The organism is Mesorhizobium sp. B2-3-15 (genome assembly GCF_006442875.1).
GTDB classification, from domain to species: domain Bacteria; phylum Pseudomonadota; class Alphaproteobacteria; order Rhizobiales; family Rhizobiaceae; genus Mesorhizobium; species Mesorhizobium australicum.
Genome location: NZ_VFVO01000002.1, coordinates 1 through 226,572 on the forward strand (window position 1 = coordinate 1; position 226,572 = coordinate 226,572).

At 63.9% G+C, this 226,572-nt stretch carries 201 protein-coding genes, 1 tRNA gene, 1 other RNA gene and 4 pseudogenes (1 of these 207 only partly in view); 98 read left to right on the forward strand and 109 right to left on the reverse strand.

Going from position 1 to position 226,572, the window contains the following annotated elements:
• Nucleotides 1–218: pseudogene (locus tag FJ954_RS04135) on the forward strand (UTP--glucose-1-phosphate uridylyltransferase); the annotation flags it as partial.
• 148 nt (nt 219–366) lie between these two features.
• The gene (locus FJ954_RS04140; RefSeq protein ID WP_140660513.1) at nt 367–2,751 is read left to right on the forward strand and encodes a polysaccharide biosynthesis tyrosine autokinase; all 2,385 of its coding nucleotides are present in this window, start codon (nt 367–369) and stop codon (nt 2,749–2,751) included.
• Between the two features lie 93 nt (nt 2,752–2,844).
• Here FJ954_RS04140 and FJ954_RS04145 read toward each other — a convergent pair whose 3' ends face one another.
• Together FJ954_RS04145 and FJ954_RS04150 are read right to left on the reverse strand one after the other, a co-directional pair.
• A complete protein-coding gene (locus FJ954_RS04145) occupies nt 2,845–3,927 on the reverse strand; it encodes an acyltransferase (RefSeq protein WP_140660514.1) in 1,083 nt (360 codons plus the stop codon).
• 146 nt (nt 3,928–4,073) lie between these two features.
• Nucleotides 4,074–5,981, reverse strand: a complete 1,908-nt coding sequence (locus FJ954_RS04150; protein ID WP_140660515.1) for a propionyl-CoA synthetase — start codon at nt 5,979–5,981, stop codon at nt 4,074–4,076.
• Nucleotides 5,982–6,742: 761 nt separating this feature from the next.
• Here FJ954_RS04150 and FJ954_RS04155 point away from each other — a divergent pair.
• The 3 genes from FJ954_RS04155 to FJ954_RS04165 are packed head-to-tail and all read left to right on the forward strand — an operon-like array spanning nt 6,743 to nt 8,465.
• Nucleotides 6,743–7,045 carry a PqqD family protein gene (locus FJ954_RS04155; RefSeq protein WP_140660516.1) on the forward strand — a complete coding sequence of 101 codons (303 nt, stop codon included), beginning with the start codon at nt 6,743–6,745 and terminating at the stop codon, nt 7,043–7,045.
• On the forward strand, nt 7,045–7,482 hold the full coding sequence (locus tag FJ954_RS04160; RefSeq protein WP_140614927.1) for a lasso peptide biosynthesis B2 protein: 438 nt from the start codon (nt 7,045–7,047) through the stop codon (nt 7,480–7,482). Before FJ954_RS04155 ends, FJ954_RS04160 begins: the two co-directional genes overlap by 1 nt.
• Nucleotides 7,479–8,465: a hypothetical protein gene (locus FJ954_RS04165; protein WP_015314204.1), complete on the forward strand. Its 987-nt coding sequence runs from the start codon at nt 7,479–7,481 to the stop codon at nt 8,463–8,465. The genes FJ954_RS04160 and FJ954_RS04165 overlap by 4 nt, the downstream gene beginning before the upstream one ends.
• Before the next feature lie 8 nt (nt 8,466–8,473).
• On the opposite strand, the gene FJ954_RS04170 is transcribed toward FJ954_RS04165, so the two are convergent.
• The 15 genes from FJ954_RS04170 to FJ954_RS04240 form a co-directional block, all read right to left on the reverse strand.
• The gene (locus FJ954_RS04170) at nt 8,474–9,496 is read right to left on the reverse strand and encodes a nucleotidyltransferase family protein (RefSeq protein ID WP_181173981.1); all 1,023 of its coding nucleotides are present in this window, start codon (nt 9,494–9,496) and stop codon (nt 8,474–8,476) included.
• 70 nt (nt 9,497–9,566) lie between these two features.
• Nucleotides 9,567–10,553 carry a dihydroxyacetone kinase subunit DhaK gene (dhaK, locus tag FJ954_RS04175; RefSeq protein WP_140660518.1) on the reverse strand — a complete coding sequence of 329 codons (987 nt, stop codon included), beginning with the start codon at nt 10,551–10,553 and terminating at the stop codon, nt 9,567–9,569.
• Between the two features lie 38 nt (nt 10,554–10,591).
• On the reverse strand, nt 10,592–11,014 hold the full coding sequence (locus FJ954_RS04180; protein WP_140660519.1) for a hypothetical protein: 423 nt from the start codon (nt 11,012–11,014) through the stop codon (nt 10,592–10,594).
• Nucleotides 11,015–11,016: 2 nt separating this feature from the next.
• Entirely contained in the window at nt 11,017–12,591 is a 1,575-nt protein-coding gene (ptsP, locus tag FJ954_RS04185; protein ID WP_140660520.1) for a phosphoenolpyruvate--protein phosphotransferase, read from the reverse strand.
• 41 nt (nt 12,592–12,632) lie between these two features.
• Entirely contained in the window at nt 12,633–12,935 is a 303-nt protein-coding gene (locus FJ954_RS04190; RefSeq protein WP_140660521.1) for an HPr family phosphocarrier protein, read from the reverse strand.
• 21 nt (nt 12,936–12,956) lie between these two features.
• A complete protein-coding gene (gene dhaM, locus FJ954_RS04195) occupies nt 12,957–13,346 on the reverse strand; it encodes a dihydroxyacetone kinase phosphoryl donor subunit DhaM (RefSeq protein WP_015314198.1) in 390 nt (129 codons plus the stop codon).
• Complete coding sequence (dhaL, locus tag FJ954_RS04200) at nt 13,343–13,945, reverse strand: dihydroxyacetone kinase subunit DhaL (protein WP_140660522.1); 603 nt, start codon at nt 13,943–13,945, stop codon at nt 13,343–13,345. Before dhaL ends, dhaM begins: the two co-directional genes overlap by 4 nt.
• A gap of 72 nt (nt 13,946–14,017) precedes the next feature.
• Nucleotides 14,018–15,661 carry a dihydroxyacetone kinase subunit DhaK gene (locus FJ954_RS04205; RefSeq protein WP_140660523.1) on the reverse strand — a complete coding sequence of 548 codons (1,644 nt, stop codon included), beginning with the start codon at nt 15,659–15,661 and terminating at the stop codon, nt 14,018–14,020.
• Nucleotides 15,662–15,727: 66 nt separating this feature from the next.
• Nucleotides 15,728–16,741, reverse strand: coding sequence for an ABC transporter ATP-binding protein (locus tag FJ954_RS04210; protein ID WP_140614920.1), 1,014 nt, complete (start codon nt 16,739–16,741; stop codon nt 15,728–15,730).
• On the reverse strand, nt 16,734–17,846 hold the full coding sequence (locus tag FJ954_RS04215) for an ABC transporter ATP-binding protein (RefSeq protein ID WP_140660524.1): 1,113 nt from the start codon (nt 17,844–17,846) through the stop codon (nt 16,734–16,736). The genes FJ954_RS04210 and FJ954_RS04215 overlap by 8 nt, the downstream gene beginning before the upstream one ends.
• Before the next feature lie 2 nt (nt 17,847–17,848).
• Nucleotides 17,849–18,052: a hypothetical protein gene (locus tag FJ954_RS04220; RefSeq protein WP_140660525.1), complete on the reverse strand. Its 204-nt coding sequence runs from the start codon at nt 18,050–18,052 to the stop codon at nt 17,849–17,851.
• Between the two features lie 217 nt (nt 18,053–18,269).
• Nucleotides 18,270–19,220 carry a carbohydrate ABC transporter permease gene (locus tag FJ954_RS04225; RefSeq protein ID WP_140660526.1) on the reverse strand — a complete coding sequence of 317 codons (951 nt, stop codon included), beginning with the start codon at nt 19,218–19,220 and terminating at the stop codon, nt 18,270–18,272.
• Nucleotides 19,217–20,164 (reverse strand): sugar ABC transporter permease, encoded by a 948-nt coding sequence (locus FJ954_RS04230; protein WP_140660888.1) that lies wholly within the window; start codon nt 20,162–20,164, stop codon nt 19,217–19,219. The genes FJ954_RS04225 and FJ954_RS04230 overlap by 4 nt, the downstream gene beginning before the upstream one ends.
• Nucleotides 20,165–20,286: 122 nt before the next feature.
• Nucleotides 20,287–21,618 (reverse strand): extracellular solute-binding protein, encoded by a 1,332-nt coding sequence (locus FJ954_RS04235; protein WP_140660527.1) that lies wholly within the window; start codon nt 21,616–21,618, stop codon nt 20,287–20,289.
• A 264-nt stretch (nt 21,619–21,882) separates the two neighbouring features.
• Nucleotides 21,883–22,572 (reverse strand): PIG-L deacetylase family protein, encoded by a 690-nt coding sequence (locus FJ954_RS04240; RefSeq protein WP_140660528.1) that lies wholly within the window; start codon nt 22,570–22,572, stop codon nt 21,883–21,885.
• A gap of 24 nt (nt 22,573–22,596) precedes the next feature.
• On the opposite strand from FJ954_RS04240, the gene FJ954_RS04245 reads away from it, so the two are divergent.
• The 5 genes from FJ954_RS04245 to nhaA all read left to right on the forward strand — a co-directional run bounded on the left by FJ954_RS04245 (nt 22,597) and on the right by nhaA (nt 29,417).
• Entirely contained in the window at nt 22,597–23,487 is an 891-nt protein-coding gene (locus FJ954_RS04245; RefSeq protein WP_140660529.1) for a DMT family transporter, read from the forward strand.
• Between the two features lie 57 nt (nt 23,488–23,544).
• A complete protein-coding gene (gene hrpB / locus FJ954_RS04250; RefSeq protein WP_140660530.1) occupies nt 23,545–26,007 on the forward strand; it encodes an ATP-dependent helicase HrpB in 2,463 nt (820 codons plus the stop codon).
• A gap of 26 nt (nt 26,008–26,033) precedes the next feature.
• The gene (locus FJ954_RS04255) at nt 26,034–27,365 is read left to right on the forward strand and encodes an ActS/PrrB/RegB family redox-sensitive histidine kinase (RefSeq protein WP_140660531.1); all 1,332 of its coding nucleotides are present in this window, start codon (nt 26,034–26,036) and stop codon (nt 27,363–27,365) included.
• 64 nt (nt 27,366–27,429) lie between these two features.
• The gene (locus FJ954_RS04260) at nt 27,430–27,993 is read left to right on the forward strand and encodes an ActR/PrrA/RegA family redox response regulator transcription factor (protein WP_015314185.1); all 564 of its coding nucleotides are present in this window, start codon (nt 27,430–27,432) and stop codon (nt 27,991–27,993) included.
• Nucleotides 27,994–28,223: 230 nt separating this feature from the next.
• The gene (nhaA, locus tag FJ954_RS04265; protein ID WP_140660532.1) at nt 28,224–29,417 is read left to right on the forward strand and encodes a Na+/H+ antiporter NhaA; all 1,194 of its coding nucleotides are present in this window, start codon (nt 28,224–28,226) and stop codon (nt 29,415–29,417) included.
• 47 nt (nt 29,418–29,464) lie between these two features.
• Here the strand turns inward: nhaA and FJ954_RS04270 are convergent, their stop codons facing one another.
• From FJ954_RS04270 to cueR, 3 genes are all read right to left on the reverse strand, one after another.
• Nucleotides 29,465–29,965: an MmcB family DNA repair protein gene (locus FJ954_RS04270; protein WP_015314183.1), complete on the reverse strand. Its 501-nt coding sequence runs from the start codon at nt 29,963–29,965 to the stop codon at nt 29,465–29,467.
• Nucleotides 29,966–30,305: 340 nt separating this feature from the next.
• Nucleotides 30,306–30,776 (reverse strand): nucleoside deaminase, encoded by a 471-nt coding sequence (locus tag FJ954_RS04275; protein ID WP_140660533.1) that lies wholly within the window; start codon nt 30,774–30,776, stop codon nt 30,306–30,308.
• 108 nt (nt 30,777–30,884) lie between these two features.
• Nucleotides 30,885–31,370 carry a Cu(I)-responsive transcriptional regulator gene (gene cueR / locus FJ954_RS04280; RefSeq protein ID WP_140660534.1) on the reverse strand — a complete coding sequence of 162 codons (486 nt, stop codon included), beginning with the start codon at nt 31,368–31,370 and terminating at the stop codon, nt 30,885–30,887.
• Between the two features lie 225 nt (nt 31,371–31,595).
• Between cueR and FJ954_RS04285 the strand changes: the two genes are divergently transcribed.
• Nucleotides 31,596–32,213 (forward strand): L,D-transpeptidase, encoded by a 618-nt coding sequence (locus FJ954_RS04285; protein WP_015314176.1) that lies wholly within the window; start codon nt 31,596–31,598, stop codon nt 32,211–32,213.
• Nucleotides 32,214–32,372: 159 nt separating this feature from the next.
• Here the strand turns inward: FJ954_RS04285 and FJ954_RS04290 are convergent, their stop codons facing one another.
• The 7 genes from FJ954_RS04290 to FJ954_RS04320 form a co-directional block, all read right to left on the reverse strand.
• Nucleotides 32,373–32,942 (reverse strand): NifU family protein, encoded by a 570-nt coding sequence (locus FJ954_RS04290; protein ID WP_015314175.1) that lies wholly within the window; start codon nt 32,940–32,942, stop codon nt 32,373–32,375.
• A 277-nt stretch (nt 32,943–33,219) separates the two neighbouring features.
• The gene (locus FJ954_RS04295) at nt 33,220–33,711 is read right to left on the reverse strand and encodes a universal stress protein (RefSeq protein WP_010913128.1); all 492 of its coding nucleotides are present in this window, start codon (nt 33,709–33,711) and stop codon (nt 33,220–33,222) included.
• A gap of 92 nt (nt 33,712–33,803) precedes the next feature.
• Nucleotides 33,804–34,871 (reverse strand): tryptophan--tRNA ligase, encoded by a 1,068-nt coding sequence (trpS, locus tag FJ954_RS04300; RefSeq protein WP_140660535.1) that lies wholly within the window; start codon nt 34,869–34,871, stop codon nt 33,804–33,806.
• Nucleotides 34,872–35,043: 172 nt separating this feature from the next.
• Complete coding sequence (murJ, locus tag FJ954_RS04305) at nt 35,044–36,651, reverse strand: murein biosynthesis integral membrane protein MurJ (RefSeq protein ID WP_140614904.1); 1,608 nt, start codon at nt 36,649–36,651, stop codon at nt 35,044–35,046.
• Nucleotides 36,652–36,697: 46 nt separating this feature from the next.
• On the reverse strand, nt 36,698–39,499 hold the full coding sequence (locus FJ954_RS04310; RefSeq protein ID WP_140660536.1) for a [protein-PII] uridylyltransferase: 2,802 nt from the start codon (nt 39,497–39,499) through the stop codon (nt 36,698–36,700).
• A gap of 89 nt (nt 39,500–39,588) precedes the next feature.
• Nucleotides 39,589–40,392, reverse strand: a complete 804-nt coding sequence (locus FJ954_RS04315) for a glycosyltransferase family 25 protein (protein WP_140660537.1) — start codon at nt 40,390–40,392, stop codon at nt 39,589–39,591.
• Nucleotides 40,393–40,714: 322 nt separating this feature from the next.
• Nucleotides 40,715–41,527, reverse strand: coding sequence for a glycosyltransferase family 25 protein (locus FJ954_RS04320; RefSeq protein ID WP_140660538.1), 813 nt, complete (start codon nt 41,525–41,527; stop codon nt 40,715–40,717).
• Between the two features lie 202 nt (nt 41,528–41,729).
• Here FJ954_RS04320 and FJ954_RS04325 point away from each other — a divergent pair, with 202 nt between their 5' ends.
• The 3 genes from FJ954_RS04325 (at nt 41,730) to FJ954_RS04335 (ending at nt 45,622) form a co-directional block, all read left to right on the forward strand.
• Nucleotides 41,730–44,243: a heavy metal translocating P-type ATPase gene (locus FJ954_RS04325; protein ID WP_140660539.1), complete on the forward strand. Its 2,514-nt coding sequence runs from the start codon at nt 41,730–41,732 to the stop codon at nt 44,241–44,243.
• A gap of 43 nt (nt 44,244–44,286) precedes the next feature.
• On the forward strand, nt 44,287–44,679 hold the full coding sequence (locus FJ954_RS04330; RefSeq protein WP_140614900.1) for a DUF305 domain-containing protein: 393 nt from the start codon (nt 44,287–44,289) through the stop codon (nt 44,677–44,679).
• Between the two features lie 97 nt (nt 44,680–44,776).
• Nucleotides 44,777–45,622 (forward strand): aldo/keto reductase, encoded by an 846-nt coding sequence (locus tag FJ954_RS04335; protein ID WP_140660540.1) that lies wholly within the window; start codon nt 44,777–44,779, stop codon nt 45,620–45,622.
• Here the strand turns inward: FJ954_RS04335 and mutS are convergent, their stop codons facing one another.
• Entirely contained in the window at nt 45,623–48,355 is a 2,733-nt protein-coding gene (mutS, locus tag FJ954_RS04340) for a DNA mismatch repair protein MutS (RefSeq protein ID WP_140660541.1), read from the reverse strand. It lies immediately after the preceding gene.
• Nucleotides 48,356–48,491: 136 nt separating this feature from the next.
• Here mutS and FJ954_RS04345 point away from each other — a divergent pair, with 136 nt between their 5' ends.
• Entirely contained in the window at nt 48,492–49,709 is a 1,218-nt protein-coding gene (locus FJ954_RS04345) for a glycosyltransferase (protein ID WP_246681018.1), read from the forward strand.
• A 132-nt stretch (nt 49,710–49,841) separates the two neighbouring features.
• The gene (locus FJ954_RS04350; protein WP_140660542.1) at nt 49,842–52,121 is read left to right on the forward strand and encodes an NADP-dependent malic enzyme; all 2,280 of its coding nucleotides are present in this window, start codon (nt 49,842–49,844) and stop codon (nt 52,119–52,121) included.
• Nucleotides 52,122–52,145: 24 nt separating this feature from the next.
• On the opposite strand, the gene FJ954_RS31445 is transcribed toward FJ954_RS04350, so the two are convergent.
• The gene (locus tag FJ954_RS31445) at nt 52,146–52,364 is read right to left on the reverse strand and encodes a hypothetical protein (protein ID WP_181166267.1); all 219 of its coding nucleotides are present in this window, start codon (nt 52,362–52,364) and stop codon (nt 52,146–52,148) included.
• 41 nt (nt 52,365–52,405) lie between these two features.
• Here FJ954_RS31445 and FJ954_RS04360 point away from each other — a divergent pair.
• Nucleotides 52,406–52,585 (forward strand): annotated as a pseudogene (locus FJ954_RS04360) (arginase family protein); the annotation flags it as partial.
• Between the two features lie 13 nt (nt 52,586–52,598).
• On the opposite strand, the gene FJ954_RS04365 reads toward FJ954_RS04360, so the two are convergent.
• On the reverse strand, nt 52,599–53,315 hold the full coding sequence (locus FJ954_RS04365) for an antitoxin Xre/MbcA/ParS toxin-binding domain-containing protein (protein WP_140660543.1): 717 nt from the start codon (nt 53,313–53,315) through the stop codon (nt 52,599–52,601).
• A 272-nt stretch (nt 53,316–53,587) separates the two neighbouring features.
• Nucleotides 53,588–54,580, reverse strand: a complete 993-nt coding sequence (locus FJ954_RS04370; protein ID WP_140660544.1) for an adenosine kinase — start codon at nt 54,578–54,580, stop codon at nt 53,588–53,590.
• Between the two features lie 199 nt (nt 54,581–54,779).
• Here FJ954_RS04370 and FJ954_RS04375 point away from each other — a divergent pair, with 199 nt between their 5' ends.
• Nucleotides 54,780–55,682, forward strand: coding sequence for an EamA family transporter (locus tag FJ954_RS04375; RefSeq protein WP_140660545.1), 903 nt, complete (start codon nt 54,780–54,782; stop codon nt 55,680–55,682).
• 120 nt (nt 55,683–55,802) lie between these two features.
• Nucleotides 55,803–56,513, forward strand: a complete 711-nt coding sequence (locus tag FJ954_RS04380; RefSeq protein WP_140660546.1) for a sulfate transporter family protein — start codon at nt 55,803–55,805, stop codon at nt 56,511–56,513.
• Between the two features lie 6 nt (nt 56,514–56,519).
• On the opposite strand, the gene FJ954_RS04385 is transcribed toward FJ954_RS04380, so the two are convergent.
• The 5 genes from FJ954_RS04385 to FJ954_RS04405 form a co-directional block, all read right to left on the reverse strand.
• A complete protein-coding gene (locus FJ954_RS04385; protein WP_140660547.1) occupies nt 56,520–57,518 on the reverse strand; it encodes a proline racemase family protein in 999 nt (332 codons plus the stop codon).
• Nucleotides 57,519–57,533: 15 nt separating this feature from the next.
• Complete coding sequence (locus FJ954_RS04390) at nt 57,534–58,337, reverse strand: oxaloacetate decarboxylase (protein WP_015314158.1); 804 nt, start codon at nt 58,335–58,337, stop codon at nt 57,534–57,536.
• A gap of 341 nt (nt 58,338–58,678) precedes the next feature.
• The gene (locus FJ954_RS04395; RefSeq protein WP_140660548.1) at nt 58,679–59,350 is read right to left on the reverse strand and encodes an HAD family phosphatase; all 672 of its coding nucleotides are present in this window, start codon (nt 59,348–59,350) and stop codon (nt 58,679–58,681) included.
• Between the two features lie 54 nt (nt 59,351–59,404).
• A complete protein-coding gene (dut, locus tag FJ954_RS04400) occupies nt 59,405–59,890 on the reverse strand; it encodes a dUTP diphosphatase (protein ID WP_140614889.1) in 486 nt (161 codons plus the stop codon).
• An 85-nt stretch (nt 59,891–59,975) separates the two neighbouring features.
• Complete coding sequence (locus FJ954_RS04405) at nt 59,976–60,446, reverse strand: Lrp/AsnC family transcriptional regulator (protein WP_140660549.1); 471 nt, start codon at nt 60,444–60,446, stop codon at nt 59,976–59,978.
• 113 nt (nt 60,447–60,559) lie between these two features.
• On the opposite strand from FJ954_RS04405, the gene FJ954_RS04410 reads away from it, so the two are divergent.
• Both FJ954_RS04410 and FJ954_RS04415 read left to right on the forward strand, forming a co-directional pair.
• The gene (locus FJ954_RS04410) at nt 60,560–60,808 is read left to right on the forward strand and encodes a DUF6356 family protein (RefSeq protein ID WP_140660550.1); all 249 of its coding nucleotides are present in this window, start codon (nt 60,560–60,562) and stop codon (nt 60,806–60,808) included.
• Between the two features lie 15 nt (nt 60,809–60,823).
• Nucleotides 60,824–61,624, forward strand: a complete 801-nt coding sequence (locus FJ954_RS04415) for a class II glutamine amidotransferase (RefSeq protein WP_140660551.1) — start codon at nt 60,824–60,826, stop codon at nt 61,622–61,624.
• 338 nt (nt 61,625–61,962) lie between these two features.
• Here FJ954_RS04415 and FJ954_RS04425 read toward each other — a convergent pair whose 3' ends face one another.
• Nucleotides 61,963–63,036 (reverse strand): FAD-binding oxidoreductase, encoded by a 1,074-nt coding sequence (locus FJ954_RS04425; RefSeq protein ID WP_140660552.1) that lies wholly within the window; start codon nt 63,034–63,036, stop codon nt 61,963–61,965.
• 141 nt (nt 63,037–63,177) lie between these two features.
• On the opposite strand from FJ954_RS04425, the gene FJ954_RS04430 reads away from it, so the two are divergent.
• Nucleotides 63,178–64,770: a peptide chain release factor 3 gene (locus tag FJ954_RS04430; RefSeq protein ID WP_140660553.1), complete on the forward strand. Its 1,593-nt coding sequence runs from the start codon at nt 63,178–63,180 to the stop codon at nt 64,768–64,770.
• An 81-nt stretch (nt 64,771–64,851) separates the two neighbouring features.
• Here FJ954_RS04430 and FJ954_RS04435 read toward each other — a convergent pair whose 3' ends face one another.
• Nucleotides 64,852–65,322: a VOC family protein gene (locus FJ954_RS04435; RefSeq protein ID WP_015314150.1), complete on the reverse strand. Its 471-nt coding sequence runs from the start codon at nt 65,320–65,322 to the stop codon at nt 64,852–64,854.
• A gap of 266 nt (nt 65,323–65,588) precedes the next feature.
• Here FJ954_RS04435 and ilvD point away from each other — a divergent pair, with 266 nt between their 5' ends.
• Entirely contained in the window at nt 65,589–67,433 is a 1,845-nt protein-coding gene (ilvD, locus tag FJ954_RS04440) for a dihydroxy-acid dehydratase (RefSeq protein WP_140660554.1), read from the forward strand.
• A 76-nt stretch (nt 67,434–67,509) separates the two neighbouring features.
• Here the strand turns inward: ilvD and FJ954_RS04445 are convergent, their stop codons facing one another.
• Nucleotides 67,510–69,264 carry an ABC transporter ATP-binding protein gene (locus tag FJ954_RS04445; RefSeq protein ID WP_140660555.1) on the reverse strand — a complete coding sequence of 585 codons (1,755 nt, stop codon included), beginning with the start codon at nt 69,262–69,264 and terminating at the stop codon, nt 67,510–67,512.
• Nucleotides 69,265–69,415: 151 nt separating this feature from the next.
• Here FJ954_RS04445 and FJ954_RS04450 point away from each other — a divergent pair, with 151 nt between their 5' ends.
• Nucleotides 69,416–70,696 (forward strand): amidohydrolase family protein, encoded by a 1,281-nt coding sequence (locus tag FJ954_RS04450; protein ID WP_140660556.1) that lies wholly within the window; start codon nt 69,416–69,418, stop codon nt 70,694–70,696.
• Between the two features lie 108 nt (nt 70,697–70,804).
• Nucleotides 70,805–71,728, forward strand: a complete 924-nt coding sequence (locus FJ954_RS04455; protein WP_140660557.1) for a DMT family transporter — start codon at nt 70,805–70,807, stop codon at nt 71,726–71,728.
• Nucleotides 71,729–71,745: 17 nt separating this feature from the next.
• Here FJ954_RS04455 and FJ954_RS04460 read toward each other — a convergent pair whose 3' ends face one another.
• A complete protein-coding gene (locus tag FJ954_RS04460) occupies nt 71,746–72,648 on the reverse strand; it encodes a phosphotransferase family protein (RefSeq protein ID WP_140660558.1) in 903 nt (300 codons plus the stop codon).
• Between the two features lie 91 nt (nt 72,649–72,739).
• Here FJ954_RS04460 and FJ954_RS04465 point away from each other — a divergent pair, with 91 nt between their 5' ends.
• A complete protein-coding gene (locus tag FJ954_RS04465) occupies nt 72,740–73,372 on the forward strand; it encodes a class I SAM-dependent methyltransferase (RefSeq protein WP_140614880.1) in 633 nt (210 codons plus the stop codon).
• Here FJ954_RS04465 and FJ954_RS04470 read toward each other — a convergent pair.
• Together FJ954_RS04470 and FJ954_RS04475 are read right to left on the reverse strand one after the other, a co-directional pair.
• Nucleotides 73,369–75,822: an FAD-dependent oxidoreductase gene (locus FJ954_RS04470; protein ID WP_140660559.1), complete on the reverse strand. Its 2,454-nt coding sequence runs from the start codon at nt 75,820–75,822 to the stop codon at nt 73,369–73,371. The genes FJ954_RS04465 and FJ954_RS04470 overlap by 4 nt on opposite strands.
• On the reverse strand, nt 75,819–76,706 hold the full coding sequence (locus tag FJ954_RS04475; protein WP_140660560.1) for a phosphotransferase family protein: 888 nt from the start codon (nt 76,704–76,706) through the stop codon (nt 75,819–75,821). The genes FJ954_RS04470 and FJ954_RS04475 overlap by 4 nt, the downstream gene beginning before the upstream one ends.
• A 416-nt stretch (nt 76,707–77,122) precedes the next feature.
• Here FJ954_RS04475 and FJ954_RS04480 point away from each other — a divergent pair, with 416 nt between their 5' ends.
• A complete protein-coding gene (locus FJ954_RS04480; protein WP_140660561.1) occupies nt 77,123–77,890 on the forward strand; it encodes a DeoR/GlpR family DNA-binding transcription regulator in 768 nt (255 codons plus the stop codon).
• Here the strand turns inward: FJ954_RS04480 and FJ954_RS04485 are convergent.
• The 5 genes from FJ954_RS04485 to FJ954_RS31895 all read right to left on the reverse strand — a co-directional run bounded on the left by FJ954_RS04485 (nt 77,887) and on the right by FJ954_RS31895 (nt 81,937).
• Entirely contained in the window at nt 77,887–78,786 is a 900-nt protein-coding gene (locus tag FJ954_RS04485) for an NAD(P)/FAD-dependent oxidoreductase (RefSeq protein ID WP_140660562.1), read from the reverse strand. The genes FJ954_RS04480 and FJ954_RS04485 overlap by 4 nt on opposite strands.
• Nucleotides 78,776–79,225, reverse strand: coding sequence for an Rrf2 family transcriptional regulator (locus FJ954_RS04490; protein WP_140660563.1), 450 nt, complete (start codon nt 79,223–79,225; stop codon nt 78,776–78,778). The genes FJ954_RS04485 and FJ954_RS04490 overlap by 11 nt, the downstream gene beginning before the upstream one ends.
• A gap of 65 nt (nt 79,226–79,290) precedes the next feature.
• Nucleotides 79,291–80,652: a HAMP domain-containing sensor histidine kinase gene (locus FJ954_RS04495; protein WP_140660564.1), complete on the reverse strand. Its 1,362-nt coding sequence runs from the start codon at nt 80,650–80,652 to the stop codon at nt 79,291–79,293.
• 10 nt (nt 80,653–80,662) lie between these two features.
• Nucleotides 80,663–81,337 carry a response regulator transcription factor gene (locus FJ954_RS04500; RefSeq protein WP_140660565.1) on the reverse strand — a complete coding sequence of 225 codons (675 nt, stop codon included), beginning with the start codon at nt 81,335–81,337 and terminating at the stop codon, nt 80,663–80,665.
• Between the two features lie 183 nt (nt 81,338–81,520).
• Entirely contained in the window at nt 81,521–81,937 is a 417-nt protein-coding gene (locus FJ954_RS31895; RefSeq protein ID WP_246681019.1) for a hypothetical protein, read from the reverse strand.
• On the opposite strand from FJ954_RS31895, the gene FJ954_RS31900 reads away from it, so the two are divergent.
• From FJ954_RS31900 to FJ954_RS04515, 3 genes and pseudogenes are all read left to right on the forward strand, one after another.
• Nucleotides 81,914–82,234 (forward strand): hypothetical protein, encoded by a 321-nt coding sequence (locus FJ954_RS31900; RefSeq protein ID WP_246681020.1) that lies wholly within the window; start codon nt 81,914–81,916, stop codon nt 82,232–82,234. The two genes, FJ954_RS31895 and FJ954_RS31900, sit on opposite strands and share 24 nt — an antisense overlap.
• A 113-nt stretch (nt 82,235–82,347) precedes the next feature.
• A pseudogene (locus tag FJ954_RS31905) lies at nt 82,348–82,647 on the forward strand (VTT domain-containing protein); the annotation flags it as partial.
• A gap of 279 nt (nt 82,648–82,926) precedes the next feature.
• Nucleotides 82,927–83,832 (forward strand): LysR substrate-binding domain-containing protein, encoded by a 906-nt coding sequence (locus FJ954_RS04515; protein ID WP_015314134.1) that lies wholly within the window; start codon nt 82,927–82,929, stop codon nt 83,830–83,832.
• Here FJ954_RS04515 and FJ954_RS04520 read toward each other — a convergent pair.
• A complete protein-coding gene (locus FJ954_RS04520; protein WP_015314133.1) occupies nt 83,829–84,320 on the reverse strand; it encodes a helix-turn-helix domain-containing protein in 492 nt (163 codons plus the stop codon). The genes FJ954_RS04515 and FJ954_RS04520 overlap by 4 nt on opposite strands.
• 76 nt (nt 84,321–84,396) lie before the next feature.
• Between FJ954_RS04520 and FJ954_RS04525 the strand changes: the two genes are divergently transcribed.
• The 6 genes from FJ954_RS04525 to FJ954_RS04550 all read left to right on the forward strand — a co-directional run bounded on the left by FJ954_RS04525 (nt 84,397) and on the right by FJ954_RS04550 (nt 91,121).
• Complete coding sequence (locus FJ954_RS04525) at nt 84,397–85,242, forward strand: class I SAM-dependent methyltransferase (protein WP_140660566.1); 846 nt, start codon at nt 84,397–84,399, stop codon at nt 85,240–85,242.
• A gap of 207 nt (nt 85,243–85,449) precedes the next feature.
• The gene (locus FJ954_RS04530; RefSeq protein ID WP_015314131.1) at nt 85,450–86,604 is read left to right on the forward strand and encodes an ABC transporter substrate-binding protein; all 1,155 of its coding nucleotides are present in this window, start codon (nt 85,450–85,452) and stop codon (nt 86,602–86,604) included.
• Between the two features lie 191 nt (nt 86,605–86,795).
• Nucleotides 86,796–87,794, forward strand: coding sequence for an ABC transporter ATP-binding protein (locus FJ954_RS04535; protein ID WP_015314130.1), 999 nt, complete (start codon nt 86,796–86,798; stop codon nt 87,792–87,794).
• Between the two features lie 14 nt (nt 87,795–87,808).
• Entirely contained in the window at nt 87,809–88,759 is a 951-nt protein-coding gene (locus tag FJ954_RS04540) for an ABC transporter permease (protein ID WP_181177767.1), read from the forward strand.
• Nucleotides 88,749–89,564, forward strand: coding sequence for an ABC transporter permease (locus FJ954_RS04545; protein WP_140660568.1), 816 nt, complete (start codon nt 88,749–88,751; stop codon nt 89,562–89,564). The genes FJ954_RS04540 and FJ954_RS04545 overlap by 11 nt, the downstream gene beginning before the upstream one ends.
• 129 nt (nt 89,565–89,693) lie before the next feature.
• On the forward strand, nt 89,694–91,121 hold the full coding sequence (locus tag FJ954_RS04550; RefSeq protein ID WP_140660569.1) for a gamma-aminobutyraldehyde dehydrogenase: 1,428 nt from the start codon (nt 89,694–89,696) through the stop codon (nt 91,119–91,121).
• 181 nt (nt 91,122–91,302) lie between these two features.
• On the opposite strand, the gene FJ954_RS04555 is transcribed toward FJ954_RS04550, so the two are convergent.
• From FJ954_RS04555 to FJ954_RS04605, 11 genes are all read right to left on the reverse strand, one after another.
• Nucleotides 91,303–91,617 (reverse strand): hypothetical protein, encoded by a 315-nt coding sequence (locus tag FJ954_RS04555; RefSeq protein ID WP_140660570.1) that lies wholly within the window; start codon nt 91,615–91,617, stop codon nt 91,303–91,305.
• A gap of 43 nt (nt 91,618–91,660) precedes the next feature.
• A complete protein-coding gene (locus tag FJ954_RS04560; RefSeq protein WP_015314125.1) occupies nt 91,661–92,023 on the reverse strand; it encodes a nuclear transport factor 2 family protein in 363 nt (120 codons plus the stop codon).
• 82 nt (nt 92,024–92,105) lie between these two features.
• Nucleotides 92,106–92,585 (reverse strand): carboxymuconolactone decarboxylase family protein, encoded by a 480-nt coding sequence (locus FJ954_RS04565; protein WP_140660571.1) that lies wholly within the window; start codon nt 92,583–92,585, stop codon nt 92,106–92,108.
• 109 nt (nt 92,586–92,694) lie between these two features.
• Entirely contained in the window at nt 92,695–94,248 is a 1,554-nt protein-coding gene (locus FJ954_RS04570; protein WP_140660572.1) for an alpha/beta fold hydrolase, read from the reverse strand.
• A 110-nt stretch (nt 94,249–94,358) separates the two neighbouring features.
• Nucleotides 94,359–94,670: a formate dehydrogenase subunit delta gene (locus FJ954_RS04575; RefSeq protein WP_015314122.1), complete on the reverse strand. Its 312-nt coding sequence runs from the start codon at nt 94,668–94,670 to the stop codon at nt 94,359–94,361.
• Nucleotides 94,660–95,490 (reverse strand): formate dehydrogenase accessory sulfurtransferase FdhD, encoded by an 831-nt coding sequence (gene fdhD, locus FJ954_RS04580; RefSeq protein ID WP_015314121.1) that lies wholly within the window; start codon nt 95,488–95,490, stop codon nt 94,660–94,662. The genes FJ954_RS04575 and fdhD overlap by 11 nt, the downstream gene beginning before the upstream one ends.
• A 2-nt stretch (nt 95,491–95,492) precedes the next feature.
• Nucleotides 95,493–98,405, reverse strand: coding sequence for a formate dehydrogenase subunit alpha (gene fdhF / locus FJ954_RS04585; RefSeq protein ID WP_015314120.1), 2,913 nt, complete (start codon nt 98,403–98,405; stop codon nt 95,493–95,495).
• Nucleotides 98,406–98,415: 10 nt separating this feature from the next.
• A complete protein-coding gene (locus FJ954_RS04590) occupies nt 98,416–99,972 on the reverse strand; it encodes an NADH-quinone oxidoreductase subunit NuoF (protein ID WP_140660573.1) in 1,557 nt (518 codons plus the stop codon).
• Nucleotides 99,969–100,448 carry a formate dehydrogenase subunit gamma gene (locus FJ954_RS04595; protein ID WP_140660574.1) on the reverse strand — a complete coding sequence of 160 codons (480 nt, stop codon included), beginning with the start codon at nt 100,446–100,448 and terminating at the stop codon, nt 99,969–99,971. The genes FJ954_RS04590 and FJ954_RS04595 overlap by 4 nt, the downstream gene beginning before the upstream one ends.
• A 134-nt stretch (nt 100,449–100,582) precedes the next feature.
• Complete coding sequence (locus tag FJ954_RS04600; protein WP_015314117.1) at nt 100,583–101,482, reverse strand: LysR family transcriptional regulator; 900 nt, start codon at nt 101,480–101,482, stop codon at nt 100,583–100,585.
• A gap of 146 nt (nt 101,483–101,628) precedes the next feature.
• Nucleotides 101,629–102,006 (reverse strand): VOC family protein, encoded by a 378-nt coding sequence (locus FJ954_RS04605; RefSeq protein WP_140660575.1) that lies wholly within the window; start codon nt 102,004–102,006, stop codon nt 101,629–101,631.
• Nucleotides 102,007–102,152: 146 nt separating this feature from the next.
• Here FJ954_RS04605 and FJ954_RS04610 point away from each other — a divergent pair, with 146 nt between their 5' ends.
• The gene (locus tag FJ954_RS04610) at nt 102,153–103,331 is read left to right on the forward strand and encodes an Mrp/NBP35 family ATP-binding protein (RefSeq protein ID WP_140660576.1); all 1,179 of its coding nucleotides are present in this window, start codon (nt 102,153–102,155) and stop codon (nt 103,329–103,331) included.
• A 404-nt stretch (nt 103,332–103,735) separates the two neighbouring features.
• On the opposite strand, the gene FJ954_RS04615 is transcribed toward FJ954_RS04610, so the two are convergent.
• Nucleotides 103,736–104,185 (reverse strand): carbon monoxide dehydrogenase subunit G, encoded by a 450-nt coding sequence (locus FJ954_RS04615; RefSeq protein WP_140660577.1) that lies wholly within the window; start codon nt 104,183–104,185, stop codon nt 103,736–103,738.
• A gap of 160 nt (nt 104,186–104,345) precedes the next feature.
• Between FJ954_RS04615 and FJ954_RS04620 the strand changes: the two genes are divergently transcribed.
• The 4 genes from FJ954_RS04620 (at nt 104,346) to FJ954_RS04635 (ending at nt 109,149) form a co-directional block, all read left to right on the forward strand.
• Nucleotides 104,346–106,151: an IlvD/Edd family dehydratase gene (locus FJ954_RS04620; protein WP_140614855.1), complete on the forward strand. Its 1,806-nt coding sequence runs from the start codon at nt 104,346–104,348 to the stop codon at nt 106,149–106,151.
• Between the two features lie 228 nt (nt 106,152–106,379).
• Nucleotides 106,380–107,198 (forward strand): chromate resistance protein ChrB domain-containing protein, encoded by an 819-nt coding sequence (locus tag FJ954_RS04625; protein ID WP_140660578.1) that lies wholly within the window; start codon nt 106,380–106,382, stop codon nt 107,196–107,198.
• Entirely contained in the window at nt 107,195–108,586 is a 1,392-nt protein-coding gene (gene chrA, locus FJ954_RS04630; RefSeq protein WP_140660579.1) for a chromate efflux transporter, read from the forward strand. Before FJ954_RS04625 ends, chrA begins: the two co-directional genes overlap by 4 nt.
• 167 nt (nt 108,587–108,753) lie before the next feature.
• Nucleotides 108,754–109,149, forward strand: a complete 396-nt coding sequence (locus tag FJ954_RS04635) for a hypothetical protein (RefSeq protein ID WP_140660580.1) — start codon at nt 108,754–108,756, stop codon at nt 109,147–109,149.
• Between the two features lie 38 nt (nt 109,150–109,187).
• On the opposite strand, the gene FJ954_RS04640 is transcribed toward FJ954_RS04635, so the two are convergent.
• The 3 genes from FJ954_RS04640 to FJ954_RS04650 all read right to left on the reverse strand — a co-directional run bounded on the left by FJ954_RS04640 (nt 109,188) and on the right by FJ954_RS04650 (nt 113,744).
• Nucleotides 109,188–110,417: an aromatic ring-hydroxylating dioxygenase subunit alpha gene (locus FJ954_RS04640; RefSeq protein WP_140614851.1), complete on the reverse strand. Its 1,230-nt coding sequence runs from the start codon at nt 110,415–110,417 to the stop codon at nt 109,188–109,190.
• Nucleotides 110,418–110,475: 58 nt separating this feature from the next.
• On the reverse strand, nt 110,476–112,059 hold the full coding sequence (locus tag FJ954_RS04645) for a trimethylamine methyltransferase family protein (protein ID WP_140660581.1): 1,584 nt from the start codon (nt 112,057–112,059) through the stop codon (nt 110,476–110,478).
• 191 nt (nt 112,060–112,250) lie between these two features.
• A complete protein-coding gene (locus FJ954_RS04650) occupies nt 112,251–113,744 on the reverse strand; it encodes a PLP-dependent aminotransferase family protein (protein WP_015314107.1) in 1,494 nt (497 codons plus the stop codon).
• Between the two features lie 304 nt (nt 113,745–114,048).
• Between FJ954_RS04650 and pgi the strand changes: the two genes are divergently transcribed.
• Both pgi and FJ954_RS04660 read left to right on the forward strand, forming a co-directional pair.
• Nucleotides 114,049–115,725 (forward strand): glucose-6-phosphate isomerase, encoded by a 1,677-nt coding sequence (gene pgi / locus FJ954_RS04655; RefSeq protein ID WP_181177746.1) that lies wholly within the window; start codon nt 114,049–114,051, stop codon nt 115,723–115,725.
• Between the two features lie 5 nt (nt 115,726–115,730).
• On the forward strand, nt 115,731–116,453 hold the full coding sequence (locus FJ954_RS04660) for an HAD family hydrolase (protein ID WP_140660583.1): 723 nt from the start codon (nt 115,731–115,733) through the stop codon (nt 116,451–116,453).
• On the opposite strand, the gene FJ954_RS04665 is transcribed toward FJ954_RS04660, so the two are convergent.
• Nucleotides 116,437–117,162: a methyltransferase gene (locus FJ954_RS04665; RefSeq protein ID WP_140660584.1), complete on the reverse strand. Its 726-nt coding sequence runs from the start codon at nt 117,160–117,162 to the stop codon at nt 116,437–116,439. The two genes, FJ954_RS04660 and FJ954_RS04665, sit on opposite strands and share 17 nt — an antisense overlap.
• On the reverse strand, nt 117,162–119,186 hold the full coding sequence (locus FJ954_RS04670) for a long-chain fatty acid--CoA ligase (protein WP_140660585.1): 2,025 nt from the start codon (nt 119,184–119,186) through the stop codon (nt 117,162–117,164). Before FJ954_RS04670 ends, FJ954_RS04665 begins: the two co-directional genes overlap by 1 nt.
• 466 nt (nt 119,187–119,652) lie before the next feature.
• On the opposite strand from FJ954_RS04670, the gene FJ954_RS04675 reads away from it, so the two are divergent.
• From FJ954_RS04675 to FJ954_RS04695, 5 genes are all read left to right on the forward strand, one after another.
• A complete protein-coding gene (locus FJ954_RS04675; RefSeq protein WP_015314102.1) occupies nt 119,653–121,245 on the forward strand; it encodes an ABC transporter substrate-binding protein in 1,593 nt (530 codons plus the stop codon).
• A gap of 50 nt (nt 121,246–121,295) precedes the next feature.
• Entirely contained in the window at nt 121,296–122,303 is a 1,008-nt protein-coding gene (locus FJ954_RS04680; protein ID WP_015314101.1) for an ABC transporter permease subunit, read from the forward strand.
• 70 nt (nt 122,304–122,373) lie between these two features.
• Nucleotides 122,374–123,228 carry an ABC transporter permease subunit gene (locus tag FJ954_RS04685; protein ID WP_174361976.1) on the forward strand — a complete coding sequence of 285 codons (855 nt, stop codon included), beginning with the start codon at nt 122,374–122,376 and terminating at the stop codon, nt 123,226–123,228.
• Between the two features lie 2 nt (nt 123,229–123,230).
• A complete protein-coding gene (locus tag FJ954_RS04690; protein WP_015314099.1) occupies nt 123,231–124,088 on the forward strand; it encodes an ABC transporter ATP-binding protein in 858 nt (285 codons plus the stop codon).
• Nucleotides 124,085–124,915: a dipeptide ABC transporter ATP-binding protein gene (locus FJ954_RS04695; protein ID WP_015314098.1), complete on the forward strand. Its 831-nt coding sequence runs from the start codon at nt 124,085–124,087 to the stop codon at nt 124,913–124,915. The genes FJ954_RS04690 and FJ954_RS04695 overlap by 4 nt, the downstream gene beginning before the upstream one ends.
• 268 nt (nt 124,916–125,183) lie before the next feature.
• Here the strand turns inward: FJ954_RS04695 and FJ954_RS04700 are convergent.
• From FJ954_RS04700 to FJ954_RS04715, 4 genes and pseudogenes are all read right to left on the reverse strand, one after another.
• Nucleotides 125,184–126,396, reverse strand: a pseudogene (locus tag FJ954_RS04700) (cysteine desulfurase-like protein).
• Between the two features lie 89 nt (nt 126,397–126,485).
• Complete coding sequence (locus FJ954_RS04705) at nt 126,486–127,160, reverse strand: amino acid ABC transporter permease (protein ID WP_140614842.1); 675 nt, start codon at nt 127,158–127,160, stop codon at nt 126,486–126,488.
• Between the two features lie 161 nt (nt 127,161–127,321).
• Nucleotides 127,322–128,119 (reverse strand): ABC transporter substrate-binding protein, encoded by a 798-nt coding sequence (locus FJ954_RS04710; RefSeq protein WP_015314095.1) that lies wholly within the window; start codon nt 128,117–128,119, stop codon nt 127,322–127,324.
• Between the two features lie 428 nt (nt 128,120–128,547).
• On the reverse strand, nt 128,548–129,324 hold the full coding sequence (locus tag FJ954_RS04715; protein ID WP_140660586.1) for an HpcH/HpaI aldolase/citrate lyase family protein: 777 nt from the start codon (nt 129,322–129,324) through the stop codon (nt 128,548–128,550).
• 123 nt (nt 129,325–129,447) lie between these two features.
• Here FJ954_RS04715 and FJ954_RS04720 point away from each other — a divergent pair, with 123 nt between their 5' ends.
• Nucleotides 129,448–130,539 (forward strand): LLM class flavin-dependent oxidoreductase, encoded by a 1,092-nt coding sequence (locus FJ954_RS04720; RefSeq protein WP_140660587.1) that lies wholly within the window; start codon nt 129,448–129,450, stop codon nt 130,537–130,539.
• Between the two features lie 242 nt (nt 130,540–130,781).
• On the opposite strand, the gene FJ954_RS04725 is transcribed toward FJ954_RS04720, so the two are convergent.
• The 13 genes from FJ954_RS04725 to FJ954_RS04790 form a co-directional block, all read right to left on the reverse strand.
• Nucleotides 130,782–131,177: a RidA family protein gene (locus FJ954_RS04725; protein WP_135916832.1), complete on the reverse strand. Its 396-nt coding sequence runs from the start codon at nt 131,175–131,177 to the stop codon at nt 130,782–130,784.
• Between the two features lie 76 nt (nt 131,178–131,253).
• Complete coding sequence (locus FJ954_RS04730; protein ID WP_140660588.1) at nt 131,254–132,402, reverse strand: acyl-CoA dehydrogenase family protein; 1,149 nt, start codon at nt 132,400–132,402, stop codon at nt 131,254–131,256.
• A gap of 207 nt (nt 132,403–132,609) precedes the next feature.
• Nucleotides 132,610–133,422 carry an enoyl-CoA hydratase family protein gene (locus tag FJ954_RS04740; RefSeq protein WP_140660589.1) on the reverse strand — a complete coding sequence of 271 codons (813 nt, stop codon included), beginning with the start codon at nt 133,420–133,422 and terminating at the stop codon, nt 132,610–132,612.
• On the reverse strand, nt 133,419–133,889 hold the full coding sequence (locus tag FJ954_RS04745; protein ID WP_140660590.1) for a MarR family transcriptional regulator: 471 nt from the start codon (nt 133,887–133,889) through the stop codon (nt 133,419–133,421). Before FJ954_RS04745 ends, FJ954_RS04740 begins: the two co-directional genes overlap by 4 nt.
• Nucleotides 133,883–134,641, reverse strand: coding sequence for an SDR family NAD(P)-dependent oxidoreductase (locus FJ954_RS04750; RefSeq protein ID WP_140660591.1), 759 nt, complete (start codon nt 134,639–134,641; stop codon nt 133,883–133,885). Before FJ954_RS04750 ends, FJ954_RS04745 begins: the two co-directional genes overlap by 7 nt.
• A gap of 370 nt (nt 134,642–135,011) precedes the next feature.
• Entirely contained in the window at nt 135,012–137,306 is a 2,295-nt protein-coding gene (locus tag FJ954_RS04755; protein ID WP_140660592.1) for a bifunctional salicylyl-CoA 5-hydroxylase/oxidoreductase, read from the reverse strand.
• 142 nt (nt 137,307–137,448) lie between these two features.
• The gene (locus tag FJ954_RS04760; protein ID WP_140660593.1) at nt 137,449–138,048 is read right to left on the reverse strand and encodes a VOC family protein; all 600 of its coding nucleotides are present in this window, start codon (nt 138,046–138,048) and stop codon (nt 137,449–137,451) included.
• Nucleotides 138,049–138,128: 80 nt separating this feature from the next.
• Nucleotides 138,129–138,962, reverse strand: coding sequence for an ATP-binding cassette domain-containing protein (locus FJ954_RS04765; protein WP_140660594.1), 834 nt, complete (start codon nt 138,960–138,962; stop codon nt 138,129–138,131).
• A complete protein-coding gene (locus FJ954_RS04770; RefSeq protein ID WP_140660595.1) occupies nt 138,955–139,833 on the reverse strand; it encodes an ABC transporter ATP-binding protein in 879 nt (292 codons plus the stop codon). Before FJ954_RS04770 ends, FJ954_RS04765 begins: the two co-directional genes overlap by 8 nt.
• A complete protein-coding gene (locus FJ954_RS04775) occupies nt 139,830–140,678 on the reverse strand; it encodes an ABC transporter permease (RefSeq protein ID WP_140660596.1) in 849 nt (282 codons plus the stop codon). Before FJ954_RS04775 ends, FJ954_RS04770 begins: the two co-directional genes overlap by 4 nt.
• On the reverse strand, nt 140,671–141,678 hold the full coding sequence (locus FJ954_RS04780; protein WP_140660597.1) for an ABC transporter permease: 1,008 nt from the start codon (nt 141,676–141,678) through the stop codon (nt 140,671–140,673). The genes FJ954_RS04775 and FJ954_RS04780 overlap by 8 nt, the downstream gene beginning before the upstream one ends.
• An 88-nt stretch (nt 141,679–141,766) precedes the next feature.
• On the reverse strand, nt 141,767–143,296 hold the full coding sequence (locus FJ954_RS04785; RefSeq protein WP_140660598.1) for an ABC transporter substrate-binding protein: 1,530 nt from the start codon (nt 143,294–143,296) through the stop codon (nt 141,767–141,769).
• 112 nt (nt 143,297–143,408) lie between these two features.
• Entirely contained in the window at nt 143,409–144,983 is a 1,575-nt protein-coding gene (locus FJ954_RS04790; protein WP_140660599.1) for an NAD(P)/FAD-dependent oxidoreductase, read from the reverse strand.
• A 118-nt stretch (nt 144,984–145,101) separates the two neighbouring features.
• Here FJ954_RS04790 and FJ954_RS04795 point away from each other — a divergent pair, with 118 nt between their 5' ends.
• From FJ954_RS04795 to FJ954_RS04820, 6 genes are all read left to right on the forward strand, one after another.
• Nucleotides 145,102–145,893, forward strand: coding sequence for a cyclase family protein (locus FJ954_RS04795; RefSeq protein ID WP_140660600.1), 792 nt, complete (start codon nt 145,102–145,104; stop codon nt 145,891–145,893).
• A 151-nt stretch (nt 145,894–146,044) separates the two neighbouring features.
• Nucleotides 146,045–147,616, forward strand: coding sequence for an NAD(P)/FAD-dependent oxidoreductase (locus tag FJ954_RS04800; RefSeq protein ID WP_140660601.1), 1,572 nt, complete (start codon nt 146,045–146,047; stop codon nt 147,614–147,616).
• Nucleotides 147,616–148,098 carry a MarR family transcriptional regulator gene (locus FJ954_RS04805; protein WP_023772620.1) on the forward strand — a complete coding sequence of 161 codons (483 nt, stop codon included), beginning with the start codon at nt 147,616–147,618 and terminating at the stop codon, nt 148,096–148,098. The genes FJ954_RS04800 and FJ954_RS04805 overlap by 1 nt, the downstream gene beginning before the upstream one ends.
• A gap of 42 nt (nt 148,099–148,140) precedes the next feature.
• Entirely contained in the window at nt 148,141–150,294 is a 2,154-nt protein-coding gene (locus FJ954_RS04810) for an indolepyruvate ferredoxin oxidoreductase subunit alpha (protein WP_140660602.1), read from the forward strand.
• Nucleotides 150,287–151,855, forward strand: coding sequence for an indolepyruvate oxidoreductase subunit beta family protein (locus FJ954_RS04815; protein WP_140660603.1), 1,569 nt, complete (start codon nt 150,287–150,289; stop codon nt 151,853–151,855). The genes FJ954_RS04810 and FJ954_RS04815 overlap by 8 nt, the downstream gene beginning before the upstream one ends.
• A gap of 345 nt (nt 151,856–152,200) precedes the next feature.
• A complete protein-coding gene (locus tag FJ954_RS04820) occupies nt 152,201–155,611 on the forward strand; it encodes an acyl-[ACP]--phospholipid O-acyltransferase (protein ID WP_140660604.1) in 3,411 nt (1,136 codons plus the stop codon).
• A gap of 54 nt (nt 155,612–155,665) precedes the next feature.
• Here the strand turns inward: FJ954_RS04820 and FJ954_RS04825 are convergent, their stop codons facing one another.
• The 10 genes from FJ954_RS04825 to FJ954_RS04870 all read right to left on the reverse strand — a co-directional run bounded on the left by FJ954_RS04825 (nt 155,666) and on the right by FJ954_RS04870 (nt 162,069).
• Nucleotides 155,666–156,904: a DUF1501 domain-containing protein gene (locus FJ954_RS04825; RefSeq protein ID WP_140660605.1), complete on the reverse strand. Its 1,239-nt coding sequence runs from the start codon at nt 156,902–156,904 to the stop codon at nt 155,666–155,668.
• Nucleotides 156,905–156,950: 46 nt separating this feature from the next.
• On the reverse strand, nt 156,951–158,477 hold the full coding sequence (locus tag FJ954_RS04830; protein ID WP_140660606.1) for a DUF1800 family protein: 1,527 nt from the start codon (nt 158,475–158,477) through the stop codon (nt 156,951–156,953).
• Between the two features lie 118 nt (nt 158,478–158,595).
• A complete protein-coding gene (locus FJ954_RS04835) occupies nt 158,596–158,877 on the reverse strand; it encodes a hypothetical protein (protein WP_140660607.1) in 282 nt (93 codons plus the stop codon).
• A gap of 109 nt (nt 158,878–158,986) precedes the next feature.
• Nucleotides 158,987–159,442 (reverse strand): periplasmic heavy metal sensor, encoded by a 456-nt coding sequence (locus tag FJ954_RS04840; RefSeq protein WP_140660608.1) that lies wholly within the window; start codon nt 159,440–159,442, stop codon nt 158,987–158,989.
• Nucleotides 159,439–159,891: a hypothetical protein gene (locus FJ954_RS04845; RefSeq protein ID WP_140660609.1), complete on the reverse strand. Its 453-nt coding sequence runs from the start codon at nt 159,889–159,891 to the stop codon at nt 159,439–159,441. The genes FJ954_RS04840 and FJ954_RS04845 overlap by 4 nt, the downstream gene beginning before the upstream one ends.
• A 26-nt stretch (nt 159,892–159,917) precedes the next feature.
• Nucleotides 159,918–160,460 (reverse strand): RNA polymerase sigma factor, encoded by a 543-nt coding sequence (locus FJ954_RS04850; protein ID WP_140660610.1) that lies wholly within the window; start codon nt 160,458–160,460, stop codon nt 159,918–159,920.
• A 45-nt stretch (nt 160,461–160,505) separates the two neighbouring features.
• A complete protein-coding gene (locus tag FJ954_RS04855) occupies nt 160,506–160,928 on the reverse strand; it encodes an acid-shock protein (RefSeq protein ID WP_140660611.1) in 423 nt (140 codons plus the stop codon).
• A 213-nt stretch (nt 160,929–161,141) separates the two neighbouring features.
• Nucleotides 161,142–161,330: a DUF2158 domain-containing protein gene (locus FJ954_RS04860; protein ID WP_015314066.1), complete on the reverse strand. Its 189-nt coding sequence runs from the start codon at nt 161,328–161,330 to the stop codon at nt 161,142–161,144.
• Between the two features lie 149 nt (nt 161,331–161,479).
• A complete protein-coding gene (locus FJ954_RS04865) occupies nt 161,480–161,689 on the reverse strand; it encodes a hypothetical protein (RefSeq protein ID WP_181177747.1) in 210 nt (69 codons plus the stop codon).
• Between the two features lie 304 nt (nt 161,690–161,993).
• A tRNA-Thr gene (locus FJ954_RS04870) sits at nt 161,994–162,069 on the reverse strand.
• Nucleotides 162,070–162,357: 288 nt separating this feature from the next.
• On the opposite strand from FJ954_RS04870, the gene FJ954_RS04875 reads away from it, so the two are divergent.
• Nucleotides 162,358–163,503: a hypothetical protein gene (locus FJ954_RS04875; protein WP_140614815.1), complete on the forward strand. Its 1,146-nt coding sequence runs from the start codon at nt 162,358–162,360 to the stop codon at nt 163,501–163,503.
• A 34-nt stretch (nt 163,504–163,537) separates the two neighbouring features.
• On the opposite strand, the gene FJ954_RS04880 is transcribed toward FJ954_RS04875, so the two are convergent.
• Nucleotides 163,538–165,139 (reverse strand): cisplatin damage response ATP-dependent DNA ligase, encoded by a 1,602-nt coding sequence (locus FJ954_RS04880; protein WP_140660890.1) that lies wholly within the window; start codon nt 165,137–165,139, stop codon nt 163,538–163,540.
• Nucleotides 165,140–165,143: 4 nt separating this feature from the next.
• Nucleotides 165,144–166,154 (reverse strand): ligase-associated DNA damage response exonuclease, encoded by a 1,011-nt coding sequence (locus FJ954_RS04885; RefSeq protein ID WP_015314062.1) that lies wholly within the window; start codon nt 166,152–166,154, stop codon nt 165,144–165,146.
• A 150-nt stretch (nt 166,155–166,304) separates the two neighbouring features.
• On the opposite strand from FJ954_RS04885, the gene FJ954_RS04890 reads away from it, so the two are divergent.
• From FJ954_RS04890 to FJ954_RS04900, 3 genes are all read left to right on the forward strand, one after another.
• The gene (locus FJ954_RS04890) at nt 166,305–167,225 is read left to right on the forward strand and encodes a methyltransferase domain-containing protein (protein ID WP_140660613.1); all 921 of its coding nucleotides are present in this window, start codon (nt 166,305–166,307) and stop codon (nt 167,223–167,225) included.
• Between the two features lie 100 nt (nt 167,226–167,325).
• A complete protein-coding gene (locus tag FJ954_RS04895; protein WP_015314060.1) occupies nt 167,326–167,685 on the forward strand; it encodes a hypothetical protein in 360 nt (119 codons plus the stop codon).
• Nucleotides 167,686–167,699: 14 nt separating this feature from the next.
• The gene (locus tag FJ954_RS04900) at nt 167,700–168,227 is read left to right on the forward strand and encodes an AAA family ATPase (protein ID WP_140660614.1); all 528 of its coding nucleotides are present in this window, start codon (nt 167,700–167,702) and stop codon (nt 168,225–168,227) included.
• Between the two features lie 115 nt (nt 168,228–168,342).
• Here FJ954_RS04900 and FJ954_RS04905 read toward each other — a convergent pair whose 3' ends face one another.
• The 7 genes from FJ954_RS04905 to FJ954_RS04940 form a co-directional block, all read right to left on the reverse strand.
• Entirely contained in the window at nt 168,343–169,284 is a 942-nt protein-coding gene (locus tag FJ954_RS04905; protein ID WP_140660615.1) for a glyoxylate/hydroxypyruvate reductase A, read from the reverse strand.
• A 30-nt stretch (nt 169,285–169,314) separates the two neighbouring features.
• Entirely contained in the window at nt 169,315–170,946 is a 1,632-nt protein-coding gene (locus FJ954_RS04910) for an ABC transporter ATP-binding protein (RefSeq protein WP_140660616.1), read from the reverse strand.
• Nucleotides 170,943–172,088 (reverse strand): ABC transporter permease, encoded by a 1,146-nt coding sequence (locus FJ954_RS04915; protein ID WP_140660617.1) that lies wholly within the window; start codon nt 172,086–172,088, stop codon nt 170,943–170,945. The genes FJ954_RS04910 and FJ954_RS04915 overlap by 4 nt, the downstream gene beginning before the upstream one ends.
• Complete coding sequence (locus FJ954_RS04920; protein ID WP_015314055.1) at nt 172,088–173,182, reverse strand: microcin C ABC transporter permease YejB; 1,095 nt, start codon at nt 173,180–173,182, stop codon at nt 172,088–172,090. The genes FJ954_RS04915 and FJ954_RS04920 overlap by 1 nt, the downstream gene beginning before the upstream one ends.
• Before the next feature lie 279 nt (nt 173,183–173,461).
• Nucleotides 173,462–175,330, reverse strand: a complete 1,869-nt coding sequence (locus FJ954_RS04930) for an extracellular solute-binding protein (RefSeq protein WP_140660618.1) — start codon at nt 175,328–175,330, stop codon at nt 173,462–173,464.
• 14 nt (nt 175,331–175,344) lie between these two features.
• Entirely contained in the window at nt 175,345–177,222 is a 1,878-nt protein-coding gene (locus FJ954_RS04935; protein ID WP_140660619.1) for an extracellular solute-binding protein, read from the reverse strand.
• Nucleotides 177,223–177,387: 165 nt separating this feature from the next.
• The gene (locus FJ954_RS04940; protein WP_140660620.1) at nt 177,388–178,089 is read right to left on the reverse strand and encodes a cytochrome c family protein; all 702 of its coding nucleotides are present in this window, start codon (nt 178,087–178,089) and stop codon (nt 177,388–177,390) included.
• A gap of 192 nt (nt 178,090–178,281) precedes the next feature.
• Between FJ954_RS04940 and FJ954_RS04945 the strand changes: the two genes are divergently transcribed.
• On the forward strand, nt 178,282–179,010 hold the full coding sequence (locus tag FJ954_RS04945; RefSeq protein ID WP_140660621.1) for a 3-deoxy-manno-octulosonate cytidylyltransferase: 729 nt from the start codon (nt 178,282–178,284) through the stop codon (nt 179,008–179,010).
• 9 nt (nt 179,011–179,019) lie between these two features.
• Nucleotides 179,020–179,883, forward strand: a complete 864-nt coding sequence (locus tag FJ954_RS04950) for a prephenate dehydratase (protein WP_015314050.1) — start codon at nt 179,020–179,022, stop codon at nt 179,881–179,883.
• Between the two features lies 1 nt (nt 179,884).
• Here FJ954_RS04950 and FJ954_RS04955 read toward each other — a convergent pair whose 3' ends face one another.
• The 3 genes from FJ954_RS04955 to FJ954_RS04965 are packed head-to-tail and all read right to left on the reverse strand — an operon-like array spanning nt 179,885 to nt 181,630.
• Nucleotides 179,885–180,184 (reverse strand): Dabb family protein, encoded by a 300-nt coding sequence (locus FJ954_RS04955; RefSeq protein ID WP_015314049.1) that lies wholly within the window; start codon nt 180,182–180,184, stop codon nt 179,885–179,887.
• Nucleotides 180,185–180,214: 30 nt separating this feature from the next.
• Nucleotides 180,215–181,159, reverse strand: coding sequence for an NAD(+) diphosphatase (gene nudC, locus FJ954_RS04960; RefSeq protein ID WP_140660622.1), 945 nt, complete (start codon nt 181,157–181,159; stop codon nt 180,215–180,217).
• Between the two features lie 51 nt (nt 181,160–181,210).
• Nucleotides 181,211–181,630, reverse strand: coding sequence for an HIT family protein (locus FJ954_RS04965; protein WP_015314047.1), 420 nt, complete (start codon nt 181,628–181,630; stop codon nt 181,211–181,213).
• A gap of 144 nt (nt 181,631–181,774) precedes the next feature.
• Here FJ954_RS04965 and ffs point away from each other — a divergent pair.
• From ffs to FJ954_RS05025, 12 genes are all read left to right on the forward strand, one after another.
• Nucleotides 181,775–181,871, forward strand: an RNA gene (gene ffs, locus FJ954_RS04970) — signal recognition particle sRNA small type.
• Between the two features lie 104 nt (nt 181,872–181,975).
• Nucleotides 181,976–183,811, forward strand: coding sequence for a DNA polymerase III subunit gamma/tau (locus FJ954_RS04975; protein ID WP_140660623.1), 1,836 nt, complete (start codon nt 181,976–181,978; stop codon nt 183,809–183,811).
• A 31-nt stretch (nt 183,812–183,842) separates the two neighbouring features.
• Nucleotides 183,843–184,166, forward strand: coding sequence for a YbaB/EbfC family nucleoid-associated protein (locus FJ954_RS04980; RefSeq protein ID WP_140660624.1), 324 nt, complete (start codon nt 183,843–183,845; stop codon nt 184,164–184,166).
• Between the two features lie 84 nt (nt 184,167–184,250).
• A complete protein-coding gene (locus FJ954_RS04985; RefSeq protein WP_140614800.1) occupies nt 184,251–184,658 on the forward strand; it encodes a hypothetical protein in 408 nt (135 codons plus the stop codon).
• Between the two features lie 250 nt (nt 184,659–184,908).
• Nucleotides 184,909–185,916 (forward strand): cell wall hydrolase, encoded by a 1,008-nt coding sequence (locus tag FJ954_RS04990; protein WP_140660625.1) that lies wholly within the window; start codon nt 184,909–184,911, stop codon nt 185,914–185,916.
• A 78-nt stretch (nt 185,917–185,994) separates the two neighbouring features.
• Entirely contained in the window at nt 185,995–186,600 is a 606-nt protein-coding gene (gene recR / locus FJ954_RS04995) for a recombination mediator RecR (protein WP_015314042.1), read from the forward strand.
• Nucleotides 186,601–186,613: 13 nt separating this feature from the next.
• Nucleotides 186,614–187,873, forward strand: a complete 1,260-nt coding sequence (locus FJ954_RS05000) for a lytic murein transglycosylase (RefSeq protein ID WP_140660626.1) — start codon at nt 186,614–186,616, stop codon at nt 187,871–187,873.
• A gap of 260 nt (nt 187,874–188,133) precedes the next feature.
• Nucleotides 188,134–189,777, forward strand: coding sequence for an ABC transporter substrate-binding protein (locus FJ954_RS05005; RefSeq protein WP_140614797.1), 1,644 nt, complete (start codon nt 188,134–188,136; stop codon nt 189,775–189,777).
• A 19-nt stretch (nt 189,778–189,796) separates the two neighbouring features.
• Nucleotides 189,797–190,858, forward strand: a complete 1,062-nt coding sequence (locus FJ954_RS05010) for an ABC transporter permease (protein WP_140660627.1) — start codon at nt 189,797–189,799, stop codon at nt 190,856–190,858.
• Between the two features lie 196 nt (nt 190,859–191,054).
• Nucleotides 191,055–191,981, forward strand: coding sequence for a nickel transporter permease (gene nikC, locus FJ954_RS05015; RefSeq protein WP_140660628.1), 927 nt, complete (start codon nt 191,055–191,057; stop codon nt 191,979–191,981).
• On the forward strand, nt 191,978–192,841 hold the full coding sequence (locus tag FJ954_RS05020) for an ABC transporter ATP-binding protein (RefSeq protein ID WP_140660629.1): 864 nt from the start codon (nt 191,978–191,980) through the stop codon (nt 192,839–192,841). The genes nikC and FJ954_RS05020 overlap by 4 nt, the downstream gene beginning before the upstream one ends.
• On the forward strand, nt 192,838–193,599 hold the full coding sequence (locus FJ954_RS05025; RefSeq protein ID WP_140660630.1) for an ABC transporter ATP-binding protein: 762 nt from the start codon (nt 192,838–192,840) through the stop codon (nt 193,597–193,599). Before FJ954_RS05020 ends, FJ954_RS05025 begins: the two co-directional genes overlap by 4 nt.
• A gap of 40 nt (nt 193,600–193,639) precedes the next feature.
• Here FJ954_RS05025 and FJ954_RS05030 read toward each other — a convergent pair whose 3' ends face one another.
• The 3 genes from FJ954_RS05030 to FJ954_RS05040 are packed head-to-tail and all read right to left on the reverse strand — an operon-like array spanning nt 193,640 to nt 198,929.
• Nucleotides 193,640–196,729 (reverse strand): efflux RND transporter permease subunit, encoded by a 3,090-nt coding sequence (locus FJ954_RS05030; protein ID WP_140660631.1) that lies wholly within the window; start codon nt 196,727–196,729, stop codon nt 193,640–193,642.
• Nucleotides 196,726–197,796: an efflux RND transporter periplasmic adaptor subunit gene (locus FJ954_RS05035; RefSeq protein WP_140660632.1), complete on the reverse strand. Its 1,071-nt coding sequence runs from the start codon at nt 197,794–197,796 to the stop codon at nt 196,726–196,728. The genes FJ954_RS05030 and FJ954_RS05035 overlap by 4 nt, the downstream gene beginning before the upstream one ends.
• A complete protein-coding gene (locus FJ954_RS05040) occupies nt 197,793–198,929 on the reverse strand; it encodes an efflux RND transporter periplasmic adaptor subunit (RefSeq protein WP_140660633.1) in 1,137 nt (378 codons plus the stop codon). Before FJ954_RS05040 ends, FJ954_RS05035 begins: the two co-directional genes overlap by 4 nt.
• A gap of 227 nt (nt 198,930–199,156) precedes the next feature.
• Here FJ954_RS05040 and FJ954_RS05045 point away from each other — a divergent pair, with 227 nt between their 5' ends.
• Nucleotides 199,157–200,434: a 4-aminobutyrate--2-oxoglutarate transaminase gene (locus tag FJ954_RS05045; RefSeq protein WP_140660891.1), complete on the forward strand. Its 1,278-nt coding sequence runs from the start codon at nt 199,157–199,159 to the stop codon at nt 200,432–200,434.
• A 112-nt stretch (nt 200,435–200,546) separates the two neighbouring features.
• Here FJ954_RS05045 and FJ954_RS05050 read toward each other — a convergent pair whose 3' ends face one another.
• Nucleotides 200,547–201,800: an FAD-dependent oxidoreductase gene (locus tag FJ954_RS05050; protein WP_140660634.1), complete on the reverse strand. Its 1,254-nt coding sequence runs from the start codon at nt 201,798–201,800 to the stop codon at nt 200,547–200,549.
• A 432-nt stretch (nt 201,801–202,232) separates the two neighbouring features.
• Between FJ954_RS05050 and FJ954_RS05055 the strand changes: the two genes are divergently transcribed.
• From FJ954_RS05055 to FJ954_RS05140, 18 genes are all read left to right on the forward strand, one after another.
• Nucleotides 202,233–203,522 (forward strand): imelysin family protein, encoded by a 1,290-nt coding sequence (locus FJ954_RS05055; RefSeq protein ID WP_140660635.1) that lies wholly within the window; start codon nt 202,233–202,235, stop codon nt 203,520–203,522.
• Nucleotides 203,523–203,571: 49 nt separating this feature from the next.
• A complete protein-coding gene (locus tag FJ954_RS05060) occupies nt 203,572–203,883 on the forward strand; it encodes a (2Fe-2S)-binding protein (RefSeq protein ID WP_140660636.1) in 312 nt (103 codons plus the stop codon).
• Nucleotides 203,849–204,334, forward strand: coding sequence for a bacterioferritin (gene bfr / locus FJ954_RS05065; RefSeq protein ID WP_015314026.1), 486 nt, complete (start codon nt 203,849–203,851; stop codon nt 204,332–204,334). The genes FJ954_RS05060 and bfr overlap by 35 nt, the downstream gene beginning before the upstream one ends.
• A 12-nt stretch (nt 204,335–204,346) precedes the next feature.
• On the forward strand, nt 204,347–205,948 hold the full coding sequence (locus FJ954_RS05070; RefSeq protein ID WP_140660637.1) for a di-heme oxidoredictase family protein: 1,602 nt from the start codon (nt 204,347–204,349) through the stop codon (nt 205,946–205,948).
• Entirely contained in the window at nt 205,948–207,027 is a 1,080-nt protein-coding gene (locus FJ954_RS05075) for an imelysin family protein (RefSeq protein ID WP_140660638.1), read from the forward strand. The genes FJ954_RS05070 and FJ954_RS05075 overlap by 1 nt, the downstream gene beginning before the upstream one ends.
• Nucleotides 207,028–207,379: 352 nt before the next feature.
• Complete coding sequence (locus FJ954_RS05080; protein WP_140660639.1) at nt 207,380–208,486, forward strand: DUF1513 domain-containing protein; 1,107 nt, start codon at nt 207,380–207,382, stop codon at nt 208,484–208,486.
• A 107-nt stretch (nt 208,487–208,593) separates the two neighbouring features.
• On the forward strand, nt 208,594–209,271 hold the full coding sequence (gene tsaB, locus FJ954_RS05085; protein WP_140660640.1) for a tRNA (adenosine(37)-N6)-threonylcarbamoyltransferase complex dimerization subunit type 1 TsaB: 678 nt from the start codon (nt 208,594–208,596) through the stop codon (nt 209,269–209,271).
• A gap of 82 nt (nt 209,272–209,353) precedes the next feature.
• Entirely contained in the window at nt 209,354–209,848 is a 495-nt protein-coding gene (gene rimI / locus FJ954_RS05090) for a ribosomal protein S18-alanine N-acetyltransferase (RefSeq protein ID WP_140660641.1), read from the forward strand.
• Nucleotides 209,849–209,969: 121 nt separating this feature from the next.
• Entirely contained in the window at nt 209,970–210,770 is an 801-nt protein-coding gene (locus tag FJ954_RS05095) for a 1-acyl-sn-glycerol-3-phosphate acyltransferase (protein WP_015314020.1), read from the forward strand.
• Nucleotides 210,771–210,833: 63 nt separating this feature from the next.
• Entirely contained in the window at nt 210,834–212,255 is a 1,422-nt protein-coding gene (miaB, locus tag FJ954_RS05100) for a tRNA (N6-isopentenyl adenosine(37)-C2)-methylthiotransferase MiaB (RefSeq protein WP_140660642.1), read from the forward strand.
• Between the two features lie 83 nt (nt 212,256–212,338).
• Nucleotides 212,339–213,331 carry a PhoH family protein gene (locus FJ954_RS05105; protein WP_031241013.1) on the forward strand — a complete coding sequence of 331 codons (993 nt, stop codon included), beginning with the start codon at nt 212,339–212,341 and terminating at the stop codon, nt 213,329–213,331.
• Between the two features lie 18 nt (nt 213,332–213,349).
• Nucleotides 213,350–213,856, forward strand: coding sequence for an rRNA maturation RNase YbeY (gene ybeY, locus FJ954_RS05110; RefSeq protein WP_015314017.1), 507 nt, complete (start codon nt 213,350–213,352; stop codon nt 213,854–213,856).
• 28 nt (nt 213,857–213,884) lie between these two features.
• Entirely contained in the window at nt 213,885–214,979 is a 1,095-nt protein-coding gene (locus FJ954_RS05115; RefSeq protein ID WP_015314016.1) for a hemolysin family protein, read from the forward strand.
• Between the two features lie 14 nt (nt 214,980–214,993).
• Nucleotides 214,994–215,464 carry a VOC family protein gene (locus FJ954_RS05120; protein ID WP_140660643.1) on the forward strand — a complete coding sequence of 157 codons (471 nt, stop codon included), beginning with the start codon at nt 214,994–214,996 and terminating at the stop codon, nt 215,462–215,464.
• An 87-nt stretch (nt 215,465–215,551) separates the two neighbouring features.
• Nucleotides 215,552–217,144, forward strand: a complete 1,593-nt coding sequence (gene lnt / locus FJ954_RS05125; RefSeq protein WP_015314014.1) for an apolipoprotein N-acyltransferase — start codon at nt 215,552–215,554, stop codon at nt 217,142–217,144.
• 138 nt (nt 217,145–217,282) lie between these two features.
• On the forward strand, nt 217,283–217,702 hold the full coding sequence (locus tag FJ954_RS05130) for a helix-turn-helix transcriptional regulator (protein WP_127279029.1): 420 nt from the start codon (nt 217,283–217,285) through the stop codon (nt 217,700–217,702).
• A gap of 168 nt (nt 217,703–217,870) precedes the next feature.
• On the forward strand, nt 217,871–219,136 hold the full coding sequence (gene metK, locus FJ954_RS05135; RefSeq protein ID WP_140660644.1) for a methionine adenosyltransferase: 1,266 nt from the start codon (nt 217,871–217,873) through the stop codon (nt 219,134–219,136).
• 27 nt (nt 219,137–219,163) lie between these two features.
• On the forward strand, nt 219,164–219,865 hold the full coding sequence (locus tag FJ954_RS05140; protein WP_041163235.1) for a tRNA (guanosine(46)-N(7))-methyltransferase TrmB: 702 nt from the start codon (nt 219,164–219,166) through the stop codon (nt 219,863–219,865).
• A 51-nt stretch (nt 219,866–219,916) separates the two neighbouring features.
• Here the strand turns inward: FJ954_RS05140 and FJ954_RS05145 are convergent, their stop codons facing one another.
• The gene (locus FJ954_RS05145; protein ID WP_140660645.1) at nt 219,917–220,081 is read right to left on the reverse strand and encodes a hypothetical protein; all 165 of its coding nucleotides are present in this window, start codon (nt 220,079–220,081) and stop codon (nt 219,917–219,919) included.
• Nucleotides 220,082–220,366: 285 nt separating this feature from the next.
• Between FJ954_RS05145 and rimP the strand changes: the two genes are divergently transcribed.
• The 6 genes from rimP to truB all read left to right on the forward strand — a co-directional run.
• On the forward strand, nt 220,367–221,014 hold the full coding sequence (gene rimP / locus FJ954_RS05150; RefSeq protein ID WP_140614778.1) for a ribosome maturation factor RimP: 648 nt from the start codon (nt 220,367–220,369) through the stop codon (nt 221,012–221,014).
• A 49-nt stretch (nt 221,015–221,063) separates the two neighbouring features.
• Nucleotides 221,064–222,659: a transcription termination factor NusA gene (gene nusA, locus FJ954_RS05155; protein WP_015314008.1), complete on the forward strand. Its 1,596-nt coding sequence runs from the start codon at nt 221,064–221,066 to the stop codon at nt 222,657–222,659.
• 38 nt (nt 222,660–222,697) lie between these two features.
• On the forward strand, nt 222,698–223,348 hold the full coding sequence (locus tag FJ954_RS05160; RefSeq protein ID WP_140660892.1) for an RNA-binding protein: 651 nt from the start codon (nt 222,698–222,700) through the stop codon (nt 223,346–223,348).
• A complete protein-coding gene (gene infB / locus FJ954_RS05165; RefSeq protein WP_015314006.1) occupies nt 223,345–225,921 on the forward strand; it encodes a translation initiation factor IF-2 in 2,577 nt (858 codons plus the stop codon). The genes FJ954_RS05160 and infB overlap by 4 nt, the downstream gene beginning before the upstream one ends.
• 139 nt (nt 225,922–226,060) lie before the next feature.
• Nucleotides 226,061–226,471 carry a 30S ribosome-binding factor RbfA gene (gene rbfA, locus FJ954_RS05170; RefSeq protein WP_015314005.1) on the forward strand — a complete coding sequence of 137 codons (411 nt, stop codon included), beginning with the start codon at nt 226,061–226,063 and terminating at the stop codon, nt 226,469–226,471.
• Nucleotides 226,471–226,572, forward strand: partial view of a tRNA pseudouridine(55) synthase TruB gene (truB, locus tag FJ954_RS05175; protein WP_140660646.1) — the start only. Its footprint extends 879 nt past the window's final position; only the first 102 of its 981 coding nucleotides appear in the window; the start codon lies at nt 226,471–226,473; its stop codon lies beyond the right edge, outside the window. The genes rbfA and truB overlap by 1 nt, the downstream gene beginning before the upstream one ends.

Genomic DNA, 226,572 nt, shown 5'->3' on the forward strand with positions numbered 1-226,572 from the left:
ACGAGATCCAGCTGACCGACGCCATGGTTCGCCTGTCGCAGGAGCAGCCATTCTTTGCCCAGCCTTTCAAGGGGCGCATGTTCGACTGCGGTTCCAAGGAAGGGTTCATCCAGGCCAATATCGCCTTCGCGTTGGCGCGCGACGACATGAAGGGCCCGGTTTTCGAGATGCTCCGGGAGTTCGTCCGGACGCATGAACGCCAGGAAGAAGCCGCATAATGCCCATCTTTCGGGAGTATTGTCGGGTGGCTGACGGCGCAGGGGCCGGCCGGCTCCGCGCTGTCCGGCACCAAGCGTGTGTCGCGCCTGCCAATGCTCCCGATCTCTCCGGGGCCTGCGAGCGAGACAAGCCAGAATTGGACCGAAGATGAACTATGCCAATTTTCCTCTCGACAAGAGGATGCCATTGCCGAATTCGGAAGCAGGAGACGGCGACGACTTCATCGACATCGAGCGGCTGCTTGGCATGGCCGCACGGCAGGCCAAGGTGGTTGGCGTGTGCGCCGTCATCGGCCTCTTCCTGGGCATGCTCTATCTGCAGACCACGCCGCCAAAATTCGTGTCGGTTTCCAGCGTGTTGATCGATGAAGGTCTGAACAAGATCGTCGACGACATCTCGGCGGCATCGACGACGATGCAGACCGATTCCGCGATTCTGAGCCAGATCGAGATCCTGACCTCGACGCGGCTTGCCGCCGTGGTCGTCGACAAGCTCAAGCTCGACCAGAACGACACGTTCATGAACCCGCCCCAGTCGGCCCTTGCCCAGGGCGTCGGCCTGATCCGTGGTCTGATCCAGTATGTTCGTCCGAGCAGCCCGGTCATGCCGGGCGTCGGCGATATCACCAAGCTCGACCCCGCCGCGCGCGATGCGCTGATCGCCACGTCGCGCCGCGACTACGCGATCCTCAAGCTGCAGAACGAGATCAGGGCGGATCGCGTCGGGCGAAGCTACGTTATCGCGCTTGGCTACCAGGCGACGGATCCGGCATTGGCGAAGGCCATCACCAAGGCCTATGCAGACGCTTATCTCGCCGACCAGCTCGATGCCAGCTTCGACGCCACCGAGCGCGCGGCGGTCTGGCTGCAGGGCCGGCTAACCGAACTGCGCGAGAGCTCGCAGCAGGCATCGCTGGCGGTCGAGAAATTCAGGGCCGAACACGGCCTGTCCGCCAACAGCGACGGCCAGCTGATGAGCGACAAGCAGCTCGCCGACCTGAACGCCCAGCTCATCGTGGCGCAGGCCGACACCGCGCGTGCCAGCGCCCGTTACCAGCAATACAAGTCGATCGTCGACAGCGGCTCGGACAACGCTTTCAAGGATGCCGCCATATCCAGCGACCAGCCAGCCAGCTCGGTCATTGCGGCGTTGAAGACCCGCTACCTCACGGTCGCCAAACGGCAGCAGGATGTCGAGGCGAATTTCGGCCCGCAGCATCCGCAGGCGGTGGCGCTCGCCAAGGAGAAGGCCGATATCTCGACGCAGATCTTCGGCGAACTGAAGCAGCTCACCGAAAGCTACCGCAACGAGTATGAGGTGGCGTTGGCGCGCGAGACCGCGCTCAGGGCCAATGTCGCCGCCGCGCAGGGCAAGAGTTCGATCGACAACCAGTCGCAGGTCCAATTGCGTGATCTCGACCAGAAGGCGACGGCACTCTCCACGCTCTACCAGACGTTCCTCGGACGCTACGAGGAAGCCGCGCAGCAGCAATCCTTCCCGGTCGGCAAGATCCGCATCATCTCGGATGCGTCGACGCCGCTTGCCGCCTCGAGCCCGCGCACCGTCATCGTGCTCGGCCTTTCGCTGGTGCTCGGGGTTCTGATGGGCGCCGGCTTCGGCGGCCTCAACGAGTTCAACGAGCGGTTCTTCAGGACCGGCGAGGAGGTCCGCGACCGCGTCGGCCTCAAATTCCTCGGGTACCTGCCGACCATCGGCAGCAAACCGAGCAAGGAAGACAAGCCAGCCGAACCCGATCTCAAGGTCGCCAGATCGCCGGCCGCGATCGAAAGGCGCGCACGGATGCGGGTGAGCATCGACGCTCCGGCATCGATGTTCTCCGAAACGCTGCGCAGCGCCAAGATCGCCTTCGATGTGGTGATGGAAGGGCAAGGCAGCCGCGTCATCGGCGTGATCTCGGTCCTGCCCGGCGAAGGCAAGTCGACGGTCGCGGCCAATCTCGCCGGGCTGCTCGCCGCCAATGGCTCCAGGACGCTGCTCATCGACGGCGATCTGCGCAATCCGGGCCTTAGCCGCAGCCTCGGCATGGAAGCCGAGCAAGGCTTGATGGAAGCGGTGGTGAGCGGCCAGACTTGGCAGTCCGTCGGCAAGATCGACAGGCAGACCAAGCTGGCGATCATTCCGGCTGTGCTGCGCGGGCATTTCTCGCACACCAGCGAGCTTCTCTCCTCGGCCGGCATGCGGCGTTTCATCGAGAACGCCAAGGAGACCTTCGAATACATCGTCGTCGATCTCCCGCCGCTTGGCCCGGTGGTCGACGCCAAGGCCTTCGCGCCGCTGGTCGACGGCTTCGTGCTCGTCACCGAATGGGGCCGCACGCCGCGCGCCATGGTGCGTTCGATGCTGGAATCCGAACCCTATGTCGCCAACAAGATCGTCGGCGCGGTGCTGAACAAGGTCGATCTGAAGAAGCTCGCCAAATACGGGTCGTTCGGCGCGTCGGAGAAATTCTTCGACAAGTACTCGAGCTATTATCTCGACAAGTCGGAAGTGCGTTCGAAGGCGGCGGTCTGAGATAAGGCCGTTGCCATCATGTCTTGAACCTGCGCACCGTCCGGCCGCCGTTCATGCGGCCGGACATGAGGCGGAGCGGCGTATAGCTCGAGGCTATGCCGCCTTCAGCCGGTAACGGAAAAGCGTGTGGTCGAGCAGCAGCCGGATGCGCGGTTCGGCCTCGGTTGCCACCAGCCAGCTTGCCGCGATCATGGTCGCGCCGACCATTGCCATCGACAGGAGATAAGGCAGCCCGGAGCGCACCATGGCGCCGAGCATCGCCGCGCCGATGACGTCGTGGATCAGATAGAGCGGATAGGTCATCAGGCCGATCCGGCGCCAGCCGCTCCATCTGAGATCAAGCGTGAGCGACCACGCCATCAGCGCGATGGCCGCGAGGAAGATCAAGATTGGCGGCCCGTACGGCATCACGGCTCCGACTTTGATGCTATGGACGTCGACGGAGCTGGCGATCTGCAGCACCCCACCGCCGAGGAACAGCAGGCAGAAGCCAAGGCGAGACGCCGTCACCGCCTTGAACCGCATCAGCCAGATGAGCACGCCGACCGCGAAGAATGAGCCATGATGCACCAGCACGAGCTGCAGCCACCGCGTCTCGGCGAAGGCGGACCAGCCGAGCGGATAATAAAGGCACCAGAACAGCGTGCTGACCATGCCGATGACGATGGCAACCCTTTCCATCAGGTTGAAACGGCCGAGCCGCAGCAGGATCCAGACGATGGCGTAGAAGGCGATTTCGATGCCGAGCGTCCAGTAGACGCTGTCCACCCAGGGACCATAAGGCGCGAACAGGCCGGTGCGCACGAGCCGAACCACCGCATCGGTCGGCCAGCTCAAGCCGATCAGCAGCAACAGCGCCGTGGTGATCGGGGCACAAATCCAGACCGCCGGCGCCAGCCTTTTGACCCTTGCCTCGAAAAACCGCAGCGGCGTCGAATTCTCGGCGCTGAAGGCAATGACGAAACCGCTGATGACGAAGAAGATCTCGACGCCGACCCAGCCGGACCCGACCCAGGCGCCGATCCCAGGCTGCGCCGGAACGCCACCAGTCGCTTGCGCCGAGATGCCGTCGGGATAGGCCCAGACCCAGAAGCCGTAGTGATAGACCATGACCAGCACGGCGGCGAGAAACCGCAGGATGTCGATACCGCCAAAGGTTATTTTTTTCTGAGCCATGCGATCCAATCGAATGGCCCCCCGCGGGAACTGTAGGGCGGAATGTTGCATCGCACAATCTACGATTGCGCCCAGCGGTCATCACAAAGTTCGCCGCGTCGCAACATCGCGCAACGGTAGCTCCAGTCAGGTCCCGGCAGTGCTCCTTAGACGCCGATTCCGCGCTCCGTCAGGGCAGCGGTGATCTCATCGAGGATGGCGGGGTCGTCGATGGTTGCAGGCATCATCCACGCTTCCTTGTCGGCGATCTTCTGCATGGTGCCGCGCAGGATCTTGCCCGAGCGCGTCTTGGGCAGGCGCTTAATCGTCACCACGGTCTTGAAGGCGGCCACCGGGCCGATGCGCTCGCGCACCAGCGCGACGACCTCCTTCTCGATGGCGGCGCCGTCGCGCGCGACACCGGCGTTCAGCACCACGAAGCCGAGCGGAATCTGGCCCTTCATCGCATCGGCGATGCCGACGACGGCGCATTCGGCGACATCGGGATGGGCGGCCAGCACCTCTTCCATGGCGCCCGTCGACAATCGGTGGCCGGCAACGTTGATGATATCGTCGGTGCGGGCCATCACGTAGAGATACCCGTCCTCGTCGATCATGCCGGCATCGGCCGTCTTGTAGAAGCCGGGGAACTCATCGAGATAGGCCTGGCGGAAGCGGGCATCGGCGTTCCACAGGGTCGGCAGGCAGCCCGCGGGCAGCGGCAGCTTGACCACGACATTGCCGAGCGTGCCGCGCGGCACCTCATGGCCGGCATCGTCGAGCACGCGGATATCGTAGCCGGGCATCGGTACCCCGGGCGAGCCGTACTTCACCGGCAACAGGCCGAGCCCGGCGGGGTTGATGGTCATCGGCGATCCGGTCTCGGTCTGCCACCAATGATCGACCACCGGCACGTTCAGCTTCTGCTCCGCCCATTTGATGGTTTCGGGGTCGGCGCGTTCGCCGGCCAGAAACAGGGTGCGGAATTTCGACAGATCATATTTCGGCACGAACTCGCCTTTGGGATCCTGCCCCTTGATGGCGCGGAAGGCAGTCGGCGCGGTGAACAACGCAACCACGCCATGTTCCGCGATAACGCGCCAGTAGGTGCCGGCGTCGGGCGTGCCGATCGGCTTGCCTTCGAACAGGATGCTGGTGCAGCCATGCAGCAGCGGGCCGTAGACGATGTAGGAATGGCCGACCACCCAACCGACATCGGACGCCGCCCAGAACACTTCCCCGGGCTTCACGCCGAACTCGTTTTCCATCGTCCATTTCAGCGCCACCATGTGGCCGCCATTGTCGCGAACGATGCCCTTGGGCTGGCCGGTCGTGCCTGATGTGTAGATGATGTAGAGTGGATCGGTGGCAAGCACCGGAACGCAGTCGACATTGGCGCCGGCCGCCCGCTCCCGCGCGACCGCGTCCGCATAGTCGATGTCGTAGTTTTCCCTGAGCTCGCAGCGCAACTGGTCGCGCTGCAGGATCAGGCAGGCGTCCGGCTTGTGGCGGGATATCTCTATCGCCTTGTCGAGCAGCGGCTTGTAGGCGACGACGCGGCCGGGTTCCAGGCCGCAGGACGCCGAGATGATCAGCTTCGGCCTGGCGTCGTCGATGCGGGTGGCGAGCTCATGCGAGGCAAAACCACCGAAGACGACCGAATGCACGGCGCCGATGCGGGCGCAGGCGAGCATGGCGATGGCCGCTTCCGCCACCATCGGCATGTAGATGATGACGCGGTCACCCTTGCCGACGCCGCGGTTCTTTAACACCGAGGTCAGCGCCACCACCTCGCGCTTCAGTTCGGCATAGGTGAACTTTTTCACCGTGCCGGTGATGGCGCTGTCGTATATCAGCGCGATCTGGTCGGCCCGCCCGCCGGCGACATGCCGGTCAAGGGCATTGTAGCAGGTGTTGCAGGTCGCGCCAGTGAACCAGCGGCCGTAGACGCCGGCGGTGGCATCGAACACCCTGTTCCAGGGCGAATACCAGTCGATGGCGCCGGCCGCGTCGGCCCAGAATTTTTCCGGGTCGCGTTTCCAGCCGTCATAGATCTCGTGATAGCGTGAAGCCATCCGTACCCTCCCGGAAACCATTTGCCGTCTTTGCAAACAGCCTATGCTGTTTTTTCCGGCGCTGTCTTCCCTGATTTTCGTTTGAACCGGTCTTGTCCTGACCGGGATGCCCGCTGTCCGACGATATCGAGCGAGAGGATGTGAGCGCATGCGCCATCAATGGTCGATCGAGGCCAGGCTCGAGGAACCGTCCGACCTCCTACAGCCTGTCGGATCCTGTGAACACCGGCCGGCAAGCCGGCGGTGATCGTCGTGCTGGTGCAGCGCTTCAGCCAGGGCTTTTTTAAGGGTGCGATCGCCGCTTCATAGCGGTGACCGAACAACCCGCTGAACAATTCGTCGATTGCCGTCTAACAAGCCGGATTCGTTGGGCGAATGTCGACGGCGCTAGATCGGCAAGGCCACCAGCATGAGACCGACGCCGCCGAAGATCAAAATGGCTGTCGCCAGAGCTTTTCGATGACGTTCGAAAGTCGGAGCTCGCTCCCAATTGTAACGCATACGCTATCTCCCCAAGACCCGGGGAGTTCTTACCTTATCTCAGGGAAGAAAAGCAACGGTGCCGCCGGTCAGCATGCTTGCCTGGCGCGCCTTTCCGGCGACTATTTCTGGGACGATTTTCGACTCTGGATGGATGTTGCGGCCTCACGAGAGTATGTCCGCAAAATAAAGCCACGCGAGCCATCCCGGCCGACCAATAGACAGCGCCCCACCACCGCGCTATCTCATTTCCGGGTTTTGCATGGCTTTTGGGGTTCGTTATGGAAATTGCCTCTGGAACGGTTCTGCGACTGGCGGACGATGCCTCGGTTCAGCATGTCGGCGACGGCGCGGTGGTGCTTTTGGCGCGCAGCGGCCAGCTTTATACCTGCAACGGGACGACCGAAGCCTTTCTCGACAAGGTGGATGGCGTGCGCAGCCTCGGCCAGATCGTCGGCCTGCTTTGCGAGGAGTTCGAAATCGACAAGGGCACGCTTGACGAGGACATGGCGGCGCTGGCCAGCGATCTGGTCTCGGAAGGCATTCTCGCTGCTCCAGGCTTGATGGCTGAAGGCACCGCTTGATGGTGGACGGTCCTCTCCTGCGCGCCTTGTTCCGCTGTCATCTCTGGGCAAGCGCGCGGCTGATGCCAATTCTCATTGCCAATCGCAGCTTCGAGGACGTGCTGAAATGGGCGCCGCTCGCCTCGCCGGCGCCCTATCGCGGCCTGCCTGCCCCCTACATTGTCGCCCGCGTCAACCGTGCCGTGCGTCATCCCTGGCTGATGCGTGACCGCAGATGCTTGCGGGAGGGCTTGCTCGGCCATCGCTTCCTGCGCCTTGCCGGTTTCGATCCGCAGCTGCGTTTCGGCGTCGATCCGAAGTCGCTGCAAGCGTCGCGGCTGGCGGCGCATTGCTGGGTGTGCCTGGACGGCAAGCCGGTGGTCAGTGACAGCCTTCCCGGCATGGTCGAGATCTACCGTCACCCCGCCACCGCCGCCACGAAGGTGCGTTCCGCTTGACCAGACCTTCAGTATTCTATGACCTCAATGGCCAGATCCTCGGCATATCGGCCGAGCGCCCCGGCCTGTGGCAGGATTTCGACGGGATGCTGGGCACCTTGCGTGTCACAGGTCCCGTCGAGCCGGATTTTCGTCTCGAGATCACAGAGGCGGACGTTCTGGACGAAGCGCCCGGCGGATCGCTCGTCTTCGAGGGCGAGATACCGGAGGACGGCTACTGCCGGATGATCGCGGATGGCGGCACGGTCCATCTCGTCTTTCCCGAACGCCAAGCCGTTGTCGTCAATGACGAGGAGGGTTGGGCCGAACTCCGGGTTCGCCCCGGTGCGAAGGCCGCCTGGACGCCATCGATGCTGGTGTTGGACGCAGCACTCGACGCAGGCGGCCAGCATATGCTGCACACGGCCGGGCTGACGCTGCCGGGCCGCGACGCCGTCGTGCTGGTCCATGCCCCGAGCGGCACCGGCAAGACTACCACATCGCTGGCCTTGGCAACGCAAGGATTCGGCCTGTGCTCCGACGACGCCATGATCCTGAATCTCGCTTCCCCCACGCCTGCCGCCTGGGGTTTGCCGCGCCATGTCAAGATCCATGAGAAGACCGCGCGGATGATCCCGCTTGTGGCGCCATGCCTCGGTCTGTCATGGGACCGCAATGGCGAACAGGCTGTTTCGCTGGAAAAGCTGAGTGGGATCGTAAAAATCGAAAGTCCGACCGCCCGTCCGGTCGCAGCGCTCCTGCATCTTGCGCGATCCGGCGACGAAGAGACCCGGCTCGCGCCCATGGCCCGGACCGACGCGATGGTGGCGCTGGCGATGGACAATGTCCGCACCGGCGCGACCGGTCTGCTGCCGCTGCAGAAGCGCAGGTTGGCGGCGATCCGCGGACTGGTGTCGTCGGTGCCGACCTTTACCCTGGAAGTAGGCGTGCGTCCGGCCGATGCGGCGGCGCTGATAAGCGCTAGGTTGGCATCACTGGACTGACGGTTCCCTCAAGCGGCGTATGGCCTGGCCTTGGCCAGCCGCTGGATCCAGCGAAAGGCATCGCGGCGTAGCCGCGAGCCGATCTTCTCCCGGGAATTGACCCTGAGCAGCGTGTTGGTCGTGATCAGCTTCTTGGCCAGTCGGATCGACAGGTCGGGCTTTATTCGCCCGGCGAGTGCCAGCGCATGCGGTTCGTCGAACAGCCGCCCGGTTACGTTGAGCACGATCGCAAGTTCGAGTTCGATGCCGGTCATGCGCGCGGCGTCGAGCAGGCGGGTTTCCGAAACCGGGGATTGCAGCGCCCTCACACCTTGCAGCACGTCGACGCAAAGCTGCAGACGGTGGAATTTGTGGCCGCCGGCGGCATGCACGATGGCGATCGTCAGAAGGGCGGCCGGCGTATCCGTCGCGCCGCCATCGATGATGCCAAGCTCGCGAAAACCCAGCGACAGGCGCCGCCGCATGCCGGTGTCGTGCACAAGGTCGCCATGCAACTCGACCAGCAGGCTGGAATTCTCCTTTTCCAGCCATTTGAATTCCTGCAGCCGGTAAGATTCGGCCTCGTTGCTGGCAAGCTCGAAGCCGCATGCCGCAATCACCCGGTTTGCCCGCGCAAGGTCGGCGGGCTCGACCAGGATGTCGATGTCGGTGAAAGGCCGGTCGGATACATTGCGGTAGAGTTTTCGTGCGAAGACCGGCCCCTTGACGATCCGCGCCGGAATGCCTTCCGCCGCCATTCCCTTCATGATGCGGTCGCCATGGTACTGAAGCAGCATCGACTGGCCGGTGGCGATCGTCGCCCTCTGGCGCAGGTCGTCGAGTTTGTCTCGCAAACCAGTATCCGACGGCAGGTGCGCATCGCCACGCTCCCCGAGCTTGCGCAGCATGATCGGGAGGACGCCGTGGAATTCGACATTGTCGAGCAGGGCAGACAGGGCCTTCGCCGATAAATTCTCCCCGACCGCCACAGCCTCCGGATCGGCGAAGCGCAGCAGCAGTTTTTCTTCAGCTGGAGTAAGAGACGGCAGCATCGATCCGGACAAATCCATCGTTATGTGGATTGTCCGGAATGGTCGCAGAAAAGCACGGCTGAAGCCAGCCTTACACGCCCCAGCGCAGCGCGGCGGTGCGGACAGGTGCGTCCCACCATTCCGTCAGTTCGTCGTCGAGCAGGCTCAGCGTGATCGAGCAGCCGGCCATGTCGAGCGAGGTGACATAGGTGCCGACCAGCGACCGGGTAACCGTCACGCCATGTTGCTCGAAAATCCGGCGGGCGCTGTTGTACATCAGATAGAGCTCCATCAGCGGCGTGCCGCCGAAGCCGTTGACGAACAGCAGCGCGGGTCCTTTCGCCCTGTCGTCGAGATCGCCCAGGATCGCAGCGCAGATTTCTTCGACAATTGCATCGGCGCTTTTCAGCCTGTCGCGCCGGCGGCCGGGCTCGCCATGGATGCCGACGCCGAATTCCATCTCGCCTTCGCCGATGTCGAAGGTCGGTTTGCCGGCAGCCGGCACGGTGCCGCTGGTCAATGCCACGCCCATCGAGCGGGTGGCGTCGTTGACGCGGTCACCCAGCGTCTTCAACGCAGGCAACGCCACCCCGTGCTCGGCGGCGGCGCCAACGATCTTTTCCACCACCAGCGTGCCCGCCACGCCGCGCCGCCCGGTTGTGTAGGACGAATTCTCGACGGCGACGTCGTCATTGGTGACGACCTGCAGCACGCCATCGGACATCTCCGCAGCCATCTCGAAGTTCATCACGTCGCCTTCGTAGTTCTTGACGATGAACAGGCAGCCGGCGCCGGTGTCGACGGCTTGCGCGGCCGCCAGCATCTGATCCGGTGTCGGCGAGGTGAACACCTGGCCAGGACAGGCGGCGTCCAGCATGCCACGGCCGACAAAGCCGCCATGCAGCGGCTCGTGGCCGGAGCCGCCGCCGGAGATCAGCGCCACCTTGCCCGGCTTGAGCATCTTGCGGCGGATGAATTTGTGCTCCTCGCCAAGCACAAGGATGTCGGCATGGGCGGCCGCGAAACCGTCGAGGCTCTCGGTCAGTACCGTGTCCACCGAGTTCATGAATTTCTTCACGGCCGTCTCCTCCCGAAATAGCCTGCATCAAGGGTCGTTCAGCCGCTCTTGCCGGTGATGCTGGTGACCTTCTGGATGAATTCGTTGATCGCTCGGTCGAGCGCCGCATTCTGCTTGTCGTCGCCGAAATCCGGCACGATGAGCGAAACGTGCCTTGTCTTGCGCGCGCCCGAGGCGACCGAGATCTTCCCGGGATGTGCCTGGTGATAGGCGGCAAGAAACTGGTCCCGCTCGGCCTGGCTGAAATGGCAGACGGAAAAGATGGCCGGCAGATGTTTCGACGGAATGGGAATCGAGTAGCTCGGGCTCGAAATCTGCGTGACGAAGCTGCGGTGCTTGCCAAGCGCATCGGCGAGCCGCTGGCGCATGCCGGACGGCCGCTGGTCGATAACCTGCGACAGGATCGTCTTGTAGGCGCGGATCGCTTCTTCGGAACCGGGTTCGGGTTTGATGTCGGCCATGCCTAGACCGGAACGTCGGCTATGGCCGCCTTGGCCATGGCGAGTTGCGCCGGCGCCACGGAAAGATCGCGCAGACCGGCTTCCAGCAGAGAGGGAATCGAGGCGGGGTCGCCGCCGGCATCGCCGCACAGGCTGACGGCGATCCCGGTCTCCCGTCCAAAGGCCGCGACCGAGGCGATCAGCCTCAACACCGCAGGATGGCGGACTGAATTCAGGTGTGCCACAGCGGCATTGTCGCGGGCGGCCGCCATCACATATTGCGTCAGATCGTTGGAACCGATCGACAGGAAGGCGACGCCGGTAAACGCCTCCGGCGCGATGGCCACCGAAGGCACTTCGACCATGATGCCGAGCGGCGGCATCTTGTGCGCGATGCCGCGCGCGGCAAGGGCTACCCGCTCCTCGGCGAACAGGGCGGCGGCGCTCTCATACTCTGCTGATGTGGCGATCATCGGAAACATGATTTTGAGATTGCCGTGTAGCGCGGCGCGCAGCAATGCCCTGATTTGAATCCGGAATATGTCGGGCCTGGCCAGCGACAGCCTGATGCCGCGCAGGCCAAGGAATGGATTGCCTTCCTCGACGGTGAAGCCCGGCACCGGCTTGTCGCCACCGGCATCGACGGTACGGATCGTCACCGGCTTTTCGCCGGCCCATTCCAGCACCTTGCGATAGGCACGATACTGCGTCTCCTCATCCGGCAGCGTCTTGCCGAACAGGAATTCGGTGCGCATCAGGCCGACACCGTCGCAGGTCGCGATGTCGATGGCATCGACATCCCTAGGGTCGGCGATGTTGACCTGTACGCGCACCGTCGTGCCGGTTTTTGTCACGGCCGGCCGCGCCAGAAAAGTCCGTGCCTTACCCTGGCCGGCGGTGAAGGAGGAGGATGACTGCCGGAACGAGCCGATCTCGGCGGGCGAGGGCGCCAGGACGATATTGCCGTGCTCCGCGTCGAGCAGTGCCATGTCGGCAACAGCGGCAAGCGGCTCGCGCAGGCCCACGACCATCGGCACGCCACGCGAGCGTGCCAGCATGGCGACATGGCTGGCGGTGCTGCCTGCCTTCAGCGCGATGCCGCCGCCATGGCTCCAGTCGGTTTCGAGAAAGCGCGTCGGCGCGATGTCCTCGCCATAGAGGATGGCGCCGGACGGCGCGGCTTGGTCACTGTCCTCGGTCAGGGCACGCAGCACCTGGTCCCTGATATCCCGAAGGTCCGTGGCGCGGGCGCGGAAATAATCCTGGTCCGAAGCCTCGTAGCCGGCGATCTCGGCATCGAGCGCCTGCCGCCAGGCCGTGTCGGCGGGTGTTCCGGAAGCGATCGATGAGAAGGCCGGCCCGCTCAGCGCGTCGTCTTCCAGCATGGCGATGTGGAATTCGAGTATGTCGGCGGCATCTTTCTCGGCGGTCCCGACCATGGCCACGAGCCGGTTCACCGCCTTGCCGATCGCGGCTTGCAGCGACGCCCTCTCCTCGACGGAGCTTGCCTTGCTAACGTAAACGCCTGCGGGCCGGCCGAGGTCGAACAGAGGTCCCTCGGCATAGCCGACCGAGGCAGGAACACCCTCAATGCGCATGGCACGCGTTCCCAGCGGGTGAGCGCAGGCGCGGATCGGCCTCAAGCCGAGCGGACATGGCCGGCGTCCTCGTCGAAATCGCGCTGCACCAGTTCGACCAGCGCGCGGATAGCATCATCGGCACCATCGCCGTTGGCCCTGATGTGCAGCACCGTGCCCTTCGGCGCCTTGGCCGCCATCACCTTGACGATGCTTTTTGCATCGAACCATGGGCCGTTGGCGGCGAGTGCAATCTCCACCTCGGCGGCAAAGCTCTTGGCCAGCTTGGTGAACTTCACCGAAGGACGCGCATGCAGGCCCACATCGTGCGTGATCAGGATGGTCGCTTCGGCGGTTGCGGACATGTGTTCAAAAATCCCGTTCGCTCACGACGGCGACAATTCGTGCGCCGTCGCCACCACTTCCCGGAGCGAGGCGCCGCCGGATGCCTCGGTCGCCGCCATCACCGCGCCCTCGACGATCGGCGCGTTGCAGACGATGATTTTGTGCGCACGCGGTTCGCCGATCAATTCCACCGCCATTTCCGAATTGGTCTCGGCGCCGCCGAGATCGACAAGAATGGCGACGCCGGCGTCCGACCAGGCCTTGTCAATGGCGCCCATGATCGCCTCGACATTGGTGCCGAGCCCGCCATGGCCGTTTCCGCCGCACCACGCAAGCGGCACCTCGTCGCCGACCATTTGGCGTACCATGTCGGCCGTGCCCTCCGCGACCAGCGGCGAATGCGAGACGATCACGATCCCGACATTGCTCATGCCTTGCCCCCAATGATTTGCGCCAGCGTGCGCACCAGCAGCGCGGTCGAGCGCGCGCCGGCATCCATATGGCCGATCGAGCGGTCTCCGAGGAACGAGGCGCGGCCGCGCAGTGCCTTCATAGGCACCGTCGCGTCGGCGGCAGCGTCGGCGACGTCGGCTATTTCAGCCGCCGTCCTTTCCCCGGCCAAGGCGTCATGCACCGGCCGCAGCACATCGAGCATGGTTTTTTGCCCTACCTGCGACTTGCCGCGCGCGGCCACCGCTTCGATCGCCTTGCGGAAGGCAGCCGTCAGATTGGCGCGGTCGGGTTCCGCCGAAATCTCCTTGCCGAGCGCCATGAACAGCGTGCCGAACAGCGGGCCGGAAGCGCCGCCCACCGTCATCACCAGCTTGGTGCCAATTGCCTTCAGGGCGTCCGGCAGCGGCTTCGCGGCGAACACGTCGGCCTCGGCCCGTACGGCGTCGAAGCCGCGCTTCATGTTCAGCCCGTGGTCGCCGTCGCCGATCGCCTGGTCGAGCGCGGTCAATTCCTCGGCGTGCGCGGCAATCGCATCCGCGGCGGCCGTGATAAGCCTCGAAAGGTCCAGCGCCGTCATGTCGCCCGAATTCCCGGTTTGCACCTTGCCGGCAGTAGCGAAAGAACGGTCGTTCGACAACTGATGCATGCGTCAGGCCGTGACAAGCAGTGTGGCGGCGGCCGCGAACACCTCTGCCACGGCATGAGCACCCGGATCGACCACGCCCTGCAATCCGGCACCGACATAGGCGGACCGCCCGGCTTTTGCCTTCTCCATGGCCGCGGTGGCCTCCGCACCGCGCCGGGCTGCTGTCGCCGCGTCGCCAAGGCCGTTGCCGTCGAGGGCCTTCAAGGCCGGCTCCAGCGCATCGACCATGGTGCGATCGCCGGGTTTGGCGCCACCGTAGAAGGTCATGCGTTCAAGCCCGGCGAGCAGGGCCTTGGGCACACCGGCGCCACCGTCCAGGGCCCGTCCGGCCGCCGTGAAAAAGATCGACAGCAGCACCCCGCTGGAGCCGCCCATCGATGCGCTCAATATGTCGCCCACTGCACCTAGGGTCGCCGCGGGGTCGGCAAGCGGCAGCGTGTCGAGCCGATCAAGAACGCTTCGTGCGCCGGTCGCCACCGTCGAGCCGGTGTCGCCGTCGCCCGCCTTGGCGTCCAGTCCGTTCAATGCCGCTTCGAGCGAAATCAGCTTCTCGCAGACGGTGACGATCAGGCGCCTCGTCCCGGCATCCTGGCTAGCCCTGTGTGCCGTGCTTTGTCCGGCTGCTTTTGCCATCGGTACGACAGCGGGCGCAACGAGCGGCTTGGCCGGCATCCAGGCGTGCGGGCCGACCGGCGCCAGCAACGCGGCCTCGCGTGCCGCATCGAGCCGGATCAGCGACAGCGAGAACCCGTTCATGTTGAGTGCCGTCATCAACGGTCCGGGGCCAATTGTGAACTTCACTGTCTTTGCCAGCGGTGAGGCAAGCACCGCATTGGCAACCAGCGACATTTCGAGCGGCGGCACGGAACCGAGATTGTTGATCAGCAAGGCATGGCCGGCCTTCGCGTCGAGCCGCCCCGCGAGTCGCTCCGCCATGACAGCCACCAGCTTGTCGGCACTCTGCACCGCGATGCGCTCGACCCCCGGCTCACCGTGGATGCCGAGGCCGAGCTCGCCATCGTTTTCGCCAAACCTGTCCTCGTGCGGCTGGCCGGGAATGGAGCAGGACGACAACGACATTCCGAGCGAGATGATGTCCTTTGCCGCAGCACGCGCGGCCGCCGCGACGGATACCAGGTCCTTGCCGGCTTCCGACAGGTGGCCTGATATCTTGTGCACGAATAATGTGCCGGCAACGCCGCGCGGCTGGGCGATGTCGGGCAGCGCGATGTCGTCGGCGACGATCACCATCTCGACGGCAAAACCTTCGGCGCGCGCCTTCTCGGCAGCGAGGCCGAAATTGAGCCGGTCGCCGGTGTAGTTCTTGACGATCAGCAGGCAACCGGCTGGTCCGGTGACCGCGCGAATGGCCGCCATAACCGCTTCGACGCTCGGCGAGGCGAATATCTCGCCCGAGACCGCCGCCGTCAGCATGCCTTTGCCGACGAAGCCGGCATGCGACGGCTCGTGCCCGGCGCCGCCGCCGGAGACGACGGCAACCTTGGACTTGTCCCAATCGGCGCGCAGCACGACCTTGATCTCGGGATACCCGTCGAGGCGCGCGAGGTCGCCTGAGCCAATGGTGCGCAACAGGCCGTCCAGGGCCTCGGTGACGATCGTTTCCCTGCGGTTGAAAAAGTGCTTCATCGAATTCGTCCCGTATTCGCAATCTCAATCGGAAGCCGGCGTCGCCTTGGCGGGCGCCGAAGCCGCTCACATCAATCGTTGTCCGTCGGCGCCGAAATAGAGCGGCGAGCGGTAGCGGATCACCACCTTGTCGCCTTGCGCCAGATCGGTGTCGGGATCGGTCAGCGTCACCAGCTTCTTCGGCCCCACCGTCACGTGCAGATGGTTCTGATCGCCGAGATGCTCGACCCAGTCGACGACGCCATCAGCATGGCCATTCACGGCCTTCTCGATCGCCAGGTGCTCGGTGCGCGCGCCGATTGTCCTGGTGCCGGCCGGCGCGCCGCCATCGGGAAGTAGCCCCGTCGGTAAAAGATTGATCGCCGGCTGGCCGAGCCTTGCCGCGACATGCAGATTTGCCGGTTCCGAATAAATGGTTCGTGGTGAACCGATCTGTACCAGCACGCCGTCGGCGAGGATGCCGATGCGATCGGCCATGGTCATCGCCTCGATCTGGTCGTGCGTGACGTAGAGCATGGTGGCACCGAGCTCGGACTGGATGCGCTTCAATTCGAGCCTGAGATCCGCGCGCAGCTTGGCGTCGAGCGACGACAGCGGCTCGTCCATCAGGTAGATGGAAGGCTTGCGCACCAGCGCGCGGCCGATGGCGACACGCTGCATTTCGCCGCCCGACAATTTGGTCGAACGGTTGGAAAGCTTGTGATGGATGCGCACCATCTTCGCGACCTCCTCGACCCGGCGGCGGATTTGGTCTTCCGGTATTTTCCGCGCCGGCGAGCGCAGTGGGAAGGCGAGATTGTCGAACACCGACAGATGCGGATAGAGCGAATATTGCTGGAAGACGAAGGCTGTGTCGCGCTCGGCCGGTGACAGGGTCGTGGCATTGTGGCCGCCGATCTCGATCGTGCCTGCATCCGGCCGTTCCAGCCCTGCAATCAGCCGCAGTGTGGTCGTCTTGCCGGCGCCGGTCGGCCCCAAGAGCACGACGAATTCGCCGTCCGATATATGCAGGTCGAGCCCGCTGACGGCGACATGGTCGCCGAAGCTTTTGGTCACGCCTTTGATGTGCACGTCAGCCATGCTGCGCTCTCCCCTGAGAGGCGGTGTCGTGGATCGCCGTTCTCACCGCGCGCCCGGAGCCTTTTTCGAACAGCGACAGCCGCGCGCCGTTCAGTGTGAGGCCGACATGGTCGCCAGCATTGAGCCGGATTTCGGCCGGCACCCGAGCCTTGATGATGCCGTCCGCCGTTTCCACCGCGACGATCTGGGTGGTGCCGAGATATTCGGTGCCGTATATGGCGCCGCGCAGCTTGGATGCATCGTCGAAGCGGATATGTTCGGGGCGAATGCCGAGAGCCATGTCGGCAGGCGCTACGTCCTCGCGCACCTCTGGCACTGCCACTGTCGCCCCCTGGACGACCACCTCCTTCGCGCCTTTTGTGAGTCCGCCGCCAAACTTCAAAAAATTCATCGGCGGCGAGCCGATGAAGTCGGCCACGAACATGGTAGCGGGGCGGTCGTAGATTTCGCGGGGGCTGCCGAACTGCTCGATGACGCCATGGTTCATCACTGCGATCTTGTCGGCCATCGACATGGCTTCCATTTGGTCATGCGTGACGTACACGGTCGTCGCGTGGATGCGGTTGTGCAGTTCGCGCAGCTCATGGACCATTAGGTCACGGAATTCAGTGTCGAGCGTGCCGAGTGGCTCGTCCATCAGGAAGCATTTCGGCCGCCTCACGATGGCGCGGCCGAGCGCGACGCGCTGGCGGTCGCCGCCGGCAAGACCGGATACGGATTTGTTGAGCAGATGGTCGATGCGCAGAAGCTTCGCCGTCTCCTCGACGCGGGTGCGGATCTCGGCCGAGGGCATGCCTTGCGCCAAGAGCGGAAAACCGATGTTCTTGCGCACATTCATGTGCGGATAGAGCGCGAACAGCTGGAAGACGAATGCGATGTCGCGCTCGCGGGCCCTGAGCATGGTGACGTCGTCGCCGCCGAGCAGGATCTGGCCGCCGGTCGGCAGTTCGAGCCCGGCGATCATTCTCAGTGTCGTCGTCTTGCCGCAGCCCGATGGCCCCAGCATGACGAAGAACTCGCCGTCCTCGACGACGAAGTTGGAACCCTGGACGGCGACGAAATCGCCGAAGGCCTTTCTCAGATGTTGGACGCGAATTTCGGCCATGATTATTCCGGGAACTTCGAGACGATGATGAACATCACCGTGCCGGCGAGCATGGTGATGAAGGAATAGGTATAGAGCGACAGCGCGAAGGGCTGGAACAGCATCAGGAAGCCGATGGCGATCAGCGCCGTGGCAATGTTTTCCATCAACCCGCGCCTGGCCCAGCGGGGCCAGCGCGATTTCCTGGAGATGGCGGGGCGCCTCATGCGTAGCTTCCTCCCTTTTCCCCGTTCAAAGGGAGAGATGGTTGCCAGGTGGTTCCCCCACTCCGTCGCTGCTCCGCAGCGCCACCTCTCGCCCCTCCGGAGGGAGAGGAAGGGAGCCTGGCTGAATCAAGTTCGCGCCCTTCCTCTACCCCGTCGATCGGGGGAGAGGTGTCGAGCGAAGCTCGACGGAGTGGGGGGCGACTTATTCCCACACTAATCATTTGCGCACCGCACCGAAGGTGATGCCGCGCAGCAATTGCTTGCGGAGCAGGATGGTGAAGACCAGGATTGGAACCAGGAAGATCGTCGTGCCGGCCGCCACGGCCGGCCAGTCCTGGCCGCCTTCGCCTATGATGGTCGGGATGAAGGGCGGCGCTGTTTGTGCCGTGCCGGAAGTCAGCAGTGCGGCGAAGGCATATTCGTTCCAGGCGAAGATCAGGCAGAAAATGGCCGTCGCGGCAATGCCGGTGGTCGCCTGCGGCAGCACGGTGCGCCAGAAGGCCTGCAGCCGCGTGTAGCCGTCGATCATCGCCGCCTCCTCATATTCGCGCGGAATCTCGTCGATGAAGCCCTTGAGCAGCCACACCGCGAGCGACACGTTGACCGCCGTGTAGAGCAGGATCATGCCGAGGGCGGTGTCCGACAGGCCAAGCTCGCGGTACATCAGGTAGATGGGAATGGCGACCGCGATCGGCGGCATGAAGCGTGTCGACAGGATGAAGAACAGAAGGTCGTCGGCGAGCGGCACCTTGAAGCGCGAGAAGCCGTAGGCCGACAATGTGCCGAGAAAGACGGCGCAGAAGGTCGAGCCGAAGGCGATGATCAGCGAATTGACGAAGCGCGGCAGGAAGTTGGATGGTCCGGCGATCACCATGTTGCGCTTGCGCACGGTCTCGTCGCAGAAGCCCGTCGCCGGTCCGAGCGAGTTGATATATTCAGGCGTCTGCCTGGTGCGCGTCGTGAACAGGTTGCAGTAGCCCTCGATGCTCGGCTGGAACACGATCTTGGGCGGATAGGCGATCGAATCCGGCGGCGTCTTGAAGCTGGTGGCGAAGATCCACAAGAGCGGCACGATCGAGATCAGCGCGTAGGCGATGATGATGGCGCCGGCGATGCGCTTCGAATTCGACGAGGGCGCGACGACCGAATGGGCTGTGGTCAGGCTCATCTCTGCTTCACCTTGTTGAGCGCCTTGACGTAGATGTTGGCGAGACCGAACACGGCGACGAACAGGATGATGGCGAAGGCAGAGGAATAGCCGGTACGCCAGCTCTCGAAGGCCTGCCGTTTCAGCGTGATCGAGGCGACTTCGGTGGTCGAGCCCGGCCCGCCGCCGGTGAGCAGGTTGACCATGTCGAACATCTTGAAGTTCTCGATGCCGCGAAACAGCACCGCCAGCATGATGAAGGGCAGCGCCATCGGCAGGGTGATCGACCAGAACTGCCGCCAGTTGGAGGCGCGGTCGACCTCGGCCGCTTCATAAATATATTCGGGGATCGAGCGCAGGCCCGCGAGGCAGATCAGCATCACGTAGGGCGTCCACATCCAGGTATCGACGATGATGATCGACCACGGCGCCAGCGAGACGTTGGAAAGCATCTGGATGCTTGTCGGCGGAATGCCCGACACGAACGAGATGACATAGGAAAACAGGCCGATCTGCGGCTCGTAGAGGAAGCGCCAGAAATTACCGACCACCGCCGGCGACAGCATCATCGGCACCAGGATCAGCGTCGTCCAGAAAGCGTGGCCGCGAAACTTGCGGTCGATCAGCCAGGCCAGCGTGAAGCCGATCAGCGTCTGCAAGAGGATGGTCCAGAACACGAAATGCGCCGTCGTCTGCATGGCGATCCAGATGTCCTGGTCGCCAAGGATGCGCTGGTAATTGGCGAAGCCGAGGTTCTTCACCACCTCGTTTGGCCGGTTGGCGCGAAAATTGGTGAACGACAGGTAGATCGCCCAGAACAGCGGGAAGATGTTGATGGCGAGCAGCAACAGGATCGTCGGCGAGATGAACAGCCAGGCGAGGCCCTTGTCGCTGATGCCCCGGACCTTGCGGGCCAACGGTTCCGGAGTCGCCCGGGCAACGGTGTCCGCGGTCCGATTGAGCATGGTCAGTCCTGCTTCGGTCACTTCGTTCGTCTCTGTCATGGAATTTATCTGAACCGCGTCCCGTGCCAAGGGCGGCACGGGACGCGGGGTCATGGCTCGGGAGGAGCCTTGTGGTGTCGCGGCTACATCTTGCCGTCGTCCTGGAAGACCTGCGTCCAGTCCTTGACTAGGCCGTCGAGCGCATCCTTGGCCGAACCCTGGCCGGCGACGACATAGTCATGGAAGCGCTTCTGCGAGGCTTGCAGCAGCGGTGCGTAGCTCGGCTCGGCCCAGAAGTCCTTCACGATCGCCATCGAGTCGAGGAAGGTCTGCGCATAGGGCTGGCTGGCCGGGAATTTCGGGTCCTTGACCACCGCGTTGAGGCAGGAATAACCGCCGAGCGACCACCATTTGGCCTGGACGTCCTTGTTGGCGAACCACTTGATGTATTTCAGCGCCGATTCCTGCTTGTCGGAATAGGAGACCACCGAAATACCCTGGCCGCCGAGCTGGGCGAACTGGGCGCCGCCGGGACCCTTGGGATTGACGAAATAGCCGATCTTGTCGCCGCCGACATTCTCGTCCTTCTGCAGGCCCGGCCATGTGAAGGCGAAGTTCATGTGCATCGCCACCTGGCCGGATTTGAAGGCATCGACGCCTTCGCCCATGTAGCTGTTCGAGGCGCCCGGAGGGGTGCAGCAATCGTAGAGCGCCTTGTAGAATTCCAGGCCCTTGACCGCGTCGGGCGAATTGACGAAGCCTTCCATCTCGTAGGGCTTCTTCGGGTTCTCGTATTGGAAGCCGTAGCTGTAGAGCACGTCCATGGCGCCCATTGTGATGCCTTCCGAGCCGCGCTCGGTGTAGATCGAGGCGCCATAGACCGTCTTGCCGTCGACCTGCCGCTTCTGGAAGAATTCGGCGATCTGCTTCAACTGGTCAAAAGTGGCCGGCGGACCGAGGTCCCAGCCATACTTCTCCTTGAATTCCTTCTGCAGTTCGGGCTTGGAGAACCAGTCCTTGCGATAGGTCCAGCCGACGACGTCGCCCATGGCCGGCAGCGCCCAGTAGTTGGGCGTGTTCTTCGGCCATTCCGAATAGCCGACGACGGTCGCCGGCACGAAGTCGTCCATGCTGATCTTCTCCTTGTCGAAGAAGTCGTTCAGCTTGACGTAATGGCCATTCTCGGCCGCGCCGCCGATCCATTGGCTGTCGCCGATGATCAGGTCGCAGAGCTTGCCATGCGAGTTCAACTCATTGAGGAAACGATCGGCGTAGTTGGTCCACGGCACGAACTCGAATTTCATGCCGATGCCGGTTTCCTTGGTGAAATCCTTGGACAGTTCGACCAGCGCGTTGGCCGGGTCCCAGGCGGCCCAGCACAGCGTCAGGTCTTCAGCGTGCGCGGCGTTCGAGGCGGCTGTCGACGCTGCGATCGCCGAGGTCAGTCCCAACGCCAGTTTCAAGCTCGATTTCATGCCTTCCTCCCATTTGCGAAACACGTCCGGATGACGGTCTCAAGATCCCTCAACCTCTCTCCTCAGAGGCCCAAACATGGCGGCGTCGTCGCGTCGCGGATGTTTAGTAATTTGTTTAGTGATGCAATTTTTACTAAACAAGGCAAGCGAATTCGTTGCTGCGCCGCAACATGCTGAAGCCGGTCTCTGAAAATGTTGGGAAAAGCGCCGGGCATCAGGCGGACGAGCGCGGAATGCGATACCCCTGGCCGATCGTCCGCGGGTTCAGTCGACCCGTTTGGTGCTCACCATCACCGTCCGGATCGGTGGCGCCGGCGGCAGCAGCGCGCGGATGTCGCCGAAGGGAAATGTCGGCTCGAAGCGGAAGGCTTCGGCCAGCGAACCTTGCGCGCCGTTGCACTGGCCCGAGCGAAAAAGGTTCTGCGTCAGTGCAATGTCAACGAAGCGGTCCGGGTCCTGCGACTGGTGCATGCGGATCGCTTCGGTCTTGATGTCGGCATGGGCGGAAATATCGACATAGTGCGTCGGCGAGAATCCGGTGCCGCCCATCGTATCGGCATGCAGCACCGGAACCCCGAACGAAGCAGCGATGCGCACGCCGTCCGACAGCGCGCGGTGGTCGGCATGATAGTCGTTGGGCGCGTGCGTGATCGCCAGGTCCGGCCCGATCTCGCTGATCAGTGTTTTCAGTGCATCGATCAGCGCGGCGTCGGCCACCAGCCCGCCATCGGGAAAGTCGAGGAAGCGGGCTGCCGCCCCGAGCAGCGCGGCCGCGGCCATTGCCTCCTCGCGCCGGACACGAGCCAGCACAGCGGGATCGCTGTTGCCGCCCCTGGCACCATCGGTAGCCACGGCAAAAGTGAGTTCTGCGCCTTGCGCGGCATAGGCGGCCATCGTACCGAACATGAAGATCTCGATGTCGTCTGGATGGGCACCGAGCGCCAGTATTTTCAACTTTCTCTCCCGGAAATGAAAAACGTGCCGAACGGAATCCTGCTCGCCCTGATCGCCTATGCAAGCTATTCGGGCAGCGATGCCGTTATCAAGAGCCTGGGCGGCCAATTCACGGTGTTCGAGATCGGCTTCTTCTCGACTTTGTTTGCTGGCTGCTTCCTCTTCTTCAGCCGGCCGGCCAACGAGCGCTGGCGTGATTTCTGGCGTGCCAAACGTCCCTGGGCGGTGCAGGCGCGGGCCTGGGCCGGCATCGCGTCGGGCGTGCTCAGCGTCTATGCTTTCACCACCATTCCGCTGGCCGAGACCTATGCGCTCATCTTTCTGGCGCCGCTCTGCGTCACCATTCTATCCACGGTGATCCTCAAGGAAAAGGTCGGGCCCTGGCGCTGGCTGGCGGTGGTCGCCGGCTTTGCCGGCGTCATGCTGGTTGTCAGGCCGGGCTTTCGCGAGCTGCACCTTGGTCACCTTGCCGCTTTCACCATCGCTTTCCTCGCCGCCACCAACGTCATCCTGATGCGGTCGCTGGCGCAGCAGGAAAAACGCACGACCATGCTCGGCGTGCTGATCGGCTATGGGCTGCTGTTCAACGGCATCGGTGCCGCCGCGACCTCCTTCACCGTCCCGGATGGAAAACAGCTGGCATGGCTGGTGATGGCGGGCGCCTTCACCGCCTGTGGACAATTGCTGCAGTTGCTGGCCGCCAAATACGCTCCGGCCAACCGGATTGCGCCGACGCATTATTCGCAGATCGTCTGGGCGGTCATCCTCGGCGCGCTGTTCTTCCGGGAATATCCGGACTGGCTGTCGCTTGTCGGCCTCGCCGTCGTCGGCGGATCGGGCCTGCTGACCATGGTGCGCGAGGAAGTGCGGCTGGGCACGGTGCGCTGGAATCCGTTTTCCCGCACACGGCTCTAACCGGGCCCTGGTGCGATAAAGTTGCACGGCGCCTGCGACCGCTGATATGCGGGCGTAATGACGACCAAACCCTTGCCGGAACTTCCGGTATCCGCCGTGCTGCCGGCGCTGAGCGAGGCGCTCGGCTCTGGCAACAGCGCCGTGCTGGTCGCGCCGCCCGGTGCCGGCAAGACCACGCTGGTGCCGTTGGCGCTGCTCGATGCGCCCTGGCTGGGCACGAGCAAGATCGTCTTGCTCGAACCGCGACGGCTCGCCGCCCGCGCCGCCGCGCGCCGCATGGCCGAGTTGCTGGGGGAAGAGCCCGGCGCCACCATCGGCTACGCCATGCGCATGGAAAACCGCACCTCGGCGCGGACGAAAATCCTGGTCGTCACCGAGGGCGTGCTGGCGCGCATGATTCTCGACGACCCTGAACTGCCCGGCGTTTCGGCGGTCATCTTCGACGAATTCCACGAGCGCTCGCTCGACGGCGATTTCGGTCTCGCTCTTGCCCTCGATGTGCAAGGCGCGCTGCGGCCGGATCTGCGTCTGCTGGTGATGTCGGCAACGCTCGACGGCGCACGGGTCGCGAAACTCCTGTCGGGTGCGCCGGTGATCGAAAGCGAGGGCCGCGCCTTCCCCGTCGATGTCAGATACGACGAGCGGCCGGCCGGTGTGCCGGTCGAGGACGCCATGGCCAAGGCGATCCGCGCCGCCCTTGCCGACGAGAGCGGCAGCGTGCTTGCTTTCCTGCCCGGCCAGCGCGAGATCGAGCGCACCGCCGAGCGGCTGGCCGGCAAGGTCGGCGCCGACACCGATATCGTGCCGCTCTATGGTCAGCTCGACGGCAAGGCGCAGGACGCGGCGATCAAGCCGGCGCCGCCAGGCCGCCGCAAGGTGGTGCTGGCGACCTCCATCGCCGAGACCTCCATCACCATCGACGGCGTGCGCGTCGTCATCGATTCCGGCCTGTCGCGGCTGCCGCGCTATGAGCCGGCCAGCGGACTGACCAGATTGGAAACCGTGCGCGTCAGCAAGGCCTCCGCCGATCAGCGCGCCGGCCGCGCCGGCCGCACGCAGGCGGGCGTCGCCATCCGGCTATGGCGTGCCGAGCAGACGGCGGCACTTCCCGCCTTCACACCCCCGGAAATCCTCGAGGCGGACCTGTCGGGTCTGCTGCTCGACTGCGCCGCCTTCGGTGTCGCTGATCCAGCCAGTCTTGCTTTCCTCGATCCGCCGCCGGCTCCCGCGCTCAATGAAGCACGGGCGCTGTTGCGGGCGCTTGGGGCCATCGATGAAGCAGGGCGGCTGACGGACGCCGGCGCTGCGATGCGCAAGCTCGCTCTGCCGGTCCGGCTGGCGCATATGGTCGCCGAGGCGGCCAGCAGCGGTCATGGTGGTGAGGCGGCCATGCTTGCCGTGCTGCTGACCGAGCGTGGCCTTGGCGGTGACGGTGCCGACCTCGAACGGCGACTGATGCGCTTTCGCACGGAAAGATCGCCGCGTGCCACGTCGGCGCGCCAGCTTGCCGAGCGCCTGGCCAGGCAGGTAGGCGGTGCGAAGACCAGCGGAGTTGTTCCAGCCGGAACCCTGCTCATCCACGCCTGGCCGGACCGCGTCGCCAAGGCGCGCGGCGAGCGCGGCCGTTTCGTGCTGGCCAACGGTTCCGGCGCCATGCTCGACGCCGGCGACCCGCTGGCGGGCGAGCCGTTTCTGGTCGTCGCGGACTTGCAGGGAAAGGCGCAGAATGCCCGCATTACGGCGGCGGCGGCAAGCAGTGAGGAGGACATCCGGGCAGCTCTTGGCGGCAGGATCGAAACGCGCCGGCAGACGAGTTTCGATCGCGATAGGCGCGCCGTGCGGGTGCGCGAAACCGTGCGCCTTGGCGCCATCACGCTCGCCGAACGCATGCTGCCGCCGCCGGCCGGCGCCGATGCCGACCGCGCCATCATCGAGGCCTTGCGCGAGCATGGGCTTTCCCTTCTGACGTGGAGCAAGGAGGCGCAGACGCTGCGACACCGGCTGTCCTGGCTGCACAAGGGCTTAGGCGCGCCCTGGCCCGACATGTCGGATGAAGCACTCATCGCGCGCCTCGAGGACTGGCTGCTGCCTTTCCTGTCCGGTGCGGCCTCCCTGGCCGCCATCGATCCCGGAACTGTCCCGGCCGGGCTGGCGTCGCTCGTGCCGCATGACCTGCAACGCAAGATCGAAGCGCTGGCGCCGACTCATTTCGACGCCCCGTCGGGCAGCCATGTACCGATCCGCTATGACGGCGAATGGCCGGTCCTGGCGGTGCGCGTGCAAGAATTGTTCGGCCTCGACCGCCATCCGTCGATCGCCAACGGCACCGTCCCCTTGACGCTTGAACTGTTGTCGCCGGCGCACCGGCCGATACAGACGACGCGAGACCTGCCTGGCTTCTGGCGCGGCTCCTGGACCGATGTGCGCGCCGACATGCGCGGCCGCTATCCCAAGCATGTCTGGCCGGAAAACCCATTGCTCGCCGCCGCCACCGCCCGCGCCAAGCCGCGCGGGACCTAGCCTTTGCTGGTTTGCGGCTGTAATCCATGGCCATGATCAACATCCTGAACACGCCCGACTTCCAGCAAAGCCAGCGACTGCGCCTCAACACGCTGATCCGGCTGCGCTGGCTGGCCATTGTCGGCCAGAGCGTGACCGTGCTCGTCGTCGCCTACGGCCTGAAATTCCCGCTGCCGGTCAGTCTGTGTTTTGCCCTCATCGCCTGTTCGGCCTGGATGAACCTGTTTCTGGCCTTTCGCTTTCCGGCCGCGCACCGGCTCACCCCGTTCGCCGCCTTCGGCATCCTGGTCTTCGATAGCCTGCAGCTTGCCGGCCTGCTCTACATGACCGGCGGCCTGACCAATCCGTTCTCGCTGCTGATGACCGTGCCCGTCGTCATTTCGGCGACATCGCTGCCCCTTCGCCTCACCGCCATCCTCGGCGGGCTGGTGATGATCGCGGCGACCTTGCTGGTTTTTCGCCATCTGCCGCTGCCCTGGTACGAAGGCTCGCCCCTGGTGATGCCCTTCATCTATGTCGCAGGCATGTGGATGGCGGTGCTGTCCTCCATCGCCTTCACCGCCATGTACGCCTTCCGGGTGGCCGCCGAAGCGCGGCTATTGGCCAACGCGCTCGCCGCCACGGAACTGGTGCTGCAGCGCGAGCAGCACCTTTCCGCGCTCGACGGGCTGGCGGCGGCGGCGGCGCACGAACTCGGCACCCCGCTCGCCACGATCACGCTCGTCGCCAAGGAGATGGAAAAGGCGCTCGGCAGCGATCCGAAATACGGGGAAGACGTGAAGCTGCTGCGCTCTCAGAGCGAGCGTTGCCGTGAAATCCTCAAGCGCCTGACCAGCCTGTCGTCGGAGGGCGAGGCACATCTGTCCCGCCTGCCACTGACCTCGCTGGTCGAGGAGGTGACGGCGCCACATCGCGACTTCGGCATCTCGATCAAGCTTCGCCCTGGCGAGCGGACCGGGCCGGAGCCGGTCGGGCGCCGCAATCCCGGCGTCATCTACGGCCTCGGCAATCTGGTCGAGAACGCGGTCGATTTCGCCCGCAAGAGCGTCACCGTGCGCTGGAGCTGGGACGAGGCGACGGTCTCCTTCTCGATCACCGATGACGGCCCGGGTTTCCCGCCCGAGATCATCGACCGCATCGGCGAACCCTACATGTCGACACGCCAGGGCACGGAAGCCGGAGGCGGCCTCGGGCTCGGCCTGTTTATCGCCAAGACATTGCTCGAACGTTCGGGCGCCACGCTCGACTTTCGCAATTCGAGCGGCCTCGGCGAAGGGGCCGTGGTGCGGATTTCGTGGCCGAGAAGCGTCTTCCTGAACCCGGAATCGGCCCCAGCCACCATGTTTGACACTGCGTAAATTGGACAATGGCCCCGCAAAACTATATCTGCGTAAAAATAAGGCAGCAGGAATTTTCGAGACGATGACAGGCGATGAGAACAGTGGGCCTATGGTTGAAGGCGAGGACACCTCGCTTCTGATCGTCGATGACGACAAGCCGTTCCTGACCCGTCTGGCCCGTGCCATGGAAACCAGGGGTTTCGTGGTCGAGACGGCGGAGAGCGTCGAGGAGGCCGTGGGCAAGGCGCGCGCCAATCCGCCCGCCTATGCGGTGGTCGACATGCGGCTGGGCGACGGCAACGGCCTCGATGTCGTCGCCGCCATCCGCGAGAAGCGTGAGGACTCCCGCACCATCATCCTGACCGGTTACGGCAACATCGCCACCGCGGTGACGGCGGTGAAGCTCGGCGCCGTCGACTATCTGTCGAAACCCGCCGACGCCGACGATGTCTTTGCGGCATTGACCCGCACCACCGGCGAGCGCGCCGCGCCGCCGGAAAACCCGATGTCGGCCGACCGCGTGCGCTGGGAGCATATCCAGCGCGTCTACGAAATGTGCGAGCGCAACGTTTCAGAGACCGCACGCCGGCTCAACATGCATCGCCGCACGCTGCAGCGGATCCTGGCCAAGCGCGCGCCGCGCTGAGAGACTGTTTGGAAATTCTGCTCTGGCGGCCATCTGGCGGCGTTTTCTGCGCTTCCCTTGCTCACGGACGAATGTCCGCTGCGCTGCGGTTCTCAACCACCATATGACCAGTCAGAGCGAATTCGAAACAGTCTCCGAGGCGCTGAAAAGGGTCCCATGCTTGCCCGGCGGCCGGACTTTGCGCATCATTGCAAATGACGCACGCCGGCAGGCGGCATGACGGAGGCGACATGCAGGATTTGAAGCGACGGCCGGTTTCCGTCTTCCGCGAGTTCCTCGACAGTGAGGCGGCCGGCGGCATCATCCTGATGGTGGCCGCCGCCCTTGCCCTGATCGTCGCCAATTCGCCGCTCGCCGGGACCTACTTCTCGGTTCTCCACGCCTATCTCGGCCCGCTCAGCGTCTCGCACTGGGTCAATGACGGGCTGATGGCGGTGTTCTTCCTGCTCGTCGGGCTGGAGATCAAGCGCGAGATGCTGGACGGCCAGCTCTCGACCTGGCCACGCCGGGTGCTGCCCGGCATCGCGGCGGCCGGCGGCATGGTGGTGCCGGCGCTGGTTTATGTCGCCGTCAACAGCAACAATTCGGCCGCACTGTCCGGCTGGGCGATCCCGACCGCCACCGACATCGCCTTCGCGCTCGGCGTCCTGTCGCTGCTCGGCAGCCGCGTGCCGGCCTCGCTGAAGGTCTTCCTGACCGCGCTTGCCATCATCGACGACCTCGGCGCCGTCATCATCATCGCCATATTCTACACCAGCGGCCTGTCGCTGGCCTATCTCGGCGCGGCCTTCGCCGTGATTGCCGTGCTCGTCCTGCTCAACCGTGTGCGGGTGATGAACCTTGTGCCCTATCTCGTGCTTGGCGCCATCCTGTGGGTACTGGTGCTGAAGTCCGGCGTCCATGCCACGCTGGCCGGCGTGGCACTTGCGCTCACCATTCCGCTCGAACGCTCGGCCGGCATCGGCCACGACCTTGACCATTCGCCGCTGCACCGGCTCGAGCACGGCCTGCACAAGCTGGTGGCGTTTATCGTCATCCCTATCTTCGGCTTTGCCAATGCCGGCGTTTCGCTCGCCGGCCTGAGTTTTAGCGCCCTGATCGAGCCGCTCACGCTGGGCGTCGCAGCCGGTCTCGTCGTCGGCAAGCTGGTCGGCGTCTTCGGCTCCTCCGCGCTCGCCATCCGCTTCGGCCTCGCCGACCTGCCGGCCAACGCCGGCTGGTCGCACATGATCGGCATTTCGCTCCTGTGCGGCATCGGCTTCACCATGAGCCTGTTCATCGGCCTGCTCGCCTTCGCCAACGACGTGGCGCTGCAGGACGCGGTCAAGGTCGGCATCCTTGCCGGTTCCTTCATCGCCGCGCTTCTTGGTGCCGCGGTGCTGCTGATGGCCCCGGCCGTGGGTGGCGAGGAAGAGACGGAGTAGCCGTTCCGGGCTGGAGCATCTGGCGGGCGTCAATTTCAGGGCCGCGATTACTCGCTCTCCCCCTCCAGCACCGGCACCGCGACACCCGCCAGTTCCGCCGCCAGCAGCCGCGCCGCGCCGGCGCGCGCGATGCGCAGCATCAGCGCCTTGCGCGTCGCCGCCGCCATGCGGTGCTCGGGCGCATCTCGTAAAATCTCGGCGCCATAGCCGTCGGAGAGAATGAAGCCGCATTCCTCGGGAAAGATTTCGGCCGGCACGCCGGGATGTGTGGCGAAAAAAAAGCGATCGGAATGCAGCCGGTAATCAGGCCATTTGCGGTCGACGCGAAAATCCTCGATCGAGGATTTGATCTCGATGATCCAGATATCGCCCTGCCGCGTCAGCGCCACGAGATCGGCGCGCCGGCCGGTGGCCAACGACAACTCGGGCAGCACATGCGCGCCCATCTGCATCAGCAACCGCTGCACACCCCGCCGCACCAGCATGGCGCGCTCGGACTGGCGACCGTCGATCAGAGGGTTCAGGAGAATCGGCGAGATGATTGGCATGGCAGGCACCATGCCAGAGTTTGTTCACGGTTTGAACCCGGTTTTTAACGGCGATTATGTATTTGACAGACCTGGAGGGAGTTTGCCGGCTGACCGGGGCGGCTCGGCGGTTTGGGGGGACATCAATACGGGCAAAACCGCCGAGCCTGACTGGCGGCGGCAAATTTGGGGATTTGGGAGTTCGCCGTCAGCTTTGACCAGGATATCGCAGGGTTGACCGGTTGGCGTCATTCGAACGAAGGGCGGCGTTTCCGCTCGAGTCCATGTAGCAGTGGTCCACATTGCGCCTATGTTCGGTCCGCTCTTTCTGCCCTTTCGCGGGACGTGGGCCGAAGAACCACTACCGCTGCCAGAAGCCACGGTGCACCGATACAAGTTCATCCTCAATTTCGGGGAAGGGGCCATGGACCTCGATCTTCTTCTGTCCAGAGCCGAGCACAATTCGCGCGGACAGGCTCATCGTCGGATTTTCGGGATGGTCGCCGGTCAGCGCGAGAAGCTCGGTCTCCTCGAAGCCATAGACCAGTCGGCCGATATTCGCCCAGTAGAGCGTTCCGGTGCACATCGCGCAGGGCTCGCCGGTCGAGACCAGAGTGCATGTCCAGAGAAACTCCGGCGGATAGGCTGCCGCCGCGCGCCGCGCAAGTTCGGTCTCGGCGTGATGCACGGTGTCGATATTGCCTTGGCGCATGAGGATTGCGTCGTCGGGGCCGACCAGCACCGCGCCGAACGGATGGTGGCCGTGCGCGGCAGCCTCGCGGGCGACCGCATCGGCGGCGCGAAGGTGGGCGAGCATCTGGTCGCGGGTCATGCGCTCTCTCCGGTCATTGGGGTCACCGGCCGGCGACCAGCGGCAGTGCTTTTACCCTACGCTGATATCAGAGCGCGCAATATACCACACGAACCCATGCTGGCGGCTTCACGAGCGCGTGGCAAGGCGGCTAACGCCGCCTTCGCCCAGGCCACCGTCTTCAACAGGTGGTCTATCGCTCCCGCGGTTGGGTTTGCCGCCGGCCAACGCCGCCCCCGCCATGTCATCCAGAATCGGGCAGTCCGGCCGCTCGTCGCCATGGCAGGCGTGAACGAGCTTCTGCAGCGTCGAGCGCATCGATTGCAGCTCGCGCACCTTCTCCTCGATGGCAATGACGTGGGCGGCGGCGATTGCGCGCACGTCGTGGCTGGCGCGGCCGCGATCCTTGTAGAGCGCCATCAGCTGGCGACAATCGTCTATCGAAAAGCCGAGATTGCGCGCGCGGCGCAGGAAGGCCAGCCGGTGGATATCGTCACTCGTATAATCGCGATAGCCATTGGCGGCGCGCGCGGGCGCGATCAGGCCGATCTCCTCATAGTAGCGGATGGTCTTGGCCGGCAGGCCTGATCGGTGGGCGGCGTCGCCGACATTCATGGCGGGTCCTCGATTTTCGCAGGCCTGCGATGCAGGCCCATTGAATTTCCTTCACAATCCGGTGAAGTATGTTGCCGAAATGCCATAGTGATACGCATACCAGCACGTAAGTCCCCGCATATAGGCATCGTGTGCTTGGCAAGCAAAGCAAATGCCAGCATGAATGATGGCGAGAAAGCGGCCGACTCGTGCCGCTCTAGTTTGGGCGGGGCACCGGATCACCACATGCGCATGAAGTCGCTTGCAATAATCGCCGCATTGGCGCTGTCGACTGCTATTGCCGGTTGCAGCACCATCGGCGGGCAGATGTTCTCCAACGACTATGGCGCGGTGACCGATGCCGGTTACCAGCTGCCACGTATCCCGATCGAGAAGGTCCCCTCGAAGTACCATCGCCAGGAAGTGAGTTACGACTCCAAGGAAAAGCCCGGCACCATCATCGTCGATACGCAGAACAAGTTCCTGTACTTCGTCGAGGGCGATGGCCGGGCAATCCGCTACGGTATCGGCGTCGGCCGCGAGGGCTTCGAATGGCACGGCACCGCCCATATCGCCATCAAGCGCGAATGGCCGACCTGGACGCCGCCTTCGCAGATGATCAAGCGCCAGCCCGAACTCGCCAAGTTCGCCGGCGGCATGGATCCGGGCCTGAAGAACCCGCTCGGCGCGCGCGCCATGTACCTGTTCAACAAGGGCGGTGACATGGGCTACCGCCTGCACGGCAGCCCGGAATGGAACTCGATCGGCAAGGCCATGTCGTCGGGCTGCATCCGGCTGATGAACCAGGACGTCATCGACCTCTACAATCGCGCCGAGGTCGGCGCCAAGGTCATCGTTCTTTAGACCATGATCCCGGAAAGCCTGTCCGCTTTTCCGGCAGATCGTGGTTAAACTGGAAGTCGCCTTTCATACGCGGACCGTCTAGGCAACAACGGACGTCCCAAACAGAAAACCGGGCAATTCGGCCCGGTTTTTTGTTGTCCGTGGGTAGGAAATTGCCGTCTAAGAGACCTGCTCGACCTGCTGCACTTCCGGCACGAAATGGCGAAGCAGGTTCTGGATGCCGTGCTTCAGCGTCGCCGTCGAAGACGGGCAACCGGCGCAGGCGCCTTTCATGTGCAGGAACACGGTGCCGTTCTCGAAGCCGCGGAAGGTGATGTCGCCGCCGTCCTGCGCCACCGCCGGGCGCACCCGCGTGTCGAGCAGCTCCTTGATGGTGATGACGAGTTCCTCGTCGGCCTTGTCGTAGAATTCGCCGGTCTGGCTGGTCTCGGCGGCGGGGCCGGCCTTGGCCATGACAGGCGCACCGGACATGAAATGCTCCATGATCGCACCGAGGATCGCCGGCTTCAGATGCTGCCAGTCCGGGCCGTCCTTGGACACGGTGATGAAATCGTAGCCGAAGAACACGCCGGTGACGCCGGGAATTTCGAACAGCCGCCCAGCCAGCGGCGAGGCAATGGCCGCACTGTCGGCATCGCGGAAATCGGCGGTGCCTTCTAGGAGCACTTCCTTGCCGGGCAGGAATTTCAGCGTCGCCGGATTGGGCGTCGACTCGGTCTGGATGAACATGGCCGTCTCCATGCCCGTTTTGGGCAACTAGTTTGGAATAGTTCTAAATAGGCTCTATCGGCTGGACATTCAAGCGAAACGCATCGCCGGAACGGCTGGCTGGCGGAATGTTTTTGCGACTCATGCCAAGCACTGTGAAGTGTGTCGAGATTCGGGTCAGGCCGAATCGAAAATGATGGTTTCCGAGAACCGGAGCGGAGCGTACTTAAGCACGTGAGCACCGGAAGCGCAGGAAGCCGCCATTTGCAGGCCGGCATCACCCGAATGTCGATACACTTCAGGCGAGGCTGTCGATCTCCTCATCCGACAAATTCTGCGGCACCACGGTCACCGGGATCGGAAAGGCAGCACCTTTGCCTGCCACGGCACCGACCAGCGGTCCCGGACCTTCCTTGCCGGCGCCGGCCGCCAGCACGAGGATGGCGATGTCCTGGTCTTCCTCGATCAGCTTGTGGATCTCTTCCGTCGGCTTGCCCTCACGCACCACCATCTCCGGTTCGATGCCGAGCTTCTGCCGCACCTTGTTGGCGTAGCCGTCCAGTGCGGCGCGCGCCGTGGCGTTCGCCTCCTCGCGCATGATCTTCTCGACGCCCAGCCAGTGCTGGAAGTCGTCCGGTACGATGACATAGAGCAGCACCAGCGTGCCGCTGGTGCTCTGCGCCCGCTTGGAGGCGTAGGCGACGGCGCGCTCGCATTCCGGCGTGTCGTCGATGATCGTCAGGAATTTCCTGCGGTGACCGGCTTCGCGGCTGAGGCGTTTGGAGACCATGTCTATCTACTCGGTGTCTTTTCGGCCGCAATCTGCCACCGCCGCTGACCGGCGGCAAGCCGCCGGCTTTGTGCGAGTGTTGTGCGCCGCGATCAGCCCTGCAGCAGCCCGATAATGTCGCGCACCGTCTTCATCGTCGTTTCGGCGAGTACGCCGGCGCGTTCGCCGCCATCCCGCAGCACGGCGTCGACATAGGCGCGGTCGCCCTGGATGCGGCGCATCTCGGTGGCGATCGGCGCCAGCCTCTCCACCGCGAGATCGGCCAGCGCCGGCTTGAACACAGAGAACTGCTGGCCGCCGAATTCCTTGAGCACATCGGCCTTCGACATCTCGGCGAGACCGGCATAGATGCCGACCAGGTTCTCCGCCTCGGGCCGGCTTTCCAGCCCGTCGACCTCGCTCGGCAAGGCCTCCGGGTCGGTCTTGGCCTTCCGGATCTTCTTCGAGATGGCGTCGGCATCGTCGGTCAGGTTGATGCGCGACAGGTCCGACGGGTCCGACTTCGACATCTTCTTGGAGCCGTCACGCAGCGACATGATGCGCGCTGCCGGCCCGCCGATGACCGGCTCGGTCAACGGGAAATAGCCGTTCACCATCTCCTCGCCTATCCTCATCTCGACGCCGACGCCAAGACCGGCGATGCGGTCGGAGAAATCGTTGTTGAATTTCTGCGCGATGTCGCGTGTCAGTTCCAGGTGCTGCTTCTGGTCCTCGCCCACCGGCACATGGGTGGCGCGATAAAGCAGGATGTCGGCCGCCATCAGCGAGGGATAGGCAAGCAGGCCCAGCGAGGCGTTCTCGCGGTCCTTGCCGGCCTTGTCCTTGAACTGCGTCATCTTGTTCATCCAGCCTATGCGCGCCACGCAATTGAAGATCCAGGCGAGCTCCGCGTGCTGCATCACCCGCGACTGGTTGAAGACGATGTGCTTCTTCGGGTCGATGCCGGAGGCGAGGAACGCCGCGGTGATCGACCGCGTCTGGTCGGCAAGGTCGTCATGGACAAGCTGGGCGGTCAGCGAATGCAGGTCGACAACGCAATAGATGCAGTCGGACGTATCCTGCAGGGCGACGAATTTCTTGATAGCGCCGAGATAGTTGCCGAGATGCAGATTGCCGGTCGGCTGAACACCGGAGAAGACGAGTGGCTTGAAGGCGGACATGGTTTTCCTCATGGCTTGTGGAGGGCCGTATAAGCGTGATTCCGAAAAGTTGCGGACTTTTCGGAGCCAATCATGCGGCTGGAAACCGCGCGCGGCGAAAGTCTGCGACGGCGCGCTTATGGACGAGAGCGCGGGCGGGATCAAGACCGGCCAAGCGGGATGCTCGGCCGATCTATTCGTCGAGTTCTGATTTTGCCACGGACGGGCCGGCTTCTGTCCTCCGGCGCCCCACATTGCGCCGGATCATGCCGAAATCGGCGCCGCCGGTGGCGAAAGCGGTGACGAAATAGAGCAGCGCCCCGCCGGCCACCAGTGCCAGCACCGTCGTCGCCTTGACGACCAGCGGCGAGCCGGGGCCGATCCTTGTGGCCAACAAATGTTCGGCGAAATAGAGGGCGACACCCATGACCACCGCCGACAGCACCAGCCGTGGGATGCGCCTCAACAGCGGCACGTCGCGGCCCCAATGGCCGCGCCGGATCAGCACGGCAAGCAGCATCAGCGCGTTGACCCAGCCGGCGACGGCGGAGGCCACGGCGATGCCGGGTGCACCCATCCTCGGGAACAGCGTCAGCGCGGTGGCGACGTTCACCGCCACGGAGATTGCGGCGAAGATCATCGGCGTGCGCGTATCCTCGCGGGCGAAATAGCCTGGGGTGAAGGCCTTGATCAGCACGAAGGCCGGCAGGCCGAGACCGAAGATCGCCAGGATCGCCGCCACGACAGGTGTCGAATGGTTGGCGGCGAACGCGCCGCGCTCATAGACCAGCCGCACGATCGGCTCCGCCATCACCCAGAGCGCCGCCGCCGCCGGCAAGGTCATGAACAGGGTGAATTCGACGGAGCGGTTCTGCAGATTGGCTGCCTCGATCAGATTGCCTGACTTCAGCGCCCGCGACAGTTCGGGCAACAGCACGATCGCCACCGCGACGCCGACGACACCGAGCGGCAACTGGTAGACGCGGTCGGCATAAGCCAGCGAGGACACGGCACTGTCCTGCGCCGAGGCGATGGCCGTTCCGATCAGCTGGTTGATCTGGGTGATGCCACCGGTGATCGCCGCCGGCAGCGCCAGGATCAGGAGCCGCTTCACGTTCGGCGTCATCCGAGGCCGGCGGAAGCCGATCGAGATGCCCGCATTGCGCACCGCCACCCAGACGATGGCGAGCTGCACGACGCCGGCCGCCAGCACGCCCCAGGACAGGCCGAAGCCGACAGCGTGTGCATCCAGTCCGTGGTACCAGGCATAGCCAAGCACGCTGATGAGGATGATGTTGAGGAACGCCGGCGCGATTGCCGCGGCGAAATAGCGCCGCAAGGAGTTCAGCATGCCCGCCATCATGGCGGCGAGGGACATGCAGATCAGATAAGGGAACATAATCGTCGCAAGCGTGACGGTCGTCTCGAACTTGCCCGGCGTGTCGGCAAAGCCCGGCGCCACCAGGTAGCGCACGATCAGCGGCATCGCCAGTTCCATAGCGATGGTCAGCGCCAGGAGCGCGGTGAACAGCACCCCGAACACCTCTTCGGAAAAACGCTTGGCGCCATCGGTGCCGTGCGTCTCGATCTCCTTGGCGAACAGCGGCACGAAGGCGGCATTGAACGCGCCCTCGGCGAACAGCCGGCGAAAGGTGTTGGGGAACTGGAAGGCGGCATTGAAGGCGTCCGCGACCGGTCCGGTGCCGAGTGCGGCCGCCATCAGCATCTCGCGGCCGAAACCGAGCGCACGGCTCATCAGCGTGCCGGACGCGACGGTAGCGAATTTCTTGACGAGACTCATGCGTTCGCAAACTGCTTGTGGGATCGGAAGAAGGGGATGATTGCCGTCACTCGGCGGCTGCCTTGGCCTTGCCGCCGCGTTCGAGCGCTACACCCTCGAGCGTCGCAATCAGCCGGTTGCGGATGGTGGCGATGCGGGCCGGGTTGTCGATCTTCTGGCCGGTCAGGTCGGTGACATAGAAAGTGTCGATGACCTTCTCGCCGAAGGTGGTGATATGCGCCGATGCGATGTCGAGCGACAGGTCGGACAGTGTTCCGGTGATTTCCGACAGCAGGCCGGGGCGGTCGAGCCCCTCGACCTCGATCACCGAAAACCGGTTCGATAGCGCGTTGCGGATTTCGGCGCGTGGCGGGATCTTGAAGACCTTGGATCCGCGCCTTGGCTTGGTGCGTTTCTCGATCATCTCCGGCAGCCAGCTCTTGCCCGACAGCACGTCCTCAATCAGCCGGCCGACACGCTCGGCGCGCCGGCGTTCGTCCTCGTCGCGGTCGAATTCCCTCGAGATCAGGATCGTGTCCAGCGCGCGGCCGTCCGACGTGGTGAAGATCTGCGCGTCGACGATGTTGCCGCCGGCGCCGGCGCATGCCCCGGCGATGACCGAGAGAAGACGGGGGTGGTCCTGCGCCAGCACGGTGATTTCGGTCACCGCCTCGAATTGGTGGGTCTTGACCATGGTGGCGAGCTTGTTGCCCGCCGCGTCCGCCTCACGGATGAACTCGGCGTGGCGAAGCTGGTCCGGCAGGTCCACGGTCAGGAGGTAGTTTTCATAATGCAGCCCGACATAGCGCTTGCGCGCCTTGTCGGGCCAGTCGGCGAGCGCCTCGGCCAGGCGTTCGCGCGCCGCCGCCGTGCGTTGGGCGCGCGAGACTTCCGAAAAGCCGCCGGTCAGCAGCAGTTCGGTTTCGTAGTAGAGCGTACGCAGCAACTGGCCCTTCCAGCCGTTCCACACGCCCGGTCCGACGCCCCTGATGTCGCAAACGGTGAGGATCAACAGCATCTTCAACCGCTCGACCGATTGCACGATCGAGGCGAAGTCCTCGATCGTCTTGCGGTCGTTGAGGTCGCGGGTCTGCGCCGTCATAGACATGACGAGGTGGTTCTCGACCAGCCAGGCGACAGTTTCCGTATCGGCCGGCGAAAGCCCCATATGCGGGCAGATCCGCCTTGCGATCCTGGCGCCGGCCTCGGAATGGTCCTCTGGTCTGCCCTTGGCGATGTCGTGCAGCAGGACGGCGACATAGAGCGCCTCGCGGCTTTTCTTCAGCCCGGGCATCAGCGCATGCGACAGCGGATGCACCTTCTCGCCGTCGCCGCGCTCGATCTCGGCCAGCACGCCGATGCAGCGGATCAGGTGCTCGTCGACCGTGTAGTGGTGGTACATCGAGAACTGCATCATGGCGACGATCTTGCCGAAATCGGGGATCAGCCGGCCCAGCAATCCCGCCTCGTTCATCCGCCGCAGGTTGAGCTCGGCGTTGCGATCCGAGGTCAATATGTCGAGGAACAGCCGGTTGGCTTCCTCGTCGCGCCTGAGCGACTTGTTGACCAGGCCGAGCGAACGGGTGAGGAGTTTCAGCGCATCGGGATGGAATTCCAGCCCGTGCTTGTCGGCAAACCAGAACAGCCTGAGAAGATTGACCGGGTCGCGCTCGAAGACGCCGTCGTCGGCGATGTTGATGCGATGGTTGTCGACGATGAAGTCCGACGTGCCGGCAAGCTTGCGCTTGCGGCGCTGGAAGGTGAGGAAGATGCGGTTGAAGCCGGGAACATGCTTGGCCTGCTCCTCCTCCAGCGCGGCGCAGAAGATGCGGGTCAGGTCGCCGACATCCTTGGCGACGAGGAAATAGTGCTTCATGAAGCGTTCGACCGCCGACAGGCCGGGATGGGTCGTATAGCCGAGCCGTTCGGCGATCTCGCGCTGAATGTCGAAATGCAGCCGCTCCTCGGCCTTGCCGGTGAGGAAGTGCATGTGGCAGCGCACCGCCCACAGGAAATCCTCGGCCTTCTGGAACTCGCGGTACTCGGCTTCGGTGAAGACGCCTTTTTCGACCAGTTCCTCGCCGGTGCGCACCCGGTAAAAATATTTGCCGATCCAGAACAGCGTCTGCAGGTCGCGCAGGCCGCCCTTGCCGTCCTTGACGTTGGGCTCGACCAGATAGCGGCTTTCGCCGGCCTTGGCATGGCGCTCGTCGCGTTCGGCAAGCTTGGCCTGCACATATTCCGGGCCGGTCGTGCGCACCACCTCATGGTCGAAGCGCAGCATCAACTCGTCATAGAGCTTGCGTTCGCCCCACAGGAAACGGGCTTCCAGGATCGAGGTGCGGATGGTGATGTCGGTGCGCGACAGCCTGAGGCACTCATCGATGTTGCGGGTGGCATGGCCGACCTTCAGCCCCATGTCCCACAGCATGTAGAGCATATATTCGACCGTCTGTTCGCCCCACGGCGTCTGCTTGTAAGGCAGCAGGAACAGAAGGTCGATGTCGGATCCCGGCGCCAGCGTGCCGCGGCCATAGCCGCCGACGGCAACGACCGCCATGCGTTCGGCCGAGGATCGGTTCTTCACCCGGTAGACATGGGTTGCGGCAAAATCGTAGAGCGAGCGGATCAGCTCGTCCATCAGGTGCGACAGCCGTTCGGCGCAGGCATTGCCGCCGCCATCTTGTCTCAGCATGGCCTCGGCTGTCTTGCGGCCCTCGGCGAGACGCCCCTTGAGAAGCTGAAGGACGGCCGAGCGGATGGCCTTGCTGGAACCGTCGCCGGCGCTGGCCGTGGTCAGCGCGGTCATCTCGCGGCGCAAGGCTTCGCCGTCGATCAGTTCATCGAGCTTCAGGGAGATTTTCGCCATAGATATCGGTTGGCCTTGCCTTTTGGGCGGCGTCTATAGCGTGTTTTCGCGGCGCTGGGTATGGGCCTGCTGTCAATCCCGCAAACGCTCTAGTCGTTTGCCTCGACTGGAGCGAGCGGGACGACAATCTGCCGCCGTAGCCTGCAGAGATCGGTGATCTGCCGCGCTGCCCGGCTGGCCTCCCTGCGGATACGCGCGAGTGCCCGTATCCTGTGTCCATTGGCGAGCCCGCTCGCGACCCACTCGGCCTCCCGACCCTGTTCGAGCAGGCTCGGTAACCTGTTGCCCACGAACTGGTCCTGCGCACAGAGCGCCGGAACAAGCTGGTAGATCGTCTTGCCGGTCGAGATCGCGAATGTGGGATCGAAGATGAGATTGTCCACCGCCACATTGACATCGGCGGTTGTCTCGAGAAGGGCGCGTGCCATCTGCCGGGAGAGCAGGTATCCGCCCGTCCCTATATGGTTCTTGCGGAGCCTGAACAGGGAAAACCCGCCGCCGACGGGAAACCTCTCCCGCTGGATCACGGTTGTGTGGAAGAATGTCTCGAGCTTGACGACATCTGCGTCGGCGGGAATCCAGCTCGTATCGGCAAGCAACGTACCGGCTTTCGCGGAAAACACCATGTCGTCCTCGAAGATGGCGCCGTAGGGCGCTTCATCTTGCGCGATGATGGCCCAGCAGGCGCGATGGCTGTGCAAGCACGCGATCTCGCTGCCGGACAGACGTCGCACCGCATATCGTGCATGCTGGCGCTGCAGCGCGAGGTCTGGCCGGTCCCTTGCATCGATTGCGGCAACCCGCTCGAATCCGAGGCCGATGCGCGCAAACTCCGCCGTCATATGGGCGAGCCGGTCGGGGGATCTATCGAGGTTGATGACCAGACACTTCATTTCTTTAACAAAACTTTTTTCTTATGGCGCTCTATAGCACATGCGGAACCAGAGTTTTTATTTATGATAAGGACTTGGTTTTTGTAAATAAACAGGGAAACACGGATGTTTACCATCTCCTGGCTGGAATCACTATCGATATTTTGGATAGAACAGGATTCAATTTCTGTGTCCGCTCGCCACACGGCAAGGTGGAAGCAACGCGGAGCTCTATATTTATCTTGGCAGGCTTTGGAGCTTCCTGCCATAGATGTCGGTCGGGCTTGCCTTCGGGCGGAGCTCAAGCGCATTCCTGCGGCGCCGGATATGGACTTGGCGGCCGTCAGGCAAGATTAGTCGGCTTCCCAGTCGTCTCGAAGGGGACAACGATGTGTCGCCGGCCTCTGCAGAAGCCGAGAACCCACCGCACTGTCCGTCCGCCTTCGCTCATAATTCTTTCAGCCGCCGGCCTTCTGCGTTTCGCGACAAGCTCATTGCCGGTTCTTGCGGCATCCCGCTCCTCCCCAAGCAGGCTTGGCAGTCGGTCGCTGACGAACTGGTCCTGCACACACAGCGCAGGGACGAGCTGGTAGATCGTCTTGCTGGACGAGACTCCGAACGCCGGGGTGAAAAGTAGATCGTCGGCGGTGATATTGATCGTTTCGGTCGCTTCGAGGAGATCGCGCGCGGCCTGTCTGGAGATGATGTAACCCCCGGTCCCCGGATGGTTCTTGTAGAGCCTGAACGCGGAAAAACCATGACCGGTGGCGATCCTTCGTCGGTGAATGAGGGTCTTCTTGAAGTACGTTTCCAATTTGACAATGTCGGCATCTGGCGGAATCCAGCCGTCGTCAGCAAGCAACGGACCGGCCTTTGCTGAAAAAACCACGTCGTCCTCGAAGATGGCGCCGTAGCGAGCCTCGTCCTGCGCCAGCATCGTCCAGCAGACGCGGTGGCTGTGCAGGCAGGCGACTTCGCTGCCCAACAAACGCCGGGACGCATAAATCGGATGTTGCGGTTGCTGCCCGAGTTCAGGGTGGCTACGTGCATCGACCGCCGCAACGCGTTGGAACGCGACGCCGATCCGGGCGAACTCTGCACTTATGTGTGCAAGTCGGTCCGGGGACCGATCTAGGTTTATGACCAGGCACTTCATTGTCGACAAAGGTCCAGCGCGATGGGCGGCGAACGATATATTAGAAGCGGCGCGCTTTTTAGTGTGGGCGCGCGGTTGTGTACAGTTTTCGCCATTTGGTCAATCCGCTGGGTTCGGAGAACCGAATTCAAAACAGCCCTTGACCTTCCAGTTACTGGAAGCACTACCTCTGCCTCGAAGCAGGTCCATTGAGGCATTAGAAATGACGCATTCAGATCACGATCATCACACGCATGGCGCTCATGGCGGCTGCTGCGCGGCAAAGGGCACGGGCGGAGATTCGGATGCGGTTCTGCGCGATCCGGTCTGCGGCATGACGGTGGAGCCGCCCGCCGGCAAGCCGACATTCGAGCATGGCGGCCGCCTCTATCATTTTTGCAGCGAGCGCTGCCATTCGAAGTTCCAGGCCGAGCCGGACCGCTACCTGACCGCCGTCGACCCTGTCTGCGGCATGATCGTCGACCGCGCCGACGCCAGGTATTTCGTCCGCCATGAAGGCCAGGGCTTCTATTTCTGTTCCGCCGGCTGCAAGGCGAAGTTCGAGGCAGCGCCGCAAACCTATCTCGGCGACAGGCCGGCGCCGGCGCCGATGCCCAAGGGCACGCAATACACTTGCCCCATGCATCCGCAGATCATCCGCGACAAGCCCGGCTCCTGCCCGATCTGCGGCATGGCGCTCGAGCCCATGGGCGTGCCGACGGGCGATGAAGGGCCGAATCCCGAACTGGTCGACTTCACCAGACGCCTCTGGGTGAGCGCGGTGCTGTCGGTCCCGCTGCTGATCGTCGCCATGGCGCCGATGATAGGCCTGTCGCTTGAGGGCCTGGTCGAGGATCGCGCGAAGGTCTGGATCGAACTGGTCCTGGCGAGCCCGGTGGTGCTGTGGGCCGCTTTCCCGTTTTTCCATCGCGGCTGGGACTCGATCCTCAACCGCAGCCCCAACATGTGGACGCTGATTTCGCTGGGTGTCGCCGCCGCCTATCTCTACAGCGTCGTCGCCACGTTCTTCCCGGACATCTTTCCGCATCAGTTTCGCGGCCATGGCGGTGCGGTGCCGGTTTATTTCGAGGCGGCCGCCGTCATCGTCGCGCTGGTCTTCCTCGGCCAGGTGCTGGAACTGCGCGCCCGCGAGAAGACCGGATCGGCGATCCGAGCTTTGCTCGACCTCGCGCCGAAGACCGCGCGGCGGGTCGCCGAGGACGGCGCCGAGATCGATGTCGGGCTGGACGAGGTCAAGACCGGCGATCGCCTGCGCATCCGTCCCGGCGATGCCGTCCCGGTCGACGGCACGGTGCTCGAAGGCCGCTCCTCCATCGATGAATCGATGATCACGGGCGAGCCCTTGCCGGTCGAGAAGGCCGAAGGCGACGCCTTGACCGGCGGCACGCTCAACAAAAATGGCTCGCTGATCATGCGCGCCGAACGGATCGGCGCCGAGACGACGCTGTCGCGCATCGTCGAACTCGTCGCCAAGGCACAGCGCTCGCGCGCCCCGATCCAAGGCCTGGCCGACCGCGTTTCCTTCTATTTTGTCCCGACCGTCGTCCTGGTCGCGATCGCCGCATTCGTCGCCTGGGCGATCTTCGGCCCCGAGCCCAGCCTGATCTTCGCCATCGTCTCGGCGGTTTCGGTGCTGATCATCGCCTGTCCCTGTGCGCTGGGTCTCGCCACACCGATGTCCATCATGACCGCCACCGGGCGCGGCGCGCATGCCGGCGTGCTGATCAAGGAAGCCGCCGCGCTCGAGCGCTTCGCCTCCGTCGACACGCTGATCGTCGACAAGACCGGCACGCTGACCGAGGGCCGGCCGAAATTGACCGATGTCGTGGCTGTCAGCGGCTTTTCCGAGGACGAATTGCTGAGATGCGCCGCGACCCTGGAAAAAGGGTCGGAGCATCCGCTGGCCGAGGCCATCGTCGACGGAGCCGGCCAGCGCGGCGTGAAGATCGCCGAGGCCGGCAGCTTCGAGGCGGTTACCGGCAAAGGCGTTTCCGGCACGGTGTCGGACAAGAAGGTCGCGCTCGGCAATACCGCGATGATGGCCGATCTCGCCATCGACGTTTCCGGGGTCCTGGCCAGCGTGGAAGCCTTGCAGGGCGATGGCAAGACGGTGATGTTCGTCGCTGTCGACGGCAAGCTGGCCGGCATCGTCGCCGTCGCCGATCCGGTCAAGGCGACCACGGCCGAGGCGATCAAGGCACTGCATGGCAGCGGGCTGCGGATCATCATGGCGACCGGCGACAATGAGCGCACGGCCAGGGCGATCGCTGGACATCTCGGCATAGACGAGGTTCGGGCAGGTCTGTTGCCGGAACAGAAGGCAGCGCTGGTCGAGGAACTGCGCGGCAAGGGTGCCGCCGTCGCCATGGCCGGCGACGGCGTCAACGATGCGCCCGCGCTTGCCGCCGCCGATGTCGGCATCGCCATGGGAACGGGCGCCGATGTCGCGGTCGAAAGCGCCGGCATCACCTTGGTCAAGGGCGACCTCAACGGCATCGTCCGCGCCCGAACCCTGGCCCAGGCGACCATCGGTAATATCCGGCAGAACCTGTTCTTCGCCTTCCTCTACAATGTGCTTGGTGTGCCGGTCGCGGCCGGCGTGCTTTATCCGCTCACCGGCACGCTACTGTCGCCGATGCTGGCGGCGGCGGCGATGAGCCTGTCCTCGGTCTCGGTGATCGCAAACGCATTGCGCCTGAGAACGTTGAAACTCTGAGATTAACCCCCAGATACGAAACCCAACCGACAGGAGACCATGAATGACCTTGGCTAAAAAACTCGTGCTGCTGCTGATGGCCGCCGGAATGCTGCTTGCCGTTTTCCTCGAAAGCGTGCCGGCGCAGAGCGAGGAGATGAAGCACGACATGGGTGCCATGGCCATGGGGGCGGAAAGCCCTTCCACGGCGGGCTACAAGGCGGCGATGGACAAGATGCATACCGACATGATGGCCTCCCAATATACCGGCAACGCCGATGTCGATTTCGTCCGCGGCATGATCCCGCATCATCAGGGGGCGATCGACATGGCCAAGGTGGAGCTTGCCAACGGCAAGGATCCGGAAATCCGCAAACTCGCCGAAAACGTCATCGCCGCGCAGGAAGCCGAAATCAAGCAGATGCAGGACTGGCTCGCTGCCCATCCGGTGAAGTAAGGTATCAACGGCGGCGACCGGAGAACCCGAGCTCCATCCTGGATTTCTCCGTATGCTTGTGATGCCATGCGCCTCGATCGCTTACCCAGGAGCCCCCATGCCCACGACGACAAGAACCACCAAGCTGCCTTCGGGCGAAGCCGTCCAGGTGCTGGGACAGGGCACCTGGAAAATGGGCGAGGATGCCCGCCGTCGAGCCGGGGAGGTCAATGCCTTGAAGCTTGGGCTGGACCTCGGCATGACGCTGATCGACACCGCCGAAATGTATGCCAGCGGCGGCGCCGAGGAGGTGGTGGCCGAAGCCATCGCCGGCCGGCGCGAAGAACTCTTTCTCGTCTCCAAGGTGCTGCCGTCCAATGCTTCGCGCACCGGCGTGCCGGCGGCTTGCGAGAAAAGCCTGAAGCGCTTGCGCACCGACCGCATCGATCTTTATCTTCTGCACTGGCGGGGCAGCGTGCCTTTGGCCGAGACCGTCGACGCTTTCGAGGCTCTGAAGAAGGCCGGCAAGATCCGCCACTGGGGCGTCAGCAATTTCGATACCGATGAAATGGAAGAGCTCACCGGTTTGCGCTCGGGCGGCAATGTCCAGACCAATCAGGTGCTCTACAATCTGTCGCGGCGCGGCCCCGAATTCGACCTTGCACCATGGAGTCGCCAGCGCGGCATTCCTCTGATGGCCTATTCGCCGGTCGAGCAGGGCGCGTTGGCGCGCAATGCCAGGCTGGAGGCCATCGCCACCCGTCACAATGCGACCCCTGCGCAAATCGCCTTGGCCTGGGTGATGCATCAGGACGGCGTTATCGCCATTCCCAAGGCCAGCAGCCAGGAGCACGTCCGCCAGAATGTGGCGGCGCTCGACATAAAGCTTACGGCCGATGACCTCGCCGATCTCGACCGTGCATTCCCCCCACCGACGCGCAAGCGCGGACTGGAAATGATCTGACTATTTCTCCGCCAGCCCCTTCAGCCGGTAAAGCGCCTCCAGCGCTTCCTTGGGGGTCATCTCGTCGGGATTGATCTCACCGAGTGCCGCGCCCACAGCGTCGCTCTTCACCAGCTTTGGCGCTTCCCGCTTCATCGCCACCGAAAACAGCGGCAGGTCATCGACCAGCCGGTTGGTCTTGCCGGAGACCTCGCCTTCCTCCAATTGGTGCAGCACCGCCTTGGCGCGGTCGACCACCGCTTCCGGCAGGCCCGCAAGGCGGGCTACCTGGACGCCGTAGGAGCGGTCGGCGGCACCCTTGCCGACCTCGTGCAGGAAAACGACGTCGCCCTCCCACTCCTTGACCCGCATGGTGACATTGGAAAGCCGCGCCAGCTTGCCGGCGAGCGACGTCATTTCGTGGAAGTGGGTGGCGAAGATCGCCCGGCAGCGATTCTTCTCGTGCAGATACTCCACCGCCGCCCAGGCAATCGACAGCCCGTCGAAGGTGGCGGTGCCGCGGCCGATCTCGTCGAGGATCACCAGCGCCCGTTCGCCGGCCTGGTTGAGGATCGCCGCCGTCTCCACCATCTCGACCATGAAGGTCGAGCGGCCGCGCGCCAGGTCGTCCGAGGCGCCGACGCGTGAGAACAGCCGGTCGACGACGCCGATATGGGCCGATGTCGCCGGCACGAAGGAGCCGGTTTGGGCCAGGATCGCGATCAGCGCGTTCTGCCGCAGGAACGTCGACTTGCCACCCATGTTGGGGCCGGTCAGCAGCCAGATCGCGCCGTTCTTGGCATTGCCCTCCGGCGAGAGGTCGCAATCGTTGGCGACGAATGGGCCTTCGCCCGAACGGCGCAGCGCCTGTTCGACCACCGGATGCCGCCCGCCTGAAATCTCGAAGGCAAGGCTGGAATCCACCACCGGCCGGCACCAGGCCTCGCTTTCCGACAGAAGCGCAAGCGCTGCCGACACGTCGAGCACGGCGAGCGCGTCGGCGCCGGCGCGGATCGCCTCGGCCGCGTCGACCGCTTCCGCCGTCAGCGCATCGAAGGCGGCCAGTTCGATGCTCAGTGCCCGGTCGGCGGCATTGGCGATCTTGGTCTCGAGCTCGGCGAGTTCGGTCGTGGTGAAACGCATGGCGTTGGCCATAGTCTGGCGGTGAATAAAGCGCGCCTTGGCGCCATCGCTGCCAGTCATGACGGCGTGATGATTGGCCGTCACCTCGATGTAGTAACCCAGCACATTGTTGTGCCGGATCTTCAGGGAGCGGATGCCGGTTTCCTCGATCAGCGAGCGCTCCAGTCCGGCAATCACTTTTCGCGACTCGTCGCGCAACGCCCGCATCTCGTCGAGGTCCGGGTGGTAGCCGCCGCGAACGAAGCCGCCGTCGCGTTTGAGCAGCGGCAGCTCGTCGCCGAGCGCCTGGGTGAGATGTTGGGCAAGCGCCTTGGGCAGCGCCTTGATCGCGGCCATCGCGCCGGCCAACTCCTGGGGCAGGGCGATCGCGGCAAAGGTTCCGGCGATGGCACCGGCCGCCTCGAAACCAGCGCGAAGCGCGCCGAGATCGCGTGGCCCGCCCCGGTTGAGCGCCAGCCTGGACAGGGCGCGCGGCATGTCGGCGACGCTCTTCAGGCTCATCCGCACGGCCTGGCAAAGCCTGACCTCGGAGCGGAAGAACGAGACGGAGTCCAGCCGCGCGCCGATGGCCGCCGGGTCGGTCAGCGGCGCCATCAGCCGGTCGGCGAGCAACCTCGCGCCGCCACCGGTCACCGTGCGGTCGATCGCCTTGAACAGCGAACCCTCGCGGCTGCCGGACAGCGTACGCAACAGTTCGAGATTGCCGCGCGTCGCCGGATCGATGAACAGGGTCGAACCCTGCTCCTCGCGCTCGGGCCGCGACAGCGGCGGCCGCTCGGCCTTTTGCGTTTTCTCGACGTAGGCGATGGCGCCCGAGATCGCCGACAATTCGGCGCGCGAAAACGTGCCGAAACTGTCCGGTGTCGCCACCTCGAAGAAACGCGCAATCCGCCCCGTGGCCGAGGCCGAATCGAACAGGCTCGGCGGCTGTGGGCTGGCGACACGGCCGAGCACGTCGAACACCGGCTTCAGGTCGGGATCATGGAACACCGGCTCGGCGACGATGAGTTCGCGCGGATCGACACGGAAGGTGTCGGCCAGCAGCCGGTCGGCGGTGGTCTCGGCGACGCGGAAAGCACCAGTCGAGATGTCGATCCAGGCAATTGCAAAGCTGTGCTCGCTGCCGCCCTTCACCCGACCCAACGCCATCAGATAACTCGATTCCGACGGCGCCAGCAGTTTGTCCTCGGTGATGGTTCCCGGCGTCACCAGCCGCACCACGTCGCGGCGCACGACCGATTTGGAGCCGCGCTTCTTGGCCTCGGCCGGATCCTCGATCTGCTCGCAGACGGCAACGCGGAAGCCCTGGCTGATCAGCTTCTGCAAATAGTCGTCGGCCGCATGCACCGGCACGCCGCACATTGGAATGTCGTGGCCCTGATGCTTGCCGCGTTTGGTGAGCACGATGCCCAGCGCCCGGCTCGCCTTCTCGGCATCGTCGAAGAACAGCTCGTAGAAATCGCCCATGCGGTAGAACAGCAACGAATCCGGGTTAGCCGCCTTGATCTCGATGAACTGCTCCATCATCGGCGTGACGGCGGCAACGCCGGGCTGCGGCGGCGTCATCGCCTCGGGGGCGGCGTCGGGCTCGTTTGGGCTGTGCATGTTCATGGCGCGGCACGCTAGCAGATGTGATGGCGGGGTTTAATGCCAGGCCATCGAAAAGCAGGGGAAGACCGCGAGCCGTCTTCATGGAACGGCTGTTCAGCTGCATTGCCCGACGCGGCGATCGCGAATATCTGTCATCTTGGGCAATAATGGCGGGGACGTCATGGACAAAGACGGGCACGAAACGTTCGAGGAGATGGTGGGACCGATCGACTCGGCGCTCGAGCGCTTCTGGCTCATGACAGCTCGGCACGCCAGCCAACGGTTGGGCAGGCTTAAGTTTGTAGCAGCCAAGCGCCTTCCTTTCGCGCTGCCGCTCAGCGGTCCGTTGTCCCACCTGGATAGCGGCATTAGGCTTGCAGCTTACGTGCTCAGCCACGATCCGCTGCTGATCTACACGCCGATCGGCGGCGAGCGCCCCCTCAACTCAGTGGTGGCAATCGGTCGTCGCCTGGCCTCGCGCCGCGCCGTGTTCCTGCTGATGCCGAGTTGGACGCTTGAGCGGCCCCATGTCGTCGCGAAGCTTGGCAGGGATCTCGCCTGGTACCGTGAGAGCTTCTCGCTTCACGAACTGATTTTTCTTTGCAACACGCAAGAGGAGCGTCGTCTGGTCACTGCTGCCGGAGGAACCGCGATCTTCTCGAACCACAATCTGATGGTCAGCGAGGACATATTTCGACCACTGCCGGACATTTCTGTCGAGTTTGATGCGGTCTATAACGGCCGCATTTCGCACACCAAGCGCCACCACCTCGCCTTCGATATCGAAAGGCTCGCCCACATTACCTTTTCGATCGGCGAGCTGCCGCGGGCCGGCGACCGTGCCTTCATCCGTCGCTTGCAGGCGCAATCGCCGCTGCATCGTATCGCCAACCCGATCGTCAATGGCCTGACTGGCTGGCTGGCGCCGCAGGAGGTCAACCGCGTCTACAACCAGGCCGCGGTTGGGCTCTGTCTGTCGGCGGCGGAAGGGGCGATGTGCTCCAGCATGGAATATCTGATGGCGGGGTTGCCGGTGGTGAGCACGCCCAGTCTTGGCGGCCGGGACGTCTTTTTCGATCCGGACTATTGCATCATCGCCGAGCCCGATCCGGCGGCGATCCGGCGCGCGGTCGAGACGTTGCGCGACCGCGCCATTCCCCGCGATGAGATTCGCAACCGCACGCTGGCCAAGGTGCGGGCTCAACGGGAGGAACTCACAGTGTTCCTGTCCGACCTGTTGAAGAGGATGGGAAGCAGCCAACCGCCGCTGACGCAATGGCCGTTTCCCGGAACCAGGACGCTGCGGCGCTGGGCAACGGCCCGCCAGCATGCGGATGAAATCACGACATTGGGAACGGCGCGGAAAGGCTTCTGACCGGCCGTATCCGCTTTGAAGCAGCCTTGCCCAGCTTCGTGGTTTACACGCGGCGGCCCGTGGTCTTAATTCGCAAGCACACAGGTACCCGCTTCAAGGAGGTGCCGCACCGGCGAGGAAATCAAAAGCACCATGGCCAGGAAAACCGAGAACAACGGTCCGTCCGTCAGCGCGCAGGAAGCGCTCGAATTCCACGCCATGGGCCGGCCCGGCAAGCTGGAGATCGTCGCCACCAAGCCGATGACGACGCAGCGCGATCTCAGCCTCGCCTATTCGCCAGGCGTGGCAGTGCCCGTGCGCGCCATCGCCGAGGACCCATCCAGGGCCTTCGATTACACGACGCGCGGCAACATGGTCGCCGTCATCTCAAACGGCACCGCCATTCTTGGCCTCGGCAATCTCGGCGCGCTGGCCTCCAAGCCGGTGATGGAAGGCAAGGCGGTGCTGTTCAAGCGCTTCGCCGATGTCGATTCCATCGACCTCGAGGTCGACACCGAGGATGCCGACGAGTTCATCAACTGCGTGCGCTTCCTCGGTCCGTCCTTCGGCGGCATCAACCTGGAGGACATCAAGGCGCCGGAGTGCTTCATCATCGAACAGCGCCTGCGCGAACTGATGGACATTCCGGTCTTCCATGACGACCAGCACGGCACCGCCATCATCTCGGCCGCCGGTCTGATCAACGCGCTGGAAATAACCGGCCGCGACATGAAGACCACGAAGCTGGTCTGCAACGGTGCGGGCGCGGCCGGCATCGCCTGTATCGAGCTGATGAAGGCGATGGGTTTTTCGCCAGAAAACATCATCTTATGCGACACCAAGGGGGTTGTCTTCCAGGGCCGCACCGAGGGCATGAACCAGTGGAAATCGGCGCATGCGGTGAAGACGGAGGCGCGTTCCCTGGCCGAAGCGCTGGACGGCGCCGACGTCTTCCTCGGCCTTTCGGCCAAGGGGGCGCTGACCACCGCCATGGTGCAGTCGATGGCCAAGAACCCGATCATCTTCGCCATGGCTAACCCCGATCCCGAGATCACCCCGGAGGAAGTGGCCGAGATCCGCACCGACGCCATCATGGCCACCGGGCGGTCGGATTACGCCAACCAGGTCAACAACGTGCTCGGCTTTCCCTACATCTTCCGCGGTGCGCTGGATGTCAGGGCCACCACCATCAATGACGACATGAAGATCGCCGCCGCCCGCGCGCTGGCCGAACTGGCGCGCCAGGACGTGCCCGACGACGTCGCCGCGGCCTATCAGGGCAACCGGCCGAAATTCGGCCCCAACTACATCATCCCGGTGCCGTTCGATCCACGCCTGATCTCGGCCATCCCGATCGCCGTGGCCAAGGCTGCAATGGATTCTGGCGTCGCCCGCAAGCCGATCCTCGATCTCGACCGTTACGCGCAGGAGCTTTCCGCCCGCCGCGACCCGATCGCCTCGACGCTGCAGCGCATCTACGACCGCGTGCGCCGCCAGCCCAAGCGCATCGTCTTCGCCGAGGGCGAGGAGGAGCAGGTGATGCGCGCCGCCGTCTCCTACGTGAATCAGCGGCTCGGCACCGCCATCCTGCTCGGTCGCGACGACGTCATCAAGGAGAACGCCAGGCACGCTGGCATCGACCTGAACAAGCAAGGCATCGAGATCATCAATGCGCGCCTGTCGCGCCGCAATTCGATCTACACCGACTATCTCTACGAGCGCATGCAGCGCAAAGGCTTCCTGTTCCGCGACTGCCAGCGGCTGATCAACAACGACCGCAACCATTTCGCCGCCTGCATGGTGGCGCTGGGTGATGCCGACGGCATCGTCACCGGCGTGACCCGCAACTATTCGACCGCGCTCGACGACATCAGGCGCGTCATCGATGCCAAGCCCGGCCACCGCGTCATCGGCGTCTCGATCGTGCTCGCGCGCGGCAAGACGGTGCTCGTCGCCGACACCGCCGTGCACGACATGCCCAACGCCGAGCAGATCGCCGACATCGCCGAGGAAGCGGCGGGCTTCGCCCGCCGCATGGGCTACGAGCCAAGGCTCGCCATGCTCGCCTATTCCACTTTCGGCCATCCGCAGGGCGAACGTTCCGAGCGCGTCCAGGAAGCCGTCCGCATCCTCGACAAACGCCGCGTCGATTTCGAGTATGACGGCGAGATGGCCGCCGACGTCGCGCTCAACGCCCGCGCCATGGCGCAATACCCGTTCATAAGGCTGACCGGTCCGGCCAACGTCCTGGTCATGCCGGCTTTCCACTCGGCCTCCATCTCGACCAAGATGCTGCAGGAACTCGGCGGCTCGACTGTGATCGGCCCGCTGCTGGTCGGGCTGAACAAGCCGGTGCAGATCGTGTCGCTGAACGCCAAGGACAGCGATATCGTCAACATGGCGGCGATCGCCGCCTATACGGCGGGGGCTTGAGGGGCTTCCCCCGTGTTGGACGCCTCACGCCAGCCGCATCACCTGCTTGTGGCTGGCGATCTCCGACAGCAGCCAATCCCGGAACAGCCTGACGCTGATTGAAATGCGGTTGCCCGGCTTCTGCCACAGGCAGTAGCTCTGTGGAATTGCGTGGCGGATCGTGAAGGGCGCGACCAGCTGGCCGCTGGCCAGCAGGTCCTCGACCATGATGTTGTCGGCCAGCGCCACGCCGCCGCCATTCACGGCCTCACGGACGGCAAGCGCCGGGTCGTGGAAGATCGGGCTCGCGTCTGACCTTCGACATCGATTGCCTCGACCCGGCCTATCTCCCGGCACGGGCACTCATTGTCGGCGCCGACGTTGTGGAGGTGGCGCCCGCCTATGACCACGCCGATGTCACGTCGCTTGCCGGGGCGGCGGTGCTGCAGCACTATCTCGGCCTGCTCGCGGAACGAAAGGGCTGACAGCGCGCCGACTTCACCCCGGCGCGAACGCCCGCGCCGCCTCCACGACTTCCTCCGCCTGGTCCTGCCGCAGCAGGTCGATGGGAATACGCCCATCAAGGTGCGCCGCTGGACGGGTCAGCCACAGCCATGCGAGTCTCGGATTGCCGATCAGCTCCAGCACGTCGCTTATGCCCGCGACCGGCCTGCCATCGACGAACTGCGCCAGCGGGAAGACGTGCTTGCGGCCACCCTTGCGCAGAGCGATGACGTCGCCGCGCCTCTGCCAGCGGTGCAGGGTGGAGCGGGCGATGCGCAGGTTCTCTTCCAGATAGGTCGAGCCGGCGACGCGTCCGGCCCAGTCCTCGATCAGCATCGATTCGAGGTCGTCGGACTGGGGGAGCGCGGCAACTGTTTCAGCCTCTGCCGACAGCGTCGTGGCGGTCATGGCGCCGGCTTCGCCGCGGCGTGCGGCTTCCGCCGCCAGCGCCCGCACGAATTTCTGGGCCAGGCCCGGAAGGTCGGCATGGATGGCGTCGATGGCGCGCTGGTGCTTGGGCGACAGCAAGGTGACGGCGGACGCTATAGAGCCGGCGATCTTGCCGACCGAGACCATTGTGGGGCCGTTGATGGCTTCGTCATAGTGGGCAAGCGCACGCTCGACCCTTTCCGCCACCATGTCGGCGAAATCGTCCTGCGTGATGCCGGTTGTCTTGGTCTGAAATGTCGTCTTGGTCTGAAATCTTGTCATGCATCTGTTTTCTGGGCCGCGCGCTCTCCTCCCTTGGCCGCGGCCGGTTGTTGAACGGTTACGGCGGAAAGTGGAAAGTGCGACGGCAACGGATGCAGCGACCCGACAGGTTGCTGTCCTGCATTGCTTCACACCCCGATTAGCATGTCGAAATGTCAGTCACGGCACGCTCGCATTTGCGTGTAGGAGCGGTATGTGACAACTGCGCGACGATGAGAAGCTGTCCGCGCTTGCCTCCTTTCCCCAACAGCGAGCGAAGAGAAAGGGCGTTGTTACAGCAACCCCGCCTGCTCGGCCTCTTTGCGCAGGTTCTGCCTTGGCCTGGGGCCGATCTGCTGGATCACCAATCCGGCCGCCAGTGAGCCAAGATCGCCGCAGGTCTGGAGGTCGCGTCCTTGTGTGTAGCCATGCAGGAAACCGGCGGCGTAGAGATCGCCGGCGCCCGTCGTGTCGACCAGTTCCTTGATGGCGGTCGCCTGGATGATCACGGTCTCGTCGCCACGCACGATAACCGAGCCCTTTTCGGAGCGGGTAACCGCCGCGAGCTTGCAATCCTTGCGGATCCGCGCCAGCGCTTCCTCGAACGATGACGTCTGGTAAAGCGACTTGATCTCGTGGCTGTTGGCAAAAACGATATCGACCGTGCCCGAACGCATCAGGTCTAGGAACTCGTCGCGGTAACGGTCGACGCAGAACGAATCCGACAAGGTCATCGATACTTCGCGGCCGGCCGCGTGCGCCAGTTTCGCCGTCTGCCGGATGGCTTCCTTGGCGCGCGGCGGGTCCCACAGATAACCCTCGAAATAGGTCACCTTGGCGCCGGACGCCTTGTCGGCTTCGACATCTTCCGGCCCGAGTTCGACGCAGGCGCCGAGATAGGTGTTCATCGAACGCTCGCCATCGGGCGTGACGAAGATCATCGAGCGCGCCGTCGGCGGCTCGCCCTCGAGCGGCTTGGTGTCGAAGGCGACACCCTGCGCGTGGATGTCGTGCGCGTAGATTTCGCCCAGCGCATCGCTGGAGACCTTGCCGAAGAAGGCGGCGCGTCCGCCAAACGAGGCAACACCGGCCGCCGTGTTGCCGGCGCTGCCGCCGGAGGCCTCGATAGCCGGGCCCATGCGGCTGTAGAGCAATTCGGCGCGCTGCGTGTCGATGAGATTCATCGCGCCCTTGATGATGCCGTTGGTTTCGAGGAATTCCTCCTCGCACTGGGCGATGATGTCGACAATCGCATTGCCGATGCAAAGCACGTCATAATCCGGCATCAATGTCTCCGCCAAAAACCCGGGCCGGCTTCTTGCCATGCCCGCGCGGGTCTACAGCATGACCCTGAAAACTGGCAACCGATTTTCTGTCCTTGCCGCGCCAGCCAGGCGCTACGACAATTCAACCGTGGCCGAAACATTTCGTCGCTATGTCGCCTACATCTGCACCTGTTCAATCACGGTCCGAAGGCGCGAGCCCATGCCTGCCAAAAGCAACACGACCATCGACCTGGCATTGCTCGGCGTGCTGGCGGTGCTTTGGGGAGCCTCCTATACCTTCATCAAGATCGGCGTAGAGACCATCCCGCCCATCACCTTCATCGCGGCCCGCACCCTGATCGCCGGCGCCATCCTGTTCGCCATTATCCGCTGGCGCGGGCTTGCCATGCCGGGCGATGCGGCAAGCTGGCGCCGCTTCGCCTTCCAGGCCTGCCTCAACAGCGTCGTCCCGTTCACGCTGATCGCCGCGGCCGAGCGTTCGGTCGACGCCGGCCTTGCTACCATCCTCAACGCCACCTCGCCGATCTTCACCTTCCTGCTGACGGCGGTTATCACCCGTCATGAGCCGGTGACCGTGCGCAAGCTGGTCGGCGTTGGCGCCGGCATCGCCGGCATCTGCCTCATCGTCGGCACGCAGGCGCTTGGCGGCATCGGCCACCAGCTCTGGGCACAGATCGCCATCGTCGCGGCAACCGTGTGCTATGCGGGCGCCGCCATTTTCGGCCGAGGCTTCAAGGGCCTCGATCCGATGCTTCCCGCCGCCGGTTCGATGCTGTGCGGCGCTGTCATGCTGGGACCGCTCAGCCTGGCGGTCGACCAGCCATGGACGCTGGCGCCTTCGACGGCTTCCATCCTTGCCCTGCTCGGCCTGTCCGTGTTTTCGACGGCACTGGCTTTCGTCATCTATTTCCGCCTGATCCACACGCTGGGTTCGGTCGGCACCACGTCTCAGGCCTATCTGCGGGTGCCGATCGGCGTCGGCATCGGCGCCGTCTTCCTCGGCGAAAGCCTGGGGCCCACGGCCTGGCTCGGCATGGGGTTTGTCGTCGCCGGCGTGGCGGCCATGACCATACCGGTTCATAAGCCGGGCTTAGCCCGATAGGCAGATCTGGGGAACATACGAAGGCAAGCAACGGCCCGCGCTTGTGCTCGCGGGCCGCACCGCCTATCTCGGAGGCGTCCTGCCTTGTGGCTGTGTCCGCTGACCTGGGGGTGAAGCACGGTGATTTTCGACGCTGCCCGCACCGCGGCCCTTGAGCTGCTCTCGCCTCCGTTTCGCGCCGTGTTCATCAAGACGCTCGGCCTGACCCTGCTGGCGTTGGTCGCCCTGTGGTTCGGCTTGACCAGCCTTGTCGAATGGCTTGCCCTGCCGTGGCTGCACACATTGTTGCCCGGCATGCCGTCCTGGGCCGGCTGGTTGGGCGGCATCGTCGCGGCCATCGCGCTGGCCTTCGGCATGGCGCTTCTGATCGCGCCAGTCACGGCGGTAATCGCCGGCCTGTTCCTCGACGATGTGGCCGAAGTGGTCGAGCGCACCGATTATCCCGGCGACCCAGCCGGACGCGCCATGCCGGTATTGCGCTCGCTGGTGCCGGCGATAAAATTCTTCGGCATCGTCATCCTGGGCAACATCGTCGCCTTGCTGCTTCTGCTGGTGCCGGGTATCAACATCGCCGCCTTCTTCATCGTCAACGGCTATTTGCTCGGACGCGAATTCTTCGAATTCGCCGCCATGCGCTTTCGCGGGGAAGAAGAGGCCCGGGCCCTGCGCAGGCAGTATGCCGGTACGGTGTTTCTCTCCGGGCTGGTTGTCGCGGCCTTCCTCGCCGTGCCGCTGCTCAACCTGCTGACGCCGCTCTTCGCCGCCGCCATGATGGTGCATCTGCACAAGGCGATCTCGGCGCGGGAAGTCGCACGCGCGTCGCGGCGCTAGATCTCTTCAGCGTAGCAGAAATCCCCGCCCCAACTCGTCGTCCGGCTCGACAATGAATTCGGCTCGTCCGGAATAATAGGCACGGCCGCCGACGCGGGCGACGATCGCTTCATGCGGGCCGGCTCGCGCTGCTCGCGCCACCGCCCCGGAAAAGCGCGAGCCGGCGATGCTCTCGAACGTTCGCGTCTGCCCGACGGCGATCTCGCCCTTGGCATGCATGGCCGCCAGCCGGGCGGTGACTCCGGAACCGGTCGGCGAGCGGTCGACCTCCGCCTCGGCGAAGACGCAGACATTCCTGGTGGCCTCTCCGGAAAAGGCGTCCTTTCCATCGGTCAGGATGGTGCCATAGAGGAAGGCGAGGTCATCATGATCGGGATGCGACAGCGGAAACTCGGCCTTCAGCCGGTTCGTCAGCGTGGTTGCCGCATCGACGAAATCGCGCACGCGGTCGCGGCCGAACTCCAAGCCGAATTGATGACAGTCGGCCAGCGCGTAAAAGGCGCCACCATAGGCGATGTCGAAACCGATCTTGCCATAGCCTGTCAGCTCGATCTGTCGATCGCCGGCGAACAGGAACGCCGGCACGCTCTCGAACGACACCGCGCCGGCCTTGCCATCGCTGACCGCGACCGAGGCGACGACCAGGCCGCACGGCGCCTCGATGTTCACGGTGGTGAACGGCTCCTGCTTCGCCACCAGCCCCTGATCGACGGCGTAGCGGCCGAGCGCGACGATGGCGTGGCCGCACATGGTCGAATAGCCCTCATTGTGCATGAACAGCACCGCGAGGTCGGCGCCGGGCAAATCGGGCTCGACCAGCAAAGCGCCATACATGTCATAGTGGCCGCGCGGCTCGAAGATCAGCAACTTGCGCAAATGGTCGAGATGGTCCCGCACATAGGCGCGCTTCTCCAGGATGGTGCCCTTGGGGATAGCGGGATAACCGCTCGTGACGATCCGTAGTGGCTCGCCACCCGTATGCATGTCGACGACGGTAAGGTTCATGCGGCCGAACCCATCCTAACCCTGGGATTTGCCGAACAGCGCCTGCAGCTTGCCGAACGGCATGGCGGCGCGGGTGAAGCCGAACGTGCCGTCCTGCTGGATCTCGCGCGCCGCCGTCTCCAGCATGCCGTAAGCGAAATTGGTCAGCCATGGCCCAAGCGAAATCCGCTTGGCACCGGCCATGGCGAGGTCGGCGATGGTGAAGCCGGGCCTCGCCATGACATTGACCGGCTTGCCGACCGCAGAGCACAACGTGCGCACCATCTCGACATCGCCGATACCAGGTGCATAGAGCACGTCGGCGCCGGCCTTTTCGAAAGCCTGCAGCCGCTTGATCGTGTCGTCGAGGTCCGACTTGCCCCAGAGGAAATTCTCGGCCCGCGCCGTGAAGACAAAGTCGCGCTTCAGCGCCCGCGCCGCCTCCACCGCTGCGGCGACGCGCTCTACCGCGTGCGAAAACTCGTAAATGGGCTTTTCAGGATCGCCGGTGTGGTCCTCGATCGAGCAGCCGGCAAGCCCGGCCGCTTCCGCCGCGAAAATGGTTTCGGCGGCCTGCTCGGCGCTGTCCCCCTTGCCCTTCTCGAGATCGGCCGAGACCGGCAGGTCGGTCGCGCCCGTCACCTCGCGGCAATGATGGATCATCTGGTCGAAGGTCACGGCCCCATCCGGCAGGCCGCGCGAAAAGGCAAAGCCGGCGCTGGTGGTGGCCAGTGCCTTGAAGCCGAAGGATCCGAGCAGCTTCGTCGTGCCCGGATCCCAGGGATTGGGCATGACGAAGGTCGAGGCATGCAGGTCGCGAAAAATCTTGCCCTTGTCCATGAAGGCTCCCCCATAACGAGTATTGGGGCGGATGCTACCGCGCTGTTTGCGGCCGGGCAAACGAATGCGGTTGGTTCAGAAGCGTTTCTCGTTCTCTGCTGCCAATTTCTCGAAAGCGTCGATGTGGCGCATCTCGACAGGCACGGAGGTGGCATCCTTGTGACGGGCAGCGCGCTGCCGAGGTCAGGGAAGCTGACGGCTTGTGCAGAGGCCGCCATCCCCAAAAGCCGCAGCAGCACCCCAGGTGAGGATGAAGCGAAGCAGGTACGTTGGCATGGCGGCGCCCCATTGTCGGGCGCGCGGAAGGTAGCACAGCGCTTCGTGGCGTCCAGTGCAGCGGATCAGTGGATCGGCACCAGCCCGGCGAGTTCGCGCATGTCGTCGAACAGGATGCCGCCGGCCTGGATCAAGCCGTCGCGGTCGGAATAGGGGTCGCCATGATAGGAGAACACCCGCATGCCGGCGGCGATGCCAGCCTGCGTGCCGGCGACGCTGTCTTCGATGACGATGCAGTCGGCGGGCGCGAAGCCCATGGTTCTGGCCGCATGCAGGAACAGGTCGGGGAACGGCTTGCCGCGCGACACCATGGTGGCGCTGAACATGGCATGTTCGAACAGCGGCAACAGACCGGTCTGGCCAAGCGTTATGTGCATCTTGGAGATCCTGGCCGAGGTGGCGACGCAATAAGCGATGCCGGCCGCGCGGACCGCCTCGATGAACTCCCGGACATGAGGGATCGCCTCGACACCGTGAGCGAACAGATCCGGCAGGCCGGCATTCCAGCGCTCGACGAAATCGGCGCCGAGCCTGACGCTGGTCGTCTCTTCGATCTCCTTCTGCACCGAGACCATGCTGCGGCCGGAGAAGTTCTTGCGGCAATATTCGAAGGTCGTTGGAAAACCGGCGTCGCTCAGCCATTCGGCCAGGCGCCGGTTGGCGAGGTTCTCGGTATCGACCAGGATCCCGTCGCAGTCGAAGATGACGAGCTTTGGCAGGGGGCGTGTTTCAATCATGTTGGATCAGTCTGCCCGGCAAAACGGTTCACTGTGCCGAAACACAGCCAGGCATCAGGCGGTGCCGGTCGATCCGAATCCGCCCGAGCCACGCGCCGTGCCGCCGGCCAGCGAACGCTCTTCAACCGCCACCTGCGTCACCGCGGCGAAAACGATCTGGGCAATGCGCATCCCGCGCGTCACCGCGAAATCCTCGTCGCCGAGATTGACCAGCAGCACCTTCACCTCGCCGCGATAATCGCTGTCGACCGTGCCCGGTGAATTGAGGACGGTAAGGCCGTGTTTGAAGGCAAGGCCCGAGCGGGGCCGCACCTGGCCTTCCATGCCTTCGGGAATTTCCAGGATCAGCCCCGTCGCTACCAAGGCGCGCTTGCCCGGCAGGATCAGAAGCGGCCGGTCTTCAGGCACCGCCGCGCGCAAATCCATGCCGGCGGCGCCGGCGCTTTCATAGGCGGGAAGCGGAAGTCCCTCGCCATGCGGCAACCTGACGAAGCCGACGGTGAGACCGATGACGGAAGGTGTTTGAAGGGCTGCGCGCATAAAATCGATCCTATCGGCGCGAATGTCGATTCGGTCAACTCGACCGCGGCGCTATCAACGGCTTTCTTTCAGGCATTACTGTGGCCTAGCGGAGTTCCATAGGAACCACCGTCGTCTCCTTGATCTCCTCCATGACGAAGGAGGCGGAGACATCGGATAAAGCCACCTTGGCGATGAGCCGCTGGTAGAGCCGGTCATAGGCTTTCACGTCGGCGACGCGGGCGCGCAGCACATAGTCGAGATCACCGGACATCCGGTAGACCCCGATGATCTCGGAAAGACCGGTCACCGCCGCCCGGAATTTCTGCAGCCAGTCGGGGTCGTGATTGGATGTGCGGATCAGGATGAACACCGAAAGGCCCAGCCCGAGCTTCTCGGCATCGACCAGCGCCACGCGGCCGGTGATGACGCCATCTTCCTCCAGCCGCTTGACGCGACGCCAGCAGGCATTGCGCGACAAGGCCACCCGCTCCGACAGCTGGTCGACCGACAGCGTGCCGTCACGTTGCAATTCGGCGAGCAGTTTTCGATCAATTTCGTCGATGCCAAAGCTCATATGGGATATTTGTCCCATGGAATAGCAAAATACAAGATATTTTGGGACCAATGAACCCGTGAGGCGTGTCAGGATACTCATATCGAAACGAAAAGCGCTGAAGGGGAACCAGCATGTCGGTAGCAAGGATCTTCACCTCTCATCCGGCCAAGGTCGGCGAAACCTATTTCAGCCATATGGCCTTCGCCGCCTGGTTTTCCTCGCGCCTTCTGATGGCGGCGGGAGCAGCTTTTGTTCACGCTTTCTTGCCATTTCTCTTCGAGACTACCGCCAGCCGAATCATTCGCGAGCTCTACGAGCGGACGCACAACAGAGGCACGCACGCGATCAACGAGCCCGCTGCTCTTTCGGATCGCGCCTAGAGGAAGACAGAAGCGATGTGCCGGTGGGCGGCCTATCTCGGTGAAGCGGTCTTTCTCGAGGACATCCTAACGGCGCCCTGTCACTCGCTGATCGCCCAGAGCCATTGCGCCCAGGAAGCGAAGTCGCCCACCAATGGCGACGGCTTCGGCCTTGCCTGGTATGGCGAGAGGCCAGAACCCGGCCTCTACCGCGATATCCTGCCGGCCTGGTCCGATCCCAATCTGAAAAGCCTGTGCCGGCAGATCAAGTCCAGCCTGTTCCTCGCCCATGTCAGGGCCTCGACCGGCAGCGCCACCAGCCGCATGAACTGCCATCCGTTCATCTCAGAACGCTGGTCGTTCATGCATAACGGCCAGATCGGCGGTTTCGAAAAAATCCGCCGCGCGCTGGAGAACTCGCTGTCCGACGCCGTTTTCGACCAGCGCGAAGGCACCACCGATTCCGAACTCTTTTTTCTGCTCATGATCGACGAGGGCCTTTCGGCCGACCCGCAAGGCGCCGTCTCGCGCGCCACCAGCCGCGTGCTGGAAGCCTCGCGTCGTGCCGGTTTCGAGCCGGCGCTGAAACTGACCGCCGCCTTCTGCGACGGACAGGCATTGTATGCGGTGCGCTATGCCACCGATGGCCAGGCTCCGACGCTTTACACGTCCATTTTCCGCAAAGGGGCCGGCCGCTGCATCGTCTCCGAACCCTTCGATCGCGAGGGCGGCGACTGGCAGGCGATTCCGCCATCGAGCTTCGTCACCATGACCAGGGATGGCATCGACATACATCCATTCGCTCCGGTCGCGGCGAAACTGGCGCTGGTTGGATAGGCTTTCGCCGCATTGAGTAACGTCGCGGGACAGCGCCCCACTCTGTCCTGCCGGACATCTCCCCCATAAGGGTCCGACAAGGGGGAGATCGGATGCCTCAATGGCTTTCGCCAATCCCCAGCGTTGCAGGACAGAGCGAAGCGCCGAAAACTGCCAATCTCCCCACCCGTGGGGGAGATTGGCAGGACAAAGGGGGCGCCGTAGAGTGACGACCTCAATCATGGCGTGCAGCGTGATGATCGGCTTGCAATGGTCGGCAAACGCTGGTCGGAGGCGCGGCTGCTCGGCATCGCCAGGGCGATGATGCCCTTGACCAGCGGCTTTCGCCGTCCGCCCGGCTATTGAGCGAAGCGATCCAATCCATAGGGCGCCAGCAGCGTGTCGCGCTTGCCATCAAGAATTTCGCGCGTGGCGAACAGGCCGATGGCTGGCGCCAGAGTGATGCCGGAATGCATGACCGCGATATAGACACCCTCCTTGCCTTTGGCGCGGCCGATGATCGGAAAGCCGTCGATCGGTGTCGGCCGGTAGCCAACGGTGTGGAAATCCAGCTCCAGCCCGTCGCTGTCGCGCAGCATGGCCTTCATGGCCGCGAACAATTCACGCGCCGTGGCTTCGGCGTCCATGCCGGGATCGGCGCCGCCGAAATCCGAGCCGGCGATGATTCGACCCTCGGCGGTCTGACGCATGTGCAGGCGCTCGGCCAGCACCAGCCCGTTGAGCAGTTTCTTGTAAGGCCGCGAGTGGACGATCAACCCGGGCGGTGTCTCGATCGGCAGGTTGATGCCAGCGGTCGCGGCAATGTCTGGCGAACCCACGCCGGCCGCGATCACCACCTCGTCGGCGGCAAACAGTCCATGCGATGTGTCCACGCCGGTGACCTTGCCGACGCTTTGGACAAGCGCCGTCACCGTGCTGAAGAGGATTCGCGCGCCGCGCCGTTCGGCATCGGCCAGCAGTGCCTTGGTGGCCGCGACAGGCTCGGCGACACCCTCTTCTGCGACATGCAGGGCGAAATCGGGAAGCTCGGTGAGATTGGGTTCGATGAGCGCCACCTCGCCGCGGTCGACGCGCTCGATTCCGTAGCCCCACTCAGAATGCTCCGCTGCATAGTTCTCCATGTCGGCCGGCGGCAGATCCCAGCACAGGCCGCCGCACCAATTGAGCGGCAGGCCGGGCAGGTCCCGCGCTAGGCGAGCCCACTCAGCCATGGCGCGGGTGCGCAGCCGGAAATACGGCTCCGGGTTACCCCAGCTTGCATTGATCCAGGCAAACGAGTTCGGCGTTGCGACACCACCGATTTTGCTGTCGGCAATCACCGTCACCCGCGCCCCGGCCTTGGTCAGATGCCATGCGATGGAGGCACCGATGATGCCGGCGCCGATGACGATGATTTGCTTGGTTTCGCTCATGCTTGATCTCCGTCGGACTGGCATCCCTGATGCCATTGCCGCTGCCGGAGCTCAAGTGCGGACAGGGCCGGTCAGGCTAAAACCGTCGACAGGCCGGGAAAGCGCTGCTAGAAGCCCGCGCCACAGACAGGATCCGAAAAATTGGCTGAAGACATCGAACAGGCGGTATCGCGCCGCCGCACCTTCGCGATCATCGCCCACCCGGACGCCGGCAAGACGACGCTGACCGAAAAGCTGCTTTTGTTTGGCGGCGCCATCCAGCTTGCCGGCGAGGTGAAGGCCAAGAAGGACCGTATCCAGACCCGGTCCGACTGGATGAAGATCGAGCGCGAGCGTGGCATTTCGGTCGTCACCTCGGTGATGACCTTCGAATATGAGGACAACGTCTTCAACCTGCTCGACACGCCGGGCCACGAGGATTTCGCCGACGATACCTATCGCACGCTGTCGGCGGTCGACTCGGCCGTCATGGTCATCGACGCCGCCAAGGGCATCGAGCCGCGCACGCTGAAACTGTTCGAGGTCTGCCGGCTGCGCGACATCCCGATCATCACCTTCGTCAACAAGATGGACCGTGAAAGCCGCGATCCGTTCGAGATTTTGGACGAGATCGAGCAGAAGCTGGCGCTGGACACCGCGCCCATCACCTGGCCGATCGGCCGTGGCAAGACCTTCTCCGGTACCTATCACCTGGCGCTGAACGCCGTGCGCAAGGGCGATGACGAGAAGGAACGCACCCCCGTCAACGGTCCCGATTCCAACCGCGTTGCCGGCCTTCTGCCGGAAAACGAGCGCGAGGCCTTCATCGAGGAACTCGAGCTCGCGCGAGAAGCCTGCCGTCCGCTCGACATCGAGGCCTTTCGCGAGGGCCATCTGACGCCGGTCTATTTCGGCTCGGCGCTGCGCAATTATGGCGTGCGCGACCTGATCGAGGCGCTTGGCGCCTTTGGCCCGCCGCCGCGCGCCCAGGAGGCCGACACCCGCACTATCGAGGCGACGGAGGAAAAGATGACCTCCTTCGTCTTCAAGATCCAGGCCAACATGGATCCCAATCACCGCGACCGCATCGCGTTCGTGCGCGTCTGCTCGGGCAAGCTCGAGCGCGGCATGAAGGCCAAGCTGGTGCGCACCGGCAAGCCGATGTCACTCTCGGCGCCGCAATTCTTCTTTGCCCGCACCCGCGTCACCGCCGACGAGGCGTTTGCCGGCGATGTCGTTGGGATCCCGAACCACGGCACGCTGCGCATCGGCGACACGTTGACCGAAGGCGAGGAAATTCTGTTTCGCGGCGTGCCCAACTTCGCCCCGGAAATCCTGCGTCGCGTCCGTCTCGGCGACGCGATGAAGGCGAAAAAGCTCAAGGAAGCGCTGCACCAGATGGCAGAGGAGGGCGTCGTCCAGCTGTTCTCGCCGGAAGACGGCTCGCCGGCCATCGTCGGTGTCGTCGGCGCGCTGCAGCTCGATGTGCTGAAAGAGCGGCTGAACTTCGAATACACGCTGCCGGTCGAATTCGAGATGTCGCGCTTTTCCATCTGCCGCTGGATATCGGCCGACGACAAGGCCGAGGTGCTTCGCTTCATCGAGGCGCATCGCGGCGACATCGCCCGCGACCTCGACAACGACCCGGTCTTCCTGGCCCAGCACGCCTTCTCGCTGAACTACGAAGCCGAACGCTGGAAGGCGATCCGCTTCGCCACGATCAAGGATTATCAGGTGCGAGACAAGGCGGCGTGATTCTAGTGAGTAGTGAGTAGGTACGCCTCGTTCTCCCATCGCACTACTCACTAGCAACTACTCACTACTCTACTCTTATGATCACCCCTTGGCCGCCGCTTCGATCTCAGCGATATCGATCTTGCTCATCTGCATCATTGCCGACATCACCCGGCCGGCCTTGGCCCTGTCCGGATCCAGAAGCAGGCGCGGCAGCTGCTCCGGCACGACCTGCCAAGACACACCGAATTTGTCCTTTAGCCAGCTGCATTGCGAAGGTTCGCCGCCACCTTCGATAAGCTTCTCCCAGAAGTAATCGACCTCTTCCTGCGTCTTGCAGTCGATCGACTGTGACATCGCCTCGTTAAACTTGAATTGCGGTCCGCCATTGAGCGCCTGGAACGGCACGCCGTCGAGCTCGAACGTGGTCATCAGCACTTTGCCCGCATCTGCGTGACCCTCGGGCCAACGCAGAACGCTCGTAACCTTCGAATTCTTGAAGATGGAGACGTAGAAATTCATCGCCTCTTCTGCCCGGCCGTCGAACCACAGGCAGGTGGTGATCTTTTGCATGTCGTGCTCCTAGGTTGCTTCCTGCTGTTACAATGAAACGGCTGACTCCGAGAATGGTGCCATTTCTTGCCGTCTGCCCAAGGACGGCCCTGATACGCCCGACCCGACATAGACATCGAATTTTTCTGAGACGCTCGTTTTTTCAGGAGAACCTGGCGCATTGCAAAAATGTGGCCAGACCATACTTGGCGGTCTATAAACCCTGCGATCAAAATTCAGCGCCGCCACGCTCCCGTCGAGCGCAGCCAGCCAGCTAGGGAAAATTCATGCCCGCCTATCGCTCCCGCACCACCACCCATGGCCGTAACATGGCCGGCGCCCGCGGCCTGTGGCGCGCCACTGGCATGAAGGACAGCGATTTCGGCAAGCCGATCATTGCGGTGGTCAACTCCTTCACCCAGTTCGTGCCGGGCCATGTCCATCTGAAGGACCTTGGCCAACTGGTGGCACGCGAGATCGAGAAGGCCGGCGGTGTCGCCAAGGAATTCAACACCATCGCCGTCGACGACGGCATCGCCATGGGCCATGACGGTATGCTCTATTCGCTGCCGTCGCGCGAGCTGATCGCCGATTCCGTCGAATACATGGTCAATGCGCACTGTGCCGACGCCATGGTCTGCATCTCCAATTGCGACAAGATCACGCCCGGCATGCTGATGGCCTCATTGCGCCTCAACATCCCGACCGTCTTCGTCTCCGGCGGCCCGATGGAAGCCGGCAAGGTTGTGCAGGCCGGCAAGACGCAGGCGCTCGACCTCGTCGATGCCATGGTTGCGGCCGCCGACGACAAGATCTCCGACGAGGACGTCAAGGTCATCGAGCGCTCGGCCTGCCCGACCTGCGGTTCCTGTTCGGGCATGTTCACTGCCAATTCCATGAACTGCCTGACCGAGGCGTTGGGCCTGTCGCTGCCCGGCAACGGCTCGACGCTGGCCACGCATGCAGATCGCAAGCGCCTGTTCGTCGAGGCCGGCCATCTCATCGTCGATCTCGCCCAGCGCTACTACGAGCAGGATGACGAGAGTGCATTGCCGCGCAGCATTGCATCGAAGGGCGCCTTCGAGAACGCCATGACGCTCGATATCGCCATGGGCGGCTCCACCAACACCGTGCTGCACATTCTGGCGGCCGCGCATGAGGGCGAGGTCGATTTCACCATGGAAGACATCGACCGGCTGTCGCGGCGGGTGCCGGTGCTATGCAAGGTGGCGCCGGCCAAGTCCGACGTGCACATGGAAGACGTCCACCGCGCCGGCGGCATCATGGCCATCCTTGGCCAGCTCGACAATGCCGGGTTGCTCAACCGCGACCTGCCGACCGTGCATACGGCGAGCCTCGGCGAAGCGCTCGACCATTGGGATATTTCGCGCACCTCGAGCCAGAATGTGCGCGACTTCTTCCTCGCCGCGCCCGGCGGCGTGCCGACGCAGGTCGCCTTCAGCCAGGACCGCCGCTGGGACGATCTCGACACGAACCGTGAGACGGGCGTTATCCGCTCGGCCGAGACGCCATTCTCGAAAGACGGCGGCCTTGCCGTCCTGAAAGGCAATCTGGCGCTCGACGGCTGTATCGTGAAGACAGCCGGCGTCGACGAGTCGATCCTGAAATTCACCGGACCGGCTCGCGTCTTCGAAAGCCAGGACGCTTCGGTCAAGGCGATCCTTGGCAATGAGATCAAGGCTGGTGACGTCGTCGTCATCCGCTATGAGGGTCCGCGCGGCGGCCCCGGCATGCAGGAGATGCTCTATCCGACCAGTTATCTGAAGTCGAAAGGCCTGGGCAAGGCCTGCGCGCTGGTCACCGATGGGCGCTTCTCCGGCGGCACCTCGGGCCTGTCCATCGGCCATGCTTCGCCGGAAGCGGCGGAAGGCGGGCTGATCGGGCTGGTGCAGGAGGGCGATACGATCGAGATCGATATCCCGAACCGCACCATTCGCCTTGCCGTCGATGACGCCGAACTCGACGCGCGCCGCGCGGCGATGGAGGCCAGGGGCGCGGACGCCTGGAAGCCGCGGGAAATGCGCAAGCGCAAGGTGACGACCGCGCTGCGCGCCTACGCCGCCTTCGCCACCAGCGCCGACAAGGGGGCGGTAAGGCACGTGCCGGAGTAAAGTTCGAATCTCGTCAGGCAGGCGCTGCGGCACAAACTCCGCAGGACTACCTGTCCTCGACTTGCGCCGCTCCACATTAAGGCATCAGCTGATATTCATACAGCTTCTGGTAAAGCCCGCCTTGCCCGAGCAGCATCTTGTGCGGCCCGCTTTCCACCACCTTGCCGGCTTCCAGCACCACGATCGTGTCGGCCTGGTGCACGGTCGAGAGGCGGTGTGCGATGACGATCGTGGTGCGCCCTTCCGTCAGCTGTTGCAGCGCGTCGCGGAACAGCGCTTCCGACTCGGCGTCGAGCGCACTGGTTGCCTCGTCCAGCAGCAGGATTTCGGCATTGCGCAGCATGGCGCGCGCGATCGAGATGCGCTGGCGCTGGCCGCCCGACAAGAGGCCGCCATTCTCACCGACATCCGTCTCATAGCCTTTCGCCTGCGCGACGATGAAGTCATGGGCGTTGGCAGCCCTGGCCGCGGCGATCACCTCGTCGTCGGTCGCGTCCTCGCGCCCAAGCCGGATGTTGTGCATGATCGTGCCGGCAAACAGGAACGTATCCTGGCTGACATAGGCGATCTTTTCCCTGAGCGAGGCGAGCGTGGCATGGGAAATATCCTGGCCGTCAAGCAGCACCCTGCCGCTCTTCGGGTCATACATGCGCATGATGAGGTTCAGGATCGTCGACTTGCCGCCGCCGGAGGGGCCGACCAGCGCCGTCATCTTGCCGGGCGCCAGGGTCAGGTCGAACCGGTCCAGCACTGGCGGGCCATTCTGGTAGGCGAAGCCGACGGCATCGAACCGGATCTCGCCCGGTCCGGCCCGAAGCGGCTTTGCATCCGGCTTCTCGGCTAATGTCAGCGGCTGGTCGGCGAGCTCGAACATCATGCGCACGCCGACAATGCCGCTTTCCAGCGATATGCGCACCCGCGCGAGGCGCTTTGCCGGCTCATAGGCAAGCAGCAGCGCGGCGATGAAGGCCATGATATTGCCAGGCATCTGGCCGCCCTGCAGGACCAGCAAGCCGCTGACCATGACCGCGCCGGCGATCGCCAGGCCGGCCAGCGTTTCCATCACCGGATTGGTCACCGCTTCCAGCGCGGCGATGTTGTTGGCCCGATCCTCGACGTCCGCCACCGCCCTGTACATGCGTTTGCGCATAAGGCCCTCGAGGTTGAAGGATTTGACCACGCGCACGCCGATCGCGGTTTCCTGCATCACCTGCACGATCTGGCCGACCGAGCGGAACTCCATGGCGGCGAACTTGCGCACGCGCTTCAGGATGCGGTTGACGCCATAAATGGCCAACGGACCGACGACGAAGCAGATCAGCGACAGCGCCGGCTGCTGCCAGACCATGACCCCAATCAGGGCAGCCAGGGTCACCAGATCGCGCACGTAGGAAGTGACGATGAGGTCGAGCACGTTGCGCGCCGCCTGGGCATTGTTGGTCATGCGGGTGATCAGGTCGGACGACGAGGTCGAATGGTAGAATTCGATGCCTTGCGCCAGGATGCGGTCATAGATCTTGCGCTGCCGTTCGGCGATGATGGCGTTGCCGACGCGGCTCATGAAGTAGGCCTGGACGAAATTGGCGATGCCCTTGACGATGAAGATCCCGGCGACCGCCACGGCGATCATATTGACCCGGTCGACCCGTTTATCGATCACGAATTCATTGGTGATTTCACGCAGGATCCAGGCACTGGCGGCCGTCATGCCGGCCACCACGAGCATCGACAGGATGGCGGCGGCGTAGCCGGCCCTGTGTTGCCGGAACGATTCCCGGAGCAGCCTTGCGACGAGGCGCTGGTTCTCCGTCGAGCGGAAGAAGCGAAACAACGGCTGATCCTTGATGCCGGGATGACGAAGGCGGCTTATAGAGGGAGATGCCGCCGGAGGGAACCTTTCGCCGCCATGGAAAGAAACCGCTGCGGCGGGGTGTCTTTTGAGACACGATGCGGCAGTGATTCTTCAAGCAGGATGATGACAGATGGATTTCGATCTTATTGTGCGCGGCGGCACGCTTCCGGATGGCGGCATCGCCGACATCGGCATCACCGGCGACACGATCGCTGCGATCGAGCCGAAGCTCGACGGTTCCGCGCGGACCGAGGTCGACGCCCATGGCAGTCTGGTGTCGCCGCCCTTCGTCGATCCGCATTTCCACATGGATGCAACGCTGTCCTACGGCCTTCCGCGCATCAACGCGTCGGGCACGCTGCTCGAAGGCATAGCGCTATGGGGCGAACTGAAGCCGCTCCTGATGCACGAGGCCGTGCGTGATCGGGCGCTCGCCTATTGCGACTGGGCGGTGTCGATGGGGCTGCTCGCCATCCGCACCCATGTCGACGTCTGCGACGACCGGCTGCTGGCCGTCGAGGCGCTGCTGGAGGTCAAGAAAACCGTCGCACCCTATATCGATCTGCAATTGGTGGCCTTCCCGCAGGACGGCTTCTATCGCTCGCCGACGGCACGAAAAAACACCATTCGCGCGCTGGACATTGGCGTCGACATCGTCGGCGGCATTCCGCATTTCGAGCGCACCATGGCCGACGGCACGCGCTCGGTTACCGAACTGTGCGAGATCGCGGCAAAACGCGGGCTCATGGTCGACCTGCATTGCGACGAGACCGACGACCCGCTGTCGCGCCACATCGAACAGCTCGCCTATGAAGCGCAGCGCCTCGGCCTGCAGGGCAGGGTGGCCGGTTCGCACCTCACCTCGATGCATTCGATGGACAATTACTACGTCTCGAAGCTTCTGCCGCTGATCGCCGAAGCCGGCGTTTCCGCGATCCCCAATCCGCTGATCAACATCATGCTGCAGGGCCGCCACGACACATTCCCGAAGCGGCGTGGCATGACGCGGGTCAAGGAGATGCTGGCGCTGGGCATCCGTGTCGGCTGGGGTCAGGATTGCGTGCTCGATCCCTGGTATTCGCTGGGCACCGCCGACATGCTCGACGTCGCCTTCATGGGCCTGCATGTAGCTCAGATGTCGAGCCCCGCCGACATGGCGCGCTGTTTCGATATGGTCACCAACGTCAATGCCGCGATCATGGGCCTCGACCATCTCGGCCTCGGCGTTGGCAAGCGCGCCAGCCTGGTGATCCTCGATGCCGGCAATCCGATCGAGGCTCTACGCCTGCGCGCCGAGCGCATCTGCGTCATCGCCAGGGGTAAGGTCGTGGCGGAGCGGACGAGGCAGGATACCAGGCTTTCGATCTCCGGCAGGCCGTCGCAGGTGAATCGCAGGCACATATCCACCTAGATACAGCCGATTCCCGACGCTGGTCTTACCTATTTCCCGATTTCTCCTCGTCAAAGCCGCCGCTTCCGTCTACGACGCGGCTCGGGCGAGGGAAGAATCGGGGTCGGCATGGCGCAACCCGTGGCGCGGAATTCCACAATCAAGAATGTCCTCCTGGCCGGCATCCTGCTGATGCTGGCCGGCGACTTCCTGTTTGCGCTCAACGATGCGATGGGCAAGTGGCTGGTCGCCAGTTTCTCCGTCGGCCAGGTCGTGCTGATCCGCTCGATCGGCGCCTTTATCGTGCTCGGCCCGATGATCGCCAACCAGGGCGCCGGCAGACTGTTCCAGCTGGAGCGGCCAGGGTTGCAGATCCTGCGCGTGGTGGCGACGACGCTGGACACCGCTTTGTTCTACGCCGCCGTCGTCTACCTGCCGCTTGCCGATGTGATGAGCTTCTACATGGCCGGGCCGATCTATGTGGCGGCGCTGTCGCATTTCCTGCTTGGCGAAAAGGTCGGCTGGCGCCGCTGGGTGGCGATCCTGCTCGGCTTCTGCGGTGTGGTCATCATGCTGAAACCCTCCTCTGCCGCGTTTTCGCTGTCATCCAGTTTCGCACTTGTCGGCAGCCTTGCCTTCGCCTTCGCCATCATTCTCAACCGGCGCCTGCGTGGCACCAGCGACACCAATCTGGTGACATGGCAGACGATCGGCACGCTGGCGGTTGGCGGCGCCCTCACCATCGGCGCCTGGAAGACGCCGTCTGCACTTGATTTCGGCGCCATGCTGCTGCTCGGCATCGTCTCCTGCGGGGCGCATCTGATGATCACCAGGGCGCTGAAACTGGCGCCGGCCTCGACGCTGGCGCCGCTGCACTACACGCTGCTCTTGTGGGCGGTGGTGTTCGGGCTGGTGTTCTTCGGCGACGTTCCCGGTCCGCGCATTCTGATCGGCTCGGGCATCATCGTCCTGGCCGGCCTGTTCATCTTCCATCGCCAGAAGGTGGTCGACACCACGGTGCCGCCGGAGAACGTGCCGAAAGGTGTGAACTAGGGCCAGATTTCTGGTGCCTAGCCCTTGCGTACCGCCGCCAGGTGCCGCGAAAACTCCTCTGTCTCCATCAGCGCCTTGCAGCGGGCGAAGCGGCCGTCGGCATAGGCGCGGAAATCGTCGACGGGATTTTCGTTGGCAAGCTGGATCAGCCCCCACAGCGTCCAGAGCAGATCGCACATCGCCTTGTAGATGACGACGCGGCCGCGCTCCGCCGGCTTCGCCTCGCCGCCGAAATAGGCGCGCATCAGCTCCTCGTCCTGGGCGGCTTCGAACTTGCCTTCGACGCTGAGGTCGCCGAGGTCCCAGAGCGGGTCGTTCATCCCCGAATATTCCCAGTCGACGATCCACATCCGCTCGCCCGTGTCGAGGAAATTCTCGCACAGCGGGTCGCAATGGCAGGCGACGAGAGGCAAGGGGCGGACGGCCAAGGCCGAGCGTACGCTCTCGGCCTCGCGCACCACGTCATGATAGCCGGCGGGCAGGGCGACATCCCTGGTCGACAGCACCTTGAGATAGTCGTCGATCATCCAAAACAGTTCGAAGCGGAAGGGGAACACCGCGCCGGACGCGTGCAGCTTGCGGAAGGCCTCGGCCGCTCGGGCCGGGCTGCCCTGCCGCTCCCTGAACTTCTCCGGCGACATCGTCTCCGCACCGGCAATGTAGCGCGTCACCATCAGGCCGCTGGCGGCGTCGGCATGCAGCACTTCAGGACTTACCCCCGCGATTGCCGCCTCACGCGCGGCAATCGCCTCGTTGGCGCGGTTGATGTATTCCTCGGTGCCTTTGCCTGGAATACGCAGGCAGTAATCGCCGGCCTTGAAGACGAGGTTGGTCAAGCCGCCGAGCCGTTCCAGCGGCCCAGTATAGCCGGCCAGTACCGGAATGACGGCAAGTTTTGCCCGCGCCTCGTCTGTCCCCATGCCTGCGTCCCCACGCGTTATTTCTCGGCTGCACGGTTCCACAATTTTCGCCGTTTGGCTATCATCGCGGCGAGACGAGGGATGGTGGACAGTGGCGGACAGCAAACATCAAGGCGCGCTCGGCGAGGTCTACGCGGCCAAGCGCCCGGAAGAGGTGGCCGCACTGTACGACCGCTGGTCGCAAACCTACGACGCCGACATGTCGGCAGCCGGCTACCGCCACCCGACCATCTGCCTTGCTTTGCTCGCCCGCCATCTGCCGCGCGGGTCAGCCCCGCTGCTCGACGCCGGGGCCGGTACCGGGCTGATCGGCGAGTGGCTCGATATTGCCGGCTATCCCCAGGTCGAGGCGCTGGATATCTCGCAAGGCATGCTGGATCAAGCCGCGCGCAAGGGCGTCTATTCGGCGCTGCATTGTCTGGCGCTCGGCGGCGCCTTGCCATTTGCCGACAGCACTTATGCCGGCATCATCTCGGCCGGCGTCTTTACCTCCGGCCATGTCGGCGCCGAGGGACTGGACGAACTGATCCGCATCTGCCGGCCGGGTGGGGTGATCGTGCTGACGGTCAAGAACACGTTGTGGGATCACGGTTTTGCCGCGCGCATCGCCGAACTCGAGGCACAAGGCCTGGTCACGCGGGTCGAGGAAACACGACCATATGTCTCAATGCCAGGCGAGGCCGATACCGTCCCCAGCCGTGGCCTCGCCTTGCGCGTGAGTTAAGCCTTTACGCGCTCCATTGCCGGGTCGTATAGCGGCTCAAGATGGATTTGAGCCGGCGTCCGCTCCATCGCCACCACAAGTTCATAGCTGCCCGAGGCGAGAAAATCATCGCTTGCTCCGTCAGCGTTGCGCACATAACCGTAGCCGATGTTCTTTTCCACCGTGTAGCCATAGCCGCCGCTGGTGAGATAGCCGACCGGCTGGCCATCGCGCAGGATGGTCTCGCGTCCGACGAGCACGATCTCCGGATCATAGACCGTGAAACCGGCAAAGCACTTCTTCAGGGACTCGCCGCCAACCTTCTCGAGTGCGCGCCGTCCGACGAAGTCGGTGTTCTTGCGCAGCTTGACCGCCCAGCCGAGCCCAGCCTCCAGCGGTGTGTCGTTGGGCGTGATGTCGGAGCCCCAGGCGCGATAACCCTTTTCCAGCCGCAGCGATTCCAGCGCGCGGTAACCGACCGGCCGGATGTCGTGCTTCCCGCCGGCCGCCATCAGCACGTCGAAGACTTCGCCGGTGGCGGCGATCGGCACATGCAGTTCCCAGCCGAGTTCGCCGACATAGGTGACGCGCAGCGCCCGGACCGTGTGACCGGCTATTGTGATCTCGCGCACATGGCCGAACGGGAAGCCGGCATTCGACACATCCGCATCGGTCACCGCCGAAAGTACGTCGCGGGCGCGCGGTCCCATCAGCGACAGCGTGCCGAAGTCCTCGGTGACATCGGCGAGCTGTGCATCGAGGCCGTGGCCAATATGGTCGCTGATCCACGAGGCATCATGGGTGCGGAAACCGGTGCCGGTGACGATATAGAATTTTTCCTCGGCCAGCCGCGACACGGTTAGGTCGGCCTCGATGCCGCCGCGCGTGTTGAGGAGTTGCGTGTAGGTCAGCCGGCCGACCGGCTTGCCGACATCGTTGGCGCAGATCCAGTCCAGGGCCCTCGCCGCGTCGGGCCCGCTCAGCTCGCACTTGGCGAAGGACGACTGGTCGAAGATACCGACATGCTCGCGCACGTGCCGATGTTCGTCGCCGACGGCGGCGAACCAGTTCTGCCGGCCCATCGAATAGATGTCCTTCGGCTCGACGCCCTCCGGCGCGAACCAGTTCGGCCGTTCCCAGCCGAGCTTGGAGCCGAACACGGCGCGATGGTCTTTCAGTCTGTCGTAGAGCGGGGAGACGATGCGCGGCCGGCCGCTGGTGTATTCCTCATGCGGGAAGCCGATCGCGTAATGTTTGCCATAGGCTTCCAGCGTACGTTCGCTCACCCATTGCCGGTCGCGGTGCAGGTTGGAAAAACGCCTGATGTCGACCACCCAAAGGTCGAGCGGCGCCTCGCCGTCGACCACCCATTGCGCCAGCACCCAGCCGGCGCCGCCGCCCGAGGCGATGCCGAAGGCGTTGAAGCCGGCGCCGACGAACATGTTGGCGCATTCGGGCGCCACACCGAGGATGAAATTGCCGTCCGGCGTGAAGCTTTCCGATCCGTTGATCATCTGCTTGACACCGACCGTCTCCAGCGCCGGCACCCGCGCGATCGCCTGCGCCATGTGCTGCTCGAAATGATCGTAGTCGTCGTCGAACAGCCGGAACTCCCAATCATTGGGCACGTCGCCCCCGGGAAGATTGGTCGTCCAGGCTTGCGGGTTCGGCTCATAGCCGCCCATCACCAGCCCGCCGACCTCCTCCTTGAAATAGGTGCGCCGATCGGGGTCGCGCAGCGTCGGCGCGTCGGTTGCCAGCCCCGCGATTTTCTCGGTGATGATATACTGGTGCTTGACCGGCTGCAGCGGCACGTTGATGCCGGCCATCGCGCCGACCTGCCGCGCCCATTGCCCGGCGCAGTTCACCACCTTGTCGCAAGCGATGTCGCCTTGATTGGTCTTCACCGCCGTGATGCGGTCGCCCTTCATCTCGAAACCCGTGACGCGCACGTCCTCGTAGAGATTGGCGCCGTGCATGCGCGCGCCCTTGGCCAGCGACTGCGTGATGTCGGAAGGGCTCGCCTGGCCGTCGGTCGGCAGCCAGGAGGCGCCGACGAGATCGCCGGTCTCCATCAAGGGCCACATCGCCTTCACCTCCGCCGGAGACAGCAGCTGCATGTCCATGCCGAAGCTTTTCGCCGTGGTCGCCAGCCGTTTGTATTCGGTCCAGCGGTCGGCATTGGTGGCGAGCCTGAGGCACCCCGTCATCTTCCAGCCGGTGGCAAGACCGGTTTCGGCTTCCAGCCCCTTGTAGAGGTCGACCGAGTATTTCAGTACTCGCGTGATCGAGGCCGACGAGCGCAATTGGCCGACCAGGCCGGCTGCATGCCAGGTCGAGCCCGAGGTCAGCTTGCCCTGTTCGAGCAGCACCACGTCGGCCTTGTGGTCACGCGCCAGATGATAGGCCGTCGAACAGCCGATGATGCCGCCGCCGATGACGACGATCTCGGTCTGGCTAGGCAAGGTCATGGTTTCAGGATCCCGTATTTTATCCGGTAGTTTTCCAGCGCCGCATCGAGCCGCGCTAGGTTTTCCTCGGTGTAGGCGACGTAGTCGATGCCGGGGGCGTCGAGATAGAGCTCCGACACCATGCTCCACATCGCCTCGCGCAGCAGCGAGGCACATTGCATGGCGGCGTGCGAGCGGCGGATCGCCTCGTCCGGTTCCTTCATGAAATAGGCGGTCAGGAAGGTGAAGGATTCCTCGTCGCTCATGCCCGCGTTCGAGGCGACGCCGGCAAGGTCGAACATCGCCGTATTGAAGCCGGCATATTCGAAATCGATCAGCCAAAGCCTGCCGCCGTCGTCCAGAATGTTGGCCGGCAAAAGATCATTGTGGCCAAAGACGATCGGCAGCAATTTCTGGGCGCGCTCCAGTTCGTCGGCCAACGCCAGAAAGCGCGGCAGGTCACCGCGCTTGCGGCTGTTGCCCTCGTCGAGCGTGCGCGCATAGTCGCGGATGACGTGGAACACCCAGAACATGAAGCCGGCGCCGGAGATATGGTTGGGCATCTCGCGGTGAAAGCCGCGCATCAGCGTCGCGACGCGGCGGAGATTGGCGCGCACGTCCTCGGCCAGATAGGTTCTGGCGCCAAGAAACGCCGTCACCATGATCCCCGGTTCGGCATAACGGACCGCCGGTGCGAAGCCCGCCGCGTGAGCCGCCCGCGCGGTCATCACCTCCCGTTCGCGGAAGACATGGTGGAACGGATAATCCTGGCCGAAACGCACCACATGTTTGCCGGCCGCATCGGTGACCACATAATTGGCGTTGCTCAGGCCGCCGGGCAGCGGCGCGATCTCGATGGCGCCCGTCCAGCACGGCAGGGCGTGGATGCGGTCTTCGGCAATCACGGGATCATCCCTGGTTGGCAGGCCTGGTTTGCTGGGCTTCGGTATGGCGCCATGGGCCGCGCAACGGCGGCGTGGTGAAACGCAAACAATCTCGTCGGTGCGGGATGCCAGGATCGGTATCCCGCACCGCACCGACGAGCCCCTTGGCCAGGTTTATGAGCCCGGCATCCGCCCCCGCGGATCTGAAAATTCCTTGCGCCAGACACGTTACAGGCTGCCTGGGGTCAGTGAATTGCAGCTCTGCCAATACCATCCCGCTGCAGTTCCGAACCCTGTTGAAGATGGATTTCACGCCGGGGTTGCTCTTCTGTCAATAAAAAGATGTGACTTTTTTTGGGTGTTTTGTCCGAAAGCATGGGCAATTTCTTTAAAAGCGCTAGGAATGCCTTAGAATCGGTCATTTTCGGGATGCCCATATGAACCACTCGAAACGACATGGCGAGATCCTGCGGCTGCTGCAGGAAGAGGGAACCGTCACTATCGCCAGCCTGGCCGACCGGTTGGGCGTTTCGCTCGAGACCGTACGCCGCGACGTCAAGCCGCTCACCGGCGACGGCTCGGTTCTGAAGATGCATGGCGCCGTCGGCCTGCCGTCGATGGTCGGCGAAGCGCCGTTCGAACGGCGCATGCGCGAGCATGCCGACGCCAAGCGAAGCATTGCCCGCGCGGTCGCGGCCACCATCCGCGACGGCGAATCGATCATGCTCGACACCGGCACCACGACCTCGTTCCTGGCGCGCGAACTGCTCGGCCACCGGCGCCTGACGGTCGTCACCAATTCGTCCGACATCGCCCGCACCCTGGCCACCATCAACGGCAACAAGGTCTATATGGCCGGCGGCGAGCTGCGCAGCGATTCAGGCGCCGCGTTCGGGACGTCGGCCATCGAGTTCGTCAGCCGCTTCTCGGTCAGCCACGCCATCATCTCCACCGGCGCCGTGGATGCGGTGACGGGTGTCATGGACTTTGATCTGGACGAGGCGGAATTTGCCCGCATGGTGCTGTCGCGGGGCCAGCGCTCGCTGGTCGTCACTGACCACACGAAGTTCGGCCGCCAGGGCCTGGTCCAGGTCTGCGGCTTTGACGGCTTTTCCGAACTCGCGACCGACCGCGCGCCGCCGCACGACATTGCCGCGGCACTGGCGCAGGCCGGGGCGCGCCTCAGCGTCGCCGGCGGAATTTAGCCGAAGACCAGCGACTGGTGGGCGCACACGCCCGCGAAGGTGCCGCCCGAGACGGCGAAGGCGATGTTGTGCATCGCGCGTGCCGCGTCACCGGCGGCATAGACGCCGGGAACCGTCGTTTGCTGCCGGTCATCGACTGATATCATCGGGCCGAGCAGGCCGTCCTTGAGGCCGCAGCCGAGCTGTTCGGCCAGCGGGCTCGCCATCGTGTTGCGTGGCGCGGTGAATATCGCCTTGACGCCAGCCTTCCGGCCATCGACGAGATGGACAACCAATCCCCCGGAGCCATCATCGCTCAGTTCGTTGACCGTCGCGGGCTCGAACCTTACATTCCTGCTCTCAAGCGCATGCATCTCGTCGGCATCGGGCTTGATCAGTCCGTTGCCGAACAGCGTGACGTCGCCCCAATCGGAAATCAGTTGCGCCTGATGCATGGACATCGGGCCGGTCGCGAGCACGCCGAGCGGCCCGGTGGAAACCTCGTAGCCGTGGCAATAGGGGCAATGCAGCACGGTTCTGCCCCATTGCTGGGCAAGCCCGGGAACCTCCGGCAGGATGTCGCGCACGCCGGTTGCCAGCACCAGTCGTGCGGCGCCGAATGTCTCGCCGCCATCGGTGGTGATTTCGAAATCGCTGCTGCTGTTGGCAATGGCTTTGTCCGCAAGTGCGGTCACAAGCCTGGCCGTCGGGTAGGCAAGCAATTGCCGCCTTGCATCGTCCAGGATCGCTCCAGGCGTGCGTCCGTCCTGGCCGAGAAAGCCGTGCGAATGCGCGGCAAAGCGGTTGCGCGGCTGGCCGGCGTCGATCACCAGCACGGTGCGCCGCGCCCGCGCCGCCTGCATGGCGGCGGACAGGCCGGCGAAGCTGCCGCCGATAACGGCAAGATCATACTGCATGGCTGGAAACTCCAACGAGGTCGAAACGACGGTGAAAATCGGCTGTCAGGTCGGCCAGCGTGATGCGGCTGAGCTTCTCCGCCAGCAGCTTCTCGGCCGCGATGCGAAAATCGTCGAGCACGGCGATCACCGCTTGCTCGACGAGACAGCCCGGGCTTTCCGGCTCGGTGCTGAACGGCAGCAGCGTCTCGCCCAGGGCAAGGCTGATCTCGGCCAGTGAAATGTTCTCGGGCGCGCGCCCGAGCAGCCAGCCGCCGCCATGTCCGCGTGACGAGGTGACGATGCCGGCGTCGCGCAAGCCTGCGATGGTCCGGCGCACCACCACCGGATTGGTATGGATGAAGGTGGCAAGCTGCTCGGAGGTCAGAGCCTGCTCGGGCTTCTCGGCCATGTGAACGAGGATGTGCAGAGTGGAGGACAGTCGGCTATTGCGTTTCATGTAACCTAATTAGTTACGATTTATCGCAATGTCAAACGCGCCGGCGGCGTTGGTTGGCGGCAAGGCTAAACGGGTAAAGCGCGAAAACTCATCCTGAAGCAGGCGCCGCTGGGCTTGCCATCGAGGATATCGATGCGGCCGCCATGGAGATACACGATTTCCTGCACGAGATTGAGGCCGAGGCCGGCGCCATGATCCTGCGGGCGCAGCCGGTAGAAGGGCTCGAAGATGCGCTCCCGCTCGCCCGGCGGGACGCCGTCGCCTTCGTCCCGGACCTCGATGATGGCGGGCGTTGTGACGCCGACGGTGATCTTGCCAGCGCGGCCGCCATGCTCGATGGCGTTCTGGACGATGTTGGTCACCGCGCGCTCGATGGCGGTGCGGTCTCCGGTGGCGAAAATCGTGTCCCGTTCCGGCTCGAACGACATTTCGTAACCGGCAGAAAACGCCATCGGCGCGAGGTCGACGATAACGCCGCGCGCGGTCGCCACGAGATCGACCGCTTCGAACGCCGACGTCTGCCGGTCGAGGCGCTGCAGGTCGAGCAACTGGTCGGTCAGCGTTGAAAGCCTGGCCGCGTCCTGCAGCAGCCGTGCCCGCCCCGGTGTCGGCGGCAGCGAGGCGAGGCGCGTGTTGAGGATGGCTACCGGTGTCCTGAGCTCATGGGCGGCGTCGGTGAGGAAGCGTTTGTGGCGCTCATAGCCCTTGTCCAGGCGCGCAAGGGCGGCATTCACGGCCTTGACCAGCGGCGTCACTTCCGCCGGCACGTCCTTGAGCGGCAGCTGCACGCCGCGCTGGTCGATGTCGATGCGCTCAGCCTCGGCCGCCGCATGGCCAAGGCCCGACAGAGCGCCACGCACCACCCATGGCGTCGCGAACAGCGTGGCCAGCGCCATCAGCCCGGCGAGCGGCAATATGCCCTGCAGGAAGAATTGCGGCGCCTGGCCGAGCAGACGCAGCAGCGAAAGCCCGCCCTTGGTGCCGCTGAAAATCTGGACGTTGCCGGCCATCGTGTCGGTCCAGCGGATCTTTCCCTCCGGCGGCGCGGCTTGTCCGATTGCATGGTCGATACGGGCGTCGCTGATCGTGTCCAGCAGTCCGGTGAAAGGCTGGAAGGTGGGCGGCACGGTCCCCTCCTGCAGCCTTTGCCCCTGCTTGTCTCGAACAATGAACCAGAGGTCGGGAACACCCGACCGCAGCTTCGTCAGGTCCGAGGTCTCGCGCAGAACCAACTTGCCGCCGGCATCGCGTGTCACCGCATCCGCCAGCACGTCCATCGTGCCGTCCTCGTAATCGTGCGGGATAAGGCCGGTGGCCAGCATGGCGCCGAGAATGCCGACGATGATCAGGGTCAGCATGGCGCATTGCAGCAAGGCGATGCGCAGCACCAAGCTCCATTTCAGCGAATGCGGGCGCTTGAGGCTCATCGCTTGGCGCTCATGTCGTCTCGCGCAGGAGATAGCCGACGCCGCGAATGCCGTTGATCGTCACCCCGGCATTGGCATCGGCGAGCTTGCGGCGCAGGCGCGAGACGTGCGTGTCGAGCGCGTTGGACTGGATCTCGTCGTCGAGGCCGAACACCGCCTCCATCAGCGCCTCGCGCTGCACCATGCGGCCGGTGCGGCGCATCAGAGCCTCCAGCACAAGGAGCTCGCGGCGCGGCAGGCTGAGCGGTTCGGCGCGGATAGAGGCTTCGCGATGTCCGACGTCGAGCACCAGATCGCCGGCGCGGATGAACTGCGACTGCAGCGGCGCCGGGCGCCTGAGCAGCGCGCGCAACCGGGCAAGCAGTTCCTCGAACGCGAATGGCTTTGCCAGATAATCGTCCGCGCCCATGTCCAGCCCATCGACCTTGTCCGACGTGTCGCCTCTCGCCGTCAGCACCAGCACGGGCGAGGTGTTCCTGGCCGAACGCAGTCTCGGCACCAGCGACAGCCCGTCGCCATCCGGCAACTGGCGGTCGAGCAGGATGGCGTCATAGCTGTCGACGGCAACGAACCCCTCCGCCTCCAGCAATGTGCCGGCGTGATCGACCACCATATCGTGGCGCTTCAGCGCGGCACGCAGGGCCGAAACCATCTCGGGTTCGTCTTCGACCAGCAAGATACGCATCGACAATCCCTCAGAACATTGCGCCGGGCGCTACCGTGCCAACATTGCGTAAACATGGCAAAGCCGAAGGACTGCGGTCGACAGGCACTTTCTTGGCCTCAGCGAAATTGCGCAATGTCTATGCAACCCAATCGCGGCAAACAACCCGGGTCGGCACGAATCGCTCGCGCCGACGTGAAGGCGTCAGGCCCGAATATGCAACAGGTCGGGCCTGACGCTCGAAACCAATGACGCTGAAACGAAACCACGTGGCCACACCAAACTGGTTGGCGTGATGTTGTCCGGGATTGAGGTTACCATGCCCGCAAATGATGCTCTGTCTTTTCTCATGGCGTGGACCGTCGCGCCGTTCAGGGTCGGCTCCGTCACGCCGTCCAGTTCCAGCTTGGCGGCATTGATGACCCGTGACATTGGACCGAGACCGGACCCGTGCTGGAACTCGGCCCAGGAACCGGGCCGTTCACGAGGGCGCTGCTGTCGTGCGGGGTGAAGGAGGAAGATTTGACGCTGATCGAATCCGATCCGGATTTCGCCGCACTGCTCATGCGTCGTTTTCCTGCTGCCCGGATTTTCGAAATGGACGCCGTCGGTCTGCGCCATCTCTCGCTCTTCCACCGGCCTGCGATTGGCGCCGCCGTCAGCGGCTTGCCTTTCCGGCTGATTTCGCCGCGCAGGACATTTGCGATTCTCGAAGGTGTTTTCGCCAACCTTCGCCCCGGCGGAGCGCTCTACCAGTTCACGCTCGGACGGAACTGCCCATTCGACCAGTCGCTGCTCGACAGGCTCGATCTCGGGGTTATGCGGGTTGGCCACACCTTTCGCAACTTCCCGCCGGCGACGGTCTATCGCATCGCCAGGCTCAAGACGTCAGGAACCTACGACTGGCGCTTCGCATGACGGGACCATTGTCGGCCATTCTTGGCTTCGGCCTGTTCGGCGTCTTCTGCCTCGCCTTTACCGAGAAGATTCTGCCGATCCCGCCCTCGCATGTGCTGCTGCTGTTCCTCGGCATGACGGCGGCGCCTGACGATGCGACGCTGGCAATCCTGCTTGGCGTGACCACGCTGGCCTCAACGACAGGCTGTCTCGTCTGGTACACTGTCGGCCGCCGGATCGGAATCGATCGCGCCGACAGGCTGGTCGAGCGGTTCGGCAGATATGTCTTCTTGCGCCCCGAGACCTACCGCAAGCTTGGCCAGGCCTATCGCCGCAACCATGTCAGGGTTTCCCTGCTGGCGCAGTTCATTCCGACGGTGCGCAACTATTTGCCGATCGCGGCCGGCGCGCTCTGCCTGCCAGCCTTACCTTTCGTGGTCGCGACGGTAGCCGGAGCCACGCTCTGGAATGCCGGCTTTCTGCTTACAGGCTATGCGCTGCATGGCAGCGGCCAGAGCCGCTCGCCGTCGGCTTTCGCATCATCGCTATTGTCGTGGCGCTGGAAACGGCGTTCATGCTTGCCTTGCGCTACGGCCCGGCATGCTGGCGGCGCATCCGACCGATGCCGGGCTGAGCCAGGGCCACGCATCCAGCCATGGGATAAGCGTCGCCATCGGCTTTTCTTCGCGGTTGCGGCGGTGTTTAGTCCGGCCATGGCCTTCACCATCCGGCAGTTGCAGTTCTTCATCGCCGTCGCCGAGCAAGGCACGGTATCGCGCGCGGCGCAAAACCTCTCCATCTCGCAATCGTCGGTCACCGAGGCGATCAAGGAACTTGAAAGCGATCTTGGCGTCGAACTGTTCGAGCGCCATCCGCGCGGCCTCAACATCACCCACAAGGGTCACCAGTTCCTGCGTCACGCGACAAAGATTCTCGCCGACGTGTCCGACGCCCGCCGCTCTTTTTCCGGCGAGCAGGCCGTGGCGGGCGGGCGGCTGCAACTCGGCGTCACCTCGCTGGTCGCCGGCTATGTGCTGTCGGATCTGCTCTCACGCTACCGCCGCGCCTATCCCGGCGTCGAGGTCTCGGCCATCGAGGACAATGGCGACTACCTCGAACATCTCCTGATCGGCGGCAAGCTGGACATTGCCGTCATGGTCACCTCCAATTTGCGCGACCGCACCGCACTGCAATCGGAAATCCTCGAAGTCTCGGCTTACCGGCTGTGGCTGCCGCTCGGCCATCCTCTGGCTGGCGCCGACATTATCGGCATCGGCGATATCGCCTCCGAACCGCTGATCATGCTGACCGTTGACGAGATCGAGGAAAACACCGGCAAGCTGCTGACGGCGATCGGCGCCAGGCCGCATGTCGCCTTCCGCACCCGTTCCGTGGAGGCCGTTCGCAGCCTCGTCGCCACCGGGGCCGGCGTGGCGCTGCTGCCTGACCTCGTCTATCGACCCTGGTCGCTGGAGGGCGACCGCATCGAATCGCGCGACATTTCCGGTTCCTTGCCGGTGGTGCAGGTTGGCATGGTCTGGCGGCGGGGATCTGGCTTGGCCGCCGCGGCGCGCGATTTTGTGGGTCTTGCCCAGTCGCAGCGGACGGTGCGCCGCTAGTGTGGTCTGCTCCCGGCGACGCCGCCAGTCTTGCGCTTGCGCTTTGTGGCGGGAACCGGCTCCGCTTTGAAAGGCCCGAGCGGAGCAACCTCGAAGCGGCCGGCGCCGGCAAGCCTGACGGCGCGGCGAAACGTCGGACACTCCATCGGCCGAGCGGCGGGGCATCGGGCGGCGTGACGCAAAGCCTCCCGGATCGCGGTCAGGCGCTGGATGGTGTGGTCCAGTTCGTTGGCCTTCGCATCCAGGCGCGCCCGATCCATTTTCGGCAGGCCGTCGGGCGTCAGCATCGCGGAAATCTCGTCCAGTGCGAATCCGCCGGCGCGTCCAAGCCCAATCAAGGCGAGCCGTTCCAGGACAGCCGGATCGAACAAGCGGCGCAGGCCGCGACGGCCGATCGAAGCAATTAGGCCCTTCTCCTCGTAGTAACGAAGTGTCGATGCGGGTACGCCGGTGCGGCGCGACACTTCGGCAATGTCCATATCTTTCATGCTTGACCTCAAGTCGGCTTGAACTCGTAAAGTGATGGCGACGATTGGTGAGAGCAACAGAAAAGTGAGGTCCGTTATGTCGCGATCCGCACAGCCAAACACACGGCAAGCCGCGCTCTGGAACGACGCCAGCGGAAAGGCCTGGGTCGAAATGCAGCCGATCCTTGACGAGATTCTGGCGCCGTTCGAGCGGCTGGTAGTCGATGCCGGCTATCCCGGGGAAGGGGGCAACGTCCTGGACATCGGCTGCGGCGCCGGCGCGACAACTCTGGCGATGGCGCGCCGCGTCGGCAACAACGGACGTTGTGTTGGGCTGGACATTTCGCAGCCGCTTGTCGCTCTGGCGACAGAACGCACGCAGGCGGAAGAGGTGGCAAACGCAAGTTTTGAAGTGGGCGATGCCCAGACGTATGCGTTCGAACCAGGTCGCTTCGACGCTGTTGTCTCGCGCTTTGGTATCATGTTCTTCGATGATCCCGTGGCCGCGTTCTCCAACATAAGACAGGCAGCGAGGCGCGGTGGCAAACTCGCCTTTGTTGCCTGGCGCAGTCCGGCGGAGAATGATTTCATGACGACCGCCGCGCGAGCGGCTGCGCCTTTCCTGCCGACCGCACCCGCGCCAGACCCCGATGCGCCGGGGCAGTTTGCCTTTGCCGACGGCGCCAAGGTGAAGCGGATACTTGAAGCGAGCGGCTGGTCGTCAATCGACGTCAGACAGGCGAACTTACCATGTAAGATCGCCGAAGGGGATCTGATGATGTATGCCACCCGGCTAGGGCGGCTCGCCGCCGCGCTGCGCGAGGTCGACCAGGCGACGGCCGAAAAAATTATCACGGTGTTGCCTGCTGCCTTCGCCCCTTTCGTAAAGGGTGGTCAGGCTCGTTTCAACGCCGCCTGCTGGCGGGTGACGGCGCTGGCCTGAGGGAGTATATCGGAAAAACCGATATCGGCCTTCTGATAAATGAATTTGCGAAACCGGGATTTTCAAAGCACCTTCCGTTGGAAGGACCAAAGCTGCCATCAGAGTGGCGTCAAGTCCAACGGACGAGCTGACAAGTTTTTCAGTCCGCGCGTGATCTGGCGACAACCGGAGCGGTTTCAGGATCACGTGCCAAAATGGGAGATCGATATGCATTCATTCCTGAAGTCGTGCACTGCCTTGACGGTCGCGCTGACCTTCTCCGGTCAGGCCATCGCCCAGGTGAAGGAACTCGGCAAGGGCGAAGGTCAGGTCAACATCGTCGCCTGGCCGGGCTACATCGAGCGCGGCGAGACCGACAAGGGCTATGACTGGGTGAGCGCCTTCGAGAAGGAGAGCGGTTGCAAGGTCAACGTCAAGACCGCCAACACCTCGGATGAAATGGTCTCGCTGATGAACGAGGGCGGCTTCGACCTCGTCACAGCTTCGGGCGATGCCTCGCTGCGGCTCGTCGCCGGCAAGCGCGTGCAGCCGATCAACACCGATCTCATCCCGAGTTGGAAGACGGTGGACGACCGGCTGAAGGACGCGCCCTGGTTTACCGTCGACAAGGTGCATTACGGCGTCCCCTATCAGTGGGGTCCCAACATCCTGATGTACAACACCGAGGTCTTCAAGGAAGCACCGAAGAGCTGGAACGTCGTCTTCGAGGAGATGAAGCTGCCGGATGGCAAGTCCAACAAAGGCCGCGTCCAGGCCTATGACGGACCGATCCATATAGCGGACGCCGCCAATTATTTGATGTTCCACAAGCCGGAACTCGGCATCAAGGATCCCTACGAATTGAACGAGGACCAGTACAAGGCGGCGCTCGAATTGCTGCGCGTCCAGCGCACGCTGGTTGGCCGCTACTGGCACGACGCCGCCATCCAGGTCGACGATTTCCAGAACGAAGGCGTCGTTGCATCAGGCTCGTGGCCGTACCAGGTCAACACGCTGGTCGCCGCCAAGAAGCCGGTCGCCTCGACCGTGCCGGAAGAAGGCGTCACCGGCTGGGCCGACACCACCATGATGGAAGCCGACGCCGCTCACCCGAACTGCGCCTATATGTGGCTCGAGCATTCGCTGGCGCCGAAGGTGCAGGGCGATGTCTCCGCCTGGTTCGGCTCGCTGCCGGTCGTGCCGGCCGCCTGCAAGGGCAACGAGCTGCTCGGCGAGGAAGGCTGCAAGACCAACGGCTACGACAATTTCGACAAGATCAAGTTCTGGAAGACGCCGGTTTCCAAATGCGCCACCCAGAACGACCAGTGCGTGCCCTATTATCGCTGGGTCTCGGATTACATCGGCGTCATAGGCGGCCGGTGAGTTCGCTTCGCTAGAGAGGTAGGCGCTGCCTCTCACCCCTGCCTCTCCCCGTGAAGAACAGGGAGAGGCAGTTGCCAGCGTTGGAGCTTGTCCCTTCTCCTCGTCGCTATACGGGGAGAAGGTGCCGGCAGGCGAATGAGGGGCGGCGCGATCGCCTGAAATTTGATGAGCCTGAAAGATCAGGACACCCCATGACATCAGCCGTTTCCTTTCAAAAAGCCTCGCGCCATTTCGGCAGCGTTCGCGCTGTCGACGCTGTCGATCTCGACATCGCGCCGGGCGAATTCTTCGCCATGCTCGGGCCGTCCGGTTCAGGCAAGACCACGTGCCTGCGTCTCATCGCCGGCTTCGAGCAGCCGACGGCGGGTTCGATCTCGATCTTCGGCGAGCGGGCCGAGGGCGTGCCGCCCTACCGCCGCAACGTCAACACCGTGTTCCAGGACTACGCGCTGTTCCCGCATCTCAACGTGCTCGACAACGTCGCCTACGGGCTGATGGTCAAGCGTGTCGGCAAGGCCGAGCGGCACAAGGCGGCGGAAGAAGCGCTGTCGCTGGTGCGGCTGCCTGGCTATGGCGCGCGCCGGCCCGGCCAGCTTTCCGGGGGTCAGCGCCAGCGTGTCGCGCTCGCCCGTGCCCTGGTCAACCAGCCCAAGGTGCTGCTGCTCGACGAGCCGCTCGGCGCGCTCGACCTCAAGCTGCGCGAAAACATGCAGGAAGAGCTGAAATCGCTGCAGAAGGCGCTCGGCATCACCTTCGTCTTCGTCACTCACGATCAGGGCGAGGCGCTGTCGATGGCCGATCGCGTCGCCGTCTTCAACGATGGCAGGATCATGCAGATCGGCACGCCCGAGGATATTTATCAGCGGCCGAGCACGCGTTTCGTCGCCGATTTCGTCGGCTCCTCCAACGTGCTGCCGCCGGATTTCGTCCAGCGTTATTCCGGCCAGCACCGCTGGGGCAGCCTGCGCCCTGAATCCATTCGTGTCGGCCGCGCGGCGAGCGGCGAAGGCGTCGCCGCGCGCCTCGTCTCGACCAACTATCTCGGCGCCACGACAAGGCTGGCGCTCGATGCCGACGGGTTGAAACTGCACGCCGTGGTGCCTGCGGGAACGCCCCTGCCGGCGGAAGGTGAGGCGGTCATGCTCACCTTCAACCGCGAGCATCTGCACCTGATGGACGAGCCGGTATGAGCCTCGACGCTACCATGCCGCGTGCCACGGCGCCCGCCATCTTGCCCGGCAGCGGCGGCATGCGCGGTGCGCTCTCCGACCTCTTCTGGCGCCGGCCAAAAGTCCTGCTGCTGCTGATGCTGCTGCCGCCAGTGCTTTGGCTCGGCATCGTCTATATCGGCTCGTTGTTCGCGCTTTTGGCGCAGAGTTTTTTCTCCATCGACGAGTTCTCCGGCCTCATCAATCGCCAGTTCACGCTGAAGACCTATGGCGACCTGTTGCAGGCCGCCAATCTCGACATCATCTTGCGCACGGTGACGATGGCCGCATTGGTCACGCTTGCCTCCGCCATGATCGCTTTCCCGATCGCCTACTATGCGGCGCGCTATGCGCGCGGCCGCTGGAAGGCGCTGTTCTATCTCGGCGTCATGCTGCCGCTGTGGTCGAGCTATCTGGTCAAGATCTATGCCTGGAAGCTGATCCTGGCCAAGGAAGGTATTTTAACCTGGCTGCTCGCCAAGCTGCATTTGTTGTGGCTGCTCGACGCCTGGCTGTCACTGCCGGTCGTCGGCGGCAATTCGCTGTCGGTGTCGTTCACCGGCACTTTCATCGTGTTCGTCTATGTCTGGCTGCCGTTCATGATCCTCCCCGTTCAGGCAGCCCTCGAGCGGGTGCCTGGCAATCTGGTCGAGGCCTCGTCCGATCTCGGTGCTTCGCCGGGGCAGACATTCCGCAACGTCTTGTTCCCGCTGGCGCTGCCCGGCATCGTCGCCGGTTCGATCTTCACCTTCTCGCTGACATTGGGCGACTACATCATCCCGCAGATCATCGGCACCTCGCGCCTCTTCATCGGCCAGGCCGTCTACTCGCAGCAAGGCACCGCCGGCAACATACCGCTCGCCGCCGCCTTCACCGTGGTGCCCATCGTCATCATGGGCTTCTATCTCTGGGGCGCCAAGCGAATGGGGGCTTTCGATGCGCTCTGACCGTGGTCAATCCGCTCCCCTCGGCCTGAAGATCGCCGCCGCCAGCGGCCTGCTGTTCCTGCATCTGCCGATCCTGCTGATCTTCGTCTATGCCTTCACCACCGAGGAGAAGAGCTTCGTCTGGCCGCCGCCCGGGCTGACCACGCAATGGTTCGCCGTCACCTGGAACCGGCCCGATGTCTGGGAAGCGCTGTCGCTGTCGGTGCGCGTCGCCGCCATCTCGACCGCGATCGCGCTGCTGCTCGGCACGCTCTGCGCCGCAGCTGTCTCGCGGACGAAATTCTTCGGCCGCGAGACCATCTCGCTGCTGGTCATCCTGCCCATCGCGCTGCCCGGGATCATCACCGGCATCGCGCTGCGCTCGGCCTTTTCGCTGGCCGAAATCCCGTTCTCGTTCTGGACGATCGTGCTCGGCCACGCCACTTTCTGCGTGGTCGTCGTCTACAACAACGCGGTCGCTCGTTTCCGCCGCACCTCCGGTTCGATGATCGAGGCCTCGATGGATCTCGGCGCCGATGGCTTCCAGACCTTTCGCCATGTCGTGCTGCCCAACATCGCCACCGCACTGCTCGCAGGCGGCATGCTGGCCTTCGCCCTCTCGTTCGATGAGGTCATCGTCACCACCTTCACCGCCGGCCAGCAGCAGACCGTGCCGATCTGGATGCTGGAGGAACTGATCCGCCCGCGCCAGCGCCCGGTCACCAATGTCGTGGCCATGGTGGTCGTGCTGGTGACGCTGCTGCCCATCCTGTTTGCCTATTACCTGACCCGCGACGGTGACCAGATCGCCGGTTCGGGCAAATGAAAGTAGTGAGTAGTGAGTAGTGAGTAGTGAGTAGATTTGGTCCGCTCTTTAACTACCCACTACTCACTACTCACTACTCACTACTCACTACTCACTAATTACCATTCGTTTCTGCCCAAGGAGACACCAATGGACACCCAGATGCTGATCGGCTCGAAATTCGAGAAGGGCACCGAGACCGAGGAGCCGATCCTCAACCCGAAGACCGGGGCGACCATCCTCAATCTGCCCGAGGTCAGCCAGGCACAGATCGAGGCGGCGGTGAGCGCCGCCGAAAAGGCGTTCGCCTTGTGGTCGCGCACCACGCCGGCACAGCGCTCCGGCTACCTCCTGAAGATCGCCGACCGCATCGAGACCGAGGCGCAGGAGTTCGCGACGCTGGAGGCGTTGAATTGCGGCAAGCCGATCAATGCGGTGCTCAATGACGAAATCCCGGCCATCGTCGACTGCTACCGCTTCTTCGCCGGGGCGGTGCGCTCTATGCCAGGTGTGGTCGCGGGCGAATACCTGCCCGGCCACACTTCGATGGTCCGGCGCGACCCGATCGGCATCGTCGCCTCGATCGCGCCATGGAACTATCCGCTGATGATGATGGCCTGGAAACTGGCGCCGGCTATCGCTGGCGGCAACACGGTGGTTTTCAAGCCGTCGGAGCAGACGCCGTTGACGGCGCTGAAGCTGGCGACGATCCTGGCCGATGTCCTGCCCGAGGGCGTCGTCAATGTCGTGCTTGGCCGGGGCGACAGCGTCGGCAACACGCTGATCAACCACCCCAAGGTCAACATGATCTCGATCACCGGCGACGTCGCCACCGGCAAGAAGGTGCTGCAGGCCGCCGCCAAATCGGTCAAGCGCACGCATCTGGAACTCGGCGGCAAAGCGCCGGTCATCGTCTTTGACGACGCCGACCTTGGCGCCGTCGTCAAAGGCCTGCGCGCCTTCGGCTACTACAATGCCGGCCAGGACTGCACCGCCGCCTGCCGCATCTATGCCGGCAAGAAGATCTACGACAAGCTTGTCGCCGATCTCTCCACCGCCGTCTCGACCATCAAATACAATCTATCAGACGACGCCGAGAACGAAATCGGGCCGCTGATCTCGCGGCGCCAGCGCGACCGCGTCTCGAGCTTCGTGGAACGTGCTTCGGAGCTGAAGCACATCGAGATCACCACCGGCGGCAAGCCGGGCGAGGGCACCGGCTTCTACTACCAGCCGACCGTCGTCGCCGGCGCGCTGCAGGAGGATGAGATCGTGCGCCGCGAAGTGTTCGGCCCCGTCGTTTCAATAACCCGCTTCACGGAAGTGGACGAGGCGGTGACCTGGGCCAACGACAGCGATTACGGCCTGGCGTCATCCGTGTGGACCAAGGATGTTTCGCGCGCCATGGCGACCGCCGCGCGGCTGCAATATGGCTGCACCTGGATCAACACCCATTTCATGCTGACCAACGAGATGCCGCATGGCGGCCTGAAACAATCCGGCTACGGCAAGGACATGTCCCTCTATGCGCTGGAGGATTATACCGCCGTGCGCCATGTGATGGTTGCGCATGGGTGAGAAGCGGTCGCGGCTGGCGATCGATCGACAACGATTTGTCGATTGAAGCGACGAACGCCCGGAGCCATTAGCGAAGGGCCGGGCGCAGGATGAGGGGCAGCGCAAGCTTCTGCGATGCCGGCGCTGCCCCTCATCTGCCTGCGGCATCTTTCCCGCGTGAAGGGGAGAAGAACTCCGGCCGCTACTCCACGATGCGATAGATGTTCCACAGGCTGGTGCCCGATACGACATAGGGCTCCATCTCCTTGCCCCATTTGGCGTGCGCGTCGATCTTGCCGATCTTGGCGAACATCGCCTCCAACTGGGTCAGGCTTTCGACCTGGTGATGCGACTCGACCGTCGCTTCGCGGGCGCCGATCGATCCGGTCATGATCTGGAATTTGAGCTCGGTGAGGCCGACCTGCGAGCCGATCTCGCGTTCCCATTTCCGCATCAGCTCGAGCACCGTCTGCTTGTGCCCGAACTTGGCGTCGATCTGCCATCTGGCGCTGAACATGTTGGTTCTCCTCCATCACTTGCGGCTCAGGCCGCGGGTTGATCTACTCGTCCCAGGCCTGCACGACGGTTTGGCGCGCGATCAGGCCGTTCTTCAGCTCCAGCATCGCCGCGCAGAACACCTTGGTGCCGTCCGGGTAGGCGCATGCCTGAGTGAATGCCAGGCTATCGCCGTGGGCGATGGTGGTGTCGACCTTGTGGGTCATCGCCCGGCTGCAGATGTCGTCCCAGAACGTCGTGATCGCCGCGCGCCCGCGGATTTCGCGCGGCTTGCTCGGCGGGTTGTTGCGGTCGATCACCCGCACCAGCGCATCATCGGCATAGAAGCTCGACAGCATCTTGCCGTCACGGCCTTCGATCGCTTTCTTGATCGCCGCGCCATCCACGGCTTGGGTCTTGGTCAGCATTTTATCCTCCCTATGCCCGTCTTCACGATCGGGCGTTTGACGTTTGAGGTGTCGCCCGGCGCTCGCCGACGGGCGGTGTCTTTCACTGTGACTTGGCCTTAACTGCCGCAAACACGCCGTCGGTCTGCTTCTTGAAGGTGGCCAGATCGACCTGGCTGCCGTTGAGGATCGTCGACCAGTGGCGCACGATCGCGGCCATCGCGATCGTCTCCTTGATCTCTTCGTCCGATGCGCCGTTGAGCTTGGCCGCCTCGGTGTGGAAATAGATGCAATACTGGCACGGGATCTGCGACGCGACCGCCAGCCCCATCAGCTCCTTGGTCTTGCCGTCGAGCGCGGTCTTGGGATTGAGCTGGACGCCCTTGATCTCGGCCCAGGCGCCGGCGATGGCGACGTCAGGCAGTGTCTTGAACATATCCGGCACCGAGCCGAGCGTCGCCTCGATGTCCTTGTAGGCTGTCGCCGCCGACGCATCCTCGGCTTTCGCCGGGGTGATCGTGAACAGCGCGCCAATGCCCGCCGCGATCACCAGTGACCTGACATTCAGTTTTGACTTGGGCATTTCATCCTCCGTTCGCAGCGCCTTTCCGGCGATATCCGCCTTGGCCTGCATGGGGGAATTGATAGCGCCTATGGCAGTGTGCCTGCTTCGCCCGAAAGCGCCATGGCTCTCATGGCCCGTCCGGGCCAGTCTGCCTGGCGGAAAATGCCGCCGCGGCCGCTCGCGACGGCAGGTCGAGCTTCAGCAGTATGTTGGCGACGTGGCGCTTGACCGTGTGCTCGCTCAGCCTGAGTTCGGCGGCGATCGCCGCATTGCTCTTGCCGTCGGCGATCAAATTCACGACTTCGCTCTCGCGCGCGGTCAGGCAAGCCGGTTCGGCCGCTTTGGTCTTGGGCCGGCAGGCCGGCTCCAGGTGCTGTTCGGACATCGCAAGCACAAACGCCAGCGGCTCGTCCAGCTCGTCGATGCCCACACGCCCGCGATCGACGAAATGAAGCCCCGAGCCGACGGCCAGATCGGCGACCAGCCTCGACGCCAATATCTCGCCGCGCCCGGCGTGAGCGGCGAGTTGTATCGTCACGCGGCCCGTCAATCCTGCAGGAGGGCCGCGCGACTCGATCTCGCCGACATGCGCCCCTTGCGCGCTTGCCACCCCGATTTGCTGCGCCGCGTCCCGCAACGCCGCCGCGCAACGCAAGGCACGCCCAGGGCCGTCGAAGCGCGAAATCATCATCTCGGAGTGCATGTCCGTGCAGCGCCCGCCATGGCGCGTCACAAGGGTCCGCCACGTCTCATGGAAATGCTGGCTGCGTTCGCTCCACATCCGGTCTCCGAGGCGGGCCGTGTCGTAGATCCGGGTCACGAGAAGCGCAGCCAGAACGCGTTCGGCTTCCACCACGGCGCGCTCGCCGGTCAGGAACTCCTCGATCAGGTCGGCGACCCGGTCGACATCACCGGTCCAGATCGGGTGGTCGCGTCCAGGGATTTCGACCAGCCGCGCGTTGGGGATTTTCCTGGCCAGAAAGCGGCTGGCGTCGGGGTCGACCCGCACATCGTTGCGGCGATGGATCAGCAGCGTCGGCGCGCCGATTGCCGCCAGGATGCCGCGCACATCGATCCCCGCGTTCATCCGCGCCAGCGTCGCCGCCGCGGTAGGGCTTGCCGACAGCCGCTCGAAGCGCGCCCACCAGGTTGAAAAGCGGGTATCGTCGACCCTGCCCGGTGCGAAATTGGGCAAGGTGGCGCCTGTGCCCCAGGCCGTCTCGGCCGTCGCGATGAAGGCTTCCAGACGCTCCGGCGGCATCACCCATTTGTGGAAATGCGCGTAGCCGCCATAGAGCGCCAGTGCCCGCGTCCGCTCTGGATAGGTGGCGGCGAACAGCATCGCCAGCGGCGCGCCTTCCGAAGCCCCAAGGATCGACGCGCGGCCGCTGCCGACCGCATCCATCACCGCGCGCACATCATCCATGCGGGTCTCGAGGCTGGGCAGGTGATGGACATCGACGCGGTCGGAAAGACCCGTGCCGCGCTTGTCGAACAGGATCAGCCGCGAGAAGGCCGAAAGCCGCCTCAGGAGCCTGGTATAGCCCTCGTCTTCCCAGTGCAGGTCGAGGTTGGAGATGAAGCCGGGGACGAAGACGAGGTCGAACGACCCCTGGCCGACCACCTGATAGGCGATCCGCACCTCGCCGCTAAGGGCGTATCGGGTCTCGATCGGCCTCACGAGGGTGTCCGCCCGGCCTGACGATTTCTGATCGCCAACCATAGCAGAGCCGCGCCGGTTGCGGCAGCTTATATTTTAGCGGAAATGAATGTAGCCGGCGGCCGACGCGGTTACTTTTGCGACGCGGCGACGTCGCCAGGCGAGGCCGCGAGGCCGAGCTTGAGATCGGCCTCCGCCGGCGTGATCGGCCGTTTGATCCTGGCCGAAGCGACCACGACCAGTTCGTCGAAGCCTTCACCGCCGCTGTCCAGCATCTCGAAGAACTGGCGCCGCATTCTCGGCTCCCAGAACTTGTTGATATGCTCGGCGACGCCCGCAACGCCTTCCTCGCGTGGCCTGGAGTGGAAAAAGGCGGCGATCTGGTTGGCCATGCGCACCAGCTTTTCCCCCGTGCTCATGATGTGCTCTTCGTCATGCGACATGCTGGGCAACTCCCGAAATCACCCGGTCGGGGTGGGTAAAGACATCGAAATCGTCGCCACGCACCAGCGCCACCAGCGTCATGCCGGCCTCTTCCGCGGTGCGGATGGCAAGGGCCGTCGGCGCCGAGACGGCGATGATGAAGGCTGAACCGATCGCCGCCGTCTTCTGCACCATTTCGACCGAAACACGGCTGGTCACTACGACGGCGCCCGATGCGCCATCGATATTGGCCTTGGCCAGCGCGCCGGCTAGCTTGTCCAGCGCATTGTGGCGGCCGACATCCTCGCGCGCCATGACGACGCCCTTGCCAGGGACGTAGAAGCCGGCTGCATGCACGGCGCCTGTCTCGGTATGCAGCGGCTGCACCTTCGACAGCAGCTTGACCGAGCGGGTGATATCGTCGGCCTCAAGCGTAAGTTTCGACGCACCCACCGGATCGACCGAGCGCATCGCTTCCTCGATGGATTCGATGCCGCACAGCCCGCAGCCCACCGGTCCGGCAAGCCGCCGCCGCCGCGCCTCGAAGCGCGTATTGGCCTGGTCCTTCAGCCGGATCTGGATGTCGATGCCGGCGCCATGATCCTCGACCTCGATGGCTTCGATCTCATCAGGCGCAGCGATGATGCCTTCGGTGAGCGAGAAGCCGAGCGCGAAGTCCTCGAAATCGGCGGGGCTCGCCATCATCACCGCATGCGTGGTGCCGGCGAAGGAGAACGCCACCGGCGTCTCTTCCGGCACCATGCGGTTGGCCGCAGCCGTGCCGCTGGCGCGGTGCGCCAGTCGCGATATCTGCGTCGTCGCTTTGCGGCGCGCGGCCAAGACTACTCCGCCGCCTGCAGCGGTGCGATGCGACGGCTCTGCTTGGCCTGCTCGTCATAGTCGCGTTGCCATTCCGACGGGCCGTTGGAAGCGCCGACCTGCACCGCGGTCACCTTGTATTCGGGACAATTGGTCGCCCAGTCGGAGAAGTCGGTGGTAATGACGTTGGCCTGCGTGTCGGGATGATGGAAGGTGGTGTAGACCACGCCCGGCGATACCCGGTCGGTGATCAGCGCGCGCAGCGTCGTCTCGCCCGAACGGCTGGTCAGCCGGACCCAGTCGCCATCGCGCAAGCCGCGGTTTTCTGCGTCGTGCGGATGGATTTCCAGCCTGTCCTCGGAGTGCCACATGACATTTTCGGTGCGCCGCGTCTGCGCGCCGACATTGTACTGCGACAGTATACGGCCGGTGGTCAGCAGCAGCGGGAAGCGCGGTCCGGTTCTTTCGTCCGTCGCCACATATTCGGTGCGGATGAACTTGCCCTTGCCGCGCACGAAGCCGTCGACATGCATGATCGGCGTGCCAAGCGGCGCCTTGTCGTTGCAGGGCCATTGCACGGAGCCGACCCGGTCGAGCAGGTCGAAGGAGACGTTGGCGAAGCTTGGCGTCGTCTTGGCGATCTCGTCCATGATTTCGGACGGATGGGTATAGTTCCAGTCGAGGCCGATCGCACGGGCGAGTTCCTGCGTCGCCTCCCAATCGGCGTAGCGCGCCTTCGGTTCCAGCACCTTGCGCACCATATTGATGCGGCGTTCGGCATTGGTGAAGGTGCCGTCCTTCTCGAGGAAGGTCGAGCCCGGCAGGAAGACATGCGCGTAGTTCGCCGTCTCGTTGAGGAAGAGGTCGTGCACCACTACGCATTCCATCGCGGCCAAGCCGGCGGCGACATGCTTGGTGTCGGGATCGGACTGCAGGATGTCCTCGCCCTGGATGTAGATGCCCTTGAACGAGCCGTCGACGGCGGCATCCAGCATGTTGGGAATGCGCAGGCCGGGTTCGTCGTCGAGCTTCACGCCCCAGAGGCTTTCGTAGATGTCGCGCACCGCGTCACCCGAAATGTGCCGGTAGCCCGGCAGCTCATGCGGGAACGAGCCCATGTCGCAGGAGCCCTGCACATTGTTCTGGCCGCGCAGCGGGTTCACGCCGACGCCAGGCCGGCCGATATTGCCGGTGGCCATGGCGAGATTGGCGATCGCCATCACCGTGGTCGAGCCCTGGCTGTGCTCGGTGACGCCGAGGCCGTAATAGATCGCGCCATTGCCGCCCTTGGCGTAGAGACGGGCGGCACCGCGGATCAACTCCGGATCGACGCCGGACAGCTTGCCGACGATTTCGGGGCTGTTTTCCGGCAGGGCGACGAAGGACGCCCAGTCCTGGAATTCCGCCCAGTCGCAGCGCTCGCGGATGAAGGCTTCGTCGAAAAGGCCCTCGGTGACGATGACGTGCGCCAGCGAGGTCAGCACGGCGACATTGGTGCCGGGCTTCAGCGGCAAATGGTAGTCGGCTTCGACGTGGGCCGACTTGACCATTTCGGTGCGGCGCGGATCGAGCACGATCAGCTTGGCGCCCTGGCGCAGCCGCTTCTTCAGCCGCGAGGCGAACACCGGGTGCGCGGAAGCCGGATTGGCGCCGATGATGACGGCGACGTCGGTGAATTCGACGGAATCGAAGTCCTGCGTGCCGGCCGAGGTGCCGTAGGTCTGGCCGAGCCCATAGCCGGTCGGCGAATGGCAGACACGCGCGCAGGTGTCGACATTGTTGTTGCGGAAGCCTTGGCGAACCAGCTTCTGGACGAGGTAGGTCTCCTCATTCGTGCAGCGCGAGGAGGTGATGCCGCCGATCGCGGTGCGGCCGTACTGGTACTGGATGCGGCGGAATTCCTTGGCCGTATGGGCGATCGCCTCTTCCCAGCTCACTTCGCGCCAGGGATCACTGACCTTTTCGCGGATCATCGGCGACAGGATGCGGTCCTTGTGGGTGGCATAACCGTAAGCGAAGCGGCCCTTCACGCAGGAATGGCCATGGTTGGCCATGCCCTCCTTGTAGGGCATCATGCGGATGACTTCGTCGCCCTTCACTTCGGCCTTGAACGAGCAGCCGACGCCGCAATAGGCGCAGGTGGTCACGGCCGAGCGCTCCGGCAGGCCCTTTTCGAGCACGGTCTTCTCGCGCAGCGCATCGGTCGGACAGGCCTGCACGCAGGCGCCGCAGGACACGCATTCGGAGGCAATGAAATCCTCGTGCATGCCGGCGACCATGCGCGATTCGAAGCCGCGGCCCTCGATGGTCAGCGCGAAAGTGCCTTGCACCTCCTCGCAGGCGCGCACGCAGCGCGAGCAGACGATGCACTGCGCCGGATCATAGGTGAAATAGGGGTTGGACTCATCACGGGCGATGTAGTCGACCGCGAGCGAGCCATGGCCCGGCGCGACGCCATTTTCTTCCTTGACGTGGTTGCGGCCCTCAACGCCGTAGCGATTTTCGGTCAGGCCGACAGACTTCGCCACCACATCGAACTCGCTGGCGCCAGTTCCGGCCTTCTCGTGCCAGCCGGTCGGATGGTCGGAGACGTAGAGTTCCATGACGCCCCGGCGGATGGCGTCGAGCCTGTCCGACTGCGTGCGCACCACCATGCCTTCGCCGACAGGCGTCGTGCAGGAAGCCGGCGTACCGCCGCGCCCGTCGATTTCGACGAGGCAGACGCGGCAGGAACCGAAGGAGTCCAGCATGTCTGTGGCGCAGAGTTTGGGGATCTCCACCCCGCCTTCCATCGCCGCCCGCATGATCGAGGTGCCTTCCGGCACGCTGATGCTGCGGCCATCGACGGTCAGCGTGACCTGTTTTTGCGCCTTCGACTCCGGAGTTCCGTAGTCAATCTCTTCGATCAGTATTGGGAAGTCGGCCTTGATGTTCATCTGCCAGCTCCTATTCAGCAGCCACGCGCGCTGGCGCGGGCTTGAAATCCTCGGGGAAATGCGTGATCGAGCTCATCACCGGGTAGGGCGTGAAGCCGCCCAGCGCGCAGAGCGAACCGAACTTCATCGTGTTGCAGAGGTCGGTGACCAAAGCGAGGTTCTTTTCCGGCTCGATTCCGGCGGCGAGCCTGTCGATGGTTTCCACGCCCCGCGTCGAGCCGATGCGGCAAGGCGTGCACTTGCCGCAGCTTTCGATGGCGCAGAATTCCATGGCGAAGCGTGCCTGCTTCAGCATGTCGGCGGTATCGTCGAAAACCGTGATGCCGGCGTGGCCGATCAGTCCATCGCGCTTGGCGAATTCCTCGTAGTCGAACGGCGTGTCGAACAGTGCGCGCGGGAAGTAGGCGCCGAGCGGGCCGCCGACCTGCACTGCCTTCACCGGACGCCCGGTGGACGTGCCGCCACCGATCTCGTCGACGATCTCGCCCAGCGTCAGGCCGAAAGCGGTTTCGAACAGGCCGCCTTGCTTGACGTTGCCGGCGATCTGGATCGGGATCGTGCCGCGCGAGCGGCCCATGCCGAAATCCTTGTAGAAGGTGGCGCCCTTGTCCATGATGATGGGTACGGAAGCGAGCGAAATGACGTTGTTGATCACCGTCGGCTTGCCGAACAAACCCTGTATCGCGGGCAGCGGCGGCTTGGCGCGCACCACGCCGCGCCTGCCTTCCAGGCTGTTCAAGAGCGAGGTTTCCTCGCCGCAGACATAGGCGCCGGCACCGACGCGGATTTCCATGTCGAAGGCGTTAGGCGAACCCAGCACATTGACGCCGAGCACACCGGCCTTGCGGGCGATCTCGACGGCCTTGTTCATGACAGCCACCGCGTGCGGATATTCCGAGCGGATATAGACGAAACCCTTGGTCGCGCCGGTGGCGATGCCGGCGATGGTCATGCCTTCGATGAGCACGAAGGGGTCGCCCTCCATGATCATGCGATCGGCGAAGGTGGCGCTGTCGCCTTCATCGGCGTTGCAGACGATGTATTTGCGCTCCGATGTCGTATCGAGCACCGTCTTCCATTTGATGCCGGTCGGGAAGCCTGCGCCGCCGCGGCCGCGCAGGCCGGAGTCGGTGACCTGCTTGACGACGTCGGCGGGCGTCATGGCCACCGCGTTCCGCAGGCCGCTCAGTCCGCCGAGCGATTTGTAGGCATCGAGCGACAGCGGGTCGTTGATGCCACAACGTGCAAACGTCAAGCGAGTTTGTTTGGCCAGGAACGGAATCTTGTCCGGTGCGCCGAGCCAGCGCTTGTGATGGCCGCCGGTGAGAAAACCGCTGTCGAACAGGCTCTTCACGTCCGACGGTTTCACCGGCCCGTAGGCGACACGGCCATTGGCCGTCGCCACTTCGACCATCGGTTCGAGGAAATAGGCGCCGCGCGAGCCGTTGCGCACAATCTTGGCCTCGATGCCGCGCTCCGCGAGTTCCTTGGCGACGGCCTTCGCGACCTTTTCCGCGCCCAGCGCCAGTGCGCCGGAATCGCCGGGAATATAGATACGGGGGGTCATGAGCGCACCTCGGCGACGATCTCGTCGATCTTGTCGTCATCCAACCGACCGATCACCTCGCCATCCAGCATCGCAGATGGCGAGCAGGCGCACAGCCCGAGGCAATAGACCGGTTCCAGCGTAACCGATCCGTCACGCGTGGTCTCATGGAAGTCGATGCCGAGCAACTGCTTGACCTTGGCGGCGACCGCGTCCGAACCCATCGACTGGCAGGCTTCCGCCTGGCAGAGCTTGAGCACGTGCCGTCCGGCCGGGCGCGCACGGAAATCATGATAGAAAGTCACGACACCATGCACCTCGGCCCTGGACAGGTTCAGCCCGTCGGCAATAATGGGCACGGCATCCTGCGGGACGTGGCCGAATTCTTCCTGGATGCCGTGGAGGATCGGCAGCAGCGGACCCTCGAGGTCCTTCAACTCCTGGATAATCGCCGCCGTGCGCGATGCGATCTCGGTACTTGCAGGCTGCATCGTCATGCAGCGCCCTCCCTGGTCGATAGCTTTTATCGCTAAGTCTTTACAAAATCAGAGGAAACCCGCGAAATCAATAAAGCTGTTTCGTTGCTCGATAGAAATCTTCTATCGACGAGCTGCGCTCAGCATTGTCTAGCCTAGCGGTGGGCGCGGAAATCGTCTGCCAGCGCCATCGCCTCGTCCAGCAGCGCCTGCACCAGCGGCGTGTGCGGCTCGCGCGGCGCGGCGACCAGCCCGACTGTGTGGCTGGCATCGGGCTCGACGATCGGAATGGCCCGGATCGGTTCGGAAAAACCGAATGTTTCCGCAAGGTTGAGTGGCATGATCGATGACCATTTGCCGGTCCGGATGTGCGAGAACAGCACGATCATCGAATTCGATTCCAGCGTCGGCCGCACCTGCACGCCGGCTTCCGCCAGGTGCTGGTCGATGATGCGGCGGTTCTGCATGTCCGGCGTCAGAAGGCACAGCGGCAACTGGCTGATCTCGGACCATGTCACTTTGTCGCGGTCGGAATAGGGATTGCCGATTGCGGTGATCAATTGGTAGCGCTCGTCATAGAGGGGCACGCTGGTCACCCGTCCCAGCGGTTCGTTGTCGAGATAGGTGATGCCCGCATCGACATCGAAATTGCCAAGCAGCGACAGCACTTCGATCGAGGTCCGCGACAGCACCGAAAAGGTGACGCCTGGGTGCTTGTCTCGAAAGGGCGTCGTTAATCTCGCGACCATCGCCAATGCCGTCGGGATTGCCGCAATCCGGATGCGGCCGGAAAGGCCATACCGGGCGGCGCGCATCTCCTCGCGCATGGTCCTGGAGTCGCCGACGATGCGGCGCGCCCAGACCAACACTTGCTTGCCCTCCGGGGTCAGCCCCTGGAACCGCGACCCGCGATTGACCAACATGACGCCGAGCTGGCCCTCGAGCTGCTTGATGCCGGCCGACAAGGTCGGCTGCGTGACCCCGCACGCCTCGGCCGCCCGGCCGAAGTGCTCTTCCTTGGCCAGCGCGATGAAGAATTCCAGCTTGTCGATCATTGGGGGAAGCTATCCGGCGCGTTGGCGTCGCGCCAGATGGTGTCGCGCTCAATCCTCCAATGCATGTCGCCCGAAAGTGACTTCGGTTTTGGGACAACGACATGCATAAAAAAGCGATCGCGCAGCGCTGCCTCGATCGCCGGGATCTACCGATCCACGAGATTGAGGATGTTGCCGTCCGGATCCTTGAACCATGCGACTTTCATGCCGCCGCCGACATGCAGGTCACCCTCCATCGTTAGGCCGGGCATCTCGTAATGCTCGAAGGCGACACCCTTCGACTTGAGGGCGTTGACGACATCGGCGATGGTGTCGCCGACCATCCAGGTTACCGCCGTCGCCTTGTTGGTCCCTGCGAATTCGGAGCGATAGACATTGATCGTGGTATCGCCGCTTTTGTAGACGATCAATTCGCCGCCCTCATCGTGCACCTGTTCCAGGCCGAGTGTTCTCTCATAGAAGGCCTTGGCCCTTGCCAGATCCTTCACGGCGAGGTTTGCCGATGCGTTGCTGTTTGCAAGCATGATCGTCTCCTTCCCTGGTTGTCATTCCCTCTGGTCACGGAAATAGGTCATCCAGGCCGCTTGACGAGCGCCACCATGCCTGGCGCTTGGAGCGGTCCGCGATCTGCACTATGTGAGCTGCAGCCGAACGCCAGGGAACAACAGCCATGTCCATCACCAAGGAAATCGTCACCGAGCGCCTGAAGACGGTGAACGGGCCGGATTTTACCGGAAACATCGTCGACCTCGGCATGGTTTCGGAGATTTTCATCGCCGATTCGAAAGTGTTCTTCTCGATCACCGTTCCCGCCGCGCGCGCTCAGGAGATGGAGCCGTTGCGCGCCGCCGCCGAGCGGGTGGTGAAGGCCATTCCCGGCGTCGCCGGTGCGGTCGTCGCGCTGACGGCTGAAAAGAAAGGCGGCGGCATGGAGGCGTCGGTTCCATCGCGTCCCGAACCCAGGCCGGCGCCGACGGCTCCGGTTGCTGCGGCACCACGGGCGGCTCCGCATGCTCCCGCTTCGCAGAGCCAGGGCAAGCGCGGCGTGCCCGGCATCGAGGCGATCATAGCGGTTGCTTCCGGCAAGGGTGGCGTCGGCAAGTCGACCACGGCCGTCAACCTGGCGCTCGGCCTTGCCGCCAATGGCTTGCGGGTCGGCGTGCTGGATGCCGACATCTATGGCCCGTCGATGCCCAGGCTGCTCAACATCCATGGCCGGCCGCAGACGGTCGACGGCAAGATCCTGAAACCGATGGAGAATTACGGCCTCAAGGTGATGTCGATGGGTTTCCTCGTCGATGAGGAGACGCCGATGATCTGGCGCGGGCCGATGGTGATGTCGGCGCTGACGCAGATGCTGCGCGAGGTTGAATGGGGGCGGCTCGACGTGCTCGTCGTCGACATGCCGCCCGGCACCGGCGATGCGCAACTGACCATGGCCCAGCAGGTGCCGTTGGCCGGTGCCGTCATCGTCTCGACGCCGCAGGACCTGGCACTGATCGACGCCCGCAAGGGCCTCAATATGTTTAGGAAAGTCGATGTGCCGCTGCTCGGCATCGTCGAGAACATGAGCTACTTCATCGCCCCGGATACCGGCAAGCGATACGACATCTTCGGCCATGGCGGCGCGCGCCGCGAGGCGGAGAGGCTGGGCGTCACCTTCCTCGGCGAGGTGCCGCTTGAAATGGGGATCCGCGAGAGCTCTGACGCCGGCACGCCGGTGGTCGTCTCGAAGCCGGATGGCGCCGAGGCGAAAATCTATCGCGATATCGCCTCCAAGGTCTGGGACAGGGTCAACGAGGAACGCGGCGCGGCCGAAGCGGCTGTGCCGAGCATCGTGTTCGAATGACTCAATTGAAAATTATAACTATATAAAAGAGTTGGCGCTCTTAGCGATACGGACCAAAAGGTGGCTCCCAGGTTTTTACAAAAGGGAGCGGTGGAACGGCTGTACTGGGATGCTCAGACGAGTTTAAATACGTGTTATTTTCTTCATAAAACCACGTTGCACCGGTTTCGCAAATCTCATCAAGTGCGCGATGTAACTGCTCGGCTCGATATGCTCTAACAAAATTGTTTAGATATCTAATTTGGCTTCTATCTTGAACTCTTTTGTCAAGCCTTATACGAAAATGGTTAGTGTTCTCTATTTCTTCAATGAAATAGATATAATTCGAAAAATCACAAAACCCATCACGCAACCTAGACATTTTAACGTCCGAGCAGCAAGAGCTTAGCAAATTTAACAGTTAGCTACTTTCCTATTTTCTCGCCGAAAGCCGAAAAGAACTGTCCGGCCAATTTCTTCGACGTCGATTCGATCAGCCGGCTGCCGAGTTGCGCGATCTTGCCGCCGACTTCTGCCTTGGCCGCATATTTGAGGACCGTGGCGTCCGGCCCGTCGGCGGTGAGCGTGACGTCGGCGCCGCCCTTGGCGAAGCCGGCAATGCCGCCCTTGCCTTCGCCCTGGATGGTGTAGGCATGCGGCGGCTTGAGATTCCTGAGCGTCACTTCGCCGTTGAAGGTGGCCTTGATCGGCCCGATCTTCAGCACCACCGTTGCCGCCATCTCGGTCGCCGATTTCATTTCCAGGCTCTGGCAGCCTGGAATGGCGCCCCTCAGGACGGTTGGGTCGTTCAGCGCTTCCCACACTTTCTGCACGGGTGCGGCGATACGTTCCTCGCCCTCGATCACCAAAGCCATCTAAACCTCCCGCATCGCCTATGTCGGATTGGTCGTAGCGTGCGGCTCGATAGCTGTCTATCGCACCAAAGTCCGGATTCAGATCACGCGTGTCACGCGTGCCCCTTGCCTGCATCCGCGCGTTGTCATATCGATTTGTCATACAAATACGGAGACCATGATGGCCGGCGCCCCCACGAAAAAGAAAAAGTTCCGCTCGCAGGAGTGGTTCGACAATCCCGACAATCCGGGAATGACGGCGCTTTATCTCGAGCGCTACCTTAATTACGGGCTGACTCGCGCCGAGCTGATGTCGGGCAAACCGCTGATCGGCATCGCGCAGACGGGCTCTGACCTTTCGCCTTGCAACCGGCACCATATCGAACTCGCCAAGCGCGTGCGCGAAGGCATCGTCTCGATGGGCGGCATTCCTTTCGAATTCCCCTGTCACCCGATCCAGGAGACCGGCAAGAGGCCGACCGCGGCCCTCGACCGCAACCTCGCCTATCTCAGCCTTGTCGAGGTGCTCTACGGCTATCCGCTCGACGGCGTCGTGCTCACCATCGGCTGCGACAAGACCACGCCTGCCTTGCTGATGGCGGCGGCTACCGTCAACATCCCGGCCATCGCGCTGTCGGTCGGCCCGATGCTCAATGGCTGGCATAAGGGCAAGCGCACCGGCTCGGGCACCATCGTCTGGGAATCGCGCCAGCGCCTGTCGGCCGGCGAGATCGGCTATGACGAGTTCATGGACATCGTCGCGTCCTCGGCGCCGTCCACCGGCTACTGCAACACGATGGGCACGGCCACCACGATGAATTCGCTGGCCGAGGCGCTCGGCATGCAACTGCCCGGTTCGGCCGCCATTCCCGCGCCCTACCGCGAGCGCGGCCAGATCGCCTACGAAACGGGCAAGCGCATCGTCGACATGGTGCACGAAGACCTGAAACCGTCCGATATCATGACCCGCGCGGCCTTCGAAAACGCTATCGTCGTCAATTCGGCGATCGGCGGCTCGACCAACGCGCCGATCCATCTCAACGCCATCGCCCGCCATCTCGGCGTGCCGCTCGACAATGACGACTGGCAGACCATCGGCCTCAAAGTGCCGCTCATCGTCAATCTGCAGCCGTCAGGTGAATATCTGGGCGAGGACTATCACCACGCCGGTGGCGTGCCTGCCGTGGTCGCCGAACTGATGAAGGCCGGAATGCTGCCGCATCCCGATGCCTTGACGGTCAATGGCAAGTCGATCGGCGCTAACTGCGAGGGCGTCGCCAACGAGAATACCGATGTCATCCGCACAGTGGCCGAGCCGCTGAAGGCCAATGCAGGCTTTATCAACTTCAAGGGCAATCTGTTCGATTCGGCGATCATGAAGATGAGCGGCATTTCGCCGGAATTCCGCGAGCGCTATCTGTCGAACCCGAACGACCCGGAAGCCTTCGAGGGCAACGCCATGGTGTTCGACGGCCCCGAGGATTACCACGCCCGCATTGACGATCCGGCGCAAGGCATCGACGAGCATACCATCCTGTTCATGCGCGGCGCCGGTCCCGTCGGCTATCCCGGCGGCGCCGAGGTCGTCAACATGCAGCCGCCGGCCTACCTCATCAAGAAGGGTATCCACGCGCTGGCCTGCATCGGCGATGGCCGCCAGTCCGGCACGTCGGGCTCACCGTCGATCCTGAACGCCTCGCCGGAAGCCGCGGTCGGCGGCGGCCTGGCGCTGCTCAAGACCGGCGACCGCGTCCGCATCGACCTGCGGAAGGGCACGGCGAACATCCTCGTCAGCGATGACGAGATCACGCGGCGGCGCGCCGAGCTGCAGAAGGATGGCGGCTATCATTATCCCCAGCACCAGACGCCGTGGCAGGAGATCCAGCGCGGCATGGTCGACCAGTTCTCGGCCGGCATGGTGCTGAAGCCGGCGGTGAAATATCAGGATGTCGCCCACACGATGGGGGTGCCTCGCGACAATCATTGATTATCCCCGGGAATAGTCATCGATTATTCCTGGCTGATCAGCGATGATGGATGACGACGACCGGCGGCCTTCGATCAGGCCGCCGTGTCACAGCCACGGGCCGGGAAACGCTCTGTCCTTGACAAGCCAGCCCAACAATTCCACCATCATCGCAAGGGGTGTATCGCGACGACCCCGTGAGGCGTCAGCCCAATGTTCGCGTCCAGGCTTCTTCAGGAGGTGGACGCCATGCCGTCAACAACCGCTATCACCGTACAGCAACTATCCCGTCTGATTGGTCTGCCGGGCGCGCCTGTGATCGTCGATGTCCGTATCGATGAAGACTACGACGCCGACCCGCGCCTGCTGCCGGCCTCTCACCGGCGCAATTTCAAAACGGTCTCGGCTTGGGCAAACGACCTTGCCGGCAGCCAAGTGGCCGTCGTTTGCCAGAAGGGGCAAAAGCTTTCGCAAGGGGTTGCCGCGTGGCTGCGGCATGAAGGCATTGCCGCCGAATCCCTCGAAGGCGGCTTCGAAGCCTGGCGCGATGCCGGCGGGCTTCTGGTCCGCGCCGACAAGATACCTTCCCGCGATGAAAAGGGCCGCACCGTCTGGGTGACGCGGGCTCGCCCCAAGGTCGATCGCATCGCTTGCCCATGGCTGATCCGGCGCTTCATCGATCCCGACGCGGTGTTTCTCTTCGTCGAACCCGCTGAAGTTCCGGCTGTCGCAGACCGCTTTCAGGCCGTGCCTTTCGACATCGACAATGTGTTCTGGAGTCATCGCGGCGAGCGCTGCACCTTCGACATGATGATCGAGGAGTTCGGGCTGGAATCCCAGGCACTCGATCGGCTTGCCACGATCGTGCGCGCGGCCGACACCGCACGCCTGGATCTGGTTCCTCAGGCAGCCGGATTTCTGGCCGCCTCGCTTGGCCTGTCACGCATGTTCCGCGACGATCTGGAGCAGCTGGAGGCCGGCACGATACTCTATGACGCGTTCTTCCGCTGGTGTCGCGACGCCACTGACGAGACGCACAACTGGCCGGGCGGGGCAAAGCCGTCATGAGCAGCCTCATTTCGGGCAATGATGCCGACCTCGTCGAGGCGCCGGCGGTCCCGAGCTTCCGCGAAGCCACGAAACTCTGGGCGAAGATCGGATTGCTGAGCTTCGGCGGGCCGGCGGGGCAGATCGCGCTCATGCACAAGGAATTGGTCGAGGACCGGCGCTGGATCGGCGAACAGCGTTTCCTGCATGCGCTGAACTACTGCATGCTGCTGCCCGGTCCCGAGGCCCAGCAACTCGCCATCTATATCGGCTGGCTGCTGCACAGGACGATCGGCGGCCTTGTCGCCGGTGTCCTGTTCGTGGTGCCCGGCGCACTGGTCATGCTCACCCTGAGCATTCTCTATGTGCTCTATGGTGATGTCCCGCTGGTCGCGGCGCTGTTCTTCGGGGTCAAGGCCGCCGTGCTCGCGGTCGTGGTCGAGGCGGTGATCCGCATCGGCCGCCGCGCCTTGAAGAACCGGTTGATGGTGGCGATCGCGCTTTGCGCTTTTCTCGGCATCTATGTGCTCGCCATCCCGTTCCCGCTCATCGTCCTGATTGCGGGATCGGTGGGATGGGTGGGAAACCGTGTCGCGCCAGCCCTGTTTTCCGGCGCGGCGCACGGCAAGAACGACGCTCCCGATATCAGGGGCGCGGTCGACCTGATGTTCGAACGCGGCGAACTGGCCCATACCAGGCCGACACGATGGCATGCGCCGCGCACCATCGCGATCTGGCTGCCGATCTGGCTCGGGCCGGTTCTGTTGCTCTGGGCGCTCACCGGGACGAACAGCGTGTGGACGCAGATTGGCGGCTTCTTCAGCCTCATGGCGGTGGTCACCTTTGGCGGCGCCTACGCGGTTCTTGCCTATGTCGCGCAGGCAGCCGTGCAGTCCTTCGGCTGGCTCGCCCCTGGTGAAATGGTCGATGGCCTCGGCCTTGCCGAGACCACGCCGGGTCCACTCATCCTGGTGTTGCAATTCGTCGGCTTCATCGCCGCGTTTCGCCACGCCGGCTCGCTGGATCCGCTGCTTGGCGGATCGCTTGGAGCGCTGCTGACGCTGTGGGTTACGTTCACACCCTGCTTCTTCTGGATATTCCTCGGCGCGCCCTACATCGAGGCCCTGCGCGGCAACAAGGCCCTGTCGGCCGCGCTGGGCGCGATCACCGCCGCCGTGGTCGGCGTCGTCATGAACCTTGCTCTGTGGTTCGCCTTGCACGTCGTCTTCCGCGAAGTACGCATGACGGGCCTTGGCATGAACGTGCCGGTGCTTTCGTCGATCGACTGGCGAGCCGCGCTGCTTTCGGTCGCCGCCATGGTCGCCATCCTGAAGTGGAAAACCGGTGTGCTGCCGACGCTTGCGGGATGCGCTCTTGCCGGCGTGTTGCTGCTCGCCACGGGCGGCTAGTGGATGTCGCCCGGAAGTGTCTTCGGTTCGGGAAAACGACATGCATCGAAACAAGATCTAAGGCGCGTCGCATGAATCCGTTTCGACGCGACGCGCTTTAGATTTTCCGGCTCCTTTGTATTCCGCTTCCGAACCCCCTAACTGGTGGAAAACGGATTGGACCAGCAATGGCGGGACGACGCTCTTCCCTCGGCTTTCTCGGCATGTTCGGCCGCTCGGATGATTTGCGGCAGCTCGATGCCGCCTTGCGTGGCGCCGACCTGCATCCCGCCCTCGTGCCCGAAGGGGTGAAACTAACCATCGTCAATCTGATGAAGGACCACTGGCCCGAGGAGCCGCCGCAGGCCTATCCGCGGGTAGCGAACCTGTTCAGCTACTGCATCGCCGGACCGGAAACCTTCGAGCGTGCGCAAGGTCCACAGCAGCGGCTCGACGCGGAGCGCCGGATCGGGGCCGCCCTCGAAACCGGCGACGATCTCGATGCGCAGATCGTGCTGATGGCACTGCACGCCAAGCTGATCAACGCCGAGGTGGTTGAGCGCTTCGGGCTGGGCGCCGACTGAGCGCTGGCTGAGTGCTTTCGTGAAACGCTGAAAACGCTCTAAGCCCGGCTTATCTCCTGGAGATACCAGCCGATATAACGCAGCTCGTTGTACTCCATCGGCGCGATCGGTCCGGGCACGAAATAGTGCGAGCGTACGCCGCGCGCCGTATGCTCGATGATCTTCTTGTCCTCGTCCGTGGTGACCTTCCACAACCAGGTCAGTTTCTCCAGATCGTAGTCCTGGCCTTCCACAGCGTCGCCGCGCACCAGCCAGATCAGTTCCATCTCGCAGGTCTGAGCCGTTTTCGGGATGAATCGGTAGATCATCCCGTGGTCGGGGTAGCAGACGAGGAAAGTCGTGCCGCCAAGATGGATGGAGGTGACGCCGCCGTCATAGTCGGTGAAGCGGCCCATCAGTGGCGCGACGGGGGAGCCGTCCCGGCTGCCGCTCGAAACGCCGTCATAGAGCGCATAGCGGAAGGTGTGGATCGCCTCCTGGCCGGCGGCCGAATTCTGCCAGCGATCGCCGCTGCCGATCTCGATGCCGAGAGCGCAGGTCCGCTGTTCCATCGCGGCATTGAGCTGCTCGATCATTTCCGCGGGCTTTTCCAGCGCGTGCGTCTGCGAATATTCGGGATGCGCCGGTCCGCAATGGTAGCATTCGACGTAATTTTCGACGGCGAGCTTCCAGTTCGCGTCGAGCGGATAGCTTTGGCGATAGGCCACCTTGGCATCGCCCCAACCATATTGTCCGCAACTCGTGCGCAAAGATTGCTCGATCGGATCAAAATCGAGTGGCGTCTCGGCGAAGGAGATGAAGACAAGGCCGGTCGCGACGCGGACATGGAGCTTCTTCAGCCCGTGCGCGGTGCGGTCGAAATCCTTCGGCATCAGCCTGGCGGCGCGCAGCGAGCCGTCATTGGAATAGGTCCATGCATGATACGGGCAGACGAACACTTTCGCGTTGCCCTTCTCTTTGGTGCAGACCTCGGCGCCGCGATGGCGGCAGACATTGAGCATGGCATGCACGGTGCCATCCATGCCACGCGACAGGATGACCGCCTCGTCACCGAGCTTGAACAGTTCGAAGTCGCCGGGATTGGGAATGACGCTGGCATGCGCCAGGCAGTGCCAATGGCGGCGGAACAGACGTTCCATGTCCCGCTCGAAAATATCCTGGTCGTGGTAGAATGGGCGCGTCAGGCCGTAGCCTGGCCGGTGCGAGGCCACCAGCCGATCGATGGCATCTTCGGTATTTGCGGCTTGCTGGATAGGATAGACGCTCATTTGTCGTTCTGCCCAATGGTTGGTTCTGTCGGTGGCTATCTGTATGTCGGTCTTCTGGCTAGCCGCCCATGCTCGCGCGCGGCAGGTGGATCAGGTTGCCGAAGCGGGCGCGCAATCTGTCGTCGACCAGCTTGGGCACGTGCCGCGGAAATCGTTCCGCAAGGATGCGCTTCTTTTCGTCGATCGCCCGGGCCAATATATCAGGGCGGCCTTTTTCGTTCCATTCCTTCGGTGAGGAACGGTCGCCGAAGGCGGGATAAAAACGCTCTGCCCGGGCCGACTTGAGCGTTTGCTCGTTGTCAAGATAATGGCCCGGACCCTTGAGGCAGACATCGGCGATGGTGTCGATCGACAGCGCTTCGTCCGTCACTTCGATGCCGCGTGCGCAGCGCAAGCAATGGCCAAGCATGTCATTGTCGATGATCAGGCTTTCCAGGCAGAAGCCGAGCAGCGAGGCATGCATGCCGGCCGATTCGTAGACGAGGTTGAGGCCCGAGAGGCCGGCCATCACATTGGTGATGCCTTTCTCGTAGCCGGACTGGATATCGGGCAGTTTCGAGTCTGTCATGCCGGCGGCCGAGCCGCCGGGCAGGTCGTAGAATTGCGCCATCTGCGCGCAGGCCGCCGTTACCACCGCCTGTTCGGCCGAGCCCCCGGCCATGGTGTTGGTGCGCAGGTCCGACATGAACGGCCAGGCGCCGAAGATCGCCGGATGTCCCGGCTTGAGTGCGTTGACATACACCAGGCCAGCCAGCACTTCGGCCACTGCCTGCGCGACCGCGCCGGCCATCGCCGCCGGAGCGGTTGTTCCGGACTGGCCGGTGGAGAGGAGCAGGATGGGGATGCCGCCTTCGACACAGGCCTCGAGCACGCCGCAGGCATCCTCGGCGAACTTCATCGGTGGCACGACGAAGGAGTTGGAGTTGGAAACGAATGGCCGGGCGCGGAAATTCTCCTCGCCACCGGCGATGGCATAGAGCATTTCGAGCGCCGGCTTCACATTCTCGCGCACGGTGAAGGACGTGCCGACATGCTTCGATGTCCCCATCACGCAGGCGTAGAGCGTGTTGAAATCCATATCGAGCGGGTCGGCGATGTCGCGCGCCACCATCGGCCGCTGGAAAAAATGGATGTTGCTCAGTCCATCGACGATGCGGGCGGCGTCATAGATGTCCTGCAGCTTGGATTCGCGATACTCGCGCTTTTCGAGATCCACCAGATGCACGGCGATACCCGCCGTGCCGTAGTGGACACGCTTGCCTTGGATCACCATGTCGTGCTTGGGGTCCTGGCCATGCAATGTGAAATGCCGCGCGGCTCGCTTGATGGTGTCGAGTATGAGCGCACGGGGGAAACGGATGCGGCCATCGTCGCCATGGATGGCGCCAGCCTTGGTCAGGACTTTTATGCAGGACGGGATGGCGTTGGCGAAGCCGACCGTTTCCAGAAGCGTCAGCACGCCCTCATGAATGCGCTCGCAGTCGTTTCCGCGCAATGGCCCGTAACTGCCGCCTTCCATGGCTTGGTGTAGTGGCCCGTTTGGTGGAATGGCTGATTTCACCGCACGTCCCGTTTCGCGGTCGCCGGAGCGTTGTGGACGACGGTTCGCCGGCATGTCCTGCTTTTCGACAGCCACTGGCATGGAAGCACTCCACCTCTACCGGCAGGAGTTCGTGGCGGTTGGTCCACCATCAACCTGCTTCTTCTCTGACGCCGACTATGCCGCCGGCACTGGCCCATCCTATGAGCCAGCTGGCCCAGCTACATGTGCCAGACCTAAAACAAACCGGAGCCGCTGAGAAGCGGCTCCGGTCGAGAAATCGGCTTGATGGATCAGGCGGCGGCCGGCCTGCGTCCGGCTGCGGTGGCGAGTTCCCGGATGCCGGGCTCGATGTGCTGCAGAGCGATAGAGGAAATGCCCAACCGCATGAAACGCGAAGGCTTCTCGGTGCGGTCGAAGAAGCGGTCGCCGGGCTCGATGATGACGCTGCGCGAGGCCGCGGCTTCGGCCAAACCGCGGGAATCGGTGCCGCGGGGCCCTTCCAGCCACAGCGACGTGCCGCCGGCCGAGTCGGTCGAGCGCCATTCCGGCAGGAAGGCCGAAATCGCATGGACCAGCCGCTTGCGCCGCTCGTCGAAGGCGCTCGACAGCCGCCGCACCAGCGCTTCGTGATGGCCGAGCGACAGGAAGAGCGCCACGGCGCGCTGATTGTTGGCCGGCGGATGGCGCAGCATGAAGCGGCGCAGCGCCCTGAGTTCGGCGATCAGTCCAGCGGAAGCCACGATGTAGCCAAGCCGCAGCCCCGGGGCCAGCGTCTTCGACATCGAGCCGACATAGACGACGCGGCCGGAACGGTCGAGGCTCTTCAATGCCTGCTGCGGCGCCTCGTCGAGAAGCTGGCTGTCGTAGCCGTCTTCGATGATGATCTGGTTGTGCCGGTTGGCGCGCGCCAGAAGATCCTGCCGCCGCTCCGCCGACAACGGCACCATGGTCGGGCAATGATGACTGGGGGTGACGAAGACGAAGCCGGAATCATTGGGAATAGAAGAGGTTACGATACCGGACTGGTCCACTGGCACCGGCTCGATGTCGGCGCCCGCGAGCCGGAAGATCGAGCGTGCGTCGGGATAGCCTGGATCCTCCATCGCCACTTTCGAGCCCTTGGTCATCAGCAGCGAGGCCAGCATATAGAGCGCGTTCTGGGCGCCCAGCGTGACGATGATCTCGTCGGGATTGGCGAAGATGCCGCGCCGGGGCAGCAGCCGTGCCTGGATTTGCTCGATCAGCAGCGGATCGTCGCGGTCGACCATGTCGGACGCCCAGTTGCGGATCTCCAGCACGGCCAGCGCCATGCGGTTGCACTCGCGCCACTCGGCGGTCGGGAACAGCGCCGGGTCGAACTGGCCGTACACGAAGGGGTAGGAGGACTTGATCCAGTTCTCGTGCTTGGCGGGCGGCGGCATGTCGCTTGCCGCGATCTGCCGGCGCGCCTTCCAGTCGATCTCGTTGGCCTGGTCGGGTGCTTTCTGGTGCGGCTTGGCGGGTGTCGCCAGCACGTCCGGATTGACGAAATGGCCGCGCCGCTCGCGCGCCACCAGGAAACCCTGGTCGACGAGCTGCTGGAATGCCAGCACCACCGTTCCGCGTGCGACGCCGAGTTTTTCGGCCAGGATACGGCAGGAAGGCAGCGGCATCGAAGCGGCGATCTGGCGGTCGAGAATCGCGGCCACGATGGCTTGGCGGATCTGCGCCTGCAGGGTCTGGCCGGATTCGGCCGAAATCCGGAACAGGCCGGACCATATCGCCGTGTCGTTTCTCTGTGGCATGGAAGATGTTCCTCGATGGCCAGCTTTTTTCGCTTGGCTGGACCAGCCGAACGTAACCGTGGCACAAGGGGTTGCGCCAATCAATTTTTCTGATCTTTGGGATTTATGCCAGTGATCCTTCAAGCTCGAAATAAGGCGCGGCCCCTCGCTCTCGACACCACCTCGCTCCTCGATACCCACCTCCTTGCTCGATACATTGTGTCATCGCATCGTGCTGTGCTGCGTCATCGCCGCGTATTGACCGGATGGATTTCGGCTCAATAGTTGGGGCGCGACGACATGCGCCGGAAACATCCGGTCTGATATGGTGCGTCGAAAAAGCCAGGAGTCCCCGCCAGTGGATCAGTCAGCCTTCCAGAAACAGCTTGCCGCCCTGCGCGACCATCGCGCCGCGGCCCCGGGCGACATGCGCCAGGCCTTTGCCGCCGATCCGCAGCGCTTCAAGACATTCTCCGCCGCTGACGGCGACCTCCTGCTCGACTGGTCGAAATGCGCCGTCGATGCGACGACCATGGACTTCCTTGAGAAGCTCGCCGCCGCAGCCGATCTGGAAGGCCGTCGCGCCGCCATGTTCGCCGGCAAGAAGATCAACATCACCGAAGACCGCGCCGTTCTGCACACGGCGCTGCGCAACCTGAGCGGCAAGGGCGTCACGGTTGACGGCCAGGACGTCAAGGCGGATGTCATATCCGTGCTCGATGCCATGGGCGCCTTCGCCGATGCCATACGCTCCGGCAAGGCAACAGGCGCCACCGGCAAGAAGATCACCGATATCGTCAACATCGGCATTGGCGGCTCCGACCTTGGTCCGGCCATGGCGACGCTGGCGCTCGCCCCCTATCATGACGGCCCGCGCGCCCACTATGTCTCCAACATTGACGGCGCTCACATCCACGACACGCTGAAGGGGCTGTCCGCCGAAACCACGCTGTTCATCATTGCCTCCAAGACTTTCACCACGGTCGAGACGATGACCAATGCGCAGACGGCGCGCGACTGGGTGCAGAAGGCGCTCGGCAAGGAGGCCGTGGGCAAGCATTTCGCCGCCGTCTCGACCGCGCTCGACCTGGTGGCCAAGTTCGGCATCGAGCCGGATCGCGTCTTCGGCTTCTGGGACTGGGTCGGCGGCCGCTATTCGCTGTGGGGCGCGATCGGCCTGCCGGTCATGATCGCCGTCGGCCCAAGGAACTTTCGCGCTTTCCTCGACGGCGCGCACGAAATGGACGAACACTTCCGCACCGCGCCGCTCCAGAAAAACCTGCCGGCGCTCCTCGGGCTGGTCGGCTGGTGGCATCGCGTGGTCTGCGGCTATCCGGCCCGTGCGGCCATCCCCTACGATCAGCGCCTGTCCAGGCTGCCGGCCTATCTGCAGCAGCTCGACATGGAATCGAACGGCAAGAGCGTTACCCTTGACGGTACTCCGGTGACGACGCCGACCGGGCCGCTGGTCTGGGGCGAGCCAGGCACCAACGGCCAGCACGCCTTCTTCCAGCTGCTGCACCAGGGCACCGATTTGATCCCCGTCGAGTTCCTGGCCGCCGCCGTCGGCCACGAGCCTGATCTCAAGCATCAGCATGACCTGCTGCTCGCCAACTGCCTGGCGCAGTCGGAAGCGCTGATGAAGGGCCGTACGCTGGAAGAGGCGCGCGCGCAGATGCTGGCCAAGGGCATGAAGCCGGCCGATGTCGACCGTATCGCGCCGCATCGTGTCTTCTCCGGCAACCGGCCCTCGGTGACCATCCTCTACCGCAAGCTCGACCCGCGCACCTTCGGTCGGCTGATCGCGCTTTACGAGCACCGCGTTTTCGTCGAGGGCACGCTGTTCAACATCAATTCCTTCGACCAGTGGGGCGTCGAACTCGGCAAGGAATTGGCCACCGGCCTCCTGCCTGTCGTGGAAGGCAAGGAAAGCGCCGCAAACCGGGATGCCTCGACCAGGGGCCTTGTGGAACGCATCCACCAATTGCGTGGTTCGGAGTGAAGCGCTTGGCTGACATCAAGGGGATATTGTTCGACAAGGATGGAACGCTTGTCGACTTCAACGCGACCTGGCTCGGCGTCGCCGACTTCATGGCCATGGACGCGGCCGACGGCGACCGCTGGAAAGCCGACAGGCTGCTCGCGGCCGCGGGCTTCGATTTCGCCAACCGGCGCTTCAAGCCCGACTCCATCTTTGCCTCCGGCACCAATCTCGACGTTGTCGAACTGTGGTTTCCGCGCCTGTCCAACGAAGACCAGATGCTGGCCGTTGCCCGTTTCAACGAGATCACCTCGGTGCAGGGCTCGACGATGGCGGTGGCGCTGCCAGGCATCGCCGACACGCTGGCTCTGCTGCACAGGCGGTCCTACCGGCTTGGCGTCGCCACCAACGATTCGACCAGCGGCGCGGAAAAGACGCTTGTTACGCTGGGCGTCGCGCAACTGTTCGACGCCGCCTATGGCTACGACGCGGTGGCCAACCCCAAGCCCGCCCCCGACACCATCCAGGCCTTTTGCGATCTTACGGGGCTCAAGCCATCGGAGATCGCCATGGTCGGCGATAACAGGCACGATCTCGAAATGGCGCGTGCCGGCGGCTGCGGCCTGGCGGTCGGCGTGCTCTCCGGCACAGGCACGCGCGAAACGCTGGCCGAGATCGCCGATGTCATCCTGGATTCGGTTGCCGATCTGCCGGATTTCCTTTCGGCGCGGGTCAAGGAGACGGTCTGATCGGCAGGGCCAGGGACGGTTCGGTCTCGAGGCGAAAGACAGCGCTCGGCTTCAGCGCACCGTCTTTCGCCTCGCCGAAATCCGGCACCTTGTATTCGGCAAGCAGCCGCAGCCGCGAGCGCGGCAGATAGGCCCGGCCCGGGTCGCCGACCAGCACCTCGATGCCGGCGGCGAGGCAGCGGTCGAGGAAAGGCATCATCCCCAAGGCGACACCTTGCCCGTAGAAGACGTCGCCGGCGAGCACCAGGTCCACGGCGGGCGGCTGCCCCGTGGTGATGTCGTTCCCCATTATCGTGATCGTGACGCCATTGGCCGCTGCATTCAGCGCCAGCGCGGCAACGCCGTTCCGATCGACTTCGGCGGCCATCACCTCACACGCGCTGGCCTTCGCGGCGGCAATGCCGACAAGGCCGGAGCCGGCTCCAAGGTCGAGCACGCGGCGGCCCGCCACGATCTCCGGATGGTCCAGCACATAGCGCGCCAGCACGGCACCGCCTGCCCACGCATAGGCCCAATAGGGCGGTTGCGGCTCCTGCGAATCGGCGTCATGGCCTTCGACAAGGCGCCTCAGCCCGCTGCTCGGGTGGGCGCTATAAAGCCAGATTTCGGGAAGCGCCGGCACCGATGCCAGGCGCATGTTCGCCTTGATGAATTCCGCCGGGTCGAGGCGCGGGCGCCGGTCCGGCGCATCGTCGTTGACGAGACCCACTATTCGCGCAGCGCCCGCCGCAGGATCTTGCCGACCGGCGTCTTCGGCAATTCGGTCCTGAACTCGATGTATCTGGGCCGCTTGTAGCCGGTCAGGTTCTCGCGGCAAAAGGCGGTGATGGCCTCGGCGGTCAGGGCCGGGTCTTTCTTGACGATGAACAGTTTCGGCACTTCGCCCGAATGCTCGTCCGGCACGCCGATCGCCGCCACTTCGAGCACGCCGGGATGCGCCGCCACGACCTCCTCGAGTTCGGTCGGATAGACGTTGAAGCCGGAGACGAGGATCATGTCCTTCTTGCGGTCGACGATTTTGGTGTAGCCGCGATCGTCCATGAAGCCCATGTCGCCGGACTTGAAGAAGCCGTCCTTGGTCATCACCCTGGCGGTCTCGTCCGACCGGTTCCAGTAACCGGCCATCACCTGCGGTCCTCTGATGCAGATCTCACCGACCTCGCCAAGCGGTACGTTGTTGCCGTCGTCGTCGCGAATGGCGATTTCGGTCGAGGGCAGCGGCAGGCCGATGGTGCCGGTGAATTCGCCGGAGCTGAACTTGTTGGCCGTCGCCACCGGCGAGGTCTCCGAAAGACCGTAGCCTTCGCTGATGGGGCAACCGGTCAGCGCCTTCCAGCGCTCGGCGACACCCTTCTGTACCGCCATGCCGCCGCCAAGCGTCAAGAGCAGCGGCTTGAAGTCGAGCTTGCGAAAGTCCTCATTGTTGAGCAGCGCGTTGAACAGCGTGTTGAGGCCCGGAAAGATATGGATCGGATACTTGCCCATTTCCTTGACGAAGCCGGGAATGTCGCGCGGATTGGGGATCAGTATGTTCTGGCCGCCCATCTGCATGCCCATCAGCGCATTCACCGTCAGCGCGAAGATATGGTAGAGCGGCAGTGCGCAGACGAGGTTGAGATGCGCCGGCTTTGGCTTGACGGTGTAGGCGTCCTGCAGCCACAGCGCATTCTGCGCGACATTGGCCAGCACATTGCTGTGCGAGAGGGTCGCGCCTTTCGAGATTCCGGTGGTGCCGCCGGTATATTGCAGAAAGGCGACATCGCTGGCGGCCACCGTGGCCGGCTTGAAAGCCATGCCGCGGCCAGCCTTGAGGGCCGCGTTGAACTTGACATGGCCAGGCAATGACCAGGCCGGCACCATCTTCTTGACGCGGCGCACGACCAGATTGACGATCGAGCCCTTCAGGCCGCCGAGCAGGTCGCCCATGGCCGCGACGACGATGTGCTTGACCGAGGTCCTGGCGACGACCGCCTGCAGGGTGTTGGCGAAGTTTTCGAGGATGACGATGGCCTGCGCCCCGGAATCCTTGAGCTGATGCTCCAGTTCGCGCGGCGTGTAGAGCGGATTGACGTTCACCACCGTAAAGCCGGCGCGGGCGACCGCCATCATCGCTATGGGATACTGCAGCACGTTCGGCATCATCAGGGCGACACGCGCGCCCTTCTGCAATCCTGTGGACTGCAGGTAGGCTCCGAAGGCCGCCGAAGACTGTTCGAGCTGCGCGTAGGTGATGGACTTGCCCATGCACGTGAAAGCCGGCTGGCCGGCGAACTGCTTGCAGGCGCCAACGAGGAAGTCGCCGATGGAACCGTAGGGAAGGGCGCCGATCTCGGCCGGCATGTTCTTGGGATAGCTGTTGAGCCATGGCTTTTGCGGCAGGCCGGCGGCGAGTTCGGTGAGCGCCTTCGGCAGCCGTTGGCTGGCCGCTGTCGCTGGCTTGGAGACCGGTGCAGTCTTCGCCGGTGGCGAACTCTTCGTCGTCGCGGTTTTGCCCGTTCCGGCCTTGCCCGATCCGGGCTTGGTCGCGGGTGCCTTTGTCGGCGCGGCCTTCGACGCCGGCTTCGCGGCGGTCCTGGCGGTGGCCACGGTTTTTGCCGCGGGTGCTTTCTTGCCGGCCGCCGCCTTCGCGGTCGCGGCCTTGCCCGCGGCCTTGCCTTGCCCGTCGTCGCCTGCGGCTGGTCTAGGCCTCGCCTTAACGGACGCTTTCACCGGGGCCTTCGATGCTTTTGCCACCCGTTCCTCCTCGACAACCCTGGTCGCCTGTTCTCGCTGGGCCCTACCGCGCCGCCTCCAGATTGATGGAGACGTCCCTCCGCTGCCGCCAGCTGTCTATCTATGTATTGCCTCTATCGGCGGCGGTGCAAGTCTTGCCCTAGCGGCAGGATGCCGAAAGATTTGCCGCCGAAAACCTTTCCCGCCGGCCACGGCTGGAACGGCATCTTTCCGCACCGGCGGCGGATGAATACAGGGCGCGGCACCCTTGTCGCCGGACGTCTGATCAATAAAAAAATGCGGTCGTTAATAATATCGTGAATAGAAAAAAGTGCTAATTTTTTCTGCCATTTAGCAAAATTGCGGATTTTTTTCCTGCTTCCCGCGGGGTAAGCAAACGGGGTGTTCCAAACCCGGAAAAACGGTGCTTATATGCGCGCTTCGCGAGCCTGATAGAGGGGCTTGGAAGAACATCAGGGAGTGCTCAATGAAGAAGAAATTGACTTTTGCAGCCGCGTTGCTGGCTGCAAGCGTCCTGGGCGGCGTGGCCAACGCGAAAACTCTGGTCTATTGCGCTGAAGCGTCGCCGGAGGGTTTCGACCCGGCGCCGTATACCGCGGGCCAGACATTCGACGCGTCCTCGCGCACCGTGTTCAATCGCCTTGTCGAATTCGATCACGGCAAGACCTCGGTCTCGCCCGGCCTGGCGGACAGCTGGACCATTTCCGACGACGGCAAGGAATATACCTTCAAGCTGCGCAAGGGCGTCAAGTTCGCGCCCACCGACTACTTCACCCCGACCCGCGACCTGAACGCCGACGACGTGGTGTTCTCTTTCGAGCGCCAGGTCGACAAGAATGGCCCCTGGTTCCAGTACATACCGGGCATCGCCTACCAGTATTACAATGACCAGTTCGGCGACAACATCACCAAGGTCGAGAAGGTCGACGACCTGACGGTGAAGTTCACCCTCAAGGAACCGGCAATCACCTTCATTCCGACCCTGGGCATGGATTTCGCCTCGATCGTCTCGAAGGAATATGCCGACAAGCTGCAGGCCGACAAGACGCCTGAACTGTTCAACCAGAAGCCGGTCGGCACTGGGCCGTTCATCTTCGTCGACTACCAGACTGACGCCGCCATCCGCTACAAGGCCAACCCGGACTATTGGGGCGGCAAGCAGAAGATCGACGATCTGGTCTTCGCCATCACCACCGATCCGGCGGTGCGCGCGCAGAAGCTGAAGGCCGGCGAATGCAACATCATGTCCTACCCGGCACCGGCCGACATTGCCGGCCTGCAGGCTGATGCGAACCTGACGGTCGCGGAGCAGGAAGGCCTCAACGTCGGCGCGCTGATGTACAACACCCAGCAGAAACCGTTCGACGACGTGCGTGTCCGCAAGGCGCTCAACATGGCCATCAACAAGAAGGCCATCATCGACGCGGTGTTCCAGGGCGCCGGCCAGGTGGCGATCAACCCGATCCCGCCGACCATGTGGTCCTACAACAAGGACGTGAAGGACGACCCGTACGATCCGGATGCCGCCAAGAAGATGCTTGAAGAGGCCGGCGTGAAGGACCTCAAGATGAACGTCTGGGCGATGCCCGTCTCGCGCCCGTACATGCCGAACGCGCGCCGCACCGCCGAGCTGATTCAGGCGGACTTCGCAAAGGTCGGCGTCACCGTCAACATCGTCAGCTACGATTGGGGTGAATACCTCAAGCGCGCTTCCGCGGTCGATCACGACGGTGCCGTCATCGTCGGCTGGACCGGCGACAATGGCGATCCGGACAACTTCCTCGGCGTGCTCCTGAGCTGCGCTTCCGTCGGTTCGAACAACCGCGCGGAATGGTGCAACAAGGACTTCGATGCGCTCATCAACAAGGCCAAGACGGTTTCCGACCAGGCCGAGCGCACCAAGCTCTACGAACAGGCCCAGGTCATCTTCAAGGAGCAGGCACCGTGGGCAACGCTCGCCCACTCCAAGGTGTTCATGCCGATGCAGAAGACCGTCTCCGGCTTTGCGATGGATCCGCTCGGTATCCATCGCTTTGACGGCGTCGATATCGCCGAATAAGGTTCGCGAAACGGGGCGGCGCCACAAGGCGCCGCCCCACCTCGCCCGCCATGCTGCGTTATATCCTCGGCAAGCTCGCCCTCATCATCCCGACCTTCATCGGGATAACCATCCTCGCTTTCGGCTTCGTGCGCATCCTGCCCGGCGATCCGGTGCTGGTGCTTGCGGGCGAACGTGGCCTGTCGCCCGAACGCCATACGGCGCTGATGCACCAGTTCGGGTTCGACCTGCCGATCTGGCAACAGTATCTGACCTATCTGACCAATATCCTCGGCGGCGATTTCGGCACCTCGTTTTCAACCAAGACGCCGGTGCTCAAGGATTTCCTGGTGCGGTTCCCGGCCACGGTCGAACTCGCCATCTTCGCCATGATCTTCGCCGTCATCTTCGGTGTCGCCTTCGGCATTTTCGCCGCCATCCGCCGCGGCTCCTGGTTCGACCAGCTGACCATGGGCACCGCGCTCGCCGGCTATTCCATGCCAATCTTCTGGTGGGGGCTGCTGCTGATCATCGTGTTTTCCGGCACGCTGCACTGGACGCCGGTCTCGGGCCGCATCGACCTTCTCTATTTCTTCAAGCCGGTGACCGGCTTCATGACCATCGATTCCCTCATCTCGGGCCAGAAGGGCGCCTTCCGCTCGGCGGTGTCGCACCTCATCTTGCCCACCATCGTGCTCGGCACCATTCCGCTGGCGGTCATCGCCAGGCAGACCCGCTCGGCCATGCTCGAAGTGCTGGGAGAGGATTATGTGCGCACCGCGCGCGCCAAGGGCCTGGCGCCGCGGCGCGTCATCGGCCTGCATGCCTTCCGCAACGCGCTGATCCCGGTCGTCACCACGATCGGCCTGCAGGTCGGCACGCTGTTGACCGGCGCCATCCTGACCGAGAGCATCTTTTCGTGGCCGGGCATCGGCAAGTGGATGATTGATGCCATTTCCAAGCGCGACTATTTCACCGTGCAGGGCGGGTTGCTTTTGATCGCGCTGATCGTCATGTCGGTGAACCTTATCGTCGACGTGCTCTATGCCGTCATCAACCCGCGCATCCGGGCGAATTGACATGACCAATGAAGGCCCAGCCACCATCGAAGCCGCAACCGTCGTCAAGCCGCAGGATGCGCGGCTGCAGATGTTCGCCGAATTCTGGCACTATTTCTCGATCAACAAGGGCGCGGTGATCGGCCTCTTCGTCTTCGCCCTGCTGATCCTGATCGCCATCTTCGCGCCGTTGCTCGCCCCGCATTCGCCTGATGACCAGTTCCGTGACTTCTTCCTGACGCCGCCGGCCTGGCAGGCGGGCGGCAACGCACAGTTCCTGCTCGGCACCGACGCCGTCGGCCGCGATATGCTTTCGCGCCTGATTTACGGCTCGCGATTCTCGCTCGCCATCGGCTTCGTCGTCGTCACCACGGCACTGATCTCCGGCGTCATCCTCGGCCTGCTCGCCGGCTACTGCCGTGGCTGGGTCGACACGCTGATCATGCGCATCATGGACATCATCCTGGCTTTCCCGTCGCTGCTGCTGGCCCTGGTGCTGGTCGCGGTGCTCGGCCCTGGCCTCGTCAATGCCATGATCGCCATCGCCTTCGTGCTGCAGCCGCACTTCGCCCGGCTCACCCGCGCCGCCGTGATGGCGGAGAAGACCCGCGAATATGTAGTCTCGGCCAAGGTCGCCGGGGCCAGCCATCTCAGGCTGATGCTGGTCACCATCCTGCCCAACTGCATCGCCCCGCTGATCGTGCAGGCGACGCTGTCCTTCTCCAACGCCATCCTCGAGGCGGCCGCCCTCGGCTTCCTCGGCATGGGCGCGCAGCCGCCGACGCCGGAATGGGGCACCATGCTTGCCGAAGCACGCGAGTTCATCCTGCGCGCCTGGTGGGTGGTGACCTTTCCCGGCCTCGCCATCCTGATCACCGTCTTTGCCATCAACCTGATCGGCGACGGCCTGCGCGACGCGCTCGACCCCAAGCTGAAGAGGTCGTGAGCATGTCCCTGCTCGAGATCAAGAATCTCACCGTTTCCTTTGACACCGCCGCCGGACCGTTCATGGCCGTGCAAGGCATCGACCTTTCGGTCGAACCGCGCGAGGTGCTGGCGATCGTCGGCGAGTCCGGCTCCGGCAAGTCGGTCTCGATGCTGGCGGTGATGGGGCTGTTGCCCAACACCGCGACGGTCAAGGCCGACCGCATGGCTTTCGATGGCGTCGACCTGTTGAAGCTCAGCCCGTCCGAACGCCGCAAGATCGTCGGCAAGGACATCTCGATGATCTTCCAGGAGCCGATCGCCAGCCTCAATCCATGCTTCACCGTCGGCTTCCAGATCGAGGAAGTGTTGCGCTTTCACATGGGCATGGATCGCGCCCAGCGCCGCGCGCGCGCCATCGAGTTGATGAAGCTGGTCGGCATCGCCGATCCGGAAGAACGGCTGAGCTCGTTTCCGCACCAGATGTCGGGCGGCCAGTGCCAGCGCGTCATGATCGCGATTGCCATCGCCTGCAATCCGAAGCTCTTGATCGCCGACGAGCCGACCACCGCGCTCGACGTCACCATCCAGAAGCAGATCCTCGATCTCCTAGTCTCGCTGCAGGCCAAATACGGCATGGGCCTGATCATGATCACCCACAATATGGGCGTGGTGGCCGAGACCGCCGACCGCGTCATCGTCCAGTACAAGGGCCGCAAGATGGAGGAGGCCGACGTGCTGTCGCTGTTTGAATCGCCGAAAAGCAATTACACGCGCGCGCTGCTGTCGGCGCTGCCGGAAAACGCCGTCGGCGACCGGCTGCCGACTGTGTCCGACATGCTGTTCGAGCCTGCCCCTTCGGCAGCGGGAGCTTCGGCATGAGTACCACGGTCCTCGAAGGCAAGAACATCGTTCGCGACTACCATATCGGCGGCGGCCTGTTCACTGGGCCGCGCACCGTGCATGCCGTCAAGGGCGTCTCCTTCACGGTGGACAAGGGCAAGACGCTGGCCATCGTCGGCGAAAGCGGCTGCGGCAAGTCCACGCTCGCCCGCATCATCACCTTGATCGATCCCGCGACGTCGGGCGAGTTGTTCATCGACGGCAACAAGGTCGATATCGCCAAAGGCGGATTGACGAAGGAGATGCGCCGCAAGGTGCAGATCGTCTTCCAGAACCCTTACGGATCGCTCAATCCCCGCCAGAAGATCGGCGATGTGCTGGGCGAGCCGCTGCTCATCAACACCGACAAGCCAGCCGCCGAACGGCGTGACCTCGCCATGAAGATGCTGAAGAAGGTCGGCCTCGGTCACGAGCACTATAACCGCTACCCGCACATGTTCTCGGGCGGCCAGCGCCAGCGCATCGCCATTGCCCGTGCGCTGATGCTCAACCCCAGCCTGCTGGTGCTCGACGAGCCGGTTTCGGCGCTCGATCTCTCGGTGCAGGCGCAGGTGCTCAACCTGCTCGCCGACCTGCAGGACGAATTCCAGCTGACCTATGTCTTCATCAGCCACGATTTGTCGGTGGTGCGCTACATCGCCGACGATGTGATGGTGATGTATTTCGGCGAGGCGGTCGAATACGGCCCGCGCGACGAGGTCTTCGCCGACCCCAAGCACAGCTACACCAGGACGCTGTTCGCCGCGACACCGCGCGCCGACGTTGCCAGCATCAAGGCGAGGCTGGCGAAGAAGAAGGCGGCCTAAAGTCGCAAGCCATGCAAATGGCCGGACGTCAGCGCCGCCCCTCATTGTCCTGCCGGACATTTCTCCCCCGTACAGTGACGGGGAGAAAAACGCTCTCACGGCCGGTTTCGCCAACCACCAACATTGCAAGCAGGGTGCCGAGGGTGCGGCCAGCCTCTTCTCCCCGTCACTGTACGGGGGAGAAGGTGCCGGCAGGCGGATGAGGGGCAGCGCGACGGCCCGGATCGATCGGTGCGATTGCCGCGACGATTGCCGCGAGCCTGACTCATCACGACAGCTTGGCGATAATAGCCCGCAAAGCCTCGCCGAATTTTTGCACCTCCTCGACCGTATTGTAGTGCACCAGCGAGGCGCGGATGGCGCCGCTGTCCATCGACAGGTTGAGGCGCTTCATCAGCCGCGGCGCGTACATGTGGCCGTCGCGGATGCCGGATCTGCATCTCGGCCATTTCCTCGACGATCCGCTGCGGCGACAGCTTGCCGATATTGAAGCAGAAGGTCGGCACGCGCTCGTTGATGCGCGCCTCGTCGGCGACCCCGTAGATGGTCGCGCCGCAATCCTTCAGTACGCCCATCATCTCGCGCGCCAGAATGAGTTCGTAGTCGCGGATAGCGCCCATGCCGGCGACGATGTTTTCGCGTCGCGAGCGGTTGTTGGAGGGCGCCAGATTGCGGCCGATCAGTTCCAGATATTGCACGGCGGCATCCATGCCCGACACGTTCTCGTAGATGAAGGTGCCGGCTTCCACCTTGTAGGGAGGCTCGTCCGGAATGAAATCCTCGCGGAAGGTCGGCAGCCGCTTCAGCGTCTCGAAGCGGCCCCACAGGAAGCCCATATGCGGCGAGAAATTCTTGTAGCCGGAGCAGACGAGATAATCGCAGCCCCAGGCCTGCACGTCGATCAGCCCATGCGGCCCGTAATGCACGCAGTCGAGGAACACTTCGGCGCCGGCGGCGTGGGCGATTTGCGCCACCGACGCGACATCGACGATCGAACCGATCGAGTGCGCCGTCACCGTGCAGGCGACCAGCCGAGTGCGGTCCGAAACCAGCGGCTTGAGATCGTCGACATGCAGATTGCCATCCTCACGCATGCGCCACCACTTGAATTTGGCGCCGGCCGATTCCAGCGCCAGCCAGGTGGCGATGTTGGCGTCGTGGTCCATGTCGGTGATGACGATCTCGTCGCGTTCTCCAAGCATCTGGCCGATGCCGAGGCTGACCAGGCGGATGAAGGAGGTGGCGTTCATGCCGAAGCAGATTTCCGCCGGGCTGTAAGCATTGATCAACAGTGCGACGCTTGTCCGCGCATCGGCGACCGACTGGTCGACGGTGACGCTGCGGCCATAGCGGCCGCCGCGCTGCACATTGTGCGAGACCAGGTGGTTGGTCACCGCGTCGAGCACGCTTTGCGGAATCTGCGCCCCGGCGGCGTTGTCCATGAAGATGAAATCGCCGGCCCGCTGCAGGGCAGGAAACATGGCGCGGATGGTGTCGACGGGAAAGCCGCCGGTGACCTGGGAGTTGCTCAAGGATATCTCCTGCGAAGTGCTTGCGGGGTGGTGAATGGTCAGCGGGCCTTCTCGTCCTTGAAGCGGGCTTCAAGGAGGCTGACGAGACGAACCATCGGCCAAAGGAAGATGAGATAGACCAGCGCCGCGCCGATCAGCGGCGAGGGGTTGGCATAGAGCGACTGCGCGTTGGTCGCTTCCTTGAGCAGCTCCGGCAATGCCACGGTGGAGGCCAGCGACGTGTCCTTGAACATCGAGACGCAGTTGCTGGTCATCGGCGGGATGACGACGCGCACCGCCTGCGGCAGCACCACCTTGCGCAAGGTCAAAAGAAACGGCAGGCCAAGCGCCTGCGCCGCCTCGAACTGGCCGCGCGGAATGCTCTCTATGCCGGAGCGGAACACTTCGGCCGAATAGGCCGACATGATGATGGCGAACGCGGTCACCGCCGACGCCCAGGACGACAGGCGTATGCCGAGGAAAGGCAGCGCGTAATAGATCAGGATCAGCACGACGAGGACCGGCAAGGCGCGGAAAATGTCGGTGTAACCGACCGCCAGCCAGCGCAGCGGCTTCGGCGCATAGAGCCGCAACAGGCTGATCACCAGGCCGATGGGAATGCCGATGCCGATGCTGAGCAGACCGAGCAGCAGCGTGTTCAGGAAGCCGCGCAGCAACGCCGGCAGGCTCGACGCGATGACGTCGGCGTTGAAGAAAGTGTCGATCAGCGACATCAGGGCATTCCCGAACGGTGTTGCGTCATCTGACGTCAGAGCCCGACCCGGAACATCAAGATCGGCTGTGCCGAACGGATGCTGGTCCCGGGAAAGTCATGCGTGAAAAACGGGACGTGCCGACCCCTTTGGGGCCGGCACGCATTCCGTCTGGCCGCCGCTCAGGCCTTGGGCATAGGCATTTCCTTGACGGTCGAGGAATCGGCAGGGGCGTCGCTGCCGAACCACTTCTTGTGGATCGCGGCCAACGTGCCGTCCTTCTTCATCGCCGTCAGCGCGTCGTTGAGTTTGCCGAGCAGCGGATGATCCTTGGTCATCATCAGGCCGTACTGCTCGCCGGTCTTGATGCGCTGCTTGACCTTCAGGTCCTTCATCTTGGTGAAGGAATATTCCATGCCGGGAATGTCGCTGACGGCGGCGTCGACACGGCCGGCGCTGAGGTCGAGCAAAAGGTTCTGCTGCGTGTCATAGCCCTTCACATCGCTGAAGCCGTCGGCTTCCTGATGCGCCTTGACCCAGGTCTCGCCGGTCGAGCCCGAGAGCACGCCGACGATCTTGCCCTTGAGGTCCGCCTCGGCGTTGACCGCGCTGTCGGTCTTGGTCGCGATACCCATGTCGGAATCATAATAGGGCTGGGTGAACGACTGCGACTTCAGCCGCTCCGGCGTGATCGTGATCGAGGAGATGGCGACGTCGATGCGCTTCGAAGTGGTCGCGGCGAACAGTGCCTGAAAGCCGAGATCGGCGATGTCGGTGGTCATGCCGGCGCGCTTGGCCGCCTCGTTGACGATGTCGACTTCGAAACCCTCGAACGTGCCGCTCTCGTTCTTGTATTCAAAGGGCGGATTGGTCGGGTAGGCGCCGACATTGAGCACATCGGCGGCATAGGCGGTTGCCGGTCCGGCCGCGATGCCGATTGCCGCGGCGACAAGGATGAGATTGCGACGGTTGAGCTTCATTGGTGGTCCCTCTGGGGTGTTCCCTCTGGTTGTTGATCGGGCGGGCTGGCCCGCACGGTTCTTGCCGTCCCGCCTCCCAGCGGGGCGTCAATTCATGATGGCGGCCATGCGCTCGAGCGCAGCCGCGATTTTGTCGCGGTCGCATACGCATTCACGCGCGAAAGGTTGGCGATGGTCTCGGTACGCAGGTCGTGGAGCTGAGCGCGCGCACCATCGAAAGCGTAGCGCGCGCTGGTCGATGATTGGGGCTGCACAAACGACAAGGACTGAAACCCCTCCCACCCGGAGCACCATGATGACTGCCCGTAAAGCCCTCCAGGCCGACAGTCGCCATCCATCCTGAATGCTTATCCAAAGCGCGGCGCTTTTCAAGGCAAAAGTTTTAAGCTTAAAAAGTTTCCTGGCTTGATCGCTTGCGCAACCGGGCGCTAGCGCGGGTCCTCCCGCGCCAGTTCGGCCCGGGCGGCGGCATAATTGGCCGCGGCGCCCGCACCCAGGTACATCGTGTCGCTGGCCAGGACGAAGAAGCTGACGCCGATTGCCGCCCATTGGCCGATGGCCTGCGGGCTGCCGCAGAATATGCCGGAGGTCTTGTCGTGCGCGATCGTCACGCCGACGATCCTGCGGATCGCGTCCGTGAGCTTGTCGGCGCCCTTCGGTCCGATCGCATCGATCGACACGGAGAGATCGCCTGGCCCGACGAAGATCACGTCGACGCCGTCGACATCAGCGATCGCCTCGATGTTGGCCAATCCCTCTGAAGTCTCGACCTGGACCGCCACGACGATCCGGTCATTGGCGCCGGCCAGATATTCGGGAATGCGATAGCCATAACCGGCCGCGCGGCCGGGTCCGACGCCGCGCTCGCCCCGTGGCGGATAGCGGGATGCTTTCACGGCCATTGCCGCCTGTGCGGATGTCGAGACGCGTGGCACCAGCACGCCTTGCGCGCCGCTGTCCAGCGCCGCCTGGATGGCTTCGGGCGCGTGGCCGGGAACGCGCACCATCGCCGGCACGCGGTGGACATCGGCGGCGCGCACCATGGTCTCGATGATGTCGCGTGAGATCTGGGCATGCTCCCAGTCGATGCAGAGGAAGTCGAGGCCGGACAGCGCCATCACTTCAACCGCGACGGGGTGAGGAATGGCAGCGAAGGAGCCGACGAGGTTGGCCTTGCCGATGCAATTCTGGCGGAACTCGCTCATGCCTAGTCCTTTTCTCATCCCGCCAAACTCATATCGGCAAACAGGCGCAGGGCGAAGCTATTTCATGCTTGAAATATTTTCGCGCGAGCCTAGCGTGGCGATCTTCCGCCGCGAGTTCCGGACATGATCAAAGCGCATCCCCTGCACGGCTCCAACAAACTGAAGCTCGGCGTCTTCTCGACCAATGCCGATGGCGGTCTCGCCATCACCGATGTGCCGGAGCGCTGGACGGCAAGCTGGCACGACAATCTGACGGCGGCCCAAATCGCCGACCGCGCAGGGCTGGAATTCCTGCTGCCGATCGCGCGCTGGCGTGGCTTTGGCGGTCGCAACAAGGTGCGCGAATGGTCGTTCGAGACCTTCACCTGGGCGGCGGCGCTCAGCATGGCCACCGAGCAGATCGGCCTGTTCATGACCGTGCATGTGCCGCTTGTGCATCCGCTCTATGCCGCCAAGGCATTGGCGACGGTCGATCATATCAGCCAGGGCCGCGCCGGCTTGAACATCGTCTGCGGCTGGAACCCGAAGGAATTCGGCATGTTCGGCACACCGCTGGTCGAGAAGGGGTATGACCAGGCGGCCGAATGGATCGAGATCCTCGAGAAGCTCTATGCATCGGCGGAGCCGCTGGACTACGAAGGCACCTATTATCGCCTCAAGGAGGCGGTCAGCCGGCCGGCCAGCCTGCAGGTTCCGCGCCCCGTGACCATGAACGCCGCTTTCGGCGGCCCCGGCCGCGATTTCGCCGCGGCCCATTGCGACTACCTGTTCACGACCTTTTCCGAGATGGCCGATGCCGGCAAGCATGTCGCCGACATCAGCGAGCGAGCCGACAAGGTTGGCCGGCAGGTCGGCGTCTACACCGTGGCCCATGTCGTCTGCCGTCCGACCATGGAAGAGGCGCAGGCCTATTACAACAGATATGCCGTCGATCTGGCCGATCACGAGGCGGTCGATGCGCATATGGCCGGCAAGAAGGAATTCTCGCAGTCGCACGACCCGCATGCCTATGACCGCTACCGGCAGCGTTTCGCCGGCGGCGCCGGCACCTATCCGCTGGTTGGAACGCCGCAGACGATCGTCGCCGAAATGGCCGCCATTGCGGAGCACGGCTATCAAGGCATCGCCCTGTCCTTCGTCAACTACACGCAGGAGCTGCCCTATTTCTGCAATCACGTGCTGCCGCTGCTGAGGCAGGCTGGCCTTCGCGGGTAGCAGCGATGCCAAGGGGATGATCGGTGGCCTAGCCAGGATTTCAACGTCGTCATCCCTGGGCGGAGCAGGAGCGAAGCTCCGTCGCGGAGACCCTGGGATCCATGCCGCGATCTTAGCCACGGAGTGCGGCGGAGCAGAATTCCGGACCGCTGCAACGCTTTGATTTCACGGCATGGATCCTGGGGTCTGCGCCGCGTCGCTGCGCTCCTTGCTTCGCCCCAGGATGACGAAGCGATGGGCGTTTATTCCGGAATAACGGCGGTCGCCTGGATCTCCACCTTGGCGCGGTCCTCGACCAGCGCCACCACCTGCATGGCGGCCATCGCTGGAAAATGCCGGCCGATCACCTCGCGATAGGCCTCGCCGATCCCCTTGAGGTTGCCGAGATATTCGGCCTTGTCGGTAAAATACCAGGTCATCGAGGTGATGTGCCGTGGCTCCGCGCCGGCCTCGGCCAGCACCGCGACGATGTTCTGAAGCGTCTGCCGCACCTGGCCGGCGAAATCGTCCGTCTCGAACTGGCATTGCCCGTTCCAGCCGACCTGTCCGCCGACGAAGACGAGCCTGCCGCGCGCCGCCACGCCGTTGGCGTAGCCGACCGGTTTTGCCCAGCCTTCCGGCTGCAGGATCTCGTGCATGTCGTCTCTCCGCCTGTCCAATATCGGGTCCGCAATATCCGTCTCGAAAACATTTCAGTCCGTGGTCACGACCTGTTCAGGCCGCGCCCATTACTTGCCGTGCGATCACAACCTTCTGCACGTCCGATGCGCCCTCGTAGATTCGCAGCGCGCGGATCTCGCGATACAGGCTCTCGACGATATGGCCCTTGCGGACACCATCGCCGCCATGCAGCTGCACCGCCTTGTCGATCACCTCCTGCGCCTTGTCGGTGGCGAACAGTTTGGCCATCGCCGCCTCGCGCGTCACCCGCGCCGCACCCATGTCCTTGGTCCAGGCGGCGCGATAGACCAAAAGCGCTGCCGCATCGACGTCGAGCGCCATATCGGCGATGTGCCCCTGCACCATCTGCAGTTCGGCCATCGGCGCGCCGAACAGTTTGCGCTCGGCCACGCGTTTGATGCTTTCATCGAGCGCGCGGCGGGCAAAGCCGAGCGCCGCCGCGCCCACGGTCGAGCGGAACACGTCGAGCACCGACATGGCGATTCGAAAACCGTCGCCCGGCCCGCCGATCAGCGCCGAGTTGGGCACGCGGACCTGGTCGAACGACAGACGCGCCAGTGGATGGGGCGCGATCACTTCGAGGCGTTCGGCGATACCGAGGCCCTTGGCGTCGCCCGACACCAGGAAGGCAGAGAGCCCCTTGGCTCCGGGCGCCTCGCCGGTGCGGGCGAAGACGACATAGATGTCCGCAATGCCGCCATTCGAAATCCAGGTTTTTTCGCCCGTGAGAACGTAGCTATGGCCGTCACGGGTCGCCGTCATCTCCATGTTGGCGACATCAGATCCCGAACGCGGTTCCGATAGGGCGAAGGCTGAGATCGCCTTGCCGTCCCGTGTCTTTGAAAGCCATTGCTGCTGGTCCGGCGTCCCGAACAGGCTGAGCGCGCCGGTGCCGAGACCTTGCATGGCGAAAGCGAAGTCGGCGAGGCCATCGTGGCGGGCCAGCGTCTCGCGCGTGATGCACAGGGCGCGCACGTCGAGTGGTGCGGGGTTGTCCGTATCGAGCGCCGTCGGCTTCAGCCAGCCGTCCCTGCCCAGTTTCGCGACCAGCTCGCGGCAGGCGGCGTCGACGTCGTGGTGGTCAACCGGCAGGTTTTTCGCGCACCAGGCGTCCAGGTGCCCGGCGAGTTCGCGATGGCGGCTTTCGAAGAAGGGCCAGTTGAGGAAGGAGCGGTCAGGCATGGATATCTCCCGTTACGCCTCGTTCCGTCACACCCCCCTCTGGCCTGCCGGCCATCTCCCCCGCAAGGGGGGAGATTAGCGGTTTCACCGATGCCGCCCCTTCCTCAGAGCTGGTAATTGGCGAAAGCCAGAGTGACATCTGATCTCCCCCCTTGCGGGGGAGATGGCCGGCAGGCCAGAGGGGGGTGCCTAGGCAACAAGCCATCCTCAATTCCCCTCGAACACCGGCTTTTCCTTGGCCACGAAAGCCCGATACGCCCGTTCGAAATCGCGCGTCTGCATGCAGATCGCCTGCGCCTGTGCTTCCGCCTCGATCGCCTGGTCGAGGCCCATCGACCATTCCTGGTTGAGCTGCGTCTTGGTGATGCCGTGGGCGAAGGTCGGGCCGGAGACGATGCGGGCGGCCATGTCGAGCGCGTCGGCCTCAAGTACGTCTGCCGCTACCAGCCTGTTATAGAACCCCCAGCGCTCGCCTTCCGTCGCTGTCATGGTTCGGCCGGTGTAGAGCAGTTCGGCGGCGCGGCCCTGGCCGATGATGCGCGGCAGGATCGCGCAGGCGCCCATGTCGCAGCCGGCAAGGCCGACGCGGGTGAACAGGAACGCCGTCTTGGCTTCCGGCGTGGCGATGCGGATATCCGAACTCATGGCGATGATGGCGCCGGCGCCGACCGCCACGCCGTCAACCGCGGCGATGATCGGCTTGCCGCAATTCAGCATCGCCTTGACGAAATCGCCGGTCATGCGGGTGAAGGCCAAGAGCTGCTTCATGTCCATCTTGACCAGTGGGCCGATGATGTCGTGAACATCGCCGCCGGAGCAGAAATTGCCGCCATTGGATAGGAACACCACGGCGTCGACGTCGTCGGCATAGACGAGATCGCGGAACGTGTCGCGCAGCTCGGCATAGCTGTCGAAGGTCAGCGGGTTCTTGCGCTCCGGTCGGTCGAGCCGGACCTTGGCGATCCTGCCCTCGACCTCCCACAGGAAATGCTTTGGCTTGAGGCCGGCCATTGCGGTCATTCGCGTCCCTCCCAGTTGCTGCGGAACGAGGTCAGCATGCCGGTCAGCCGGCGCGCATCCTCCTCGCTGACCTTGCCCAGCAATTCGCCGATCCAGCCCTCATGCGCGGCGGCGATGGTGGCAAAGGACTTCGTACCTTCCTCGGTCAGCCGGACCATCGAGGTGCGGCGGTCGCCATTGCGGCGCGCGCGCGCCACCAGTCCTTCCGAAACCAGCCGGTCGACAATGCCGGTGACATTGCCGTTGGACACCAGCAGGAAGCGCGACAGGTCGCTCATCAGCATGCCCTCCGGCGCGCGGTAAAGTGCTGCCATGACGTCGAAACGCGGCAACGTCGTGTCGAATTCCTTCTTCAGGCGCTCGCGCAGTTCGGCCTCGATCGTGCGCGACGCGCGCAGCAGCCTGATCCACAGGCGCAGCCGGTCCTTGCCGGGTCCCGATGGCAGGGGCAGGGGGCCGGCTACCATGTTTCACCTCCCGAGATCGAAATCGCCTGTCCGGTGATCGACGCTGCCGCATCGCCGCACAGCCACAGCACGGCGGCGGCAATCTCCTGCGGCTGGACGAAACGGCCTTGCGGATTGGTCGAGGCAAGGCTCGCCCGCGCCTGCTCCGCAGAGCGGCCGGTTTTTTCCACGATCCGCTGGATGGACTCGTCCAGCATTTCCGTCTCGACAAACCCGGGGCACACCGCATTGACGGTCACGCCGGACTTCGCCGTCTCGGCGGCAAGCGCCCGCATCAGGCCGACGACACCATGCTTGGCCGCCACGTAAGGCGCCACGTAAGCGTAGCCCTTCAGTCCCGCCGTCGAGGCGATGAAGACGATCCGGCCCGCCTTTCGCTCCGCCATGCCGGCCAGCGCCGGTTTCACCGTCAGGAAGGCGCCGGTCAGATTGACGTCGAGCGTCCGCTGCCAGTCGGCGAGCGGGGTCTTATGCGCCGGCGTGCTGCCGGCCATGCCGGCATTGGCGACGACGATGTCGAACGGTCCGCGCGCGGCCTCCGCTTGCGCGTAGAGCGCCGCCGTTTCGGTCTCGCTCGTGACATCGGCGGCAATGGTGAAGATGCGGCCGCTTTGACCCGCGACCTTTGCGAGCTCCGTTTCCCGCCGGCCGCAGATGGTCACGTCAACGCCGGCGCCGGCCAGTGCCAGGGCGATTGCCCGGCCGACGCCGGAGCCGCCGCCGGTGACCAGTGCGTGCTTGCCCGCGATCATGTGGCAATCCTCGAAGGTCGGCGCTGCCTCTTGCGCCAGATCGAAGCCATGACATGCACAGACATTCTGGGACTGGCGATTGGCCCGATGCTTGGTTGCCAGGTGGTTCCCCCAATCCGTCGTTGCTTCGCAACGCCACCTTTCCCCCCTCCGGAGGGAAAGGAAGGGAGCCTCATGAGACGAGCATCGGCGGCAGAGGGGTCGCGCCGTTCCTCTCCCCCGTCGATCGGGGGAGAGGTGGATCGGCGAAGCCGAGACGGAGTGGGGGTCGACCAGCGCAGTGCAAGACCATGCATGCGCGACGCCCCCCTGCATGCTGCGGGAAGGTGCCGGCAGGCGGATGAGGGGCAGCGTGGCGAACGAAAAATACTCATACTTTCAGCCCCGCCGCCGCATCGCGCTCGGCCAGCCGGTAGATCTGGTCGCGCCCGGGCAGATAGGGATCAGGCCATTTGACGCCGCGGTCGCCGAGCGACACCGCCGCATGCAGCGTCCAGTAGGGATCGGCGAGATGCGGCCGTGCCAGCGCCACCAGATCGGCGCGGCCGGCCATCAGGATCGAATTGACATGGTCCGGCTCATAGATGTTGCCGACCGCCATCGTCGCCATGCCGACTTCGTTGCGGATGCGGTCGGAAAACGGCGTCTGGAACATGCGGCCATAGACCGGCTTTGCCAGCACCGAAGTTTGTCCTGCCGAGACGTCGCAAATGTCGACGCCGGCCTCATGCAACAGCCGCGCGATCTCGACCGCGTCGGCGGGTGTCACGCCTTCGATGCCGACCCAGTCATTGGCAGAAATACGCATCGAGATCGGCTTGTGCGCCGGCCAGGCGGCGCGCACCGCGTGGAAAACCTCGAGGGGATAGCGCATACGGTTTTCCAGCGAACCGCCATAGGCGTCCGTGCGGCGGTTGGTGACCGGCGTGATGAAGGACGACAGGAGATAGCCATGGGCGGCGTGGATCTCCAACATGTCGAAGCCGCAGCGATCGGCCATCTGCGCCGAAGCCACGAACTCGTCGCGCACTCTGTCCATGTCGGCGCGGTCCATCGCCTTCGGCACCTGATTCTGCGGCGACCACGCCACGGCGGATGCCGCCATGACTGGCCAGTTGCCTGATGCCAGCGGTACGTCTGTTCCTTCCCAGCCGAGCCGGGTCGAACCCTTGGCGCCGGAATGGCCGATCTGCGCGCAGATCTTCGCTTCGGTCTCGGTATGGACGAAGCCGACCAGCCGTTTCCAAGCCGCCTCATGTTCAGGCGCGTAGAAGCCCGGGCAGCCGGGCGTGATGCGCCCTTCCGGACTGACGCAAGTCATCTCGATATAGATGAGCCCGGCGCCGCCCTTGGCGCGCTCGGCATAATGCGTGAAATGCCAGTCAGTCGGGCAGCCGTCGACAGCCTTGTACTGCGCCATCGGCGAGACGACGACGCGGTTTTGCAGCCGCATGTCGCGCAGCTTGAACGGCGCGAACATCGGCGCCCGGCGCAGCCTGTTGCCACCGGCACCCGCCTGGCGCTGGAACCATTCTTCGGCGCCGCCCAGCCATTCGGCATCGCGCAGTCGCAGATTCTCGTGGCTGATGCGTTGCGAGCGGGTCAAAAGCGAATAGTTGAACTGCACCGGATCGAGGCCGAGATAGCGCTCGACCTCCTCGAACCATTCCAGCGAATTGCGCGCCGCCGACTGCAGCTTCAGCACCTCGGTGCGGCGGGCGTCCTCATACTTGCTGAAGGCGGCCTCGAGGTCCGGTTCGGTCTCGACATAATCGGCCAGCGCCACCGCGCTTTCCAGCGCCAGTTTGGTGCCGGAGCCGATCGAGAAATGCGCCGAGGCCGCCGCGTCGCCCATCAGCGCCAGATTCTTGTAGGACCAGCGCTCGCACAGCACGCGCGGGAAGTTGATCCAGGCCGAGCCACGGATATGGTTGGCGTTGGTCATCAGCGCGTGGCCGCCAAGATGCTTGACAAAGATGCGCTCGCACACCGCGATGGACTCCTGCTGCGACATCGCGCCGAAGCCGAAGGCGGCCCAGGTCTGTTCGCTGCATTCGACGATGAAGGTCGCGGTCTCGCTGTCGAACTGGTAGGCGTGCGCCCACACCCAGCCATGCTCGGTCTTCTCGAAGATGAAGGTGAAGGCGTCGTCGAATTTCTGGTTGGTACCGAGCCAGACGAATTTGCATTTGCGGGTGTCGATGTCGGGCTTGAAGATATCGACGAACGTGTTGCGCGCCCTTGAGTTCAGTCCGTCGGCGGCGACGACCAGGTCATGCGTCTCCATATAAGGGCGGGGATCGGCGATGTCGGTTTCGAACATCAGCTTGACACCGAGTTCGCGCGCGCGGCGCTGCAAGAGGACCAGCAGCCGCTTGCGGCCGATGCCGCAGAAGCCGTGCCCCGACGAGACCGTGCGCACGCCGTCATGGATGACGGCGATGTCGTCCCAATAGGCAAAATGCTTCTTGATCCAGACGGCGCTGACCGGATCATTCTCAGCAAGATTGTCGAGCGTCTCGGCCGACAGGACCACGCCCCAGCCGAACGTGTCGTCGGCGCGATTGCGCTCGAAAACCGTCACGTCGTGCGCGGCGTCCCTCAGCTTCATCGAAATGGCAAAGTAGAGGCCGGCTGGTCCGCCGCCGAGAACCGCAACCTTCATCCGTGCGATCTCCTCTTCGCTTGCTATGCCTCAGTATCGCGCCGGAGGTAGGATATTTCAAGCTTAAAGTTTTATATCGAAATGATTATGCGAGCGTGGGTGGCGCGCTTGCCGGGACATCCTGCAAGCGCGCCCTGGGAGATCATTTCTCCGGATTCTTCGGGCTCCACAGCACGGTCTCGGCATCCTTCTCATAGGCCATGCCCGAGGGATAGCTGATCGCCTCGAGTTGCAGTCCCCACGGCGCCTGGAAATAGAGGATGGTCTGGCCGGCGGCGGGTCCTTCCTTGACCGGCAGCGGCCCCATCCTGGTCTTGACGCCCTTGCCATCGAGATAGGCTTTGGCCGCGGCGACATCGTCGACATAGAAGGCGATGTGGAAGCCGCCAATGTCGCTGTTTTTCGGTGTCAGATCCTTCTGGTCGGGCGCGGTATATTTGAACAGCTCGATGTTCGATCCATAGCCGCAACGCACCATGGTGACCTGCTCGATGACAGCCTTCGGATCGACGCCGAGCAGGTCCTGCATGAAGGTGCCCTTGTCGTCGGCGAACGGGCCGAACGACATCGCCTTCTTGCAGCCGACGACCTCGGTGAAGAAGTCGACCGCCTGCTTCATGTCGGGAACCGTGATGCCGGTATGGTCGTGCCCGCGCATGCCGGGGATCGAGCTCGCCGAGGCCATGCCGGCGCTGCCCAGAACAGTGGCGGCGAGCACCGCAAATCGTATTGTTGTCTTCATGTTTGTTCTCCTCCGTTTGGCGGGACTTGGTTGGCCTTCGATCGCACGTCCGAAGCCCGTTTTTCGGCGTGCGGTTGTTTTCATGTCGGGACCCTTGCCGTTGGGATGTTCAGCCAGTCCGGATCGATTTCCGGCAGCGGAATGGCGGCGAGCAGGTCGCGCGTGTAGCTCTGCCGCGGATTGTCGAACAAGGCGTCGGTGGCGCTCGCTTCCACGATGCTGCCTTCGCGCATGACGATCACCTGCCGGCACAGCCGCCGGATGACCGACAGATCGTGGCTGATGAAGGCGACCGTCAGGCCCATCTCCGCTGCAAGCTTCTCCAGCAAGGTGAGGATCTGCGCCTGCGTCGACACGTCGAGGCCGGAGACGATCTCGTCGGCCAGCACGAATTTCGGCGATAGCGCCAGCGCGCGCGCTATGCCGACGCGCTGGCGCTGGCCGCCCGACAGTTCGTGGCGGTAACGGCCGGCGAAGCTCTGCGGCAGGCCGACGCGCCGCAGCGCCTCGGCGATACGATCCTTCAGATTGTCGCCAAGCCCGTTCTGCTTGAGCGGCGCGGCGATGATGCTGGCGATGGTGCGGCGCGGATTGAGCGACGACGTCGGATCCTGGAAGATCATCTGCAGGTCGCGGCGCAGTGGCCGCAGTTCCGCTTCCGGCAGATGGGTGATGTCGCGGCCTTCGAAACGGATCTCGCCGGCGCTCGGCTCCAGCAGCCGCACCAGCGCACGGCCAAGCGTCGATTTGCCGGATCCGGATTCGCCGACGATGCCGGTCACCGAACCTCTCGACAGATCGAAGTCGAGACCTCTGAGAATTTCGGCCAGCGGTGCGCGGCCGATGAGCGGCTTGCGCGTCATGTCGGGCAAGGCGACCTTCAGCCCGCGCACGGAAAACAGCGGCTCAGCCATGCGGGCGCCCCCAGGCCTGGTCGGCGGCAGCGATCTCAGCCGCGAGCCCGGCCAGTACCGTCTCGTCCACCGGTTTCAGCGATGCGAAGGGATCGGTATAGCGCGGCGTCGCAGCCATCAGTGCTCGGGTGTAGGGATGCCGAGGTGCCGCGAACAGCGCCGCCGTTTCGGCCTCTTCCACCACCTTGCCGGCATAGAGCACCGACACTTTCTGACTGATCTTGGCGACGACGCCGAGATCGTGGGTGACGAACAGGATCGCGGTGCCGTGCTCGCGTTGCAATTGCGCGATCAGGCGCAGGATCTGCTTCTGCACGGTCACGTCGAGGGCCGTGGTCGGCTCGTCGGCGACGATCAGCCGTGGCTCGGCGGCAAAGGCGGCGGCAATCAGCACGCGCTGGCGCATGCCGCCGGACAATTCGTGCGGATAGCTTTTCAGCACACGGTCGGGGTCGCGGATCTGCACCTCATCAAGCAACTGGCGGATACGTCGATCGGCCTTGTCTCCGCTCCAGCCGAGGATGCACACCAGACGGTCGGTCATCTGGGGGCCGATGCGGCGCGAGGGGTTGAGCGCGGTCAGCGGATCCTGCGGGATCAGTGCCGTGCGCGCGCCGATCAGCGTGCGCCGTGCTTTTGGCGGGAGTTTGCCGAGGTCTTCGCCCTCGAGTCTCATATTGCCTTCGACGATGCGCACGCTCGATGGCAACACGCCAAGCACCGCCTTGCCGATCATCGTCTTGCCGGCGCCGCTTTCGCCGACAAGCGCGCGGACCTCGCCGGGTTGTACCGAGAGCGATACCGAGCGCAGCACGCGCTGGCTGTTGGCCAGCACCGCGCTTAGATTGTTTATCTCGAGACAGGCGCTCATCGCAGCACCGGATCGAAACGCGTCTTCAGCGCTTCGCCGAACTGGCTGAATGACAGCACGGTGAGGATGAGCGTGATTAGCGGAAACACCAGCACCCACCAGGCCTGATGGATCGACAGCCGGCCCTCGGCGATGATGCCGCCCCAGGTCGGGTCGTCGGTCGAGATCGACAGGTTGACGAAGGACAGGATCGCCTCGACGATGACGGCGATGCCCATCTCCAGCGACAGCAGCGCCACGATCGACGGCACCACATTGGGCAGCACTTCGCGCAGCATGATGCCGACGCGGCCATAGCCGGCGATGCGGGCATTCTCGACATAGTCCATGCGCGACTGGCCCATCGCCTCGGCGCGGATCACCCGGCAGAAACGCGTCCAGTCGATGATGGCGATGGCGAGGATGACGGAGCTCAAGCCGGTGCCGAGCACGGCGACCAGGAGGATGGCGAACAGCACCGGCGGGAAGGCCATCCAGATGTCGACGATGCGCGAGATGATGCGGTCTGCCCAGCCGCCGAAATAGCCCGCGACCAGCCCTAATGTGGAGCCGACCACGCAGGCGGCGATGGCCGCCGCGAAGGCAACGATGAGGGCGATGCGGCCGCCGAAGATCAGCCGGGACAAGAGGTCGCGGCCGAGGCTGTCGGTGCCGAGCCAATAGCCCGGCTCGGCGCCATCGAGCCAGAACGGCGGCAGACGTTCCAGCATCAAATCCTGCGCCAGCGGATCCTGCGGCGCGACCAGCGGCGCGAAGATCGCGGCCAGCAGCGCCAGCAGCAGCCAGCCGCCGGCGAGCCACAGCCTCGGGCTCGATCCGCGCCTGATGATGCGTGCCTCATCCATGGCGCAGCCTCGGATTGAGCAGCGCATACATCATGTCGACGGCGAGGTTGATCAGCACGAACAGCAGCGCGAAGACCAGCACGATGCCCTGGATCAGCGGCAGGTCGCGGTTGATGACGGCGTCGATCGCCATGTTGCCGAGGCCCTCATAGGAGAACAGCCGCTCGACGATGACGGTGCCGCCGATGAGGAAGGTGAACTGCACGCCGATGAGCGTCAGCGTCGGCAGCGCGGCGTTCTTCAGCGCCTCGCGCAAGATGACCTGCGTTTCCGAAAACCCCTTGACCCGCGCCAGCACGACATAGTCGAGGTCGAGCACCTCCTTCAGCGACTGCTTCAGGAGCTGCGCGATGATGGCCGCGAGCGGCAGCGCCAGCGCCACGGCTGGCATCAGCATGTGCTTCAAGAGGTCCCAGGTGAGGTCGAAGCGCAGCCGAAGCAGGCTCTCGAAGAAGTAGAACTGGGTGACGAAGGGCAGGTCGAGCTGCGGCGACACGCGGCCGGAAATGTCGAAGATCGGCACCAGCACGCCGAACAGCAGGATCAGCACCAGGCCCCAGAGAAAATCGGGGATGGAAAGCGCGGCACCGCTGGCGATGTCGATGCCGGCCTCGACCGCCGTGCCGCGCTCGCGCGCGCCCAGGATCGCCGTCGTGCCGCCGATCGCCACTGCCATGATGAGCGCGACGATGGCAAGCTCCAGCGTAGCCGGCAGCCGGCTGAAGACGAGGCCAAGCACGTCCTGCCGGAGCGAGATCGAGGTGCCGAAATCGCCCCTGGCGACACCGGACAGCCAGATGAAGAACTGCTGCACGATCGTCTTGTCGAGCCCATAGAGCGCACGCAGACGGGCGATGTCGTCATTGGTGGCGCCGGGCGGCAACATCATGGCGATCGGATCGCCGGGCGCGACGCGGATGACCACGAATACGACGACGGCCACGCCGAACAGCGTGATCAGCATCGTCAGCAGACGGATCAGGAATCGTTGCAGGAGCATGTAAATCTTTGCAGGAGCCCGCAGGCTCATATGCGTGTAGAAATGCGCGCCGTCGCTATGGACGGCGCGCGGTAAGCCCAGGCTGATATCAGGCCGGGGTCATCAGGGCCGGCAGCAGCGCGCCGGAAATATGCTGCACCACCTTGACGCCCTTCGCATGCACGATCGGTTGCGCATACTGCATAAGCGGCAGCACGTAGGCCTGCTCGGCGATGTATTTATCGACCGCCTTCCACCCGGCGATGCGCTTGGTCTCGTCCTTCTCTCCCCACAGCGGGTTGATCATGTCGATCAGGTCCTGGCTGTCCCAGACCGAATGCGGGCTCGGCCCATACATGGCAAAGCCGGTCGACGTGGTCGGGTCGCCAATGGCGTTGCCCCAATTGTAGAAGGCCGCCGGCGCGAGCTTGTCGGCGGCGCGCAGTTCGTAGTGCTTGGCGATCTCGTAGACCTCGATCGTCGCCTCGATGCCGACCTTGCGCCACATGCCGACGATCGCCTGGATCATTTCATAGTCCTTGGGCTTGAAGCCCTTGGTCGTCTGGATGGTGAACTTGACCGGCTTCTCCGGCGAGTAGCCGGACGCGGCCAGCAGTTCCTTGGCCTTTTCCGGATTGTGCTCGACCTTGATCGAGGCATCGTAGGCCGCGTATTCCGGCGTTTCCAGCGTGGCGAGCGGCTGGCCGTAGCCGCGCAGCAGCCGCTTGACCAGAAGCTCCTTGTCGACCGCCATGACGGCTGCCTGGCGCACGTTCTTGTCCAGCATCGCTTCGATGTCGTTGAAGAAGATCATGCCGATGTCGGAAACATTCTTGATCGACCCGGCAAGCCCATCCTTGGCGATCAGCCGGTCGTACTCTTCATAGGGGATTTCGAGCGTCACCTGCGAGGAACCGGATTCGATCTCGGCCACGCGGCTTGCCGCGTCGGTGACGAATTTGATCGTCACATTCTCGAAAGCCGGCTTGCCGCCCCAATAGGTGGGATTGGCCTTCAGCCGTAGGAAGGCGTTGCGCTCGAACTTTTCGACCATGTAGGGACCGGTGCCGATCGGCGCCTTCTCGAAACCCTCGGCGCCGACTTTCTCGTAATAGGCTTTCGGCATGATGTAGCCGGTGAGGAACGACATCCATTTGAAATAGACCGGGTCGAACTGCACGACATCGCCCGTGATCTTGTTGCCGTCGATCTTGAAATTGTTGACGTTCTTCCACACGAACTGGATCGGGTTGCCGGTCTTTTCATCGCCCGCCCGCTGCAACGACCAGACCACGTCCTCGGGCGTGAACGGCGAGCCGTCATGCCAGGTTACACCCTCGCGCACCGTCATCATGATCTTGGTGCGGTCCTCGTTCCAGCCCCATTCGGTGAGCAGGCCCGGCGCGAAGGACAGGTCCGGCTTCTGCGGGATGAACTGGTCGAACACCGACTGGTAGAGGCCCTGGATGGTCGGGTTGACGGCCGACGGTCCGGTGGTCGGGTCCCAGTACGGCAGGTTGACATTATAGGCGATGGTCAGCTCGCCGGCGGCGGCATTGGCCATCTTGGGCAGGCCGACAGCGGCCACACCAAGTGCCGCGGCACTGTATCCCAGTAATTCGCGTCTGTTGATTGTCATGGTCGTTCCCCTTGTTGGTTTATTTGTCTTTTGCGCGGCTTCGTCCGGTCATTGGTTCGGGCTTCGTCGGCAGCAGCGCTTGCCTCTCGTCGCCTTCATGAAATCGTCTGGCCTACCTCCCGCCAAGCTGTTGCGCGAGCATGAACCCCGAGGCGGCACCCGTGCCGGCACCGGGCCATGTCGCGGCGCCGGTGAGATGCAGATTGCTGACCGGCGTGTTCCAGCCGGCATAGCCGCGCGCCGGACGGAACAAGAAGTTCTGCGCCAGATGATGGCTGCCGCAGACCTGGTCGCCGCCGACGAGGTTCGGGTTCTCGCGCTCGAGGTCGATCGGCGAAAACACGGCGCGGCCGAGGATCTTCGCACGCAGCCCAGGTGCGTAGGTCTCGATGATGTCGAGCACGCGCTCGGCATAGCGATCCTTGACCTGATCCCAATGCGCGGGCGCGATCTTGCCGGCGGCATCGCCGAGGACTTCCGCCGGCAGCATGCGCACCTGCACCCACAGAACATGTTTGCCTTGAGGCGCGCGCGACGGATCGACCGCCGTCGGCTGGCCGACGACCAGCACCGGTTCGTCCGGCAACATGCCCGCCATCGCCTGCTGATAGGTGCGCGACATCTGCTCGAGCGATGGCGCCAGATGCACATAGGCGAACTGTCGAAGCTCTGCCCCGGCGCGCCAGTCCGGCAGGTCGTCCAGCGCCAGGTGGATCATCATCGTGCCCGGCGCATGGCGGAATTTTTGCATCGCCATGTCGAAGCCGGCGTCGCCCGAACCGACCGGCAGCAACTTGCCGGCCAGCGCCTTGGGCGTGACGCCGGCAATCACCGCCTTGGTGGCCGTATGCGTCTCGCCGGAAGCAAGCCGCACACCGGTCGCCTTGCCACCGGAGACGGTTATCTCGGCGACATCGGCGCCGGTGACGATCCTGCCGCCGGCCGATGTGACAATGCCGGCCAGCGCGCGGATGATCGTGTCGGCGCCACCCTTGCCCAGCACCATGCCAAAACTCTGGTTGGCCATCGATTCCAGATAGGGGAACACCGCGCCGCCGGCGATGTCGGGCGCGAAGTCGAGATGCATGCCCCAGGTGGCGAGCGTCGCCCTGATGTGTGGAGACTCGAAATTTTCCTCCAGCCAGGCACGCGGCGACGACAGCAACAGCCGGCCGGTGTCGAGCGCGCCGGAAACACCTTTTTTGCGCCACAGGTTCCAGGCGGTGCTTGCAAGCGCCCGGGCGCTCATCGGCGAGCCCAGCAGCTTGAACAAATGCTCGGCTTCGGCGGGGAAGCCAGCAACCAGCCCTCGCCACGTCGCGGCATCGGCGGCTGAGAAGGCCGCCATGCGGCTGGCGGTCTTTTCCAGGTCGTTGCTGACCCCGAACCAGCGACCATCCGGAAAGGCGCTGGCGAAACAGTCGGCGACAGGCGCGAATTCCAGCCCCTGCGCTTTCAATTCATTTGCATATTTCCGGTGGAAGGGGGAGCCGGCGAACAGGCTCAGATTCATCGCGCCGAAATCGTGGCGGAAGCCCGGAAGCGTGAATTCGCGGGTCTGGACGGCTCCGCCGATTGTTACGCTACGCTCGAAAGCCCCGGTTTTCCAGCCCTTGAGCGCCAGATGCGCGGCGCATGCCAGAGTGTTGTGGCCCGCCCCGACAAAGATGGCGTCGAACTCGCTCACGCCCCGTTCCCATTTCCTTTATGCTTAAAGATAATTGCAGATGCATATGTTTTCGTCTAGTAGGATATTAAGGGCCGAGACGAGCCTTGATCATGTCAGACAAGAGGGAACAGAGACCATGGATACCCAGAAACTCCTCGGCGAAGTTGCCGGCCAGCTTCTTTCCGGCGCCATCAAGGTGGTCGACCTGACGGCGCCGCTCGGGCCTGACACACCGCTGATCAAGCTGCCGCCGGAGCTTGCCGTCGACACGCCGAAGGTCGAGATCCACTCGATCTCTCGCTATGACAAGAACGGTCCATGGTGGGCGTGGAACTGGCTGAAGCTCGGCGAGCATTCTGGCACGCATTTCGACGCGCCACAGCATTGGATCAGCGGCAAGGATTATCCGGACGGCGCCACCGATACCATTCCGGCGCAGAATTTCATCGGGCCGGTGAATGTCATCGACTGTTCGAAAGAGGCCGCCGCCGATCACGATTTCCTGCTCACCGTCGACCACATCAAGGCCTGGGAGGCCAAGCATGGCGCGATCAATGCCGGCGAGTGGGTGGTGATGCGCACCGACTGGTACAAGCGCAACGGCTCGGAAGCCGAGTTCCTCAACGCCAACGAGACCGGCCCGCACACACCCGGCCCGACGGCGGAAGCCATCCAGTTCCTGATCGGCAAGGACATCAAGGGCTGGGGCTCGGAGACGATCGGCACCGATGCCGGCAAGGCCGGCGGCATGGAGCCGCCATTCCCGGCGCACACGCTGATGCACAAGGCTAACCGCTATGGCCTCGCCAGCCTCTGCAATCTCGACCAGCTGCCGCCGAAAGGCGCCATCCTGATCGCGGCGCCGCTCAAGATCGAGCACGGCACCGGCAGCCCGATCCGCGCGCTGGCGCTGGTGCCGGGGAAATAGAGCGAGGCGGTCTTCGGGAGAAGATCATGGCTGCAAACGGTACCGCGATGACGAAGTGGGCGCGGCGACCTCGTGGGGTTGCCGCTCTACGCCAAGGAACGCTACCGCGCGCAATTGAACATCATCCACCAAAGCGGGGGAGCGCCCCTCGATGACCGCCCCCGATCACATCATCGTCGGCAGCGGCATCAACGCGCTGGTCTGCGCCGCAATGCTCGGCGGCAAGGGCGCCAAGGTGCTCGTTCTGGAGCGCAACGACCGTATCGGCGGTTGCATGCGCACCGAGGAGATCACCGCGCCGGGCTTCGTCCACGACGTGATGGCGACCACCTTCGTGCTGTTCATCACCTCGCCGGCCTTTGCAGCATTGGGCGGCGACCTCGCCCGGCACGGGCTGGAGTTCTGCCACACCGGCACGCCGACCGGCGTGCTCATGCCTGACGGCAGCCATGCCGTGCTCAGCACCGGCCGCGCCGCCAATGTCGCTGCGCTGAACGCGATCGCGGCCGGCGACGGTGACCGGCATGCGGAAGATGTCGGCGGCATCGAGCGCAATGCCGGCCTGCTGTTCGGTCTGCTCGGCGGCGCGCTTTGGTCGTACCCGACGGCGAAGCTGCTGGCCGGCGATACCTGGCGGCGTGGTCCGCGCGGCCTAGCCGCCTTTCTTGGCGAAGCGCTGGTGCCGGCGCGCGGCTGGCTGGAAAGCAGCTACCAGTCCGAAACCATTCGGGCGCTCTGGGCGCCCTGGGTGCTGCATGCCGGGCTTGGCCCGGAAGATGCGTTTTCCGGCCAGATCGCCAAGGTGATCGCCTTCGCGCTGGAGGCTGCCGGTGCGCCGATCGTCAAGGGCGGGGCGAAGAACCTGCTTGCCGCCTTCGAAGCGCTGATCAGGGAACGCGGCGGCGACATCCGCACCGGCGCCGACGTCGCTTCGGTCGTCCAGGCGGGTGGCCGCGCAGCCGGTGTGCGGCTGGCGTCGGGCGAAACGATCACAGCGAACAAGAGCGTCATCTGCTCGGTCACGCCGACGCAGCTTTACGGCCGTCTGCTCGGCAAGGACGCTTCGAAGGACGACGTCGAAGCGACGAGGAAATACCGCTATGGCAAGGGCAATTTTCAGATCCATTACGCGCTGACCAAGCCGCCGTCCTGGCGCGGCGAGGGCCTCGACAAGGTGGCGCTGCTGCATCTGACGCCCGGACTGGATGGCGTTTCGAAAGCCTGCAACGAGGCGGCGCGCGGCATGCTGCCGGAGGTGCCGACCATCTGCGTCGGCCAGCCGCACGCGCTCGACCCATCACGCTGTCCGGAAGGCCAGGCGATCCTGTGGCTGCAACTCCCCGAGGCGCCCCGTTACATCAAGGGCGACGCCGCCGGCAAGCTCGATGCGCCTGCCGACGGACAATGGACCGAGGCGCTGCGCGAGGCCTATGCCGATCGCGTTGAAGCGATACTCGCCGGCCATATCGACGGCTTCAAGGACAGCGTGATCGCGCGCCGCGCCTATTCGCCGGCCGATCTCGAAGCGATGAACATCAACCTGGTCGGCGGCGACCCTTATGGCGGCTCCTCTGTTGTCGACCAGTCGTTCCTGTGGCGGCCGTTCAAGACCAGCCGCAACCACCAGACCGGCGTCAAGGGCCTCTATCATATCGGCGCCTCGACCCATCCCGGTGCGGGCCTCGGCGGTGGCTCCGGCTTCCTGCTGGCAGGGAGGCTGTGATGGAACAGAAGGTCGCCGAAAAACGCCAGCGCATTTCCACCCTCGGCCAGATCGGCCTGCAGCAATTCGCTCCCTATCTGATGAACCGCATCATGGGCCGCTACAACGCTACCTTGCGCGACGACTTCCGCAAGCAGGGCCTGACCATTTCGCAGGTGCGCACGCTGGCGGTGCTGTCGGTCACCGACGGCGTCACCGTCAACGACCTCTCGGTCTATACGGTCATCGAGCAGTCGACCCTGAGCCGCACGCTCGACACGCTGGAGGGCCAGGGCTTCGTGCGGCGCGAGCAGGGCGTCACCGACAGCCGCATCCGCCACGTGTTCCTGACCGACGAGGGCCGCGCCGAGTTTACCCGCGCCTGGCCGGCCATGCATGACGCCTTCGAGGCGATGTTCGACGATATCGACGACGCCGAATATGCAGCACTCATCGCGACGCTTTTGAAGATGCTCAAAAACATTCGCAAGCACGACATCTAGATAGGCGCCGCCAGCTGTCGGCGGCAACGGAAGGAGGCAGAGATGGCCGAACGGTCTTTTGCCAAGGAAGTCGAAAAACTGAGGCTCGGCGCCGGCGAGGAATTCGCCGGCGAGGGCATCCTCGCCATCACCAAGGCGCTGCTGCAGTGCGGGGTCGGCTATGTCGGCGGCTATCAGGGCGCGCCGATCAGCCATCTGATGGACGTGCTGGCCGACGCGCAGGACATTCTGGGCGAACTCGGCGTGCATTTCGAGGCGAGCGCCTCGGAAGCCACCGCCACCGCCATGCTCGCCGCTTCGGTGCATTACCCGATCCGGGGCGCGGCGACGTTCAAGTCGACCGTCGGCACCAATGTGGCTTCAGACGCGCTGGCCAACCTCGCTTCCGGCGGCGTCACCGGCGGAGCGTTGATCATCGTCGGCGAGGATTATGGCGAGGGCTCCTCGATCATGCAGGAGCGCAGCCATGCCTTCGCCATGAAGAGCCAGGTCTGGCTGCTCGATCCCCGTCCCAACCTGCCGTCCATCGTCAAGGCGGTGGAGGATGGCTTCGAACTGTCGGAAATCTCCAACACGCCGGTCATGCTGCAGGTGCGCATCCGCTGCTGCCACGTGCATGGCCATTTCATCGCCAAGGACAACAAGCGTCCGCCGATGACGGTCGCCGATGCGCTCGAAGCACCGCGCCGCGACACCGGCCGTATCGTTCTGCCGCCCGCCTCCTTCCTGCACGAAAAGGAGAAAGTACAAAAGCGCTGGCCGGCGGCGGTGGATTTCATCGCCAGGAACAAGATCAACGAGTTCTTCGGCTCGGACCATGGCTCCGTCGGCATCGTCATGCAGGGCGGCATGTACAATTCAGTCATCCGTGCGCTGCAGCGGCTCGGCCTTGCCGACACCTATGGCGAGACCGACGTGCCGCTCTACGTGCTGAACGCCGTCTATCCCTTGATCGACGACGAATTCCTCGCCTTCTGCGAAGGCAAGCAGGCCGTGCTGGTCGTCGAGGAGGGTCAGCCCAATTATATCGAGCAGGCTTTTGCCGCGATGCTGCACAAGGCCGGGCGCGGCACCAGGCTGGTCGGCAAGGAGCACCTGCCGATGGCTGGGGAATATACCGGCCAGGTCATGCTCGACGGCATCGGTGCCTTCCTGCGCGCCGAGGCCCCGCATCTGCTGTCGGGCGAAGTGCGCGCACCCAACAAGGTCGGCGACGGCCTCGACACGGCGGACCTGATCAATGTCGTTCCAGGACGACCGCCCGGTTTCTGCATCGGCTGCCCGGAGCGGCCGATCTTCGCCGCGACCAAGCTGGTCGAGCAGGAGCTCGGCAAGCATCACATCGCTTCCGATATCGGCTGCCATCTGTTCTCGATCATGCCGCCCTTCGAACTCGGCGCCACCACCATGGGGTACGGGCTCGGACCAGCCTCGGCCTCGGCGTTCAACGCGCCCGATGCCAAGCGCCGCTCTATCTCCTTCGTCGGCGACGGCGGCTTCTGGCACAACGGCCTGACCTCATCGATCGGCAATGCGGTGTTCAACAAGAATGATGGCGTCATCGTCATCGTCGATAACTTTTACTCGGCCGCCACTGGCGGGCAGGACATCCTGTCGTCGCGCGCGGGCAACAAGACCAAGTCGACCAAGCATCCGATCACCGAGGCGGTGAAAGGCATGGGCGTAAAATGGCTGCGCCATGTCGACCGCACCTACGATGTCGGCAAGATGCAGGACACTCTGCGCGAGGCGCTGACGACTGACGAGAAGGGGCCAAAAGTCATCGTCGCTTCGTCGGAATGCATGCTCAATCGCCAGCGCCGCGAAAAGCCGCTGGTCGACAAGGCGATCAAAGGCGGCGAGCGTGTCGTCAAGCCGAAATTTGGCGTCGACGAGGACATCTGCACTGGCGATCATGCTTGCATGCGGCTCTCCGGCTGCCCATCGCTGTCGGTCAAGTCGCTCGACGATCCGTTGCGCGACGATCCGGTCGCGTCGATCGACCAGAACTGCGTCGGCTGCGGCAATTGCGGCGAGGTCGCCGATGCCGCGGTGCTGTGCCCGTCCTTCTACCGCGCCGACGTCGTGCACAATCCAAGCCGCTGGGACCGCTTCCTGGAGACGGCGCGTCGCGCGACGATCGGCTTTCTGCAGAGGCGGCGCGAAGGCCGGCGCCTGATATTCGCCGATGCTTGATCCTGTTCCTTCCTCGCGCCCCCGGTCCGGTGCTGCCGATGAGCCGGTGATCAAGCTCGCCGTTCTAGCCGTCGGCGGCCAGGGCGGCGGCGTGCTCGCCGACTGGATCACCGACGTCGCCGAGCGCAATGGCTTTGTCGCGCAATCGACCTCGGTCGCCGGCGTCGCGCAGCGCACCGGCGCCACCATCTACTATATCGAAATGGCCCGCGACACCGGCCGCCTGCCGGTCTTCGCGCTGTCGCCCTCGCAGGGCGATGTCGATATCCTGATCGCCGCCGAATTGATGGAAGCCGGCCGAGCCATCATCAGGGGCTTCGTCACCCCCAACCGCACGACGCTGATCGCTTCCTCGCACCGCATCGCCGCCGTGTCGGAAAAGATCGAACCGGGTGATGGCCGCGCTTCGTCGTCCAAAGTCCACGCCACGGCGGAGGCCGCGTCGAAGCGCTTCATCGCTTTCGACATGGAAAAGATCGCCGCCGACAACGGCTCGATGATCTCGGCCAGCCTGCTTGGCGCGCTGGCCGGCTCCGACGCGCTGCCGTTTACCCGTGAAAGCTACGAGCAGGCGATTGGCACCGGCGGCCGTGGCGTCAAGGCCAGCCTCGCCGCTTTCGCGGCCGCGTATGATCGTGCGCGCGGCACGGCGGCGCCGACGGCGAAACCGGCGATTGTCGGATCTGCCTTGGGTTCGGGACATGTGAGTGGCCCGCGAAACTTGTTGCAGGGATGGCAGGCGCTTGCCGCTCGCATCGACCTGCTGCCGGTTGCCGTGCGCGACATGGCGCGCAGGGGCCTGAGAAAGGTCGTCGACTACCAGGACATCGCCTATGGGCGCGAATATCTCGACCGGCTGGACAAGGCCGTCGCGATTGACAGCTTGGATCCAACCCATGCGCTGTCAATCGCGGCCGCCAAGCATCTGGCCAACGCCATGTGCTATGATGACATGATCCGCGTCGCCGATCTGAAGACGCGCTCGACCCGCGCCAGGCGGGTGCGCAAGGAGGTTGGCGTCAAGGATGGTTCGGTCCTGCAAGTGACCGAGTACTTCCATCCGCGCATCGAGGAGTTCTGCGGCACGCTGCCGGCGAGGCTGGGCAGCTACATCGAGGACCGGCCGAAATTGGCAGCCTTCCTCGACCGCCGCATCAACCGGGGCCGCCGCATCCGCACCGACAGCTTTGCCGGCTTCGCCGCTTTGTGGTTCATCGGCGGCCTGCGCCGCTGGCGCCGCCGCCTGCTGCGCCACAAGGTCGAGACCGCGCATCTTGACCAATGGTACACGCTCGCGCTTGGTTACGTGCCGGCGGATTACGCGCTTGCCGTCGAAATCCTCAATTGCCGCCGGCTGATCAAGGGCTACAGCGACACGCATGTGCGCGCCCACTCGAAATTCGACCGCGTGCTGTCGGCGCTTGATCTGCTCGAGGGCAGGGACGACGCCGCCGACTGGATCCGCCGCCTGCGCGAGGCGGCGCTGAAGGACGAGAAGGGCGACATGCTCGACGGCGCGCTGAAGACCGTGGCGACCTTGGGTCGGGCAACGGGCAACTGAGCCGCACGTCCCGACAGACTTCACCGGGCATCGGCCCCGTTGGTATGCTCGAAGCCTCGGAGGGTCACCCCGTGGCGCCCTCGGTCCTGCGAGGGCTGGTTTCGACATTCGGACCATCAACCGGTTTGGTGAACGCTGTTCATTTTTCCCCTTGAACGATGTTCAAAGCGTGATAGAGTGCGATTGTGAACGACGTTCATTTCGCAGCGGCCGAAAGCCGCGGATGGGCAAAAGCGCAGCAAGGAAGTTTAACCAGCTCAGGACTATCACTAAAACTGAACAGCGCCTGCAACCCGCAGGGCCTATCGGCACACTGTCGAAGGGTTCCGCCAGATGGAAATCGCCATGAACACGCATCTCATGCTTTCGCGGCGCTTCGCGCCACTTTTCTGGACGCAGTTCCTGTCCGCCTTCAACGACAATTTCCTCAAGAACACGCTGGTGTTCCTGATCCTCTTCACACTTGCCGCCGATCAGGCGGCCTCGCTGGTCACTTTGGCCGGCGCCGTGTTCATGGCTCCATTCCTGCTCCTGTCGGCGCTGGGCGGCGAGATCGCCGATCGCTTCGACAAGGCGCTCATCGCACGCCGGCTGAAATTTGCCGAGATCGGCGCCGCTGCCGTGGCGGTCGTCGGCATCGCGCTGTCCTCCATCCCCGTGCTGATGACCGCGCTGTTGATGTTCGGCATCATCTCGGCGCTGTTCGGGCCGATCAAATACGGCATCCTGCCCGATCACCTCGAACGCAAGGAATTGCCGGGCGCCAACGCCTGGATCGAGTCGGCGACTTTCGCCGCCATCCTCGGCGGCACCATCGCCGGGGGCGTCGTCTCGGCCGATGGCATCGGCGTCTCGGTCTTCGGGCCGATCATGATGATCCTCGCCGTCGGCTGCTGGTTCGTCAGCTGCTACATCCCTTCAACCGGGTCCGCGGCGCCCGACCTCGTCATCGACAGGAATGTCTTTCGCTCGACCTGGCGCCAGGTCAGCGAATTGCGCACGGACTCACGGATCTGGCGCGCCGGCCTGATGACGTCCTGGTTCTGGCTGATCGGCGCCATTGTGCTTTCGATCCTGCCGACGCTGGTCAATGATCAGCTCGGCGGTGGCGAGATCGCGGTCACCGCCTATCTTGCGGTGTTCGCTATCTCGATCGCCATTGGCTCGGCAATCGCCGCGTGGATGTCGCAGGGACGCATCGTGCTCTTGCCCGCACCGGTCGGCACGGCGCTGCTGGCGCTGTTCGGCCTCGACCTCGCATGGACCATCTGGAGCATGCAGCCTTCGCCCAGATCCGAAACCCTTGGCCTCTTCTTCGCCGGGCCAAACACGATCCGTGTTGCGATCGACCTCGCCGGCATGGCCATTTCCAGCGCCTTCCTTGTGGTGCCGACCTTTGCCGCTGTGCAGGCCTGGTCGCCGGAGGCGCGCCGCGCCCGGGTCGTCGCCGCGGTCAGTATCGTCAACGCCGGCTTCATGACCGTCGGCGGCTTGCTCGTCGCCATCATCCAGGCAGCCGGCGTCTCGACGGGAGGCATCCTGTTCGGCCTCGCCCTGGCCAATGCCGTCGCCGCCTGGCTGATGCTGAAATACCTGCCGACCAATGCCTTCCGCGATTTTGTCTCCATTCTTTTCCGCGCCTTCCATCGGCTGGAAGTCGAAGGCCTGGACAATCTCAAGGCCGCAGGCCCGGCACCCATCCTGGCACTGAACCATGTCAGCTTCCTCGATGGACCGCTGGCTCTGACGCTGACCAATGAGGAGCCGGTCTTCGCCATCGACTACACCATTGCGCAGGCCTGGTGGATGAAGCCGTTTTTAAAGCTGACCCGCGCGCTGCCGCTCAATCCGTCCAAGCCGATGTCGACACGCACGCTGATCAAGATCGTGCAGAACGGCGACCCGCTGGTCATCTTCCCCGAGGGCCGCATCACCGTCACGGGCGGCTTGATGAAGGTCTATGACGGTGCCGCCATGGTGGCCGACAAGACCGGCTCGATGGTGGTGCCGATCCGCATCGAGGGGCTGGAGAAAAGCCCCTTCTCGCGGCTGACGGCGCAGCACGTGCGCCGCCGCCTGTTCCCGAAGGTCAAGGTGACCATACTGCCGCCGGTCAGGCTCAAGGTCGACGACGAGCTGAAGGGACGCAAGCGGCGCGCCGCCGCCGGCGCCGCGCTCTACCAGGTGATGTCCGACCTCGTCTTCCGCACCCAGCATATCGACAAGACCGTGCTCGAAAGGATCATCGAGACGGCGACCGAGCGCGGCATGAAGCAACTTGCCGTGCAGGATCCGGTCGCCGGTTCGCTGAGCTACGGCAAGCTGCTCACGGCTGTCGCCGTGCTCGGCGAGAAGTTCGAGACGCTCTATGCCGGACAGGACACGCTCGGCATCATGCTGCCCAATGCCAATGGCGCCTGTGCCGCGCTGCTCGGCGTCATCTCCGCCGGCAAGGTCCCCGCGATGATCAACTTCACCGCCGGTGCCGCCAACATCCTGTCCGCTTGCAAGGCGGCGCAGGTAACCACCATTCTGACCTCGCGGGCCTTTGTCGAACAGGCCAAGCTTGGCGCGATCGTCGAGGAGATCGGCCGCTCGGTCGATATCGTCTGGCTCGATGATCTGCGCGCGACCATCGGCCTCAAGGACAAGCTGCTCGGCCTGCTGCGCAAGAGCACGCCCAGGGTTGCCCGCAAGGCCACCGACGCGGCCGTGATCCTGTTCACCTCGGGCTCCGAAGGGACGCCGAAGGGCGTCGTGCTCACCCACCGCAACATCCTGGCCAACGCCGCGCAAGCCGCCTCGCGCATCGATTTCCATTCGGGCGACAAGGTGTTCAACGTTCTGCCGATCTTCCATTCCTTCGGCCTGACGGCGGGCACGGTGCTGCCGCTGGTGTCCGGCGTTCCGGTCTATTTCTATCCGTCACCGCTGCACTACCGCATCGTGCCGGAACTGGTCTATGCCTCGAACGCGACGATCATCTTCGGCACCGACACCTTCCTCAGCGGCTATGCGCGTACAGCGCATCCCTATGATTTCCGCTCGGTGCGCTATTGCTTTTCCGGTGCGGAGCCGGTCAAGGCCTCGACCCGCGAAACCTACATGGAGAAGTTCGGCCTCCGCATTCTCGAAGGCTACGGCGTTACCGAGACGGCACCGGTGATCTCCATCAACACGCCGATGTACAACAAATCGGGCACGGTCGGAAAAATCATGCCCGGCATGGAATATCGTCTGGAACCGGTGATCGGCGTCGAGGGCGGTGGACGGCTGTTCGTGCGCGGTCCCAACGTCATGGCGGGCTATCTCAGGGCCGAAAAGCCGGGTGTGCTCGAACCGCTGCAAGATGGCTGGCACGACACTGGCGACATCGTCAGCATCGACGATGCCGGTTTCGTCAGCATTCGCGGCCGCGCCAAACGCTTCGCCAAGATCGGCGGCGAGATGATTTCGCTGGCTGCGGTGGAAGCGCTGGCGGGCGAGCTGTGGAAAGGTTCGCTCTCGGCGGTCGCGACCGTACCAGACCCGCGCAAGGGCGAAAAACTGGTGCTCGTCACCGAGGCCGAGAAAGCGACACGCGCCGAGTTTCTGGCGTTCGCCAAGGCAAACGGCGCCATGGACCTGATGGTGCCGGCTGAAGTGCGCGTCGTGGCGCATGTGCCGGTGCTTGGCTCGGGCAAGATCGACTTCGTCGGCGTGACCAGGCTGGTACGCGGCGAAGCCTTGCAGGCAGCCAAGGTCGAGGCCGCCTGATCGCCGGCGACAGCGAGACGGCGCCGCGGCAGGAGACGCGGCGCCGCCAGACCTTCAGGCGATCAGGTTCATCATCGGCTTCACAGCACCTGAGTCCGGAAACACTTTCTCGCCGAGCACCGAGGCCGAAAGTCCGAACTGGTCGGCGAGCAGGCCTTTCAGCACCGCCCTGACGTCGCTGGTCGGCGCAAGGTCGCGCTGCTGGTAAAGTTGCGCGGGCTTCAGCCCCGGCCAGTCGGCGATGACGCGGCCGCCCTTGATGGCGCCGCCGGCGAGCAGCACCACGGTGCCGGTGCCGTGGTCGGTGCCGACCGTGCCGTTGACCCGCGCGGTGCGGCCGAATTCGGTGATGGCGACGATCGCCGTATCCTTCCAGCGCTCGCCGAGACCTTTTTCGAATTCCTCGAAGGCGCCGTCGAGGCCGCCGAGCAGGCTGGCGAGACGGCCGGTCGCGCCGCCTTCGTTGACATGCGTGTCCCAGCCATCGAAGGCGAGTGCCGCGACACGCGGCCCGTCATCGGCCGCGATCAGCCTGGCGGCACCTTGCGCGGCCTGCCGCATCCCGGCGGCGCTGTCGAGGCCACCTTTCGGCTTCATCGTCTTGGCGCCCATCTGGTCGTCAAGCGCCATGCGATCGGCGTCTAGACCTTTTTGCAGCGCGACGGCCAGAACCGGATCGCGATGCTGGTAGAGGTCGAGAACGCGCGCCGCGAGGTCGCTGGCCGGTGCCGGCAGCGATTGCGGCGCCCAGCCGAGCACGGGAGCCGCGCCACGGATCACCAGCGGCGTCGACGGTCCGACGGCCAGGCCGCCGAGTGTCGCCACGCGGTCGCCCGCCGGCAGGTTCTCCAGCGCCCGATTGAGCCAGCCGGTGGCGACATGGCCGGGACCGGCAAAGCCGCTTTCCAGCACATCCTGGCCATCGAAATGCGAGCGCTCGCGATAGCCGGTCGCAGCGGCGTGCACGACAGCCGCCTGCTTGTTCTTGAACAGCCGCGCAAACACCGGCATCGCCGGATTGACCGCGAAGAAAGCATCGAGCGGCAGTGCCGCGTGCGGGCCGGTGAGCGACAGGGCGATGTCGCCATGCAGGCCGGCATAGTCGGGATCGCCGACCGGACCGACGGTCGACAGGCCGTCCAGCGCACCGCGCAGCACGATGACGATCAGGCGCGGGTCGCGGTTGTCGGCGGCACGGGCGAAGCGCGGCAGATAGGCCCAGGCAAACAGCGCGCCGCCGTTCGTCAGCACGGCGCGGCGGGAAGGGTGAGGGGTTTCGCACAGCAGGCTCATGACTTCGTCTCCATGGGAGTTGTCGGCGCCGGACCTATCGTTCGATCTATCGTCGCTGGAATTCGGGCGCCATCAGCAGCAGCGCCAGGCCTTGCTGCTTGGACTCCGCGCGGGCGACCGCCTGGCGTGTTTCGGGCGAGGCGGAGGGACCGACGACCGCGTCGAGCATGTCGTTGGGGTTGCCTATGTCCTTCACTTGCCGGGCGGCCTGCCATGCGATGTCGAGGCGGGTCTTCATGCCTTCCGCCGATGCCCAGCTGTCCGCCTGGTCGGAAAAGCCGTTCGGTCCCGGCGGCCGCCAGAGCGGCTCGCCCAGCGCGTTGAGCCAGTTGAGCGACTGGCCAGGGTCGTTCGTCGGGCCAGGACCGGCTGCCCGGCGGACGGCCGCGATATAGTCGAAAGGGGAGCGCATCTTGGCCAATGGCGTCGACCACGCTTCCGGCATGTCGACGAGCGCCGCCGCCAGTGTCCTGAGATTGCCGTCGCTCCTGGTGAACACCTTGGCGAGGCGGGCGACCGCCGCCGACGGCGGCTCGTCGGCTATGAAATGGCGGGCAAGTTGCGTGGCGATGTGTTGCGCGGTCGCCGGATGACGGGCGATGTCATTGAGCGCCGCCTCGGCCTGGCCCATGCCGCCAGCCGGATAGGTCTTGCCGAGCAGCACCGCGTCACCCGGCTCATGCGCATTGGCGTTGAAGACGGAACTGCCGGGTTCGCCCGGCCGTCCTTCCCGTCCGGCCATCATCCAGCCGGTCAGGATGCGCGCGAAGCTGGTCACGTCGGCTTGGCTGTAGCCGCTGCCGACACCAAGCGTGTGCAGTTCCAGGATCTCGCGGGCGAGGTTCTCGTTGAGGCCGCGCTGGCGGTTCTTGCCGGCGCGGGAGTCCGGGCCGATCGACTGCTGGTTGTCGAGATAGAACAGCATGGCCGGATGCCGCTCCACCGCCATGAGCATGTCGGCGAAGCGCCCGAGCACGAAAGGCCGGATGGCCTCCCGTTCGAACGCCCCGGCGCTGGCGCGCACGATGTTGTCCTTGGCGACGGAGACGCAGAAATGGTTCGACCAGAAATAGACCAGGCGCTCGACGAAGCCGGCCTCTGCCTGCATTGCCTTGTCGAAGCGCGCCTGTGCCTCGGCCCGGAACAACATAACCTCGACAGGCGGCACGGCCGGTTTGGCCGCGGCCGCGGCCGGGGCGACGGGCGGCGACATGACCGGTTCGGCGGGTGGAGGCATGACCGAAGCCGCGGCCGACGTGGCCGCTGGCGGCTGCTCCGTCGCCATCCGCTGCCGGTCCCGCTTGCGCTGGAGATTTGCCGCCATGCTGGCCTGGATGGCCGGCGTGCTCCCCTTGAGGTCGGCATAGGCGGGATCGTCGAGCGGTATCATGGCGACGTCGGGCCGCCGCAGCTCCGCCTTGAGATAACCGCGAGGGTCGCCGCCCAGTCTTTCGCGGTCACCCGGCCGGGCGCCAAGGCCGAAGCGATTGAAGACTATCAAAGCGGGATCTGGCAAAGCGGGATCTGGCAAGGCGGGATCTGGCGTCATGGGCACTTTGGTCGCGACAGCCATGTCAACGCTCCATCGTTGGATCTCACGCGAGGCGCGCGACGCCCGATCGGCTGTTTCCCCAGCGCAAACCGGGGATAGGCGGCCGGGCAGGCGGATGCCACCCGGCCCCCCCGCGCGCTTACCAGCGGTGCCAGCGATGCCAGTGGCGGTGCGGATGCCAGCCGTAGTAGGCCGGGCCGTGCCAATAGCGGTAGCGCGGATACACCACGACACGGTTGGGAACGCAGCGCCCCCAGTGATTGGGATGCCATCCAGGCCCGCAACCCCAGGCCACGTGCTCGATCAGCGCCGGGGCGGCCGGCTGCGCCACCAGCGGCATGGCGGCAGAGGTCGCGACGGTCGCGGCGGTTCCGGTGAAGGCGAGGACGGCTGCCGCCGCATACTGTGTCAGACGGTTCATGACGTTACTCCGAATGTTCTCCGAGAATGAAAACCTGTGCGTCCCGATTGGTCCGGCAGGCTTGCCCTTCCTCTTGTTAAACGGCCTCGCGGTCGTTTTCCGTCGGCGGTCACGGCGATTTTTTTGGCTCTGCCGTCGGTTGCGGCCCGGCCCGCCTGGCCAGCCCGTCCGCGAGCACGGCGCGATCCCGGGCCGAACCCGCCGTCGCGAACTCGACGATGCGCTGCTCAAGCCGTGTGCGCACGGCAATATCGGCATTGCGCGCCCTTTCCAGCGCGGCCGACAGGGCCGTCGTGTCGAGGACCGGCTGGCGCAGCAGGTCGGATGCCTCGCGCCTGGCCTGCTGGCCATCGAGGATGACCTGGCGGGATTCGCGCCGCACGTCGCGCAGCGCCTTTCGAAACAGCACGCGTTCCTGGTGGGGAAGCCGGCTCCCGGCGGCTTCCAGCGAATAGCCCTGGCCGGGCTTGCCGCTTCTTATCCAGACGGCTCCGCCCGCAAGCGCGCCGGCCAGGAAGACATTCAGCGCCACGGATGCGATCACGAGGTTGCGGCGCGTGCTCATAGGTCCTCCTCGATCGTCTCGCCATCGGACCCGGCATCGCCGAACGCCGTCGCATTGGCATCGAGCACATAGCGGTCGGGCTGAAACTCTGGCGTGACGACGCTCACCAGGGCCAATCCGGCGATGGCGCCGGCCAGGCCGATGCCGGCGAGTCCAAGACCCAGCCACCAGGCCCGTCGGCGCCGGCGCTGGACGAGCAGCCGGTCGGCCATTCGCAGGATGTCGCCGTGCAGTGCCGCGCCAGGCGCCATGACGTCATAGCTGTCGAGCAAGGCGTCTAGTTTGCCTGCCTGCCCCAATATGGCCGCGCCCATCTCGGTCCTTGCGAACGTCGCGCCGGCCGTGCGGTCGGCCTGCGGCCACCGCCGCAAGTCGCCGCCATAGGCCGCCGCCAGAGCCGCAAAGCGCTCGGCATCCATTGCCGATTCGTTCCTGGACCCATCAGACATCGGTCTGTCCTTTGATCGCGGCTTTCTCATTCATCGACACTATCCTTGGCCAGGATCACCTGCAGCGCCCGCCGGCCGCGCGAAAGCAGGCTTTCCAGGGCATCGACGCTGATCTCCAGGGTCGCGGCCGCCTCTATGTTGGACATCTCCTGATAGTAGACCAGGAGGATCGCCTCGCGCTGGCGCGGCGCGATTGCCTGCAAGGCCTGCTCGACCCGATGCGCCTCCTTGCCGGGATGGGCATCGGGAAGCGGGGCGGGATCGACAATGTCCGGCAGCTCGTCGGTCACCAGCTCGCGGCGCCGGCGCAGCCGGTCGTAACAAAGGTTTAGCGTCACCCGGTGGATCCAGCTGTCGAAGCGTGCGTTGCCGCGCCGCCAGCCCGATGCGTGACGCCAGATGCGCATAAAGGTTTCCTGCGCGACGTCCTCGGCCTCCGCCGCATCGCCGAGCATGCGCGCGGCCAGCGAAAGGATGCGCGGCAGCTTGCGCGCGACGAGCGTCCGCACCGCCGCGGGGTCGCCGGTGCCGACCCGGCGAACCACCTCCTCGTCCGGGTCGGGGCTCATGGGTTGGCGCACACCCAATGTCCATCATGCGTCATAGCCTCTTGGTCATTGCTCCGGCTTGGGAGCGGATTTGTGGCCCGGCATCTCGTCGCCCGTCAGAATGCCGTCGCCATTCTTGTCCAGCCTGGCAAAGCGCTTGGCGAATAACGCATCGAGCTCGGCCCGGTCGATGAAGCCGTCATGGTTGGAATCAATGCGCGCGAAGGATTTGGCGGGATCGCCCTTGACGTTGCGCTTGGCCTGAAAGGCCTCCCATTCCAGCAGGCTGATCTTGCCGTCGCCGTCCGTGTCGGCGGCCATGATCGCCTTCTCTCGCCGTTTCTGGAACTTGGCCAGCGTGATGTCGGACTTGGCGGCCGACGATGTCGCGGGGGGCGGTGTGGCGGCCGGTGGCTGTGTCCCTGTCTGGGCCAGAGCCGCGGTGGTCAGCAGGCTCAGGGCAGCGGCAAGGATCGAACGGCGTATCATGCTTCACGTCTCCGGTTGGCGCATTGCCATGGCCCGATGCCATGGTCATGCTTCAACCGTTAAACGTCGTGATCGCAGAAATCCGTCGGTCGCCATGCCTATCACGCCGCTTGCCGGCGGTGATGGACTTTGGCGGCCCAGGGTACGGCAGAACACCTCGTCCGGCGCATCTGAATTGCGCCGGGCCGGCCCGCCCGTTGGCGAAGGCGGGAATTACGTCGATTGGTCGGCGGCTATCAACTGATCCGATTTGAAGCCGGCATGCTGCGGGGTCCACACATCGCCGTCTTTGTTGAACCAGTGGCACAGATACATGCCGGAAGCGGCGCCGTCGCTGACCGTCATTTTCGGGCCTCCCGACCTCAGCTTGACGACGTCTCCGGTCTTGAAAGTGTTGGGCATTTGGACCTCCCATGCTGACACCCGACATTTCATACCAAAACGGGGGTCCCGACAATGGCATATGGGTCTTCTGGGCTACTGTCTTATGCGGCAACGCGGAGGCATCGCCGACGGCATCATCGGGGCGAATCGGGCGACCGCCCAACAGGTCAGTCCACCTCGATCACACGCCTGGCCGGCTTCCCAGTCGGCTCCCGTCGGCGCGCAGGCGGGGCCTTGTCCGCCAATGCCTCCTGCTGCAGTCTCTGCTCCCTCAGGCGGGTTGTCTTGGCGTCCCTTGCGTGACGCTCGGCATCCAGCACCAGCTTCGCTTCGCGGTCCGCTCTTGCCAGCTTTTCCTTGTCGACACGCCTTGGCAATTCAAAACCTCCTGTCATGGAACTGTCGGCAGGAAATGTGCAACCCAAGTGTCTGTTCCAAAAAAATAGAAATGAGAGGCCCATCATTTGTTATTGAGATTTGAAAATCCCGGATTGCGTGCTTTCGCGAGTTTCCAGGCCCGGAGGAAGTCGCGACTTGCCTCGCGGATCTTCGGTCGATCTGCACCGGTCCCGAGTTGTTGTCGATCGGCGGGCAGATCCTTGCATCCATAACAAACGCAAACGGCCGGGATTCGAGCCTCTTCAGCGCGTCCAAGCAGCTTCGACCATCGGTTTGAAAAACTGGTGCCGCTTAGGTGACTCGAACACCTGACCCCATCATTACGAATGATGTGCTCTACCAACTGAGCTAAAGCGGCCCGGGAGGCCAAGGCCTCCAAGATGGGCAGGGTGATAGACTCAACCGGCCGCGAATTCAAGATGCGACTTGGCAAATCATGCAAGAGCCGCGCCCCGATCGAAACCGGCGTTCTGGCGTCCCTGCATGCCCGGAATCGCCGACATGTTCCGATTTTGTTGCCGGAACATCGTGAAAATAGACTTTGGACGGCTTGTCGAGGCAGAATGCGGCTGCCCGCCCGTTGATTGATTGGTCGCCTGCGGCTAACCATCATGAAAGCTTGGGACAATTTGCAGAGGGATCTCGCTTGGACGCGATCGAAAAAGCGATCCGGAACGCCCTGGAAAAGGGCAATGCCGAGGACCGTGCGTTCCGCGAGAAGGTCTATCGTTCGGCCTTCGCCGCGCTCGACCGCGCGCTCCAGGCCAATCCCGGCGTGACCGTGGAAGTCGCCATCAAGCGCCGCAAGGCAATCCAGGCAAAAATCACCGAAATCGAATCCGAGTACCTGCCGGCGGTGCCCGGTGTTGCCCCGCAGATCGACGCGCCGGCGGTCGAGGCCGCGGCCGGCGCGGCGCCCGCGGTCGAGGCGGGCCCAAGGGCGTCATCGCCCGCTGTGACCGTCGACGGTCCCGGGCAGCCCGCTTCCGACGCACCGCGCTCGCGCGTGCTGCCGGTGGTTCCCGACATCATGCCGGATGCGACCCTGCCCGGTGCGCCAGCCATCGACATGTCGGTTCCAGCCTCTTCCGGTGCCGCCACGGAAGTCGCGCCCGATCGCGATGAGCGGCGCATTAGAGGCCGGCGGCTGCCGCTGACCGCCATTTTCTTCACGGTGACGCTGCTCGCGGCGATAGGCATCGGACTGTACTTTGCCATGCAAACCGGTGTGTTCAAGACCGCCGCGCAGCTCAATACCGCGCCGCCGGAAGCGCCGCCGACCGTAGAGGACGACGATTTCACCCCGACCGATGGCGCCAACGCGCCGGCAAAGCCCGGTGCCGCCGACCAGTCGCGCGACTGGATCAATGTGTTTTCACCGACCGACCCGACGCATGTCGCCGCTCCGTCCGACGCCAAGGCCGAGGTGATGAAGGACGACAGCGGGCCGTTCCTGCGCATCCAGTCCGGCGCCTCCGGCTCGGCGATCGCCTTCGATGTCGGACAGGGCGTGCTGGAAAAACTCGCCGGCAAGCACGCCGTGTTCGACATCATCGCCAGGGCCGAGGACGGCAAGGACACGCAGATATCCGTCGACTGCAATTTCGGCGAGCTCGGCGACTGCGGCCGCAAGCGTTACGCGGTCGGCCAGCAGAAGAACGAGTATCTGTTCGACGTGAAGTTTCCCGACAAGCATCCGGGCTCGGCCGGAACCATCGCCATCAATTCCGATTTCGACAAGCAGGGCAAGGCGGTCGACGTCTACGAGATCCGTGTCTCGGTCGAACCCTGAACTGAATTCGTTGCGACTGACACATCGACGGTCCCTAGCGGTCGAGCAGCGCCTGCAGGGTTTCTATGCGATCGGCCTCGTTGGCCGGCTTGTCCCAGCGCAATCGTGAAATCCTGGGGAAACGCATGGCCACACCCGATTTGTGCCGGGTCGAACGATTGAGTCCCTCGAAGGCGACTTCCAGCACCAGGCCATTGTCGCGGTCGGCGCGCACCGACCGCACCGGTCCAAAACGCTCGACGGTGTTGTCACGGACATATTTGTCGATCTGCTTCAGCTCTTCATCGGTGAATCCGAAATAGGCCTTGCCGACCGGCACGAGTTCCTCCTCGCCCTCGGCTCCGGACCAGACGCCGAACGTGTAGTCGGAATAGAAGCTCGAGCGCTTGCCGTGGCCCCGTTGGGCATACATCAGCACCGCGTCCACCGTGTGCGGATCGCGCTTCCATTTGAACCATGGACCCTTCGGCCGGCCGGCGACATAGGGCGAATCCCAGCGCTTCAGCATCACGCCTTCGATGATCGGATGCGGCGGCGCGCGGCGCAGGTCCTCGAGCGACTGCCAGTCCCTGAACGCGACGAAGGGGGAAAGATCGAAGCGGCTCGGGTCGAGCGTCCCGATGAAGGCTTCGAGCCGGCCGCGTCGCTCGCGGAAGGACAGTCCGCGCAGATCCTCGGCACCGATTTGAAGCACGTCGTAACAGCGCATGAAGGCTGGATATTGCTGCTGCATCTTCGGCGTCACCGTCTTGCGGTTCAGCCGCTGCTGCAGGTCCGAGAAGGTTCCCGTCGCTTCTCGCGGATCGCCGACAAGCAATTCGCCATCGAGCGCGGCGGAAAAATGCATGGCGTCGGCGAGGTCTGGAAAGGCCCCTGAGACATCATCGCCGGTGCGCGAATAGAGCCGGCGGATGCCGCCTTCGGCCACCGCCTGGACGCGGATCCCGTCCCATTTCCACTCCGCCGCGTAGTCGGCGGGATCGAGCTTTTCGAGGTCGCCGTCACCGACCGGGTTCGACAGCATGACCGGGCGAAACAGCGCCATCACGGTGCTGCGCGGTTTCTCGTCCTTGCCTTCCAGCCAGGCGAACAGCGCCGTGTAGGGCGGCGATAGCCCATGCCAGAGCTCCTCGATCTCGGCGACGTCGACCTTGCCGAAATCGGCCAGCGCCTGCTTGGCCAGCCGCGCCGAGACGCCGATGCGCAGGCCGCCGGTGACCAGCTTGATGATGGCAAAGCGTGCCGAGATGCCGGCGCTGTCGAGCAGCCCCGTCAGCACCTTCGGTCCATCCGAGCGGCTTGCCGCCTGCAGCTTGGCAACCACCTCGCCAAGCGTCGGTTCGCGGTTGGCGATCCTGCCAGGCGTTTGCGGCCAGACCAGCGACACAGTCTCGGCGAGGTCGCCGACATAATCGTAGGAATAGCCGAACAGCACCGGGTCCATACGTTCGGTGACCAGCGTGCGCAGCATCGCCGGCTTGACTGCGGCAATCCTGAGATCGCCGGTGATGGCCGCCAGCGCCAGGCCGCGATCGGGATCCTCGACGCTGCGGAAATAGTCGGTCAAAAGGGTCAGCTTGCCGTTGCGCGACGGCGTCAGCACCAGGCGGTCGAGAAGCTCGGCGAAGCGGTTCATGCCGTCAATCGCCCTCATCCTCATAGCCCACCAGATGCAGCGGGCGGGCGGCGATGCCTTCCAGTTCGCACCAGCGCACCAGCGCTTCCTCGCGGCCGTGCGTGACCCAGATTTCGGCGGCTCCGGTCTCCTTGATGGTGGCGGTGAGTTCGTCCCAGTCGGCATGATCCGAGATGATCAGCGGCAGTTCGACGCCGCCTTGCTTGGCGCGCTGGCGGATGCGCATCCAGCCCGACGCGAAGCACGAGATCGGATCGGGAAAGCGCCGCGCCCAGCGGTCGGCGAAGGCCGATGGCGGGCCGACCACGATGGCGCCGGCGAAATCTTGCTTGGCCCCGCTCTCCACGGTCGCCGGCTCGAGATCGCCGAGATCGATGCCCTGGCTCTGGTAATACGCGCTGAGCTTGGCCAGCGCGCCATGGATGTAGAGCGGCTTGTCGTAACCGGCGTCGCGCAACAGCCGCATCACGCGTTGCGCCTTGCCCAGCGCGTAAGCCCCGACCAGGTGCGAGCGCTCCGGGAATTGCGCCGCCGATTTCAGCAGCCGGGCGATCTCTTCCGTGTCTGGCGGATGGCGAAACACCGGCAGGCCGAAAGTCGCCTCGGTGATGAAGATGTCGCAGCGGATCGGCTCGAAGGGCGCGCAGGTCGCATCCTTCTGCCGCTTGTAGTCGCCGGAGGCGACGATGCGCCTGCCCTGGTGCTCGACCGATATCTGCGCCGAACCCAGCACATGGCCGGCCGGATGAAAGCTGACATCGACGCCGTTGAGGGCAATCGTCTCGCCGAGCCTGGCTGTCTGCGTCGTCCCCGCGAAATCCTCGCCGTAGCGAAGTCCCATGATGTCGAGCGTCTGCTGTGTCGCAAGCACCGAGCCGTGGCCGGAACGCGCATGGTCGGAATGGCCGTGCGTGATCAGCGCCCGGTTCACCGGCCGCACCGGGTCGATGAAGAAATCGCCCGGCGGGCAGTAGAGGCCTTCGGGCCGGGGATGAAGCAGGTCGCTGGCGCGCATGGTGCCAAGATAGGATATAATTCCGCCGCGGGAAGCCTGTTGGCCGAGACTGCTGACTCCCGGGCAAAGCCTGTCCAATTCAGTTCAGCTTCGGCATTCTTTGCTCTACAGATATGGGCGGCCGGCTCCCTGCAGGTGGAAACCATCATCATGAAACCGCTTCAGACCTCGTCGGGCGACCCGAACGCCGATCGCCGTGCGGACTATGCCGAAATGCTCGTTGCCTCCGGCGATCATGCCGCTGCCGCCGAGTTGCTGCTCGGCGGCCTGGAACTGGCGCCGCAATGGGCAATGGGCTGGTTTCGCCTGGGCGAGATGCAGGAGGCATCGGGCAGGCTCGACCTGGCGGCGCAGGCCTGGACGACGGCGTTGAAACTGGATCCGGCCGATCGCCAGGGCGCGGCTCTCAAATTGCAGCTGATCGGCAAAGGTCCGGTCTCCATGACGCCGCCCAGCGCCTTTGTCGAAACGCTGTTCGACCACTATGCCGAGACATTCGAGGACATGCTGGTAGGCAAGCTCGACTACCGGCTGCCCGAGGTGCTCGACGCGGCCATCCGCAAGGCAAGGCCGGGCCGCCTCCGCCTGGCGCTCGACCTGGGTTGCGGCACTGGGCTGATGGGCGAGAAGCTGAGGCCGATCGTCGACCGGCTGGAGGGGTTCGACATCTCGGCAAGGATGCTGAAGAAGGCGCGGGCAAAAGGCATCTACGACGCGCTGACGAAAGCGGATTTGCAGGATTTTTCCTATTCGGGCGACAAGGCCGATCTGGTGACGTCAGCCGACGTGCTGATCTACATCGGCGGCCTCGAAGGTCTGGTGGGAGTGGTCGCCGGCCTGCTCGCCGACGGTGGCCTGTTTGCCTTTTCAGTCGAGAGCCTGGCGGAAGGCGGTGGCGAGTTCGCGCTGCAGCCCTCCCGGCGCTACGCCCATTCGGATGGCTATGTCGTACGGACCCTCGAGGCCAACGGCCTCTCGGTCCTCGCGCTGGAGCCGACAACCATCCGCTGGGATCGCCGCGAGCCTGTCAAAGGCCTGGCCGTCGTGGCATGGAAAGCCGGTCCCCTGTGAGGGCAACTCTTTGCGCTGCTGCGAAAAAGTCCGATTTGCGTGCGCGACTGATATTTGCGATCTGGTCGCATCAGGGCGGGATATCAGGAGGAGCACTTCTATGCGCTGGAACGTGATGATTTTGGCGTCTTGCCTCGTAACCACCGGCTGCGTGGGCAATTCAGCGTCCGAGCGGCAGGACGCCAACGTCGAGTCCTCGCTGCAATATGACAGCGTGCCATGCGATCAGTTGCTGTCGCGGCGCAACGGATTGGCGCAGCAATATAGTCTCCCCACGACCGCCAAGCCGACTTTTTCCAATCCTGCCATGGGTTTTGGCCCGTTCACGCCCGACATGCGTTCCAAGGCTCAACGCGACAGCGACAAGGCGTCAGGCGAAATCGATGCCATGAACCGGTCGATCGATCGCCGCGACTGCGGCAAACCGGACAAGCAGAAGAAGTTCGCGCTGCCTGGCTGATGCGTGTTGCCCAAATGAAGCTCTCGGACTTCGGCGACCGCATCTGTATCCTGGGCCCGTCGAACAGCGGCAAGTCGACGCTTGCCGACGCGATCGCGCGCAAGCGTGGCCTGACACCCATTCATCTTGATCTGCTCTTTCACCTGCCCAACACGGATTGGCTGCAGCGTCCGAGGGACGAATTCATTGCCTTGCATGACGCAGCGATCGCCAGCGAACGGTGGGTGATGGACGGAAATTACTCGGTTTGCATGCCGCAACGCTTCCAGCGCGCGACCGGATTGATCCTGCTGGACATTTCCACCCCGGCAAGTCTGCTGCGCTATTTCAGGCGTACCTTGTTCGAGAAGGAGAGACGCGGAGCCTTGGAGGGTGGGCGCGACAGCATCAAATGGGACATGATCCACCACATTGCCGTGACCACGCCGAAAAACCGCTCAAGATACCGGGCGACGTTCGACCAAGTCAACCTGCCGAAGCTGCAACTGTCGTCGGTCCGGGCGATCAAGAAATGTTTTCAGGACTGGGATTTGGCCAGGTGACGAGGACGTCTGGCTAGAGCAATTCCAGGAAAAGTGCGTAGCGGTTTTCCGTCCGGAATTGCGTAAAAACAAAGAATTAGAGCGGGTCGGCGATTCCATAAAACGCTGAACCGCTCTAGTATCCTGCTTTGCGGTCCACCAGATTGTCGAGCCTTTCGCCGCGTTCGAAAGCGTCCATCTGGCGCAGCATGAGCGGCGCCAGATGGGCTGGATCGGAAGTCGCCGCGGCATGCGGCGTCACGAACACCTTCGGGTGGTTCCACAACGGGCTGGTCTTCGGCAGTGGTTCCACCTCGAACACGTCGAGGCTCGCCTCCTTCAGCGTGCCGTCATCCAGCGCGCGCACGATGTCGGCGTCCTTCTGCAGGCGGCCGCGTCCGGCATTGATCAGCACCGAGCCGCCGAGGCCGTTGCGTTTCCTCAATTCCTTCAGCACGCCGTAGTTGACGATGCCTTGCGTGTCCGGCGTCAGCGGCAGAAGCACGACCAGAATGTCGGTGGCGTTGAGGAATGGGATCAGCCCGGCTTCGCCGCCATACGTCGCCACCCCTTCCATTGGCCGGTCCGTGCGCGACCAGCCATTGACCGCAAAGCCCAGCGACAGCAGCGCCGAGGCTGCCGCGCGGCCGAGACTGCCAAGTCCCATGATGCCGACGGAAATGTCACCGGCCGGCCTCTGCTGTGGCTCGTGCCAGATCTTCTTTGGCTGCTGCGACCGGTAGAGCAGGCCCTGGCGATGGTGATCGAGCACCCGCCAGACGACGTACTCGGTCATGTACTGGGTGAGGTTGTCGGCGACGACCTTGACGATCGGCACGTCGGGCAGGCCGGGATCGGCGAAGATATGGTCGACGCCGGCGCCGATCGAGAAGATGGCGCGCAGATTGGGCAGCGACGACATCAAATTGGGCTTCTGCTTCCACACCACCGCATAGGTGATCGAGGGATCCTTGGGGGCGTCCGGTTCCAGCACCACCTCGCGCTCGGCCGACAGCAGGTCGCGCCAGCGCTGCGGATGAAAGCCGGTGACGGCAAGCAGGATGCGGCCTTTTTCCATCGCGGTTCGTTCAGTCCTTCCTTGTGCGGATCACTCGCTGACCACGCCAGTCGGCGCCGTCTCGATCTTGAAGGCGGCCGAGATCAGCGCCCGAGTATAGTCGGTTTGCGGATTTCCAAAAATTTGTTCGGAAGGGCCGGCTTCGACGATCTGGCCATTGCGCATGACGATGACGTCATTGGCCAGCGCCCGGATGACCTTGAGGTCGTGGCTGATGAAAAGATAGGCGAGGTCGTGCTTGGCCTGCAAATTGCGCAGCAGATCGACGACCTGGGCCTGCACGCTCATGTCGAGCGCCGATGTCGGCTCGTCCAGCATGACGAAGCGCGGGTTGAGCACCATGGCGCGGGCGATGGCAACACGTTGGCGCTGGCCGCCGGAAAACTCGTGCGGATAGCGGTTGCGGGTTGCCGGATCGAGCCCGACCTCCTTCAGCACGGCGGCCACCTTGTCGTCGCGCTCGTCGGGCGACAGCTTCGGCTCGTGGATCTTCAGGCCTTCCTCGATGATCTCGGCGATCGACATGCGCGGGCTGAGCGAGCCGAACGGATCCTGGAAGACGATCTGCAATTCGCGCCTGAGCGGTCGCATCGCGTTGAAGGTGAGCTGGTTGATGTCGCGGCCGTTGAACTGGATCGTCCCGGTCGACGAGATCATGCGCGCCAGCGCCAGGCCGAGCGTCGTCTTGCCCGAACCGGATTCGCCGACCACGCCCAGCGTCTGGCCGGCGCGCACGGTGACGTCGATGCCGTCGACCGCCTTCACATGATCGATCGTGCGCCGGAAGAACCCCTGCTTGATCGGAAACCACACCTTGATGTCCTTGCCGGTCATGACAGGCTTGGCGTCGGCATTGGCGGCCGGCGGCTTGCCTTTCGGCTCGGCGGCCAGAAGATGGCGTGTATAGGGGTGCTGCGGGTTGGCGAAGATGTCCTTGGTCGGTCCGGTCTCGACGATCTTGCCCTTGGTCATCACGCAGACCCGGTCGGCGATCTTGCGCACGATGCCGAGGTCATGGGTGATGAACAGCATCGACATGCCCTTGCGGCTTTTGAGGCCCGCGAGCAGTTCGAGGATCTGTGCCTGCACCGTGACGTCGAGCGCGGTCGTCGGCTCGTCCGCGATTAACAGTTCCGGCTCGTTGGCGAGCGCCATGGCGATCATGACGCGCTGGCGCTGGCCGCCGGACAGCTGATGCGGATAGGCGTCCAGACGCTTCTGCGGATCGCGGATACCGACCTCGTTGAGCAGGGCCAGCGTGCGCGCCTTGGCCGGACGGTCGCCCATGCCTTGATGCAGCTTCAGGATTTCGACGATCTGGTGCTCGATCGTGTGCAACGGATTGAGCGAGGTCATCGGCTCCTGGAAGATCATGGTGATCTTGTTGCCGCGCACCTGGCGCAATTGCTTCTCGCTCGTGGCGAGCAGGTCGGCACCCTGAAACAGGATCTTGCCTGAGGGGTGGCTGGCGCTGGGATAGGGCAGCAGCTTCAGCACCGACAGCGCCGAGACCGATTTGCCGGAGCCGGATTCGCCGACCAGCGCCACCGTCTCGCCCTTGGCGATGTCGAACGAGATGTGGTCGACGGCGACAGACTGGCCGCCACCCTGGCTGAAGGAGACGCTGAGGTCCTGCACGCTGAGCAAGGGAGCATCGCTCATTTGAACGTCTTGCGCGGATCGAAGGCGTCGCGCGTCGCCTCGCCGACAAAAACCAGCAGCGACAGCATCAGCGAGATGACGACGAAGCCGGAAATGCCGAGCCAGGGCGCGTTGAGATTGCGCTGCGCCTGCTTGAGCAGTTCGCCGAGCGAGGCGGAGCCGGGCGGCAGGCCGAAGCCGAGATAGTCTAGCGAGGTCAGCGTCGAGATCGAGCCGCTCAGCAAAAAGGGCAGGAAGGTCAATGTCGCCACCATGGCGTTGGGCAGCAGATGCCGGAACATGATGGTGCGGTTGGGCACGCCGAGCGCGCGCGCCGCGTTGACATATTCGAAGTTGCGGGCGCGCAGGAACTCCGCCCGCACCACCCCGACCAGCGCCACCCAGGAAAACAGCAGCATCAGGCCGAGCAGGATGAAGAAGCCCGGCGGCAGGATGGCGGCGACGATGAGCAGCAGATAAAGCACGGGAATGGCCGACCAGATCTCGATGAAGCGCTGGAACAGCAGATCCGTCCAGCCGCCGAAATAGCCCTGCAAGGCACCGGCGCCGACGCCGATCAGCGCCGAACCCGCGGTCAGGATCAGGCCGAACAGCACCGAAATGCGGAAGCCGTAAATGACGCGCGCCAGCACGTCGCGCGCCTGGTCGTCGGTGCCGAACCAGTTCCAGTTGCCGACATTGCAGGCCGGGTCATCGGCTCCTCGTGGATATTGGTTGCAGCGCGTCTTGGCGTCATATTCCCATGATGGCTTGGCCGGCGCTGCTTCCGGAATGGCGTTATTGACGGTCTGGTAGGAATAGCGGATCGGCGGCCAGATCATCCAGCCATGGGCGTTGATCTCGTCCTGGATAACCGGGTCGCGGTAATCGGTGACGGCATAGAAGCCGCCGAATTTTTCCTCGGGGTAAGCGACCATCACCGGGAAAAGGATCTCGCCCTTGTAGGAAGCGATAATCGGCTTGTCGTTGGCGATGAATTCGGCAAACAGCGACAGCACGAACAGGACGAGGAAAATCCACAGCGACCAGTAGCCGCGCCGGTTGGCTTTGAAATTCTGCAGGCGGCGCTTGTTGAGCGGCGACAGGAACGGCCGTGGGAGCCGCTCCGGCAAGACACCGGCGGTTACCCTTGCCTCCGACATCAGATGTCTCTCCGCTCGAAATCGATGCGCGGATCGACCCAGGTGTACATCAGGTCGGACAGGAGCCCGACGAAGAGGCCAAGCAGCGAGAAGATATAAAGGTTGGCGAACACCACCGGATAGTCGCGCTCGACCACGGACCGGAAGCCGAGCAGGCCGAGCCCGTCGAGCGAAAAGATGTTCTCGATCAGCAGCGATCCCGTGAAGAAGGCCGAGATGAAGGCACCCGGGAAGCCGGCGATGACGATCAGCATGGCGTTGCGAAAAACGTGGCCATAAAGCACCTGCCGTTCCGACAGGCCCTTGGCGCGCGCCGTCACCACATACTGCTTGCGGATTTCCTCCAGGAAGGAGTTCTTGGTCAAAAGCGTGGTCGTTGCGAAGGCCGACAACACCAGCGCCGTCAGCGGCAGCGTCATGTGCCAGAAATAATCGACGATCTTGGCCGGCCACGACAATTGGTCCCAATTGTCCGAGACGATGCCGCGCAACGGGAACCAGTCCCAGAACGAGCCGCCAGCGAACAGCACCATCAAAAGGATGCCGAACAGGAAGCCTGGAATGGCATAGCCGACGATGACGACCCCACTGGTCCAGACGTCGAAGGGCGTGCCGTCCTTCACCGCCTTGCGAATGCCGAGCGGGATCGAGATCAGATAGGACAACAAGGTGATCCAGAGCCCGATCGAAATCGATACGGGCATCTTTTCCAGGATCAGGTCGAGCACCGAGATATCGCGGAAATAGCTGTTGCCGAAATCGAACCTGGCATAATTCCACAGCATCATGCCGAAGCGCTCGAGCGGCGGCTTGTCGAAACCGAACTGCTTCTCCAGCTTCTTGATGAATTCCGGATCGAGGCCCTGGGCGCCGCGATATTTCGAGCTGACATCGCCGGCGACATCGAAATTGGAGCCGCCTGCATCGCCGCCACCACCGCCGAGGCGGTCGCTGCCGCCCTGGTTGGTCAGTTTGGCGATGACCTGCTCGACCGGCCCGCCAGGCGCGAACTGGATAACGGCGAACGATATCGCCATGATGCCGAACAGGGTCGGGATCATCAAAAGGATGCGGCGCAGTATATAGGCGCCCATCAGGTGTCATCCTCCTCGAGGAGAGCCACCGCGCCTTGCGGCACCCGCAAGGCAATCGCTCCGGGCCAAATGTCGACGCGGGCGCCGCCCCTCATTGTCCTGCCGGACATTTCTCCCCGTATAGTGACGGGGAGAAAGGGGCTGGCCGCAGTCTCGGCGTTCTTAATGCGACTCTCGTAGTTGGCGAAACCGTTGGTGAGAGCGCCCCTCGCCCCGTCGCTATACGGGGAGAGGATGCCGGCAGGCAGGTGAGGGGCAGCGCCAACACCCCCAAGGAATTCAGCCTTTGCCAATTTTTGCCGCCTTGCCTTTATCGAACCACCACAGCGTCTCGACCGGAAAGCCGTAATCGGGCTTTTGCTCGGGAAAGCCGAACATGTCCCAATAGGCAACGCGATGATTCGCCAGGAACCAACTAGGAATCCAATCGCATCGCGCACGCAAGACCCGGTCGAGCGCCCGCATCGCCACGGTCAGGTTTTCACGGTCCTTTGCCGCGCCCACGGCATTGATCAGCGTGTCGACAGCGGGATCGGAGATACCCGGCAAGTTGCGGGAGCCGGAGACGCCGGCGGTGCTCGAATGGAAGAAGACTTCGAGATCATCCCGAGTCGGCGTCGCGCTGAACGAAAAGGCAGCAGACAAGAGGTCGAAGTCGAAACTCGCCTGCCTGGACTGGTATTGCGCCGAATCCACCAACCGTATCGTGGCGTCGATGCCGATCGCCTTCATGTTGGCGACCCAGGGCGAATAGACCTGGACGAAGGTGTCGTCATCGACCATGAACTCGGCTGAAAGCCGGCCTCCCTTGTCGTTAACGACAAAGTCGCCTGATCGCTTCCACCCGGCGGCGGACAGAAGTTTTGCCGCTTGGCCAAGCAGCTTGCGGTCGCGACCGGAGCCGTCGGATGCGGGCTGGGTCACTGCCTCGCCGAAGACCTCTGCCGGCAACTGGCTTCGCAGCGGCTCCAGCAGAGCCAGTTCTTGCGGCGACGGTGTCCCTTCGGCGCGAAAGTCCGATTTCTCGAAGCAGGATTGCGAACGCTCGTACGAGCCGTAGAAGAAGTTGCGGCGCGTCCACTCGAAATCGAAACATAGCGCGAGCGCCCGCCTCACCCTAGGGTCGCGAAACTGCTCTCGCCGCTGATTGACCGCGGTGGCCTGCATCGAGGGTCGCTTTTCGGCCGGGAATTCATGCTTGGCCACTTTGCCCGCGGTCATTGCAGGGAAGTCATAGGCGGTGGCCCAAACGCGAGACACGAATTCCTCACGATAAGCGATCTCACCCTTCTTGAAGGCTTCGAATCCGGCGTTGCGGTTCTGGTAGAACTCGATGCGGATACGATCGAAATTGTTCTGTCCGCGATTGAACGCGAGGTCACGACCCCAATAGTCCGCCACCCGATCGTACTCGATCCATGCGCCGGCCGAGAAACGCCCGACCTTGTAGGCGCCGGACCCGAGCGGCGGGTTCAATTGCGAGGAATCGAAGGGATTTGCCGTGTAGAAGGCCTTGGACACGATCGGGAATTCCACCACGTTGAGCACGGTCCGGGCGGATTGCTTGCCGGAAAAAGTAAGCCGCAGTGTGCGGTCATCGACGGCAACGGCATCGATCATGTGCGTCAGCGACAGCGATAGGTCGGGATGGCCCTTCTCCTTGTAGAGCTTGAAGGTGAAGGCAGCATCCTGCGCCGTCAGCGGCGTGCCGTCATGGAAACGCGCCTCGGGTCGAAGCGAGAAGGTGAAGCCATTGCGGTCGTCGGAGAGCGTCACGCCATCCGCGATCAGGCCATATACCGCGTCGGGTTCATCGAGCGCCCGCACCATCAGCGCGTCGAAACACATCTCCATGCGTGGCGGCGCATCGCCCTTGTTGGCGAAGGAGTTCAGCGTGTTGAAAGTCTGCGTATCCTGGTTGTAACCCCAATTCGGCGGCGAGAAATTGAAGATGCCGCCCTTGGGCGCATCGACTTTGACATAGTCGAAATGCGGGAAATCAGGCTTGTATTTGAGGTCGCCGAAGGCGGAAAGGCCGTGCAGCTTGGTGCCGGTCGCAACGTTTGCAAAGGCTTTGCCCGGCATCAGCGCTGCTGCAGCGGCAGCGCCACCCAAAGCCAGGAAATCGCGGCGGGGCAGGGCCGCCATCAATTGCCGCCCCATCAATTGCCGCCCTTGTATTTGGCCGCCAGCGTTTTTTCCTTGTCCGGGTCGATCCACCATGAATCGATGTCGGCGCCGACATAGGCAGGCTGTTTGTCGGGGAACTTGAACTTGTTCCAATAGGCCAGCCATACTGCGGAACGGTAATATTGCGGCACGACGTAGAAGTTCCACAGCAGGATGCGGTCGAGTGCGTGGGTGGCGGCGACGAGATCATCGCGATCGGTGGCGAAGATGATGCGATCGACCAGCGCGTCGACGACTGGATCCTTGATACCCATCAGGTTGCGCGAACCAGGCGCATCGGCGGCCTTGGAACTCCAGAAATCGCGCTGCTCGTTGCCGGGCGACTCCGACTGGCCGAACAGACCCGTCACGACATCGAAATCGAAATTGTTGACGCGGTTGATATACTGCGTCTGGTCGATGATGCGCAGGGTAGCGTCCACGCCGATCTTGCGCAGGTTGGCGATGTAGGGGCTGGCGATCACCTGGTCTGTGTCGTTCCAGCCGAGGATCTCGAACTTGAACGGTGCGCCTGTCTTGGCGTTGAGCATCTTGCCGCCCTTGATGATCCATCCGGCCTTGGCGAAGAGATCGACGGCCTGCTTCAGATACTTTCGCTCCGCTTGCGGCGAGTCGTAGACGGGCAGCTTGAACTCCTGAGAGAAGAGTTCTGGCGGCAGCTTGTCGCGATACTTTTCCAGGATTTCCAGTTCCTTGCCCTGTGGCAATCCGCTGGACGCCAGTTCGGTACCTTGGAAATAGCTCGATGTGCGTGTGTTGAAGCCGAAGAACAAGGTGCGATTCATGCTCTCGAAATCGAAGGGTATGGTCAATGCCTCGCGGACCAGTCGGTCCTGGAACAGCGGCCGCCTCTGGTTTAGGACAAAGCCCTGCATCGGCTGCGGCGACCGGGTCTGGAAGTCCTTCTTGATGACGTCGCCGGCCTGAATGGCCGGAAAATTATAGGCTGTAGCCCATTTGCGGGAGCTGTATTCGCGGTTGATGTCTTCCAGCCCGCCCTTGGTGAAGGCAAGCCAGGCGGCATTGTCGTCGAGAATGTAGGTGTATCGGCGCGTGTTGAAATTCTCGCGGCCGATCTTCACCGGCAGCTTGGCCGCCCAGTAGTCGGGCACGCGCTGCCAGACGATCTCCGAGCCCGGCTTGAAGCTGGCGATCTTGTAGGCAGCCGAACCGAGCGGAATTTCCAGCGTCGGCCTGGTGACGTCGCGCTTCTTGCCATTGGCGTCCGTGCCTTCCCACCAATGCTTCGGCAGCACGGCGAGATCCCCAAGGATCTTCGGCAGTTCGCGGTTGCCCTTCTGGTTGAAATGGAACTCGACCTCGCGGTCGGAGATCGCCACCGCATCGGTGACGTTCTCGAAATATCGGCTGTACTGCGGGCTGTTCGCCTTCAGCACCTGGAACGACCAGATCACGTCGTCGACGGTGATCGGCTGATCGTCATGCCATTTGGCGCGGGGGTCGAGCCGGTAAGTCGCCGAGGAATAGTCGGCCGGGAATTTGTAGGCGTCGGCGACCAGAGGATGGCTGACGCTGCCCTCATCGGTCGCCTGCTCCATCAGCGTGTCATAGAGCAGGCCGCCGCCGAAGCCGACCAGGCCGGCGGCCGGCGAACCCTGCACGATATAGGGATTGAAGCTGTCGAAAGTGCCCAGCACCACCGAATTCAGCGTGCCGCCTTTGGGCGCGTTCGGATTGACGTAATCATAGTGCTGGAAGTTGTCGCCATATTTGGATTCGCCGATCAGCGATGATGTCGTGCGCCACTCGTCGGCCAGGGCCGCCTGCAACCCCGCGGCCAGCAGGGCCGCCGCCAGCAATGATTTGAGAAGCACCCGGCCAAGCGTCATCCACTGTCCTCTTCGCGATGCGTGCCATCATCCAGAAAGGCAATCTAGATGATTTGTCGCGCGTGAAAACCGCCATGCGCGGCTTTGTCGCCGCATATGCGATTTTCCTAACGAAAAAGCCGGGCTGAACCCGGCTTTTTCAAGGTCGTCGAGACGATATTTGGGTTATTGAGCAGGCGCCGGTGCTGGGGCGGCCGGAGCTGGTGCGGCGGGAGCCGCAGGTGCCGCCGGCTTGGCGGGAGCAGCCCCTTCGGCCGGCTTGGCCGGTGCGGCACCTTCAGCCGGCTTGGCCGGCGCCGTCGCGTCGGCGGCAGCGCCCGGCGCGGGCAGCGGCTTGGGATTGTCCGACAGCGTGCGCAGATAGGCGATGACGTTGGCGCGGTCCTCTTCCTTGGGCAGGCCGGCGAAGCCCATCGCCGTGCCTTTCACGAATTTCTTCGGCGAGGTGATGAAGTGGTTGATGTTGTCGTAGGTCCACTTCTCGGCGCCGCCCTTGGAAAACTCCTTCATGCCGGCCGAATAGGCGAAGCCCTCATGCGCGGCGACGGGGCGGTCGATGAGATCCCACAAATCCGGGCCGACCTTGTTGGGGCCGCCCTTCTCGCCGGAGTGGCAGGCCTGGCATTTCTTGAAGATGGCGGCGCCCTGTTCGACACTTGCGCTGGCCAGAAGATCTGCGATCGGCTTTTCGGCTGCTGCCGGCCCGGCGGGGCCGCCCTCGGCGGGCTCGGCGGCCTCGATGGCGAAGCCGGGCTTTTCCGGAGCGGGCGAGGCAAACAGCGCGTCCGACACGATGCCGACCGAGAAGACCACGAAAATGGTTCCGAGCAATCCGGCGAGCAGCTTGTTGACTTCGTTGGAATCCATACGCCCCTTGCTCCCTTTTCCGGCGGACCGATCCGTCCACTCCGTCCGTCGGTATCGAGACCTGCCCTCCAGAGCCGGTCAAATCGGGCGGAAACTAGGTCTTTTGCTCCGGCGTTGCAACACCTATAAGGGCGCTTCCAGTGAGACCTTTTGCCACTTTCCCCTCCTCGTTTCGAACGCCTTGCCAGACCGATGTCAACCTTGATCCTGATCCCCGCCCGCATGGCCTCGACCCGGCTCCCGGGCAAGCCGCTGGCCGACATATCCGGCGCCCCGATGATCGTCCACGTAGCGCGCCGCGCCGCCGAGGCCGGGCTTGGTCGTGTGGTGGTGGCGACCGACACGCAAAGCGTGGCCGAAGCGGTGCGGGCGCATGGTTTCGAGGCGGTGATGACGCGCTTGGATCATGAGTCGGGTTCGGATCGCATCCACGAGGCACTGTTGGCACTCGATCCCCGGGGCGAAGTCGAAACGATCGTCAATGTGCAGGGCGACCTGCCGACCATCGATCCCGGCATCATCGCCGCTTCGCTCAGGCCGTTCGACGACCCCTTGGTGGATATCGCCACGCTCGGCGTCGAGATCGTCCGCGAGGGGGAAAAGACCAATCCTAACGTCGTCAAGATCGTCGGGTCGCCGCTCACCGGCACGCGGTTGCGGGCGCTTTACTTCACCCGCGCCACGGCACCCTGGGGTGAGGGGCCGCTCTATCACCACGTCGGCCTATACGCCTATCGACGCGCGGCACTCGAGCGTTTCGTCGCGCTGAAGCCGTCGCCGCTTGAGCGCCGCGAGCGGCTGGAGCAGCTGCGGGCCCTGGAAGCCGGCATGCGCATCGACGCCGAGATCGTGCAGTCGCTGCCGCTTGGTGTCGACACCCCTGAAGACCTGGACCGTGCCAGGCAAATCCTTTCCAACTGAGATATCAGCATGCCTGAAAAGACCAATAGAATATCCTTCCAGGGCGAGCCCGGCGCCAATTCCGACACCGCCAGCCGCAACGTCTATCCCTCTATGGAGCCGTTGCCGTGCCCGACCTTCGAGGACGCGTTCAATGCCGTGGAGACCGGCAAGGCCGATCTTGCCATGATCCCGATCGAGAACACCATCGCCGGGCGCGTCGCCGACATCCACCACCTTCTGCCGGAATCGAAGCTGCACATCGTCGGCGAATATTTCCTGCCGATCCATTTCCAGCTGATGGTGCTGCCGGGCGTCAGGCGCGACGAGATCAAGACCGTGCACACCCACATCCACGCCCTCGGCCAATGCCGCAAATACATCCGCAAGAACGGGTGGAAGGGAGTGGTCGCCGGCGACACGGCGGGCGCCGCCAAGATGGTCTCCGAGGTCAAGGACCGCACCATGGCCGCGCTGTCGCCGGCGCTGGCAGCGACGCTCTACGGGCTCGACATCATCGAGGAGAATGTCGAGGACACCGACAGCAACGTCACCCGCTTCGTCGTCCTGACCAAAAGCAAGCAATGGGCCGAGCGCCCGTCACCCGACGTCAAGATGATGACGACCTTCATCTTTCGCGTCCGCAACGTGCCGGCCGCGCTCTACAAGGCCATGGGCGGCTTCGCCACCAACGGCATCAACATGACAAAGCTCGAAAGCTACCAGCTCGGCGCCTTCACGGCGACGCTGTTCTACGCCGACATCGAGGGCCACCCCGACGATCCGCTGGTCAAGCTGGCGCTCGACGAGCTGCGGTTCTTCTCGCGCGAAGTGCGGATCCTCGGTGTCTATCCAGCCAGCGAGTCACGCGAGCAGTGGAAGGTGGCGGATTGAGCTACCAGCCCAACGGCACGTAGTCGATCTCCATGAAGGTCTCGACCTCCGGCACCCAGCGGTCGCGCACGAAGGCGACATGGTCGGGATGGTCGTTGTACCTGGTGTAGGCGGCCTGGTCGGCGAACTCCATCGAGAAGCCGAACTGATAGTCGTTCTTCGGGCTGACCTGCCGCAATTGCTCGAAATGCGTGACGCCCCGGATCGCCGACAGGATTTTCCTGGCGTCGACGAGGAACCGCTTTTCCTCCAGCGAATGCGGTGGGTGCTTCAGCGTGAAGACGACGGTGTGACGGATCATTTGTCTCTCCTGCAATGACTTCGATGTTCGTTATTCGCTGTCGACCCAGGCGCGGATGAGGTGGTGCGCAATGGCGCCTTTCGGCGGCGTGACCAGATTGTCGGGGTGCGTTCGGTCCAGCATCAGGCGCACCTCGTCGCGCAAAAACCAGCGGCAGTCCTCCAGTTCGTTGAGATCGGCCTGGATGTCCTCGTTGAGCGGCTCGCCGAAGCATCCGATCATCAGCGAATAGGGGAACGGCCAAGGCTGGCTGGCGTGGTAGACGACGCGGCCGAGCCGGATGCCCGCCTCTTCCAGCGTTTCGCGGCGCACCGCCGCCTCGATCGTCTCGCCCGGCTCGATGAAGCCGGCAAGCGCCGAATACATGCCCGGCGCGAAATGCCGGCCGCGCCCGAGCAGGCATTTCTCCCGCGTCGTCGTCAGCATGATCGCTACCGGGTCGGTGCGCGGAAAATGCTCGGTGCCGCAATTGGGGCAATGCCGCTTGTAGCCACCGGCCCGCATCTGCGATTGCGTGCCGCATTTGCTGCAGAAGCGGTGGCTGGCGTGCCAGGCAAGCAGGGCGGCGCCCTGCGCCATCGCGCCGGCGGCCGCTTCGTCGATCAGCCCTTGCATATAGACCGAGCGGTAATCGATCGCCTTGACGGTTTCGGGCAGCTGTTCGGCATCGACGCCTGCCAGCACCGCCAGCACCGGCCCCTGTTCGGAAAAGCCGAGCAGCACGCCCTGGTCGACAGAAGGGCTGAAGGGCTCGCTTTCGGCGATGCCGAACCATGGGTCGAGGCGGCCGCCCTCGCCGGGCTTCAGCAGGAGCCTGCCGCCATTCATCAACAGCAGCCGCGTCATCGGATCGGCCAGCGCCTTGTCGACCGAATCGTCGGCGCGGTTCTCGGATTGCCGGTCGATCGTGTTGCCGGCAAAGCCGACGAACTGGCTCGGCTCGCGCACGGGCGCGTCAAACAGGCGGAAGGTCATGTGGACTCTGGTGCTTTGGGATGGACACGCTTGGGATGAACACGGCAAGGCTTATAGCGCTGCCCTTATCGTTTCGGCAAACCGGCGCAGGTCGGAACGCTGATAGGGCTCGCGCAGCCCGTGCCCCCAGACCGGGCCGGGCCAGCCGGGATCGCCCTCGGACCGTGCGATGATGTGGACATGCAGTTGGCGCACGATGTTGCCGAGCGCACCGGTGTTGATCTTGGTGCAGCCGCTCACCTTCTTCAGCGCCTGCGCCACCATATTGGTCTCGAAGGTCAGCATCGCCTGGTCGAGCGGCGTCATGTCGTGGATCTCCTCCGCGCCCGGCCGCTGCGGCACCAGGAGCAGCCATGGCCAACGGCGGTCGTTCATCACCCGCAATTCGCACAGCCCCAGCCACATCAATTGCTCGCTGTCGGCCTCCAGCCGGGCATCCAGCGTGAATCCGGCCTTCAGGCCCGGCAGCATCGGCGTTTCCCTTGCTTTTCTTGGTTTCCTCAAACCATGAACGCTAAAGCGGCTGCACCGGTGCTGCAAGCGAATCTGGTGGTTCGCGGTGCCGATTTGCCTGCGCACTTGCATTTCGTCGCGCAATTGCCGATATGGACAGCGGGAGGTTGGTGGTGGACGATCCACTCGCCAACCGGGTCAGGTCCGGAAGGAAGCAGCCCTAACGAGCCCGGAACGGGTCATTGTTCCAGCCTCCCACCTCATCGGCCCTCCTCGCGACATTGACGACGCATTGCAGCGCGGGCGAGACTATGCGCAGGAATCGGCGCCTGTGGGCGCGGCCTTTTGGAGCTTAACGGGCGAATGAGCGAAGCCGGAAATTCGGGCCCCGATAGTCTGGCGACGGGCAAGGCCGCTGCCTACCGCGTGCTGGCGCGCAAATACCGTCCGTCGAATTTTTCCGAACTCGTCGGCCAGGAGCCGATGGTGCGCACCCTCACCAACGCCTTTGCCACCGGCCGCATTGCCCAGGCCTGGATGCTGACCGGCGTGCGCGGCGTCGGCAAGACCACCACCGCGCGCATTTTGGCGCGTGCCCTGAACTATAAAACCGCCACCACGGATCAGCCCTCGGTCGACCTCGCCGTGCTTGGCGAGCACTGCCAGGCGATCATGGAAGGCCGCCATGTCGACGTCATCGAGATGGACGCCGCCTCGCACACCGGCATCGACGACATCAGGGACATCATCGAGCGCGTGCGCTATGCGCCGGTCTCGGCCCGCTACAAGGTCTACATCATCGACGAAGTGCACATGCTGTCGACGCAGGCCTTCAATGGCCTGCTGAAGACGCTGGAAGAGCCGCCGCCGCACGTCAAGTTCATCTTCGCCACCACCGAAATCCGCAAGGTTCCGATCACCGTCCTGTCGCGCTGCCAGCGATTCGACCTGAGGCGCATCGACGCTGGCGCGCTAGTCTCGCATCTCTCCTCGATCGCCGGCAAGGAAGGCATTTCGGTCGACGACGACGCGCTGGCGATGATCGCGCGCGCTGCGGAAGGTTCCGCCCGCGATTCGCTCTCCATTCTCGACCAGGCGATCGCCCATGGCGCCGGCTCGGTCAGCGCCGAGGCCGTGCGCGCCATGCTGGGGCTGGCCGACCGCGCCCGCATCGTCGATCTGTTCGAACATGTGATGAAGGGCGATGTGGCGGCAGCCCTTGGGGAGTTTCGCGCGCAATACGATACCGGCGCCGATCCGGCCGCCGTGCTCACCGATCTTGCCGAGTTCAACCATCTCGTCACCAGACTGCGCTTCGTGCCGACCGCGATGGACGATGCCTCGCTGTCGCAGGACGAGCGTCAGCGCGGTGCCGATTTCGCCCGGGCGTTGTCGGTCAGGGTGCTGTCGCGGACCTGGCAGATGCTGCTCAAGGGCATTCCCGAGGTGCAGTCCTCCAACAGGCCGGTCAGTGCCGCCGAAATGGTGTTGATCCGGCTGGCGCATGCCGCCGACCTCCCGACATTGGACGAGGCGCTGAGATCGCTGGAGAGCGGCGCCTCGGCAACTGGCGCCGCGCCGCGCCCGAACGGCGCGCCGATGAGCCCCGGCCCCGTGAATCCCGGCAATGGCGGCACTGGCGCCGGCGCCGTGGCGCAGGCGCGCATGCCTGGCGGCTCCGGCGGCGCGCAGACCATGCGGCTGGTCGAGGCCACGCCTACTCCGACTGCATTCGTCGCGCCCCCGCAGCCGGCGCCGGAGACGCAAGCCGTACCGCTGAAATCGCTGGCCGACATCGTTGCCCTTGCCGACGCGAAACGCGACATTGCCTTCAAGGTGCTGATCAAGAGCTGCATCCGCCTCGTGCGCATCGAACCGGGCCGCATCGACGTAAGCCTGACCGACGATGCGCCCAAGATGCTGCTCAACGACCTGACGACGAAGCTACGCGCCTGGACCGGCCGCAACTGGCTGGTGTCGCTGTCGAAGGAGGAGGGCGGCCAGACGCTGGCCGAGATGGAATCGACGAAGCGTGAAAACGCTTTCCTCGATGCCAGGAACGACCCGACCGTGGCCTCCATCCTGGCCCGCTTTCCCGGCGCCAAGATCATCGATGTGCGCATTCCCGACACGCCCGACGCCGACGCGAGCGAGGCCGAAATGCCGGTCGAGCCGCCGGCCGATGACGACGAACCCTGATATCCAGCACTAATCCGCAAAGGATCGGACCATGAAAGATATTCTCGGCCTGATGGGCAAGGCGAAGGAAATGCAGGCCAAGTTCCAGGCCATGCAGGATGAGATTGCCACGGTCGAAGCCCTCGGTCAGGCCGGCGGCGGCCTGGTCAGCGTCACGCTGAGCGGAAAATTCGATATCAAGTCGCTGAAGATCGACCCGTCCTTGTTCAAGGAGGACGACGTCGAAATCCTCGAGGATTTGATTCTTGCCGCGCACAATGACGCCAAGGCCAAGGTCGAGCAGATCATGCAGGAAAAGACCAAGGCGCTGACCGCCGGCCTGCCCATTCCCCCGGGAATGAAACTGCCTTTCTGATGCATGTAGCCCAAAAGCATGCCCACGGGCTCGGCCCTGAGGGTGGGCAGGCAACGATATGCATGAAAGCAGAGACCGGCGCCCATGATCGACGAGCCGTCCGAAAGACTGATCGAGCAGCGTATCCGCAACAGGATCTACGAGATTCTGGAAATCCTCGCCGATTGCGACGCCGGGGTCGATCTCGTCGGCATCAAGGGCTACTTCAACCTGTTCGAGGATTTCGTGCATCGGCCGTCGATCGAGGCCGGCACGTCGGCGCTTTCAAGGGACGAACGCGCGATCGTGCTGGAAATCGCCGAATTCCTGGAGGCGGCCTCCGAAACAAATCCTGATTTCACCAAGGCCGAGTTCATCGACAGCGACTGGCCGGGCAAGATCGCGCCGACGGCCAGGGAGGCGCGGGCGCTGTTTCTCAGGCGCGGCCTGTTTTCAGAGAAGATCGAAGAGATCGAGCCCGGCCGGCCGGCAGCAATCGCCGCCGGGCAATAGGCCGTTTTGGAACGCATGGCGCGGTCTTGCCGGGAAAAGCACTTGGCGTTTCCCCAAGGGAATTGCGGCAAAACGAAGAGAGAACGGTCATCATCCATGTGAAACGATGGCTCGATCTATCTGGAAAGCCTCGATTTTGTGTCAATTCGGCAACAGTATGCCGTTAATAACGTTTTGGCCATCATTTTGCCCGAAAGTGTCTCATTCTTGCCGCAGCCTGGGGCGGGCGTTGAAGTGAGAGGGTTACCTGTTGACCGCGATGCGATGGAAGACGCCGCTGTTGCTCGGCGTCATTACGTCTCCCCTTTTCTTGGCCGCTTGCAGCCAGACAACCTCGCACGGCATGTCCGTCGCCAGCCTGACCGACGCCATCACGCCGAGCTTTCTGAGTTCGCGCGCCTACAGTCACACGCCGAAGGACAGGGAATGCCTGGAACGGGCGATGTTCTTCGAATCCAACCGGTCGAGCCGCGACGGCATGATCGCGGTCGGCACGGTGGTGATGAACCGGCTGCGCTCGGGCAACCATGGCAGCACCATCTGCCAAGTGGTCGGTGAGCCCGGGCAATTCGCGCCGGGCGTCATGACCAGATCGATGAATTCGCGCGCAATGCCCGATGTCGAAGAGGCCGCTGACGCCGTGCTCAAGGGCGAGCGCAAGACCAAGCTCAAGAACACGATGTATTTCCACACCGCCGGCCTGCGCTTCCCCTACAAGAACATGCACTACACCATGGTTGCCGGCGGCAACGCCTTCTACGAGAAGCGCGGCCGCAACTGGCAGCCGCTGCCGGATGAGCCGATGATTGCCTCGGCCGAGCAGCCGGCGGCGTTGCCGGGGGTACCCGCGACACGGGTCGCATCCATCGAGACAGTGCGCCCGGCCAAGGCATCAGTTCGCAACGCTCCAGCCCAGCAAGTCTACATGACCGCCGCGGCGGAACCGGCGGCCAAGCCGGAGCCCGTCCGTACCGCCCCCGCGCAGCAGACCTATCTGACCGCGGCCGCGGCGCCGACGGCAAAATCCGCGCGGGTCTCGGCGAAGCCGGTGGAAGTTGCCATGCAGGAGCCGATGGAAGAGCCGGATGCCGCCCGTTTTGGCGGAACCCTGAACAGCGGAACCTCGAACAAACGGGTCATCTCCTCGATCCAGGACGCTCCACAGGAAGCCTCGATGGGATTCCAGTCGACGCCTGAAAACACCGATGCCATAGGCGCGATGATTGTCAGCCAGGGCCGCCCGCTCGAAACAAACTAATTCTCGCATGGCAGCATGGCGAACCGTGCGTCGACGGGGGATGTTTCAAAGCGCTCTGAAAAATCCTAGATCAGAGCGATGTCCAAGCGAATCGCCGGTCCCGAGATCGAACGCCTGATCCAGCTCCTGGCCAAGGTGCCGGGGCTTGGCCCCCGTTCGGCCAGGCGCGCCGCGCTGCACCTGATCAAGAAGAAGGAACAGCTGCTTTCGCCGCTGGCCGCCGCCATGGGCGAGGCCGCCGACAAGGTGCGCATCTGCTCGACCTGCGGCAATGTCGACACCTCGGACCCCTGCATGATCTGCACGGACCCACGCCGCGATGCCGCCACCCTGATCATCGTCGAGGACGTCTCTGATCTCTGGGCGCTGGAGCGGGCGGCGGCGATGAACGTGCGCTACCATGTGCTCGGCGGCACGCTGTCGCCGCTCGACGGCATCGGCCCGGACCAGCTCAACATCCGCTCGCTGATCGATCGCGTCGCCGGCGGCGAAATCAAGGAAATCATCCTCGCCGTCAACGCGACGGTCGAGGGCCAGACCACCGCGCACTACCTCACCGATCAGCTCTCCGGTTTCGAGGTCAAGATAACGCGGCTGGCGCACGGCGTGCCGGTCGGCGGTGAGCTCGACTATCTCGACGAAGGCACGCTGGCCGCGGCACTGCGCTCGCGGACGGCGTTTTGAGGCGTTCCTGGAGATGATTGCCACAGAACGCGACCTTCGCAAATTTAGTCTTGCATTCTTTCTAGCCGCACTCCTCGCCGTCTTCCTCACCATCCCCGCTTCCGCCGCCAAGATCGACGACCAGTTCCGTGCCTGGCTTCAAACCGACCTCTGGCCGGACGCCAAGGCGAAAGGCGTCTCCAAGCAGACTTTCGACGCCGCCTTCAGCGGCGTGAAGCCGAACCTCAAACTCCCCGACCTTGTCATGCCGGGCGAGAAGCCGAAGACGCCGCAGAAGCAGCATCAGGCCGAGTTCGGATCGCCCGGCGCCTATTTCGCCGAGAAGACGGTTCGTGCGGTGACATCAGGTGGACGCGCCCGCGAAGCCGCCAACGCCCGCACGCTTGCCTCGATCGAGAAGCGCTATGGCGTGCCGGGCGAAATCCTTCTGGCGATCTGGGGCCGCGAAACCGGCTTCGGCGCGGCGAAGATGCCCTACGACGCCTTCGAGGTGCTGGGCACCAAGGCGTTCATGTCGACGAAAAAGGATTTCTTCCGCACAGAACTGCTGGCGGCGCTGGAAATCGTCGAGCGTGGGCTGGCGCCGGTCGGCGCGATGAAATCGTCCTGGGCCGGCGCGCTCGGGCAGCCGCAATTCATGCCGACCTCTTTCCTCAAGCATGCCGTCGATTTCGACGGCGACGGCCGCGTCGACATCTGGAATTCGACGCCCGATGTGCTGGCTTCGATCGCCAATTATCTTGTCCACTACGGCTGGGTGAGGGGACGCAGCTGGGGTTTCGAGGTGATGGTGCCCCAGAGCGTCTCCTGTTCGCTGGAGGGTCCGGACCAGGGCAAAAAGATTGCGCAATGGGCCGCCATGGGCATCGAGCGCGTCGGCGGCAAAGCGTTCCCGGCAAGCGAGCTGAAGGCGGAAGGTTTCCTGCTGATGCCGGCCGGGCGCAGCGGTCCGACCTTCATCGCGACCCCCAATTTCTACGTGCTGAAGGAATACAACACCAGCGACCTCTATGCGCTGTTCATCGGCCATGGCGCCGACCGCATCGCCCATGGCGACCAGAATTTTACCGGTGGCTGGGGTCCGGTCGGCGATCTCCACCGCTCCGATATCGCCGCCCTGCAGCGTGCCTTGGAAGCCAAGGGCTATGATGTCGGCAGCGCCGACGGCCTGCCTGGCTTCAAGACCCGCCGCTCGATCGGTAGATGGCAGGAAAAGAATGGCCAGGCCGCCACCTGTTTTCCCGATGCCGGCCTCGTCGCGGCGCTGAAATAGCTTCGAATTTAGCAGATTTTTTCTCGATCGGTGCCTCGATTGGCTGATGTATGCGTCGACACGCCCGCCCGCCATTCTGGTCCAATGAACCGTCGCATAAATGCTCGTTGCCCACCGCTGGGCCGCCGGATATGCTGTTGACCAACTGGACAAAAACCACGACGTTAGTGGGGCAGAGGCTCTCGTCGAGCCTTGAAAGAACACCGCAATCCTGAGCCGGGAACTCAGGTCAACAAACAACAAAACAGGGAACAATCATCATGATGATGGAAAAGCTTGCTCTACGATCCCGCATCCTGCTTGCGGGCGCCGCCATGTCGGCGCTGCTTCTGGCCGGAGCGCCGGCTGGTGCGGTCACCCCCGCCGATACGCTTGTCGAAGGTTTTGCCATCGACGACATCATCTCGATGGATCCGGGCGAGGCGTTCGAGCTGTCGACCGCCGAAGTCACCGGCAACACCTATGACCTTCTTGTCCGCCTCGACCTCAGCGACACTTCCAAGGTCAAGCCCGATCTCGCCGAAAGCTGGACCGTCTCCGACGATGGTCTGACCTATACGTTCAAGCTCAAGCCGGGCCTGAAATTCGCCTCCGGCAACCCGATCACCGCCGCCGATGTCGCCTGGTCGTTCGAGCGCGCCGTCAAGCTGGACAAGAGCCCGGCCTTCATCATCGATCAGTTCGGCATCAGCGGCGACAACGTCACCGAGAAGGCCAAGGCGGTCGACGACACAACCTTCCAGTTCACCGTCGACAAGGCCTATGCGCCAAGTTTCGTGCTGAACTGCCTGTCGGCCACCGTCGCTTCCATCGTCGACGCCAAGCTGGTCAAGGAACATGTCGCGGCGGTGACGCCGAGCGCCGACTACAAATGGGACAACGACTTCGGCAACGCCTGGCTGAAGACGGGCTACGCCGGCTCGGGCGTCTACAAGCTGCGTGAATGGCGTGCCAACGAGGCGGTCGTCATGGAGCGCAACGACAATTATTACGGCGAAAAGGCCAAGCTCGCCCGCGTCATCTACCGCAACATGAAGGAAAGCTCGGCGCAGCGCCTGGCGCTCGAAGCCGGCGACATCGACGTTGCCCGCAACCTCGAGCCGAACGACCTCGACGCCATCGCCAAGAATGCCGACCTCACCACCACCAGCGCGCCGAAAGGCACCGTCTACTACATCAGCCTCAACCAGAAGAACCCGAACCTCGCCAAGCCCGAGGTCCGCCAAGCCTTCAAATACCTGGTCGACTATGATGCCTTGAGCACGACCATCCTCAAAGGCATCGGCGAGATCCACCAGACCTTCCTGCCCAAGGGCGTTCTGGGCGAACTGGACGAGAACCCGTTCAAGCTCGATGTCGCCAAGGCCAAGGAACTGCTGGCCAAGGCCGGCCTGCCCGACGGCTTCAGCGTCACCATGGACGTGCGCACCGGCCAGCCGACCACCGGCATGGCGGAATCCATCCAGCAGACGCTCGGCCAGGCCGGCATCAAGCTGGAGATCATCCCCGGCGACGGCAAGCAGACGCTGACCAAATACCGTGCCCGCAACCACGACATCTATATCGGCCAGTGGGGCCAGGACTATTTCGATCCGAACTCCAATGCCCAGACCTTTGCCTCGAACCCGGACAATTCGGATGCTGGCAAGTCGAAGACGCTGGCATGGCGCAATGCCTGGGACATTCCGGACCTGACCAAGCAGACGGAAGCAGCCCTGCTCGAGAAGGATTCTGGCAAGCGCGCCGACATGTACAAGGATCTCGAAAAGAAGATCCTCGACACCAGCCCCTTCGTCGTCATCCACCAGCAGCTGGAAGTCGCCGGTCTGCGCAAGAACCTCAAGGGCTTCGCGCTTGGTCCGAGCTTCGACACCAACTTCGTCGGGCCGGTCTCCAAGGAATAGCGTTCGCGGACACGCCCGCATGAGCGCGATTGAAAACGAGGGCGGGCGCGGCAGCGCCCGCGCCGTAGCCCTTGCATCTTCGCTTGGCCGATTCCTGGTCATTGCGGTGACGACCTATCTTGGTCTTCTCGCGGTCACCTTCTTCATTGGCCGTGTCATCCCGATCGACCCGGTGCTGGCCGTTCTCGGCGACCGGGCACCCGCCAATGTCGTGGAGCGCACGCGCCGCGAGATGGGCCTCGACCTGCCGTTGATCGAGCAGTTCTACATCTATGTGAAACATGCGCTGGGCGGCGATTTCGGCACCTCGGTTCTGACCACCAACCCTGTCATGACCGATATCCGCCGCGCTCTTCCGGCAACCACGGAACTGGCGACGTTGGGGACACTGATCGGCGCGTTGTTCGGTGTGCCACTCGGGGTGCTGGCCGCGGTCAAACGCGGCAGCTTCGTCGACCAGGTCGTGCGCATCATCGGCCTGATCGGCTATTCCGTACCCATCTTCTGGCTGGGTCTGCTGGCCCTGGTGCTGTTCTACGCCAAACTGCAATGGGTGGCCTTCCCTGCACGGCTCGATGTCGTCTACGAATACACTTTCACGCCGATCACCGGTTTCTACCTGCTCGACTCCGCCATGCAGGGACAGTGGGACGTCTTTTACGACGCCTTCCGTCACATCATCCTGCCGGCCTCGCTGCTCGGCTATTTCTCGCTGGCCTACATCAGTCGCATGACGCGCTCGTTCATGCTCAACGAACTCGCCCAGGAATATGTCGTCGCCGCGCGCGCCAAGGGCCTGTCGGAAACCCGCATCATCTGGGGCCACGCGCTGCGCAATGCCGCCGTGCCGATGGTGACCGTGATCGCGTTGTCCTATGCCGGGCTGCTCGAGGGCTCGGTGCTGACCGAGACCGTCTTCTCCTGGCCGGGCATCGGCCTCTACATCACCAACTCGCTGCAGAACGCCGACATGAATGCCGTTCTCGGCGGTACCATCGTCATCGGCTCGGTGTTCATCGCCATCAATCTTCTGTCCGACCTGCTTTATCGTGTGCTCGACCCGAGGACGAAGACAGGATGAGTAGAGGTATTGCACTTTCGGGCTTGGCTGCGGCTAATCACCCCCACTCCGGCCCTTCGGGCCACCTCTCCCCCTGCCCGGGGGAGAGGAAAACGCGGTCGCAGGCTTGGCGCCTTTCCTCTTCCCCGTCGAACGGGGGAGAGGTGGTCTGCGAAGCAGACCGGAGTGGGGGTCGACAGCTTAAAGAGGCATCGTCATGACCGCCTCCGACGCCCGCACCTTCTCCCGTCGCGAATGGCTGCTCAGCGAGCGGCCGGCATCGCGCTTGCAGGCAAGGCTCGGCCGCGCCTATGTCGCTTGGCGGCGCTTTTCCGCCAACCGGTTGGCCTTTGTCGGCCTGCTGATCATCATCGCCCTGCTGCTCGTCGCCGTCCTTGCCGGTGTGCTTGCGCCGTATTCGCCGACCTTCGGTGACCTGAAGAACGCGCGGCTGCTGGCGCCAAGTGCGCAGCACTGGTTCGGCACCGACGACCTCGGCCGCGACATCTATTCGCGCATCCTCTACGGCTCCCGCTGGACGCTTTATGTCGTCGTCCTGGTCGCCATCATCGCCGCTCCCATCGGTCTCCTGGTCGGCACCGTCGCCGGCTATGCCGGCGGCTGGACCGATGCCATACTGATGCGCATCACCGACATCTTCCTTGCCTTCCCCAAGCTGGTGCTGGCGCTGGCCTTCGTCGCCGCCCTTGGCCCCGGCATCGAGAACGCCGTGCTGGCGATCGCCATCACCTCCTGGCCGCCCTATGCGCGCATCGCCCGCGCCGAGACGCTCACCGTGCGCAACTCGGACTATATCAAGGCCGTGCAATTGATGGGCGCCTCGCCTTTCCGTATCGTGCTTCGCCACATCATGCCATTGTGCATCTCCTCGCTGATCGTCCGCGTGACGCTCGACATGGCGGGCATCATCCTGACGGCCGCGGGCCTCGGCTTCCTCGGCCTTGGCGCGCAGCCGCCGCTGCCGGAATGGGGCACCATGATCGCTTCGGGTCGCCGCTTCATCCTCGACCAATGGTGGGTGGCTGGTGCGCCGGGCTTCGCCATCCTCATCGTCAGCCTCGGCTTCAACCTGCTTGGCGACGGCCTGCGCGACGCACTCGATCCCCGCAGCGGTGACCAATGAGTGGCCCCCCTGATCAGCAGCGATCCAAGAGCACGCTTCTCGACGTCGAGGATCTGCGCGTCACCTTTCCGACCCGCACCGGCATGATCGAGGCGGTGCGCGGCGTTTCCTTTTCGCTTGGCCGCGAACGCCTCGGCATCGTCGGCGAGTCCGGCTCGGGCAAGTCGCAGACAGGCCGCGCCATCATGGGCCTGACACCGCCGCAGGCCCGCATATCGGCCAATAAATTGACTTTCGACGGCATCGACCTGCTCGGCATCTCGCCGCGCCAACGCCGGGCGCTGCGGGGCAACCGCATCGCCATGATCCTGCAGGACCCGAAATATTCGCTCGATCCGGTGATGAGCATCGGCCGCCAGATCGTCGAGACGCTGCGCACCCACGAAAAGGTCGGCAAGGCCGAGGCGCGCGAGCGCGCGCTGGCCATGCTCGAGGCGGTGCAGATCCGCGATCCCAAACGCGTCTTCGACCTGCATCCGCACGAAGTGTCGGGCGGCATGGGCCAGCGCGCCATGATCGCCATGATGCTGATCGCCGGACCGGAAATGATGATCGCCGACGAGCCGACCTCGGCGCTCGACGTCACGGTGCAGCTCGACGTGCTCGGCATCCTCGACAGGCTGGTCGCGGAGCGCGGCATGGGGCTGATCTTCATTTCGCACGATCTGCGCCTGGTCTCGTCCTTCTGCGACCGCGTCATCGTCATGTATGCCGGCAAGGTCGTCGAGCAGCTCAAGGCGTCGGAATTGAGTCAGGCCCAGCATCCCTACACGCGGGGGCTGCTCAACTGCATGCCAAAAATCGGCGCCGACCGTCACCCGCTGCCGGTGCTCGACCGCAAGCCGGAGTGGGCGGCATGACTTCTGCGATTGCCGTCGACAGGCTGGAGGTGATCTTCGACCGCTTCCGCGCGCTGAAGGGCGTCAGCCTCGACGTGCAGCAGGGCGAATCCTTCGGCCTGGTCGGCGAATCCGGCTCGGGCAAATCGACATTGCTGCGGGCCATAGCCGGCCTCGCGCCGGTCGCCTCGGGCAGCATCACAGTCAATGGCAAGGCGCTCGGCGCGCGCCGCGACAAGGCCTTTTACCGCGAAGTGCAGATGGTCTTTCAGGATCCTTACGGCTCGCTGCACCCGCGCCAGACCGTCGACCGCCTGCTGCAGGAGCCGCTCGCCATCCATGGTTTTGCCGATGGCGAAAAGCGGATCGAACGCGCGCTCGACGAGGTCGGCCTCGGCAACGGCTTTCGTTTCCGTTACGCGCACCAGCTTTCCGGCGGTCAGCGCCAGCGCGTGGCGATCGCGCGCGCGCTTATCCTCGAGCCCTCGATCCTGCTGCTCGACGAGCCGACCTCGGCCCTCGACGCCTCGGTGCAGGCGGAAGTCCTCAACCTGCTGGAGGAAGTCCGCCGGCGGCGCAAGCTGACCTTCCTGATGGTCAGCCACGACCTCGCCATCATCACCCATATGTGCGAGCGGCTGATGGTGATGCAGGAGGGCGAGGCGGTGGAGAATCTGGTGGCCAACGATCTCGTCGAGCGCCGTGTGACGAAGGATTATACGCGCAACCTGTTGCGGGCCAGCGACGGGTTTGTGAGAACGGCTCCCGAGCAGATCTGACGATAGTTCTCCGCGTCACGCCAAGGAGCTCGACCTCGCCTTAAGTTTCCGCAACGGCGGCGACGTCTACCTCGCCGCCCTGTTCCCGCTTCGGCTCCTTGATCCTGAACCACGTCACATAAAGCGCCGGCAGGAACAAGAGCGTGATCGCGGTACCCGCGATGATGCCGCCCATCATCGCATAGGCCATCGGCCCCCAGAACACTTCGCGCGCGATCGGGATCAGCGCCAGGCTGGCCGCGGCCGCCGTCAGTGCGATCGGCCGCATGCGGTGCTCCGTTGCCTCGATGACCGCGGCCCAGCGATCCCTGCCCTCGGCGACAAGGTCCTCGATCTGCACGATCAGGATGACCGAGTTGCGGATCAGGATGCCGATCAGCGCCAAGACGCCGAGAATGGCGACGAAGCCCAGCGGAGCCCCGCTTGGCACCAGGGCCGCGACCACGCCGATCAGCCCGAGCGGCGCCACCGCCACCACCAGGAACAGGCGCTGGAAGCTCTGCAACTGCACCATCAGGATGGTCGCCATGACGAACAGCATCAGCGGCACCACGGCCGCGATCGGCCCCTGGCTCTTGGCGCTTTCCTCGACCGAGCCGGCGGTCTCGACCGAATAGCCGGCCGGCAGCTTGGCGATGAAGGCGTCGACCGACGGTTTCAACTCGTTGACGACGGTCGCCGGCAGCACGTCGCCGACCAAGCCGGCGCGCACGGTGATGGTCGGGATGCGGTCGCGTCGCCATACGGTGGGCTGCTCCAGATCGTAGCGAAAATTGGCCACCGCGGCGAGTGGGATCGCCTCGCCATTTCCGGTCGGCAACTGGATGTTTTGCAGCGTCTCGATCGAGCCGCGCTCGGCCTCGCGCGAGCGAGCCACGACGTTGATCAGGTACGTCGCGTCACGCACCTGCGTGATCGTCGCGCCGCCCACCGTGCTGTTCAGCGTGCTGGCGATGTCGGACGAGGTGATGCCGAGTTGGCGCGCCTTGTCCTGCAGCACGTGGACCCTCAGCACACGCTGCGGTTCATTCCAGTCGAAAGTCGGCGCCGCGAGTTTCGGATTGACCGAGATCACGCCGGCGAATTGCTGCGCCAGTTCTCGCACCGTCTGGATGTCGGGGCCGCCGACGCGGTACTGCACAGGCCGCCCGACCGGCGGTCCGAGTTCAAGCGGCTTGACGAAAGCGTCGGTGCCGACAAACTCCGCGCGCAGCAGTTTCTCCAGCGCCGGCTTCACCCGGTTGCGCGCCTCGATGCTCTTGGTGACGATCACCGTCTGGCCGAAATAGGGATTGGCGGGCTGCACGTCATAGGCCAGTACGAAGCGCACGGCGCCCTGACCGATATAGGAGGAAAAGTGGTCGATGTCGGGATTGCCGACCAGCGCCCGCTGTTCGAAGCGCTCCATCTGGTCGCGCGTTTCGGTAATCGAGGAGTTCTGTGGCAGGTTCCAATCGACGATCAGCTCCGGTCGGTCGGAAGGTGGGAAGAACTGCTGCTGCACCAGGCCGAAGCCGGCGATCGAGGCGGCGAACAGAAGCACGGTCACGATGATCGTCAGCCAGTGATGGCGCACCGAGCCGACAAGGACACGCCGGAACAGTGACGTGAAGCGCCCTGGCTGGTCGTGATGCTTGGTCTTCATTGTCGCCGGCAGGATGGTCACGCCGAGCAGCGGCGCAAACAGCACCGCCACGATCCATGACACCAGCAGCGACACCGCGATAACGACGAACAAGGTGAAGGTGTATTCGCCGGCAGCACTCGAGTTGAGCCCGATCGGGATGAAGCCCGCGACCGTCACCAGCGTGCCGGTCAGCATCGGGAAGGCGGTCGAGGTGTAGACATGGGTCGCCGCCTTGCGCAGGCTGTCGCCGACCTCCAGCCGCGCCACCATCATTTCGACCGCGATCATCGCGTCGTCGACCAGCAGCCCGAGCGCGATGATCAGAGCGCCGAGCGAAATGCGCTGCAGCGATATCCCCAGATATTCCATGACCGTGAAGGTGATGGCCAGCACTAGCGGGATCGACAGCGCCACCACGAAGCCGGCGCGCATGCCAAGGCTGATGAACGAGACGGCAAGCACGATCGCCACCGCCTCGAACAGCGCACGCGTGAACCCTGAGACCGCCTCCTCGACGATGACGGGCTGGTCGGCTACCAGATGCACGCCGACGCCGACCGGCAGGTCGGCCAGCACCTTGTTCATCTCCTCATGAAGCGCCTCGCCGAATTTGAGCAGATTGGCGTTGGGCTTCATGCCGATGGCAAGCCCGATCGCGTTCTGGCCGTTGAAGCGGAACAAGGCCGTCGGCGGGTCGGCATAACCGCGCGTGATAGTCGCCACGTCGCTCAGCCGGAAGAACCGATCGTTGACGCGCAGGTTGATCGCGCGCAGGCTCTCCTCGGAGGTGAACTGGCCGCCGACGCGCACGCTGATGCGCTCCGGCCCGGACTGAATGACGCCGGACGGGGTGATCGCATTCTGGGCCTGCAGGCTGGCGACGATTTGCTGCTGGTTGAGGCCAAGCGCCGCTATCTGGCGGGTCGAGAATTCGAGATAGATGGCCTCGTCCTGCGCGCCGACCAGATCGACCTTGCCGGCATTGGGCACGGTCAGGATCTTGGTCCTGACATCCTCCACATAGTCGCGCAACTGGCGTGGCGTCAGCCCGTCTGATGTGAAGGCATAGATGTTGCCGTAGACATCGCCGAAGCGGTCGTTGAAGAACGGTCCCTGCACGCCTTGCGGAAACTGCGCCTTGATGTCGTTGACCATGTTGCGCACCTGAAGCCAGTTCGGCACGACGTCGCGCGCCTTGGTGGTGTCCTTCAGGTTGACGAAGATGACGGTCTGGCCGGCGGTGGTGACGGATCTGGTGAAGTCGAGACTGTCGAGCTCCTCGAGCTTTTTCTCGATGCGATCGGTCACCTGCTGCACCGTCTCCTTGACCGAGGCACCCGGCCAGTTGGCCTGGATGATCATGGTCTTGATGGTGAAGTTGGGATCTTCCTCGCGGCCGAGATTGAGATAGGAAAATACGCCGGCCACCACGAAGACCAGCATGAAATACCAGACCAGCGAGCGGTGGTTGAGCGCCCAGTCGGAGAGGTTGAAGCCCTTCATGAGGCCCCTCCCGCGGGCACTTTGACCTTCTGGCCGTCGACGAGGCTGTGAACGCCGGCAGTGACGACGCGCATGCCGGCTTCGAGCCCGTCCGCCACGGTGAAGGTGCCTCCAGACTTCGAAGCGACCTTGATATCGCGCGCGCTCACGCTCGACGTCTTTGGATCGACGATCCACACTTTTTCAGAACCGTTTTTTTCGAGCAGCGCCGAGATGGGCAGTTCGATCGTTGGTACGACCTTGGTCATCCGGGTCGCGGTTACCGTCGAACCGAGCCTGAAGGCTTGCGGCGGATTGGTGAGCGTCAGCTTGACGCGCCGGGTGCGGGTCGAGCCCTCGGACTGGGGCGCGATCTCGCGCAGCTTGGCCTCTGTCTGGATTGTCGGCAGCGACTGCAAGATGACCTGGAAGGGCGTGCCGGCCGAGAGATCGCTGGTCAACTGGTCGGGAATATCGACAACCGCTTCACGCGGGTCCGAGCGTGCCACGGTGACGACCGTCTGGCCCGGTGAGACGGTTTGGCCGACCTCCGCGCCGACGGCGGTGACGACGCCGTCGAAATCCGAGAACAGCCTGGCGTAGCCGAGCTGCTCCTGGGACTTGGCCAGCGAAGCCTTGGCCCGCTCGACGCTGGCTTCCGCGGCTTTGCGTGCCTGCTGCGCGGCATCGAAGACGGACTGCGACGTATTGGCCGAGGTGAGCAACTGGCGCTGGCGCTCCTCGCTGGCCGCGGCATTGGCGAACTGCGCCTGCGCATTGGAGAGTTCGGCCCTGGCCGCCTGGACGGCCAGCTCCAGCGCGGTCGGGTCGAGTGCCGCGATCGTCGTGCCCTTGCTGACGATGTCGCCGACCTTGACGTCGCGCGAGACGACGCGACCGAGCAGTCGGAAGGCAAGATCGGCACTGACCTGTGGTTCGACCGAGCCGGCGAAACCGAAGATCTGGGTGGTGCGCGGCTCGACCACGACCGACAGCACCGGCCGGACGATCTCCGGCGGTTTTTCCTCCGATTTCGAACAGGCTGCGAGCGTGCCAAGCGCGGCAAGGCCAAGCAGGAGCCGCTTCATTGCGCCGCTCCCGATATTTCGACTGTCTGGCCGGGGCTGAGCAATTGCCCGCCTGATGTAACGACGCTCTGGCCTTCGTTAAGTCCCTTGGCAATGACGACGGTACCCGAATCGAACGCCAGCACCTCGACCGGCGTCGTCGCGACTGCCTTGGTCGCGGGATCGACGATCCAGACCGCCGGCTTGCCGGAGCTGGATGTCAGGGCCTGCCAGGGCAACAGGATCGCCTTCGCCGGCTTGGCGCCGACCGAGCCGATGACGGCCGCCCCAAGCGGCATGCCGGCGGGCGTCTCGGGAATGGCTACCTTGACCCTTATCGAGCCCGAAGCCGGGTCGACCGCCGGTGAGATCTCGCGCACCTTGCCCGTTGCTCTGACCTGCGGATCGGATAACAGCGTGATCGTCACCGCCGGCGAGGCCGGCGTCCTGGCGACCAGCGTCTCCTGCACGTTGAACACGGCGTCGCGGTCGCCGTCCTCGGCAACGGTGAAGACGGTCTGCGCCGCCTGCACCACCTGGCCGGCTTCGACCTGGCGGGCGGTGATCACGCCGGCGGCACCGGCCTTGAGTTCGGTGAAAGACAGGTTCTGCCGGGCATTGGCGAGCGCGCTCTGCGCGGCATCGACGCTGCCTTGCGCCACCTTCAGTGCCTGGTCGGCCGCGTCATAATCGCGCCTGGTGGTGAAACCCTGGGCAAGCAGCGTCTTTTGCCGCTCGAAAGTGGCCGCGGCCTGGGTCAGTTGCGCCTGCGCGGCATCGAGATCGGCCTGCGCCGATCGCAGATCGGATTCCTGCTCCTGCGGATCGATGCGGGCAAGCACTGTCCCCTGATCGACATGCTGGCCGACATCGACAAGCCGCTCGGCGACGCGTCCGCCAACCCGGAACGAAAGATTGTTCAGCGTGCGCGCCGCGATCACCCCGGTCAGCGAGGTTCTCGGCGCATAGTCGGCCATCGCCACCGTTTCGGTGCGCACCATGACCGGCAGCTTCTTGTCCGCCGCCGCCTGCTTTTGGCAACCGGCGAGCAGCGCCAGGGCCGTGCAGGCGAGAATTGAAGCGGCTGGAAAAGACAAAAGGCTGGGAGTTTTGGCGGATGGCGGCGAGACGGACGATGTCACGTTCCTGCTCATGGCTCCCCTCGGCCGCGCGCCGGTCGCTGATCGCGGTCCCTCGCGGATAACAGGAGGATAGTCGATCCCGAAAAAAAGGAAACCGGTCTCGTAGACGTATCGCCGGACTGGTTAAGTCAGGCCCAATCGACCCTGCGATGGTGCCGGCTTGAGGAAAACCTGAAATAAGGCCAGAAGGGAACTCAACGGCATCAAACAGAACGGGCGCCGGCCCGGTGAGGGATATGATGAAGAACTCCGCCATTTCCGAACGCAAGAACCAGTCGATCTCGCGCGGCGTCGGCATGACCACGCAAATCTACGCCGACCGGGCCGAGAATTCGGAGATCTGGGATGTCGAGGGCCGCCGCTATATCGACTTCTCCTCGGGCATCGCCGTCGTCAACACCGGCCATCGCCATCCCAAGGTGATCGAGGCGGTCAAGGCGCAACTCGACCGCTTCACCCACACCTGCCACCAGGTCGTGCCTTACGAGAGCTATGTGCGGCTGGCCGAACGGCTGAACGCCATGCTGCCCGGCAAGTTCGAGAAGAAGACGATCTTCGTCACCACCGGCGCCGAGGCGGTGGAGAATGCCATCAAGATCGCTCGCAACGCCACCGGCCGCCAGGCCGTCATCGCCTTCGGCGGCGGCTTCCACGGCCGCACCTTCATGGGCATGGCGCTGACCGGCAAGGTCGTGCCCTACAAGGTTGGCTTCGGCGCCATGCCGGGCGACGTCTACCACGTGCCGTTCCCCGTGCAACTGCATGGCGTCTCGGTCGCCGATTCGCTGGCGGCACTTGACAAGCTGTTCAAGGCGGATGTCGATCCGGCCCGCGTCGCCGCGATCATCATCGAGCCGGTTCAGGGCGAGGGTGGCTTCTACGACGCGCCGCGTGAACTCCTGACGGCGCTGCGCAAGCTCTGCGATCAGCACGGCATGCTGCTCATCGCCGACGAAGTGCAGACCGGCTTTGCCCGCACCGGCAGGATGTTCGCCATGGACCATCACGAGGTGGCGGCCGACATCACCACCATGGCCAAGAGCCTGGCCGGCGGCTTCCCGCTGTCGGCGGTCACCGGCCGCGCCGAGATCATGGATGCACCCAGCCCCGGCGGGCTCGGCGGCACCTATGGCGGCAGCCCGATCGGCGTCGCCGCGGCACACGCCGTCCTGGATGTCATCGAGGACGAAAAGCTCTGCGACCGCGCCAACACGCTGGGTGCGCGGCTCAAGCAGCGTCTGCAGTCGATCCGTGACGACGTGCCCGAGATCGTCGACATCAGGGGTCTGGGCTTCATGAACGCGGTCGAGTTCAACGACGTCAAGAAAGGCCTGCCGTCGGCCGAGATCGCCAACGCGATCCGCCTGAAGGCTCTCGACAAGGGTCTGATCCTGTTGACCTGCGGCGTCTACGGCAACGTCATCCGCTTCCTGGCGCCGATCACCATCCAGGACGAGGTCATGAACGAAGCGCTCGACATTCTGGAAAGCTCGATCCGCGAAGTCTGCGCAGCCTGAACCACGTTACCTCCCCCTCGTGGGGAGGTCGGACCGCAGGTCCGGGTGGGGGGCTTGGCGCCGACCCACCCCGCCGCTGCTTCGCAGCGACCCTCCCACAAGGGGAGGGCGGCTATCCCGCAGCTCTTGCCAGCTCATCCTGCTGAAAGGCAGCCAGAGCCGCCTTCAGCCCTTCGGGACCCGTGGCCACCGTCTGCGGTGTCGGCGAGAAGCCGGCACCGAGCATCTTGCGGCCAAGCATGTGGTCGCCGGGGCGGTTGACGGATTCGATGCCGAGCAGCCGGTCTCCCGCGTAGTGGTAGATCGAGAACTTGTTGTCGGGCAGGTCACCGAGCACGACATGGCTGTCGCCGCCTGATGTCAGCCCGACCATCTGCAATTTCATGTCGCCAATGTCGGACCAGAACCATGGCACCGCCGAATAAGCGTCGGCGTGGCCTGATATGGTGCGCGCGGCGAGCCGCGCCTGGTCGGTGGCGTTTTGCACCGATTCCAGCCGCACGTCGCCGCCGGTGAACCAGTGCCGGTACGAGGCGGCGTCGCCGATGGCGAGGATGTTCGGTACCGAGCTGCGCATCTGGTGATCGACGCGGATGCCGTTGGCGATGGTGAGGCCGGCTTCCTGCGCCAGTTCGACATTCGGCACGGCACCGATGCCCACCACGACCATGCGCGCCGGCAGCCTTTCGCCTGAGGTGGTGATCGCTGCGGTGACATGGCCGTCTTCGCCTTCGAGCCTTGCAATCGAGGTGCCGGTCAGGATGCGCACGCCTGTCGATTCCAGCCTTTGCCGGACATGGCTAGCCACCACCGGCGCCACGGCGCGGCCAAGCAGCCGGTCGACCGCCTCGACAACGGTGACGGTGCGGCCCGCCGCCCGAAGCGTCGCGGCGATTTCCAGTCCGATGAAGCCGCCGCCGAGAATAACGACATCTTCGCTGTGCGCGCTCAAGTCCCGGATCAGCCGGGCATCGGCCAGCGAGCGCAGCGACACCACGCCGAACAGCTCCGCGCCGGGTAATGGCAAGGCACGCGGGCGCGATCCGGTCGCCAGGATCAGATGGTCGAAGACAAGTGCGCCACCGCCGGCGATGTCGAGACTGCCGCGGCCGACATCGATGCGCTCGATCCGGATGCCCGGCCGGTAGTCGATGGCGCTGCCGGTGTAGAAGGCTTCGCCGCGCAAGGGCTGCGGTTTGGCCGTGGCATCCTTGATAAAAGTCTTCGACAGCGGCGGCTTGTGATAGGGCAGTTCATTCTCGTCGCCCACCAGGATCACCGGCCCATCATAGCCATCCTCGCGCAGACTGGCGGCTGCCTGCACGCCCGCATGACCCGCACCGACAATGACCACGCCGTTCTTCATCGCATTCCGATCCCAATTCGATCCTAGGACGTCTCGCCAAGCGGCAATTGCCTGGCACCGCCGCAAGAGAGTGTCTGCGGGTCGCACCCGGGATGGCGACTGTCAATCGTACAGTTCGGCCGCAAAGTCGGTGCAAGGGAACGCGTAAAGTTGACAGTTGTAGTTTAGAATAATTCTAAACTGTTGTTTCGATTAGGTTTTTCAGCAATTTCCGTTGACTCCATCGAACTCGAAGTTTTAAGGAAGCTTGCGCATTGGCGCATCCCTTTGATGTCTGGGCCTTGAACCCGTTCGATTGGAGGCATTTTGGTGTCTTTCTTCCCTGAGCCGCGCGGCAGCGCGGCATATCTTGCGGCCGGTGGCATGCACACGGCCTGGTGCCGGTTGCCGCGCGCGCCGTTTGCGGAATTCCCGAGAAACTGGAGAGCGATAATGACGGCACGATATGGCAGCAGGCTTGTGGCGATCGGCGCCACGGCGCTGCTGACGGCGGCGGTGTTCGTGCTGCCTGCAAAGGCGCAAACCGATGCGAAGGCGGTGATCAAGACCTATTCCGACATCGCGCTTGCCAAGTACGAGGATTCGCTAACCACGGCGCGGACGCTGGACAAGGCGGTCGACGCGCTGCTGGCCAACCCGTCGGCGGAGACGCTCAATGCCGCCCGCGACGCCTGGAAGGCGGCCCGCGTCCCCTACCAGCAGACCGAGGTCTATCGCTTCGGCAACAAGGTCGTCGACGACTGGGAGGGCGAGGTGAATTCCTGGCCGCTGGACGAAGGCCTGATCGACTATGTCGCCAAGAGCTACGGCACGGAATCGGACGCGAATTCGCTCTACACCGCCAATGTGATCGCCAACAAGGAGATCGAGATCAACGGCAAGAAGATCGACGCCGCGACGCTTTCGCCGGAATTCCTCTCCGGCACCTTGCAGCAAGCCGGCGGTATCGAAGCCAACGTCGCTACCGGCTATCACGCCATCGAGTTCCTGCTTTGGGGCCAGGATCTGCACGGCACCGGTCCAGGCGCCGGCGAGCGTCCCTATACGGACTACGACCTCAAGAACTGCACCGGCGGCAATTGCGCCCGCCGCGCACAGTACCTGACATCGGCAACTGACCTTCTGGTCGCCGACCTGCAGAAGATGGTCAACGACTGGAAGGAAGACGGCACCGCGCGCAAGAACCTCGTCGATGGCGAGCCGAACACCGCGATCTCGATCATCTTCACTGGCATGGGCTCGTTGTCCTACGGTGAACTGGCCGGCGAACGCATGAAGCTCGGCCTGCTGCTGCATGATCCGGAAGAGGAGCAAGATTGCTTCTCCGACAACACCTACAACTCACATCTCTATGATGCAGTCGGCATTCGCGCCGCCTATCACGCCAGTTACACCAGGCTGGACGGCACCATCATTTCGGGCGCCTCGGTGCACGACATGGTCAAGGCGGCCGATCCGGCAATCGACAAGGAGCTGTCCGACAAGCTCGATGTTTCGGTCGCCAAGATGGAAGCCATCAAGGCACGGGCATTGGCCGGCGAGGCCTACGACCAGCAGATCGCCGAGGGCAATACGGCGGGCAATGCCACCGTGCAGGCGGCAATCGACGCATTGATCGACCAGACCAAGTCGATCGAACGCGCCGTCGGCGCCTTGAAGCTCAACAACATCGCCTTCGAAGGCTCCGACAGTCTCGACGCGCCCGACAAGGTGTTCAAGTAAGCCCCCAGCCAAACGGCGCATCGGAGCGCCGTCAGCCAGAGCGACGAAAATGCTGATCTGCCATTGCAACATCATCACCGAGAAGGAGATCGAGCAGACGATCATCGACCTGCTGGATCAGGATCCCTGGCAGCTCATCGTGCCGGCAAAGGTCTATCACGCCATGCACAAACGGGGTCGCTGTTGCGGCTGCTTCCCAAATGTGGTCGAAACGATCATTCGGGTCACCGAGAACTACCACGCCCGCTCGCAGGCAAGCGGCGTGGACATCGTTTCACATCTGGATCGCGTCAGAGGCCTGCGCGTCCAATACGGGAGCAGGACCCATGAAAGGCGAACCACAGATCATCGAGCGGCTTAACGAAGCTCTTTTTCTGGAGCTCGGCGCCGTCAACCAGTATTGGGTGCATTTCCGCCTGCTCGAGGATTGGGGATACGCCAAGCTGGCCAAGAAGGAGCGGGCGGAATCGATCGAGGAGATGCACCACGCCGACAAGCTCGTCGCCCGCATCATCTTCCTTGAAGGCCATCCCAACCTGCAGTCCGTGGCGCCGCTGCGCATCGGCCAGAACGTCAAGGAAGTGCTCGAATCCGACTTAGCCGGTGAGTATGACGCGCGCACTGCCTATAAGCGCTCGCGCGAAATCTGCGAGGAAGCGGGCGACTACGTGACGATGAAACTGTTCGAGGAACTGCTCGCCGACGAGGAAAGCCATATCGACTTCCTCGAGACGCAGCTCGACCTGCTGGCCTCGATCGGTGAGGAAAAGTACGGCCAGCTCAACGCCGCACCGGCGGACGAGGCGGACTAAGGATATGCGGGAATGCGGCGCCTCTTAGACGTCCTGCGCCGCTTGCGGCGGGCCAAGGGCCCGCCGCGCCTCCGGAAAATGCCAGCCATATCGGCTGGTCGGCACGGCATTATTCTGATGCTGGCGCTGACCACTTCTGCCATCGCCGGCGACCTTCTACCCGCCGGTCTCGCCACCACGCGCACCGACCTTAATGCCAAGGATCAGGTGCGCGTCACAGCCATTACCAGGCCGACCACGGATTTTTCCAAGCCCGAGCCTTTCGAACTGATGCAAGGTGGCGCCGGCACCTCGCGGAAAGACATCAGCCGTGATTCCTTCTCGCAATCTTCGGCCAACATCAGCTTCGAGGAAGAAGGCACCTTCAAGCTCGGCAATGCGCTTTTCCGCAAGAACTGGGTCTCATCGCCGTCCTCGACGCAGGCATCGGATGGGCTCGGACCCTTGTTCAACGAACGGGCCTGCCAGAACTGCCATCTGAAGGATGGACGCGGACGGCCGCCGCAAGCCGATGTTGCCACCACCTCGATGTTCCTGCGGCTGGCGCGCGATGCCAGCAGCGCGGAAGAAAAGGCGGCGCTCGCCGACTATAGGCTGCTCAACCTTCCAGACCCGGTCTATGGCACGCAATTGCAGCAACTGGCCGTGCCTGGTCTCAGGGGTGAGGGCAGGATGCGTGTCGACTATCGGGAACGGAAGGTGGAACTGCCGGACGGCACCGCGGTTTTACTGCGCAAACCCGCCTATACGATCGATGATCTCGGCTACGGGCCGCTCGATCCGCACACCACGCTGTCGCCGCGCCTGACGCCGCCGATGATCGGCCTCGGCCTCATCGAACAGATCGCGCCGGCCGACATTCTGGCCCGTGCCGACCCTGACGACAGGGATGGCGATGGTATTTCCGGCAAGCCCAACATCGTGCGTGATGGCCTGAGCGGCGAGCTGACGCTTGGCCGTTTCGGCTGGAAGGCGCAGACCGCGTCGATCCGCCAGCAGGCCGCCGATGCCTTTGCCGGCGATATCGGCATCTCGACGCCGGAGGCGCCGAAACACTGGGGCGATTGCACCGCCGCGCAGGAAAAGTGCCTCGCCATGCCCAACGGCGTGCAGGCGCGCCTCGGCCCGGTCGAGGCGCCGGCGCCGGTGATGGATCTCGTCACCTTCTATTCGCGCAACCTGGCGGTGCCGGCGCGACGCGACCTCGCCTCGCCTGAGGTGCTCGCCGGCAAGAAGGTCTTTTATGAAATCGGCTGCGTTGCCTGTCACACGCCGAAATTCGTTACCCGTCGCGATGCACCTGACAAGCCGCAGGCGTTCCAGTTGATCTGGCCTTATTCCGATTTCCTGCTGCACGACATGGGGCCGGATCTTGCCGACGGCCAAGCTGTGGGCGATGCGACTGGCAATGAGTGGCGCACGCCGCCGCTATGGGGCATCGGCCTCACTGAAATGGTCAACGGCAATTCCTTCTATCTGCACGATGGCCGTGCGCGCACTTTGGTCGAGGCCATCTTGTGGCATGGCGGCGAGGCGCAGAAGGCGCGCGACCGCTTTGCCGCCACTAGCGCCACCGAGCGCGATGCATTGGTCAAATTTCTGGAGTCACTCTGATGGCGAAGCGTTTCGCGCTGGTTCTCGTTCTTCCGCTGGTTCTGCTGGGCGCCTTGCCCGCATCGGCCGCGGTGAAAGCCTCTGATGTCATCCAGCGCGCGATCGACGGCTTTGTCCGCCCGGCATATGAGGACCTGCACCAGCATGCGAAAGCCCTCGCCAAAGCCATGCACAAGCTTTGCGAGGCACCCTCGCAAGCGGACCTTGAAGCGGCGCGAGCCGCGTTCTCGGCTACCGTCTACGCCTGGTCATCGGCCGAGATCATCGGTTTCGGGCCGATCAAGGAGAACAACAGGCTGGAGCGCATGCTGTTCTGGCCGGATCGCAAGAGCATCGGCCTGAAACAGGTGCAGGCGGCGTTGTCTGACAAGGATCCCGCCGCCACCGATCCTGTCCAGCTTGCGGGCAAGAGCGTTGCCATGCAGGGGCTCGGGGCGCTGGAATTCGTGCTTTACGGCGACGGCGCCGACGCCTTGACGGGCAAGGCTGAACCCTATCGCTGCGCTTACGGGGCGGCTGTCGCCGGCAACATCGAAACCATCGCCGCGGACGTCAGCGCGGCCTGGGACAAACCAGACGGATTCGCGGCACTGTGGGCCAATCCGGGGCCGCAAAACCCGCTCTATCGCGATGGCAACGAGGCGGTCACCGAACTGGTCGGCGTCTTCATCAACGAACTGGAAATGGTCCGTGACGTGCGCCTGAAGGGTTTTCTGGGCGCCAAGCCCGAGGCCGACAAGCCAAAACAGGCGATCTACTGGCGTTCGCAAAACACCGCCAACGCGCTGGCCGGAAATCTGGCCGGCATCGATGCGCTGTTCCAGGTGTCGAAGCTCGGCAACGCGCTGCCGCCGGATGCGCGCTGGATGGCAGAGTCGATCCACATCCAGCTGATCAACGGCGTTGCGACCGCCAAGGCCGTCCAGGGTCCGATCGACAAGGCGCTCGCCGATCCGGCGCTGCGCGAAAAACTCGAGCATCTCGCCCTCATCACCTCCAGCCTGTCGACCCTGATCGGCACCAGGCTGACCGCCGAATTCGGCCTGACCGCCGGCTTCTCGTCGCTGGATGGAGACTGAGCGTGACCTTGAGATTGGCCGAAACGCCCATAGCTTCGTCATCCTGGGGCGAAGCAAGGAGCGAAGCGACGCGGCGTAGATCCCAGCATCCATGCCGTGACCGCAAGGCCTTGCAACGGTTCAGAATTCTGCTCTGCTGCATTCCTCGGCGAAAGTCACGGCATGGATCCTTGGGTCTCCGCGACGGAGCTACGCTCCTGCTCCGCCCAAGGATGACGAAGTTCCGGAGGCTTCGGCCAACTTCCAACGTCTGCGATGAGTCATTCGAAGAATCGGCAGGTGCCAAGCGTCAGCTCCGATCCCTAAAAATTACCATGTCTTGGAGCCGGCCAGTGCAGGGGAGGGCCATGTCTTGAAAACGCGTCTCATCGACCGCCGCGATTTCTTGAGGGCCGCCGGCATTGGCTTTGCCGCCGCCGTGACGCCCTCGGCCTGGGCAAATACGCTCGCGGTGGATGCCGTGTTCGCCACCGCCTTCGTCAAGCGCGACGGCAGTTTTGGTGCCGCCGTCCTGTCTGAGGCCGGCAAGGTGCTGCATGCGATCGACCTGCCCGATCGCGGTCATGACGTCACCTTCGATCCGATATCGAAGCGTTCGGTGGTTTTCGCCCGCCAGCCCGGCACCTTCGCCGTCGTTTTCGATCACGCCGGGCGCGACGCCTCGCAGACCATCGCCAGCATCGCGGGCCGGCACTTCTTCGGTCATGGTGTCTTCTCGCCCGACGGCGCTCTGCTCTACGCCACCGAGAACGACTTCGACAACGCCGCTGGCGTGGTCGGGGTCTATGACGCGCGGGCGAAATTCAATCGCGTCGGCGAATTCCCGACCTACGGCATGGGCCCGCACGAACTTCTTCTGCTGGGCGATGGCAAGACGATCGCGGTCGCCAATGGCGGCATCGAGACCCACCCAGACTATGGACGCGCCGAGCTCAACATTGCCACCATGAAACCTTCCTATGTGCTGGTCGACCGCGTCACCGGCGACCTGATCGAAAAGCATGAACTGCCGGCCGCTCTCCACCAACTGTCGATCCGCCACATGGATATCGACCAGACCGGCACCGTCTGGTTCGGCTGCCAATACAGGGGCTCCGGCACCGATCGTCCGCTTCTGGTCGGTCGCGCCGCGCGGGGTAAGGAGTTGGCATTGCTCGACATGCCGCGGGATGTGCTGTCCGGTTTCCGCAACTATATCGGCTCGGTCGCCGCCAATCCTGGTGCCGGCACCGTCGCCGTCTCCTCGCCGGAAGGCAATTCGCTTGTCGTGATCGATGCGGGCAGCGGCCGGATCGTCTCCTCCAGCGCGCTGGTCGAGGTCTGCGGCGTGGCGCCCGACGGGGCAGGGTTCATGGCCACCACGGGCGCCGGCGAGATCATCGAGGGCGGTGGTGCCACGCGGACGGAGCCGGACTATGTCTGGGACAATCACATGCTGCGCATAGGGCCGGCGGCATAAGCTCTTCTGCCAGGCCAAACCGAAGCCGCTTAACAAATTATGCACTATACACTTGCGGTTGCGCGCTATGGCGGGCACAGGGAATTGTTTCTCGAACCGGTCGTTTCATGAAAGTTCTCGCCATCGACTGTGCCGCCAGCCTCTGCGCCGCCTGCGTCTACGACGCGGCGGCTGGGCTGGAGCTTGGCCGCTCGGTGCTTGATCTGGGCAAGGGTCATGCCGAGCACCTGATGGCCGTCATCGCTGACGCGTTGAAGACCGGCGCGACCGACTACGCCGGGCTTGGCGCCATTGCCGTCTCTGTCGGTCCGGGTTCCTTCACCGGCCTGCGCGTCGGCGTGTCGACGGCGCGTGGCCTGGCGCTGGCGCTCAAGCTGCCGGCAATCGGGGTGACGACCCTTGAGGCACTGGCCGCCGAGGCGGCCGGTGCCTTTCCTGGCCGCGCCGTGCTGGCGGCGCTTGATGCCGGCCGCGAGGAAATCCATGCCGCACTGTACGATGAAATGTCAGTGTTGACTTACGGTCCGGCCGTGGCCACGCTTGCGGATGCGGTGACGATGGCCTCGGAACGTTTCGCGGTGCTCGCCGGCACGGCAGCGACGCTGATCGCTGACGCGGCCGGCCGCACCTTTGACATCGGGCCTCGGGCGGCCACCGCCGACATTCTCACCTACGCCCGGCTGGCTGCCGCAAAGGGGCAGGGCGAAAGGCCGAAGCCGCTTTATCTGCGCGGTGCCGATGCCAAGCCGCAGGCCGGGTTCATACTTTCGAGGCAAAGACCATGATCCCGAAAAGTGGAAGCCGGTTTTCGCGGACAAACGGTTCCGTTTGTCCAGAGGTCATGGTCAGACGAGAAAACGAGAATTGATGCGCATACCTTTTCTTCAACCACGTCGCCGGGACTACGCGCTCGAACTGCTCAGGATCACCGACAGCGCCGCGGTCTCGCTGCTGCACCGCGAGGATTTTGTCCGCCCCTGGACCGATGGTGAGTTCGCCGCCCTGCTCGAACAGGACACCGTGTTCGGTTATGCCGCGCGCGAAACCGGGCAGGGCGCCAAGCCGCCTGTCGGCTTCGTCCTCGCCCGGCTGGCCGCGGGCGAGGGTGAAATCCTGACCGTCGCGGTGGCACGGTCGCATCGTCGCCAGGGCCTGGGCTGGCAGTTGATGGACGCAGTGCTGCGCGAATTGCATTCGCAGCGCGCCGAAGCCTTGTTCCTCGAGGTCGATGAGACCAATGCCGCGGCGATCGCCCTCTATCGTCGGTTGGGTTTTCGGGAAGTCGGCAAGCGTCCGGATTACTACAAGTCGCCCGACCGCGGGCCGACTGGGGCGCTTGTCATGCGCCGCGATCTTCGCTAGCCAGGGACCGCATGATCCCGAAAATCGAATCCGATTTCGGAGAGGATCATGCGCCAGAATTAAGGTGTTACAGCGTCCTTTGCGCGTCCAAGAGGACGCGCGGCGCTGTAATGGTAGGGCGATGATCAAGAAAATCAGAATTTTCCTGGCGCTGGGCCTCGTCGTCGCTGGGTCGCTGGTTTTCGTGCCGCTGCAGATCCTGTCGATGAAGACCGGTTGGTGGCCGGAAACCTTCATCCTCAAGATCTGGCACCGGCTGATCATCCGGGCGCTTGGCATGCGTATCCATGTCAGGGGGGCACTGTCCGACAAACGCCCCTTGCTGGTTGCCTCGAACCACATCTCCTGGACCGACATCATGGTGCTGGGCTCTTTTGCCGATGTGAAATTCATCGCCCGAGCCGACATGGAAGGCTGGCCGCTGATCGGCATGCTGTCGAAACTGCAGCGCACTGTTTTCATCGAGCGCGAACGCAAGCGTTCGTCTGGCGATCAGGCCAGCGAGATCGCCAGACGCATGGCCAAGGGCGATGCCATGGTGCTGTTCGCCGAGGGTTCGACCGGTGACGGCAATGTCGTCCTGCCCTTCAAAAGCACCCTGTTTGGCGCCGCCTCGATGGCCATTTCCGAAGGCGCGGCCGAGCAGGTCTTCATCCAGCCCGTTGCGATCGCCTATACGCGCCTGCACGGCGTACCGCTCGGCCGCCGCCACCGCCCGATCGCAGCCTGGATCGGCGATGAGGACCTGATGCCGCATCTCAAGGTGCTGATGGCCGAGGGCGCGCTCGACGTCGAGGTGCATTTCGGCGAGCCGATCGCCTTTGCCAAGGGTTCCAACCGCAAGGAAACGGCCAAGCTGATGGAAGGCCGGGTGCGCGAGATGATGCAGGCGGCCCTTACCGATCCGCTCCCGAGCCGCTGAACCCAGCGGCCCCAAGGCAGAATCGTCTGTTTTTTGTCACGGAAAGGCGTTAGAAGCCGCCGGATGGACTTGAACACGATTGAAAGCGACGACATCGGCACTGCGGCCGGACAGCCGGCGGCGAACGCCACGGCAGCCAAGAAGGTCTTCGTCAAGACCTATGGCTGCCAGATGAACGTCTATGATTCACAGCGCATGACCGATGCGCTGGTCGCTGACGGTTATACGGCGACCGATGCCATCGGGGAGGCCGATCTGGTGCTGCTCAACACCTGCCATATCAGGGAAAAAGCCGCCGAAAAGGTCTATTCCGAACTTGGCCGCATCCGCGACATGAAGGCGGAACGCGCAAGTGCCGGCCGCGAGATGCTGATCGGCGTCGCCGGCTGCGTGGCGCAGGCCGAGGGCGCCGAGATCATCCGGCGTTCGCCGGCCGTCGACCTGGTCATCGGTCCGCAGACCTATCACCGTCTCCCCGACGTGCTGGCACGGGTTCGCGGCGGCGAAAAGATCGTCGAAACCGAGTACGCCATCGAGGACAAGTTCGAGCATCTGCCGCAGCCCAAGCGTGCCGAGGTGATCAAGCGCGGCGTCACCGCCTTCCTCACCGTCCAGGAAGGCTGCGACAAGTTCTGCACCTTCTGCGTCGTGCCCTATACGAGAGGCTCGGAAGTGTCGCGGCCGGTGGCGCAGATCGTCGCCGAGGCCGAGCGCTTGGCCGAGGCCGGGGTGCGCGAGGTGACGCTGCTCGGCCAGAACGTCAACGCGTGGCATGGCCAGGGCGAGACCAAAGGGGGCAAGACCGCGGAATGGGGTCTTGGCCGGCTGCTGTTCCGGCTGGCCGAAATCCCCGGCCTGGCGCGGCTGCGCTACACCACCAGCCATCCGCGCGACATGGACGACGAATTGATCGCCGCGCACCGCGACTTGGCCGCACTGATGCCCTATCTGCACCTGCCGGTGCAATCCGGGTCGGATCGCATTTTGAAGGCGATGAACCGCAGGCATACGGCCAAGGACTATCTGGCGCTGCTCGACCGCATCCGCGCCGCCCGCCCCGATATCGCGCTGTCGGGCGATTTCATCGTTGGTTTCCCCGGCGAGACGGAGGCCGATTTCGAGGCGACCATGGATCTGGTGCGCCAGGTGAATTATGCCTCGGCCTTCTCGTTCAAATATTCGCCGCGTCCCGGTACGCCCGGCGCCGAGATGTCCGACCACTTGCCGGAAGCGGTCAAGGACGACCGCTTGCAGCGCCTGCAGGCACTGCTGTTGAAGCAACAGCAGGATTTCGGCTTGAGTTTGATCGGCAGCACCATAGATACGCTGATCGAGAAGCCCGGTCGTCAGGCTGGCCAGAAGGTCGGCCGCTCGCCTTGGCTGCAGCCAGTTATTGTTGATGAAAACGCCGGCGAAATCGGTGACATTATCAAGGTGCGAATCACGAAGACGGGCTACAACAGCCTGTTCGCCGAATTGGCCTGATGGTCTCGGCAGATGAGGAGAGACGGTTGAGCGCAGCGGAGCTGAAGAATCTGCCCCCGGTACCGGCATCCGGGGCTTCTGACATGGCGCACATCGTTTTGACTTTCGACAACAACAAGCTTGCCAGCGCCCTTTACGGCCAGTTCGACGAAAACCTGGCCCGGCTTGAGCAGAAGCTCGGCGTCGACATACGCTCGCGCGGCAACCAGCTGACCATCAAGGGATCCGCTTCGGCCGCCGAACAGGCGCGCCGCGCCTTGGACAATCTCTACGGCATCCTGCAGAAGGGCGTCGATATCAGCCAGTCCGATGTCGACGGGGCCGTGCGCATGGCTATCGCCGCCGACGACCAGCTCACGCTGCCGACATTGGAGCGCAAGGGCAAGGTCTCCGCCGCCCAGATCGCCACCCGCAAGAAGACCATCTATGCCCGCTCCCTGAACCAGGACGCCTATATGCGGGCGCTGGAGCGGTCGGAACTGGTGTTTGGCATCGGTCCGGCCGGCACCGGCAAGACCTATCTGGCGGTGGCGCATGCGGCGATGCTGCTGGAACGCGGCATGGTCGAGCGCATCATTTTATCGCGACCGGCTGTCGAGGCCGGCGAACGGCTGGGCTTCCTGCCGGGCGACATGAAGGAGAAGGTCGATCCGTATCTGCGACCGCTCTATGACGCGCTCTACGACATGATGCCGGCCGACAAGGTCGAGCGTGCGATTGCCGCCGAAGTAATCGAAATCGCGCCGCTCGCCTTCATGCGCGGCCGCACGCTGGCGCACGCCGCCGTCATTCTCGACGAGGCGCAGAACACCACGCCGATGCAGATGAAGATGTTTCTCACCCGTCTCGGCGAGAACTCGCGCATGATCGTCACTGGCGATCCGACACAGATCGACCTTCCTCCGAGCACCAAGTCGGGCTTGGTCGAAGCCTTGCGTGTCCTCGACGGTGTGGCAGGCGCGGTAACCGTGCGCTTCAACGATGTCGACGTCGTCCGCCATCCGCTGGTGGCGGAAATCGTCAGGGCCTATGATCGGGACGCCAAGCTGGCTCGTGGCCTCGGTGCCGAGAATTGATCTTGACGATGCGGCCTCATGCCTGATGACAACACATCCGGCGGCGGGAGCCTCCCGGTTCCCGTCGAGATCGATATATCGGTTGAAGCGGGCGACTGGCCCGATGAAGCAAGCCTGACGCGGCTGGTCGATCGCGCGGTTGACGCCGCCTTTGCCGAGACCGGTGCGGCGGGTCATTCCGAACTCAGCATTGTTTTTTCCGACGACGCCCATGTCCGTACGTTGAATGCCGGCTGGCGCGGCAAGGACAAGCCCACCAACGTCTTGTCTTTCCCGGCTTTTCCGCCGGCAAAAGGCGGCCCGCTGCCGCCGATGCTCGGCGACATCGTGCTTGCCGCCGAGACGGTGGCGCGCGAGGCGGCACTGGAAGACAAGCCGCTGGAGAACCATATCTGCCATCTCGTCATCCATGGCCTGCTGCATCTCATGGGCCATGATCACGAGACCGACGCGGAGGCCGAGGAGATGGAAGCCATCGAGCGCGCCGCGCTGGCAAGGCTTGCCATTCCCGATCCCTACGCGTAACTAAAAACGACCAATTGACCGGACGACGATGAACGACAAACCAGAGACTGCCGCCCGCCCCGATGTCGGCAGTGCGATCAAGGCTTCCGATACGTCGGAAGAGGGATCAGGTCCGAGTACCGTCACCCCTGGTGTTGCCAACACTGGCAGCGCGGCCATCGAGCCGTCGCCTGCCGGCCCCTCCCTGTTCAACCGCGTACTGGGCCTGTTCCGGCAACGCAACGGCACCAGCCTGCGCGAAGAGATCGCCGGCGCGCTCGCCGAGACGACGAGCGATGTCGAATCCTTCTCGCCTGGCGAGCGCGCCATGCTCAACAACATCCTGCGCCTGCGCGAGGTGCGCGTCGAGGACGTCATGGTGCCGCGCGCCGATATCGAGGCGGTCGAGATCGCCACGTCGCTCGGTGACTTGCTTGGCATGTTCGAACAATCCGGCCATTCCCGCATGCCGGTCTATTCCGAGACGCTCGACGACCCGCGCGGCATGGTCCATATCCGCGACGTGCTGGCCCATATCACCAAGCTGGCGCGCGTCAGGAAGGGCCGTGCAACCCGCAAAACGCCTGTCGCCACGGTTCTCGATCTCGCCCAGGTCGACCTCGCGCGCACCATCGGAGAGCTCAACCTGATCCGGCAGGTCCTGTTCGTGCCGCCGTCGATGCTTGCGTCCGACCTGATGGGCCGCATGCAGACGACGCGCACGCAGATGGCCCTGGTCATCGATGAATATGGCGGCACGGACGGCCTCGTCTCGCTCGAGGACATCGTCGAGATGGTGGTTGGCGACATCGAGGACGAGCACGACGACGACGAGCCGATGATCACCCAGACCGGCGACGGCGTGTTTATCGTCGATGGCAAGGCCGAGATCGACGAGGTCGCCAAGATGATCGGCGAGGATTTCGCCGCCGGTGAACATGGCGAGTATGTCGACACCATTGGCGGCATGATCTTCAACACGCTCGGCCGCGTGCCGGCGCGCGGCGAGGTGGTGCAGGCCATTCCCGGCTTCGAATTCCATGTGCTGGACGCCGATCCGCGCCGCGTCAAGCGCGTGCGCATCGTGCAGAGCCAGAAGGGCGAACGCCGCCGGCGGGTCACGGCGCGCACCGAACAGGCCTGAAAGCCTGCTGTCGCATGACGATCGAAGATCCGTTCAAGCACTCGGTCCTCGGCTCCGGCGTGTTTTACAAAGATCCACGCTCTGCCCTGGATTGGCTTGAAGCAGCCTTTGGCTTCGAGCGCAGCATGGTGGTCAGCAATGCCGAGGGAAAGCTGGTCCACGCCGAAATGCGGTTCCGCGATTGCTACCTCATTGTCGATTGTGAATGGGCCGATCATGTCGCGAGCCCCGCGTCGGTCCAGGGCAAGAACACGCAATCGGTCTATGTCAGGTTGAAAGACGGCCTGGATGCGCATTGCGAGCAGGCCCGCGCGGCCGGTGCTGCAATAATCCAGGAGCCGGCGGACCAGTTCTACGGCGAACGCCAGTATCGGGCGCGCGATCCCGAGGGCCATGTCTGGACGTTCACGCAACCGGTGCGTTCTGTTTCTCGTGAAGAGGCCGAGCGGTTGGGTGGCCTGCGCATCGAAGGCTGGCACCGGTAGAGAGCGGCCGGGTAATCACGCCGGCGTTTGGAGCGCGCGGCGCGGCCTGATAAATCTTAGCTCCTGATTCGCGCGACGGAAATACGCATGGAGCGCCTTGCCGGCCGGATAATTCTGCTTTGGGGTTGGCGGCGTTCGCTCGTGGCGTTTTTCGCTGGGGCGCTCACGGTTCTGGGCCAGGCGCCTTACGATTTCTTTGCCGCCTGTTTCATTTCGTTTCCGCTGCTGGTCTGGCTGCTCGATGGCGCGACCGGCGAAGCCTCGGGCAGCCTGTTGCGGCGCCTGCGGCCGGCTTTCGCCGTCGGTTGGTGGTTCGGCTTCGGTTATTTCCTCGCCGGCCTCTGGTGGATCGGCTCGGCGCTGCTGGTCGAGGCCGACGACTTTGCCTGGGCGCTGCCGTTCGCGGTGGTCGGCATTCCCTTCGCGCTCGCATTTTTCTATGGCTTCGCAACGGTGGTCGCGCGGCTCCTGTGGAGCAGCGATATCGGCCGTATCGCTGCCCTTGCCTTCGGTTTTGCGCTGGCGGAGTGGCTGCGAGGGTTCCTGTTCACCGGTTTCCCCTGGAACGCCATCGGCTACGCGGCGATGCCGGTGCCGCTTTTGATGCAGAGCGTCTCGGTGACCGGCATGATCGGCATGAACGCGCTCGCGGTTTTCCTTTTCGCGCTGCCGGCGCTGCTGGCGGCGCGTCGGCATCTTCGGCTGGGCGCCGCGCTGTTTGTCGTGCTCGCCGCCGCCCATGTCGGCTTTGGCTATGTCAGGCTCAACGCCCCCGAAAAGCCGGCGACGCGCAGTCTCGATGTCCGCATCGTCCAGCCGGCCGTGGATCTGTCGGAAAAATGGGATGCCTCGGTGCGCGACCGCATCTTCGCCACCTTGCTGGGCCTCTCCGCAAAGGCGCCGGACCCAGGTCACGAAAAACCGCAATTGATTCTCTGGCCGGAAACCTCGGTACCGTTCCTTTTCACGGAGCGCCCTGACGCCTTGACGGCGCTGGGCGACATGCTGGGCGACGGCCAGATGCTGATCGCCGGCGTCGTGCGTGAGGAGGGCGGCTCGGCGGCCAGCGCCGACAGCCGCTACTACAACTCCGTGGTGGCGATCAACGACAAGGGCGAGATCGCCGACGCCGTGGACAAGGTTCATCTGGTGCCGTTCGGCGAGTATCTGCCTTTCGCCGACCTGCTCGCTCGTTTCGGCATCGAACAGCTGGTCGCCGGGCCGCTGACGTTCACGGCCGGCAACGAGCGTCATGCCATCACGCTTCCGGGCGGCATTCGTGCCCTGCCATTTATCTGTTATGAGGTGATCTTTCCCGATCTGGTGGCAGTTGACGCTACGTCAGCGCAGCTTATTGTGAACGTTACCAACGATGCATGGTTCGGCGACACGCCGGGACCGTATCAGCATTTCAGGCAGGCCCAGATTCGCGCGGTGGAGAATGGATTGCCCTTGTTGCGTGCTGCCAACAACGGCATCTCGGCCGTGGTCGACGCCCGTGGCCGCGTCGTCGACGCCCTTGCGATCGACGCGCGCGGAGCCATCGATGTGAAGGTGCCTGTTTCCGCACAGACGGTCATTTCGTCCAGCCAGCGGCGCATTAACGGAATGCTGATCATGTTGCTGTTTGCGCTTGTAGGGGGGCTGTTGAACGTAAGGCAAAAGCTACGGGTGAATTGACAGCTGGCACATTAGAAACTCATACTGTACCGCCTGAAAATTTCTCGAAGCTGGTGGATCGTTCTGTTGGGGCAGTCGCCTCCGGCTTTCTTTGGGCAGGAAAAAATCACAAAGCCGAAAAAATTCGGCGAGGAAAAAATGACAGAAGAAAACAAGAAGAAGCCCAATCCCATCGATATTCACGTGGGAAGCCGGGTCCGGCTTCGCCGCAATATGCTCGGAATGAGCCAGGAAAAGCTGGGCGAGAATCTCGGCATCACGTTCCAACAAATCCAGAAATATGAAAAGGGCACCAATCGCGTCGGTGCCAGCCGCCTGCAGGCGATTGCCTCCATACTCGGCGTCCCCGTCGCCTTCTTTTTCGAGGATGCGCCAGGCCAGGAATTGACCGCCAACCGCGGCTTTGCCGAGGATAGTTCGATGGCTTTCGCTGTCGAGTTCTGCGGCAGTCCCGAAGGACTTCAGCTCAACCGGGCCTTTGTCAAGATCGCCGACGTCAAGGTACGCCGCAGGATCATTGACCTGGTGAAATCGCTCGCCGAGGACGATCTCGACTGATCCGCAATGCGCTTTGCGCCGGCGGCATGCGCCGCCGGTGGCACAAGATATCGCCTCCGACATTCAGGCCAGAGCGGCGGCAGCGCTTGACGAGCAGCGCTTTGCCCCGCTAACACGTGGCGCGCCAAAATCGGCAGCCTGCCGATCGTTTTTCAAGAGGGGACACCCGTGACGCGGCAGAACTACTTCTTTACCTCGGAATCCGTAGCCGAGGGCCATCCCGACAAAGTCTGTGACCGCATCTCCGACGAAATCGTCGATCTGGTCTATCGTGAAGCCAAGAAGACCGGCATGGACCCATGGAAAGTCCGTGTCGCCTGCGAGACGCTCGCGACCACCAACCGGGTCGTCATCGCCGGTGAAGTGCGCGTTCCCGAGACGTTGTTGAAGAAGGACAAGGCCGGCAACATCCTCAAGGATGCCGCGGGCCACCCCGTCGTCAACCCGGCGAAGTTCAAATCCGTCGCCCGCAAGGCGATCCGTGAGATCGGCTACGAGCAGGCCGGCTTTCACTGGAAGACGGCCAAGATCGAGGTCCTGCTGCATGGCCAGTCGCCTGATATCGGCCAGGGCGTCGACAATGCCGCCGACCGTCAGGGCGAGGAAGGTGCCGGCGACCAGGGCATCATGTTCGGCTATGCCTGCCGCGAGACGCCGGACCTGATGCCGGCGCCGATCTACTACAGCCACAAGATTCTCGAACTGCTGGCAGCGGCCCGCCACGAAAACAACGGTGAGGCCGGCAAGCTCGGGCCGGACGCGAAAAGCCAGGTCACCGTGCGCTATGTCGACGGCAAGGCCGCCGAGGCGACGCAGATCGTGCTGTCGACCCAGCATCTGGATTCAAGCTGGGATTCCAAGAAGGTCCGCAAGGTCGTGGAACCTTATATCCGCGAGGCATTGGGCGACCTCAAGATCGCTGACGATTGCATGTGGTACATCAACCCGACCGGCAAGTTCGTCATCGGCGGTCCGGATGGCGATGCAGGCCTGACCGGCCGCAAGATCATCGTCGACACCTATGGCGGCGCAGCCCCCCATGGCGGCGGCGCCTTTTCCGGCAAAGATACCACCAAGGTCGACCGGTCGGCTGCCTATGCGGCGCGCTACCTAGCCAAGAATGTCGTGGCGGCGAAGCTCGCCGAGCGCTGCACCATCCAGCTTTCCTACGCCATCGGTGTCGCCCAGCCGCTATCGGTCTATGTCGACCTGCACGGCACCGGCAAGGTCGACGAGGCAAAGCTCGAGGACGCGCTGCGCAGCGTGATGGACCTGTCGCCGTCAGGCATCCGCCGTCATCTCGACCTCAACAAGCCGATCTACGCCAAGACGTCGTCTTACGGCCATTTCGGCCGCAAGGCTGGCCGTGACGGGTCTTTCTCCTGGGAAAGGACCGATCTGGCCAAGGCGCTCAAGGATGCTGTCGCGGCCTGAGGGCGGCGGCAGGACTGGCGCCAGTCGATGAGTGACGCGGACAGGCCAAGCCGCATGACCGAAGCCTTCTTCGGTCGCCGGCGCGGCAAGCCCGTGCGCCCGCAGCAGGCCGCGGCGCTGGAAAGCGGGCTTGGCAAATACCGGCTCGATCTGACGGCCGAGGCACCGCCAGACCTGCGCGTCCTGTTTGCAGCAGAGGTTTCGGCGGTTCGGCTCGAGATCGGCTTTGGCGGCGGTGAACATCTCCTGCATCGCGCCATCGAGGCGCCCGCGACAGGCTTCATAGGCGTCGAGCCCTTCGTCAACGGCATGGCCAAGATGATGATGGCGGTGCGGGCAGCGCCGCTGGCCAATCTCAGGGTCTACGACGACGACGCCACCCAGTTGCTTGACTGGTTGCCGCCGGCCTCGCTCGACGGCATCGATCTTCTCTATCCCGATCCCTGGCCAAAGAAAAAACACTGGAAGCGGCGTTTCGTCAGTCCGGTCAATCTCGATCGTTTCGCACGCGTCCTGAAACCCGGCTCGAAATTCCGCTTTGCGTCCGACATCGACACTTATGTGAACTGGACCTTGCTGCATTGCCGGGCGCATGGCGCTTTCGCATGGCAGGCTGCGGAAGCGGCGGACTGGCATCGCTCCTATGAGGGCTGGCCCGGCACGCGCTATGAGGCAAAGGCCATTCGCGAGGGGCGCCGGCCGGCCTATCTGACTTTCGTCAGGACGTAGGTCCGCCAACCGGCAACCTGCCGGGAGGAGGGGATCGAATGCCTGTTGGAGTCAGAAACGACCGATCCTGTTGAACACGGCCGGATCCATGCCGAGATTGCGCAGGTCGTCGGCTCTGGGCTTGCGCCCGGCTTCCACGGCGCGAGACGCGGCAACGGCGCTGCCGAATGTGGTGAACAGATCGCCCAAGGCGGAGAATATCCTGCAGTTGCTCATGGTCTTGTCCTTTCGCGCGCCAGCGCGCCAATTCAATTCGTTTGATGGCTAATAAATAAGAGCGCGCCGCCGGCTCTCACAGGCGGATTGCCGCATGGCGGCCATGCGCCTGGAACAACCCTGAACCCACAGGCTTTCGTCCGGCCGGGACTGCGGACTTGAAACACGAACCGTGTTCGTTTATATCAGCCTCAAATTCTTGGTCGGTATGACGAAGAGTGGGTCCACCCGGTCCCGCTCTTTTTTATTACCTGCCGATAGGTTCGAGACCAACGATAGGCAACGATGACTGGAACGGCAAACGAAGGTGACGATCGCATCATCCGCGAAAGCGGCATCGATGCGCGCATTGCGCTGATCGTCCAGCCGGTGCTGCGCGGCATCGGCTTTCGCCTCGTGCGCGTGCATCTGTCCGGCCAGAACGGGCTGACGCTGCAGATCATGGCCGAGCGTGAGGACGGCACCATGACCGTCGAGGATTGCGAAGAGGTCAGCCGCGCGGTGTCGCCGGCGCTCGACGTCGATGATCCGATCGAAAAGGCCTATCACCTCGAAGTCTCTTCGCCCGGCATCGATCGGCCTCTGGTGCGCAAATCGGATTTCGTGACCTGGACCGGTCATCTGGTGAAGATGGAAACATCGGTCGTCGTCGCCGACCGCAAGCGCTTCAAGGGCAAGATCGCCGAAGCCGGTGAGAACGATGTGCTGATCGAGCGCGACAAGGCGGCCTATGGCGAGGAGCCGACAGTGCGCGTGCCCTACGATGCCATTGCCGATGTCAGGCTGATCCTGACCGACGACCTCATTCGCGAAGCGTTGTCCAAGGACAACAGGGAGCGCAAGGAAGCCAAGAGACGCCGCGGTGAACCGGACGACGATGTGTCCGAGGGTACGGAACCGGACGCCACGGAAGAACACGAACAGGAAATTTGATTGAGCTGCCGGGCGCAAAGGTCCGGCGAACAAGCTCGGGAGAAAGAACATGGTTGTAAGCGCCAACAGACTTGAACTGCTGCAGATTGCCGACGCGGTCGCGCGTGAGAAGTCGATCGACAAGTCGATCGTCATCGCCGCCATGGCCGATGCGATCCAGAAGGCGGCACGTTCGCGTTATGGCCAGGAGACCAACATTCGCGCCGACATCAACCCGAACACCGGCGAGATGAAGCTGCAGCGGCTGATGGAAGTGGTCGAGAAGGTCGACGATTACGCCACCCAGATCGCCATTTCCTCGGCGCGTGAGCGCAATCCCGACGCCCAGCTTGGCGATTTCATCGCCGAACTGCTGCCGCCGATGGACTTCGGCCGCATCGCCGCCCAGTCTGCCAAGCAGGTCATCGTGCAGAAGGTGCGCGAGGCCGAGCGTGACCGTCAGTACGACGAATACAAGGACCGTATCGGCGAGATCGTCAACGGCACCGTCAAGCGCGTCGAGTATGGCAACGTCATCGTCGATCTCGGCCGTGGCGAGGCGATCATCCGCCGCGACGAGCTGATCCCGCGCGAAAACTACAAATATGGCGATCGCGTGCGTGCCTATGTCTACGACGTGCGGCGCGAGCAGCGCGGCCCGCAGATATTCCTGTCGCGCACCCATCCGCAGTTCATGGCCAAACTCTTCACCATGGAAGTGCCGGAGATCTATGACGGCATCATCGAGATCAAGTCGGTCGCCCGCGACCCGGGCTCGCGCGCCAAGATCGCCGTCATTTCGCGTGACAGCTCGATCGATCCGGTCGGCGCCTGCGTCGGTATGCGCGGCAGCCGCGTCCAGGCCGTCGTCGGCGAATTGCAGGGCGAGAAGATCGACATCATTCCGTGGTCGCCTTCGGCGGCCTCCTTCATCGTCAATGCGCTGCAGCCGGCGGAAGTCGCCAAGGTCGTGCTCGACGAGGATGCGGAGCGTATCGAAGTGGTGGTTCCCGACGATCAGCTGTCGCTGGCCATCGGCCGCCGCGGCCAGAACGTGCGCCTTGCCTCGCAGCTCACCGGCTGGGACATCGACATCCTGACCGAGGCCGAGGAATCCGAGCGCCGCCAGAAGGAATTCGTCGAGCGCTCGGCGCTGTTCATGGAAGCCCTCGATGTCGACGAGATGGTCGGCCAGGTGCTGGCCTCGGAAGGCTTCACCAGCGTCGAGGAAGTCGCCTATGTCGATGCCGGCGAGATCGCCTCGATCGACGGCTTCGATGAGGATACAGCCTCGGAAATCCAGACCCGCGCCCGCGAATATCTGGAGAAGATCGAGGCCGAGCACGACGAGAAGCGCAAGGCGCTGGGCGTTTCGGATGATCTGCGCGAACTCCCCGGCGTCACCACCGCCATGATGGTGACGCTCGGCGAGGATGGCGTGAAGACGATCGAGGATTTCGCCGGCTATGCCGCCGACGACCTCACCGGCTGGAAGGAACGCAAGGACGGCGAGACCAAGGTCTATCCCGGCGTGCTGGCCAATCACGGCGTTTCGCGCGCCGATGCCGAGCAGATGGTTCTGGCCGCTCGCCTCAAGGCCGGCTGGATCACCGAAGACGAGCTTGCGGCCGAAGAAGAAACGGCCGACGAAGCCGTTGGTGCGTGAGGTGAAACCGCATCGCACACAACCCGCCCTTGGACGAGATGAACGATCGCACCTGCATCGTCACCCGCAAACAGGCCGAACCGGATGAACTGATCCGGTTCGTCGTCGGCCCGGATTCGGCCGTCGTTCCCGATCTCAAGAGAAATCTGCCCGGCCGTGGTTGCTGGGTGAGTGCGGACCGCCTACATATCGAGAAGGCGGCGGCCAAGAACCTTTTTGCCCGCGCCTTCAAGGCACAGGTGGTCGTGCCGGCCGATCTCGGCGGCATGGTCGACGGGCTGCTTTCCAGATACGCCCTCGGTATGCTGGGTCTTGCCCGCAAGGCAGGCTCGATTTCGCTAGGCGCTACCAAGGTCGAGAGCGCGGTGCGCGGCGGACTGGCGCTTTTCGTGCTCCACGCGACCGAAGCGTCCGAGGATGGCGTGCGCAAGATCAGCCAGGCGCGGCGGGCGACCGTCCATATCGGCGGCCCCTCCATCCTTGCCTACAAACTTTTCTCCGAGGCCGAGTTGAGCTTGGCATTGGGGGGTACAAATGTGATACATGCTGCCGTCCTCGCGGGAGACGCGGGTAAGGCGGTCCAGAAGCGCATGGTTGCGCTCGACCGATATCGGGGCGGTACCCCGGACGATCTTGCAATGCTTGCGGCCGTTGCTGACGAAGATGATGCCGCAGAGGATATGGAATGAGCGATACGAAATCGGGCGACGACAAGACGTTGAGTGTTACACCGAAGAAGACCTTGACGCTGAAGCGCCCCGGCATGGAACAGGGCACCGTGCGCCAGAACTTCTCGCACGGCCGTACCAAGTCGGTCGTGGTCGAGACCAAGAAGCGCAAGTTCTCGCTGCCCGGCGACAAGCCGGAGCCGGCCGCGGCTCCGCCTGCGCCCGTCTTCACGCCGAAGCCGGCGGTCGTGGCGGCGCCTGTCGTCCAGGAAGCGCCCAAGGCGCCACCCCCGCCGCCGGCTCCGGTCGAGCGCAGCGGCATGGTGCTGAACGAATTGTCGCGCAGCGAGATGGAAGCGCGCCGCAGGGCGCTCGAGGGTTCGAAGGTCCGCGAGGTCGAAGACCGTCAGCGGGCCGCCGAGGATGCCAAGCGCCGCGCCGAGGACGAAGAGCGCCGCAAGCGCGAACGTGAGGATTCGGCGCGCCGCCAGGCCGAGGAAGAGGCACGGTTGCAGACCGAGGCCGAATCGCGCCGCCGCGCCGAGGAAGAGGCGCGCCGCCGCGCACCGCAAGCCGCCGAGTTGGCGACCGCCGACGAGGAGGAAGAGGTCAAGCCGAAGCGGGCGACCGCCGGCGCACCGGTGCGCCGCCTGGTCACGCCCGAAGTGGCGCGCCCGGCAAAGCCCACCAAGAGCGAGGAAGACCGCCGCCGTGGCAAGCTGACACTGAACTCCGCGCTGTCCGACGAGGATGCCCGGGCTCGTTCGCTGTCGTCGATGCGTCGCCGCCAGGAAAAATTCAAGCGCGCGATGCACAACGAGCCGCGCGAGAAGGTCATGCGCGAAGTGATCCTGCCCGAGACCATCACCATCCAGGAACTGGCGCAGCGCATGTCGGAGCGTGCTGTCGACCTGGTCAAGTATTTCATGAAGCAGGGCCAGATCCTGAAGCCGGGCGACGTCATCGACGCCGACACGGCCGAACTGGTCGCCACCGAATTCGGTCATACGGTCCGCCGCGTTGCCGAGTCCGACATCGAGGAAGGCCTGTTCAACATCGCCGACAATGCCGAGGACCTGGTGTCGCGTCCGCCGGTCGTGACCATCATGGGCCACGTCGACCACGGCAAGACCTCGCTGCTCGATGCGATCCGCAATGCCAATGTCGTTTCCGGCGAGGCCGGCGGCATCACCCAGCATATCGGCGCCTATCAGGTCGAGAAGAACGGTCAGAAGATCACCTTCATCGACACGCCCGGCCACGCCGCCTTCACGGCGATGCGCGCCCGTGGCGCCCAGGCGACCGACATCGCCATCCTGGTGGTCGCGGCCGACGACAGCGTCATGCCGCAGACGATCGAATCGATCAGCCACGCCAAGGCGGCCGGCGTTCCGATCATCGTGGCGATCAACAAGATCGACAAGCATGACGCCGATCCGCAGAAGGTGCGTTCCGAACTGTTGCGCCATGAGGTCTTCGTCGAATCCATGGGCGGTGAAGTGCTGGACGTCGAAGTGTCGGCGACCAAGGGCACCAATCTCGACAAGCTGCTCGAGGCGATCCTGCTGCAGGCCGAAATCCTCGACCTCAAGGCCAACCCCGACCGTACCGCCGAGGGCGTCGTCATCGAGGCGCAGCTCGATAAGGGCCGTGGTCCCGTCGCCACCGTTCTGGTGCAGACCGGCACCTTGATGCCGGGCGACATCCTCGTCGCCGGCAATGAGTGGGGCCGCGTGCGCGCTCTGGTCAACGATCGCGGCGAGCAGATCAAGGAAGCACCGCCGGCGATGCCGGTCGAGGTGCTCGGCCTTCAGGGAACGCCGCAGGCCGGCGACCGCTTCGCCGTGGTCAACAACGAGGCCCGTGCCCGCGAGATCACCGAATATCGCCAGCGTCTGGCGCGCGAGAAGGCGGTGGCCAGGCATGCCGGCCAGCGCGGCTCGCTCGAACAGATGATGTCGCAGTTGCAGACGAGCGGGCTGAAGGAATTCCCGCTGGTCATCAAGGGCGACGTGCAGGGTTCGATCGAGGCGATCAATGCCGCGCTCGACAAGCTTGGGACCGACGAGGTTCGTGCGCGCATCGTTCATTCCGGCGCCGGCGCCATCACCGAAAGCGACGTCTCGCTGGCGGAAACGTCTGGCGCGGCGATCATCGGCTTCAACGTTCGCGCCAATGTGCAGGCACGTGCCGCGGCCGCAGCCGCGGGCATCGAGATCCGCTATTATTCGATCATCTACAACCTCGTGGATGACGTGAAGGCGGCTCTGTCGGGCCTGCTCTCGCCGGAGCGTCGCGAGACCTTCATCGGCAATGCCGAGATCCTCGAGATCTTCGACATCACCAAGGTCGGCAAGATCGCCGGCTGCCGTGTCACCGAAGGCAAGGTCGAGCGTGGTGCGGGCGTACGCTTGATCCGCGACAACGTCGTCATCCACGAAGGCACGCTGAAGACCCTGAAGCGCTTCAAGGACGAAGTTTCGGAAGTCCCGGGCGGCCAGGAGTGCGGCATGGCCTTCCAGAACTACGAGGACATGCGCGTCGGCGACGTCATCGAGTGCTTCCGCGTCGAGATGGTGACCCGCACACTCTGAGGTCGAGTGACTTGTCGATATCGGGCGGTGGTCGAAAGACCGCCGCCCCAAGCCTGTTGACCACAAGCCTGTTGAGAATAATCATTTGAGACATGCGGCACGGTCCCATCCCGCGCCTCACGCTTCAGGATCGAGAAAAATGCCCCGTTCCACCACATCAAGCCCATCCCAGCGCATGTTGCGCGTCGGTGAACAGGTGCGCCATGCGCTCTCGGAAACCCTGCAGCGCGGGGACATCATCGACCCGTTGATTGAAAATACCGTCGTTTCGGTGTCGGAAGTGCGGATGTCGCCGGATCTCAAGATCGCCACAGCCTTCGTTTCTCCGCTCGGCGCAAAGGATACCGACGCCGTGATCGAAGCGCTGAACAAGCATGCCAAGTTCGTGCGCGGCCGCGTCTCCGGCGCGCTCCGGCAGATGAAGTACATGCCGGAGTTCCGTTTCCGGCTGGATACGTCCTTCGACAATTTCGCCAGGATCAACGACCTGCTGAAGTCGCCCGAAGTGGCACGCGACCTGGATAGCGACGACAACAAGGAAGAAGAATAATGGGGCGTCGCGGCAAGAAGAAGGGCCGGCCGGTCTCCGGCTGGGTGGTGCTGGACAAGCCGGTCGGTATGGGCTCGACCGAGGCCGTCTCCAAGATCAAA

What these genes read in the sequence shown, in the direction of transcription:
- FJ954_RS04820 (WP_140660604.1), top strand. Translation starts at nt 152,201, where the DNA reads ATGAACACGCATCTCATGCTTTCGCGGCGCTTCGCGCCACTTTTCTGG.
- ybeY (WP_015314017.1), top strand. Translation starts at nt 213,350, where the DNA reads ATGCCTGATGACAACACATCCGGCGGCGGGAGCCTCCCGGTTCCCGTC.
- FJ954_RS04910 (WP_140660616.1), bottom strand. Translation starts at nt 170,946, where the DNA reads ATGAGCGATGCTCCCTTGCTCAGCGTGCAGGACCTCAGCGTCTCCTTC.
- FJ954_RS04455 (WP_140660557.1), top strand. Translation starts at nt 70,805, where the DNA reads ATGGCGCAACCCGTGGCGCGGAATTCCACAATCAAGAATGTCCTCCTG.
- FJ954_RS04855 (WP_140660611.1), bottom strand. Translation starts at nt 160,928, where the DNA reads ATGATACGCCGTTCGATCCTTGCCGCTGCCCTGAGCCTGCTGACCACC.
- FJ954_RS04425 (WP_140660552.1), bottom strand. Translation starts at nt 63,036, where the DNA reads ATGAGCGAAACCAAGCAAATCATCGTCATCGGCGCCGGCATCATCGGT.
- FJ954_RS04835 (WP_140660607.1), bottom strand. Translation starts at nt 158,877, where the DNA reads ATGAACCGTCTGACACAGTATGCGGCGGCAGCCGTCCTCGCCTTCACC.
- FJ954_RS04145 (WP_140660514.1), bottom strand. Translation starts at nt 3,927, where the DNA reads ATGGCTCAGAAAAAAATAACCTTTGGCGGTATCGACATCCTGCGGTTT.
- FJ954_RS04710 (WP_015314095.1), bottom strand. Translation starts at nt 128,119, where the DNA reads ATGAAGCTCAACCGTCGCAATCTCATCCTTGTCGCCGCGGCAATCGGC.
- FJ954_RS05000 (WP_140660626.1), top strand. Translation starts at nt 186,614, where the DNA reads ATGATTGCCACAGAACGCGACCTTCGCAAATTTAGTCTTGCATTCTTT.
- fdhF (WP_015314120.1), bottom strand. Translation starts at nt 98,405, where the DNA reads ATGAACATCAAGGCCGACTTCCCAATACTGATCGAAGAGATTGACTAC.
- FJ954_RS04535 (WP_015314130.1), top strand. Translation starts at nt 86,796, where the DNA reads ATGACATCAGCCGTTTCCTTTCAAAAAGCCTCGCGCCATTTCGGCAGC.
- FJ954_RS04560 (WP_015314125.1), bottom strand. Translation starts at nt 92,023, where the DNA reads ATGCTGACCAAGACCCAAGCCGTGGATGGCGCGGCGATCAAGAAAGCG.
- FJ954_RS04965 (WP_015314047.1), bottom strand. Translation starts at nt 181,630, where the DNA reads ATGCTGCCGGGCCTGAAGGCCGGATTCACGCTGGATGCCCGGCTGGAG.
- FJ954_RS05140 (WP_041163235.1), top strand. Translation starts at nt 219,164, where the DNA reads ATGAGTGACGCGGACAGGCCAAGCCGCATGACCGAAGCCTTCTTCGGT.
- FJ954_RS04470 (WP_140660559.1), bottom strand. Translation starts at nt 75,822, where the DNA reads ATGACCTTGCCTAGCCAGACCGAGATCGTCGTCATCGGCGGCGGCATC.
- FJ954_RS04325 (WP_140660539.1), top strand. Translation starts at nt 41,730, where the DNA reads ATGACGCATTCAGATCACGATCATCACACGCATGGCGCTCATGGCGGC.
- FJ954_RS04395 (WP_140660548.1), bottom strand. Translation starts at nt 59,350, where the DNA reads ATGATTGAAACACGCCCCCTGCCAAAGCTCGTCATCTTCGACTGCGAC.
- FJ954_RS05145 (WP_140660645.1), bottom strand. Translation starts at nt 220,081, where the DNA reads ATGAGCAACTGCAGGATATTCTCCGCCTTGGGCGATCTGTTCACCACA.
- FJ954_RS04940 (WP_140660620.1), bottom strand. Translation starts at nt 178,089, where the DNA reads ATGGATTCCAACGAAGTCAACAAGCTGCTCGCCGGATTGCTCGGAACC.
- FJ954_RS04180 (WP_140660519.1), bottom strand. Translation starts at nt 11,014, where the DNA reads ATGGCCGACATCAAACCCGAACCCGGTTCCGAAGAAGCGATCCGCGCC.
- FJ954_RS04800 (WP_140660601.1), top strand. Translation starts at nt 146,045, where the DNA reads ATGACCGCCCCCGATCACATCATCGTCGGCAGCGGCATCAACGCGCTG.
- FJ954_RS04680 (WP_015314101.1), top strand. Translation starts at nt 121,296, where the DNA reads ATGCTGCGTTATATCCTCGGCAAGCTCGCCCTCATCATCCCGACCTTC.
- FJ954_RS04840 (WP_140660608.1), bottom strand. Translation starts at nt 159,442, where the DNA reads ATGAGCACGCGCCGCAACCTCGTGATCGCATCCGTGGCGCTGAATGTC.
- FJ954_RS05095 (WP_015314020.1), top strand. Translation starts at nt 209,970, where the DNA reads ATGATCAAGAAAATCAGAATTTTCCTGGCGCTGGGCCTCGTCGTCGCT.
- FJ954_RS04155 (WP_140660516.1), top strand. Translation starts at nt 6,743, where the DNA reads ATGGAAATTGCCTCTGGAACGGTTCTGCGACTGGCGGACGATGCCTCG.
- murJ (WP_140614904.1), bottom strand. Translation starts at nt 36,651, where the DNA reads ATGAGTCTCGTCAAGAAATTCGCTACCGTCGCGTCCGGCACGCTGATG.
- bfr (WP_015314026.1), top strand. Translation starts at nt 203,849, where the DNA reads ATGAAAGGCGAACCACAGATCATCGAGCGGCTTAACGAAGCTCTTTTT.
- FJ954_RS04235 (WP_140660527.1), bottom strand. Translation starts at nt 21,618, where the DNA reads ATGAAATCGAGCTTGAAACTGGCGTTGGGACTGACCTCGGCGATCGCA.
- FJ954_RS04390 (WP_015314158.1), bottom strand. Translation starts at nt 58,337, where the DNA reads ATGGACAAGGGCAAGATTTTTCGCGACCTGCATGCCTCGACCTTCGTC.
- FJ954_RS04930 (WP_140660618.1), bottom strand. Translation starts at nt 175,330, where the DNA reads ATGGCGGCCCTGCCCCGCCGCGATTTCCTGGCTTTGGGTGGCGCTGCC.
- FJ954_RS04370 (WP_140660544.1), bottom strand. Translation starts at nt 54,580, where the DNA reads ATGCCGGATTATGACGTGCTTTGCATCGGCAATGCGATTGTCGACATC.
- FJ954_RS04565 (WP_140660571.1), bottom strand. Translation starts at nt 92,585, where the DNA reads ATGCCCAAGTCAAAACTGAATGTCAGGTCACTGGTGATCGCGGCGGGC.
- lnt (WP_015314014.1), top strand. Translation starts at nt 215,552, where the DNA reads ATGGAGCGCCTTGCCGGCCGGATAATTCTGCTTTGGGGTTGGCGGCGT.
- FJ954_RS04920 (WP_015314055.1), bottom strand. Translation starts at nt 173,182, where the DNA reads ATGGGCGCCTATATACTGCGCCGCATCCTTTTGATGATCCCGACCCTG.
- FJ954_RS04950 (WP_015314050.1), top strand. Translation starts at nt 179,020, where the DNA reads ATGCCTGAAAAGACCAATAGAATATCCTTCCAGGGCGAGCCCGGCGCC.
- FJ954_RS04415 (WP_140660551.1), top strand. Translation starts at nt 60,824, where the DNA reads ATGTGCCGGTGGGCGGCCTATCTCGGTGAAGCGGTCTTTCTCGAGGAC.
- FJ954_RS04550 (WP_140660569.1), top strand. Translation starts at nt 89,694, where the DNA reads ATGGACACCCAGATGCTGATCGGCTCGAAATTCGAGAAGGGCACCGAG.
- FJ954_RS05020 (WP_140660629.1), top strand. Translation starts at nt 191,978, where the DNA reads ATGAGTGGCCCCCCTGATCAGCAGCGATCCAAGAGCACGCTTCTCGAC.
- FJ954_RS05050 (WP_140660634.1), bottom strand. Translation starts at nt 201,800, where the DNA reads ATGAAGAACGGCGTGGTCATTGTCGGTGCGGGTCATGCGGGCGTGCAG.
- FJ954_RS04985 (WP_140614800.1), top strand. Translation starts at nt 184,251, where the DNA reads ATGATCGACGAGCCGTCCGAAAGACTGATCGAGCAGCGTATCCGCAAC.
- FJ954_RS04720 (WP_140660587.1), top strand. Translation starts at nt 129,448, where the DNA reads ATGATCAAAGCGCATCCCCTGCACGGCTCCAACAAACTGAAGCTCGGC.
- FJ954_RS04160 (WP_140614927.1), top strand. Translation starts at nt 7,045, where the DNA reads ATGGTGGACGGTCCTCTCCTGCGCGCCTTGTTCCGCTGTCATCTCTGG.
- FJ954_RS04900 (WP_140660614.1), top strand. Translation starts at nt 167,700, where the DNA reads ATGAAGCTCTCGGACTTCGGCGACCGCATCTGTATCCTGGGCCCGTCG.
- FJ954_RS04845 (WP_140660609.1), bottom strand. Translation starts at nt 159,891, where the DNA reads ATGTCTGATGGGTCCAGGAACGAATCGGCAATGGATGCCGAGCGCTTT.
- FJ954_RS04595 (WP_140660574.1), bottom strand. Translation starts at nt 100,448, where the DNA reads ATGACGATGCAGCCTGCAAGTACCGAGATCGCATCGCGCACGGCGGCG.
- FJ954_RS04915 (WP_140660617.1), bottom strand. Translation starts at nt 172,088, where the DNA reads ATGTCGGAGGCAAGGGTAACCGCCGGTGTCTTGCCGGAGCGGCTCCCA.
- dhaM (WP_015314198.1), bottom strand. Translation starts at nt 13,346, where the DNA reads ATGAGCAATGTCGGGATCGTGATCGTCTCGCATTCGCCGCTGGTCGCG.
- FJ954_RS05030 (WP_140660631.1), bottom strand. Translation starts at nt 196,729, where the DNA reads ATGAAGGGCTTCAACCTCTCCGACTGGGCGCTCAACCACCGCTCGCTG.
- FJ954_RS04760 (WP_140660593.1), bottom strand. Translation starts at nt 138,048, where the DNA reads ATGAAGACAACAATACGATTTGCGGTGCTCGCCGCCACTGTTCTGGGC.
- recR (WP_015314042.1), top strand. Translation starts at nt 185,995, where the DNA reads ATGTCCAAGCGAATCGCCGGTCCCGAGATCGAACGCCTGATCCAGCTC.
- FJ954_RS04530 (WP_015314131.1), top strand. Translation starts at nt 85,450, where the DNA reads ATGCATTCATTCCTGAAGTCGTGCACTGCCTTGACGGTCGCGCTGACC.
- FJ954_RS04725 (WP_135916832.1), bottom strand. Translation starts at nt 131,177, where the DNA reads ATGCACGAGATCCTGCAGCCGGAAGGCTGGGCAAAACCGGTCGGCTAC.
- FJ954_RS04450 (WP_140660556.1), top strand. Translation starts at nt 69,416, where the DNA reads ATGGATTTCGATCTTATTGTGCGCGGCGGCACGCTTCCGGATGGCGGC.
- FJ954_RS04575 (WP_015314122.1), bottom strand. Translation starts at nt 94,670, where the DNA reads ATGTCGCATGACGAAGAGCACATCATGAGCACGGGGGAAAAGCTGGTG.
- FJ954_RS04375 (WP_140660545.1), top strand. Translation starts at nt 54,780, where the DNA reads ATGCCTGCCAAAAGCAACACGACCATCGACCTGGCATTGCTCGGCGTG.
- FJ954_RS04140 (WP_140660513.1), top strand. Translation starts at nt 367, where the DNA reads ATGAACTATGCCAATTTTCCTCTCGACAAGAGGATGCCATTGCCGAAT.
- FJ954_RS05130 (WP_127279029.1), top strand. Translation starts at nt 217,283, where the DNA reads ATGACAGAAGAAAACAAGAAGAAGCCCAATCCCATCGATATTCACGTG.
- FJ954_RS04150 (WP_140660515.1), bottom strand. Translation starts at nt 5,981, where the DNA reads ATGGCTTCACGCTATCACGAGATCTATGACGGCTGGAAACGCGACCCG.
- FJ954_RS04435 (WP_015314150.1), bottom strand. Translation starts at nt 65,322, where the DNA reads ATGCAAAAGATCACCACCTGCCTGTGGTTCGACGGCCGGGCAGAAGAG.
- FJ954_RS04620 (WP_140614855.1), top strand. Translation starts at nt 104,346, where the DNA reads ATGGCCGGCGCCCCCACGAAAAAGAAAAAGTTCCGCTCGCAGGAGTGG.
- FJ954_RS04520 (WP_015314133.1), bottom strand. Translation starts at nt 84,320, where the DNA reads ATGAAAGATATGGACATTGCCGAAGTGTCGCGCCGCACCGGCGTACCC.
- FJ954_RS04205 (WP_140660523.1), bottom strand. Translation starts at nt 15,661, where the DNA reads ATGAAGCACTTTTTCAACCGCAGGGAAACGATCGTCACCGAGGCCCTG.
- trpS (WP_140660535.1), bottom strand. Translation starts at nt 34,871, where the DNA reads ATGTCCGCCTTCAAGCCACTCGTCTTCTCCGGTGTTCAGCCGACCGGC.
- FJ954_RS04365 (WP_140660543.1), bottom strand. Translation starts at nt 53,315, where the DNA reads ATGACAAGATTTCAGACCAAGACGACATTTCAGACCAAGACAACCGGC.
- FJ954_RS04495 (WP_140660564.1), bottom strand. Translation starts at nt 80,652, where the DNA reads ATGAGCCTCAAGCGCCCGCATTCGCTGAAATGGAGCTTGGTGCTGCGC.
- FJ954_RS05075 (WP_140660638.1), top strand. Translation starts at nt 205,948, where the DNA reads ATGGCGAAGCGTTTCGCGCTGGTTCTCGTTCTTCCGCTGGTTCTGCTG.
- FJ954_RS31895 (WP_246681019.1), bottom strand. Translation starts at nt 81,937, where the DNA reads ATGGCGCAGACCGACGGCGTCCATTTCGAAAATCCGGGCAGCAGGAAA.
- FJ954_RS04255 (WP_140660531.1), top strand. Translation starts at nt 26,034, where the DNA reads ATGGCCATGATCAACATCCTGAACACGCCCGACTTCCAGCAAAGCCAG.
- FJ954_RS04385 (WP_140660547.1), bottom strand. Translation starts at nt 57,518, where the DNA reads ATGAACCTTACCGTCGTCGACATGCATACGGGTGGCGAGCCACTACGG.
- nudC (WP_140660622.1), bottom strand. Translation starts at nt 181,159, where the DNA reads ATGACCTTCCGCCTGTTTGACGCGCCCGTGCGCGAGCCGAGCCAGTTC.
- FJ954_RS04545 (WP_140660568.1), top strand. Translation starts at nt 88,749, where the DNA reads ATGCGCTCTGACCGTGGTCAATCCGCTCCCCTCGGCCTGAAGATCGCC.
- FJ954_RS04975 (WP_140660623.1), top strand. Translation starts at nt 181,976, where the DNA reads ATGAGCGAAGCCGGAAATTCGGGCCCCGATAGTCTGGCGACGGGCAAG.
- FJ954_RS04750 (WP_140660591.1), bottom strand. Translation starts at nt 134,641, where the DNA reads ATGATCGCGGGCAAGCACGCACTGGTCACCGGCGGCGGCTCCGGCGTC.
- FJ954_RS04540 (WP_181177767.1), top strand. Translation starts at nt 87,809, where the DNA reads ATGCCGCGTGCCACGGCGCCCGCCATCTTGCCCGGCAGCGGCGGCATG.
- FJ954_RS04675 (WP_015314102.1), top strand. Translation starts at nt 119,653, where the DNA reads ATGAAGAAGAAATTGACTTTTGCAGCCGCGTTGCTGGCTGCAAGCGTC.
- FJ954_RS04715 (WP_140660586.1), bottom strand. Translation starts at nt 129,324, where the DNA reads ATGAGCGAGTTCCGCCAGAATTGCATCGGCAAGGCCAACCTCGTCGGC.
- FJ954_RS05040 (WP_140660633.1), bottom strand. Translation starts at nt 198,929, where the DNA reads ATGAGCAGGAACGTGACATCGTCCGTCTCGCCGCCATCCGCCAAAACT.
- FJ954_RS04480 (WP_140660561.1), top strand. Translation starts at nt 77,123, where the DNA reads ATGAACCACTCGAAACGACATGGCGAGATCCTGCGGCTGCTGCAGGAA.
- FJ954_RS04405 (WP_140660549.1), bottom strand. Translation starts at nt 60,446, where the DNA reads ATGAGCTTTGGCATCGACGAAATTGATCGAAAACTGCTCGCCGAATTG.
- FJ954_RS04685 (WP_174361976.1), top strand. Translation starts at nt 122,374, where the DNA reads ATGTTCGCCGAATTCTGGCACTATTTCTCGATCAACAAGGGCGCGGTG.
- FJ954_RS04605 (WP_140660575.1), bottom strand. Translation starts at nt 102,006, where the DNA reads ATGCTTGCAAACAGCAACGCATCGGCAAACCTCGCCGTGAAGGATCTG.
- FJ954_RS04230 (WP_140660888.1), bottom strand. Translation starts at nt 20,164, where the DNA reads ATGCTCAATCGGACCGCGGACACCGTTGCCCGGGCGACTCCGGAACCG.
- dhaL (WP_140660522.1), bottom strand. Translation starts at nt 13,945, where the DNA reads ATGACGGCGCTGGACCTTTCGAGGCTTATCACGGCCGCCGCGGATGCG.
- FJ954_RS04210 (WP_140614920.1), bottom strand. Translation starts at nt 16,741, where the DNA reads ATGGCTGACGTGCACATCAAAGGCGTGACCAAAAGCTTCGGCGACCAT.
- FJ954_RS04795 (WP_140660600.1), top strand. Translation starts at nt 145,102, where the DNA reads ATGGATACCCAGAAACTCCTCGGCGAAGTTGCCGGCCAGCTTCTTTCC.
- FJ954_RS04695 (WP_015314098.1), top strand. Translation starts at nt 124,085, where the DNA reads ATGAGTACCACGGTCCTCGAAGGCAAGAACATCGTTCGCGACTACCAT.
- FJ954_RS05070 (WP_140660637.1), top strand. Translation starts at nt 204,347, where the DNA reads ATGCGGCGCCTCTTAGACGTCCTGCGCCGCTTGCGGCGGGCCAAGGGC.
- FJ954_RS04805 (WP_023772620.1), top strand. Translation starts at nt 147,616, where the DNA reads ATGGAACAGAAGGTCGCCGAAAAACGCCAGCGCATTTCCACCCTCGGC.
- rbfA (WP_015314005.1), top strand. Translation starts at nt 226,061, where the DNA reads ATGCCCCGTTCCACCACATCAAGCCCATCCCAGCGCATGTTGCGCGTC.
- FJ954_RS04740 (WP_140660589.1), bottom strand. Translation starts at nt 133,422, where the DNA reads ATGACCGCAATGGCCGGCCTCAAGCCAAAGCATTTCCTGTGGGAGGTC.
- FJ954_RS04880 (WP_140660890.1), bottom strand. Translation starts at nt 165,139, where the DNA reads ATGAACCGCTTCGCCGAGCTTCTCGACCGCCTGGTGCTGACGCCGTCG.
- rimP (WP_140614778.1), top strand. Translation starts at nt 220,367, where the DNA reads ATGACTGGAACGGCAAACGAAGGTGACGATCGCATCATCCGCGAAAGC.
- FJ954_RS05025 (WP_140660630.1), top strand. Translation starts at nt 192,838, where the DNA reads ATGACTTCTGCGATTGCCGTCGACAGGCTGGAGGTGATCTTCGACCGC.
- FJ954_RS04260 (WP_015314185.1), top strand. Translation starts at nt 27,430, where the DNA reads ATGACAGGCGATGAGAACAGTGGGCCTATGGTTGAAGGCGAGGACACC.
- FJ954_RS04945 (WP_140660621.1), top strand. Translation starts at nt 178,282, where the DNA reads ATGTCAACCTTGATCCTGATCCCCGCCCGCATGGCCTCGACCCGGCTC.
- FJ954_RS04890 (WP_140660613.1), top strand. Translation starts at nt 166,305, where the DNA reads ATGAAACCGCTTCAGACCTCGTCGGGCGACCCGAACGCCGATCGCCGT.
- FJ954_RS04755 (WP_140660592.1), bottom strand. Translation starts at nt 137,306, where the DNA reads ATGAAGGTTGCGGTTCTCGGCGGCGGACCAGCCGGCCTCTACTTTGCC.
- rimI (WP_140660641.1), top strand. Translation starts at nt 209,354, where the DNA reads ATGCGCATACCTTTTCTTCAACCACGTCGCCGGGACTACGCGCTCGAA.
- FJ954_RS05010 (WP_140660627.1), top strand. Translation starts at nt 189,797, where the DNA reads ATGAGCGCGATTGAAAACGAGGGCGGGCGCGGCAGCGCCCGCGCCGTA.
- FJ954_RS05105 (WP_031241013.1), top strand. Translation starts at nt 212,339, where the DNA reads ATGGCGCACATCGTTTTGACTTTCGACAACAACAAGCTTGCCAGCGCC.
- FJ954_RS04785 (WP_140660598.1), bottom strand. Translation starts at nt 143,296, where the DNA reads ATGACAATCAACAGACGCGAATTACTGGGATACAGTGCCGCGGCACTT.
- FJ954_RS05120 (WP_140660643.1), top strand. Translation starts at nt 214,994, where the DNA reads ATGACGATCGAAGATCCGTTCAAGCACTCGGTCCTCGGCTCCGGCGTG.
- FJ954_RS04645 (WP_140660581.1), bottom strand. Translation starts at nt 112,059, where the DNA reads ATGCCAGTGGCTGTCGAAAAGCAGGACATGCCGGCGAACCGTCGTCCA.
- FJ954_RS04555 (WP_140660570.1), bottom strand. Translation starts at nt 91,617, where the DNA reads ATGTTCAGCGCCAGATGGCAGATCGACGCCAAGTTCGGGCACAAGCAG.
- ptsP (WP_140660520.1), bottom strand. Translation starts at nt 12,591, where the DNA reads ATGCGCATTGAGGGTGTTCCTGCCTCGGTCGGCTATGCCGAGGGACCT.
- FJ954_RS04320 (WP_140660538.1), bottom strand. Translation starts at nt 41,527, where the DNA reads ATGAAGTGCCTGGTCATAAACCTAGATCGGTCCCCGGACCGACTTGCA.
- FJ954_RS04215 (WP_140660524.1), bottom strand. Translation starts at nt 17,846, where the DNA reads ATGGCCGAAATTCGCGTCCAACATCTGAGAAAGGCCTTCGGCGATTTC.
- miaB (WP_140660642.1), top strand. Translation starts at nt 210,834, where the DNA reads ATGGACTTGAACACGATTGAAAGCGACGACATCGGCACTGCGGCCGGA.
- FJ954_RS04770 (WP_140660595.1), bottom strand. Translation starts at nt 139,833, where the DNA reads ATGAGCGCCTGTCTCGAGATAAACAATCTAAGCGCGGTGCTGGCCAAC.
- FJ954_RS04410 (WP_140660550.1), top strand. Translation starts at nt 60,560, where the DNA reads ATGTCGGTAGCAAGGATCTTCACCTCTCATCCGGCCAAGGTCGGCGAA.
- FJ954_RS04640 (WP_140614851.1), bottom strand. Translation starts at nt 110,417, where the DNA reads ATGAGCGTCTATCCTATCCAGCAAGCCGCAAATACCGAAGATGCCATC.
- FJ954_RS04500 (WP_140660565.1), bottom strand. Translation starts at nt 81,337, where the DNA reads ATGCGTATCTTGCTGGTCGAAGACGAACCCGAGATGGTTTCGGCCCTG.
- FJ954_RS04225 (WP_140660526.1), bottom strand. Translation starts at nt 19,220, where the DNA reads ATGAGCCTGACCACAGCCCATTCGGTCGTCGCGCCCTCGTCGAATTCG.
- FJ954_RS04690 (WP_015314099.1), top strand. Translation starts at nt 123,231, where the DNA reads ATGTCCCTGCTCGAGATCAAGAATCTCACCGTTTCCTTTGACACCGCC.
- FJ954_RS04775 (WP_140660596.1), bottom strand. Translation starts at nt 140,678, where the DNA reads ATGGATGAGGCACGCATCATCAGGCGCGGATCGAGCCCGAGGCTGTGG.
- FJ954_RS05160 (WP_140660892.1), top strand. Translation starts at nt 222,698, where the DNA reads ATGAACGATCGCACCTGCATCGTCACCCGCAAACAGGCCGAACCGGAT.
- FJ954_RS04335 (WP_140660540.1), top strand. Translation starts at nt 44,777, where the DNA reads ATGCCCACGACGACAAGAACCACCAAGCTGCCTTCGGGCGAAGCCGTC.
- FJ954_RS04610 (WP_140660576.1), top strand. Translation starts at nt 102,153, where the DNA reads ATGTCCATCACCAAGGAAATCGTCACCGAGCGCCTGAAGACGGTGAAC.
- FJ954_RS04895 (WP_015314060.1), top strand. Translation starts at nt 167,326, where the DNA reads ATGCGCTGGAACGTGATGATTTTGGCGTCTTGCCTCGTAACCACCGGC.
- FJ954_RS04830 (WP_140660606.1), bottom strand. Translation starts at nt 158,477, where the DNA reads ATGGCTGTCGCGACCAAAGTGCCCATGACGCCAGATCCCGCCTTGCCA.
- pgi (WP_181177746.1), top strand. Translation starts at nt 114,049, where the DNA reads ATGGTGCGTCGAAAAAGCCAGGAGTCCCCGCCAGTGGATCAGTCAGCC.
- infB (WP_015314006.1), top strand. Translation starts at nt 223,345, where the DNA reads ATGAGCGATACGAAATCGGGCGACGACAAGACGTTGAGTGTTACACCG.
- FJ954_RS04850 (WP_140660610.1), bottom strand. Translation starts at nt 160,460, where the DNA reads ATGAGCCCCGACCCGGACGAGGAGGTGGTTCGCCGGGTCGGCACCGGC.
- FJ954_RS04315 (WP_140660537.1), bottom strand. Translation starts at nt 40,392, where the DNA reads ATGAAGTGTCTGGTCATCAACCTCGATAGATCCCCCGACCGGCTCGCC.
- FJ954_RS04635 (WP_140660580.1), top strand. Translation starts at nt 108,754, where the DNA reads ATGGCGGGACGACGCTCTTCCCTCGGCTTTCTCGGCATGTTCGGCCGC.
- ilvD (WP_140660554.1), top strand. Translation starts at nt 65,589, where the DNA reads ATGCCCGCCTATCGCTCCCGCACCACCACCCATGGCCGTAACATGGCC.
- FJ954_RS05045 (WP_140660891.1), top strand. Translation starts at nt 199,157, where the DNA reads ATGAAGAACTCCGCCATTTCCGAACGCAAGAACCAGTCGATCTCGCGC.
- FJ954_RS04490 (WP_140660563.1), bottom strand. Translation starts at nt 79,225, where the DNA reads ATGAAACGCAATAGCCGACTGTCCTCCACTCTGCACATCCTCGTTCAC.
- nikC (WP_140660628.1), top strand. Translation starts at nt 191,055, where the DNA reads ATGACCGCCTCCGACGCCCGCACCTTCTCCCGTCGCGAATGGCTGCTC.
- FJ954_RS05005 (WP_140614797.1), top strand. Translation starts at nt 188,134, where the DNA reads ATGATGATGGAAAAGCTTGCTCTACGATCCCGCATCCTGCTTGCGGGC.
- FJ954_RS04310 (WP_140660536.1), bottom strand. Translation starts at nt 39,499, where the DNA reads ATGGCGAAAATCTCCCTGAAGCTCGATGAACTGATCGACGGCGAAGCC.
- dut (WP_140614889.1), bottom strand. Translation starts at nt 59,890, where the DNA reads ATGCGCGCAGCCCTTCAAACACCTTCCGTCATCGGTCTCACCGTCGGC.
- FJ954_RS04705 (WP_140614842.1), bottom strand. Translation starts at nt 127,160, where the DNA reads ATGTCGCTGATCGACACTTTCTTCAACGCCGACGTCATCGCGTCGAGC.
- hrpB (WP_140660530.1), top strand. Translation starts at nt 23,545, where the DNA reads ATGACGACCAAACCCTTGCCGGAACTTCCGGTATCCGCCGTGCTGCCG.
- FJ954_RS05060 (WP_140660636.1), top strand. Translation starts at nt 203,572, where the DNA reads ATGCTGATCTGCCATTGCAACATCATCACCGAGAAGGAGATCGAGCAG.
- FJ954_RS05035 (WP_140660632.1), bottom strand. Translation starts at nt 197,796, where the DNA reads ATGAAGCGGCTCCTGCTTGGCCTTGCCGCGCTTGGCACGCTCGCAGCC.
- FJ954_RS04745 (WP_140660590.1), bottom strand. Translation starts at nt 133,889, where the DNA reads ATGGTAGCCGGCCCCCTGCCCCTGCCATCGGGACCCGGCAAGGACCGG.
- FJ954_RS05055 (WP_140660635.1), top strand. Translation starts at nt 202,233, where the DNA reads ATGACGGCACGATATGGCAGCAGGCTTGTGGCGATCGGCGCCACGGCG.
- cueR (WP_140660534.1), bottom strand. Translation starts at nt 31,370, where the DNA reads ATGAATGTCGGCGACGCCGCCCACCGATCAGGCCTGCCGGCCAAGACC.
- FJ954_RS04780 (WP_140660597.1), bottom strand. Translation starts at nt 141,678, where the DNA reads ATGCTCCTGCAACGATTCCTGATCCGTCTGCTGACGATGCTGATCACG.
- FJ954_RS04270 (WP_015314183.1), bottom strand. Translation starts at nt 29,965, where the DNA reads ATGCCAATCATCTCGCCGATTCTCCTGAACCCTCTGATCGACGGTCGC.
- FJ954_RS04600 (WP_015314117.1), bottom strand. Translation starts at nt 101,482, where the DNA reads ATGATCGACAAGCTGGAATTCTTCATCGCGCTGGCCAAGGAAGAGCAC.
- FJ954_RS04290 (WP_015314175.1), bottom strand. Translation starts at nt 32,942, where the DNA reads ATGTTCATCCAGACCGAGTCGACGCCCAATCCGGCGACGCTGAAATTC.
- FJ954_RS04625 (WP_140660578.1), top strand. Translation starts at nt 106,380, where the DNA reads ATGCCGTCAACAACCGCTATCACCGTACAGCAACTATCCCGTCTGATT.
- FJ954_RS04980 (WP_140660624.1), top strand. Translation starts at nt 183,843, where the DNA reads ATGAAAGATATTCTCGGCCTGATGGGCAAGGCGAAGGAAATGCAGGCC.
- FJ954_RS04525 (WP_140660566.1), top strand. Translation starts at nt 84,397, where the DNA reads ATGTCGCGATCCGCACAGCCAAACACACGGCAAGCCGCGCTCTGGAAC.
- FJ954_RS04905 (WP_140660615.1), bottom strand. Translation starts at nt 169,284, where the DNA reads ATGGAAAAAGGCCGCATCCTGCTTGCCGTCACCGGCTTTCATCCGCAG.
- FJ954_RS31900 (WP_246681020.1), top strand. Translation starts at nt 81,914, where the DNA reads ATGGACGCCGTCGGTCTGCGCCATCTCTCGCTCTTCCACCGGCCTGCG.
- FJ954_RS04285 (WP_015314176.1), top strand. Translation starts at nt 31,596, where the DNA reads ATGCGCATGAAGTCGCTTGCAATAATCGCCGCATTGGCGCTGTCGACT.
- tsaB (WP_140660640.1), top strand. Translation starts at nt 208,594, where the DNA reads ATGAAAGTTCTCGCCATCGACTGTGCCGCCAGCCTCTGCGCCGCCTGC.
- FJ954_RS04765 (WP_140660594.1), bottom strand. Translation starts at nt 138,962, where the DNA reads ATGGCTGAGCCGCTGTTTTCCGTGCGCGGGCTGAAGGTCGCCTTGCCC.
- FJ954_RS04730 (WP_140660588.1), bottom strand. Translation starts at nt 132,402, where the DNA reads ATGCCTGACCGCTCCTTCCTCAACTGGCCCTTCTTCGAAAGCCGCCAT.
- FJ954_RS04485 (WP_140660562.1), bottom strand. Translation starts at nt 78,786, where the DNA reads ATGCAGTATGATCTTGCCGTTATCGGCGGCAGCTTCGCCGGCCTGTCC.
- FJ954_RS04460 (WP_140660558.1), bottom strand. Translation starts at nt 72,648, where the DNA reads ATGGGGACAGACGAGGCGCGGGCAAAACTTGCCGTCATTCCGGTACTG.
- FJ954_RS04860 (WP_015314066.1), bottom strand. Translation starts at nt 161,330, where the DNA reads ATGCCCAACACTTTCAAGACCGGAGACGTCGTCAAGCTGAGGTCGGGA.
- FJ954_RS04275 (WP_140660533.1), bottom strand. Translation starts at nt 30,776, where the DNA reads ATGACCCGCGACCAGATGCTCGCCCACCTTCGCGCCGCCGATGCGGTC.
- FJ954_RS04350 (WP_140660542.1), top strand. Translation starts at nt 49,842, where the DNA reads ATGGCCAGGAAAACCGAGAACAACGGTCCGTCCGTCAGCGCGCAGGAA.
- FJ954_RS04190 (WP_140660521.1), bottom strand. Translation starts at nt 12,935, where the DNA reads ATGTCCGCAACCGCCGAAGCGACCATCCTGATCACGCACGATGTGGGC.
- FJ954_RS04295 (WP_010913128.1), bottom strand. Translation starts at nt 33,711, where the DNA reads ATGGTCTCCAAACGCCTCAGCCGCGAAGCCGGTCACCGCAGGAAATTC.
- FJ954_RS04810 (WP_140660602.1), top strand. Translation starts at nt 148,141, where the DNA reads ATGGCCGAACGGTCTTTTGCCAAGGAAGTCGAAAAACTGAGGCTCGGC.
- FJ954_RS04615 (WP_140660577.1), bottom strand. Translation starts at nt 104,185, where the DNA reads ATGGCTTTGGTGATCGAGGGCGAGGAACGTATCGCCGCACCCGTGCAG.
- FJ954_RS05115 (WP_015314016.1), top strand. Translation starts at nt 213,885, where the DNA reads ATGAACGACAAACCAGAGACTGCCGCCCGCCCCGATGTCGGCAGTGCG.
- FJ954_RS04590 (WP_140660573.1), bottom strand. Translation starts at nt 99,972, where the DNA reads ATGACCCCCCGTATCTATATTCCCGGCGATTCCGGCGCACTGGCGCTG.
- FJ954_RS04885 (WP_015314062.1), bottom strand. Translation starts at nt 166,154, where the DNA reads ATGCGCGCCAGCGACCTGCTTCATCCCCGGCCCGAAGGCCTCTACTGC.
- nhaA (WP_140660532.1), top strand. Translation starts at nt 28,224, where the DNA reads ATGCAGGATTTGAAGCGACGGCCGGTTTCCGTCTTCCGCGAGTTCCTC.
- chrA (WP_140660579.1), top strand. Translation starts at nt 107,195, where the DNA reads ATGAGCAGCCTCATTTCGGGCAATGATGCCGACCTCGTCGAGGCGCCG.
- FJ954_RS04170 (WP_181173981.1), bottom strand. Translation starts at nt 9,496, where the DNA reads ATGCTGCCGTCTCTTACTCCAGCTGAAGAAAAACTGCTGCTGCGCTTC.
- FJ954_RS04955 (WP_015314049.1), bottom strand. Translation starts at nt 180,184, where the DNA reads ATGATCCGTCACACCGTCGTCTTCACGCTGAAGCACCCACCGCATTCG.
- FJ954_RS04935 (WP_140660619.1), bottom strand. Translation starts at nt 177,222, where the DNA reads ATGACGCTTGGCCGGGTGCTTCTCAAATCATTGCTGGCGGCGGCCCTG.
- FJ954_RS04515 (WP_015314134.1), top strand. Translation starts at nt 82,927, where the DNA reads ATGGCCTTCACCATCCGGCAGTTGCAGTTCTTCATCGCCGTCGCCGAG.
- FJ954_RS04220 (WP_140660525.1), bottom strand. Translation starts at nt 18,052, where the DNA reads ATGAGGCGCCCCGCCATCTCCAGGAAATCGCGCTGGCCCCGCTGGGCC.
- FJ954_RS04330 (WP_140614900.1), top strand. Translation starts at nt 44,287, where the DNA reads ATGACCTTGGCTAAAAAACTCGTGCTGCTGCTGATGGCCGCCGGAATG.
- FJ954_RS04650 (WP_015314107.1), bottom strand. Translation starts at nt 113,744, where the DNA reads ATGCCACAGAGAAACGACACGGCGATATGGTCCGGCCTGTTCCGGATT.
- mutS (WP_140660541.1), bottom strand. Translation starts at nt 48,355, where the DNA reads ATGAACATGCACAGCCCAAACGAGCCCGACGCCGCCCCCGAGGCGATG.
- FJ954_RS04815 (WP_140660603.1), top strand. Translation starts at nt 150,287, where the DNA reads ATGCTTGATCCTGTTCCTTCCTCGCGCCCCCGGTCCGGTGCTGCCGAT.
- nusA (WP_015314008.1), top strand. Translation starts at nt 221,064, where the DNA reads ATGGTTGTAAGCGCCAACAGACTTGAACTGCTGCAGATTGCCGACGCG.
- FJ954_RS04825 (WP_140660605.1), bottom strand. Translation starts at nt 156,904, where the DNA reads ATGAGCCTGCTGTGCGAAACCCCTCACCCTTCCCGCCGCGCCGTGCTG.